Here is a 187835-nt window from a genome sequence, read left to right on the forward strand (position 1 = left end):
CTTAACTTGAGACGCTTGACTTTTTATAGCTGGTCTTTTATTGGATAGTATTCCCATTTACACAGTTAAATTTACAGTCTCTAAATATCCCAGTGGGTTTGTGGATGAGCAGGATTGGTTCTGATTTTTTAAGTATCCGCTACGAAATCTACATCTACTTTTGTGGGGCAAGAGGGAATTCCAGCTAACTTTTGAATTGGCCGGAATTCCCTCTTGCTTTGTATTAATGAATGAGTTTCAGAACAACATTTTTTATAAAACAACAGTAACCTGTTTAGCTGGCGCAGTCGACTGTGCGTCATAAGGACCTGAAGAAAGATCAACATTTGTGGCTAGGATGGTAATCATTCAGAAGGTATATTTTTTGAAGGCAAGTAGGATATTTTATTTTCATAAACGATACCATGAATGTGTTTTTATCTGTAATTTTTAACCATGGGCTATTGTTGAGCATATAATACGGTAGAGTCCCATTACTTTAAAATATCTATTTAGGAGGTTGAGATTATGGGCTGGGGTGGACATGGAAATGGATTTGCTGGAAGTTGGATTATAATCATTATAATCATTATATTGCTTTTCTTCTGCTTTAACGATAACGATTGTTCGCCGACTTGTTAAGAAGGCACCCAATTAATACACAGCAGTGACGTAGTAGCAAAATCCATAAAAAAACACCTTCTCTGCCGAAGGTGTTTTTTTATGCAGAGAACAGGAAAATATGGTATAATAATATAGTTAACATAACTTTATAAAGTTAGGCGGTGAACTGGAGAATATAGATATTAAGAGAAGAGGGAATGACAATGGATTATCCAGTGTTGGAAGACTTGTTAAAAAAGGTCGATAATAAGTATACGCTTGCTGTCTTGGCAGCTAAGCGGGCTCGAGAAATAGAGGAGGGGAGTACGATTTTGGTGGACTGTAAGTCTTCAAAAGCGGTTACAATCGCCTTGGAAGAGATTGTTCAGGGGAAAATATCGTATTATCGGCGAAATAAAGCAAGTATAAAATAAGTTTAAGTAGAGTTATCTAAAGCAAATCTGTTAATTCCAAAGTGGATGTTTATCGGATGAGATAAAATCTCTGATTGATTTTAATAAATTGATGTTTAGAAATATATCCCCGATCGGTTTTTGCCGGACGGGGATTTCAATTAATAGACTTGCCGGATTTTGGTTATTTTATATGAAAGAGCCGGTACAAATTTCTATGCAGTGTTTCATAGAAGAAAAGAGCCTTTTTTTTACAGGAAGGGAAAACAGAACAAAATATCCCTTGTACGGAGGACTATTTTTACTTCTGTAGAATATTGAAACATGACTTACCATTCTGCGAGAAATGCAATGTGAAGAACCGTACTCCCCTATAGACTTTTAATACGGTATCTGATACTGAAGGGAGATAGCAGAAGGACAATCATGAATTATAACCAGCGGGTATTACATATTGATAATGTCGAACAAGCTAAGCAGGAACTGAAAAAGATAAATTGCGATCCAACGGGTGTCGCCATTATGGCCCAAAAGGCTGTTTTTAAATTGGTAAAACTTGAGCACGTGCCTACAAAAGCAGCTAATCTTTTAAAGCAAACTTTTTTGGCGAAGGGTGGTGAGGTGGCATTAGCCAGGGAGTCAGCCGCTCTTAGCATAGAGTATACCGATGTATTGTTATGTGCTACATTAAAGCAATATCGGTTGGCGTTAGCACAGCTAAAGCTGCAGCCGTGGGGATTACCGGATATTGCCGCTGTAATCGAAGCCGTACTGATTCAGGATGAAACTTTCCCCCACCGGAAATATGTCTGGCCTCATCATAGCCTTAGCCTTAAACCGGGAAAAACCCTGGTTATGGGTATATTAAACCTTACACCGGATTCTTTTTCTGATGGGGGGCGGAATAACCATCTGGATGCTGCATTGCGTCAATTAGAGCAAATGCTACAGGGCGGAGCAGATATTATTGATGTTGGTGTTGAGTCGGCAAAACCGTATGGTGGTTCTAGAACCTTATCGGCGGAAGAGGAAATGCAACACTTGCTGCCAATATTGGGAAAAATCCTGGAGGTCAGTCCGGTTCCCGTTTCTATTGATACTTATAGGGCGGAAGTTGCTGATGCGGCGCTCAACCTTGGTGCGCATATGCTCAGTAATATCTGGGGATTGCAACATGACCGGGATATGGCTGTTGTAGCGGCAAAATATAAAGTCCCGGTAATTATCACGCATAATCGAACTATTGCTGATTATACCGGGGATATGATGGATGAAATTGTCGGTTTTCTTAAAGAGAGTATTGCCATTGCCCAGGGAGCTGGTGTTGGTAGAGACCAAATCATTGTTGATCCCGGAATCGGTTTTGCCAAAACGACCGAACATAACCTGTTGATTATGTCCAGATTGGAAGAATTAAAGTCACTTAATTGTCCGGTTTTGTTAGGCAGTTCACGTAAACGCTTTATCGCTGAGGTTTTGGATTTTCCGGTTGAACAGCGTGTGGAAGGAACGGGAGCGGCTGTGGTTGTAGGCATAACGAAGGGAGTTCATATTGTCAGAGTACATGATGTGAAGTCTATAAAGCGTATGACAGAGATGACCGATGCTATGCTGCTTAAACAGCGTTTTTTTCATCCGTTTCAATAAAATACGGCTTGCAGGTACATATTATATGAGTAGGGAGAGATCTAAGTTGAATAAGGTTTTATTAAGTAATATGATGTTTTATGGATTTCATGGTGTTCATGAATATGAACGGGAAGTTGGGCAGCGCTTTTACATCGATGTGGAGTATTGCGTAAATGCAGAACAAGCGGCTCTCTCCGATGATTTAACTCATGCCGTTGATTATACGGTAGTATACAGTCATGTAAAACAAGTCATAGAAAATCACCGGTTTCAACTGCTGGAGGCACTGGGAAGGCACATAGCCGATTCTTTATTGGAGCTGCCTTTAATCCGGGCAGTTACGGTAAGAATTCGTAAACCTTATGTTCCCATTCCGGGGCAGATTGATTATGTCCAGGTGGAAACCCAACGGACTAAGGCATGATTTTCCTAGGATTAGGAAGCAATCTTGGTGACCGGGAACAAAATATGATTACGGCGACTCGGCGACTGGACGATCATCCGCAGATTATTGTGCAGAAAGTATCTTCTTTATACGAAACCGAGCCGGTTGGTTTTACTGAGCAACCTGCGTTCCTTAATGCTGTGGTTAGCATTACAACCGGGCTTGACCCAATAGCTTTACTCGCGGTTTGTTTGAGCATAGAACAACAGCTTGGCCGTATTCGCGCCGAACGCTGGGGGCCGCGAACGATTGATATTGATATTTTACTGTATAATGAATTTACAGTGAAGGATTCGGTATTGGAATTACCTCATCCCCGGATGAAAGAGCGAAACTTTGTTCTTATACCGCTGGAAGAAATTGCTGGGACAGAACCCCTGTATCAGGGGAAAACAGTCCGGACTTTAATTGAAGAAAACACGGATGATAGTCCGGTACTATTCTATAAGAGAATGGTTTGGAAACAGGAGGGCTAATGTATTGAGTAAACATAAAATACTGTTTTTTAGCGCTCCGATTGGATCGGGTCATACACGGGCGGCTCAGGCCGTCCGTACTGCTATTCTTCGGCAGGAGCCGGAAGCCGATGTAAAGATTACCAATATATTTGATTTCTTTAGTCCATTGCTGGGGCGGTTCATATTAAAAGCTTATTTGGCTATTTTAGCGGTATATCCCCCGGCTTATGGACTCATGTATCGTTGGGGAAACAAAGATATGTCGGCTTCGGTAATCAATCATATTATTAATCAGTTTCTGGCAGTGAAAATGCAACATTATATTCTGGAGTATCGTCCCTCTGCCATAGTATGTACCCATGCTACCCCGGCCGGGCTGGCTGCTTACCTGACTCGTCATTGCGGTATGACCGTTCCGGTAATGGCAGTTATAACCGATTACGCAGTACACCGGTTGTGGGTTTACCCTGAGATTGACCGGTATTTTGTGGCTCATCATAGTCTAGAGAAGATGTTGGAAGGTTTTGGTGTGGCCAAATCTAGAATACAGAGTGTGGGAATTCCGGTGGATACGGCCTTTACAGCTACTTATGACCGAGAGGAAACGGTACGGAAATTGGGACTCCGTACCGGAGTTAAGACACTGCTTATTATGGGCGGTGGTGCCGGTGTGTTTCCTATGAATGAAATTCTCTCCTTATGTCAGGATATTCCTGAATTGTTGCAAATTATCGTAGTTACCGGTAATAATCATGTTGTCTATAACAAGCTGCGTAAGCGGAAATTGCCGGACAGCTGTAAGCTGTGTTTACTGCCATATGTGGATAATGTGCATGAATTAATGGCCATTGCCGATCTGCTGGTCTCTAAGCCCGGAGGGATGACTGTGTCGGAAGCATTGTGTACGGGGCTTCCCATGCTAGTCTATAAACCGATTCCCGGGCAGGAGGAAGCCAACACACAGTATTTGATACAACATGGTGTAGCAGTCCGGGCGGATTCTTTAGAGGATGTAAAAAATCATCTGACGGCATTGTTAAAAGATTCCCGGCAGCTTCAAATTATGCGACAAAATGCATTAGCCATGGGGCAGCCGCAAGCAGCCGAAAATATTGCTGCTACTATTTTTTCCCAACTTTTCTCTTGACGGTATCCGGCCTGACGGATATAATAGTTCCAAAATTAGTTCAGCATCTTGTAACTGATAGCGGAGGACAAATGAATAAACTATATCTAGCTGCGTTGCAAATGATACCAGGCATTGGCACGGTTAAACTGAAAAAACTTGTTTCCTTTTTTGGTAGCGCCCAACAGGCTTGGCAGGCTGGCAGGCGCGATTTGCTTTTGTGCAAATGCTTGGACGAACAAACGTGTAATATTTTTTTAGAACAGCGGGAAAAGATAAATATAGAAACATTAGCTACTCGGTGGGCGAAATTATCGATTAGACTCTGCGCAATAGGGGAAGCCGATTACCCTGAGCTGCTTACCCACATAGCCAATCCTCCCATGGTTTTATATTATCGCGGAGTGCTGCCGGATACCGATCAAATTATTGCTGTTGTGGGAGCGCGTCATGCCTCCGCTTATGGCAAAAATGCAGCGCAGCAATTATCAGCCGGTATTTCAGCAGAAGGCTTTTGGGTGGCTAGCGGTGCGGCCAGAGGTATTGATACGGCCGCCCACCGCGGTGCACTAGCAGTGGAAACTGGAAAAACGATTGCGGTTTTAGGTTGCGGCGTTGATGTGGTTTATCCGCCGGAGAATGCAAAGCTGCTTGCAGAGATTGCGGAGCACGGTTGTGTGCTTTCGGAATATCCGCCGGCGACAAAACCGATTGCCGGTTTTTTTCCGGCACGTAATCGAATTATCAGCGGTATTTCACGCGGGGTTATTGTCGTGGAGGCAGCAGAAAGAAGCGGTGCGTTGATTACTGCAGACTTTGCCCTGGAAGAGGGACGTGATGTTTTTTCCGTACCGGGAAGCATCTTTTCCGCTTCAAGCAAGGGCACTCACCGCTTGATCAAACAAGGGGCCAAGCTGGTGGAGTGTGCGGCAGATATCCTCGAAGAGTATGGGGGTACAATTAAGAAGAAAGAAACTGGCCTGACTTTGACAACCGATGAGCAGGCTGTTTATAATTGTATAGATTACGAAAATCCGTTCAGTGTGGAAGAAATAGTGATAAAATCAGGGCTTAGGCCATCAGTAGTAACGTATATATTATTACAATTAGAGTTGCGCGGTTTGGCAGCCGAACAAAAGGGACAGCGGTATGTTCGGGTTGCTAAGGAGGGAATTAGGTGACAAAATCACTGGTTGTAGTAGAATCACCAGCAAAGGCTAAAACAATTGAGAAGTTCTTGGGGAAAAATTTTACCGTCCGGGCGTCTATGGGGCATTTGCGTGATTTGCCTAAAAGTCAGTTCGGTATTGATATTGAAGATCATTTCAAACCTAAATATATAAATATCCGCGGCAAGGGAGATATTATAAAAAGTCTTAAAGACGCGGCGAAAAACTCAGATAAAGTTTATCTGGCATCTGACCCTGACCGTGAGGGTGAGGCGATTGCCTGGCATTTAGCACATATTTTGAATATTCCTGAAGATAAGGCTTGCCGTATCGAATTTAACGAAATTACCAAGTCTGCTATTCAGAATGCAGTGAAACGGCCACGTCCTATTGATGTTGCCAGAGTGGATGCCCAGCAAGCCAGACGCCTTTTAGACCGTTTGGTTGGTTATAAACTTAGTCCCCTTTTATGGCGGAAAGTACGCAAAGGCTTAAGTGCCGGACGAGTCCAGTCAGTGGCGGTACGTTTGATTTGCGACCGGGAAAACGAGATACAGGCTTTTGTACCGGTAGAATATTGGTCAATAACCGCTAAACTAAGAGAGTCTGCCAAAGCACCTTTATTTGAAGCACAATTAATTACGATAGATGATAAAAAGGTTGAGATCAGCAATGAGGAACAAGCAACGAAGATTACCGAAGAACTAAAGAGAACGCAATATATAGTGAAGGAAGTAAAGCGGCGTGAGCGTCGCCGCAATCCGGCACCTCCTTTTACAACCAGCAGTCTGCAGCAGGATGCCTCCCGTAAATTAGGGTTTACCTCCCGGAAAACCATGATGATAGCGCAGCAGCTTTATGAAGGCTTGGATGTAGGGAGCCGGGGACCGGTGGGGTTGATTACCTATATGCGTACCGATTCCACACGGATTGCCGAATCGGCACAACAGGATGCAAGAGCTTATATTGAGCAGAAGTATGGTAACGACTACTTACCGGGGAAAAGCCCTGTTTATACAAGTAAAAAAAGTGCCCAGGATGCGCATGAGGCCATACGTCCGACCGATTTATCATTAGCGCCGGATAGTATTGGTAAATATCTGTCCAAAGATCAATTGAAATTGTATACGTTAATATGGGGGCGGTTTATTGCCAGTCAGATGAATGCAGCCGTTTATGATACTTTGACCGTGGATATTTCGGCAGACCACTATGGATTGCGTGCTACGGGTTCCCGGCTAAAGTTTGCCGGCTTTATGGCAGTTTACACAGAAAGCCGGGATGATGAGGAAAAAGAGAAAGATACTAACTTGCCTGAACTTACTTCCGGGCAGTTGTTGAGATTATCAAAGCTTTTTCCTAAACAACATTTTACCGAACCTCCGCCAAGATATACGGAGGCTTCGCTGGTTAAAGTGCTGGAGGAAAAAGGGATCGGACGACCTAGTACATATGCCCCTATTATTGAAACGATTTTAGACCGGGGATATGTATTGCGTGTTGAAAAAAAGTTTCAGCCAACGGAACTAGGGTTTGTGGTGGTTGACCTGTTGAAACAGTATTTTACTAATATTGTTGACGTCGAATTTACGGCTCAAATGGAAGGCGAACTGGATGAAATTGCCGAGGGACATCGCTCCAGAATCGGTTTGCTAAACGAGTTCTATGAGCCTTTTGCCAAAACCCTGGCTCATGCCGAGGAAGAAATCGGGCATGTGGAATTGCCGGTAGAAGTATCGGACGTCCCTTGTGAAAATTGTGGAAAATTGATGGTTGTAAAACAGGGGCGTTATGGAATTTTTCTGGCTTGCCCGGGTTTTCCGGAATGCAGAAATACGAAGCCGATTCTTAAAGATACAGGAGCAAAATGTCCTAAATGTGGGGATAGTATTGTCGAGCGCCGTACCAAACGCGGCAGGATTTTCTATGGCTGTAAAGGATATCCTGCCTGTGATTTTGTAACCTGGGATATGCCGCTGCAGGAAACCTGTCCGGTATGTGGCACATTTATGACCAAGCACAGGTTTAAAAATGGCCGTGTCATCAGTCAATGCGGCAATGAAGCCTGTACGACACGTGAAGCGGAAACGGAGTCAGCACCTAAACCCAAAGTCGCCTCGGGTGGCAAAATAAAAAAACCGGCTAAGGCGAAAGCTGATTCTCAGGTGAAAAGAATGAAACAGTCTACAAAGCGGAGGAAGAGCAGTGTCTAAAGTCATCGTAATTGGTGCCGGTTTGGCCGGAAGCGAAGCTGCATGGCAGGCGGCCCGGGCCGGACTGGATGTCGAACTCTATGAAATGCGTCCGCAAACCATGACTCCGGCTCACCATACGGGGGGATTTGCGGAATTGGTATGCAGCAATTCTTTGCGGGCGGCAGCGAAAGAAAATGCCGTTGGTTTGCTTAAAGAAGAGATGCGCCAATTAGACTCTTTGATTATGCAAGCAGCGGATGCCTGCAAGGTACCGGCAGGGGGGGCTCTGGCCGTTGACCGTGGAGCCTTTAGCCAATATGTAACGGATACGCTCCGGCAGCATCCCAGGGTCACTGTGTTTCAATGCGAGATTACCACCATGCCTGATACCCGGGGAAAGGTAGCTATTATTGCCAGCGGACCGTTAACCTCAGAGCCTTTGGCAAAAGTTATAAAACAGCTTACAGGTACTGAATATCTGTATTTTTATGACGCCGCTGCACCAATTGTTACGCTGGAATCGCTGGATATGGGGAAAATTTATCGGGCTTCCCGTTATGGCAAGGGAGATGAAGATTATCTTAATTGTCCGATGTCTAAAGACGAATATGAACATTTTTGGCGAGAGTTAACCCAGGCGGATACGGCTCCTGTTAAAGAATTCGAAAAAACTATTTTTTTTGAAGGTTGTATGCCTGTGGAAGAGATGGCCAGAAGAGGAATCGACACCTTGCGGTTTGGCCCACTGAAACCGGTAGGACTGGAAAATCCGGTAAATGGCGAGCGCCCTTATGCGGTAGTGCAGCTTCGGCAAGATAACTTTGCGGCTACTTTATTTAATATTGTTGGATTTCAAACTCATCTGAAGTGGCCTGAACAACAGAGGGTATTCCGATTGATTCCAGGACTGGAACAAGCCGAATTTGCCAGATTTGGTGTTATGCACCGCAATACGTTTATCAATTCGCCTAAGGTTCTGCAGCCGACACTGCAACTTAGAGAAAAAGCGGAGATTTTATTTGCCGGTCAAATTACCGGCGTTGAGGGTTATGTTGAATCTGCCGCTTCCGGTCTTGTTGCTGGAATCAATGCTACCCGGCTGGCGGCTGGCCGGCAGGCCCTTGTGTTTCCCGCCGATACGGCTCATGGTGCTTTGTGCCGATATATTACGCATGACGGACTAAGCCGGTTTCAGCCAATGAATATCAATTTTGGTCTATTACCGCCACTGGAGCGTAAAATAAAAGATAAGAAACTAAAAAACACTTCCATAGCAGAACGGGCCTTGCAGAGTTTAAATGAATTTAAAGAAAACTTTGAAAATTAGCCTTGCATAAAATTGGGGAGTATGCTAGTATAAATCCATTAAAAGGATTTTGATGAATAATGACAAAAAAGCGTGATTGGGTATGAATGCTTTAACACAGCAAATTCAGCAATTTATCCGGTATTTGCAGATCGAAAAAAATGCCTCACAGCACACCGTAGACAGTTATCGTGCAGACATCGAGTTATTTGTTTCGTTTGCACGGTCACAGGGTGTTTGTGAGGCTATTTTTGAAAATATTACATCGGTCTTAATTAGGGCGTATCTGGCGGACTTAAAACAGAAAGAATACGCGCGGACCACTATAGCCCGCCGGATTGCTTCTTTGCGTTCTTTTTTTCGCTTTCTTTGCCGGGAAGAACTGATTGCAGGCAATCCTTTTACGGCTATTCACACACCTAAACTGGCCAAACGGCTCCCATCCTTTTTGGATCTCAGGGAAGTCACGGAACTGCTGGGTTTACCTGCGCCGAACCCTTTGGGATACCGGGATGCCGCTATTTTGGAATTGTTATATGCATCGGGGTTGCGTGTCGGCGAATTAGTCGGCTTGTCGCTATCTGATGTTGATAGGGAAAGTCAGTATTTGCTGGTTTATGGCAAAGGCGCAAAAGAACGTATTGTGCCGGTAGGACGTGTGGCGCTTAATGCACTTCAGCGCTATCTTACGCACTCTCGTTCCGTCTTATATGCCAAATGGAAAAATGAGCCACACCAGAAGCTGTTTGTTAATAGCAAGGGTGGACCGCTTACTGACCGCAGCGTCAGGCGGATTGTGGATAAATATGTTACCATGCTGTCTCTGCATAAAAAGGTCAGCCCCCATACACTGCGCCATACGTTTGCCACACACTTGCTAAATAACGGAGCTGATCTACGCTCGGTGCAGGAAATGTTGGGTCATGTGAATCTTTCCACGACTCAATTATATACACATATTACAAAAGATAAACTGAAAACAGTATATAGTAATGCACATCCGCGTGCATAGGAGGTACGTTTATGTTCCATGCTACGACAATTATAGCTGTTCGTCATCAAGGGAAAATAGCGATTGCCGGCGACGGGCAAGTCACTTTTGGTGGAAACACAGTGATGAAACACAATGCTAAAAAGGTTAGGCGTCTCTATCATGGAAAAGTCCTGGCAGGATTTGCCGGATCAGTAGCCGATGCTTTTACTTTATTTGCTAAATTTGAAACTAAACTGGAAGAATTTAATGGAAATCTAATGCGGGCAGCCGTAGAGTTAGCCAAAGAATGGCGGATGGACCGGGTTTTGCGGCGGCTGGAGGCACTGCTTATTGTTGCCGATACGGAGCGTATGCTGATTATTTCCGGAAACGGTGAAGTCATTGAACCCGATGACGGCGTTACCGCTATTGGCTCCGGCGGTTCTTACGCTCTGGCTGCTGCGAGAGCCTTAGTGAAATTTTCTGCTCTTTCAGCAGCAGATATTGTCCGTGAATCTTTGCAGATTGCTTCCGATATTTGTGTGTATACTAATAATCATATTACGGTTGAAGAGCTTTAGAGGAGGGAGTTACATTTGACAGAACTGACACCTAGAGAGATTGTTAGTGAACTTGATAAATATATAATCGGACAACAACAGGCGAAAAAATCTGTTGCCATAGCGCTGAGAAACCGCTGGCGCAGCAAGCGTCTGCCACCGGAACTGAAGGATGAAGTCATACCCAAAAATATCCTGATGATCGGCCCGACAGGTGTGGGAAAGACTGAAATAGCCCGTAGACTGGCAAAATTAGTTAATGCTCCATTTATAAAGGTAGAAGCAACGAAATTTACCGAAGTTGGTTATGTGGGGCGTGATGTGGAATCAATGATTCGCGACCTGGTGGAAACGGCCATTCGTATGGTCAAACAGGTCAAGATGCTGGAAGTCAATGATCAGGCCCGTAAACTGGCAGACGAACGTATTCTGGACTATTTCAGTCCTAATTCTAAAAAAGATACCGTACGCAACCCTTTTGAAATGTTATTTTCGGGGAATATCCATCCCAGCACTGAGAATAAAACGGCGGCGGAAAGTGCTGAAAGTGGTCAGGATGAAAGAAAGAACTGGTCTTCCCGTTTGGAACGTGGCGAACTGGAAAATGAAGTCATCGAAATTATGGTTGAGGACAATACAAACCCGGTTATGGGGATGTTTGCCGGTTCAGGTGTAGAAGAAATGGGACTGGGAATACAAGATATGCTAGGAAATTTTTTACCCAAAAAACAAAAAAAACGCAAAGTAACTGTTGCCAATGCCCGTAAGATATTTCTTCAGGAAGAAGCTCAAAAACTCATTGATATGGATGAGGTGACGACGGCAGCTATTCGTTTAGCCGAAAATTATGGTATAATCTTTTTGGATGAAATTGATAAAATTGCCGGGCGAGGACATTCCGGAGGGCCGGATGTGTCGCGTGAGGGTGTCCAGAGAGACATTCTGCCGATTGTAGAAGGGTCAACAGTAGTAACGAAACATGGTTCGGTAAAAACCGATCATATTCTTTTTATTGCTGCAGGCGCATTTCATATCTCGAAACCTTCTGATTTAATTCCGGAATTGCAGGGCCGCTTTCCCATCAGGGTTGAGTTGAAAAATTTGTCAAAAGAAGATTTTCGTCAAATATTAACCGAGCCGGAAAATGCATTGATTAAGCAATACATATCTTTGCTAGAGACGGAAGGCTTGCGTATTGAGTTTACTGCCGATGCTATTGATGAGCTGGCGGAAATTGCATGCAATGTCAATGCACAGACCGAAAATATCGGAGCGAGACGATTGCATACCATTATGGAAAAGTTATTGGAGGATTTGGCTTTTGATGCTCCAGATTTAACCGACCGTGAGGTTTGTATAAATCGGGATTATGTGAGTGAAAAACTCAAGCATATTGTGGTTAATCAGGATCTAAGTCATTTCATTCTATAATATAAAGTCTAGGAAAGGTAGGAGAAAAATTATGATGGCATCGTTATTAGAACGTACTCGCAAGATCAATAAACTGCTGCAAAAGTCGGAAAATGTTCAGTATGATGAAATATCACGCGTGCTCAGCAGTGTTATGGGCGCTAATGTTTATATTGTGGCAAGGGAGGGCGCCATTTTAGGCTACGCATTGCTGGATAATTTCGAATGTGATGTAATGCGGGACCGCGTACTTTCCCAGGAACAATTTCCTGAACGTTATGTCGACTGGCTATTGCGAATTAATGAGACATCGCCTAATTTGAGTTTGGAGGCAGGGACTTGCACCTTTAACAATGATATCGGCTGTTTGTTCCGGGACAAATATACGACAATTGTACCGATCCATGGTGTGGGAGAGCGAATTGGCACACTAATTGTGGCCAAATTCCATTCGGAATTTACTGATGACGATCTCATTTTAGCCGAGTACGGCGCTACTGTTGTCGGTATGGAAATTTTACGTGACCGCAGTGAAAAGATTGAAGAGGAAGCCCGCAAAAAGGCTACTGTTCAGGTGGCGCTGGGGACATTGTCGTATTCGGAGTTAGAAGCCGTGATGCATATTTTAAGCGAGCTCGAAGGTAGTGAAGGACTGCTGGTAGCCAGTAAGATAGCCGACCGGGTGGGTATAACACGCTCCGTTATTGTAAATGCATTACGTAAGTTTGAAAGTGCCGGTGTTATTGAATCCAAATCACTTGGCATGAAGGGAACCTATATCAAAGTATTAAATGAACGGTTATTGGAAGAACTTAAAAAATTAAAGAAGTAAGATACGAAATTTTCAACTGCCTTGCATTATGCAAGGCAGTTTTGTTTTTTTTATTCCATATCTATTTGTCGAAGCAGGATAGCGGAAAAGAGGGAATAAAGTTTTGCGTTGTTAAAATTTGACGTATTATTGTAAATTTATAGGTTGAATAATGGATTATCAAGGAAATAACTAGAGGATTTTTATGGATTATGTAGAATTATGCTTAAGATATTTTAAATGCGTTTTATATCTAAGGAAGGGAGATTTCTAGTGCTTAATTCTATTGTTTCTCCATTGTATGCCGCGACGTTGGAGCAGGCACTGTCCGCTTCTTCACTTCGCCATAAAGTGATAAGCAATAATATTGCCAATGTAAATACGCCGGGTTTTAAAAAGAGTGAAGTTGTTTTTGAAAGTTTGCTGCAACGGGCTCTGGATGGTGGTGATGGCGATACATTGCCATTGGTGAAAACTCATGAGAAACATTTACCGCTTGCTTCGCCCGGTGAAATGGTTACTCCGGTTGTCAATACGATTGGTACTACGTCCATGCGAACAGATGAAAATAATGTGGATGTGGATATCGAAATGGCTGAAATGGCTAAAAACAACATTTATTATAATGCGGTCGCCCAACAAATTGGTAAGTATTATACGGGAATAAAATCTGTTATTAATGGAGGAAAATAATTGATATGGGAATGTTTGGTGCTATTGATGCAGCTGCATCCGGCTTAACGGCCGAACGTCTCCGGATGGATGTTATTTCGAATAATATCGCAAATGCCAATACTACCCGCACTGCGGAAGGTGGTCCTTATCGCCGGCAGCTCGTGGTATTTGAACCGCGTTCAGGACAAACTTCCTTTCGAAAGTTGCTTTCGAATGAGATGGGGGAAACCACGCCAGAAGTGGGCAATGGTGTTAAGGTGGTAGGTATTATAAAAGATGCCTCTCCGACCCGTATGGTTTATAATCCTCAACATCCTGATGCTAATCCGGACGGATATGTGGAAATGCCTAATCTTAATATTGTATCGGAAATGGTGGATATGATTACGGCGACGCGTGCTTATGAAGCCAATGCTACGGCTGTTAATTCGGCAAAGAGCATGGCGATGAAAGCGCTTGCGATCGGCGAATGACGGGAGGATAGCTAATGCGCATAGAACCAATAAAACTAATGCCTGTAGGTTCAAGGATAAGTATGGATGAAGTGGCAAAGGTGGCCGATACGGAGAAGACGTTTGGTCAGTTTTTGGCTGACGCGCTGAATGATGTCAACGAACTTCAAAAGAACTCCAATAAAGCTTCTATTGATTTGGCGGCGGGCAGGGTCGAAGATGTGTCGCAGGTAATGATTGCGGCGGAAAAAGCGAACGTTGCCTTGCAGTTAACCATGCAGGTACGCAATAAAATCGTAGATGCCTATCAGGAAGTTATGCGGATGCAGGTATAACGTGATGCTGCAATAGTAATGGTTTGCCTTTTGCGTATGTAAGCGTGAAGTGGTATTTTGATCTAGTTAATGTTCAGTGTTGTTTGAAAGGGTGGAGACGATGGCCGACTGGAAAGAACAGTCTCTGCGCCTATGGCAGAATATGGGGAAGAAACAGAGGTATGCCGTTATAGGGTCAGCTGTGCTGATATTTGTTTTGATCTTGTCTTGGAGTTACTGGTGGGGGTCAAAACCTGATTTGGTACCTTTGTTCACCAATATGGAAGCCAAAGATGCAGGTGAAGTTGCTGCTAAATTAAAGGAAATGAAAGTTTCTTTTGAACCACAGGAGAATGCTAACGGTACGGCTATTTTAGTTTCTGCTAAAGATGTGCATCGTGTTCGTCTGGAGTTAGCCAGTCTGGGGTTGCCACGCGGCAATAAAGGGTTTGAAATATTTGATCAAAACAAATTCGGAGTAACCGAGTTTCAAAACAAGGTATATTTATTGCAAGCATTACAAGGTGAACTGACGCGTACGATAGAGCAAATGGATGAAGTGGAAAAGGCGAGAGTTCATATTGTTTTGCCGGAAGACAGCTTATATAAGAAAAATGAAAAACCGGCTACTGCGTCAATTATGGTCAAATTACATCCGCAAGCGGAACTGACCAAGGAGCAGGTTAAGGGGATTGTGAATTTAGCGGCCCACAGTATTCAAGGATTAAAACCGGAAAATATTACGGTAGTCGATAATTATGCCCGCGTACTGAATGAAGAGGAAGATGAATCGACGGCGAAAGGGTCTGCTTCCATCACGCAGATTGAAATGACTAAAAAAATTCAGGATGACCTGCAGAGAAATCTTGATTCTTTGCTGGATCGGGTGCTGGGGCCGGGAAGAGCGGCTGCCAGGGTAAACGTTGAATTGACGTTTGATCAGCATACGGTGGATAAACAAACTTTTGAGCCGGTTGTTGATGATAAAGGGATTATCCGAAGTTCTCAGGACAGCAATGAGCGCTATCAGGGTACCTCGGCTACGCCGGGAGGGGTACCGGGGACTACTTCCAACATTCCCGGATATGTTACCGGCAATAATACACAGTCAAATTATGAGAAGAAAGAAGCTATTCGGAATTACGAAATTAACGAAACCAAGGAAAAAGTGGTTGCTGCACCGGGAGCGATTAAGCGTTTGACGGTAGCGGTTTTGGTTGACGATAGTTTGGATCAGGCGCAACAAGACAGTCTGACCCGGGCGGTTGCATCGGCGGTAGGGATAAACCCGGCGCGCGGTGATGTCGTTTCGGTGGAACGAATTGCATTTAACGGTGATGCGATGGACCGGGAACGTATGGAGGAGGAACTGGCTCAACAAAGAAATTTCTGGATTATGGTTGGCTTAGCTGTTTTGGTGCTGTTGCTTGGATTATTCTTTGCACGCCGGTATTATTTGCGTCGGCGTCAGAAACGTGAAGAAGAAATGTTAAGGGCTATGGCCGAAAATGAACAGGCGGCGGCTTTGACCTTGGATGAAGAAACGCAGGAACCGGAAATGAGCCCGCAGGAAAAAGAGCGGATAGCACAACAGGAAATCATTGAAAAAATGGCTAAGACAAATCCAGAAGATGTGGCTCAATTGATAAAAGCATGGCTGGCAGAAGAATAGCCGGACATGGGAGGTAAGCAATAATGTATCAGTCCAGTGAGTTAACCAATAAACAAAAAGCAGCTGTATTGTTGATTACGCTTGGCCCGGATTTATCTGCGCAGATATTTAAGCATTTGCGTGAGGATGAAATTGAAAAACTTACTTTGGAAATTGCCAGTCAGCGAAAGATATCGCAGGAGCAGAAGGAAAAGGTTCTTGCAGAGTTTCATCAGATGGCAATTGCTAAAGAATATCTTTCTGCCGGTGGTTTGGATTACGCCCGGGAGGTACTGGAAAAGGCACTGGGGGCGGAAAAGGCCGTATCCATTATTAATCGCCTGACTTCAAGTTTGCAAATACGGCCGTTTGATTTTGCGCGAAAGACGGACCCGGCACAATTGCTGAATTTCATCCAGAACGAGCATCCGCAAACCATTGCCTTGATTATGGCTTATCTGCTTCCTGATCAGTCGGCGGCTATCATTTCGGCTCTGCCGCCGGAACGACAGGTGGATGTGGCAAAAAGGATAGCTACCATGGACCGGACCTCGCCGGATATATTAAAAGACGTAGAACGTATTCTGGAAAGAAAACTTTCTTCTCTGGTAACACAGGACTTTACTGCTGCCGGCGGGGTTGATTCGATTGTTGAAGTCTTGAATCGGGTTGACCGTACGACAGAAAGGACTATTATTGAAAATTTGGAAGTCCAAAACCCCGAGCTGGCCGAGGAAATCAAAAGGCGCATGTTTGTATTCGAAGATATTGTCTTGCTGGATGACCGTTCCCTGCAGCTGGTGCTGCGTGAGATTGACTCCAAGGATTTGGCGCTGGCTCTGAAGGCTTCTTCCGCAGAAGTGTCGGGTAAGGTATATAAAAATATGTCGAAACGGGCTTCGGAAATGCTGAAGGAAGAAATTGAATATATGGGACCGGTACGAATTCGGGATGTCGAGGAAGCGCAGCAAAAGGTAGTCAATGTCATCCGTCGTTTGGAAGAATCTGGTGAAATTATTGTTTCACGCGGCAAAGGGGACGAGATCATTGCTTAGGATCATTAAAAGAGTTTCCGTTGTTCATCAATTGCCGGTCGTCATTGGAAATAGTCAATATGCTTTCCAGGAAGAGGCGTGTGAACAGGAAGAAAGCATTCCGGATCCTTTTGATGAGCAGGAGCAGGAAATAAAAAAACGGCAAGAATTAGCCGAGCAGCAAATTCAGGAGAAGCTTCTTGAAGCTGAAAAGCAAGCAGAAATAGTTATCAGTGAAGCCAAGAAAAAGGCTGAGCAATTATGCGAACAGGCACAGCAAGAAGGATTAGAGCAGGGAAAGCAGCAGGGCTATCAGGAAGGTTTGGAACAAGGCAGGCAGGCAGGTTTGGCTGAGATGCAGGAGCAAATTAATACTGCCGCTGAGAAAGCAGGGCGAATGCTTGAGATAGCCGAAACGGAAACAAAAATGATGGTCTTGGATGCAGAACGGCAAATTGTAGATATTATCGTAGCGGCCATGAGTAAAATACTGGCGCGTGAAATAGAAGAAAACCCGATGCTTGTTTTACCTGTGGTCAGGGAAGCACTCGACAGGGTGCGTGATCAGGAACGGGTGACCATCCGGGTCAACCCGGATGACTATGATTTGGTTATGCAGGCCCGGCGTGATCTGCAGAGCATTCTCGGTCGTGAAGAGGCGCTCAGTGTATTGGCTGATCAGACAATTTCGGTTGGCGGATGTGTAATTGATACGCCTTACGGTACTGTCGATTCAAGGCTGGATGTCCGCTTAGAGATGGTTACAAAAGCGTTACAGGATGTGCGGCCATGACTATATTTTGTGCCGATAAATATTTACAGGCTGTCGAAGCTGCTGATCCGATTAGAATGAATGGTAGAATCGTTCAAATTATCGGTTTGGTTATAGAGTCCCAGGGACCTAATGCTAACTTGGGTGATTTATGTTATGTTTTTCCCCGTGGTGAGGAAGTTCCTATTCCGGCGGAAGTAGTGGGATTTCGTCAAAACAGAGTATTGCTGATGCCGATAGGAGAGATGCAGGGACTAGGACCAGGATGTGAAGTGGTTTCTGCCAATCGTCCCTTGAAGGTTAAGGTTGGCGACCAGCTTTTAGGAAGAATCCTTGATGGGTTGGGTAATCCGATTGACGGTAAGGGGCCCATTGGCGGAATACAAGAATATCCATTGCAGGCTACGCCGCCGCCACCGTTGTCGCGGTGCCGCATAACGGAAAAATTGGCGGTAGGGGTCAGGACGATTGACGGCCTGTTGACAATGGGCAGTGGACAAAGAGTCGGTATTATGGCAGGTAGCGGTGTTGGCAAGAGTACGCTATTGGGAATGATTGCCCGCAATACGGAAGCAGACATTAGCGTGATCGCCTTAGTTGGTGAACGCGGCAGGGAAGTGCGCGAGTTTATTGAACGGGATCTGGGCGAAGAAGGGTTAAAACGTTCGGTGGTAGTGGTTGCTACTTCCGATCAGCCGGCGTTGGTACGAATAAAAGGGGCGCTGACGGCTACAGCGATTGCAGAATATTTTCGTGATCAGGGGAAAAGTGTGATGCTGATGATGGATTCGGTTACCCGCTTTGCCATGGCCCAGCGTGAAGTCGGACTGACAATTGGCGAACCGCCTGCGACGCGAGGGTATACTCCTTCTGTATTTGCTATGCTGCCTAAGCTCTTGGAACGGTCAGGGCCGGGCGAACAAGGTTCAATCACTGGGATTTATACGGTTCTGGTGGATGGAGACGATATGAATGAACCTATTGCCGATGCAGTGCGCAGTATTTTGGACGGTCATATCGTCTTGTCGAGAAACATAGCGGCACAAAATCATTATCCGGCCATTGATGTGTTGGCCAGTGTCAGTCGGGTTATGATGGAAATTGTAACACAGGAGCATTATCAAGCAGCTCAAAAAATGAGATCTACCTTGGCTACCTATCGGGAAGCCGAGGACTTAATAAATATTGGTGCCTATGCCCGTGGCAGTAATGCCGATATTGATCGGGCCATCCAGATGATTGGTGCCATTAATGAATTCCTGCAACAGGGAGTTCATGAACAGGTTGTTATAGAGCAAACGATAGATTGCTTGATGAAGTTGTCTCAATAGAAATGCCGGGAGTAAGTAGCGATGAAGCGATTCCATTTTCGTTTGGAAACACTTTTGAAATACCGTCAGATGCAAAAAGAAGAAGCCCAGGTCCGATTTTCTCAGGCACTGGATGAGGTTCGCAGGGCTCGTGAAGCACTGGCAAAACTGGAAGCGGAGGTTGCTTTTCAGTTAGATGAATTCCGGGGTTATCAAATGCGTAAAAAGCTTACAGTGGATATTTTGATGATGTTTAATAGCTATTTTTCCCGGATGAAAGAAGAAACATCCGCTGCTGAGCAGCAAGTGGAAACAGCGGAAAAAAAACGCCAGGAATTAATGAAGGCATTGGAAGAAGCAGTAAAAAATCATAAGGTTGTTAAAAATCTGCGAAATAAAAGAGTTCAGGAATACCGGGCGGAAGTATTGCGGGAAGAGCAGAAACAGCTTGACGAAATAGGTACTCAGATATTTGTGCACGGAAGCAGGTGAGAAGCATGGTTGTTGGAATAACCGGGGTGTTAGAACGCATTCATTCTATCGAACGGCGGTTTGGTATTCAGCAAAATCTGCCTACTGCCGATTTTTCATCCGTATTAAAGGATGCGCAAAATAGTGTTGCTGCCGTTCGATCTGCAAAGTCTGTTGGAACTACTGATTTTCATAGTTTGGGTTCTGCGCCGGAGATTGAAAAAATGCTTTATCTGGCAGCGGGCAAGTATGGGGTGGACCCTAAACTGGCGCTTGCAGTAGCAAAAACCGAATCGGGATTGTCGCCGGAGGCGGTATCTCCGGCGGGAGCAGTCGGCGTGATGCAGTTGATGCCTGATACGGCCAAAACGCTAGGCGTGCGTGATATCCAGGACCCGCGGGAGAATATTGATGGCGGGGTGCGTTATCTGAAGGATTTGTTAAACATGTTCCATGGTGATACAAATAAGGCTTTGGCTGCTTACAATGCCGGTCCGCAGGCAGTTCAGGCTTATGGCGGTGTTCCACCTTATCGGGAAACTCAAAATTATGTGTCAAAGGTTTTGTCACTTTATCATGGCTAGTGGCATCCCTCCCATTTTGGAAGGCAGGTAATGATCATGGCTGAAGAGAAGATGACAGGTTCATCGGAGCCTCAACCCAAGAAAAGAAGAATTGTCAGTATTTTTAAGTGGACTGCCTTTACTTTGGTGATTATTATGTTGGCAGGTACAGCATTTGCAGCAGGTGTATATTTTAAAATTTTTGATTTACAGCACATCGGAAAACAGTGGGGACTTGACAAGTATCCATTGATTGGCCAATATTTTGAACAACCTAGAACCAATTTTGAAACGGTAGAGGGCAATACAACTGAAGAGGAGCCTGCAGCAATGCAAACATCTTCTGAACAGTCGATGCCACAACAACCGGTACAATCCCAGACTCCCGTACAAACGCCTTCCGGCAGTGCACCAAACCTTCAGCAAAATGGGATGAATCAGCAGACGGTATTGGACAAGGAAAAGCTGGAAAAAGCCAGGCTGCAGGAAGAGACAAAACGGGCCGGAAAATTGGCGGGTTATTATAGTAATATGAAGCCGGAAGAGGCTGCAGCTATCATGAATGAACTGGATGATCATACGGTACTGGCAATTCTAAATAAAATGGAGCCAGATCAGGCTGCTCAGATTTTGGCGAAATTCAGCGCACAACGTGCTGCAACACTAACCGATCAGATGTTTAAAGGCAGGCCTAATACTGTCCTTTAATCATAAATGATAACTAATAGAAAGGGGGTGAATGGTAAATGGATAATTTGGTTAATCTGCTTCCGGCAACACCTGCTGCGGTACAACCGGGAAGTCAGTCGGGCCTGTCGGCGGGAAAGGGAATAGGGCAAGCCTTTGCCGGATTTTTAACCAGTGCGGCAGGTGAAAATGATGGACAAATTCTTTCCGGCAATACGGCAGGACTTGGATTAACACAGTTGGCACTGTTAAATCAACTTCCGCTGCAGGATGCTTCAGCGAAAAAGCTGCCGGAGGAAACTGCGGCAACCAGTGATGAAGGAATTGATAACGGGGGGGCTTTAATGGAGCAGGATGGGTCCAGCCATGAAGAAATCACTGCTTTGTTGAGTCAGTTTTTCCCGGTAGTAGGTACCGCATTACCGCCTACTGTAAATCAATCTCAAAATACCGGGGGGGCAGAAGTGGTTAGTGATCGGCAGCCCAATTTACAACAGAATCAGGATCTTGTAAAACTGCTGCAAATGCTTAACTCTGTTCCAGCGGATCAGACATCGAATCAGGATTTAAGCCAATCGCTTTCTCTATCGCAAAAGGGAATGGAGAATTTGTCACTGGATATGGCGTCTAATCGACAGTTTTCCGATTTTTCCCGACAGATCCAGGAACTTTTGCGGTCTACAGTACAGCAGCAAACGATCGCACTTAGTCAGCAGTCTGTTTCCAGTACTGCGACTACCGATACTAAAAAGATTCCTGTCAGTCAGATGAATGTACAGATGTCACAAATGCTTCAAAACGCTATGCCTGTGCAACGGGAATTACTGCCGGAAGCAGATCAGAGTCTCAATGCGTCTGAACCGGGAGTGGAGACGGTTTCCGTGATTAATGTAGTATCCAATACAGCTGCCGATGGCCAAAACGACACCAAAGGGTTTGCTATGTTGAACCAGAAGACTAACCTGTCTGAAGAGGTTGTTGTAGCTAATCAGGACAATCAAACTGCAACGAACTTTGCCGGAATATTGGATTTGCGGAATTCGGCTAAACAGTCGGTTAACCACGGTGCAGTTCATTCTGCAACCCGTCAAACCGTTAGTGATCCATACGATGTTGCCGGTCAAATTGTAGAACGGGCCATCCTTATTAAACAGCCGTTCCAAGCTGACAGTTCAGAAATGGTTATCAAACTAAAACCGGAGCATTTAGGCGAATTGACACTGCGGGTTGCGGTGGACAATGGTCAGGTAAGCGCTTCCTTCCACTCCAATAATGCAGAAGTACGCAGCATTATTGAAAACTCTCTGGCACAGCTTAAGCAGGACATGTCCAATCAAGGTTTAAAAGTGGACAACGTTGGCGTATATGCCGGGTTAAGTCAGTTTCATTCCGGTGAACATCAGCAAACCAGCCAGCAGCAGCCTGTTATGAAATTTAAGAACAAAAAGGTTGAAGAAGAAATGGTAGCCACGATAGAAGAAGCACAAGTCAATCAATTGGAAAGTGATTCCGGTGTCAATTACTTAATTTAGAGAGGGGGAACAAATATGTCGACGGTTTCCGGAGTTAATGGTGCTACGGCGACGACTCAAACCCAAAGTACTTCTTCCGATAACGGTGTTTTGGGAAAAGATGATTTTTTGAAGCTTTTGATTACGCAATTGCGGTATCAGGATCCGTTGAATCCCACTGATAATCAGGAATTTGCCGCACAGATGGCGCAGTTTTCCACCTTGGAGCAGATGCAAAACATGAATACATCTTTGTTGACGGCTCAGGCCAACGGCATGATCGGGCGAACTGTTATGTGGACTGGTGACGATGCTGAGCTTCACGGCGGTGTAGTACAAAGAGTGTCCATAGTAAATGGACAGCCGCAACTGGTGGTTAATGAACCATTCTTGGATAAAGATAGTAACGGCAAGTATGTATTCTATTCGGATCCTACCGGAAGAAACATTCAGTGGACTGATAATGACGGCAATGTATACCATGGATATGTTGCAAAAGCCGGTATGGTGGATGGTCAGCCGCAAATTGTTGTGGATACCACGACTATTGACGCCAATGGCAATGAGCAGACTGTTGAAGGTGTCCTGGATCTGAGTAAGGTAAAAACCGTTGCCGTACAAACCAATGTTCCTATGTCCAAGGTAAGCGATATTGCATAGTTTGCCCAGATATTTCAGGAGGTGAGCTGTTTATGACAGATACCCGCATCTATTATCCACAGCAGCCAATCCTTCCTGTTTCTTATTCAACTCCAGAATCCAAGCAGGCACGTACTAATCAGGGAAACAAAACAACATTCGATCAAATGCTGGCACAGCAGTTGAACGGTGTGAAGTTTTCGCAGCATGCCCTGCAGCGAATGCAGAGCCGGAACATTGAGTTAGATCAAGAAGGGTTAGCAAAACTGAATCAAGCGGTAGATAAAGCCGCCCAAAAAGGAGCCAGGGAATCACTGGTGTTGATGAATGATTTGGCGTTGGTGGTCAGCGTAGCCAATAAGACGGTCATCACAGCGATGGATGGAGCCAGTATGAAGGAAAATGTTTTTACCAATATAGACAGTGCCGTGATTGTTTAGGGGCCGGACCTCTACAGGAAGCCCCGGAGCTGCCGAATGATGGAGGCAGCACTGGTTAAAACATGTAAGCAAAAAATTGGGGGTTAAGAATTATGATGCGTTCACTTTTTTCCGGTGTGTCTGGTTTGCAGAATCACCAGACACGTATGGATGTTATCGGCAATAATATTGCCAATGTAAACACCATAGGTTTTAAGGCTGGCCGGGCCAACTTTCAGGATATGCTGAGCCAGACACTGCAGGGGGCTTCCGGTGCCAATGACAATACCGGCGGAACCAATGCCAAGCAAATTGGCCTTGGTTCATCAATTGGCAGCATTGATACCATCTTTACCGATGGCAGTACGCAAACAACAGGAAAGCAGACCGATTTGGCGATCACCGGCAACGGATTTTTTATTGTACGTAATGGTGCCAACCAGTTCTATACCCGGGCCGGAAACTTTGATTTTGATGAGATCGGTAATCTGGGATCCACAAGCACCGGTTATCATGTTATGGGCTGGAATGCCGATGCATCTGGTAAAATTAATACAGGCGGTGACTTGGAAGCTATTGTAATATCACCGAATCTTACAATGCCACCGAAGGCATCTACCAGTATAACTTATGGTGGCAACCTAAATGCAAAAGCAAATATTGGAACTCAGGCACAGACTTCGATTAGTGTTTATGATTCTTTGGGGAATGCACATAAAGTGACGCAGAGTTATATTAAGACAGCTGACAATACCTGGATTTACTCTACCTCTGTTGCTGATGGAACTATTACTGCGGGACAATACGGGATCATTACCTATAAGACTGATGGAACTGTTGACTCAATTAGAGACATTACACCAAGTGCTGTGCCTACGGCTTCGGTTTCCTTTGATCTGCAACTTGATAATACAGCAAGTTCTGTTGGAACCACCTACTTTTCTGCTTTTGACTCCAATGGAGTTTTGCATCAGTATAAAATGACGCTGACTAATACGACGCCCTATGTTGCCGGTACGACAGACGGTGTATGGTCATATTCGATTATTGATGCTTCCGACACTACAGGCACGTCTTTGGGATCAGGTACGGTGACCTGCGATAACGCTACAGGAGTATACAGTTTCTCCCCGGCATCTTTTACAGCTGAAGGGAATGCCATTGCACTGGCTGTTGGCACATCCAATGCCCCGCTGGCTGGCAGTACTACAGCAACGGCTAGTTTACCTTATACCGTCGGGACAAGTCAGTCCGACTTGGCAATTACTCCAACACCGGCGGGCACAGCAGAGAATATGGTAATTAGTAGAAGCAGCATGGCTGAGATTACCCAATATGGGGGCACTACCTCTACCATTGCGGCAGCGGATCAGGATGGGTATACTGCCGGATCGCTGCAAAAGAAAAGCATTGACGGTACGGGGACCATTATTGGGACGTTCAGCAATAACGAAACAATGGTCTTGGCGCAAATTGCCATGGCAAATTTCAGCAACCCGGGCGGGTTGACTAAAGCCGGTGACAACATGTACGTCCAATCCAATAATTCAGGTGAGCCGTTAATCGGCACTGCCGACAGCGGCGGTCTCGGAAAAATTACGGCCAGTGCGCTGGAAATGTCCAATGTTGATTTGTCTCAGGAATTTAGTAATATGATTATTACGCAACGCGGCTTCCAAGCCAATTCCAAAATTATTACTACATCGGATGAAATGCTTGAAATTCTGGCCAACCTCAAACGTTAAATTAAGACAGGGGGGACATAAGATCCCCCCTGTAATTTAATCCAATCAAAATCAAGGAGGAAGCGATATGATAAAGGTAACGCGTTTAAAGTCACAGGACAGGGATTTTATCTTAAATGCTGAGCTGATTGAAACGATTGAAGCCACACCGGATACGGTGATCACGTTAACTAACGGAAAAAAACTAATTGTGGAAGAATCTCCGGAGGAAATTGTCCGGCATGTAATGGAGTATCGGCGCGCGATTTTCCGGAATATGCGCTAACGGTTGATTGTCAATGTTGTAAACAGAAGATGTAGATTTATTAATGGGAATTTCTGAAGGAAAAGGACAGAAACAAAGAAGGTAATTATAAGAAAGTGTAGAATTTTGTAGTAGCACATTGTGACAAGTATGCAAATTCATTTAAGTACGGAAAACTGGGTCCGTTCTTAAGTCGAGATATTAAAAAAGTTTTGGTTATTATTCATGGGGGTGTGGTTGTTGGCTGAAGAAAAAAAGAAGACTCCAATAGCGTTGATTATAGGTATCCTGGTTTTTGGGGTATTGCTGGCCGGTGGTATTTCTTATTTTATTGCTACGAAGATAGTGACAGACAGTGGCAGCAGAGATGCCGGCACAAGAAGTGCCCATCGTGAGCCGGGTACTTTTATCAAACTTGGTGATGCGAAAGACGGTTTGATTCTTAACATCGGCGGAGTCAATAGTGGACGTTTTTTAAAGATTGGTCTGATTTTAGAAGTGAAACCTGAAAAGAGTGAAGCACCAACAGAAGGAAAGAGCCTTTCGCCCAGTGAAGTAAAAATTTTGGATGCCGCAGTACAAGTTTTGCGGTCACAGAAAATTGAGGATTTTGAACCTCAAAAACAGGAACAGTTGAAGGAAGTAATCAAAAACGAAGTCAATAAGACGTTAGGTGAAGACCGTGTGTATGATGTGTATATAACGAATTTTGTTTTGCAGTAACGGCGGCATAGTTTATTGAAAAATTGTTAGCGGCAGAAGGAGGGGGAAACTTGGCAGGAGATGTGTTAAGCCAGTCGGAAATAGACGATCTGTTATCTGCTTTGTCCACAGGCGTTGTATCGGCTGAAGATATTCAAACAGAGCAAAAACAGAAAAAAATAAAAGTGTATGATTTTAGGCGCCCGGATAAGTTTTCCAAAGATCAGATTCGTACGCTGAATATGTTGCATGAAAATTTCGCCCGTCTTCTCAATACCTATCTTTCTACACATTTGCGAACACTGGTTCATATTGACGTAGCTTCGGTAGATCAGCTGACTTATGAAGAATTTATTCGTTCCCTTCCTAATCCTAGTGTTATCAGTGTTTTTCAAATGCGTCCGCTCAAAGGGAATGTTATACTGGAGATTAATCCCAATATTATTTTTTCCATTATTGACCGGCTTTTTGGCGGGACAGGGCAACCATCCGGTAAGCCACGGGCATTGACCGACATTGAAGAAGCAATTACCAAACGGGTGATAAACAAAGCGCTGGAGAATTTCCAGGAAGCATGGAAACAAGTGATTGCTATTGAGCCCCGTTTGGAAGTTATTGAGACAAACCCGCAATTTACTCAAATTGTTCCACCTAATGATATGGTAGTTATTATTACCTTCCAGACTAAAATTGGTCAATCAGAAGGCCTGATCAATATCTGCATCCCATATCTGGTACTGGAACCGATTATGTCGAAACTTACAACAACCTTTTGGGTGTCCTCATCGTCCAGCCGGCAGTCGTTGCCCGAACACATTAATTCTTTGCAGCGCAAACTGGAAAGGACATATATCCCGCTCATTGTTGAACTTGGCAGTACGGTCATTACCGTTCAAGAACTTCTGGGATTGAGTGTGGGGGATGTGGTCCAGCTAGATGCTAAAGCTAATGCGGATCTATTGCTGCATATTGGGCAAAGGAGAAAATTCAGATGTAAGCCTGGTGTTTCCGGGAGCAAGCTTGCCATACAAATAACTCAAAAATTGTTAGAGGGAGATGATGAAAATGAATGATAGTTTTCTTTCGCAAGAAGAAATTGACGCCTTGCTAAAGGGCGGCGATACGGCTTCATCTCCTGCGCCGCAACAAACTAGGGATTTGACGGATATAGAAAGGGACGCTCTGGGCGAGATTGGCAATATTTCTATGGGGAGTGCTGCCACTTCTTTGTCGATTTTATTGGGAAGGCGTGTTTCTATCACGACTCCTAGAGTATCTATTTCTTCGCTGGGAGAAATACAAAACCAGTATCCCTTGCCGTATTTAGTCGTCGAAGTCGGCTACACTCAGGGAATTGCCGGTACAAATCTGTTAGCAGTCAGGGAAAACGATTCGCTGATTATTGCGGACTTGATGATGGGCAACGATGGGACTAATCCTCCGTCCGAACTGAGTGAACTTTACATGAGTGCGGTCGGCGAGGCTATGAATCAAATGATGGGTTCGGTTGCCACCTCCATGTCTACCATATTTAAGAAAAAAATTGATATTTCGCCTCCGGTAGTGAATTTAGTGGATTTTGCAACCAGTAAAAATATAAGCGATATTGCTTCGAATGATGATCATATTGTACGGGTTGCCTTTCGTATGGAAGTGGAGAATTTAATTGACAGTGAAATTATGCAGATTCTGCCGTTAGATGTTGCAAGGGAGATGGTGGATAATCTTATGAATGCGGTGCATCCTCCGGCAGCAACAGCTGCTTCGAATGAAACCAAACAGACAGCACAGGCAGCTCCCACAGCTGCTGCGCCGGTACAAAGCCAGCCGGCAGTGGCTTATGCGCAACAAGCGGCAGGTGCTGCCCCTAAACAAGTTATTGCTTCCAATGTGCCTGTTCAGCCGGTGCAGTTTGCTCCTTTGCAGCCACAGGGTATCACAGCGGGTGACACGAATATCGGGTTGCTTCTGGATGTGCCTTTACAAGTCACTGTGGAGTTGGGGCGGACACGTAAATTGATCCGGGATATTTTAGACCTGGCACCGGGGGCTGTTGTGGAATTGGATAAACTGGCAGGAGAGCCAGTAGATATTTTGGCCAATGGCAAATTGATTGCCAAGGGTGAAGTAGTGGTAATTGACGAAAATTTTGGTGTGCGCATTACGGATATCATCAGTCCTTTAGAACGTGCAACGAGTCTTCAATAGGATAATCGATAATATGATGTACTTATCATGGTTATTATTTAATTTTAAGTTAGGAGAGATTTACACATGGCAACAAAGGTATTGGTTGTAGATGACGCGGCGTTTATGAGAATGATGATTAAAGATATTTTATCGAAAAACGGTTATGAAATTGTCGGCGAAGCAGAAAATGGATTGAAAGCTGTGGAAAAGTGGCAGGAACTACATCCTGATCTTACAACTATGGATATTACCATGCCCGAAATGGATGGTATCACAGCCGTAAAAGAAATTAAAAAGCTGGATCCCAATGCAAAAGTGATTATGTGCAGCGCTATGGGACAACAAGCGATGGTTATAGAAGCAATTCAGTCCGGTGCACGGGATTTCATTGTAAAACCGTTTCAGCCTGATCGTGTATTGGAAGCGGTCCGTAAAGCTATTGGTTAATGATGTTTAGAAGAACATTGTTTTTATTGCTGCTTGTCTGTTTTGTCGCTGCGATATTGCCGGAAACTGTTTTGGCTGAGGATTCAAGCAGAGCTTACTTACAATATCAGGATCCTAAGCCGCCGGAGGTGTCATGGGTCTCTTCCGTAGCCTATGTTTTTTCTTTATTGATCACTTTTGCGGTTGTTTTGCTGCTGGCATATTTTGCTTCGCGCTTTGTGGGACAAAAGATGGGAAAAGTATCCGCAGCTTCTGGCGGACAGGTTTTACGGACAATACCTCTTGGGGGCAACCGGGGAATTTATGTTGTCGAGATTGCGGGTAAAGTTCTTGTACTCGGCGTCACAGATCATGCGATTGCGTTATTGCAGGAAATTACAGCTGAAGAGGAAATTGCAAAGCTTAAAAATATGTCTGACGCCATGCCCGCAAGTCAGTTTGAGACCTTATTGCAAAAACAGCTTACCTCTTTGCAGCAGATGACACACAAGTTTCCTGGAGTTTTTGGCTCTCGTCAGGATAATGACCGTGGGAAGAGGTAGGGAAAGTGTCAAAATATGCAAAAAAGATAATAATCATCGTATTGGCGGGACTAACCGTAACGGCTGTTTCTTTCTCAGTAGGCTCGGCAGCTCCCCTGGTACCTTTTCCTAGTGTAAATATTGGTGTGAATTCAGCTGATAATCCGCAGGATGTGGCACTTAGCCTGCAACTGTTGTTTATGCTGACGATTTTATCCATAGCACCTTCGATATTAATTATGATGACTTCGTTTACTCGTATCATCGTAGTATTATCTTTCTTGAGGAGTGCCCTGGCCACGCAACAGATGCCGCCCAACCAGGTTCTGGTTGGCTTGGCTTTGTTTTTAACCTTTTTTACCATGTCGCCTTATATTGATCAAATGAACAGGAACTCTCTGCAGCCCTATTTAGCAGGACAGATTACTCAGACTGTTGCTATGGAAGAGGCCGCTAAACCAATGCGGGAGTTTATGTTTAAGCAGACTCGCGAAAATGATCTGGCATTGTTTGTAAATTTATCGGAAGGTGAACGTCCAAGTTCGCCGGAGGATGTACCGACCACTACACTGATACCGGCTTTTATTATCAGCGAGTTGAAAACAGCTTTTCAAATTGGATTTTTATTGTATATACCGTTTATTGTTATTGATATGGTAGTTGCCAGTACGCTGATGGCCATGGGGATGATGATGGTGCCTCCGGCCATGATTTCGCTTCCTTTTAAGATCATGTTGTTTATATTGGTGGACGGCTGGCATCTAGTAGTTCGATCTTTAATTGCTAGTTTTAAATAAATGGGCTGGGAGTGGCGATGTATATGTCTAGTGACCTGACAATACAGATTGGACGGGATGCGTTATATATGGTGTTGATGATTTCTGCTCCTATGCTGGGACTTGGACTTTTGGTAGGAGTTCTTGTCAGTATTTTTCAGGCTACGACACAGATTCAGGAACAAACCCTTGCTTTTATTCCCAAAATTGTTGCTATTTTTGTTGCTATTTTGGTTTTTGGCCCCTGGATGCTTAGTTTGATGATTGATTATACACGTGAAATTATTGTCAGTATGCCGAACATTATTCGGTGACGGCATTCCCCTGTCAGGAATTTGTGCTTGACAGGGTTTCATGATTCTTCGCCGGGGTGGTAATAACAGTTGGACATTTTTTCAATGATGGAAGGTCAGTTAGGTGTGTTTTTACTGATTTTCACGCGCGTTAGCGGAATGTTTGTCACGGCGCCGGTATTTGGCAGCCGGAATCTCCCGGTTTATGCTAAAGCAGGATTGGCGCTGGCTTTGACCTATATTTTATTTCCTCTTTTTTTTAACACTGATATTCAGATTCCGGATGCAATTTTACCCTATTCACTGCTGGTACTAAAGGAATTTGTCGTAGGCTTGCTTTTAGGCTTTGTTAGTTCTATGGTTTTTTATACGGTACAGATGTCCGGACATTTACTTGATATGCAAATTGGTTTTGGAATTGTCAATACAATCGATCCAACGAATGGGCAACAAATCCCTCTTGTCGGTAATTTTAAGTATATTTTGGCTTTATTGATCTTTTTGGCAATTAACGGACATCATGTATTATTGGCGGCACTTTTTTCCAGTTTTAAAATGATACCGTTAACACAGGTTATTTTACACAATACCCTGGCCGATATTTTTGTTGATATCATCAGCCAGAGTTTTGTCATAGCGTTTAAAATCTGTATACCCGTTATTGTGGCCTTACTGCTTATGGATATAGCGCTAGGGATCTTAGCAAGAACCATGCCGCAGATGAATATTTTTGTTGTGGGTATTCCAGGTAAAATCATTATTGGTGTTTTTGTGTTATCGTTGGCTTTGCCGTTTTATATTTTATTTCTGGAAGTGGCGTTTAATGGAATGTACAGCGATATCTACCGTATCTTGTCCAATTTGTCCTAAAGGCGGGCAGGACAGTTATAGACTTAGTGAGCTAGACCTGCAGTTTTTTAATGAAGAAAAAACAGAGGACCCTACAGCCAAACGTCAGCAAGAAGCCCGGGATAAAGGGCAGATTGCCAAAAGCATGGAGATTAATTCTGTTTTTATTATCATGGTGGCGTTCTTGGCTCTTAAAGCTTTTGGGACTCATATATATTCTGAACTTACGGGGTTTATGATTTTACTTTTTTCATATTCTACGGCGGATTTTACAGTTAATTCACTTCAGCATCTTTTTATGGAAGCTAGTATGGTGTTTGTAAGAACCTGTTTTCCTATTATGCTGATTATTATGATTACGGCGCTGGCCGTTAATTATGTGCAGGTTGGTTTTTTGTTTTCTCTGCAGCCGTTGATGCCCTCGCTGGATAAAATTAACTTTAATCCGGCTAAAGCTTTGCAAAAGATTTTTTCCAAACGGTCACTGGCCGAATTGTTTAAATCATGCTGTAAGGTTGCGATTATCGGCTATTTTATTTATCGCTTTGCTGCCAGGGAAACCTTGCAGGTGCCTCAGCTTGTGAGTGCCGATCTTCTTGATTCGCTGCAGGTTGTTGCCAGTCTGGTGCTGAATCTGGTTTATCAAATTTCTGCGGTTATGCTGATTCTGGCTGCTCTGGACTATTTCTATCAAGGCTGGGAATATAAAAATAATCTTAAAATGACCAAACATGAGGTAAAGGAGGAGTTTAAACAGTCGGAAGGCAATCCGCAGATTAAAGGTAAAATCAGGGAACGTCAGCGTGCTATGGCCATGCGGCGTATGATGCAGGAGATTCCCCATGCCGATGTGGTGGTCACTAATCCTACTCACTATGCGGTTGCATTGAAATATGATAAAGAAATGCCGGCACCCATGGTTATTGCCAAAGGGCAGGATTTGCTGGCGCAGCGTATTAAAGAGATAGCAAAGGAGCACCATGTTGCTATTGTTGAAAATAAGCCTTTGGCACGAACTCTTTTTAGTGCTACCGAGATCGGTGAAATCATTCCGCAAGATTTATATCAGGCGGTTGCTGAAGTTCTTGCCTATGTGTATAAATTGAAAAAACGTCTTTCGTGAGCACAATGTAATTGTGCCTGAAGTTGTAAAAGGAGCGGAAGGATTTGGCTATTCAAACATCGCCGTTTGCTAGAATCTTAAAATATAGTGATATCTTAATTGCACTTGCCATCATCACTATTGTTGTGATGATGATTATTCCATTGCCGCCGCTGCTTTTAGACCTGTTTTTATCACTTAATATTACCTTGGGATTGGTTATTGTCATGGTGGCCGTATATACGGTTAATCCGCTGGATTTTTCTGTTTTTCCCTCGTTGCTTCTTATCACCACTTTATTTCGTCTGGCGCTGAATGTTTCTTCCACACGGTTAATCCTGCTGGACGGGTACGCCGGTGATGTGATCCTGGCGTTTGGTAATTTTGTGGTTGGCGGTAATGCGGTAATTGGCTTTATTATTTTCGTTGTATTGATCATTATCCAATTTATTGTTATTACTAAAGGGGCGGAACGGGTTGCTGAAGTTGCCGCACGCTTTACGCTGGACGCTATGCCTGGCAAGCAGATGAGTATTGATGCCGATTTGAACGCCGGCCTGATTACGGATGCCGAGGCGCGTCAGCGAAGAAAAAACATACAACAGGAAGCTGATTTTTATGGAGCCATGGATGGTGCCAGTAAGTTCGTAAAGGGAGATGCCATTGCCGCCATCATCATTATTATAATTAACATTGTCGGCGGTTTTGTTATTGGTATGTGGCAGCGGAATATGGATGTTTTGCAAGCTTTGCAGAACTATACCTTGCTGACAGTTGGTGAAGGTCTGGTTAATCAGATACCGGCTCTTTTGATTTCCACCGCTACCGGTATTGTGGTAACTCGGGCGGCATCCGAATCCAACCTGGGGCATGATCTCTCCAGCCAAATATTTGCAAATTCAAGGGTATTCTTTATTGTTGCCGGAGTATTGGCTCTATTGGGGGTGGTTCCGGGATTGCCGGGTATTCCGTTTTTGGTGCTTGCAGCGATTCTTTTTTCCATTGGCTATGTCTTGCACCGTAATGTGAAAACAAAAGCGGCAGCGGAAGTTAATAATCAGGAGGAAAAGGAAAAAGAGGAAGTTCGCAAACCCGAAAATATTGTTTCGTTGTTGCAGGTGGATCCCATGGAACTGGAGATTGGCTACAGCCTGATTCCAATGGTTGACGTCGGACAGGGCGGTGATTTACTGGATCGTGTTGTAATGATTCGCCGGCAGTGTGCATTGGAACTGGGGCTGGTAGTTCCGACCATCCGGATTCGCGATAATATTCAGTTAAAGCCCAACGTGTATATTATAAAATTAAGAGGGATTGAGATAGCCAAGGGAGAATTACTGCTTGATCACTATTTGGCAATGAATCCAGGGACTGTGTTTGAAGAGATGTCTGGAGTCCAGACGGTTGAGCCGGCTTTTGGCCTTCCGGCATTATGGATTCAGGAAACTGAACGTGAAAAAGCGGAGTTGGCTGGGTATACAGTTGTTGATCCGGTCTCGGTTTTGGCTACACACTTGACGGAAGTTATTAAAAACTTCTCCTTTGAAATTTTGGGCAGACAAGAAGTTCAGACTTTAATTGACGGTGTTAAACAAAATAATGCTGCTTTAGTCGAAGAACTGGTTCCGAATCTTTTATCGATTGGGGAAATACAGAAGGTTTTAGCAAATCTTTTGCGAGAACGTATTTCTATCCGTGATATGGTAACGATTCTGTCAACACTCTGCGACTATGCCGGTTTAAGCAAAGACACGGAAGTGTTGTCGGAGTATGTGCGCCATTCCCTGGCTCGTCAGATTTCCCGCCAGCATGCGCCTAGTAATACATTAGCTTGTCTGACAATTGACCCGCAACTGGAAAATAAAATTTCATCTTCGGTACAACGCACGGAACGGGGATCTTTTGTGGCACTAGACCCCAAGGAAATGCAGTCTTTGGTGAAGAATTTGAATACTGAGCTGATGAAATTGACTAATATGGGATATCCGCCTTTGGTTTTGGTCAGTCCCGCCGTCCGTTTATATTTTCGTAAATTGACGGAACGGGTTGCACCTACGCTTACAGTTCTTTCTTATGCCGAATTGGAACCCAAAGTAGAGATTCAGGCGTTAGGGATGGTGAAGTTATAATTGAAAGTGAAAATTTTTACCGCTGCGTCAATGCAGGAAGGTATGGCTCAGATAAAGAATGAATTGGGCCGGGACGCTGTAATTTTGCATACCCGGCCTTTGCGTAAAGGCGGAGTTTTTGGTTTTTTTAGCAAGAAGATTATTGAGATTACTGCTGCCGTGGAATCGGCACCTGAACCAAAACCGGTGATTAAAAAACAGCCAATTATAGAATCGCGCAATCCCAGTGAGACACAAATTACGGCCGTACAGCTTGAACTTGGCAACATGCGCAAAATGTTGGAACAGGTTCTGCATAAAATACCGGCGGCAGCAGAACCGCGTTCGCCTTTGTGCGGTTTGCTGGAGAAAAATGACATAGATCATCACGTTGCTGAAAAACTCCTTAATGATTTGATAAGCGAAGGTCATAGTTACAGTCCGGACTCGATTAAAGCAGAGCAGGTTTTGCTTGATCGTTTAGGTGCTTGCCTGCAGCGGGTGGAAGAAATCAAGGTGACGCCTGGCACTACGAAGACAGTTGCCTTTATCGGCCCTACCGGTGTGGGGAAAACCACAACGATAGCTAAGTTAGCGGCGAATTTCGTGATCAAAGAGGGGCGTAAAGTAGCGTTAATTACAGCTGATACCTATCGTATTTCGGCTGTCGAGCAGCTAAAAACCTATGCGGATATTATTGGTGTTCCATTGGATATCGTTTACACCCCGGACGAATTGAAGGGTGCTATGTACCGTCATCAAGACAAAGATCTGCTCTTTGTGGATACAGCCGGGCGAAGCCCTAAAAATCAGTATCAGTTGGCAGAACTTCAGGCATTGCTTGAGACGGATCCATATATTGAAACCCATCTGGTATTAAGCATGACAACGAAGTATAAGGATGCGCTGGATATTGTACGTAAATTTTCCTGTTGCTCACCACAGAAATTTCTTTTTACCAAGGTAGACGAAACCAGCAACATCGGAACAATGCTTAATCTGCTATATCAGTTTCCGGTTGCTCTTTCTTATGTAACTACCGGGCAGAATGTACCCGATGATATTGAGTTGGCGGATCCTGGAAAGTTGGTCAGTATGATCTTAAAGGAGTAACTATGCGGGATCAAGCAGAAAGGTTAAGACAAATTGTACAACAAAACCGTTATGCCGCTGGTACGTTAAAATATTCGGGAATGAAGTCCAGTACCCGTGTGATTGCGATTACCAGTGGTAAGGGCGGAGTGGGTAAAACTAATTTTTCTGTAAATCTGGCTTTAGCGCTATCTAATTTAGGACAGAAGATACTTGTTCTGGATGCAGATTTGGGAATGGCTAATGTAGATGTACTTTTCGGTTGCCCAGCGACCTATAATCTTTTCAATTTAGTAGAAGATCAGATTGGCATTGAAGATATTACCGTAGACGGACCACGGGGCATAAAGTTTTTGTCCGGCGGTTCAGGAATTTATGATTTGGCCAATTTGAGCCAGACACAGTTGCAGCATATTATCAGCCAGCTCAGCTTGCTGGATCACTGGGCAGATATCATTTTAGTGGATACAGGAGCGGGAATTAACCGTAATGTAGTGGAATTTGTCCTGGCTGCCGATGAGGTTATTATCATTACTACGCCCGAACCTACGGCCATTACAGATGCTTATGCCATGATGAAGGTAGCCGGACAACAGGGTTGTTCGGCGCTTAAACTGATAATCAATCGTGTTGTTGACAGGCAAGAAGGAATGGATGCTGTCGATAATCTTATTCACGCTGCCCGGCGTTTTTTGCAATTGCAGGTTGAGCATTTAGGATTTATTTATGAAGATATCAATATGCGTAAAGCTGTTAGGCAGCAAACACCATTGCTGTTGGCTTATCCGGAGAGTGTTTCTTCGTGTTGCATTGAGGGAATTGCACGAAAGTTATTGTATCATGGCGAAATTTCTCATACGAAAGGATTAAGAGGCTTCTTAAGTCGCTTTTTTCATATTATTTGATATTGGCAAGGAGGAATAGTTATTTTTGAAAAAGAAGTATTTAAAATAAATCAGAGATTAACGTTGATCCTGCCAGAAAACTTAAACGTGGATGAATGTCATAGCCGGATTGAGGATATCACAGAGGAATATATGGTTATTGCCATGCCAATGACTAAGGGGTATCCGGTAATTATCCCCAATGGCAGTGTCGTGTTAGGCAGGGTTGTGAGTAAAGGACAGGTTTATCAATTTGAAAGCCGTGTGCTTGGCAAAAGAATTTCCCCGTTGCCGGTATGGTTGTTAACCCTGCCGACCAATATTGTTAAGGTTCAGCAACGTTCCTTTGTCCGTTTAGATATCGTTTTGCCGGCTAAGATGCAGGTTTTAACACCTGATAATGAAACTGACGAGGCAAGTCTTTCGGACAATAGGGTTTTTACAAAAAATATTAGCGGTGGCGGACTTTGTCTGATTACTGGAGAACCTGTTGATATAGGGACACAACTACAAATGGAAGTTGAAATTCCGGAACAGGAGGTTCTGCGTGTTATCGGCCGGGTAGCCAGAGTGGAAAAACCACAGAATGACCGGCAGCTGTTTTGGATTGGTGTAGAATTTTTAGATGTCTCAGAAAGTATCAGAAGCAGAATTATCCGGTTTGTATTTAAGAAACAACTGGAGCAGCGCCAAAAACAGATATAGTTTGATGAGGATGGGGGGATGATGCATGATAAAAATATTAATTGTCGAAGACTCTGCATTTATGCGCAAATTGCTGACCGATGTATTCTCCGCTGAATCTGACTTTTCTGTACTGGATACAGCACGTAATGGCAAAGATGCTGTAGAAAAAGTAAAAAGACTTAAGCCTGATTTAGTTACTATGGATGTTGAAATGCCGGTAATGGATGGATTGACGGCATTAGAGATGATTATGAGAGAAGTACCCACGCCGGTGGTAATGATCAGCAGTTTAACTAAATCCGGAGCAGAAGCGACGCTAAGGGCTTTGGAGCTGGGAGCCGTTGATTTTGTTGCTAAAACTTCGGGACCAATTTCCAGCGTTACGGGTATTCGTGCGGAAATTGTTAAGAAGTGTCGTGCAGCTGTAAAGGCTAATGTAGCTCAATTAACGAAATCCCACATGATAACTGCTCCGCTGCAACTCATTGCAGCTAATAATAACCTGGCCGCAGCAAAACCAACGGTGTATCCGGCAGGGCAGCCGGAATGTGTTGTGGCCATTGGGACTTCAACCGGCGGACCCAGGGCTCTTCAGGAAATTATTACTAAACTTCCAGGCAATCTTCCATGCGGTGTAGTCGTTGTACAGCATATGCCACCAGGTTTTACTAAATCGCTTGCGGAACGTTTAAATTCCCTGTCTTCGCTTACCGTGAAAGAGGCGGAGCAAAATGATCCGATACGGCCAGGCGTGGCTCTAGTGGCACCTGGTGATTATCATATGACGGTGGAAAGTGAAGGCAATAGGAAGATCGTTAAGTTATCCCAGAAGCCTCCTATAGGAGGACATCGTCCGGCAGTCGATCCGATGATGGAATCGGTAGCGAAAGTATATGGCGGCAGGGCGGTTGGCGTTATTCTTACAGGGATGGGGCATGATGGTGCACAGGGGATGAAAGCCATCAAAAAACAAGGGGGATATACCGTTGCTGAAGATCAGTCCACGTCTGTAGTATTTGGGATGCCCAAAGCGGCAATTGAACTGGGAATAATCGATAAAGTGCTGCCACTTCCGGCTATTGCGCCGGAAATTGTTAAGTCACTTTCAAAATAGTAGCTACTTCAATGGAGGTGTAGACGATGGATCTCAATCAATATATGGGAATGTTTTTAGAAGAATCACGTGAACATTTGCAAACCCTGAACCGTTGTTTGTTAGATTTAGAGCAGGATCCCAACGACTTATCGGTTCTCGACGAAATTTTCCGGAGTGCGCATACCATAAAGGGTATGTCGGCAACCATGGGCTTTACTACTGTGGCGGAGCTTACACATGAAATGGAAAATGTATTGGATTTGCTGCGTAAGGGTCAGCTTAAAGCCAATGATGAAATTATTGACACCGTTTTTAAGTGTGTGGATACCCTGGAGCAATTGGTAGAGAGCATTGCGAATAACGATGAGCACGGGCTTGATATTCAACCTCTTATCGGACGGCTAAGGGCATTGGCGAGTGGTGAAACAAAAACTGCAGATCCGGTCGCAGCATCGGGAATTGCCTCTGCTGGTCAAGCTTCCGGTTTTATTTTAAATGATAGTGAACAAGAGGTTGCCAGGCAGGCGTTGTCCACAGGGTTACAAACCTATGGAGTAACTATTTCTCTGCGGGAAGGTTGTCTGTTGAAATCAGCCAGAGCTTATATGGCTATGAGTGCTTTAGAGGAATTGGGGGATGTAATACGCAGCATTCCGCCGGTTGATGATTTAGAAAAAGAAAATTTTGGTCTTAGTTTTCAGGTTATTTTAGTGACTGGTGCGGAAGCGGACAGGGTTCAGCAATTGTTATTAGGTATTTCCGAAATTGAGGCGGTTGAAGTTACTCCTTGCAGTGTTTCTGATGCAGCTCCAGCTGTGTCGTCAGCGCAACCGGTTTCTGAACAGGCGGTAAAACAAATATTGCCGGTTAACCCGGACCCTGCGGCGGAAACGAAAAAAGATAGAGTAGCATCGGTTCATAATAGCGCCGATAAAAAACTGAAAAGTGGTCAGTCCGTCAGGGTAGATATAGACAAGCTGGATAATTTGCTCAATCTGGTAGGAGAATTGGTTATTAATAAGACTCGATTGGAGCAGATCGGGTTAACGCATAGACTGACCGATCTTGTTGAAACAATTGAACAGATGGACCGGGTTACCACAGATCTTCAGGCTGTAGTCATGAAGGTACGTATGGTGCCGGTTGGTCAGGTATTCAACCGCTTTCCCCGTATGATTCGTGATTTGTCACGTGAACTTAACAAAGAAGTCAACCTGATTATTCAAGGGGAAGAAACAGAACTCGACCGTACAGTAATTGACGAAATTGGTGATCCGCTGGTTCATTTGCTGCGTAACGCCATTGATCATGGGATTGAACATCCGGCCGAACGGCAGGCACAAGGCAAGGAACCTGTTGGGGAGGTCCGCCTGATTGCCCGTCATGAAGGAAATAATGTCATCATTATGGTCGAAGATGATGGTAAAGGAATTAATCCTGAAATTCTCAAGCAAAAGTGTGTGTCCAAAGGCTTATTAAGCCAGGCAGAAGTTGATAAAATGGACAGCAATGAAGCAGTGCGTCTGGTATTCCTTCCCGGCTTTTCTACGGCTGAAGTGGTTACCGATGTATCAGGCCGCGGTGTTGGTATGGATGCCGTAAAAAATAAGATAGAGTCTCTCGGCGGTATGGTAGATGTTGAAACAAAAATCAATGAGGGTAGTCGCTTTAAAATCCGTCTACCACTCACTTTGGCCATCATTCAGGCCTTATTGGTGAAAGTAAGCGAGGAAATTTACGCCATTCCTTTAGGCTCTATTGATAGTACGATTAATATAACGCCAAATGAGATAAAAACCATCCAGAATCAGGAAGTTATTCTGTTGCGGGGGCAAATTATTCCCATTATACGCCTTGATAATAGACTTAATATTCCGGCGACTGCTGAACAGCCTCAGGAAGAATTGTTTGTGGTTATCGTGCATATGGGGGAACAACGTGCTGGTATCATTGTCGATAATTTAATTGGCCAACAGGAAATCGTCATTAAATCTTTAGGAAAATTATTAGCTGGTATTAAAGTGATTGCCGGTGCAACCATTTTAGGAAATGGCCAGGTAGCATTGATTTTAGATGTGGGATCATTGATGCAATAAAAGGAGGGATGATGTGCATGACTGCCGAGAATGTTGAACCAAATACAGCTTATTTAAGCAATGAAGTGCAAATGGTAGCTTTTAAACTGGGACGTGAAGAATATGGCATTGATATTCTTCAGGTGCAGGAAATAAAAAAAATGACAGATATCACACGAGTACCACATACACCTGATTATATTAAGGGTGTAATGAATTTGCGCGGGAGCGTATTGCCTGTAATTGACCTGAAAACACGCTTAGGTCTAATGGACCAAGAATATACTGATGATACGCGGATCATTATCGTCAAAGTTGATGAAATTGCCGTTGGAATGATTGTTGATGCGGTATCTGAGGTTTTAGCAATTTCTCAAGAGCAGATTGAAGCTCCACAGGAATCTGTAGGCGGAGTATCCACCGATTATCTTAGCGGCGTTGGTAAAATGGAAAATAGGTTATTAATATTGCTGAACCTGGAAGCAATCATCGGTATGAGCCAGGAGATTAAAGCTGGTTAAATAAAGGAAGAAAACTTGTCAATTTATAAGTGGGGTGGAGGTTTTGTCGGAGAACATTTTGAATTTGTCCGCGCTGCAGTTGGATGCTTTACGGGAAGTAGGAAATGTAGGAGCAGGCAATTCAGCAACAGCTTTGTCGCAGATTATCAATCGAAAGATTGACATGACAGTTCCACAAGTCGCAATTATGCCTCTGGGGGATGTTCCTGATGTGGTAGGAGGGCCTGATGCCATGGTAGCCGGTGTATATCTCAGAGTATTTGGACCGGCTCCCAGCAGCATTTTGTTTTTACTGCCGCGTGAAAGTGCTTTTTATCTTGTAGATATGCTAATGGGACGTGAGCAGGGATATACCACTTCACTTAGTACTATGGACGAATCGGCACTTATGGAGATTGGCAATATTCTAGCCGGTGCTTATCTCAATTCGCTTTCCTATTTTACAAAACTTACTTTGCTGCCGTCCATACCTGCTTTGGCCATGGATATGGCGGGAGCTATCTTAAGTATTATTTTGGCACAGCTAGGGCAAATGGGTGACCATGCTTTGGTTATTGAGACAGAATTTACTACGGAAACAGACGGTGTAAAAGGTCATTTCTTCCTTATTCCCGACCCCGGATCACTTAATACCATTATGGCAGCAATAGGGGTGAAGGGATAATGTCAGAGCTAATAAAAGTCGGTATGGCTGACTATAAGGTAGGACGGAATCCCAATAGCCTAATTAGTTATGGGTTAGGGTCTTGTGTGGGCATTGCCATGTATGATCCAGTGACAAAAATCGGTGGACTGGCTCATATTATGCTACCAGATAGTACCCAGGCACGTTCGAATGAAAATCCCGCCAAGTTTGCTGATACCGCTCTGCCGCTCATGTTAGATGAGATGATCAAACTAGGAGCAGCAAAGTCTCGGATTACCGCCAAAATTGCCGGTGGGGCGCAAATGTTTACTTTTGCCAATGCCACAGATATCATGAAGGTCGGTGAACGCAATACCGGCGCTGTTAAATCGGCATTGAAAAAACTTGATGTTCGAATTACAGCCGAGGATACCGGTGGTAATTACGGTCGGACAGTGGAGTTAAAACTGGATACGGGTATCTATCGTATCAAAACAATTGATAAGGGCGAAAAGGAATTATAAATCAGGGGGGTGGGTATTGTGTACAAGCTGCGTTTTGCCGGTTGCTTGGCGTTGGTTGTGGCGGTCTTAACTTTAACGATAAGCGTCGTTCATGGTGCCAGACCTATGACAATACTCTATCGTACATTTATTTCAATCGGTATATTCGGTATATCCGGATTTATTTTCGGAAGCATTGTAGAGAGATTTTTCGGCCATATATTATCCAGTCTCAGGCCCCAAGAAGATCAGGATGACCTGGTTGAGGGGGTTAAAAAGGTGGAAAGTAAGAATGCCACAAAATCTGTAGACTTTACTCCTTTTACTCCTGAAAATTTGGCGCGCATCGTTAAAGATCAGATAGACTGAAGGAGTTGGGGGATACAGTCGTCATGAAGGAAAGACACCAGAATGATACTGCTGAAATAAATAGGTTGTGGGTAGAATTTCAACAAACTAAACAAATAGATAGTAGAGATAAAATTATTGAATACTATTTACCTCTGGTAAAGTTGGTTGCCGGGCGTATTGCGATTGGGCTTCCGTCCCATGTGGATAGGGAAGATCTTGTAAGCAACGGTTTTTTCGGCTTGCTTGATGCGATTGAACGTTATGATCCGATGCGGGGAATTAAATTTGAAACCTATGCGGTAACCCGCATTAGGGGGGCCATTTTAGATGCGATTCGGGCGCAGGACTGGGTTCCGGCAACTATTCGACAAAAGGCACGTCAATATGAACAAACGGTAGCAAAACTGGAAACCGATCTGGGCCGTTCGGCTTCTGATGCTGAGATTTCTGAAGCTTTGGGGATTACCCTTGCAGACATGTATAACTTGCTTACTCAGTTAAATGCGACCACGCTGATTCCTTTGGAAGAGTTTACGCGGACAGAGACAGTTATTGGTCAGCCAGTTAATCCGTCACAGTATATCGAAGAGGAAGAGGTTAAGGCAATATTAGCTAAAAATATAGCGAAGCTACCGGAAAAAGAAAAGTTGGTAGTTAGCCTTTATTATCATGAAGAGTTAACGCTAAAAGAGATCAGCCGTATTATGAATTTGACCGAGGCGCGGATTTCTCAGCTTCATACGAAAGCAATTTTTCGGTTGCGGGGTGCATTAGCACGCATTAAAGCCGCTTTGCTCTAAGACATAAAAAATTGGGGGATTACATATGTCTGATAATGAACATGCTGTAAATAATTCCACTGATAGCTTTTTCCAAATATCTTCCCGGGAAGACGGTATTTATTTGACGGTATTACCGCTACCGGAAGATGGGGTGCCACCAAATGAAACGATGATAAATGTGGAACTGACAAATCAGGGTATTACAGAGTGGGATGAAGTAGCGGTAAAGGTTGCGCTGCATGAAGCGTCCGGTAAGGCTGTCAAAATTGCTCAGTTGCCTGAACCGGAAACTGAGCCGGAGATTCGGGTTTTTGTTTCCAAGGATAAAATGGAAGCCTCACTTCAGATCGAAATGAAAAAAACGAAACAATCCATCTCGCAAGATTTGGTGATGGAAGAAATTGAGAAAAAAGGTATTGCCTTTGGGATCGATGTTGACATGGTTAAAAAAGCTATAGAGCAGCCAGGTTTTGATATTGTTTTTGCCCGGGGGAGGCAGCCTGTTCACGGGAGCAATGCCGAGATAAAGTATTTTGTCAGAACGGAAAACCAGGGCAGGCCCTTGGAAATGGAAAATGGGCGAGTGGATTTTAAAAACTTAAATCTCTTTACCGTAGTACAAAAAGGCGATCTGTTGGCAGAAAAAATTGCAGCAACGCCTGGCGAACCTGGTTCCAATGTGCTGGGACAACCTATACCGGCCAAACCGGGAAAGGACATGCCGTTGCCCCAGGGGAAAAACACTGAATTTTTAGAGCCTAATCAGATCATGGCCGCTATCGCAGGGCAGGTGGTCGTAGAAAATAAAAGAATTAGTGTAATTCCGGTAATTGAGATTAAAGGTGATGTGGATTTGTCTACCGGTAATATTGAGTTTCTGGGAAATGTTACGGTCAAAGGATCCGTGCAACAGGGGTTTTCAGTTAAGGCAGAAGGTAATGTTGAGATTGCCGGAACAGTCAGTGGAGGTATTGTCGAGGGGAAGAATGTGGTTATAAAAACGGGCATCCAGGGTATGCATCGCGGCTATATCAAGGCTAAGGAAAATGTTGTTGCCCAGTTTATTGAAAATGCGACCGTACATGCCGGTAATGAGGTCCTGGTGAGTGAAGTTATTCTTCACTCCAGGGTCAGTGCTGGTAAAAGAATTATAGTAGAAGGGCGGAGAGGCATGATTACCGGAGGATTTATCACTGCCGGGGAAGAAATCAGGGCACAAACTATCGGTAATCAAATGGCTGTTCCTACAGAACTTGAGGTTGGTGTTAATCCTGCTTTACGCGAAGAACATCAGCAGCTAAAACAAGAGCTAAAGAAAGTGGAAGATAACCTGGATCAAACCCAAAAGGCACTGACGATACTAAAAGCTATGGATCAGAGTCGCATGACTAATGATAAACGGGAAATGATGCTTAAACTGACCAAGGCACAATTTCATCTTGTTGGACAGTTGGGAACTATGCGTAAACGTATGGAACAAATTCAAAATGATTTTGAAGAAATGCGTTTTGGACGTGTCAAGGTAGCCAATATATTGCATCCTGGCGTTAAAGTTATGGTGGGCACTTTGGTAAAACCCATTCGGGAGCCGTTATCGTTTACTACTCTTTATGCCGAAGACGGAGAAATAAAAGTCGGAACCTTTAAATAAACCGTTGTGAGGTGTTAACTGTGAATATTCGGTCGATTGACCTGCAGGTACTAATACCACGGGCAACAGAGGTTGCCAAAACTCAGAATACTTTTGACCAGCAAAATACGGTTAACCAGCAGCAAAGTGCGGAGCAATGGCAAAAAATATCTGCCGATAGGCAGCATCAAGTTCAGAATACCCCTAAAAATGAAGGGGGAAAAATCAAAGAGCGAGGAGAATCACCGTCTCAACACCAGCAACAGCATGCTCAATCCCATTCAGCACATGCCGAGCAGGAAGAGGACGAGGGCATTAAAAGTGAAGATCCTGTGCGTGGACATACCATTGACATTAGGACCTGACGGTGTGAGAGACTACATTCATGGCTATTTTACGGTAAGAGGTGAAAGTATGACAGGCAGCACGGTGGTTACTATAGCGGCGCTTCTTTTTTTTGTTTTTTTTGTATTTTATAAGAGAGAGTTATTGTTGCGGCTTTTTTCAATAAATGCTCAAAAACCGGCAAATGAGTTTCAAGAGCGCTTGGAACAAACAGCGGATGATGTTATACAGCGATTAGAAGAAAAAATCATTTATCTGCATTCCCTGCTTCAGGAAGCGGATCGGAAAATCGCTTTGCTGGAAATGAAATTACGGGAAGAAGAGCCTGCAGAAGATACAGTCTTATCGGAACAGAAACTTTCTGTTATGCCTATAAAAAAAGTGGCGGCGCTATATCAACAACAAAGTAAGACAGCTGAGCCTCAGAAAGCAGTTGATGAATTAGAAAAAGAGGATTCTCCATTGACCGGGGAGACGGACGGTTTCGGTAAAGAGCATATCTTTCATCAGGATAAGCATCGTGTAGTTGTGGCTATGGCTGAACAGGGTTATGATGTCACGGAAATTGCCAAAGCAGTAGGAATGGGTAAAGGTGAAATTATGTTGGTTTTACAGTTGAATAAAAAATAGTTCTTTTTGATAATATATTACAGATAATTTCCATTTAAGAACTTGTTATATTGTGCAAGTTGTGATATACTACTTTTCGGTGTAAATTACACACGCATTTCAATTTTGTACTGTGCCTTGTGGGTGAAAACAAAATATGCGAAGTGCGGCGGAAAATTAACAGGAGGTGACATTTTATGTCAGTAATTTCAATGAAACAGCTTTTAGAAGCAGGTGTACACTTTGGACACCAAACAAGAAGATGGAATCCTAAAATGGCTCCTTATATTTTTACGGAGCGTAACGGCATCTACATTATTGACTTACAGAAAACGGTAAAGAAGGTAGAGGACGCATATCATTTTGTGCGTGAACTCGCTGCCGATGGGCAGAGCATTTTAATGGTAGGGACTAAAAAACAGGCACAAGAGGCAGTCAAAGAAGAAGCCACCAGATGCAACATGTATTATGTTAATGAAAGATGGTTAGGCGGAATGTTGACTAACTTCCAGACAATTCAGAAACGTATTAACCGCTTGAAAGAATTGGAAGATATGGAAGCGAACAATACTTTTGATGTATTGCCTAAAAAAGAAGTTATCATGCTGCGGCATGAAATGGAAAGATTACAAAAATTTCTTGGCGGTATCAAAAATATGAAAAAATTGCCGGGAGCATTGTTTATTATTGATCCGCGCAAGGAACGAATTGCAGTTGCTGAGGCTAAGAAACTGGGGATTCCTATCGTAGCCATTGTCGATACCAACTGCGATCCGGATGAAGTAGACTATGTAATTCCCGGAAATGATGATGCGATCCGGGCTGTTAAATTATTGACCGGTAAAGTTGCTGACGCTGTGCTTGAGGGACGTCAAGGCGAACAGACAGCAGAGCCGGAAGAAGCATTCGCAGCAGCAGAGTAGTTGTATAATATACAATAAAGGTAAGGGGCAGTACAGTTATGTCTCCTTACCTTTACTAGTAGACAGGAGGATTTATCATGGTAACAGCCGAAATGGTTAAAGAATTACGCGAACGGACCGGAGCGGGGATGATGGATTGTAAGAAAGCGCTGAATGAAACCCAGGGAGATATGGATAAGGCCATAGACTTCTTGCGAGAAAAAGGATTGGCAGCTGCGGCAAAGAAGGCAGGGCGTGTTGCTGCTGAAGGGCTTATTGAGTCTTATTTACACGGTGGCGGACGCATTGGCGTTTTAGTGGAAGTAAACTGTGAAACAGATTTTGTAGCCAAGACCGAAGGCTTCCGGACTTTGGTTAAAGATATTGCCATGCAAATTGCGGCGGCAAATCCTACATATGTAAGGCGCGAAGAGGTGCCTGCCGACGTGATTGAGCATGAAAAAGAAGTGCTGAAAGCTCAGGCATTGAACGAGGGTAAACCAGCGAATATTGTGGAAAAAATGATTGCTGGCCGTGTTGAAAAATATTATAAAGAAGTATGTTTGATGGAACAGCATTTTATTAAAGATCCAGATAAGACCATCACACAATTGGTAAACGAAAGTATTGCTAAGATTGGTGAAAATATTTCAATCAGACGGTTTACCAGATACCAATTAGGTGAAGGTATTGAGAAAAAATCTAATGATTTTGCCAACGAAGTTATGGCTGCTGTAAAAAAATAAGAGAACACGGTCTGTGTTCTCTTTTTTTAAAAATGCTTTGTTAATAAAGGAATTATGGGTAGTTTGTAGAATTTATTTACTTCGATGAGGTGACTATATTTTGAATGGCGCAAAATATAAGCGGATAGTTTTAAAGTTGAGCGGGGAAGCGCTGGCCGGAACACAAGGTTACGGTATAGATCCGGTTATTGTAGATTCCATTGCCCGTGAGATTAAAAAAATTAAGGCAGTGAATATTGAAGTGGCCATTGTGGTTGGCGGCGGCAATATCTGGCGGGGGTTGGCAGGGAGCGCTAAAGGGATGGATCGTGCCACAGCCGATTATATGGGGATGCTGGCAACTGTTATGAATTCACTGGCGTTACAGGATTCTTTAGAAAATCATAACGTGGATACCCGGGTGCAGAGTGCTATTGAAATGCGGCAGGTTGCCGAGCCATATATTCGCAGGCGGGCGATACGACACTTGGAAAAAGGGCGTGTCATCATTTTTGCTGCCGGAACTGGTAATCCTTATTTTTCAACAGACACAACAGCAGCGCTTCGTGCTGCGGAAATTGAGGCCGATGTGATTTTAATGGCCAAAAAGAATACCGACGGGGTATATGATTCGGACCCGCGCCATAACCCGGATGCGAAAAAATTCAAAGAGTTGGAATATATTGAGGTTTTGCAAAGAGGGTTGGGGGTTATGGATTCTACGGCTACCAGCTTGTGTATGGATAATAAGATTCCCATTGTTGTTTTTAGTATTGATGAACCCGGTAATATTTTAAAGGTTGCGTTGGGTCAAGATATTGGCACTATTGTGGGGGGAAAGAAATGACTTTGAAAGATAGCTATATTGCTCATGAGGAAAGAATGAAAAGGGCTTTGGACGCGCTGCGCAAGGAATTGGCATCATTGAGAGCTGGAAGGGCTACTCCGGCTTTGCTGGATAAAATTATGGTGGACTATTACGGGACTCCAACGCCGGTTAATCAGGTTGCCAATGTTGCTGTGCCGGAACCGCGGATGATAACTATTCAGCCATGGGAAAAATCATTGCTTGCTCCTCTGGAGAAAGCTATTTTAAAATCGGATTTAGGCCTTACGCCTAATAGCGATGGTACTATTATTCGTTTGAGTATTCCGCAGTTGACTCAGGAACGCCGTACGGAATTAGTAAAAGTAATACATAAAAAAGCGGAAGATGCCCGGGTGGCGATACGAAATATCAGACGGGATGCCAATGACGCCATCAAGAAAATAGAAAAAGAAAAAGCAGCTTCAGAAGATGAAACCAAAAAAGCACAAGAGGATATGCAAAAACTTACTGATAAATATATAAAAGAAGTTGATCAAATTATGGCGGTAAAAGAAAAAGAGATAATGGAAGTGTAATGAATTGGATATGGTGGCATGGTCACTGGAACAAGCTGTTCAGGCACTTGAAAGCGCCCGGATAGAATATGAAGTCATCCTGACAAAGCCTGTAAAAAATGCGGTATTACAAAATAAGTTATATGTAATCCGACAGCAGAACCGGGCAGGTAAATCTGTATTGACCGTTGCTGCAAAAATGGGGAGGGAGGTGTTGTAATGGCTTATACAATAAATGAAGAATGCATTTCCTGCGGTTCTTGTGCAGGTACTTGTCCGGTAGGGGCTATAGCAGAGGGAGAAACGAAGTATGCCATTTCTGAAGAATGTGTTGAGTGCGGTGCCTGTGCGGCGGTTTGCCCGGTTGGTGCTATCATAGCCCCATAAATGGAACCCCCTCGCGAGAGGGGGTTTATGTTTCTTAAGTGTGTATTTGGAGGTTTCTTTGTGTGGAAAAAGTGGTTTGGAAAAAGCAGTATACGTTCAAATGAAAAGATTCTAAATTCGCAAATAGACCGCGCTCGCATACCTGAGCACATTGCTATCATTATGGACGGCAATGGACGCTGGGCACAAAAAAAAGGAATGCCCCGTACCTATGGACATAGTGCTGGAGTGGAAGCCTTGCGGCAAATTGTTAGAACTGCCTCTGACATACAGGTAAAAATACTTACAGTTTATGCCTTTTCCACGGAAAATTGGAAAAGGCCGAAGGAAGAAGTAAATTTTTTAATGAAGTTATTTTCAGATTTTCTTGACAGTGAAATTGATGAGTTAGATAAAAATTGCGTGCAAATCAGGTTTATTGGCAAAATAGAGGAATTATCTTCCCGTTTGCAGTCTAAAATAGAAAAGGCTCGGACACGTACTATGAAAAATCAAGGTCTTGTTCTTAACTTGGCAGTCAATTACGGCGGCCGGGCAGAACTGAAGCGTGCCGTTCAAATAATTGCCCAGGAAGTTCAAAGTGGTAAGCTATATCCCGAAGAGATTGATGAAAAAACGATACAAAACTGTTTGTATACGGCTGATTTACCGGATCCCGACTTATTAATCAGGCCCGGAGGAGATTTTCGGATTAGTAATTTTCTATTATGGCAGTTGGCTTATACGGAGTTCTGGTCGACCAGTGTCCATTGGCCTGATTTCACTCCCGGCCATTTCATTCAGGCTATTGTAGAATTTCAGCAGCGTGAACGCCGATTTGGTGGATTGAAACGAAGGAAAGATACAGATAATATAAAGTAGGTGCACGCATGTTTAATAAAAGGGTATTAACAGCAATCATCGGTATTCCAACTGCCATATATATCATTCAATACGGTCAGTGGCTGTTCGCAGCAACGGTAGCCTTTCTTGCATTAGTATGTTGGCATGAATTGTACCATATGCTGCGTCAGCAAAAAATTGAGCTTGCTTATTATATAGGTTCTGTTGCCATTCTGCTGCTACTGGGGTGTGCCTGGATCGGCAATACGGAAGAAACGATCGGGGTTCTGTTTCTTACCATTTTGGTCGTATTGAGCAAAATGATTATTGGCAGCAGAACCTTTACGGTCAGGCAAGCAGCATTTACACTGTTTGGATTTTTTTATATCGGTATGACTTTTTCCTACTTATTATGGTTACGGTTTATCGATGAGGGAAGGTATTTTCATACCCTGTGGGGGAATGTTTCCGCAGGTACCGTTTATATATGGCTTCCTTTTATCGGTACTTGGGCCAATGATACGTTTGCCTTTTTTGTTGGTTCAGTGCTGGGAAAACATAAGTTATGTCCGGCGATTAGCCCAGGAAAAACAGTAGAAGGGGCTGTAGGCGGAGTTGTGGGCAGTCTTCTTGCTCTGACTATCAGCGGGAGGGTGTTTGCTTTACCTTTAGAGCATAGCATTGTTATAGGTTTATTGGTGGGAATTTTTGCTCCGCTAGGCGATTTGACAGAATCGGCTATAAAACGATTTTGTGATGTTAAGGATTCTGGAAAAGCGCTTCCCGGACATGGTGGAATTTTAGACCGTTTCGATAGTATCATGTTTGCTGCTCCGGTCGTATATTACTATGTGCGTATACTGTTGTTATCCTAAGCATGATTATCCGGTAACAGGCATACATGTCATATTGGCTTTTATATTATTTTCAATGATGTTTCCTCAATAGAAATCAAAAATTAGGAGGAGTTTTATTGTCTATAACCATTATTGCGAGTATTTTTGTTTTTGGCATATTGATCTTTGTTCACGAACTGGGTCATTTTTTAACTGCCAAACTGGTTGGTATGCGGGTTGATGAATTTGCAATAGGTTTTGGCAAAAAGATCTTTAGTTTTCAACGTGGTGAAACTTTATATTCATTGCGCTTGATTCCTTTAGGCGGCTTTAACAAAATTGCCGGTATGGATCCTGATGAAGAACAGGATGAACATTCTTTCTCGGCCAAACCGGTTTGGGCCAGAATGCTGGTTATTGTTGCCGGATCGGTTATGAATTTTGTGCTTCCGGTAGTGCTGTTTGTGATCGTTTTCTTGAGTGCAGGAGTTGATACTGTTTCGGACCAGCCGGTAATTGGCAATATTTTTGCCGATAAGCCCGCGGCTCGGGCCGGTTTGCTGACTGGCGATCGCATAACCATTGTTAATGATACGCAAATTACATCCTGGCGTCAGTTTGTTTCCTTTGTACAAGCTAATAGTAACAAGCCGCTGACCATAGAATATGAGCGAGCGGGAACCGTAGGTAAGGTGCAGGTCATTCCGGAGTATGACAGTAAAGCCAACCGTGGCATCATCGGCGTTATGCCGGTAGTGGAAAATTATCGTCCGGGTGTTTTAGAGTCGGGATACATGGCGGTTTCTCAAACTTACAAAATTGCTGGCAGCATGTTGGTTGGTATTGCCCAGATGATTACCGGACAAGTTGAGGCAGATGTGGCCGGACCAATTGGCGTGGCACAAATGGCTGGTGAAGTGGCGGGAATGGGGTTTATTCCGCTTTTGCAGTTTGCCGCTTTTTTGAGTATTAATTTAGGTTTGTTGAATTTATTGCCTGTTCCGGTACTGGATGGCGGGCATGTGGTGGCATTGGCTGTGGAAGGCGTACGGGGCAAAGCCCTCAACAAGGATAAGATGCAGTTTTTGCAAATGATTGGCTTTGCATTGTTGATGTTGTTAACTCTTGTGGCAACATTTAAGGATATAGCGAGATTAAAATTATTTTAACCCCTTGGGGTTGGCAGTATTGATTGAAAAGGTTAAGAAAAGAGTGGAAACATGCAAAGAAAAGAGACCAGACAAATCCGGATAGGCGCAGTACCGGTAGGTGGTACTGCGCCTATTTCCGTACAATCCATGACGAATACCAAAACTCAGGATATTCCCGCAACGGTTGCCCAAATAGAGCGTCTTGTTGCGGCAGGCTGTGATATTGTACGCTTGGCGGTGCCAGATATGGAAGCAGCAACAGCATTGGAGAGTATTAAAAAAGCAGTTCCTAAAGTACCACTTGTTGCAGATATTCATTTTGACTACCGTTTAGCGCTTGCTGCGGTAGAGCGCGGTATTGATGCCTTGCGGATTAATCCAGGGAATATTGGTGGCGACAGCAAGGTAAAATTAGTTGTCCAAGCGGCGCAAAAAAGCCAAATTCCAATACGGATCGGTGTAAATGCCGGTTCGTTGCCGCTGGACATAGTTGAAAAGTATGGCGGGCATCCCACGCCGGAAGGCATGGTGGAAAGTGCTCTACGGCATATTCGTATATTGGAGCAGCATGATTTTCATAATATAAAAATATCGCTGAAAGCGCATGACGTTGTTATGACCATCAAGGCCTATCAATTGATGTCCGAAGCGGTTAATTATCCGTTGCATTTGGGGATAACCGAAGCAGGCACGGTAACAAGTGGCGTAATTAAATCGGCAGTAGGAATCGGGGCGTTATTGGCTGCAGGTATTGGAGATACCATCCGGGTTTCTTTAACTGGTGATCCGGTTGAAGAGGTTCGCGTTGGCAATGAAATTTTAAAATCCCTGGGGTTAAGAGAATATGGACCGATATTAATATCCTGTCCTACCTGTGGTCGTTGCAATATTGATTTGTCACGGATAGCCGGTGAAGTAGAGCAAAAAATTGCCGGAATAAAAAAGCCGGTCAAAATTGCTGTTATGGGATGTGTTGTTAACGGACCGGGTGAGGCAAAAGAGGCTGATATTGGAATTGCCGGTGGAATGGGTCAGGGAATCATTTTCCGTAAGGGGAAAATCGTAAAAAAAGTAGCTGAAAGTGAACTTGTATCCGAATTATGTAAAGAAATTGATCGGCTTATTGATGAGGAGGAGAAATAACATGCGTATGTCACAACTGTATGCGCCTACTTTGCGGGAAACTCCGGCTGAAGCCGAAGTGGTCAGCCATCAGATGATGTTGCGGGCAGGCATGCTGCGCAAGGCGGCTGGGGGGGTGTACACCTACCTGCCGTTAGCCTGGCGTGTATTAAAAAAGATAGAAAATATTGTACGGGAAGAAATGGATGCCAAAAGCGGACAGGAATTGCTCATGCCAATTATTCAGCCTGCGGAAATGTGGATGGAAACTGGACGATGGAGTGTGTATGGCGAAGAAATGTTTCGTGTTAAAGACCGGCACGACCGCAACTTCTGCTTAGGCCCAACTCATGAAGAAATGATTACTACCTTAGTGAGGGCGGATGTCCGCTCCTACCGGCAGTTGCCTTTGCGACTTTATCAGATTCAGAATAAATACCGGGATGAAATCCGTCCACGTTTTGGCCTCATGCGCGGCCGGGAATTTATCATGAAAGATTTGTATTCATTTGACCGGGATGAGGCAGGACTTGATGAAAGTTATAAGATGATGTATGAAGCATATACCAATGTGTTTTCCCGCTGTGGCTTAAAATTCCGGGCCGTTGAAGCCGATGCCGGAGCGATTGGCGGCAGTGGAACGCACGAATTTATGGTTATCGCCGATTCAGGAGAGGCTGCGATTGTTTACTGCGACTCCTGCGACTATGCGGCAAATGTGGAGAAAGCCGAACTAAACCCTATAGAAACACCTCCTGACGTACCTGAGACATTAACACTTATTGATACGCCGGCGATGAAATCTATCGAAGAAATTACAACTTTTCTGGGAATATCGCCTGCCAACACCATTAAGACAATTGCTTACCATACCGATAAAGGATTAGTGCTGGCCCTCGTACGAGGAGACCATGAAGTTAATGAGATCAAGCTGAAAAATGTCTTGAATTGTATCGATGTCGCGTTAGCCGGTGAAGAGAAGATTACCGGAATCGGAAGTTTTCCCGGATTTATCGGACCGGTAGGAATAACTGGAGTGACTATTGTTGCCGACGCGACTGTAATGCATATGTATAACGCTGTCTGCGGGGCAAACCAGCAAGACAAGCATTACGTAAATGTAAACCCCAGCCGGGATTTTTCTCCTCATTTTGTTGCCGATTTACGTCTTATTAAAGAAAGTGATCCTTGTCCGCATTGCGGCGCTCCAGTTAAAACTGCCCGTGGTATTGAGGCGGGGCAGGTTTTTAAGCTGCATACAAAATATAGTTCGGCTTTGAAGGCAACTTTTTTAGATGAGAATGGTAAAGAGCAACCCCTGGTTATGGGATGCTACGGTATTGGAATAAGCCGGACAATGGCTGCTGCCATAGAACAAAACCATGACGAACACGGCATTATCTGGCCGGCTGCCATTGCGCCTTACCATGCTGTCGTTGTGCCGGTCAGTTTTAAAGATCAAGCACAGGCAGAATTAGCACAAAGAGTTTATGAAGCCTTGCAGGCAGAACAAGTGGAAACGGTGCTTGACGATCGTAATGAGCGTCCGGGAGTAAAATTTAAAGATGCTGATTTGATCGGTTATCCACTAAAAATTACAGTCGGCCCCAAAGCTGTTCAGGAAAATACAATTGAAGTTAAGGTCAGACGCAGCGGGGAAACATTTTATTATCCTGTTGCAAAATGCGTGGAAGGTGTTAAAGAGCTGCTGAAGACGTTATGAACGACAGCGAGTAAGTGTAAAAAAGCGTGATATATTTATATCACGCTCAAATTTTGCTTTTCTTGACTTTCCGCTTCTGGACGGATTTGTGGTAAAATTAATAGTATTGGTGGAATGGAGAGATGGCAATGCATACCTATTGTGTAATACCTGATCGTTGTCGCAATCTGTATGAGTTTATGACCGATATTTCTTTAAGTGAAGAGGAACAGGAAACATTACAAAACGCCCGGGTAGCCAGCGTAGAGGTAAATACGCAAACCAATGCCTGGAATATCATTCTTAACGTTTCAAAACATTTGTCTGAGAAATTATTATATACAGTAGCCCAAAATTTGTGTAGCAATTGCGGATTAAGTTCGGTACGCTTTACTCAAAAATCGATGAATTTACATAAGTATTTGGAGCAAGAATGGCCGTCCTTTGTGGCTAATATTGCCAAAGATACACCAGCTGTAAAACATATGTTGATGCATGCAAGATGGTTTCTGGAAGAAGAGAAACTAACGATTGAAACTTTGGGCGATCTTTCTGGAGAGTTGATGGCCGACTATGGCATTGTCGACGCCATACAAGCCTTTTTGCTGCACAAATTTGGAGGCTCTTACAAAGTGGTGGTCGCGACTGCCGGTATCCAGGAAGATGTGGCCGCTGAAGAAGATTTTCTTACTCCCGAATACCTAGAGGCTTTAACGGAAAGCCAAAACAATGTGGAAAAAACTCAAAAAGAGAGCAGGGTCATTTTTGGCCGCAATATTAAAGGTGAGCCGGAGCCTATCCATCAGATTCAGGATGAGGCGCGCAATGTTGTGCTGGAAGGAGAAATTGTCGCCTGTGAGACGAGGGAGCTTCGTTCCGGGCGTTTTTTACTCACTTTTGATTTGAGTGATCCGACCGATGGAATTAGCGGCAAAGTTTTTGTTGATGATCAAGATCAATTTAACAAACTGGCCGGTTCTTTACAGCAGGGGATGAAAGTCCGGGTTAAGGGTACTGTTCAATACGATAAATTTTCTAAGGACTTAGTGTTATTTGCTGACAGTATATGCCGCACGGATAAAGAAGAACGGCTGGATATGGCAGAGGTCACCCGGGTTGAACTGCATGCCCACACCCAGATGAGCAATATGGATGCCGTTGTATCGGTTAAAAAATTGATTCAAACAGCGGCAAAGTGGAAACACCCGGCCATAGCTATTACCGATCATGGGGTTGTACAAGCTTTTCCGGAGGCACATGAGGTAGCGCAAAAAAATGGGATAAAAGTAATTTATGGTATGGAAGGGTATCTTGTTGATCAGGATATTAACCGGGCTTATCATATTATTATTTTGGCAAAAAACACGATCGGTTTAAAAAATCTCTATCGTCTGGTTTCGCTTTCGCATTTGAAATATCTGCATCGTACACCGAGAATTCCTCGTGCAGCCTTGATCGAGCATCGGGAAGGTCTGATATTGGGTTCGGCTTGTGAAGCCGGCGAACTGATCCGTGCTATTGTTAACCAGGCGCCAGAAGAAGAATTGTTGGAACTTGCTGCTTTTTATGATTATCTGGAAGTACAACCTATTGGTAACAATGCTTTCCTGGTTCGGGAAGGGAAGGTTCCTGACGACGAGGGGTTACGTCAGATCAACCGGAAAGTATGCGAACTGGGGGATAAGCTCAATAAATTGGTTGTTGCTACCGGTGACGTCCATTTCTTAAATCCGGAGGATGAAGTATACCGGCGGATCTTAATGGCTGGTAAAGGTTTTGCTGATGCCGATCACCAGCCTCCGCTGTATTTTCGAACAACAGAGGAAATGTTGGAGGAATTTTCTTATTTGGGCAGGGAAAAGGCCCGTGAACTGGTTATTGATAATCCCCGGCGCATCAGTGAGTGGTTTGAGGAATTTAAGCCTATTCCTGACGAACTGTATTCGCCGCAAATTCCGGGGGCTGAAGAGCAGATACGCTCCATGGCCTATCAACGGGCGTATGAATTATACGGTGATCCTTTGCCGGAAATTGTATCTGCACGCTTGAAAAATGAATTGGATTCAATCATTAATCATGGGTTCGCCGTATTGTATCTGATCGCTCATAAACTGGTGAAAAAATCACTTGATGACGGCTATCTCGTTGGTTCGAGGGGGTCGGTCGGGTCTTCCTTTGTTGCGACAATGACCCATATTACCGAAGTCAATCCGCTGCCGCCACATTGGCGTTGTACAGCGTGTAAACACAGTGAATTTGTTACGGATGGCAGTTATGGCGGCGGCTTTGATTTACCGGACCGGGAATGCCCTCATTGTCATATTCTGATGGAGAAAAATGGACATGATATTCCATTTGCCGTGTTTATGGGATTTCACGGTGATAAAGTACCTGATATCGATTTGAATTTTTCCGGCGATTATCAGCCAGTCGCCCATAAGTACACGGAAGAACTATTTGGCCGGGATAATGTGTTTCGTGCCGGGACTATAGCCACTATTGCCGATAAAACGGCCTACGGTTTTGTTAAAAAGTATTTTACCGAGAAGAATGTTTCGGTCCGGGATGCCTATATCAACAATTTGGTTAACGGCTGCACCGGTGTCAAGCGCACCACTGGCCAGCATCCGGGCGGTATTATGGTTGTACCGCGTGATATGGACGTACACCACTTTACCCCGATACAACATCCTGCAGATGATAATAAATCGGGTACCATTACCACCCATTTTGATTACCACTCAATCAGCAGCCGTTTGGTTAAGCTGGACATTCTGGGGCATGACGATCCGACGGTAATCCGTATGCTGGAGGATTTAACGGGAATTGATGCCAAAACCATCCCGTTTGACGATCAGGCAACTATGAGCCTGTTTTCTTCCACAACTGCCTTACAGCTCACACCGGAAGAGCTTGGCAGTACGGTAGGAACTTTTGGTATTCCGGAGTTTGGCACAAAGTTTGTACGGCAAATGCTGGAAGATACAATGCCCAAGACATTTAGTGAATTGGTGAGAATCAGCGGATTTTCTCACGGCACCGACGTATGGCTCAATAACGCGCAGGATTTAATCAAAGAAGGAACCGCCAAGTTATCAGAAGCAATTTCCGCCAGGGATGATATTATGGTGTATTTAATCCATAAAGGATTGGAACCACAACTGGCTTTTAAAATTATGGAAGGAGTGCGTAAGGGAAAAGGGGTAAAAACGGAAGACGTTGAAAAGATGCGGGCTAAAGAAGTCCCGGAGTGGTACATTGATTCCTGTCAAAAGATTAAATATATGTTCCCTAAAGCGCATGCTGTTGCCTATGTTATGATGGCATTTCGGATTGCTTACTGTAAAATTCACTATCCGTTGGCCTTTTATGCCTCTTACTTTTCCGTGCGAGCAACAGAATTTGATGCTAATCTGATTGTTCAGGGCGAACAAGTGTTAAGAAAACATTTGGCAGACTTTGAAGAAAAAGGCAATATGATGACAACGAAGGAAAAGGGAATGCAGACTATTTTTGAAATGGCGCTGGAAATGTATCTTAGAGGGTTCACTTTTGAAAGAGTTAACCTATACACTTCTGATGCAACTAAATTTCTTATCGTGGGTGATGCCCTACTGCCGCCATTGGCCTCTTTACAGGGGCTGGGGGAAACGGCAGCACAAAATATAGTGCAGGCGCGGCAGGGGCGTGCATTTTCCTCCTTAGAGGATTTACGGGTCCGGGCGCGAATTTCCAAAACGGTTATTGATATATTAACAGAGCACGGATGTGTCCAGGGATTGCCAGAGACCGATCAAATCATGTTGTTTGCATGAAATTTGATCACCACAATGACTTTATGTTTGTTAAGAAAAAGTCAGTTAACCGTAAGAGGTGTTGTAAAAACTATCCTATAGTGGTATAATTAACGGGTATAAATTTGTTTTTACAGCTAAGAGTGGGATGTTAACCCACTCTTTACTCTTAATTACTTGCTTTTGGCCTGCCAATAATAGGGTATAACTGTGTGGGTTATTAGGCAAAACTAGATAAGGAATTGCTTCTTAATATTCCTGCATATGGTATTTTCTGAGGTAGGGGGTTTATATATGTCCAAAGAACAAATTGAAATACTGGTGGAAAAACTGGTCACCGATATTTTAGAAGCAACAGAACTGGAACTGGTGGATGTAGAATATGTAAAAGAACGTGATTGGTATTTGAGGGTTTTTCTTGATAAAGAGGGAGGCTTGGAAGTAGAAGATTGCCAATGGGTAAGTGAACAACTGGAAAATAAGCTGGATGAGCTTGACCCGATAAAGGACAGCTATTATTTGGAGGTTTCGTCACCCGGTCTTGATCGTGCGCTCCGAAAGGAACGTGATTTTACACGCCATATAGGCGATAAAATAGAAGTCAGCACGTTTGCACCCATCAACGGACAGAAGAAAATTGTCGGTACTCTGAAAGGACTAATCGATGGGGAAATTCATTTGGATGTTGATGGCACAGAATTTAATGTGGCCCGTGATAAAACGGCCCAGGTTCGTTTGCACATTGATTTTTGATATTAGCTAAAATTGAATATTGAATAGGGGGAATTTTAGTGAACGCTGAATTTATGCAAGCCTTTGAGCAGTTAGGCAAGGAGAAGGGAATTGCGCCGGAGATTTTATTTGATGCCATAGAAGCAGCACTCATATCGGCATATAAACGTAATTTTGGTTCAGCCCAGAATGTGATGGTCTCTCTTGACCGAATTACCGGCGAAATACATGTTTACGCCCGGAAAACAATAGTGGAAGAAGTTAGTGACAGCCGTTTGGAAATGTCTTTAGCAGATGCGAAGGCAATGGATCCGCGATACGGCTTGGAGGATGTTGTAGAAGTCGAGGTAACACCCAAAGATTTCGGCAGAATTGCAGCACAAACGGCAAAACAGGTAGTAGTTCAACGGATTCGTGAAGCAGAACGCGGTATCATATATGAAGAGTTTTCCAATCGGGAAAGTGATATATTAACCGGTATTGTGCAACGGATTGAGCAAAAAAATGTGTTTATTGATTTAGGCAAGGCAGAAGCCATTTTGGCACCTTCCGAACAAATTGCAGGTGAGGCGTATCATCATGGCGACCGGCTCAAGACATACATTATCGAAGTCAAAAAAACAACCAAGGGTCCGCAGATATTGGTCTCACGAACTCATCCCGGACTTTTAAAACGGTTATTTGAATTGGAAGTTCCGGAAATTCATGATGGTATTGTAGAGATTAAATCTGTGGCGCGGGAACCCGGTCTACGTTCGAAAATTGCTGTACACTCACGTGATGAAGATGTTGATCCCGTGGGATCTTGTGTTGGGCATAAAGGCATGCGGGTTCAAACCATTGTGAATGAATTAAAAGGTGAAAAGATTGATATCGTTAAATGGAGTGTTGATCCGGGGAAATATATATCCAATGCTTTAAGTCCGGCAAAAGTCGTATCGGTTGAAGTCAATGAAGCGGAAAAGGTATCGAGGGTCATTGTTCCCGATTATCAGCTATCTTTAGCTATCGGCAAGGAGGGGCAAAATGCCCGTTTAGCGGCTAAATTAACAGGCTGGAAAATTGACATCAAAAGTGAATCACAGGCGCAGGCGGCCACCTAGAAGGAGGGGAAACCATGCAAAAGAAAAAAATTCCCCAGCGTATGTGTGTTGGTTGTCAAGAAATGAAAAGTAAACGGGAATTGCTGCGGATTGTGCGTACTCCCGCGGGAAGCGTTGAGTGGGATCCCAGCGGAAAAAAGTCCGGACGTGGTGCCTATATCTGTCCTTCTGAGGAGTGCCTGGGCAAAGCCGTCAAACAAAAACGACTGGAGAAGGCTTTAAGTCAGTCCATCGAGGACGAGGTATATGAAATTCTCCGGTCGGGAATTAAAAATTCATGAAACAGCAAAAAGTAGTCTCCGCCTTAGGATTGGCGCAAAAAGCGGGGAAAATAATTTCGGGAGAATTTGCCGTAGAGAAGGCTATTCGCTCCAGAAGGGTAAAGCTGTTACTTGTGGCTAAAGATAGCTCGGAAAATACGAAGAAGGCGTACCGCAACATGGCAGAATTTTATAAAATACCCTTATATGAGATTTTATCCAGAGAGGTTCTGGGCTCGTGTATCGGCAAACATAACCGTGCAGCGTTGGCAATAGTTGATGAAGGATTTAAACAGGTGATTGATTCGGCATTATCTGATTGTTGATATGCTGTATTCCTACGGTTACGGGAGAAAGAAAATTGGGGGTGGATCGATGTCCAAATATAGAATATATGAGTTAGCCAAAGAGTTTGACACGACCAGTAAAGTGATTATAGATATTTTGGCCCGTAATAACATAACGGCCAAAAACCATATGAGTAGCGTGGATCATGATGCTAAACAAATAATTGACCGGACCTTTGCCCGTAAAAATGATTCGCCGCCGACAGTTCCCAGAGGAACTTCCGCTTCGGTGCAGCAAAGTAAAATGACAATCCAGCCAGCCGGTGCCAGGAGAGAGCAGCAAGCACAGCCGGCAGCTTCAGCCGTGGCAGAGGGAAAAAGGACAGGGCAGCATCACTCCTCGGAATATAGACAGCAAAGTGGTGCCAATCAGCGGTATTTTGAGCATAACCGGAGAAGTCAGCCGGATAACAGGCAACAAAGAACGCACGGTAATTATCCATCAAGAACACAGCAGGTTTCAGGACAATCCGGCCTTAACAGAGTGCCACGGCAGCAAACGGACGGACAACAACGTGTGCCTAGACAGCAGCAGCAGCAACAAGCCGCCAATCAGCATAATCAAACCGAACAGAATCGTCAACGTACGAAACGGGATTCAGCAGCTGAACAGCGGACGCCGAATTATTCCAACCGTTTTCAGTCGCAACCATCACAAAGAAATCAGGGGCCCCATGGTAATTTTAACAGCAATAAAAACCGGCAGCACGGGTCAAACCGCCCGCAGCAAAACCGTCAGCATGCTGGTAAAAATCATGCGCAACGGCACCAACAACCCTCGGTGCAGAAAGTTGAATCGCCAAAGCCGAAACTTATTAAAATTGGTGAATCAATCATAGTTAAAGAACTGGCCAGCAAACTTGGACGAGAAGCCGGTGAAGTGATTAAGAAATTAATGATGCTGGGGGTTATGGTTAATATCAATCAAGAAGTTGATTTTGATACGGCATCGATTATTGCAACTGATTTTGGCGTAGCGGTAGAAGCTTTGCCGCCGGAAGAGGATCCAACTGAAATTCCGGAAATTGAGGATGATGAAAAAAGTCTGGTTTTACGTCCTCCGGTTGTAACGGTTATGGGGCATGTCGACCATGGGAAAACTTCTTTGCTCGATGCTATCAGAAAAACCCGTGTCACGCAGCAGGAAGCAGGCGGTATTACCCAGCATATTGGTGCTTATCAGGTAAATTGCCAGGGTAAGAAAATTGTATTTTTGGATACTCCGGGGCATGAAGCTTTTACAGCTATGCGTGCCCGCGGCGCACAAGTTACGGATATTGCTATTTTGGTCGTAGCTGCCGATGACGGGGTCATGCCGCAAACGATTGAAGCCATTAATCATGCTAAATCGGCAAAAGTACCTATTATTGTTGCCATCAATAAAATGGACCGTCCGGGGGCCAATCCCGACCGGGTTAAACAACAGCTTGCTGATCACGGGCTGATTCCGGAAGATTGGGGCGGCGATACAATTATGGTGCCTGTTTCAGCACACCAACGAACAGGTATTGAAGAACTTTTGGAAATGATTCTGTTGGTAGCGGAGATGCAGGAAATTAAGGCCAATCCCAACCGTGCTGCCTATGGTATCATTATTGAAGCTGAATTGGATAAAGGCCGTGGCCCGGTAGCGACCGTTCTGGTGCAAAAAGGAACCTTGCGTATTGGCGATTCCATTATAGCAGGTACGGCTTATGGCAAGGTTCGTGCTATGGTAAATGACCGGGGTGAAAAGGTTAAAAAAGCCGAGCCATCTACACCGGTTGAAGTTTTGGGACTGGCCGATGTACCGCAGGCGGGGGATATTTTAGCTGCTGTCGATGAAAAAGTGGCCCGGGCGGTTGCGGAAAAACGCGTTGCTAAACGGCGTACAGAAGAAATGCAGCAGGCACAAAAAGTTTCCTTGGATGATTTGTTTAAACAAATCCAGGAAGGCAATATAAAAGATCTGAATATTGTTATTAAAGCAGATGTGCAGGGATCTATTGAAGCCTTGCGCCAATCACTGCTTGGCCTGAACACTAATGAAGAGGTAAGGGTCAGTATCGTCCATGCCGGAGTCGGAGCGATCAATGAATCAGACGTTATGCTGGCTTCAGCTTCCAATGCACTGATTCTTGGTTTTAATGTACGGCCTGACGGCAATGCACGCAAAGCGGCCGAAAACGAGAAGGTGGATATCCGCACCTATCGCGTCATTTATGAGGCGATCAATGATGTGGAAGCGGCAATGACAGGTATGTTGGCACCGGAATATAAGGAAGTTGTCCAGGGACGCTTGGAAGTCAGAAAAGTAATTTCCGTACCTAAAACGGTGGTGGCCGGTTCTTATGTACTGGAGGGAAAAGTAACCAATTCATCGCAAGTGCGTATTGTTCGTAATGGTGTTGTTATTCACGAGGGAGAAATAGAAGCTTTGCGACGGTTCAAAGATGATGTTAAAGAAGTGGCAGCCGGTTATGAGTGCGGTATTTCCGTGGAAAAATTCCGGGATATTAAAGAAGGCGACATCATTGAAGCCTTTATTATGGAAGAAACAAAAAAAAGCTAGTTTAAGAACGGAGGGTGGGTATGGGACAACTCCGGGTTGAGAAGGTTCAGGCGTTTATCAAACAGGAAGCTAGTAAAATGATTCTGAATGAACTGAAAGATCCGCGCATCGGGTTTGTTACGGTAACCCAGGTTGAGGTGAGTGGTGATTTAAGGCATGCTAAGATTTATTTAAGTTTAATGGGCAGTGACGAGGAGAAAGCCAAATCTTGGCAAGGGCTTAGCAAGGCAGTGGGATTTTTGCGGACTGAAATCGGTAAACGGCTCAAGATGCGTTTTTCGCCGGAACTGACTTTGCATTTAGATGAATCGCTAGATTATAGTGAAAAAATTCAAAAATTGTTATTAAAAATAAAACAAGACGAGGATACGAAATGATATGGAAATATCGTTTTCCCGGATAGCAGAATTACTAAAAACAGCCCGTAAAATCATTTTGACCGGTCATATACATCCGGATGGTGATTGCCTGGGTTCCCTGTTAGCTCTTTATCACGCCCTTGTAGCCAGGGGTAAGGAAGTACAGATGCTTATTGATGACAATATTCCGGTAACGTATCATTTCCTGCCGGGTATTGAGCAGATTGCCAGGCCGGTAGTTGAAACAACATGTGATGTGCTGGTGGTCCTTGATGCTAGTGATGCGGAGAGAATAGGCAGGGTTGCCGGTATGGTGAAGGCACCTGTAATCAATATTGACCATCATGCTTCCAATCTCAAATTTGCCGATTATTGGCTTCTTGACAACCAGGCTGCAGCAACCGGTGAATTGATTTTTGAATTGTTAGAGGAACTTAAATGTGAGATTACCTGCGATATAGCTGTATGTTTATATACAGCCATCGCTACTGACTGCGGATTTTTTCGTTATGCCAATACAACTGCCAGAACTTTGCGTTATGCGGCTTTTTTAATTGAATGCGGTGCACAGCCGCATGTCATATCAGAATATATTGAAACAAAACCTTTGACAAGTATTATTGCGTTAGGTCAGGTACTGCAAACATTGGAATTTTATCTGGATGGTAAAATTGCTTCCATATCCATTGACAGGGAATTGGGAGATTCTGTACAAAGTACCGAAGGGTTTATCAATTATCCGCGGACTATTGAAGGCGTGGAAGTTGCCATTATGTTTAAAGCGGACGAGGAGAATCTGATACGAATCAGCTTTCGCTCCAAACAAGTCGATGTGAGTAAGATTGCCTTGTCGTTCGGCGGTGGGGGACATGTTCGGGCGGCCGGATGCACTTTGGCAGGAACCTTAGCAGAAGTGAAAGCTAGTATTGTGGCTGCAGTTAGCAAAGAAATTCTGGAGAGCGACGTATGACGGCAGGAGTTATTAATGTATTAAAACCGCCGGGAATGACCTCACACGACGTAGTCTCCTTCATCCGTAGGACCTATGGTATAAAACGTGTGGGGCATGCAGGTACGCTGGACCCGGCTGCTACCGGTGTTTTACCGGTTTTTTTCGGCCAGGCTACGCGCATGATCGAATATGTAAGTGACTGTGATAAAAGTTACCGGGTGGAGTTGACTTTTGGATATGCTACCGATACTGGTGACGATACAGGGCGGATTATGGAAAGTGCCAAACCTCCTGCTATTGATGTTACTTTAGTACAGTCGGTTTTACAATCTTTTACTGGAGAGATTGAACAAGTTCCTCCCATGTATTCTGCAATAAAGATTGGCGGGAAAAAACTCTATGAACTGGCACGGTCGGGTGCTACTGTAGAACGGAAACCACGTAAGGTAACAATTTCGGCGATCAACCTGTTAAAAACCAATACCAATTCCATTCTTTTTGATGTAAATTGTTCCAAAGGCACTTATATACGTTCTTTATGCATTGATATTGGACAAAAGATAGGATGCCCGGCGGTTATGTCATTTTTAGTCCGGACCAGGGTTGGACAGTTTTTGTTGCAAGATGCACGGACTTTGGAAGAAATCGGATTACAAGCAGAGACGGCCTGTCAGCCGGTGGACAGCGCGCTTCAGCATCTGCCTGCTATCGAACTTACTGTAGAGCAGGTCCAGGCTTTTCGGCATGGGCAAAAGATCATTTGCCAGAAAAACGCGGCAGGACCGATTCGAATTTATGATCAGAATCATTGTCTTATCGGTATAGGAAAACAATCCGAAACGGCAATGCTGATTCCGTTAAAGGTTTTTCCGGCAGGAAATTAGTCTGAAAGCCGGATGCGGTGACGAGGGGAGTAGAATGGAGAGATTCAATGAGATTGTAACGCTTAAAGACCGGTATAAAAATGTGGTTATCGCATTAGGTACTTTCGATGGTTTGCATATCGGACATCAAAGCGTGATTAATAAAGCCGTTGCACGCGCCCGAGCTTGTGACGGCACCAGCGTAGTATTTACTTTCAGCAATCATCCGCTTTCCATGCTGGATCCGGAACGTTGCCCGCCGCAACTTGTAACGTTGCAGGAGAAAATCAAACTGCTGGCCGGTATGGGAGTCGATGTTTTATTTACCGTTCCGTTTACACCGTCTTTTCTAACGCTAAAAGCAGAACAGTTTATTCAGTTGTTGGCAGATCACTTTCAGCCAAGACATATTGTAGTAGGACCTAATTATTCTTTTGGCAGCAAAAGTGCCGGCACACCGGAGTTGTTGCGGGCCGCAGGCTGTAACTATCATTTTTTTGTTGATGTGGAACCGGCGGTTAAAATTGATGATCAGGTAGTAAGCAGTACATTGATTAGACAGTTGATTAGTGAGGGCAGGGTTAGTCAGGCAGAACGGTTTTTAGGACGGCCTTTTGCACTGGCCGGACAAGTGGTTGGTGGCGAAAAAAGGGGACGAACCATAGGTTTTCCCACTGCTAATATCAAAATTGATATAAGTCTGGCTATACCGGCTAATGGTGTGTATGCTGTCAGGGTTTTTGCTAGGGGACAAATTTATAATGGTGTGGCCAATATTGGAACCAATCCGACTTTCCAGGGCGTACAAAAACGTCTGGAAGTGCATCTGCTTGACTTTGCCGGTAATTTATACGATTCTACGATTGAAGTCCATTTTTTGGCCTGGCTGCGCGGAGAAACTGTTTTTAAAGACATTGAGGAATTGAAATTGCAGATTATCCGGGATATTGAAACTGCACAGCGCTATTTTCCTTCTACAACATAAATTTTTATATTATTATTTGCATTACCTGATTGATTATGGTAAAATCAGACTTGTGCTACCAGTTGATTTCTAGCAGTTAGGTAGCTGGCGAACCGTAGCGAGGATGATCGAACCTCCAACGATGATCTTGGCTAGCGGGGATAGAAAGTAAAAAAGGAGGTGTTTTGTGATGTTAACACCGGAATTAAAGCAACAGTTGATTGAGAAATATCGAGTACATGAAGCCGATACCGGATCACCGGAAGTACAGATTGCCATTTTGACGGAACGGATTAATTATCTGACTGAACATTTAAAGGAACATAAAAAGGATCATCATTCCCGTCGCGGCCTTTTAAAGATGGTTGGTCAACGCCGAGGTCTGCTGAACTACTTGCGTGATAATGATATTGCGCGGTATCGTTCTATTCTTGAAAAACTGAATTTGCGGAAATAGTTAAAAGCGGGCTAATCCCGCTTTTAATTTATTTGACAGGTTAAATAATGATAAAAGAGGGAATAATAAAAAAAATGTCGAAGCACTATCTTTGGGATATTAAGGGGATATAGAGGAGGAAAAGCACAGATGCATAGTTTTGAAACAATAGTAGGAGGCAGAAAACTGATTATTGAATCAGGAAAAATGGCTAAACAGGCCAGCGGTGCGGTACTGGTGCGCTACGGTGACACGGCAGTACTGGTAACCGCCACGGCGTCTGCTGAACCCCGGGAAGGAATTGATTTCTTTCCGTTAACTGTAGATTATGAAGAACGTCTATATTCAGTTGGCAAGATTCCCGGAGGTTTTATTAAAAGAGAAGGGCGCCCCACTGAATCCGCTATTTTATCTGGACGTTTAATTGACAGGCCTATTCGTCCACTATTTGCGGAAGGATTTCGTAATGACGTGCAAGTAGTAGCAACTGTCATGTCGGTAGACCAAAATAATCCACCGGAAATACCGGCCATGATTGGAGCATCGTGTGCTTTATGCATATCTGATATTCCTTTCAACGGGCCGATTGCCGGTGTACGGATCGGATTAATCAATAATGAGTTTATTGTCAATCCTACTGTGGAGCAACAGGAGAGCAGCGATTTAAATCTTGTTGTTGCCGGTACCAAGGATGCAGTACTTATGGTAGAGGCCGGTGCGAATCAGTTATCGGAAGAAACCATGCTAGATGCGATTTCTTTTGGTCATGAAATTATTAAGGAAATTGTAGAGTTCCAGGACAAAATAGTAGCTCAAATAGGGAAAAGCAAACGCGAAATTAAATTATATGAGGTAGACGCAGATATTAACGCCAAAGTGCGCGAATTTGCCGGTGATATTCTGGCAACTGCAGTACGGCATCCCGACAAATTAACACGCGAAGAGGAAATAAAGAAAGTTAAGACAATGACTCTTGAACATTTCGCTACAGAATACCCGGAAAACCAAAAAGAAATTTCGTATGTATTACAAAAAATGTTGAAAGAAATTGTACGTAAAATGATTACCATAGATAAGATCCGTCCGGACGGCAGAAAAGTGGATGAGGTCCGGCCTATTACCTGTGAGGTCGGTTTACTCGCCCGTACACATGGATCCGGTTTGTTTACCCGGGGGCAGACCCAAGTATTATCCATAACGACCCTAGGCGCTATCGGTGATGAGCAAATTCTTGATGGTCTGGGTGTTGAAGAGTCGAAACGTTACATGCATCATTATAATTTCCCGGCTTTTAGTGTTGGCGAGACAAAACCGTCCCGTGGACCGGGGCGACGTGAAATTGGGCATGGAGCACTGGCTGAACGAGCTTTGCTGCCTGTTATCCCTTCTGAAGCGGAATTCCCCTATACTATCCGGGTGGTATCCGAAGTATTGGAATCGAACGGTTCTACTTCCATGGGAAGTGTGTGCGGCAGCACAATGTCGCTGATGGATGCCGGTGTACCGGTTAAGGCACCTGTATCCGGGGTGGCCATGGGATTGGTTAAAGACGGTGATCACTTTACTATTCTAACCGACATTCAGGGAATGGAAGATGCTCTGGGCGATATGGACTTTAAAGTAGCCGGTACGGCAGAAGGTATCACTGCTATGCAAATGGACATGAAAATTGCGGGCATAACCAGGGAAATTTTCATAGAAGCTTTGGAACAAGCAAAGCGGGGCCGCATGCACATACGCCAGAAAATGTTGGAAGCCATTCAGGAACCGCGTAAAGAATTGTCGCCGTTTGCACCGCGGATTATTACCATGGAAATTGATCCTGATAAAATTCGCGATGTGATTGGACCAGGCGGCAAAATCATTAAAAAGATTATCGAAGAAACAGGTGTCAGCATTGATATTGAAGATGACGGTAAAGTCTTTATTGCCGCTGTCGATGTAGAAGCCGGGCAGAAGGCTGTCAGAATTATTGAGAATTTAATCCGTGAAGTTGAAGTTGGCGGAATATATAATGGTAAAGTAACGCGTCTGATGAATTTCGGTGCATTTGTAGAAATTCTGCCTGGTAAAGAAGGTTTGGTACATATCTCTCAACTGGCTCGTGAACGAGTTGCCAAAGTAGAGGATGTAGTCAAAGTAGGAGATGAAGTTTTGGTGAAAGTTACCGAAATTGATCGTCAGGGACGCATCAATCTTTCCCGTAAAGAACTGTTAAAAGCCGAACCGGACAATAAAGACCACGCATAATTGGTAAAACATAAACCATTTGGTTTATGTTTTTTACTTTTCATGAAAAAGCCACTACATTAATACATTTACCATAGGATAAATAATTCACTGCCTAAAGGCAGTGTTCAACAGGAGTGATTATGGTGAAATGGATGATCGTGGCACGTATACAAAGCTGGTATATTTTTTTTGCGGCCGGGATTTTCCTGGTAATGGCTGCTTTATCCGGATTTATACAACCCCTTGTTTCGGTAGTAGAGCAACAGGGAAAGCCGCAGGCAATTTTTCATGGAAACTTAGCCAATCCTAAAGTGGCATTTGCCTGTAATGTATTCTGGGGTGAAGAATTTTTGCCGGAAATGTTAGCCACGTTAGATCAAAATCAGGTCAAAATTACCTTTTTTATCGGGGGAAGCTGGGCCAAAAGGTATCCAGATGTTTTAACCGACATAGCCCGGCGTGGACATGAATTAGGCAATCACACTTATAGCCATCCCCACCCGAACAGTATAAGCGCAGAGAAAAATCAGGAAGAGATTATTCGTACGGAAGAGCTAATAAAGGAACTTACCGGAATAAAAACGACACTGTATGCGCCGCCTTATGGTGAATATAATGATATGGTGTTGCAGGCTGCCGCTGGGTTAGGCTATAAAAATATCATGTGGAGCATTGATACAATTGACTGGAAGCGTCCGGCACCGCAGGTCATTACAGACAGGGTGCTTAAGAAAATACACAATGGTGCCATTATTTTAATGCATCCTACCCAGCCGACCATGACCGCTCTTCCTGTTTTGATTCAAGAATTGCAAAAACGAGGATATACAGTATCCACGGTATCTGATATACTTCAATAGTAAAAATAGGCATATAATTGCCTGTTTTTTTTATTGATATAATCTGTTAAGTATGATATTATGTTTACATAAAAACTATGAAATAACATGGTTTTTTTTTGTTGGGATCAAATTTTGAAGGGAAAGACCAATTTGGCGGAATGGAGGTTGATATATGAAACACTATGCTAAGCATGTGACCTGGATAGTAGTTTTTATGATGATGATGACTATGTTTGCAGCGTCAACTCCCGCCTATGCTTTTTCAGTCAATGATTTGCTAGGCTCTTCATCGGGCATGTCAGGCGGTGGAGGATTGCTGGACATCATCATTGGATTACTATTAGGAAACATTCTGGGAAAATCAGCAGACATTCCTGAGGGAACAAATAATACAACAACATTTCCTACGGGGACCACAACCAAAAATAATAAAGAACTAGTAGGCTTTTATGCCGAATGGTGGGGTTCGGATACTTCTTCCTTTACATCGATGTCTAAACACACTGATATCATCAAAACTATTGCTCCTTTTTGGGCAACACTGCAGGAAAATGGCACAGTTTCTGACCGGGGAGGGGATAATCATGCCGGTGTGGTGGAATTTGCCCATGAAAATGATATCTCAGTATTATTATTGGTGAATAATGAGAAACAAAAGAATGGTAATATCCCCATTCATACGATATTGAATAATCCTGCATTGCGAACAAAAGCGATTACCAGCATGGAGGCATATATAAAAAAATACAATCTTGATGGCATCAATATTGACTTTGAAATGGTGCCGCCTGAAGACCGTGATAACTTATCAGCCTTTATGAAAGAACTGTACGGTCGCTTAAAACCACAGGGATATACAGTATCGATAGATGTTTTCCCGAAACAGGATGAGTCCAATGATGTCGCTGCTGCTTATGATTATGCCGCGTTGGCAAAGTATGCCGATAAGATTATGGTCATGACTTATGATAACCACGGCATGTGGAGCGGTGCCGGGCCTATCGCTGATATTAATTGGGTAGAGAATAATTTAAAATACGCTTTAAAATATATCCCTAAAAACAAACTGTATCTTGGTATTGCCGGATATGGATACGACTGGTCGGCCAGGGGAGTGGAAAGTCTGGAATATGCTCCGCTTACAGCGTTGGCCGAAAAACACAATGCGACCATTAAGTGGGATGATACTGCGAAGTCTCCTTATTTTTACTATACCGACGAAGCCGGTGTGGCACACGAGGTCTGGTTTGAAAATAGTGAGAGTCTAAAGCATAAACTTGATTTGGTGAACCAATATGATATTGCCGGTGCCGCCTTGTGGAAGCTTGGTGAGGAGGACCCAGGTTATTGGCGGGTGTTTAAGGACAAGCAGTTTAAAAAATAGGAGCAGCTAACAAGGAGGTTACGGTGTATAACTATAAAACATGGGTGTACTGTGTACTTTTTTTGATGATGGTTACCGTTATCGTGCCGATGCCAGCCGCTCAGGCCGCTAATGCCGATAGTATACTTGGAGCCTTGGCTTCATCTACACTTTCCGATGAGAGTACGGACAGCGGAGGATCAGGCCTGATCGGTCAGATACTTGATTTTCTGTTTAACAAAATGTTAGGACCAATCGTTAATATTTTTGGTGGTGGCGGTAGCGCCAATTCTTCGGGCAGTTCTCCGGTTAAGGTTATTCCCTTGCCAGATTCGCAGCCGAACTCCGGCAGCGGACAAGATAGTGGCTTATTGCAGGGAAAGGTGATTGTTATAGATCCCGGTCATGGTGGCAGTAATCCGGGAGCTGTAGCAAATAATATCCGTGAAACGGATAATAACCTGGCTGTTGGTTTAAAACTGCGCGATCGGTTGAAACGAGCCGGTGCGAAAGTAATTATGACTCGTGATACGGACCGGAATGTCGCGGCAGAGGGAAGTTCATTGGGAAGCGAGTTACAGGCTAGAGTGGATATAGCGGAAGAGAATCAGGCTGATATTTTTGTCAGTATCCATTCCAACTCCAATCCTAATACCAATATTGCCGGAGCAATGACTTTCTATCATAGTGCCAAAACTCCGGCTTTGGCGAAGGCCGTGCAAAGAGAATTGATCAAAAAGACGGGAGCAGTTGACAAAGGAGTTGCTCCGGAAACTTTCTATGTATTGCGCAATACCTCCATGCCGGGTATATTAGTGGAGATGGGCTTTGTTACCAACAAGCAGGAAGCCGCACAATTGAAAAGCAATGCTTACCGGGAACGTGTAGCAGAAGGCATATACAATGGGGTTGTTAATTATTTTAACAGCCGCTAACTAAGGGATTTCTTGTTAGAAAACAGAGGCAAAAAACCGTCTCTGTTTTCTAACATATAGCCTGGAAGGAAATAATATAATACCTTATGCAGGGATTTAACAGGTGCGCACGAATTATAAAGAAATATCTCTAGATTACGACAAAGGAGTTTTTTATGTATTCTAAATCTATTTTGCCGAATGGAATTCGTGTTGTTTCGGAATTCATTCCTTATGTTAAATCCGTAACGTTAGGGGTATGGGTAGGTACCGGGGCGCGGTCGGAGCAGGATTATAACCATGGAATCTCTCATTTTATCGAGCATCTTATGTTTAAAGGCACAGCTACACGCACAGCCCGGGAAATTGCTGAAGAAATAGATGCCGTAGGTGGACAGTTAAATGCTTTTACTGCCAAAGAACATACCTGTTATTATATAAAAGTACTGGATTCTCATATCGATCTGGCGATTGATATGCTTAGCGATATGTTATTACGATCTAAATTTGATCAGGAAGATATAAACCGTGAGAAGGAAGTCGTGCTGGAAGAGGTGCATATGTATGAGGATACCCCGGATGAATTAATACATGATATTCATTTAGGAAAAATCTGGCCCAGTCACCGTTTAGGCAGCAATATTCTCGGTACGAAAGAATCTATTGAAAAGTTTGACCATACTTTAGTGCAAGAATATTATACAAAATATTATACTCCCGATAATTTGGTTATAGCTGCTGCCGGTAATTTTTTGCATGAGGACTTGCTGAAGCTGGTAGAAAAATATTTTGGTGAGCTGACGGGCTGTAAGGCTAGACTGCAGACGGTACCACCTGTGCTGCAGCCGGTTCGTACTGTTTATAACAAAGATACCGAGCAGGTACATTTATGCTTGGGCATGCCGGGGGTGCCGCAAAGGCATCCGGACATATACGGAATTCATCTCCTGAATAACATGCTGGGGGGAGGAATTAGCTCCCGGCTGTTTCAGTCTATCCGAGAGGAAAGAGGGCTGGCTTATTCGGTATATTCTTATCAAACCAATTATAGCGATGCCGGCTTGTTAACCATTTATGCCGGAACGCGTCCGGCCAATGTCAAACAGGTTATGGAACTCATTCTGGAAAATGTTTCTGATTTGCGTAAGTGCGGAATTACGGAACAAGAGTTAATTAAGAATAAGGAGCAGCTTAAGGGAAGTCTCATGCTGGGCATGGAAAGCTCCAGTAGCCGTATGTCCAGGATAGGAAAAATGGAAATTAGTTTGGGACGATATGTCAGCCTTGATGAAGTCATCGAGAAAATTGAACGTGTTACTTTGGCTGATTTGCAGCAAATCGCAGGCAGAATATTTGATCCGCTGCAAATGGCATTTACGGCTCTGGGGCCGGTTGATGAGACTATTTGGACTTAAAGAATTAGGAGAGAGCGATGAAAATAAGAGGGTTTGAAATAGTCAGCCAGTATAGGCATACGCAGATAAAACTGCCGGAACGGAAAACGTCCTTAAGTGCCGGTTATGATTTAGCTGCGGCAGAGGCTATGACGATACATCCGCAGACTATTACGGTAATACCAACCGGACTAAAAGTATATATGCAACCTGACGAATATCTTGGTATTCATATCCGTTCCAGTTTAGCGATTAAGAAGGGGCTTGTTCTTATCAATGGGCAGGGCATTATTGACGCAGATTATTATAATAATCCGGATAATGAAGGGCATATCCTGATTGCCGTTTTCAGTCATAATGAAAGACCGGTAGAGGTTGCCGCCGGTGATCGTATTGCGCAGGGAATTTTCTACAAGTATTTACTAGCCGACACTGACCATCCCGGGCAGGGATTACGGGCCGGAGGGATTGGCAGTACCGGAAAATAGTGTCCGTCACTTGAAGCCTCCGAAATGTTTCGGAGGTTTTCCATTTTATGATACATATTTCTTTTTCGTGGCTAATATCTATAAACAAAAAGTATCGTGGAGGGCGGATCATGTTCACGGTATTGGCCGTTATCATACTGTCACTGGTTTTGCCGGTTTCACTTTGGCTGCGTGTGTGCTGGTTCCGTCAGCAATCGGAAAAGATGGAGGTACGGGCATCACCTTTGTCATTAGCGGTGCAGGAACTGCTCGCCAATGCCGGGGGAATCTATTTATCATTGGTGATGCTGATTTCTTTTCTTAAAATAGATATTCCGGAAAAAACCGTTATTTTCGGTGTTGGGATTGATCCCTTGCCCTGTACCGCCATTATATTGGCCATAATTCAGCCTTTGTTTTTGCGGTTGTTTTACAAAAAGTGAGATGGGGGATGCTGCATGCGTTTGAGTGAATTATCCGGGAAGGAAGTCATTAATCTGGGGGATGGAGCACGAATGGGGATAATTAGTGAATGTGAACTGACATTTAATGAAGCAACAGGTGAAGTTGATGCTATTTTATTGCCTACACGCCAGGGATTGATGAGCTTTTTAGGTGAAAGTAAAGTAGCGGCTATTCCCTGGAAAAGTATAAAAAAAATTGGTGATGATGTCATTATTATTGATTTGAATTATCTTAATCAACAGACGAATAAAAGGTTGTTACACCGTTTTAACGATACATATTAACAGGGACTATGGACAAACTAATTGTAGTGAAATTGGTTATAACCAATTTACATTTCATGTTAGGAGGTTTGTCCATATGGCAGGTTCCAATAAGAACCAATCTTTTCAACAGCAGTCTAATAGCGCAATTGCAAGCAGCTATACGAATGCACAGGCAAGTGGTATGCAGGGGCAGCAGAATCAAAATGCAGCCGGTAGTCAGAATACCCAGGGAAATAATGCGGCAATGGCACAAGGCGCAAACAACACTATGACTTCTGCAACACAGTCCGGGCAAGCGGCTTCCGGCACGGCACAAAGTGTTGTCGGAGTGTTTAAATCGCGCGATAGTGCGGAAAAAGCGGTTCAACAACTGCGGCAGCAGGGCTTTACTACAGAAGAAATTAATCTGGTCACGAAAAAACAACAAGGACGAGATTCAGAACGTGGATTTTATGACGATGATGTTACCGATGGGGCTTTAACCGGTGGAACATTAGGCGGAATTGGCGGATTGCTGCTGGGAGCCGGTGCGATGGCAATTCCCGGTATTGGTCCGGTGATTGCGGCAGGTCCGATTGCAGCGGCGATTAGCGGAGTTGTAGCCGGTGGCATAGCCGGAGGCTTAATTGACTGGGGAATCCCTTCGGAAGCCAGCCATCGTTATGAGGAAAGTGTGGCACAGGGGAATACCCTGGCAGTCATACGTGCCAGTGCCGGGAAAGTAAATATGGCGGCTCAGATTCTCAGACAAAACGGTGCCAGCCAAGTCGAAAGCCACGTTGCCAAATAGGCTGATTGGCTTCAATTTGAATTTTTTCCATCAAAAAGATTGACACTGGAGGAACCATTAGTATACAATGTACGTAAAATAAATAGACCTCATCCTGCGCGGGGTGGAGTAGAGGTGCGAACAAAAAGAGTACTTTCAGTAAGAGTGGTATCAATGATCTGAAAGGAAAGGGTTGTTTGCCGAAGTGTGATAGGTTACCGAGCCTTTTACACTGGTCTTACATCGAACAGGTCTAAGACTGTCATCAAATTATTTTGGTGGAGCGCTATCTCAAATCGACGGCAGGAATACTATATTGTTGTATTTCCTGATGTCATGTTTAGGCTGTTTTTATGATAGTTAAGAAGACAGCCGGTGAGATAAGCTTCACCGGTTGTCTTTTTATTATTTAGGAGGCGAACGCTGTGATTCGAGTTATGGTGTGCGGCGCTTACGGGAAAATGGGCCGTGAAGTGTTAAAAGCTGTGTATAATGATGGAGATTTGGATTTGGTGGGGGCTATGGACGTTAATTCCGGCTTTGCCGATATTGGTGAATTGATTGGCAAAGGAAAAACAGGAGTTATTGTCGGTAATGATTTGGAAACAGTAATTCACTCGACAAAACCGCAGGTTATGGTTGATTTCACCAATCCGGATGCAGTAATGCCCAATATTCGCTGCGCTATCGCCAATGGCGTCTGCCCGGTGGTAGGTACAACCGGTTTGTCGGTGTCCAATATTGAAGAGGTCAAACAGTTGTGTAAGGAAAAACAGGTGAGTGCACTGATTGCTCCTAATTTTGCGATTGGAGCGGTGTTGATGATGAAAATGGCACAGGATGCTGCAAAATATCTTCCTCATGTGGAAATTATAGAGTTACATCATGATCAAAAATTAGATGCCCCCTCAGGTACTGCATTACGGACTGCTGAATTAATAACCAAAACTCGTGGCAGTTTCCGACAAGGGCATCCGGAGGAAGTTGAAAAATTAGCAGGAGCAAGAGGCAGTGATTATGAAGGCATCCGCATTCATAGTGTGCGACTACCAGGTTATGTGGCTCACCAGGAAGTTATTTTTGGTGGCTTAGGGCAGACATTAACTATTCGTCATGATTCTATCTCCCGTGAATCGTTTATGCCGGGTGTGGTGTTCGCTTGCAAAAAGGTTATAAATCTAGATGGATTAATCTGCGGACTGGAACATATTTTAAATTAGACAGATTACATGTAAAATAGAAGTTGTTACGGACAAGGGAAAGGGAGTGCGAATAGAATGAAAAAATATAATGTGGCAATATTGGGAGCTACTGGAGCCGTTGGTAAAGAGTTTTTGAATTTGATAGAAGAACGCAATTTTCCATTTAATGAACTGAAATTATTAGCCTCTTCGCGGTCTGCAGGTAAAAAGATCGATTTTATGGGGAAAACCTATATTGTTGAAGAGGCAAAACCGGAATCTTTTGAAAATGTTCAAATTGCTCTTTTTGCCGGAGGAGCAGCCAGTAAGACTTTGGCTCCCGGGGCAGTTAGACATGGTGCCGTAGTAATTGATAATTCCAGCGCTTTTCGGATGGAGCCGGAGGTGCCGCTGGTTATTCCCGAGGTCAATCCGGAAGCAATAAAGCAGCATAAAGGTATTATTGCCAATCCTAATTGTTCTACCATTATCATGTTAATGGCATTAAAACCCATCTATGATAAAGTCAAAATAAAAAGAGTGGTTGTATCTACGTATCAGGCAGTATCCGGTGCCGGCAAAGAGGCTATTGATGAACTGAATGAACAGGTGATTGACTATCTTCATGACCGCCCGATTAAAGCCAATGTTTTGCCTGGAGCCAGCCTATCCAAACATTATCAGATTGCATTTAATCTTTTGCCGCAGATTGACGTGTTTGTTGATGGTGGCTATACCAAAGAAGAAATGAAAATGGTGCACGAAACACATAAGATTTTACAGGATGATACGATCGGTATTTCGCCGACTACGGTAAGAGTACCTGTGTACCGCAGCCATTCGGAAGCCATCAATATTGAGTTGGAGGGACCTTTGTCTGTGCAGGAGGCACGAGAGTTGATAGCAGCTTTCCCTGGCGTAATTGTTGAGGACAATCCAGCGGAAATGATTTATCCAATGCCGTTGTTTACCTCTGGAAAAAATGATGTAGCGGTCGGAAGGATTCGGGAGGATAAATCGGTGCCATATGGCTTGAACATCTGGGTTGTTGGCGACCAAATCCGTAAGGGGGCCGCGTTAAATGCGTTGCAAATTGCGGAGTACATGGTTGGACATAATTTAGTTTGAGGTGTGATGAATGCGAATAATTGTCCAAAAATTTGGCGGGACATCGGTTGCAAATGAAGAAGTCCGGAAATTGGTCGTACGAAAAGTTGAGAAGGTGAGAGAACAGGGGTATAGTCCTGTTGTTGTCGTTTCAGCCATGGGACGTAAGGGGGAAAACTATGCAACCGATACTCTGATTGGTTTGGCACGTTCAGCCAATAAGAATATTGCCGCCCGTGAACTTGATCATATTATGTATTGCGGGGAAATGATTTCGGCTGTTATCATGGCCAGTACCCTGCAAGCTTCCGGTATGGACGCAGTTATGCTCACCGGCGGCCAGGCGGGAATCATTACCGATGATCAGTTTAACCGGGCCCGTATTTTGAAAATTGATCCTAAAAGAATCAGCAGCCTGGTTAAAGCCGGGAAGATTCCTGTAGTTTGTGGTTTTCAGGGGGTTACTGCTGATGGGGAATTTACCACCCTCGGTCGAGGTGGCAGCGATACTACGGCGGCGGCACTGGGAGCAGCCCTTATGGCAGAAATGATTGAGATTTATACCGATGTGGACGGGATTATGACCGCTGATCCGCGTATGGTCACTAATGCGCAAATTCTTGACTGTATAAGTTATGGCGAGGTATGTCAGTTAGCACATCAGGGGGCGAAAGTCATTCACCCCCGGGCAGTGGAGATTGCCATGCAAAAAAATATTCCGCTGATGGTAAAATCTACATTTTCAGATGAACCGGGTACACTTATCACCAATATATCAGAGGGTGACCATGGTGGTACTATTGTTACTGACCGGATTGCTACCGGTGTTACTTGTTTAAATAATATTGCCCAGCTTCGAATAGATGTATATCCGGAAGAATCTTGTACGGCAAGCTTCGAAGTATTTAAATTGATGGCCGATAATCATATTAGTGTTGATTTAATCAATGTACATCCCGGCCAGATTATGTTTACCGTATCTGGAGAGGTGGTGGAAAGAGCAGCTGCTGAATTACAAAGGCATGGCTATCAAGCAGCTGTAACTTACGACTGTGCCAAGGTATCCGTTGTGGGCGGAGGTATGAGAGAAGTGCCAGGCGTTATGGCAAATTTTGTTGAGGCTTTGGCGGTAAAACATATTCCTATATTGCAGACGGTGGATTCGCATACTTCAATATCGGCGTTGGTAAAAAAAGAAGACGTACAGGCTGCCGTGACAGCCCTGCATGAAAAGTTCGGTTTAGCTGGTTAAACTGTAACAAGATTTTTATGGGAATCGAAAAACAGGAGGGGAATTTGTGAAAAACTTTGGCCGGGTCCTTACCGCGATGATTACGCCTATGTATGATGATTGTAGTGTCAATTATGCTGCCGCTGCCAATTTGGCTCGGTATTTGGTTGCTAATGGTTCGGATGGTTTGGTCGTGGCAGGAACGACAGGTGAATCGCCAACGTTGACGAAAGAGGAAAAGCTAAAACTATACAGTACTGTTTTGGAAGCTGTAGGAAATGACGCCGTGGTTATTGCAGGAACGGGTTCGAATGATACCCAGTCTTCCATAACATTGACGCAAGCGGCTCAAAAACTGGGTGTACATGGCGCCATGCTGGTAGGCCCGTATTATAATAAACCTTCTCAGGAGGGCTATTACCAGCATTTTAAAGCAATTGCCGAAAGCACAGATCTTCCTTTGATTATATATAATGTACCCGGACGAACGGGATCTAACATTCAACCAGCGACAATCGCCAGACTTGCTGAATTGGAAAATATCGTGGCAGTTAAGGAGGCCAGTGGCTCTCTTGATCAAGCTTCTGATATCCTGCGCAGTACCGAGGAACATTTTATGGTTTACAGCGGCGATGACAGTCTGACATTACCTATTTTGTCGGTTGGCGGAACAGGAGTTATCAGCGTCGCTAGTCATATTGTCGGCAAGCGTATGAAAGAGATGATTACCGCCTTTTTAACGGGTGACATCCGTCAGGCGCAAAGCATTCATCAAGGTCTTTATCCATTTTTTAAGATGATGTTTATCACTAGCAACCCTACACCGGTTAAAACCGCTGTAAACTTATTAGGATATGCTGCAGGACCGCTGCGTTTGCCGCTGATAGCGCCGACGGCAGCTGAGGCGGAACAGATTAAGGCTGCTATGCAACAGTTGCAGGTAATATAAAAAAGGAGCAATATAAATACAACCCCATTCCGATTGAATGGGGTTGTATTTATATTGTTAAAATGCATATAATAAGGCAAATCGCTTCAGGATGAGTAAAAATGGGAAATGGCAGACAGCGTTACCTGGTTGCGAAAATTAAGAATGCGGCTAATTTATATATACGGAGGTGTGCTTGTTTTTGACGAAGATACCACCAAAATTGCAAATTATTCCTTTAGGTGGCTTGGGAGAAAGCGGGAAAAATATGATGGTTATCCGTTATGGTGATGATATCATTGTGATTGATTCCGGCCTGATGTTTCCCGGAGAGGATATGCCGGGCATCGACTCGGTTATCCCGGATATTTCTTATTTAATTGATAATCAGGATTTAGTGCGCGCCATCATCTTGACCCACGGGCATGAAGCTCATATTGGTGCATTGCCATATGTTTTACGGAAATTAGATGTTCCCGTCTATGGCACAAGAATGACACTTGGAATTCTGGCCGGCAGGCTAAAGAAGAATAAACTTATACATTCTACGCTCGTTCCCGTAGAGCCCGGTGATCAACGACAAATTGGATTGTTCCAGGTTGGTTTCATCCGAGTCAGCCATAGCATTGCCGACAATGTGGCGGTTTCTGTCGGGACTCCCGCGGGAACCATTGTATATACCGGAGATTTTAAACTGGACCAGACTCCGGTGGATGGAAAGGTTACCGATTTTTACAGGTTTGCCGATCTTGGGGATCAGGGTGTGCTTGTCCTTTTATCTGACAGCACTAATGCTGAGAAGCCGGGGTATACCAGGAGTGAAAAAACGGTAGGGAGGACCTTTGATGAAATTTTTCGCATGGCCCGTGCCCGCATTATTATCGCAACTTTTGCTTCTCATATTCACCGCATACAGCAAGTCTTTGATGTTGCCTGTAAATATCAAAGAAAAGTTGCCCTCTTAGGATACAACATGGTTGAAGTGGTCAAAGTTGCGCTGGAACTGGGATATCTTAATGTACCGGACGGTGTACTAATTGAAATGGATGAGATTGGTGATTATCCGGTTTCCGGCATTGTGATCCTTACTGTCGGCAGCCAGGCTGACCCCTTGGCTGCATTAAGCCAAAGAATGATGCCGGATCACCGTAAAATGGACGTTATTCCCGGTGATACTATTGTTATTTCAACTGCCCCTATTCCCGGCAATGAAAAACTGCTGGCACGTACCATTGACTCCTTACTGCGCCAGGGAGCCGATGTTGTATATGGAACCATTTCAAAAGTTGATGTTTCCGGCCATGCAAGCCAGGAAGAATTAAAACTGATGCATAATCTGATTCGACCTAAATTTTTTGTTCCTGTTCATGGGGAATACCGTCATTTAAAAAGGCATGCGCAACTGGCGGAGGAAGTTGGAATGCCTAAGCAAAATATTTTTATTGTTGAGAACGGGCAGGTATTGGAATTCTCGCAAGATTCGGCCGCAATTGCTGGAAAGATAACGTCCGGTGATATTTTAATAGATGGTTTTGGTATCGGTGACGTGGGCAATATTGTGCTTAGGGATAGAAAACAGCTATCTCAGGACGGGATATTGATTGTGGTGATTACTATGGATAAGCAAAGTGAAACGGTAGTTTCAGGACCGGACATTGTTTCGCGGGGATTTGTCTATGTGCGTGAATCGGAACAGCTTATGGAAGAAGCTAAAGGAAAAGTAAAGCAGGCGTTGGAAATCTTCGAAAAAAGCCACATTACGGAATGGGCGTCAATAAAAAATACAGTTCGCGACATATTAGGTAAATATCTGTATGAACGGACTCGCCGCCGCCCGGTGATCTTGCCGATCATCATGGAGGTGTAGGAAGCAACCTTGTGTTAAGGTTGTTTTTTATGTGTCGTTATTGCAGGGTATGAAAGTCTATTCAACGTCAATACTATAAGTGATCAATCATATGGGAGGTAATGTGATGCTAGAAAATGACAATCCGGTAGTTCCTATGCCAGAGACTCCGGAGACACCGGATCATCCGGCAACACCTGAGCCACAAAAGAAAACAAAACGGGCAAGAAAAGCGGCGGAAACGGCCGGAAATATTCAGGAACTGGGATCGACCGAAGTTCCGACGGCGAAAAGCAATATTCATGTCATGACGATAATTGGGCAAATTGAGGGGCATATGGTACTGCCGCCACAAAATAAAACAACAAAATATGAACATATTATGCCTCAATTAGTGGCTATAGAACAGAACCCGGAGATTGAAGGCTTACTGTTATTACTAAATACAGTTGGGGGCGATGTGGAGGCGGGACTTGCTATTGCAGAATTAATTGCCAGTATGTCGAAACCGTCGGTTTCTATCGTTTTAGGCGGTGGACACAGTATTGGCGCACCTATTGCAGTTTCGGCAACCTATTCTTTTATTGTGGAAAGCGCCAGCATGACAATACATCCCATTAGACTGACAGGGCTGGTTATCGGAGCGCCAAGCTCCTTTGATTATTTGGAAAAAATGCAGGAACGGGTTAATAAATTTGTTGTTTCTCACTCAGAGATTACAGAGAAAAAATGGAAGGAGTTATTATACAAAACAGGAGAATTGTCCAGAGATATAGGGACATCGGTTATTGGCAAAGATGCCGTTCATTATGGGTTAATTAATGAAGTGGGGGGAGTGGCCCAGGCGCAACAAAAGCTACAGCAGCTCATTAGTGTACAAAAAGACAGTAAGGGGATGAAACAGTAATGATTTTATGGACAGTCATGCCGACAGAACTAATCTTTGACACGGCAGGATATCAGCCTTGTTACGAGGAAGTAAAAATGGATGGTACAAGTTTGCTGGTTGAGAGAATAAATGCTACACAATGCAAGATTGTCCGTTTGTTGGCGACCGATCCCATGCAGTTTTTGCGACCGGAGTTACAACCGGGAAGTATAGTGGAGTATTACCCGTTCATTGAGGCGCTCAGATAATAGAGCGCTTTTTTTACAAAAAATAAAGGATTTTATAGTAGGACGTAGAAAAAAATAGTTCAGGGGTGATGTAATTGCCTAAAGTTTTTTCGGAACTGACGCCGGAAACAAAGTATGAGTTGTTAGGCATTATTTTATTTACTGCAGGCGTTTTGGCATTTCTCAGTCTCCTTGGTTTGCATACCGGCCCTATTGGACTGTTTACAGCCAAATTACAGCGGTATGTATGTGGAATTGGTGCGCCTTTAGTTCCCGTAGTCGTAATGGCCATTGGTTTGCGTTATATTTGGACACGGCTTCCTATTGTCTATTCCTTGAAGTTTTGGGGCTTGTTCTTATTATACATACTTCTGTTAGCTATCTTCCATCATTTCAAGATTCCAGCCGGTGAAGAAATTTTGCCCGGAAGTTTAATACCTGGCGGTGGTATTATCGGTGGAATGCTTTTATTTTTTTTGCGTAAACTCTTCGGAGTTGACGGTTCCTTGGTAGTGCTGATTTCTTTGACTGTTTGTGCTGTTATTGGAACAACTACTTGGTCGATTCACCGCACTCTTTTTCTGGCCAGACAAAAGGCCTCAGAAGGCTTGGAGAGCGCGAGGGAGGCAATTGCCTCTGCTCGTGATACTTTAGTGGAAAAAACACTCTGGGAAGAGCCGGAGGATAGTGGCCCTATGTTTCGGCCACGGTCCTTTTACAATCAGGAAAAAGACAAACGGTATGTTGCCGATAAAACCCCGGATGAATTGCCGGAGCGTAAACCACAGTCTGCTGAATTGAATGAAACTCCGGCGGAAGTAGATTTGAACGGGAATGCAAAGGAGGACGCTTCTTATGTTTTGCCCCCCTTGTCTATCTTAAAGAAAATAGCAAAAAACAAGCAGCCAAGAGCCTCCAGAGAAATAGAAGAAAATGCCCAAATTCTTATAGGAACATTGGCAAGTTTCGGGGTAAACGCAAAAATTATCAATACCTGTCAGGGACCGGCAGTAACGCGCTATGAGCTTGAACCGGCTCCAGGCGTCAAGGTAAGTAAAATTGTTGGTCTGGCGGATGATATTGCTTTAAAATTAGCGGCAACGGGAGTTCGGATTGAGGCTCCCATACCGGGAAAAGCCGCTATTGGCATTGAAGTACCTAACAAAGATATTGCAGGAGTGCATTTGCGTGAGGTATTAGAAAGTGAAGTCATTAAAAAGACGGTTTCCAAACTTACAGTTGCTTTGGGAAAGGATATTGCCGGACAACCGATTTGGGCTGATTTAGCTAAAATGCCGCATTTATTAGTGGCAGGGGCCACCGGGTCAGGCAAAAGTGTCTGCATCAATACATTGATTACCAGTATTCTGTTTCGGGCAAAGCCAACAGAGGCGAAGTTTATTCTTATTGATCCCAAAGTGGTTGAGCTATCAAATTACAACGGAATACCCCATTTAATGACCCCGGTGGTTACCAATGCGAAAAAAGCGGCGTCATCGTTGAACTGGGCTGTCCAGGAAATGGAACGGCGTTATGCGGTTTTTGCCACTGCCGGTGTACGTGATATCAGTCGCTATAATGAAACGATAGAAGGGGAAGGTTTGCCGCTGATTGTGATCATTATCGATGAATTAGCTGATTTGATGATGGCGGCACCGGTTGATGTTGAGGACGCTATTTGCCGGCTGGCACAAAAGGCCCGGGCAGCCGGTATACACCTGGTTTTGGCCACTCAACGGCCTTCTGTTGACGTTATTACCGGTACTATTAAAGCAAATGTTCCTTCCCGTATCTCTTTTGCGGTTTCTTCACAGATTGATTCCCGAACAATTTTAGATATGGCCGGGGCGGAAAAACTTTTGGGAAAAGGGGATATGCTTTTTTATCCTGTTGGAGCGCCTAAACCGTTGCGTGTTCAAGGAGCTTTTATTTCCGATGATGAAGTAGAAAATTTGGTGAATTATATAAAACATCAGGCGGAGCCGGAGTACACAGAAGGCATTACGACCTGTGAAAGTCAAAATCAACCGCAGGAGAACAAAGAAACGGAAAGTTATGAAGATGAACTTCTGCAAGAAGCTGTGCGAATGGTGCTGGAAACGGGACAGGCATCCGTATCCATGCTGCAGCGCAAATTCCGTATTGGTTACACCCGGGCTGCCAGACTCATTGATACTATGGAAGAAATGCATATTGTCGGACCCAATATGGGCAGTAAAGCACGTGAAATATTGATGACTTCGGATCAGATTTTTGCGCGTTACTTTAAAGATGAGTAGTAAATAATGACTATTAGCATGAGTAAGGAGGATGTTTCATGAACAGCGTTGGTGAAATATTACGCTCTGAACGGGAAAAAAAAGGTTTATCAATTAAAGATGTGGAGTCGGCAACAAGTATCAGAGCCCTATACATACAGTCCATTGAACAAGGTGAATTTCAGGTGATTCCGGGGGAAGTATATCTTAAAGGATTCATTCGAAATTATGCCAACTATTTGGGGCTTAACGGTCAGGAAATGGTAAATTTATATCGTCAAGAGCAAAATCCCGCTGTTTCTCAAGAGGCTTCTGCAGAGACTAAAGGTGTTTCAGCGGAACCGTCGGACACTTCTGGCGAAAAAACAGAATCTACGGGAATACTAAAGTGGGTAATTATTCTGTTTTTAGCGATAGGGGCCAGTGGAGCGGCATGGTGGTTTATTGGTGGAACTCAGGAGCCGGAGGCAACACCTCCGCCGGTTAATAAACAACAGCAAGCCGCTCCGGCTCCTGCACCGGTTCCCGTTACACCTCCGACTCAGCAAGCTCCACCTGCTCCTGCGGTCCAGGCTAAACCTGTTAGTGTAACGGCAAAATTTACCGAGGCAAGCTGGATATCTGTAACTATTGACGGGAAAAATAGTTTTGAGGGTATTCCTCAGGCAGGCGAATCCATGACTTGGGATGCGCAGAAGAGCATTGCAGTAAAACTGGGAAATGCCGGTGGCGTAGACTGGGTATATAACGGTCAAGCGGTGGGAAAACTCGGAAATAAAGGTGAAGTCGTAACAAAGATCTTTAATGCAAAACAATAAAAGCCTATTCAGGCTTTTTTATTTTGGGAGTTAAATATAATGAATAGATTTTTACCAATATCGATGGATGATGTAAAAAAACGGGGCTGGTCACAGTTGGATTTTATCCTGGTAAGCGGAGATGCTTATGTTGATCATCCCAGTTTTGGTCCGGCCATCATCGGCCGGCTGTTAGAGAAATATGGCTATAAGGTGGGAATCATTGCTCAGCCGGATTGGCGTTCGGTAACTGACTTTAAAAAGCTGGGTAAACCGCGCCTGGGGTTTTTGGTCACTGCCGGCAATTTGGATTCTATGCTGAATAAATTTACGGCAGCAAAAAAATACCGCAGCACGGACAGTTATTCTCCCGGAGGAGTAGCGGGGCAACGGCCTGATCGTGCCGCAATTGTTTATTCCAACCGGATACGGGAAGCATATAAACATGTCCCGGTTATCGTAGGGGGAATTGAAGCCAGCCTTAGGCGCTTTGCCCATTATGATTATTGGTCGGACAGCGTACGCCGTTCCTTATTGATTGATAGTAAAGCTGATCTGTTGATTTATGGCATGGGGGAAAAACAAAGTCTTGAAATTGCCAGGCAGTTAGCAGAAGGTATTAATGTGGCAAATATCCGCGATGTCCGCGGAACCTGCTACCGCACACCTGATCTGGAACATTTATGGGATTTTATTGAGGTCCCGGACTATAGCGCTGTTAGTACGAATAAACGAAGTTTTGCAGAGGCTTTTAAAGTGCAATATCTGGAACAGGATCCGATTCGGGGGAAAATTATTGTTCAACAGTTCGATAATCAGTATGTGGTACAGAACCCCCCTGCACTCCCGTTATCTACGGTAGAAATGGATGAAATCTACGGCCTGCCGTATCAACGGACCTATCATCCGGTGTATGAAGCAGTCGGTGGAGTGCCTGCCATTCAGGAGGTGAAGTTCAGTATTGTAAGCCACCGTGGCTGTTTTGGCGGGTGTTCTTTTTGTGCCATTGTTTCCCATCAAGGAAGAATCATACAGAACCGCAGTAAGGAATCCATTGTGACAGAAGCCAGACTGATTACGGCGCTGCCTGACTTCAAAGGCTATATCCATGATGTGGGAGGACCAACGGCAAATTTCAGGCAGCCCTCCTGCCAGACGCAATTGGAGCGGGGCTCCTGCCGGGGACGGCAATGCCTTCACCCGGAGCCATGCAGCAGACTGAATGCTGATCATTCGGAATATTTGGATATGTTAAGAACAATACGGTCTCTGCCAAAGGTGAAAAAGGTCTTTATCCGTTCCGGATTGCGGTACGATTATCTGCTGGCTGGAAATAATAAAGAGTTTTTACGGGAACTTTGTAAGTATCATGTAAGCGGGCAGCTAAAAATTGCTCCTGAGCATATTGCGCCGCAAGTAACTCGGCTTATGGGCAAAGCAGGAAAAAGTATTTACCTTAAATTTATGAAAGACTATCAACGCATCAACCAAGAAATTGGCAAAGAGCAGTATTTGGTACCTTATTTCATGTCCAGTCATCCAGGGGCCGGACTAAAAGAAGCGGTCGAACTGGCGGAGTTTATTCGTGATTTAGGGTATCGTCCCGAGCAAGTGCAGGATTTCATTCCCACACCGGGAAGTCTGTCAACATGTATGTACTATACCGGCATCCATCCATTAACCGGTGAAAAAGTATATGTGGCTAAAGATCGTCATGAAAAAAAATTGCAGCGAGCTTTACTGCAATACCGTGATCCTAAATATTATCAACTGGTGTACGAAGCACTTACTAAAGCCAAACGGCAGGATCTGATCGGTTTCGGACCAAAATGTCTTATTCGTCCGCAACAGCATAGTCAGCCTAGGCAGAAGGGAATAAGTACAGACTTATCTTTTTCAAACAAACGGCTTGACCGGTTTTCTGTGGGGGATGCAAGGATGAAAAAGGCTGTACGAAAGAAGCGACGCTGATAACATTACGGATCTAGGCTATACTAACAATAGAACAATGATTGTAGCGAAGCATAAATGGATCCTGCCAGTAGTACGGTTGTTCCAAAGGTTCATTATAGTCATCTGTGGATGGTTCCTATTTTCTTTATGGTTATGAAAATTAGTAGAATCAAAGCAGTAGCGTCATTTCTTAGTAGGAAATTTTTCTTGCATGACGAAAGAATAAAAGGTATAGTATTATTGTTTTGTATTTACGTTTAGTTGGAGGGAATATATGCGACGTTATTTATGGGTCTTATTTGTTTCCTATTTATTGATCATCGCAGTCGTCTCGGGTAGCACCTACCTGTCTGGACAAGCAGGGAAACAACAAGAAAAAGATGCCAAAAGTATTACCGTATATACAGCATTGCCTCTGGAGCAAATAGAGCCTTTGGCTCAGGATTTCGAAAGCAGTCAGGGTATTCGGGTCAATATTGTACCTTTGTCTGAGAATGATCTGATTACAAGGGTAAATAGTGAAAAAAGTACACCGCAGGCGGATTTAGTTTTAGCGAATCAGTCGGTGCTGGAACAGTTAAAGACTGCTAAAGCACTGCTGCCTTACACCTCTGAACAGACAGACATTATTCCTCACCGCTTTGTTGATAAGGATAATTATTGGACAGGCATTTGGTATGATCCGATCGTATTTGCCGTTAACCGGGATTTCCTGAAAAAAATGCCGCAACCGCTTACGAAATGGACAAATTTAGTACAGGCATCCGATTCAGCGAATGTCAATACGGCCAGCCATGAAAATGAAGCGAATCCCGCCAGTCAACCTGACAATAACAAGGATGTTCATGTTTCTGATAGAACAACAACGGATGCTAAATTAGCAACGAAACCAGCAGCCGCAGTTAATAATCTAAGGGTTGGAATTACTGATTTTCTGGCTTCGGAGGCTTCGGCGAATTTGTTATATACATTAGTATCGGTTAACGGAGAAAATCAGACACTGGCCTTTTTTAAGCAGCTTCATCCGCACATTGTACAATATGCCAAGTTTTTGGCTACTCCTGTTCGAATGGCTGCTTTGAGTGAGGTGGATATCGCCATTGCTGTTCAAAGTGAAGCCATGCGTTATGTACGGGACAATTTTCCGCTGACCATTCTTTATCCTGAAGAAGGGACCGCTTATCTGTTGACAGGAGCGGCTCTGGTAAAGGATTCTTCCCATAGTGCGGAAGCCAAACAGTTTCTTGAATGGCTGATACAAGATCATGCGCAGGCAGTCTTACAGAAAAATAAGTTGTATTTTATCCCGGCTAATCCGGCAAATCAGGCTTATAAGGAATATGAAGCCCAGAATATTAAATTGTTAGAGAATCGCGTGAATGACCGGGAGCAGCAACGCCAACTGCTTGACCGGTGGGTAGCGACAGTGCGTTTAAATACAAAACAGTAGTGGTTAACCCTGTAGAAGTTTAGGAGGAGAATTCATGTTAAAAGCCGGGTTTGTCAGCCTAGGCTGTGCTAAAAATCTTGTTGATACGGAAGTGATGCTGGGGATGCTGTCGGCCAATCAAGTGGAGATTGTCGATGATCCCCAGGCAGCAGATATTCTAATTGTTAATACTTGCAGTTTTATTGATTCGGCTAAGGAAGAATCTATTTCAACCGTATTGCAGATGGCTGAATATAAAAAAAACGGAAGATGCCGTGGGTTAATTGTTGCCGGATGCCTAGGGCAACGATACCGGCAGGATCTTTTAGCGGAACTGCCGGAAATCGATGCCATTATAGGGACCGGGGCATGGCACCGCATAAATGAAGCCGTTGCGGCCGTACTGGCGGGTAAAAGGGTGGTTCTTGCTGATAAAATTAATACTATTTATGATGAAACTATGCCACGGATTAATGCCACTCCTTTTTATAGTGCCTATATTAAAGTCGCGGAGGGCTGCAGTAATTGCTGTTCTTACTGTGTGATTCCTCAGGTACGGGGGAACTTTCGCAGCCGTTCGGTTGAATCTATTATTACGGAAGCTAAGAACTTGGCTGCGCGCGGCATTAAAGAAATTAATCTTATTGCTCAGGATACGACCAGTTATGGCCGGGATTTATATAATAAACCTTATTTAAGCTATTTACTGAAAGAACTTGTTCAAGTAGAAGATATTGCCTGGATTCGTTTATTATATTGTTATCCCAAATATTTTACTGATGAATTGATTGATATGATTGCTGCTAATGCTAAGATCTGCAAATATATTGATTTACCGCTGCAGCATGTGCATGACGATATATTGCAGGCTATGTACCGGAAGGATAATCGCAGTGAGTTGGAGAATTTACTGAAAAAGTTACGTGAGCGAATTCCGGGAGTTGCCATCCGTACTTCCTTTATTGTCGGTTTTCCCGGCGAGACGGATGCACAGTTTCAAGATTTGAAACGGTTTATCCAGGAGCAGAAATTTGAACGGGTAGGTGTTTTTACCTATTCCCGTGAAGAGGGAACCCCGGCTGCTACATTGCCTGAGCAAGTGCCTGATGAGGTAAAACAGGAGCGTTATCATGAACTAATGGCGCTTCAGTGCCAGATATCCGAAGAGTTGAATCATGGCATGGAAGGCACTACTCTTGACGTTTTGGTAGAGAGCATTGATTCACAGCAGCCGGCTACAGTAGCGGGACGTTCGTACCGTGAGGCACCGGATATCGACGGGCAGATTTTTGTTGAGAATGCAGCAGGTGTCCGGATTGGTCAATTGATTAAAGCCAAAGTTGTACAGGGTTTTACGTATGATCTGGTAGCAGAAAAGCTTCCTGAGAAGGTATAGCGAACAACGGAGAATTGGCATAATAGTAGTGGCATTGTCCTACTATTTTCTTTTTCTTGCTTATCAGGGAGTTTTTCCAAAAGGTTGGTTGCGGTGTTAGACAGCCTATTTTGATAGATACTGTGAGGGCTTGTTATGATTGTTGAAATAGTAACTACGGGTACGGAGTTATTACTCGGACAAATTGTTAATAGTAATGCGGCCTATTTGGCGGCAAAACTTAATGAATTTGGCTTTGATGTATTGTATCAGACAACAGTTGGAGATAATAGGGAAAGAATGCAGGAAGTCCTGCTTCATGCATTACGGCGGGCGGATATCGTGATTACTTCCGGTGGCTTAGGACCTACCCAGGGGGATATAACCAGAGAAGTGACAGCCAAGATATGTAACCGAGAGCTGCAATTGCACCAACCCAGCCTGGAACGCATCAAAGAGATTTTTGCCCGTCGGATGGTTGCTATGCCTGAAAGTAATGTTCGGCAGGCGATGATTCCGGAAGGCGCAGTTGTTGTCAATAATGACAAGGGAACTGCGCCAGGGGTTATTTTAGAGATTGACGGCAAAATGATCGTTAATCTCCCGGGGCCGCCGAGTGAGCTGAAATCTATGTTTCAGCATTCGGTGCTTCCTTACTTGCAAAAGCATTTCGGCCTGCAAGGAACTATCATCTCCAGGGTGTTGCATACTTACGGGATCAGTGAATCCGTGTTAGAAGAGCAAATTAAGGATTTTATACTGTCGCAGAGCAATCCTACCCTGGCCTTATTGGTGCGCCAGGGCGGTGAAATTATCATACGTCTTACGGCCAAAGGAGAAAGCGCGGAAGCTGCAAAGCTTCTTATTGCCGGTTTAGAAGAAAAACTTCGTCAACGCATTGGTGAATTTATTTTCGGAGTGGATGGACAAAGTATGGAATTGGTTGTGGGTCAGAGTTTATCAGCGAAACGGTTGAAAATTTCGTTTGCGGAATCCTGTACCGGTGGACTGGTTTCAAGCCGGATGACCGATGTGGCTGGCAGCTCAGACTATCTCTTAGGGTCAATTGTATGTTATGATAATAGCATAAAAATTTCCCAGGTAGGTGTGCCGGCGGAGATACTTGCTGCGCATGGAGCTGTCAGTTATCAGACGGCCGAAGCGATGGCTTCGGGAATTCGTAATACTTTTAAGTCGGATATTGGTGTTGGTATTACCGGGATCGCCGGTCCGGGCGGCGGCAGTGCGGATAAACCTGTCGGACTGGTATTTGTTGCGATTGACGGCCCTTTGGGACTAAAGCATTATCAATTAAATTTTAGCGGTCAACGTACTTATATTAAAGATCGTACCGCAAAAACTACTCTTAATCTAGTGCGACAGTATGTTGGAGAGTTATCATAGGGAGGATATAATCATTGAAAGACAATAATACTTTATTTGGCGATATTCCATTGAGTAAAAAGCTGTGTTCGGCTATCACGGCTATGGGGTTCGAAGAGCCTTCGCCGATTCAGTCGAAAACTATTCCGCTGGTTTTGGAAGGACACGATGTTATTGGGCAGGCTCAAACAGGAACCGGTAAAACGGCTGCTTTTGGCATCCCGGTTATTGAGCGCCTTACGGAGCAGCGGCAAATACAGGCACTGGTGCTTACACCGACACGGGAGTTAGCTATTCAGGTTTCGGAAGAATTAGCTAAAATCGGTAAGTTTCGTCGCATTAAAACCTTACCAATCTATGGAGGCCAGTCTATTGACCGGCAAATACGGGCATTGCAATTCGGTGTTCAGGTGGTGATCGGGACCCCGGGACGGCTGCTGGATCATATTCGGCGCAATACAATTAAATTAAATGCTGTCAATATGCTGGTGCTGGATGAAGCCGATGAAATGCTGGATATGGGTTTTGTGGATGACATTGAAACTATTTTGCAAAATATTCCGGCTGAGGGACGGCAAACCCTGCTATTTTCGGCGACCATGCCTAAACCCATTGCGGCTTTGGCAGCAAAATATATGAAAAATCCTAAGACCGTTACGGTTAGCAAAGAGCAACTGACGGTACCGCTGATTGACCAGATTTATTACGAAACGAGGGATAAACTGGATGGCTTATGCCGTGTACTAGACTTGGAAACAGCGGATAAACTGATTATTTTTTGCCGCACCAAGCGGGGTGTGGACGATCTAGTTGTATCGCTGCAGGCCAGAGGCTTTATGGCCGATGGGTTGCACGGCGATTTAAGTCAGTCGCAGCGGGACAAAGTTATGAAAAAATTCCGGGATGGCAAGCTGGAAATTTTAATCGCTACCGATGTGGCTGCACGGGGACTTGATATTGATCATGTGAGTCATGTTATAAATTACGATATACCACAGGATCATGAATCCTATGTCCACCGGATCGGCAGAACGGGCCGTGCCGGGAAAAAAGGCATTGCCATTACTTTTATCGGCCCGCGTGAATATCGGCAGTTGAAGCTCATCGAAACTTTGGCCAAAACACGGATTATCCGCAAGCAATTGCCGTCACCGGCAGATGTGCTGGAACGGCAGCGGGATTTACTGAAGAGCCGCTTAAGCCATACCGTTGAACAGGGCGGTTTCAGTGATTATCATACGATAGTATCCGAGCTGGCAGCTGATTACGATCCACTGGATATTGCTGCAGCAGCTCTAAAGCTTTTCCAGGAAGGTTTTAAGGAAAAACCGGATAGTGGAGAGGGAAATAATTTTGCTAATACAGGCGGTCAGCCAGGGATGGTGCGGTTATTTATGAATGCTGGTAAAGCCCAGAAAATACGGGCTGAAGATGTGGTACGCACGATTGCCAGTGAAGCGGATATCCCGGGTAGCCGGATCGGTTTAATTAATATCTATGAAAAGTTCAGTTTTGTGGAAGTGCCGGAGGATGTGGCGGAACGGGTCATTTCCGTTATGCACAGAAACACGATTAAGGGTTATAAAATTAATGTAGAACCAGCAAAAGGACGTTAAAATGGGGGGCTGATCACCCTCCTTTTTAATACTTGACAAATCGAACAAGTGTTTGTAAAATAAAAATGTAAGCAAGGGAGAGGATGTGCGGAATGGATAAGCTGAAAGTAATAGAAAGCGTCGTCAAACAGGTGGAGAAGGATTTTGGTAAGGGAGCCATCATGAAGCTGGGGGAAGCGGTGGCTAAGATGAATGTAGAAGTCATTCCCACCGGTTCACTGTCTCTCGACGCAGCTCTGGGGGTAGGCGGAGTACCGCGTGGCCGGGTTGTGGAAATATATGGACAGGAATCTTCCGGGAAAACTACAGTGGCGTTACATATTATCGCTCAGGCACAAAAGACGGGTGGCTTCGCCGCTTTTATTGACGCGGAGCATGCTCTCGATCCTGTTTATGCACGTAAACTGGGAGTTGACATTGACAATCTGTTGATATCCCAGCCGGATAATGGTGAGCAGGCATTGGAAATTGCCGAAGCACTGGTACGCAGTAATGCTATTGACGTGATTGTCGTGGATTCGGTGGCGGCATTAGTACCTAAAGCGGAAATTGACGGTGACATGGGAGACTCCCATGTTGGTTTACAGGCACGTCTCATGTCACAGGCATTGCGCAAACTTACCGGTATTCTCAGTAAATCCCGTACTACGGCTGTGTTTATCAATCAAATCAGGGAAAAGGTCGGAGTCATGTTTGGTAACCCGGAAACCACAACAGGTGGACGGGCGCTAAAATTTTACTCTTCCGTGCGCCTGGAAGTAAGAAAGGGAGAACCGCTCAAACAAGGGAATGATGTCGTCGGCAGCCGGACCAAGGTAAAAGTGGTTAAAAACAAAATAGCTCCTCCCTTTAAACAAGCTGAATTCGACATTATGTACGGTGAAGGCATTTCCCGCGAAGGCAGTATCGTAGATATGGCTGCTGACCTGGAAATTATCAATAAGAGCGGCGCGTGGTATTCTTATGGTGATAATCGCCTCGGACAAGGACGCGAGAATGTAAAGGAATTTTTGAAAGAAAACGCCGATATAGCTAATGAATTAGAAGCTAAAATCCGTGAGGCATTGGCAATTGCGCCAGTTAAATCAGCGGCTTATAGTGAAGCGGGGGAGAGTTTGAGTGAGGAATAAACGGGAAGCGTTACCCGCAGCGGTGAGTTTGCTGGCACGCCGGGATTATAGTGAGTACGAATTGCGTTGTCGTCTGCAGGCCAAAGGCTATGATGAACTGGCAGTTGGCGAAGCTGTTCGTAGATTAAAAGAGCGCGGTTATCTAAATGAGGCCGCGCTTTGCCATGCACTGTACAGCAAATGGATAAACAGCGGCAAATTCGGATTAAAATCTATCGTATATAAATTAAAACAACGGGGATTTTCCGAAGATATGATACAAGAAATGATGGCTGGATATGATTTGGATGCAGAGCAGGAAAGAGCATATATTTTAATAAAAAAGAGGTTTGGTGAATTGAATTGGGATGGACAAAAACAAAAAATTGTCCGTTATTTAAACGGAAAAGGATTTACTGATTCGATTATTGCCAGAATTTTTGATCAAATTCAGTAAGTTTATACTCAATGCGCGTTATTTAAGGGCTGGCTGGCTTGACACTAATTTCAAAAAGCTTTACAATAAAAGTGCTTAATCTTGCGGCATTATGGATTAGCCAAACTTTTAAGAGTCCTTTTGCTAAGGGGGAGCAAAAAGGTGAAGAAACTTTTAAAAGCCGAGTAAATATTGCTCGGCTTTGCCCTTACTATAGTTTAAAGAAGGAGGTGTAATACCATCAATATTTTCGAAATACTATTTATAGCAGTTGTTGCAGCAGTTTTAGGATCTGGCGTGGGATATGTAATACGAAAAAGAATTGCGGAAGCTAAAATTGCTTCAGCAGAGGAAGCTGCGAAGAAGATTGTGGTAGAAGCAGAACGGGCTGGCGAAGCAAAAAAGAAAGAGGCACTGGTCGAAGCAAAAGAAGAAATTCACCGGCATCGCAGTGAATTGGAGCGTGAAACCAGGGAGCGCCGCGCAGAACTTCAGCGTTTGGAAAGACGGTTATTGCAAAAAGAAGAGAATCTTGACAGGAAGATCGACTCGCTTGAAAAAAAAGAAGAGGTTCTTAGCCGCAAAGAGGCTGAGTTGGATAAAAGTCAAGAAACTATTAATGAACTGTATGCTAAGCAATTAACTGAACTGGAACGTTTATCGGGCTTAACATCAGAGGAGGCACGCAGCCTTTTACTGGCTAATGCGCAAGAGGAAATAAAACATGAGACAGCTATGATGATCAAAGAGCTGGAACAACAGGCCAAAGAGGAAGCGGATAAACGAGCACGGGAAATTATTTCATTGGCTATTCAACGTTGTGCTGCAGACCATGTGGCCGAAACCACCGTATCGGTGGTGGCTTTGCCAAATGATGAAATGAAAGGACGCATTATCGGTCGTGAGGGTCGTAATATTCGGACTTTAGAAACCCTGACAGGGATAGATCTCATTATCGATGACACGCCAGAAGCTGTTATTTTATCAGGCTTTGATCCTGTACGCAGGGAAGTAGCTCGCATTGCTCTGGAAAAACTGATTACTGACGGAAGGATTCACCCGGCACGCATTGAAGAAATGGTTGAAAAGGCGCAAAAAGAAGTGGAACAGAAAATAAAAGAAGCTGGCGAGCAGGCTACTTTTGAAACCGGTGTGCATGGTTTGCATCCAGAGATTATCCGTTTATTAGGACGCCTAAAGTACCGTACCAGTTATGGGCAAAATGTGCTTAAGCATTCAGTTGAAGTAGCGCATTTAGCTGGAGTTATGGCTGCCGAACTTGGTGTAGATGTGATGCTGGCCAAACGGGCCGGATTACTGCATGATCTTGGGAAAGCTGTCGATCATGAAGTGGAAGGGCCACATGTAACCATTGGGGCGGATTTAGCCAAGAAGTACCGCGAGTCTGCTGAAGTGGTGAATGCGATCGGTGCTCACCATGGGGATGAAGAACCTAAGACCGTTCAGGCGGTGTTGGTAGCTGCTGCGGATGCTGTGTCTGCTGCCCGCCCGGGAGCACGTCGGGAAAGTCTGGAAAGTTATTTGAAACGCTTAACGCGCTTGGAAGAAATTGCTGATGCTTTTGAAGGTGTTGAAAAATCATTTGCAATTCAAGCAGGGCGGGAAATCCGCATTATGGTTAAACCAGATAAAATTGATGACTTGACTTCCGTACGCATGGCACGGGATATTGTGAAAAAGATCGAAAATGAACTGGAATACCCTGGACAGATCAAAGTTACCGTTATACGTGAGACACGCGCAGTTGATTATGCTAAATAAGTAAACTCAAACGACCTTTAACCGGGTCGTTTTTAATTTAATAGCTCTATTTGTTGTTCATAGTTGTGGATTTCCAGTAATTGAGATAGTGAAAAAGAAGGATTTAGTTTGCTCTTAGAGAATATTATTTAAGTATATTTTCTCTAAGACATAAAATAGTTCCTTTGCAGGGGAGGATATGCGAATTGGATTGTTACACTATGATAGATAATTTACAGTAGAGTGGATGGTGACCTGGATTATGCCTAAATATCAGCAGAATGATGAGCAACTTTCCGATGGCGTCAATTTACTTATTTCCATTTTGGTGCGTTATCCAGAAATCGGCACAATTAGTTTTGATCCGCAAAATGATAATTTAAAAATGACATTTTTGCTCTCTGGGATACCTTCGCCCCAAGAGTTTGAAGCGATTCGGCAACTGTTATCCAATAGTGTTTATGCTTATCAGATGCTGGAAGGCGTAACCGGGACTATAATAGATATCCAGTTAAGCAGTTATGATAAGGTGGCTATGTTAACTATAGTACGTGATGTTAATACATTATCTAAGGGAGAAATTGCTTTAGTCATCACTTTGCTGAGGGAAAAATTGCGGGAGCGTTTAATTACCGATCATAATGAGTCGATGCAGGAAGAAGACTTGCTCCTTCAGGAAGAATTGATCGATAATATGTTGGAAAGCATGAAGCAGCGGCAGACAGTCCAAAGCCTTATTGCCATACGGGAAGATGGCCGGGTTTTAGTTTTTAATAAATAAAAAGAAAGATAGAGGAAGGGCTATGCTATTATCCGGCATATGTGCCCTTTTCTATTATGATGAATTTACTAAATTATAAAAAATTTTCCAATTGAAAAAAAGGAATTATTTGGCCGGATAACGAATACCCAATTAAGACAGATATATTTCATTGCTTTTATTAAAGGAGGGTACTTAAAACATGGAAGTCTTGAAAGTATCAGCAAAGTCTAATCCCAATTCTGTAGCAGGAGCTTTGGCTGGAGTGCTGAGAGAACGTGGTGGCGCGGAGATCCAAGCCATTGGCGCCGGGGCACTCAACCAGGCGGTGAAAGCAGTAGCAATTGCAAGAGGTTTTGTAGCTCCGCATGGTGTCGATTTAATTTGCATCCCTGCCTTTACTGACATTCTTATTGATGGTGAAGAACGTACCGCTATGAAATTAATCGTAGAACCGCGTTAATATTTTTAGTAGAACCTGTTCAACAGAGCAGGTTCTACTGTTTTATCTTTGTAAGATATGGCATACTAATTTATATGGAGCTAAGAAATTGGCCCTCGCCTATTATAGAGTATACTCAAGGAGTGAAGATATGCAAGTCCAGATAAAAGCAAGTTCGGAGCTTAATACAATTTGTGACGGTTTAATTGTTGGAGTGTTTGAAAAAACTGTAGTATTGCCGGATACCTTGCAAGTGATTGACCAGGCTCTGTCAGGCTATATTGGGAAGTTAATAGAACAACAACCGGAGTGTACGAAGTTCGGTGAAATTAATTTTATCCATACCTGGGGGAAAATTGCTGCACGGGAAGTGATTTTGCTTGGGTTGGGTAAACGGGAAGAATTGTCGTCGGATAAAGTGCGTATAGCTTCAGGTATAGCAGTACGGGCAGCGAAAAAAGCCAATTGCCGTTCCCTGGTATCGGTATTGCATACAGCGCAAGAGGCTGTGATCTTACGGTCTGTTATTGAAGGAAGCATATTAGGAACTTACTCATTTGATTATTATAAAAGTGATAAAAAGAAAACAAAAAGCATCGAAACTCTTGCTTTTCTTCATCACCAAATTGACAAAATAGCAGACTATGAAGAACTGGTAGCCGAGATACAAGTAGTTGCCGACAGTGTAAATCTGGCCAGGGATTTGGTTAATCACCCGGCGTGTTATATGACGCCTGCTCAGATGGCTGCTGAAGCCGAAGAAATAGCACGGCAGGGGGATATAGAAGTAAAAGTTCTGGATAGAAAAGCAATGGAAAAAGAAGGCATGCATGCTTTGTTGGCTGTGGCTCAGGGAAGCAGTGAGCCACCCAAATGTATCATTTTAAAATATACAGGTGCCGGCCGCAACAGGCCATACGTTGCTTTTGTCGGTAAGGGAGTTACCTTTGATAGTGGGGGAATTTCCCTTAAACCCAGTGCCAATATGGAGGAAATGAAGGGGGATATGGCGGGAGGAGCTACTGTACTGGCGGCTATGGCAGCTATAAACCGTCTGAAATTGCCGGTAAATATTATCGGGGTTATTCCTTGTACGGAGAATATGCCTTCCGGCTCGGCACTGAAACCGGGAGATATCATTACTTCCATGAGTGGAAAAACTATTGAAATTGTAAATACCGATGCAGAAGGACGGCTAATTTTGGCTGATGCCATTACTTACGCGTGTAGGCAGGGCGCTAGCAAAATTGTGGATTTGGCGACGTTGACCGGAGCCTGTGTCGTTGCGCTGGGGGATGTTGCATCGGGGGTGATTACTAATGATCAAACATGGTGTGACGAAGTGCTCAATGCGGCTGCTGAAGCCGGTGAAGTGATGTGGCAAATGCCCAACCTGGAAGAATACAAAGAGCAAATTAAAAGTGAGATTGCCGATCTCAAGAATTCGGGCGGCAGAATGGCCGGAATGATTACAGCGGGACTGTTTATCGGTTGTTTTGTCGACAAGGTGCCTTGGGTTCATATTGATATTGCCGGAACCTCGGATACTAGTAAAACCAAAGGTTATAATATAAAAGGCGGTACTGGCGTGGGAGTACGTACACTGGTAAATTTGGCGAAGGCTATGGGTGGCAATGGATGAGCATTGATCTGCATATACATACCACTGCTTCTGACGGGCGCTACTCTCCTGAAGAAATCATAGTCCAGGCGCAAAAGGCAGGACTTACGCATATTGCCATTACCGATCATGATACAGTGGATGGACTGCTTGCTTTAGCTAGGCAGGGAAGGCTGCAGAGATCACCTTGCTTGACAGTAATTCCGGGTATAGAATTTAGTACCGATTTGCCGCAGCACGAAGTCCATATTCTTGGCTACCATATTGATATACATCAGCGTGCATTTCAGGAGCAACTAGCCATTCTTAAAAAAGACCGCCAGTTGCGCACCCGGCGTATTATCGAAAAGCTGAATCAACTGGGCTATGATATTGATTACGAGCAAGTTGTAAAAATTGCCGGTCAGAACGCGGCGCTTGGCCGAGCCCAAATTTCGAAAGCTTTGGTAGAGAAGGGGTATTTTAACACAGTTGGCGAGGTTTTTGAACGACTATTACAAAAAAACGGACCTGCTTATGTACCCCATTATAAATTGTCACCTGACAACGTTATACAATTGATTCGCCAGGTTGGTGGAAAGGCAGTGCTCGCACATCCGGGCCTGGTGGGTGATGATGGTGTGGTTTTAGCTATGATTCATGCCGGGATTGATGGGTTGGAAGTATATCATCCCAGGCATGATGCCAGAGATACCCAGAAATATTTAGAAATGGCACAACAGCATGGGCTGTTGATAACTGGTGGATCGGATTTTCACGGTATTGCTGGTCGTTTTCCTGAAAGACTGGGTATGATGAGTATCCCCCGTTCGCTGCTACAAGGCCTTTGCCAAAAGCAAATATAGGAGTTTCAAAGTGCTGTTAAATATAGTATACTAATAAGTGTCAGATTCGGGTCTACGCCTACTTGACAACACCTATCCGGGTGTTTATTTTTTATGTATAAGAAATGCAATTATGTGGAGGTCAATGCAATGGATGTGATCGCGCTAGTAGGACCAAGTGGAACCGGAAAAAGTCACCGCGCTTTGATTGTTGCTCATGAGTATGCTGCAGATGCAATTATCGATGATGGTATTTTTATCAAAGACAGCAAAATAATTGCTGGTTACTCTGCCAAAAAGGAACCTAGTAAAATAAAGGCAGTACGACGGGCTATTTTTATGGAACCCGACCACGCCAGTGAGGTTAGGGAAGCCATTGCTAAAGTCATGCCGGTACGGGTATTGGTACTAGGCACTTCGGAAAACATGGTGCAAAAAATCGTAGAGGCCCTGCAACTCCCCGGAATTAGCAAAGTGATTCATATTGAAGATATAGCGACGAGAGCAGAAATAGCAAAAGCGCGTGAGAGCAGGTTGAAGGAAGGCAAGCATATTATCCCTGTGCCTACAATTGAATTGAAACCACATTTCTCCGGCTACATGATTGATCCATTGGAAATCTTTTTTAAAAAACCGCAGGCCAAACGGAGAAATAAACTAGGAGAAAAATCAATTGTCCGACCTACTTTCAGCTATTACGGAAAATTGCTAATCTCTGATGCAGCCATTGCTTCCATTGTCGACTTTGTTGCCGTCCATGAAACGGATATTACTAGGACCGGGCAAATCAATATAAAAAATTCACATGATAAAGAAAAAGGAATTTCAATATCATTAGATGTTACCGTAATCTATGGCAGCGTTCTTCGGGAAGTTGTGTATAATGCTCAGTGCCGTATTAAAAATATGGTGGAATTCATGACTGGGTTACTGGTAAAGGAAGTAAATATAGCTGTAAAACGTTTGAGCTTAGAGTGAAACTAGGTGGTGTTTTTAAATGGATAGGACATTTCAGGAGCATATGGTTTTGTTCTCTGGATATGCTAAACTGCCAATTGGGATTACCGCGAATGAAATATATAAAGTTGTAGGCATCGTTGTACTTGTCAACGTTAATACAGGCGAGATTGTTGAAGCGGATTGCACTTTGGCTACCAAGCTGGCCCGCAGGCATATTGCGGATGCCTTGACCGGTTATAATTTGAATCAAGGTATGGAAGATCTGGTGCATTTGATTGACCGGATTTATCAGGGGGGAGCTAAAAAATCACTCATCACAACGATCCGAATTATCTATGATAAATATCGTAATTATAGAGAAGAAAATCATATGCATTCTTCCGGATAAATGAAAAAAGAATAATAACAGCAGGTATATTGACATAATTGAAAAATTGTCTTATTATATCTATAATGCCGAATCCTTGTAGGTACGGGGGAACCGATAGAAATATAGGGGTGAATCCAGATTTTTTTGGAGGGGTTATTCTCTAATCTTCTCTTTTACCCTAACCCGACAGCTAACCTCGGAGGCTGAGATGCCACAATCCTGCCTTGTTGCTTGCTTGCATAAGAGTGCGGATGTGGTTGAGTAAAGAGAGGTGGTACAAAATGAAGAAATTTTTCCTCATGGCAGTGCTAACTTGTTTACTACTGCTGACAAGTACCGTCGTTTTTGCAGCTCCGGGTGACGTGTCACTTAAAGTTGGTGCACGTGGTGATGACGTGCAGGTATTGCAAAGACTATTGACTGAAGCTGGTTTTTATAATGGTGCAATTGATGGTATATTTGGTAATGGTACGTTCCGTGCAGTTATGGATTTTCAAATCAGTAATGGGCTAACTGTGGATGGTATTGCCGGCAGGGAGACGTTTGCTTATTTGAACCGTGGTGATTCCAATTCGAGTCGGTATAGCCGGTCTTTAGTAATGAAAGCATCGGCCTATAGCGCTTATGATCCTGGTAATTCCAGTTATACGGCTCGCGGGAATTTATTGCGCAGGGGCTTAGTTGCAGTTGATCCCAATGTTATTCCACTAGGAACTCGATTATACATACCCGGGTATGGTTATGCCATTGCCGATGATACCGGCGGTGCTATACGAGGCAATGTGATTGATCTTGCTTTTGATAGTCACGCTGAGGCTATCCAATTCGGAAGACAGCAAGTTACTGTTTATATTTTAGAATGACAGGCTTTTTGCCTGTCTTATTTTTTTGAGCACATTAGTAAGTTGCTAGGATGGTGAAAAATACTGTGAAAGAATTCTGGCTTAGAGAAAGCAATATTTTATTGGCTGCCGTTTTACATGAGGCTGTGTCAGACAAGGTTCTGATTATTTGCCATGGATTTCTTGGTTCGAAAGATGGGAGCGGACGAGCCGTTTTACTGCAAACGAAGTGACAAACCTGGGAATAGCAGTAGTACGGTTTGATTTTACTCCTTTGGGAAATATTACCAGACAGGTTGAGGAAGTTAGTGCCGTCGTAAATTACTGCCGGCAGGTACTTGAAAGGCGTAGAATCTATTTGCTGGGGCGTAGTATGGGAGGCAGTGCTGCATTGGTTTATGCTGCTCAATATGGCCACATTGCCGGTATTTGTTTGTGGGCTACGCCATGGGATTTAAGAGAAACTTTTCGGCTGGTTTTACATGAGGATTATGAGAAACTGGTGATGGGACAAACTATAGGTATAGACACCGGTAATAAAACAATTATCTTACAACCGGATTTTATCCAGGACTTTGCTAACTATCAGTTATTGTCATCCATAAAGCAGTTAAATGTCCCTGTATTCATACTCCATGGTGATCAGGATGAAATTGTTCCTGTACAGCAGGCTCAACTGCTGTATCAGAGTGCAAAGCAACCCAAAAAGATCCATGTCATTCATGGTGGTGATCACCAACTGCATAAATTTTATGCCGAGAGCACGAAAGTCATTTTGTCATGGCTTCATTCTGTTTGTTAAAGGTGGTATATGAACCCGAGACTAATGCCATAATAAATTTAACTAGAAGAATTGCCCTGTTAACTCCATTAGTTCAGGGCATGTTTGTTTTAAGGAGTGCATTATTTTTGGATATATCAAATCACATTATGGCATTAGGCTTGGCTTTGCTTTCCGGTATCTTAATGGCAGTACAGGGGTCGTTGAACGCAGCATTAAGCAAAGTAATTGGGCTGATGGAAACAACATTTATTGTTCATCTTATCGGAACAGTGCTGCTGATTGTTATCCTGTTTTTGCTAAAATTGGGTCGCGGGAATTTGTATGCTTTAACTGACGCTCCTTGGTATGCCTATTTAGGAGGAGTGATCAGTATCTTTATCATCTATCTGGTTGCCGCCAGCATTCCGCAGGCAGGCATGGCTAATGCCACTACGGCAATTATTGTCGGGCAAGTACTGACTGCGATTATCATTGATCATCTCGGTGCCTTTGGTATGGAGCAGGCATCCTGGGAATGGAATGATCTGGCGGGTTTAGCACTGCTGGCTATTGGTGCTTATTTGCTGTTGAAGTAAATATCTTCTGTAAATATACTTATTCAGTTCGCTTGACAGAGTTTACTTGATCATGATATAGTATATATTGTTTTGAGGGGTTATAGCTCAGTTGGTTAGAGCGCTTCGTTGACATCGAAGAGGTCAGGGATTCGAGTTCCTTTAACCCCACCAGTAAATACGCGGGTTTGCAGGTTGTCTGTGAACCCGCTTTTTTGCGTTTTCTAGTCTTGCTAATCAACTCAGCTATAGCCCCTCATTTTAATTTCTATAAAGGTTCCGCAAATTGTCGATTTGGCCGATGTTATTTTTTGAGTGGGATAAATTCCAGTAAATTGCCAATACCGCAATTCAACAACGTATAAATACGGGCCACACCAGTTTATTTAGAATTGATTTGCCAAGAAGAATATGTTATATTATATATTGTTCGTTATAGTGGAGGAGCAGTTATGGACAATTTGAAATCTATCATTGTAGAACGAATGAAAATGATCAGATACAACAAGCAATTGAGTCTGGATCAGGCGGCGGAAATCACAGGAACCAGCAAAGCTATGTTAAGTCAGATTGAACGTGGCCAGTCAATGCCTACTATTACAACATTATGGAAAATTGCCACGGGATATAAGGTCCCGCTTACGTATTTTTTGGAAGAGGAAAAAAGCAGTTATACTTTAGTTGATTATTCCCAATCGAAGCCGGTTTTTGAAGAAAACGGCAAGATGCGGACATATACGCTTTTCCCATATAATCCTGTCCAAAACTTTGAAATGCTGTATATTGAATTCGATCAAGGCTGTGTACATGAATCCTCAAAACACATGGATGGTGTAGAGGAATATATTTTTGTTCAGACAGGAAGTCTGGAACTGCGCCTGGGGCAGGAAAAGCTTAGGATTTTCGAAAAACAGTGCTTTCGATTTAAAGGAGATATCCCACACAGCTATGTGAATTTAACGCAAGATCCGTGTACCATTTTAAATATTATATTTTATCCGGGCGCCATGTCTATAAACATATAGGAGACTCCATATGAAAAAAGCATTTTTACTAGGTATAGCAGGCTCTTTCTTTTTTGCATTCACATTTGTCTTAAACAGAAGCATGAATTTGTCCGGGGGAAGCTGGATATGGAGTGCGAGCCTCCGTTTTTTGTTCGCCCTGCCGATTATGGCATTGATTGTCAAAAAGAGATATGGATTTCAAAATGTCCATAAGGCGATTAAAAAGCAGTATAAAGAGTGGCTAATATGGAGCACCATCGGCTTTGGACTTTTTTACGCGCCACTTTCCTATGCCGGAGACCATGGAGAGGCATGGCTGATTGCGGCATCATGGCAAATAACAATTGTCACGGGGATACTCATGACACCTTTATTCGGTAAAAGAATTCCCGTTAAAAATCTATGTGCATCCGGGATTATACTAATGGGCGTTTTTTTATTGCAACTCTGCAATTTAGAGGATTTGAAAATACATACAATCTTGTTAACGGTTCTACCAATACTTGTCGCGGCCATTTCCTATCCACTTGGAAACAGGAAGATGATGGAGGTTTGTGGCAATCAATTGTCCACGATAGAGCGTGTTTATGGAATGATATTATCCAGTATTCCTTTCTGGCTCATATTGTCCCTTTGGGGTGTGGTAAAAGTAGGATTACCTTCTTTGTCACAAACGCTACAATCGTTTTGTGTTGCTTTGTTTTCGGGGAGTATCGCCACCTTGCTGTTTTTCAAGGCCACCGATTATGTGAAATCAAATCAGAGATGGATTGCTGTCATTGAATCGACACAGTCAGGTGAAGTTGTTTTTTCTCTTTTAGGCGGTATTCTGTTACTAGGTGATGCATTCCCTGATTTTTGGGGGGTGGTTGGAATTTTGCTTATTATCTTTGGAATGATTTTGAATAGCCTTTTATCGTCTGTCAGTCGAAAGGGTGTAAGGGCATAAGTTTATTGGAAGGCGGTTTAGTATTGATTAAGATTATGAACTTGGTAATATTTACATTAGCTGATTGCAATAGAGACCAAAGAAAAACGAAGCAATATTATTTATGATATATATAAGGAACAGGATGTTTCTTCAAAGATGATAGCGCCTTAAGGAACGCCTGTAAGATTATTGCCCGGCGGCTTTTAGGGCCTGTTGACAAACTGCTTCTAAACCCTTAAATTCACAAAAAATGGCATTTAAAACCCTAGTAGTTTCACGGGTTCTCAAATGCCATTTTTTTACGAAAAAGTCTTTTGTCAACAAGCCCTTTTAGCTGCCGGGCTTATTTTTTGGGGGTACCAGAGTTGTGGGATAGTCGCGAACCGAGGCAACTTTCTCCGGCGACATACATTCCGCGATCGGTTTTCGCTGACATTCAGACACATGCCGCTATTACGGACAAGTTCGGTATTTCGGAACAGGTTGTGTCCGCTAGACCTGTGAGCCAAGTTGACATCGAAGAGGTCGGAGATTCGAGTTCCTTTAACCCCGCCGGTAATACGTGGCTTTGTAGGCTATCTGTGAAGCCGTTTTTCGTGTTTTCTATTTTCCCGAATTACCATAGTTAATTTGATTTTTGTTATTGTCATGGTGTAAATGTGTTGAAGATGGCAATAGTTTATGCTTTATTATTAGAAACTTGGTGTTGTGGAGTTCTAGAGTGGCGTGAGTGCCTCATATGACGTGTCTACGAATCGTGGGCTTTATTGCTTAAAGACATGTGTCTATAATTCTTTCAAAAAAACAAATCTGCTTAAATTTATAATCGATGCTTAGCGATTTCCCGACGCCATTGCTTCAGGTTTTCTATATAGCTGTCGGGATCTTTCATAATGATACAGGTATATAACACATCAGCAATAGCCAGGTGAACCAGTCTAGAAGCAGTTGATTCGGAACGATAGGTAACTTCGCAGCCCATACCGCTTAGAACAATATCAGCCAGTTTAGTTATTGGTGAATTGGGGTAACCGGTGATGACAATAATGGGAGCGCCGGAATTCTTGGCAACTTTTACGGAATTTAATAAGTCGATATTAGAACCGGTGTGCGAAATGGCAATCAAAACGTCTTCCGGCGTAAGCAAGGATGCTGAAATAGCTTGCATATGCGTATCGGAAAATGAATGTGCCGATTTGGTAAGGCGTATCAAATGATTTTCCATGTCGTGAGCTACAATGCTGGACATGCCCAGAGCGTAAATATCAATTTTGCGGGCGGAGTTGATTTTTTCGGCGGCAGCTTCCATGGCAGAAAAATCAAGAATCTTTAATGTATCCTGCAGGCCAGTGCAAATATTGCCGAATAATTTCTTTGCCATGTATTCAACAGAATCGTCGACTTTGATATCTTGGAACACCGATTCTAAAGGAGTAAATATTTCTCCGGACAACGATATCTTAAGATCCTGTAATCCACTAAAACCTGCTTTACGGCAAAAACGCGATACGGTGATTTCCGATGTATTCGTTTTTTCGGCTATTTCCGATATGGTCTGCTTCATAGCCTGTTGTGGATAGTTTGAAATATAAGCTGCCAATTTCTGCTCTGATTTGGTGAAGTTTTTATAATATGGAACTAAAAAAGACAGTAGATTGGGTGAGGAGTTTTCCATGTCACCAATCCTCCCTATGAATAATTGATTGGCTTGTAAAACTTATTGTTGATAGAAGTATATCATTTATTATAAAAAAAATGCAATAACTACATCAAAAAAGTGTTGTGATTTTTGCGAATTTAGGATACAATTAAAACAAATGAAAAGAAATTATCAAAAAATATTATTTTAAATGAAGTAGTACTATCTTTAGTCTGTATTTTTTTAATATTATTGATATTGAATACTTGACAGTTTCATAATATTGAAATTTCTAAATATACATTTTTTTAATGTTTATAAGTCAAATTAAAATATATCTAAATTTTCTGATATTCAATAGGCTGAATATCTGTCATTTACATCGTTTTAATTTGATTTATATATCTAAGTCTAGTATCCATAATGGAGGGAGTTACTTTGAACAAAGTACTAATTACCGCCCGCTCGGCTGCGCACTGTGGGGAATGCCTTGATTTATTAAAACAAAATGGCTGTGAGGTGATTGATGGTTCTGGTGATGCACCGCGGAGCGAAAATGAAATGACTGCACTCATAACCGGGGTAGACGCTGTAATCGCCGGCGTTGATGAGGTAAGTGCCAAGGTTATTGCAGCCGGTAAGCCTACCTTGAAAGTAATCAGCCGGAATGGAGTCGGCTATAACAAGGTAGATGTACAGGCTGCACGGGCTAATGGGGTAGTAGTAACCTTGAGTCTGGGAACCAATAATATTTCCGTATGCGAACTGGTTTTTGGGTTACTTTTGTCGGTAGGGAGAAATATTGTCCGGCAAAACGAAGTGGTCCGTGCCGGTGGATGGCAAAGAACTCAGGGCATAGAATTGTTTGGTAAGACACTGGGGGTCATTGGTACCGGCCATATTGGCACAGAGGTTATTAAACGGGCTAAGGCGTTTGGTATGAGAACGCTGGCATTTGATTTGTATCCTCTGGCAGAACTGTCGGAATTATACGGGACGAGGTATGTTAGCCTGGAGGAGCTTTATAAAGAAGCCGACATGATCACCTTACATGTTCCCGCAACGAAAGCGACAATGGGTATGATTAATGAAGAAGTTTTACAATCGATGAAAGACTCTGCAATCATAATTAATACGGCACGAGGGGATTTAGTTCATGAAGAGGCTTTAGCGGTTGCTTTGAAGACCGGAAAAATTGCAGGTTATGGTGCCGATACGACCGTTCAGGAGCCGCCGGAAAAGGGGCATCCCTTTTTAGATCTCCCCAATGTGGTAATTACTCCACATTGTGGAGGCTATACTCGGGAAGCTGTAGTGCGCTGCAGTGTGACAGCTGCCGAAGAGGTATTAAGGGTGTTGCGCGGGGAAAAACCGTTGTTTCCAGTGACTCATTAAGGATAGATTAAGCTAGGAGGTTGAAAAATGTCGAATTTATTAAGAAAATATCAGACCGTCCAAAGGATTATCGATGTCGGTGTGGTAGCGGTTGTTCGCGCTGAAACTGAAGAACAGGCCAAGAAAATTGCGGATGCCTGCATAGCGGGAGGTGTCACTGCCATTGAGATGACATTTACTGTGCCGGATGCACATAAAGTTATGGAAAGTTTAGCGCAGATGTATTCGCCGGAGCAGTTGATATTAGGTGCAGGTACTGTACTGGATCCTGAAACTGCCCGCATAGCTATTTTAAGCGGGGCCAGCTATGTAGTAACGCCCATGTTGTCGCTGCCGACGGTTACGTTGTGTAATCGTTACCATGTTCCGGTAATGCCCGGTGCAGCGACTGCCAAAGAGGCGGTGGAGGCTTTAGAAGCCGGTGCCGACGTGATCAAGGTATTTCCGGGGGAATTATACGGACCGAAAGTCATAAAGGCCTTGAAGGGACCGCTGCCACAGGCTAATTTCATGCCGACCGGTGGCGTGACCCCGGATAATGCCGCGGAATGGATCAAAGCCGGAGCAGTAGCAATCGGAGCCGGCGGGGCATTAAGCGGGCCTGCAGCTAAGGGTGATTATGCCGGTGTAACTGAAAATGCCAAAAAATTTATTGCCGCAGTAAAATCGGCCCGCAGTTAACGGTAGTAATGAATGATTTCGAATTTACCTTTTAGGAGAGGATGAATACGCACATGAGAACTAAAATTGCCATAGTCAATTCCAGCAGTTTTGGAGAAATTTTTCCGGAGCATATAGAAAGGCTGGAAGCTCTGGGCGAGATTAAAAAATTTACCTTGCCTAAAGACCTGGGAGGGAAAGAACTGGCGGAATGCCTGAAGGGTCATGAAGTTATTATAGCTAGTGTGACGGCACTATATAACAGAGAATTTTTTGAGCATAAAGATAGGACGCTGTTGATTTCCCGGCATGGTATTGGTTACAACAATATTGATGTTACAGCAGCTACTGAGAAAGGCACCCTGGTTACCAAGGTTTCCAGTCTGATTGAAAGGGAAGCCGTAGCCGAAAATGCGGTTGCATTACTGATGACCGTGATGCGCAAAGTGCGGGAAGCTTCATGGGAGGCTAAGGAGGGTAAGTGGGCAGAACGGGCAAGGTTCGTTGGCAATGAGATTAAAGATAAAACAGTGGGTGTTATCGGTTTTGGTAATATTGGCAGCAGAGTCGGCGAAATATTAAAATATGGTTTTAATGCAAAACTGGTTGCTTATGACCCCGAACTATCAGCAGAAAAGATACAACAAAGAGGCGCAATACCCGTTACGCTGGAAGAACTGCTTTCCACAGCAGATATTATTTCGCTGAATGCCTGTGTAACTCCCCTGAATTATCATTTGCTTTCTGCGCAACAATTTTCTCTTCTAAAAAAGAAGGTATTTCTCGTCAATACTGCCCGCGGGGAACTAATGGATGAGAATGCGCTGATTGATGCTTTAGATAATGGCACAATAGCAGGGGCTGGTCTTGATGTGATCGAAGGTGAGCCAATTACAGCAGAACATCCTTTACTCAAATATGAAAATGTAGTCATTACTCCTCATACTTCTGCCTATACCTATGAATGCTTATATGGTATGGGGAATAAGGTTGTTACTGATGTAGAAAGGGTACTTGCCGGTCAGATTCCGGAGAATGTTATTAATACAGAAGTTTTATCCTGCAGATAATGCCGGAGTTATGGTTAGAGGATGGACATACAGTAACGTTTTGTGTTTTTTTGTTTAATAATTTAAATTTATGAAAAAGAGGTGTGGGAAATGGGAGAAATAAGTGTAACCCAGGCGGCTCTTATTGCGCTGTGGGTAACGGTAGTTCAGGCTCGTGCTCTAGGTTATTCAACGTTAATGCTCAGGTTTAGCCCAATGATGACAGGTTTAGTTGTCGGTATCGTCTTAGGTAATGTACCGTTGGCTATGACAATTACGGCGGCTATTCAATTAATTTATATGGGCATGATAGCGCCCGGTGGTGCCATGCCAAGCGAACCGGCCGTCGCAACCGCGATAGCGGTACCGGTTGCCATGCTCGCCGGTTTGGCACCTACAGAAGCGATTGCGGTAGCTGTACCGGTTGGCCTTTTAGGCAGTTACATTTATTCTTTTCGATTTTTTATTAACTCATTTATTGTTCGATTGATGGATAAGTATGCTGCGGAAACGAATGACAAGGGATTGACTTTTGCTATTATCATTCTTCCGATAGCTGTTAGTATGGTTTTGTTCTTTCCATTACTGTTTGTGGGTCTCTATGCAGGGGCTCCTGTCATTGCGTCCTTCCTTTCTCAGCTTTCAGGAGGAACCGTATTCCATGTCTTAGGGGCTGTTGGCGGTGGACTTGCTGCATTAGGTATTGCTTTGATTATGAAGGTAATTGGAAAAACTCAGTTTATTGTGTTCTTTTTGCTGGCATATTTCATGGCGGTAAGTTTTAAAAGCCTAGGGATCAATACGGTAACTTACGCCATTTTTGGTGGTATTATTGCGTATCTGTATACAATTTTTGCCAATGAAAATGTTGAACGCTAAAAGGAGTGAATGACCATGAGTGAAGAATTTGTTGACAAACAGACAAACAATATTGCTCCTCCGGAGAAAATTACGACCAAAGACTTAGCCAAGAGTTGGTTTCGGTGGTGGTACGCCAATGAAATTCCGCATAGTTTTGACAGAATGATAGCTCCCTCATTGTTATGGGCATTAATGCCGATATTAAGAAAATTATATAAAGAGGAGCGGCATTTAAAAGAAGCCTACGAAAGGCATACGCAGTTTTATAATACGCAGGCGATCTGGGGTGGAGGAACGATACTGGGGATAACCATATCGCTGGAAGAGGCCAGAGCCAAAGGATTGGCTGATGGCAGTGTTGATCCGGACAGTGAAGAGAGCGGAATTATTAATGCTACAAAAGTTGGTTTGATGGGGCCGCTGGCTGGTATCGGGGATGCCATTGACTCTGGTACGGTTCAGTATATTTTACTGGCCATTTTCTTGCCGTGGGCACAGGCAGGGAGTGGCCTGGGAGCGTTGATACCCTGGCTTGCTTTTGTGGTTTTAACCTATCTATATGGCTTTTATTTTGTAAGATTAGGGCATGGATTAGGCCGGGCAGCAGTCAGTGAAATTGTTGGCGGTAAAAATATAAAGAGGATTATCAATGGGTTATCCGTGTTAGGGATATTTATGATGGGGATTTTGGCAGCCTCTTATGTAAAAGTGGGAAGCAGCCTGAAGTGGACTATATCCGGTAAAGAGTTTGCCCTTCAGCAGATATTCGACCAAATCCTGCCCGGGTTGCTGCCGTTGATTACTGTTATGGGAATATATTGGTATTTCACCAAAAAGGGATTAAAAATAACGCAGGCACTTGTAGGAACGTCCGTTATTTTAGGAGTTCTGGCAGCGGTTGGCATATTGTAGGATTGGATCACGCAGCGATAATAACAGGTTGTCCTGTTATATCGTTAACTAGGATGGATTGGTCATGTTAATTATGAGGTGAGTTTATGAAACAAACGGCTGTGTTAATTATTACACACGGAAAATTCGGCATAGAATTACTAAAAAGTGTTGAAATGATTATTGGTGAACAACAAGATGCCTTTGCATTGGGACTGTGCTTAGGTAACGATGTGGATGATTTGCGTAATGATGCCGAAAAAATTGTCAGAAAAGCAAAAGAATCAGGGAAAGATGTTATTATTCTTGTCGATCTATTGGGTGGCAGTCCGTCCAATGTTGCCCTGTATATGGCCAAGGCCCATGATGTCAAGGTAGTTACCGGTGTTAATATATTAATGCTCATAGAATTATTTTCTTCCCGGGAGTCCAAAGAGGTGGATGAGCTTCTTGCGGCCGTGGTTAGCACCGGAGTGGAAGGCATAAAACAATTTCCACAATAAAAAAGTAGAGAGGGATGATAAAATGGGTGCAATTTGTTTAACCAGAGTGGATGATCGGTTAATTCATGGTCAGGTTATGACAAAATGGTCAAAGGGTGGTTTTAACAGTAATGCAATTTTTGTTGTGGATGACGAAATAGCAAAAGATCCTTTTATGAAAGATATCTATGCCATGTCGACTGCCAACTCGGGAATGACGATTAAAGTATTTTCTATAGATGGCGCCGTAGAGTATTGGGAAAAAGCTAATTTTGAAAACGACAGAGCCATTTTACTGTTTAAAACCATTGCTGCCGTCAAACAAGCTATTGAAAAAGGATTGCCGATAGATAATTTAAATGTGGGCGGAATCAGCAAGAAAAAAGATGCAAAGTTTGTAATTGACAGCGTAGCATTGCTTTCAAGCGATGTTGAAATACTGAAGGAGTTAAATGGCAAGGGGGTAAAGATATTTTTCCAGACAGTTCCGGATACCAAATTGGTTAGTTTTGAAAGTGGATTAAAGTCAATATCTTAAAGTTACAACAGTTAATTTGGATTTTTGATAGATGATCCGGGGCAGGTAGGAATTTTGCTTTTTGAAACTTGCTGGCTCAAAAGTTATTTGTTACCGGTCCCGGATCATTTTATAATGCGCAAGTATATGGAACCTTATCCTATAAACGTAATGTTTTGGTTTGCTCTCATTGCGCCTAAGTCAAGAGGTTAAGATTTACTGGCATGTGAATTTGAGGGGGAATATATGCAACATAACGATATAAAATTGGTAGCCCTTGATCTTGATGGTACCTTGCTGGATAGCGCCAAAAGGCTCCCTGAGAGTACGGCAGAGTATATTAGCCACATAAGCGGACAAGGCATCAAGGTGGTGCTGGCATCGTCCAGAATGCCACCAGGTGCGTTGCCGGTTTACAGGCAATTGGGGCTTAGGACACCGATGATCGCTCTGGGGGGAAGTTATGTATTTATCCCATCCAGCGATGAAATCATTTATGATCAGCCGATGTCCTTAAACGATTATCATTATGCAGTACGATTGCTGGAACAGCATCAGACTTATTTTAAAGTTTACGGCAGGAATTTCTTCTATACTCGGGAAATGGATGAACGGACAAGAAATTTTTCGCAAACTCACCACTCACCCGGTCGGTCTATGGAAGGCAAAAGTCTGACGGCTATGCCGGAATCTGCCTATAATTTGTTTGCTTTGGAAATTACTGACGAATTATTGCAGCTTTATTTATCTGAATTTAAAAAAAATTGTCCGCAGCTTCAAGTATTTACGGAAGGAAAGAATGGACTGGGGCTGGTTGATAAGCGGGCTGGCAAGGAAAATGCTTTGATCGCAATTGGCGCATATTATGGTATTAAAATGACAAATATCCTGACTATTGGCAATGAAAGCAATGATGTAAAGATGATTCAATGCGCCGGTATCGGACTTGCTATGGCCAATGGCTGTAAAGAAATCAAAGAGGCCGCGGATGCAGTTATTGGAGATAATGATCATTTAGGTGTGGAAACAGCGTTAAAACAGTATCTGGGTTTGTAATATTATCGTAATTTGATAAAGTCAATGATGAAAATTACGGAGGACGGAGCTTAATGCTAAGCTAAAAAGACGTAGTCAAAGTGCGTCAACACAGTCTAGGAGGAAATATATGAAACTGGGGCTAATTGGTATCGGGAAGATGGGCTATAATCTGGCAGAAAATTTTTTGGATAAAGGGCATGAGCTTATTGTCTATGATATTAATCCTGACAATATGAAAGGACTGGATACAAAAGGTGCAAATATTGCCGGTTCGATAGAAGAACTCGTCAATGGTCTTCGTGCACCTAAAATTATTTATTTAATGCTTCCGGTTGGCGATCCGGTCGAACAGACGATTCAGGCAGTGGTGCCGTACCTAAGTATGGGGGATATCGTCATTGATGGTGGTAATTCACATTATAAAGATACCGTGCGTCGTTATGCAATGTTGAAAGAGCGTGGCATCTATTATCTTGACTGCGGCACCAGCGGCGGTATAAGTGGTGCTAAACAAGGGGTATGTTTGATGATTGGCGGCGATAGGGAAATATATGATTACTGTGCACCTTTGTTTCTCAGCATGTCGCTTGCTGATGGATGCATTTACACCGGCCCAAGCGGTAGCGGCCATTATTGCAAGATGATTCACAATGGTATTGAATATGGAATGATGCAAGCCATTGCTGAAGGATTTGAGTTACTGCAGAGAAGTGGCTTTGCCTACAATCTCAAGGAGGTTGCCAGTGTGTGGAATCATGGCTCGGTCATTCGCAGTTGGCTGATGGAGTTATTGGAAAATGCATTAAGTGCAGATAATACTTTAAGTAATATCAAGGGGGTCATGTATTCGACCGGTGAAGGTAAATGGTCGGTTGAAGAAGCACTTGATAATTCTGTTTGTACCCCGGTGATTGCATTGTCGCTCTTGATGCGATATCGTTCCCTGGAAACAGATACATTTTCCGGTAAAGTAGTAGCTGCATTACGCAATCAGTTTGGTGGACATGCGGTTGCGAAATGTATAGCGGAATGATTAGTCAGTATATAAAAGATTGGGTTTAGCAAATTTCATTTACTTCACTAAGTGCCCATTCTGCCTTTTAAGATGACTTAATAAAACTAACTTGTGAAGACTTATATTGAGGACGTGCGAAAAGTTATGGGAGAGATAGTTAAGCCTGGATCTGATATGTACAGATTTTACGCAGAAACAGAATGTAAGGATGAGTAAGAACAGGCATACATGGCTTATGTGTATTTATCCATATAGCTGGGGAAAGGGATTAAATACCAAATGAATAACTGACATTGTAATAATAGCGCCGCAGAGATCTGCGGCGCTATTATTGTTATTGTTTATTAATCTACAAATATTTTTTTACAAAACGGGCGATGCGTTCTAAGGCCAGTGTCAGATTTTCACTGGATGTGGCATAGGAACAGCGGACATAACCTTCACCGCAGGTGCCGAAAGCATCACCGGGCACCAGAGCTACCTTTTCTGCTTTCAAAAGCTCTTCCGCAAAAGCCAACGAAGACAGGCCGGTTTCTTTAATTGAAGGAAAAATGTAGAAAGCTCCCTTGGGCTCAAAACAGGATAGTCCAGCGCTACGAAATCCCTCTAGCATTAAACGGCGGCGGTGGTTATATTCCGAGACCATTTCCTGTACGGCCTTATCACCACGGCGCAGAGCTTCAAGTGCTGCAATTTGAGCGGTGATAGGAGCACAGAGCATAGTAAACTGGTGGATTTTAGTCATAGCCGCAATAAATTCTGGATTGGACATAGCATAGCCAATGCGCCACCCGGTCATGGCATAAGCTTTAGAAAAACCGTCTAGCAGTATGGTCCGGTCTTTCATATCCGGCAAGCTGGCAAAGCAGGTATGTTGCCCGTCATAGGTTAACTTTCCATAAATTTCGTCGGAAATGACGACTAAATCATATTTTTTTACGAATTTTGCTATTTTTTCCATCTCGCGATGCGGCATAACAGCACCGGTGGGATTGTTGGGATAGCCAATGATGAGCACTTTTGTACATGGCGTAACGTATTTTTCTAGCTGTTCGGCCGTGACGCAAAATTCCGTCGCAATACTGGTCGGTACAGTGACCGGAATACCGCCTGCTAGAGTGACACAGGCTTTATAGGAGACATAGCATGGCTCGGGAATCAATACCTCATCACCTGGGCAAAGCAGGGTCCTCATAGCCAAATCAAGTGCTTCGCTGACGCCGACAGTGACTAATATTTCATTACGGGGATCATATGAAATCCCAAAATCATTAGATTTTAACAGGGCAATTTCTTTTCTCAGTTCCAATAAGCCATAGTTGGAGGTATAGGAAGTATAGCCGCGGTGCAGACCGTCGACACAACTGTCGCGGATATGCCAGGGGGTTACAAAATCAGGTTCTCCCACTCCTAAGGAGATTACATCTTCCATTTCCGAGACTATGTCAAAAAAGCGGCGAATACCTGAGGGCGGGATGGATTGCACTCTGGGAGATATGCGTTCCGACCAGCTCATGGTGATATCACCAGCCGGTGATCTTCTTCACGATCTTCCATAATGACATGCGCTTCCTTGTATTTTTTTAACATAAAGTGTGTGGTGGTGCTTACAACACCTTCAATAGTTGAAAGTTTGGTTGAAACAAAAGTAGCTACTTCTTTTAACGAATTGCCCTCAATCATAACCTGCAAGTCATAAGCGCCGGACATGAGATATAAACTGCGCACTTCCGGAAAGCGATAGATCCGTTCCGCGATAGCATCAAACCCCACTTCGCGCTGTGGGGTTATTTTTACGGCGATGATGGCAGTAACGCTGTCAACGCCGGCTTTTTCCCAGTTGATGATGGTATGGTACTTAACAATAATTTTTTCCTTTTCCAATTGCTTAATAAGGCTGGCAACTTCTTCTTGCGGTTTGTTTAACATAATCGCCAGTTTTTCCAAGGGCAATGTGTGATTTTTTTCCAATAATTCCAGCAATTCTTTCATAAAAAAACCTCCTGATTAAAAATAAAAAATCCCGTCCCTGAAAGGACGAGATTAGATTCCCGTGGTACCACCTAAATTAGCCATACGGCTCACTTGATCCTGTTAACGCCAGGATACGGCAATGCTTACTCTTAATTCAGCACACGGCTCAAGGAGGGCATTCAGTAACAGATTCTCCGCCGGATTTCACCTCAGCCGGCTCTCTGCAGAAGAAGTACTGTACCTACTATTCCTATCATCGCTTTAACTTATTTTTCAATATAGTACCATAGTAATTTTATTATTGCAAGCAACTCTTGAAATCTTTTTTATAAGAGCCATAACTGTTAGCTGACTGTATGCAAATATTTTTTAATACATATAATACAGCAAGGAAGGGAGTGATATTATTGAAATTGCTTTCTGTCGGCTTGAGCGGAGAAACAGAAGAAATTCGGGAAAAGCTTCAGCAGAACTGCAGTACATTGGCACAGGAAGGATTTCGGATTGCAATAGATGAGATAACGAAGGGAAATTATACTTTTCTGTGGTGCAACGTGCTGGAAGGTGAATTGTCCTTTCGTAGTTATGAACATATTAAACAATTGTTAAAAATTTACGTAGCTAACATTCTTTCCGATGTGATTATCGTGAAGGAAGAGAAAGATATAATCCGCAAGATCATCCGGCAAAATTATTATTATTTTAGTGATGAGGAGCGTAAGGCAGTTTATGATAATACGCTGAAAGTGTTAAATGGCAATAGCGCGATTGTCAATGAGTTTAATATTACCGACCGGCGAAAGAAAATATTGACAAAATTAATTGATTACCTGGATAATCACCATGAATTGATCGTAGAAGGTTTTGTCAATTTTCGTCTGAAGGAGTACCGTAAAGAACTGGTGCAGGTGGTTGATAAAGTAGTTGATGACTTTATGATGGAACTGGAATATAAAGAATTTATCCGTGTATTGCGATACTTCGTGGATATTCAGGAATCACAGATAGAGGAAGTTCATATATTGATGAATCAAAAAGGTATCTTCAAAATTATTGACACCTCCGGAAAAGCTATACACAATCAGTATCTGGAGAATTATATAAGTCAAAGCGTAGAAGAAATCAACTATGGTGATTTGCTGGTTACCGCCTTGATTACCATGGCACCGGAACATATCATACTGCATGGCAGTGATCCGACAGATGGTCAGGAAACAGTCGAGATTATCAAAAATATTTTTGAAGGCAGGGTTATGACTTGTAAAGGCTGCGCCGTTTGCCGGGCAAATATTTTTGAGAACATAACTCCCGATTAATTGACAAAGACCGGAAAGCTATATTACAATACTTAAAAGTATACAGAAAAAAGTAATGCAGAGGACATGGCAGTATTGTCAGGCGTTGCAGAGAAAAGATGCCTAAGGCTGTGAGCATCTTTACGTAACTCTTTATTGTTACCACCTCTAAACTGTGCGGCTGAAGACTTAATTGGTAAGCCGTGCCGGGAGTTTGTTCCCGTTATCAAATAGTCAAGATGAGTTTTTTAACTAATCAGGGTGGAACCGCGGGTAAACTCTCGTCCCTATGGGATGGGAGTTTTATTTTTTTCTGAAGGAGGAAGCTGAAATGAAAAAGATAAAAATTAAATTGCCGGATGGTGCTGTTCGGGAAGTGGAATCCGGGACTACTTTAGCTGAGGTGGCACAAGCGATTAGCCGTAGCTTGGGTAAGGCGGCATTAGTCGCTAAAGTAGATGGGCAAGTATGTGATTTACAGCGCAAAGTGGAGAAAGATGCCAAAGTTAAATTTTTGACTTTTGCAGATGAGGAAGGAAAAGCTGCGTTGCGTCATAGTGCTGCGCATATTATGGCTCAGGCGGTTAAACATTTATATAAGAATGTCAAAATAGCAATCGGACCGGCTATCACCAATGGATTTTATTATGACTTTGATGCGGAAAACAATTTTACTCCTGAAGATCTGGCTAGTATCCAGGCGGAAATGGAGCGCATTATTAAGGAAGATATACCAATCGAACGAATGGAAATGAGCCGGGAGGAGGCAGTCCGTTTTTTTGACGGACAGGGAGAAACTTACAAAGTGGAACTGATTGAAGGATTGCCGGAAGACGCAGTAATTTCGCTCTATCGTCAGGGTGATTTTGTCGATTTATGCGCCGGTCCTCACGTACCGTCTACCGGTAGGGTAAAGGCTGTAAAACTACAGAGTCTGGCGGGAGCCTACTGGCGGGGCGATGAAAAACGGAAAATGCTGCAGCGCATTTATGGAACTGCTTTTGAAAAAAAAGTGGAATTAGACGCTTATTTATTGATGTTGGAAGAGGCGGCAAAACGTGATCACCGGAAGCTTGGCCGTGAGATGGATTTATTTAGCATTCAGGATGAAGGTCCGGGTTTTCCTTTTTTTCATCCCAAGGGAATGGTTATCCGCAATGAATTGGAGGCATTCTGGCGTAAGCTGCATATTAAGTTTGGCTACCAGGAGATTAAGACGCCGATTATTTTAAGTCAGACTTTGTGGCAACAATCCGGTCATTGGGATCACTATCGTGAAAATATGTATTTTACCCAAATTGACGGTGAAGGATATGCTATTAAGCCGATGAACTGTCCGGGCGGTATTTTAGTATATCGTACTCAGCATCATAGTTATCGTGACCTGCCGCTCAGAACGGCAGAACTGGGGTTGGTTCACCGGCATGAATTGTCAGGTGCGCTCCATGGTTTAATGCGGGTTCGCAGCTTTACACAGGATGATGCTCATATCTTTATGCTGCCATCGCAAATAAAAGAAGAAATCAAGGGTGTTATTGATCTTTTTAACACAGTCTACAGCACTTTCGGTTTGTCTTATCATGCGGAATTAAGTACGAAGCCGGAAAAAGCGATGGGCGATGATGCCGTCTGGGAATTGGCTACAACTGCTTTGAAAGAAGCACTCGAAGATTATGGTATGTCATATAAAGTGAATGAAGGCGACGGTGCATTTTACGGACCAAAGATCGATTTTCATTTACAAGATTCCATTGGCCGCACATGGCAATGCGGTACGATACAATTAGACATGCTGCTGCCGGAAAAATTTGACCTGACCTATATCGGAGAAGATGGACAAAAACATCGTCCGGTTATGATTCATCGTGTTGCCTATGGAAGTATGGAGCGGTTTATCGGCATACTGATTGAGCATTATGCCGGAGCTTTCCCGACCTGGCTGGCACCGGTACAGGTTAAAATTCTGCCGATTACCGACCGGCATGTTGCTTATGCACAAGAAGTGGCTAAGCTGATGCAGAATTCGGATATCCGGGTCGAAGTCGATGACCGTAATGAAAAGATTGGTTATAAAATTCGGGAAGCACAGGTTCAAAAAATTCCCTATACCCTGGTTATTGGCGATAAAGAGCAGGAAAGCCGGAGTGTTGCTGTTCGTAAGCGGGGGCAGGGAGATTTAGGAAGCCGGAAAGTGGAAATGTTTATAGAGGATATAGGAAAAGAAATTGATGAAAAGGTTAATTCCTAACTAAAAATACTTGACTTATGAATCATTAGATGATATTATTCATAAGTACGATTAATAGTTATTAAGTGGAAGCCATCCGCTTCTCACCTTGCGGCTTTAGCTAGTAAGGTTAATATGGGCATGGTTTGATTGTGCTTTTTAGCGGGTGGCATGTATGTGCCATCCGTTTTTATTTTAGTTCAAAAATAACAGGAGGTGAGCGGCAATTAGCAAAGAGACTTTAAGGATTAATGAGGAAATCCGTGCCAGAGAGGTTCGTGTCGTAAGTCATAACGGAGAGCAGTTGGGAATTCTTGCGACCAGAGAGGCTTTGCGTTTGGCTGCAGAGCAGCATCTTGATCTAGTGGAAGTGGCTCCGACGGCGAAACCGCCCGTATGTCGTATTATGGATTTTGGTAAGTTCAAATATGAACAGCAAAAACGGGAAAAAGAAGCCAAAAAGAAACAGAAAGTGGTTACAGTAAAAGAAGTAAAATTACGTCCTAATATTGAAGATCATGACTTTAATGTCAAATTAAAAAATGCGCAGCGTTTTTTACAGGATGGCGACAAAGTTAAGGTAACCATTATGTTCCGCGGCCGGGAACTTTCCCATCCGGAGCTTGGGAGACAGGTGCTTGTTAAAATGGCCAATGAACTGAAAGACATGGTCATTGTTGAGCGTGAGCCTAAACTCGAAGGTAAAAATATGATTATGATTTTGGCAGCTAAATCACATAGCTAAGCCTTACAATTAGAAGGAGGACCCACAAATGCCTAAAATAAAAACACGTAGAAGCGCCGCTAAGCGGTTTAAAGTTACAGGCTCAGGCGAATTTAAACGCGCCAAGGCTTTTAAGAGCCATATTCTTGAGAAAAAGTCTCCGTCACGCAAACGTAATTTGCGTAAAGCCGCTTTGGTAAGCAAGTCTGATCATGAGCGTGTAGCAAAAATGCTTCCTTACGCTTAAAAATTAATATTTAAACAGGGGGTAAATGACATGCCAAGAGTTAAAAAAGGCGTGACTGCACATAGACGTCATAAAAAGATCTTAAAATTGGCGAAGGGTTATAGAGGCGCTAAGAGCAAACAGTTTAAAAAAGCAAATGAAACGGTAATGAAAGCTCTGTATTATGCTCGCCGCGACCGTCGTGCCAAAAAAGGCGAGTTCCGTAAGCTGTGGATTGCTCGTATCAATGCAGCTGCCCGTATCAATGGTATTTCCTACAGTCAGTTGATGAATGGCCTGAAAAAGGCAGGAGTTGAGGTCAACCGTAAAATGCTGGCCGAGTTAGCCGTAAGCGATATGCCTGCCTTTGGCAAATTGGTCGCTGCTGCTAAAGAACAGTTGCGTTAAATCTGCGCAAAAAAGTCCGGAAAATTCCGGACTTTTTTTGTAATTTGTAATATGAGTAGTTTTCCTGTTTTTCTGTGAAAACTAAATGTAATTCAGTTAAAGAGCCTGCCTTGCCGAACGTACAGATCGGAAAAAGGAGGGAAGGGGTATGGCAGAATGTATAACCAGTCTGCAAAATAAATATATTAAACTGGCTGCAGCATTAAAACAAAAGAAATACCGTGAAGAAACCGGGTTGTTTGCAGTAGAAGGAGTACGGTTGGTTGAAGAAGCGGCCCGGTCTCATTATCGAGTGGATACGTGTCTGTATGTTCCCAAAGCCTTGGAGCAAAAGCGGGTACAAGATATTTTAAATAGGTTTAAAAATTCGGGAACCCGTGTATTGGCAGTTTCAAACGAAGCGTATCATAAGGTGACGGATACACAGGAACCACAAGGAATTATGGCTTTAGTGGAGAAGTTTCAGCCGGATATTTCCGATTTGCTTGCGTCCGAAAAGTTGCCCCTGCTACTTGTTTTGGATCATCTACAAGATCCGGGAAATGTGGGCAGCGCCATACGTTCGGCCGATGCGGCCGGTTGTACCGGAGTGATTTTATCCCGTGGATGTGCTGACTTGTACGCTGGCAAAACCGTGCGCTCCACCATGGGTTCTCTGTTCCATCTGCCGGTTTTGGAGAATGTTGATTTGCCTGCTTTTCTGGCAGTGTGTAAAAATAACAGGATTAATATTATGATAACAACTTTGTCTGACGCCCGTGTATATTTCCATGTGGATTTTACCCGTCCTGTTGCTATTGTTTTTGGCAACGAGGGAAATGGGGTTACTGCCAGCCTTTTGCCAGAGGCGGATGAACGATTATATATTCCTCTTAAGGGGAAAGCGGAATCTTTAAATGTAACTGCGGCAGCATCTGTTATTTTGTACGAAGCTGTCCGGCAGCGACAGTACATGGGCTGATGCTGCCGGAGGGGGGAAAAGACGTGAAGCAACTTGTAAATTACGGATTCTTATGCTACAATAAAAAAGCGTAAATATTCAAATTCCGATAACTAATTAGGGAGGGTGTGGTCTCTTGTGTTGACCGCCGAATTCTTTTGGAAACTGTTTAAAGCTACAGGTTCTGTTGCTGCGTATTTATCCTATCGACAATTAATGATACAATAAGCCAGTGTGGCATTGCGATGACGGAGAAAGTATGTTAGGGGTGTTTCCTACAGGGAGGGTGCTGCCATAGATTGAGAGCGGCCCGGAGACATATAGCAGAAGTTCGCTCCTGAGTATCTGGGCTGAAAATTCATGTAGGCCGGACGTTTTCCGCGTTAAGGAATCGGAGTAGATAAGTAGGGTGGTACCGCGGAAGTATGACTTCCGCCCCTTTAGGGGCGGAAGTTTTTATTTTTTAGGAGGTTGGGTTAGCTATGGAAGAACAATTAGAGTCCTTGAAAAAGGCAGCACTTCAGGAACTTAAAGAAGCCGATACTTTGGGTGTGTTGAATGAATTACGTGTTAAATATTTAGGGAAAAAGGGAAGTTTGACCGGGGTGTTAAAAGGACTTGGTAATTTACAGCCGGAGGAAAGACCGCGTATTGGGCAAATTGTAAATGCCATCCGGACACAGTTGGAAATGGAAATTGCCAATAAAAGCGATGAACTGAAGCAAGCGGAACTGGATAAACGCCTTGCTTCGGAGCGGATTGACGTCACCTTGCCGGGAAGAACCTCCAATATCGGCAGCAGGCACCCGCTGACTTTAACACTTGACCGTATTAAGGATACATTTATGAGAATGGGGTTTGATATAGCAGACGGACCGGAAGTGGAAACCGATTATTATAGTTTTGAGGCGCTGAATTTGCCGAAGGATCACCCGGCGCGCGATATGCAGGATTCTTTTTATATTACCAGTGATATTTTGCTCAGACCCCATACTTCACCGGTGCAGGTACGTACCATGCAGGCGGCCGATCCCGGACAGCCTATCCGCATTATTGCACCGGGAAAAGTATACCGCCGCGACTATGATGCAACTCATTCTCCGATGTTTCATCAGGTCGAGGGTTTGGTGGTTGACAGGGGCATTCGTTTTTCCGATTTAAAAGGAACGCTAGAGTTGTTTATTTATGAAATTTTTGGCAACGATGTTCGGGTAAGATTCCGTCCCAGTTTCTTTCCGTTTACCGAACCTAGTGCTGAAGTCGATGTATCCTGCGTAATGTGCGGCGGTAAAGGGTGCCGGGTATGTTCGGGAACAGGATGGCTGGAGATACTGGGATCAGGCATGGTGCATCCAAGGGTGCTGGAGATGAGCAGGTTTGATTCGGATAAAGTGAGTGGCTTTGCTTTTGGCATGGGTGTGGAGCGGATTGCCATGTTAGTTTACGGCATTGATGATTTGCGTCTCTTTTATGATAATGATTTGCGCTTTTTGCGGCAGTTTTAAGGAGGGTCTGATATATGCGCGCATCAATTAAATGGCTTAAAGATTATGTAGACTTTAGAGAAACACCGGAACAACTGGCTGATATGCTAACGATGGCCGGTGTTCCGGTTGCAACTGTGGAATATTTGGGAAAAGATATTGAAAATATCGTTACCGGGAAGATTCTTGCTATTGAGCATCATCCCAATGCGGATAAATTATCAATATGTAAAATTGATACCGGTTCAGAAGAGCCTCTTACCATCGTAACGGGTGCCAACAATATTAAAACCAATGATATGGTGCCGGTAGCGCTGGTAGGGGCTAAGCTGCCGAATGGAATGGTCATTAAACCCAGTAAGCTGAGAGGTATTCTGTCCAACGGTATGCTGTGTTCGGCAGAAGAACTAAAGCTTGACAGCAAGTTGCTGCCGCAGGAAGCCAAAGCGGGAATTTACATATTGCCGCCGGCGACGCCCGTTGGCATGGATATAAGACCTGTATTGGGATTGGATGACACAATATTAGAGTTTGAACTTACCGCCAACCGGGCAGATTGCTTTTCTATCTTAGGATTGGCCCGTGAAATTGCTGTATTGACAGGCGGCAGTGTCAAAAAGCCGATGTTAAATCTCAGGGAAACGGGAAAAGAAAAGGCGTCGGCTCTTGTTCAGGTTAGGATTGAGGATAGGTCATTATGCTCCCGCTTTGCTGTGCGGGTTCTGCAAAATGTAAAGGTTGGTCCGTCACCGGACTGGCTTAAACACCGTCTTCAAGCGGCCGGAATGCGTTCAATTAATAATGTAGTCGATGTTACCAATTTTGTTATGCTGGAACTGGGGCAACCGATGCATGCCTATGATTATAATTTACTGTCCCGGCATACCTTGGTTGTCCGGAAAGCTTACCACCAGGAACGGTTAACTACACTTGATGGTGTAAAACGTGAACTTACCGGCGATATGCTGGTAATTGCCGATGCAGTACAGGCTGTGGGGATAGCAGGGGTGATGGGGGGGTTGGCTACCGAAGTCACCAATAATACACAAAATATATTACTGGAAGCGGCTTGTTTTAACGGAGCCAGTATCCGGCGAACTTCCCGTGCATTAGGACTGCGTTCCGAGGCCTCCGGCCGTTTTGAACGGGGAGTAGATACAGCCAATATAATCCGGGCTTTGGACCGGGCCGCCAAATTGCTGGAAGATATGGGCGCTTGTGAGGTTTGTCCGGGCATTGTGGATAACTATCCCAATGTGGTACTTCCTAAGCAGGTTGTATTTACTGCTAAGCAAATTAATGACCACCTGGGAACCGATATCTCGCCCAAAATTATGATTGACATTTTAAAACGCCTGGAGTTTGAACTGGATTCTACTAGTGAGGGTCATACTATTACGGTAAATGTTCCCACCTGGCGTGGGGATGTCACCAGAGCGGCTGATATTTCGGAAGAAATAGCCCGGATATATGGCTATGATAATATACCGTCCACAACTCCCCAAGGTAATATGGTCCGTGGCGGACAAAGCGTTTTACAATCTATTGCGGAAAAAATTAAAAATAGTTTGTCCGGAATCGGCTTCTCCGAAGTCATTTCTTTCAGCTTCACTCATCCTTCCATTTTGGATAAGCTAAATATACCGCAAGATGATAATCGGCGTAGGGCAGTCACTATTCTCAATCCCATTACTGATGATTTTCCCCTGCTCCGGACGACTTTACTGGGCGGTATTCTGGAGACCATTGTGCGAAATTTATCACGTAAGAATGAAAATTTGCGTATTTATGAACTTGGCGCGGTCTATTTACCGGAAAAACTGCCGCTGGATGCTGATTCGCTGCCGCAGGAACCGTTGGTTTTATGTGGAGCCCTAGTGGGTAACCGCGAAGAGGCAGCATGGAATCACAGTAGAGAACCGGTAGATTTTTACGATGCTAAAGGTACGGTTGAGGCAATTTTGACTTCCTTGGGAATTGATGATTATCTGACTACACCAGCCGAGAACCCTTCTTTTCATCCGGGCAAAACCGCAATAGTCACTAAACAGGGTGATGCCTTAGCGATTATAGGGGAAATACATCCCGGAGTACTGGATGCGTTTGATATTACCCGTAAAGTCTATGTTTTTGAAATGAATGTAGAATTACTTGCCAAACATACGCGTCTGATCAGTACGTATCGTCCGTTGCCTAAATTTCCGGGGATTAATCGTGACATCGCCGTGATATTGCCGGTTGATATCCCTGCTGATAATGTATATCGGGCTATTCTCGGCAATGCAGGGCAATTGCTTAGTGATGTAAAACTGTTCGATGTATATACGGGTGAACAAGTTCCGCAGGGCATGCGCAGTCTGGCATTTTCTTTATATTTCCGTTCGGTGGAAAAAACTCTGACCGATGAAGAGGTCGAAATTCCTTATAAGAAAATTGTTGCAGCGCTGGAAACAACGTTTGGTGCCAAAATTCGCAACTAACCAATATTGTTATTTAAGATTTGGCGTTTAGGTCAAATCTTTTCTTCTTTTTTGGGGCAGGATTTAATTAAAAGAAGATAGAATGTAAAACAAGAGGAATTTGCAAAGAAAGTTAGACTGTTGCAATATTCAACAAATTAGGTTAGTTGGTGAAAAACGCGCAATGAATGAAAAAAAGAGCAAGGTTACGGTTGAGATTTTTGGTGAATCGTACGCGTTAAAAGGAGATGCTGAGGCGGAACGAATCGTCAAAGTAGCTGCTTTTGTTGATGAACGCATGCATAAAATTGCTCAGGCTAATGTTAGGCTCTCACCTGCTAAGATTGCCGTATTGGCTGCGTTAAATATTGCAGATGAGTATTTACAATTAGAAAAAGATTATCAAGAGTTGTTGGAATTATTAAAAGACGAGAAGTAGTCTTGGCCGGTTCCATACAGTATAACCCTACAGTCGTTTGTGAATAATACGACCAGGGGGTGGTTAAGTTGTTCGGTTTGGATACTATGATTGATAGCAGCGAAATCGGGCAGGTAATGTTTCATATCATTCTTCTTTTTACTGCGGCGCTTATTGTGGTTCGATTGATGGGAAACCGTACGGTAGGGCAACTTTCCCCATTCGATTTTGTTATTATGGTAGGTATTGGTGATATTATTGTCAGTGCAGCCATGGATAAATCCTTGACTTTGTTGTCCGGAGTAGAAGGTTTGCTAGCGCTGTTGTTTTTACAGCAATTACTATCTTATCTGTCTTTAAAAAGCACGACCCTGCGCAAATGGTTTGAAGGTACGCCGGTCTTATTGATTCAAGACGGGAAAGTTATTAAGGAAAATTTTTCTAGTACCTACTTTAATTATGATGATTTGCGACAGGAGTTGCATCGGCAGGGAATGGACATAACTGATTTAAAAGATATTAAAATTGGCCGTTTGGAAAGTTGCGGGGTTTTTACTATTATTAAAACACCGGAAGCTGAACCTGTTACTAAGAAAGATATGGATGATTATATCAAAAGCTTGTTTGACAATCCGTTAAGCCCTTTAGGGGCGCATATGGTAAAAATGGAGAAGGCAATGGAGAATTTACAGACTATTGCTGATGGCATCCGGCAATATACAGCCCAGAGCGAAACTTGCCCCAACAACGATAATGGCAGCAGGAACTAGAAAAAGAGTTGCGTTAAAGGGGAAGGGGGCGGCCCTTCTTTTTTCAGGCATAAATTTGTCATTCCGGCAAGCGTGGAGAAGGTTATGCATGTATTACTGATTTTTATTGATGGGGTGGGACTAGGAGAAAACAATTCCGCTGTAAATCCTTTTGCCCGTTATAGTATGCCTTTATTTCAGAAGATATTTGGTGGTTCTTTAACCCGCTCGCTGGGAAAAGTGATACAGTCCGGAGGTTGTTTAGTACCTACCGATGCGGGACTGGGTGTTACCGGACTACCGCAAAGTGCTTCAGGACAAACTACCTTGTTTACCGGAATTAATGCTGCACGGGTAATGGGAATGCATGTGCATGCTTTTCCCGGGCCACGACTGGCTGAGCTGATTGCAGAAGCGGGCATTATGAAACGTTTGCTTGCCCGGGGATTTCAGGTAACATCTGCCAATATGTATGCACCGGATTATATGAATTTGGTTGCCGCACGTAAAAGGCGGCATGCAGCGACTACTCTCGTGGTCCTGACAGCCGGACAGCCTCTGCGCTCATCAGGGATATGCTTGACGGAAAAGCGGTATATCAGGATATTACGAATGAAATGTTGCAATTATCCGGTTTTAAAGAAATACCGGTTGTTTCTCCGGAGTTGGCAGGGCAACGGTTGCTGGAGCTTGCCGGGGAGCATCATTTTACTTTATTTGAATATTTTCAAACGGACCGGTGCGGCCATAAACAGAATTGGAAGCAGGCTGAAGTGATTATTAGCATATTGGGTCGTTTTTTGCTGGAGATTTATTGCTCGTTACCGGAAAATATGCTGGTGTTGATAACCAGTGATCACGGAAACTTTGAAGATCTAAGTACTAAAAAACATACGTTGAATCAAGTTCCCACTATTTTGTTTGGCAAACATTGTACAGAAATCGCTAAAAAAATAAATTCTTTAGTCGATGTGACACCGGCTGTTCTGGCGGCTGTAGATAAGGTATAGAAGGAGATGGAAGGGTTGGAACTTTTGGCTCCGGTAGGCAGTCAAAAAGCTTTGGTCGCAGCTGTGGAAAGCGGTGCCAATGCCGTATATTTAGCCGGGAAGCTATTTGGCGCCCGGGCTTACGCTGATAATTTTAATGAGGAAGAACTGGCTGAGGCGGTAAAACTGGCTCATTTGCGTGGCGTATTGGTTTATGTTACCGTTAATACGCTGGTGGACAATCAGGAAATTCAGGATTTAATCTCCTATATGCAGTATTTGGACCGTATCCATGTCGATGCCATTATTGTTCAGGATATTGGCGTTGCTGACATCGCACGCCAGGTTATCCCTTCAATGCCGCTGCATGCCAGTACGCAAATGACTATTCACAATCTGGACGGCGTTCTGTTTCTGGCGAAAAACGGGTTTTCCCGGGCAGTTTTGGCCAGGGAATTGTCCTTGGAGGATATCCGCTACATTTGCCGTTATTCTCCTATTGAAATTGAAATTTTTATTCATGGTGCGTTATGTATTTCTTATTCGGGGCAATGTCTGATGAGCAGCATCATCGGTGGGCGTAGCGGCAATCGCGGGCGTTGTGCGCAGCCCTGCCGGTTGCCGTATACTCTGGTGGATAAACAAGGCTGCAATGCCCTTGACGACCAGGATGCCGGAGAATATCTGTTAAGTCCTAAAGATTTAAATACAATAGACAGCATTCCGGAATTGCTATCGGCCGGAGTAACTTCATTAAAAATAGAAGGCAGGATGAAACGTCCGGAATATGTAGCTGTTGTGGTGGATACTTATCGCCGCTCGCTAGATGCCTGTTTAGCCGGAAACGGTAAAAGAGCATCTAGTTTAGGTGATCATAAGAATTTGGCACAGGTATTCAACCGTGATTTTACCACTGCTTATTTATATAAACATAGCGGACGTGAAATGATCAGTCACCGGCGTCCCAATAATCGTGGCGTCCGCATCGGCCGGGTACTTGAATACCGGGCAAACAGTAAGACAGCGGTCATCCGTTTGGATGAACCGCTCTACAAGGGTGATATTATTGAGTTTTGGGTTAAAGTCGGCGGGCGGGTGAATATAACCGTCAATTCCATGTCTATAGATGGCGAGCCGGTATTAGAGGCTCCTGCCAATACAGCAGTTGCCGTTCCTGTACCTTCTCCGGTCAAATCCAATGACCGGGTTTTCAAGGTCTTTGATGCCCGTTTGATGGAATATGCCCGTAAATTTTTTGCCGGTGTAGCACCGGTCAGACGTATCCCCGTCAAAGTGTTGGTAGAGGTCGCTGTAGGAGAACCATTAAGAATCTGTATAGAGGATACCGATGGTTATACCGGCCAGGCTGCTACACATTTCATAGCGGAAAAAGCCCGTAACCGGCCGTTGACAGCGGAAACGATCAGCAGGCAAATCGAACGGATGGGTAATACGGTATTTGCCGTACAATCGTTGAATTGCCAGATACAAGGCGAGGTTATGGTACCGGTAAGTGAAATCAATGATGCCAGGCGCCGGGCAATCGACGGATTAGAACAGGCCCGTTTGGACCGGTTTATACGGTCCAGGGAAAAGTCTGTGGTTTTGCCGCGTATTGCCGGCCCCGTAATTCGAGAAAAAAAGCGGATGATGCCGCAGCTGACTGTTCATGTGGATAGTGTAGAGAAGGTAAAGCAGGCTCTTGATCATGGTGCCGATGTGATCTTGTTTGGCGGTGAAACCATGAATCATCGCATGATTCCGACTGATGAGTATCGTAAAGTGGTGGATATGGTACGGACCAAAGAGAAGAAGATCATCTTAAGTACTCCCCGTCTGGTAAAAGAATGGCAGGTGGACAAGATAAAGAAGGAACTGACGTTATTCGGACAATTGACTCCTGATGCTGTAGCGGTGAGTAATCTCGGCGTATTGCATATGGCCAGGGAATTGACTGATATACCGCTGCATGGCGACTATCCGCTGAATATTTATAACTGGGCTGCCATTAAATTTTTACAAGAACAGGGGTTGGACAGTATTACGCTGTCACCGGAACTTAATTTTTCACAAGTGGAGGAAATCGTCAGCCTGTCCACTTTACCGGTGGAATGTTTAGTTCACGGGTATTTGACACTGATGATATCGGAATATTGTATGCTGGGAAGTTTTCTGGGTAATTTACATGCCGGATCGTGTTCACAGGCTTGTTTGAAGGGGACATACTGGCTTAAAGACCGTAAAGAGGAAATTTTTCCGGTGGTTACCGATCAATTTTGCCGTATGCATATTTTAAATGCGAAAGAACTCAGCATGTTGCCGTATATCTACCGCTTTTACGAAATGGGTATTGACAGAATACGTATTGAAGGGAAAAATGATAGACCGGTGCAGTTGGGAAGGCTTGTCCGGCTGTACCGCGAGTGCCTTGAACAAGAGCGTGATTCATCTGACCGCCTGCAGGATAAAATTAATCAGCTTGAGCATGAGAACATCACCAGGGGGCATTACTTCCGCGGGGTTTTATAGCTTACGGCGGGCTATGAATGCGATATAAGCGTTGGAGGAGAAAGAATACTTAATGAATGATTTAGCTTTACATATATTGGAGTATCACAAAATCATTGAACAGCTGGCCTGTAACACCACTTCGACGATGGGGCGGGAACTGGCAGAAGCTTTACTACCGACGGGTGATATGGTACAGGTTGAAGCCCGGCTTGCTGAAACTTCGGAAGCGAGAGAAGTTATGTCCTTGGTTCCCAGCGTACCCTTAGGGGGAATACGTGATATCCGACACGTTATTAGACGTGCCGAACTGGGAGCGATACTCGAGCCTGCCGATTTGCTGGCTGTTGGCAGTGTTCTTTATGCATCCCGTAGAATAAAACATTTTTTTTATGAATTAACGAAGCCAGTACCTATTTTAGCCGGGCTAGTGGAGCAGATTGCGGTACAACGGCAACTTGAGAATACAATCGAAAATACTGTTACCGAACAGGGAAATATCAGGGATGATGCCAGTGTTGAACTTTTACGGCTGAGACGTGCCATTCGGAATACACAGGCAAGTATCAAGGATAAAATGGATCATATATTGCGGTCGGGGGAGTATCAAAAATTTGTTCAGGATTCTTTGATAACCATTCGGTCAGATCGTTATGTTATACCGATTAAGCAGGAGTACCGGCAACATTTCCCGGGAATTGTACATGATCAGTCGGCAAGCGGAGCAACCGTATTTATTGAGCCGATGGCGGTTGTGAATTTGAATAATGATATCAAACAGTTTACGGCAGCGGAAAAAAATGAGATAGAGCGGATTCTAGCTACGGTAAGTGCCCAGATAGGCAAAGAAAGTGAAGCCATCATTCATAATTGTCAAATGTTGTCACAAATCGATTTTGCTTTTGCTAAAGCCCGTTTGAGTTTTGCGATGGAGGCTCAAATGCCCCAAATCAATAAGCAAGGTTATGTTCATTTACAGCGTGCTCGGCATCCTCTGATTCCTTCCGATGTTGTGGTGCCGATTGACATTCGGCTTGGCAGGGATTTTAATACTTTGCTGATTACCGGACCTAATACCGGAGGCAAGACAGTAGCTCTAAAGACAATCGGACTTTTTGCTCTAATGGCGCAGGCCGGACTATTCATTCCGGCCGCCAGTGGATCTGCCATTTCCGTATTTTCCAATATTTTCGCTGACATTGGAGACGAACAAAGTATTGAACAAAGTCTAAGTACTTTTTCCTCGCATATGACTAATATAGTTAAGATTTTGCAACAAGCGTCCAGCCGTGATTTGGTATTGATTGATGAAATCGGGGCGGGAACTGATCCAGAAGAAGGTGCTGCGCTGGCTATGGCTATATTAGAGTACCTGCTGCAAACAGGAGTCAAAACGGTTGCAACAACACATTACAGCGAATTAAAAACGTTTGCGTATAGCCATAATGGGATTGAAAATGCCTCTGTGGAATTTGACGTGGAAACACTTAGACCAACGTATCGTTTGTTAATCGGTATCCCGGGCAGCAGCAATGCATTTGCCATTAGCCGGCGTTTAGGCCTGTCTGGCACTATTATCAGCCGTGCACAGGAGCTTATTGAAAGAGAACACGCTGAGCTTGAAAATGTACTTAATTCCCTGGAAGAACAAAAAGTAACATATAGCCGCCGTAATGAAGAAATTATAAAACTTGAACGGGAACTGAAGCTTAAACATGCCCAGGTGACGCAAGAGTATAGCGACCTTATGGAAAAGAAAAGCAAAATGTTGCGCAAAGCTCAGCAGGAAGCGGCTACGCTGTTGCGTCAGACGAAAAGAGAGGCTGAAGAGGTGATTGCAGAGCTTAAAGCACAATTTGCGGTTAAGGATGAGCGGGAGCGGCAGTTAGCTGTAACTAATGCGAGAAAACGCTTGCAGGAGTCTGGTGCAAACCTCCAGGATATTTCAGAAGAACCGGATCATTTGCCGCATCTTTCTCCGCAACAAATAAGACCAGGTCTTCGTGTTTTTGTTACAACTTTAAAGCAGACAGGCACGATTCTGTCGGCCGGTTCAGAGGAATTGACTGTACAATTGGGCATTATGAAAGTCAATGTACCTCTTGCGGTTTGCCGCCTTGCAGAGCAGAAGGGCGAAGGGGAGAGACAATGTAGAAAAAGTTCAGACGGTCGTAAGTTGGATGTAAGCCAGAGACGGGAAGTAGCGCGGCAAATTGATATCCGTGGAAATACCGTTGAAGAAGCGGAAATGATATTGGGGAAATATCTGGATGATGCAGTCGTTGCCGGTTTGACTCAAGTGCTTGTAATCCATGGTAAAGGGACGGGTGCCCTGCGTAAGGGGATAAGAGCATATCTGAAACAGCATTATCATGTTAAAGATATAAGTATTGGTGAAGTAACAGAAGGCGGTGACGGGGCAACTGTCGTCCGCTTGTCATGAATTAGAGGTGTGGAATCACACCTCTAATTCATTTATTATTTAAAAATTGCTTTTCCAATTTAATGACCGGCTGGAAATACGCCTTTCGCTTTCGTCCGGGTTAGTTACGGCTTTAGCTACTTCCGGTTGTGGCGGAGACGGGTCGGGAGAAGTGGTGGCTGCTGCCGATTCTTTTGATGAACTGTTTTTTATATCAGAAGTATCAGGCACAGCTTTTTCTTGTTTGGTGTGGTTGTCGTGTTGTTTGTCATTATGACTGCTGCCACCAAGATTATTTATAAGGCCAAGTACAGCCGACATATTAGCGGCATTTAGCTTGGATTTGAGTTGCGGGCTGTTTAGTAAAGGCAGGAGTGATATAAGTAAATCCGGAGAAGGACTGCCGCCGTCACTTTTTGCTATTTCACTGAGTATTTTTTGCAAGGGGTTTTCACTGCCGGAATTAGCGCTTTGCATAGGCGCACGGATATTTTGACTGCGATTGAGTATCGCAACCAGACAAAGAAGGGACAAAATATTGATTAAAGTATCGTAATTGTTGCTTTCCTGGGATAAGTTGTCTAAGAGTCGTGTGACAGACTGTAGAAGCGACTTATCCGTGATTTCATTAGCCATATAACCACCCCTTTAAAAAAGGCCGGGAATTTTGGGGAGATTTAAGTCACCGGCTAGTTTGGACATTGCCAGTTGATTCAGCTCACGTGATTTGTTTAACGCATTGTTTACGGTGGCCACTAGTAAATCCTGAAGCAGTGCAATATTTTCCGGCTTGAGATATTGCGTATTTAATTCTATGGTGACGATTTCCTGCTGGCCGTTAACAACGATTTTTATCACATCTCCACTGGTAACTTCAATTCGTTCTTGCTTTAATTGTTCCTGGATCATATCCACATTTTGTTGAATTTTTTTAACAACATCCATCATGTTCCCTAGGTTTTCCCACATACTCCCACCTCCGCTATATTTATATGCTACTTTATGCAGAAACAGTAAAAATGTGCGTCAATGTTAAAATAAAAAGGACCCGATAGGACTTAAATATCATATATTACACTAGCCAATTTAAAATCGTAGGGAGGCAGTGTTATGCGCTTACGGCGACACCATAAAACATTCCGTCATACTTATGATATTTCTACAAGTAAAGAAGAAAATATCGGGGAAGATCAGGAAGTTAAACCGGAAGAAATAGATCAGAAAGAAGCCAATCAGATAGAAACAACAATTAAGAAAAATTCACCGGCAGCACTGGTGAGAAAAATAGTCAATAATCCGAATTTTAGCTTTCAGATAGTTATTATTCTCTTAACTTTGCTTGGGGATAACGTGCCAATGGATCGTCATTTAAACGGAATCACTTCGACGATTGACAAAATTCGAAATGTCACCGAAGTCGTTAACCATTCTATGGAGTCCCTAAAGTCTGCAGCCGAGGCACCCAGACACATTCGTAAACTTTTAGAATAATGAAACCACTTAACTAAATACCACGAACTGTAACATCTTGTAACAATGCTCCATATTATGAAGTAAAGGGAAGAGCAACAGCAAGGATGTACAAATACATATTCGGCTGATTGTTCTCAAGTGACCAATAATAAGGAGGTAATTAAATGGCAAGAAATTGCGGCGGCTGGGGTGGTAATGGTTCTTGGTGGATTATCATTATTATTATTTTACTGCTTTTCTTTTTTGATGATGGACCATTTTTTTGTTAACCCGATTGCTTTATATTGAGGAGCATATCTCTGTATGTTCCTCAAATTTTATTGTATCTTAATGGAGAGCAAAGGATTTGATTAACAAACCCTTGTTTAATATATATATGCAGGAGTATAGAAAAACACGCGTTTTTACGCGTGTTTTTCTATGGAATATTTTTTTTGTCTCTTTCAGAGGAAGGCGATGGCGGAGGTGGCAGAGCAGTGTCCTCTTCTCTTTTCGGTAGCGGCGGTAAAGTGTTACTGTCGGCAGAGGGCTCTGTCGCGTTGTCCGATGGTACTTCGCCGGTTTTGTTTTTTGTTTTCTCTTTATCCTTTTCCTTGCCGGTATCGCTGCTAGAGGCAGATTGTTTGCTTGGTTGAGTTCCCTCAATAAAAATTTCGCTTTTGGCATCTTTATTGTTGGGATCGTTCACCAAAAGCCCGTCTTCAGTAGAAATTGTTGCCGATATGATGCCGCTGGGGCGAGGAAAATCGCGTGCTGGAACCGTGGTTAACGCTTTAGACATAAAGGTATGCCAAATCCTTGCCGGGATGGTACCACCGGTAATTCCATTAAGATACCCGTCATTGTCGTTACCCATCCAGACAGAGGCAACTAAGTCGGGAGTATAGCCCACGAACCAGGCATCCTTATAGTCATTGGTAGTACCGGTTTTACCGGCAGCAGGACGTCCGATGGCGGCTGCTGTGCCAGTGCCGCGCAAGATGACTCCTTTTAAAATATCGGTTAGAATATAGGCACTGCGTTCATTGATAACGGCCTTTTCATGAGGCGTATATTCTTCCAGTACCTTCCCGTTCCGGTCGACCACTTTTAAAATAGCAACCGGTTGAGCACGTACTCCCTGATTGGCAAGTACTCCATAGGCACTGGCCAATTCCAGAGGGGTGACGCCGCGCGTTAAGCCGCCCAGGGCCATGGCTAAATTGCGGTCATTGGTACCGCCGTCCAGGACTAATGTAGAAATTCCCATTTGTTGAGCATAATAAAGAGGTTTATCCGCTCCCAACTGCTTGGCAAGTTTTACGGTAGGGACATTTAAAGAATTTTCCAAAGCGGTGCGTAAAGTAACTTTTCCGTGGAACTTGTTGTCGTAGTTTACCGGAGACCAGTTATCAAAGCTGATCGGACTATCGTCCACAATGGTAGATGCGGTCATTCCGCTTTCAATAGCGGCTAAATAAACAAAGGGTTTAAACGCTGATCCCGGCTGCCTTTCAGCCATAACGGCACGGTTAAATTGATCAGTTCCCCGGCCACCTACCATGGCTTTAATATATCCGGTATGCGGATCAATTGCCACCAGAGCTCCCTGTGGCTGTTGAATTCCGCTGCTGTCAGTCTTTACGGTGGGCAATTGCTGCATGGCGGCTTCCGCTGCTTCCTGCATATGAGTATCCAGCGTGGTATAAATTTTGAGTCCTTCTTTATAAACGGCATCAGCACCGTATTTGTCAATTAGCTGCTGCAGTACGTAATCAACAAAATAGGGGGCGACATCGGAGACCGAATTTTGCCCGGATTTTGATGCTAAAACAAGTTTTTCTTTTTGTGTTTTGGCGGCTGTATTACCGTCAATATAGCCGTATTTTACCATTTGTTCTAAGACTGTGGCTTGGCGCTGTGTTGCCGCCTTTAGATTATTTAGAGGTGAATAATAATTCGGGCTTTTGGGGATACCGGCCAGCATGGCACATTCAGCCAGCGTCAAATCTTCAACATTTTTCCCAAAATATACCTGAGCTGCCGACTGGACGCCATAGGCACCCTGACCAAAGTAAATATGATTTAAATACATTTCGAGAATTTCAGTCTTGGTATATTGTTGTTCAATCTGTAACGCTAAAAAAGCTTCCTGGATTTTACGCTTTATGGTTTGATCTTGGGTTAAAAGCGCATTTTTGGCTAATTGCTGGGTGATAGTACTACCGCCTTCAGCAACGCCTCTGTTAGTAATGTTGGCCCACACAGCCCGTAAGATGCCTTTGGGATCGATACCGATATGTTGATAAAATCTGGAATCTTCGGTGGCGATAAAAGCATTCTGCAGATTTTTAGGAATTTTGTTAATGGATACAGGCAAACGGTTTTCGGTGGAATGAATGGTAGTAATGGGAGTGCCCTGACTATCAAAAATTTGCGAAGAGGCAGCAGGTCTAATGTCTCCTTTTAATCCCGGCATTGTTTGAATACTGGCAGTCAAAAAACCAATGCCGGCACCGGCAACCATAACAACAAATATAATTATTGCAATTACCGCTATTCTGGATAAAAATTTTTTTGAAGTGCGTCGGCTTTTGGACTGCTTGTCCTTTTGTTCATTATACATAGCGAGTATGGCAACCTCCTTCAAATACGATGACCCATCACAGGAATACCAAGTTATTATACCATAAAATATCAAGTAAACATATAATATTAGACAAGCAAAACGACTTCAAGCTGCTATATTATTGAAACCAGCGGGAAAAATAATACCAGAATTATTTTGCATTACAGAGGGAAAAGGATTTTTTTATTCCATGCCGAACTAAAAATGTCAATGCATAAGATATGTGTAAGAGGCAGTTGGAAGGGGATGTACTTATTTGTTACGCGGTGTCAGAGGAGCTACGACTGTAGAAGAAAATAAACGTGATGAGATTTTTACCAGTGTTGCTGAATTGTTAACTGGTCTTGTGGAGGAAAATAATATTTGTTTAGAAGATGTCGGAGCTGTCATATTTAGTTCCACGCCCGATATTAATGCTGCATTTCCTGCAGCTGGTGCCAGGGCATTAGGATGGTCGGATGTACCCTTGTTTGGCACGCTGGAAATTGATAATCCGGAGGGGGTACCACGCTGTATACGGGTGTTAATCTTATGGAATACACAGGTTCCACAGCATTTAGTTAAACATTTATACTTAAAAGGGGCGACGGTGTTAAGGCAGGATCTAACATCTTGATATAATTGAAGAGGCACAGCGTAATGAGACGGTGTGCCTTTTGTAACGCATCAATTTCTTATATGAATTAGGTGATGGTATGTCTTTGATTTCAATAGTAGTGCCGGTTTTTAATGAAGAAGATAACATTGAGAATTTCTACAGGGAGCTTTGTCATGTCTGGGTACCGTTAACGCATGAGTTTGAACTCATTTTTGTCGATGATGGCTCAAGTGATGCCACACCGATTCTATTAGAAAGATTGAGTCAGCAAGATTCACGGGTGAGTGCTTTAATTTTGGCCCGTAATTTCGGCCACCAAATTGCTTTAACCTGTGGACTGGATCATACATCAGGAGATGCAGTGATTACTATGGATGGAGATATGCAACATCCTCCTGAATTGTTACCTACCCTTATAAAACAATGGGAGAACGGCTTTGAAGTTGTTCAGACCATTCGTAAAAATACAGAAGGCGTATCCCGATTAAAAAAAATCACGTCCTTACTTTTTTATAAAATGATTAATGCAATGTCCAAGGTGCGTGTGCAGGAGGGTGGCTCTGATTTTCGTCTGATGGATAAACGAGTTGTCGAAAGTTTTCGCTGTTTTCGGGAAAGGGCAAGATTTATTCGTGGTATGATAGGGGCAATTGGCTACAGGCAGGTACAGATTGATTTTGTAGCTCCTAGACGTTTTGCCGGAAAATCAAAGTTTTCCTTAAAAAAAATGCTGCATTTTGCATTGGATGGTATTACGGCCTATTCCAAATTACCATTACGCGTTGCTTTCTATATAGGATTGCTTTTTTCTTTTCTCAGTTTTACCCTAACCATGCATCTTGTATATATTAAAATGTTTACCGAAGAAGCTGTGCCCGGTTGGACCACGGCTTCAGTCAGTATTTCGCTTTTGGGAGGGATACAGTTGCTGGGACTGGGGATTATCGGTGAATATGTAGGGCGAATTTTTGAGGAAGTTAAACAACGACCTTTGTATTGGATTCGTGATGAATATAAAAGTGGAAAAAAATAAAATAATATACAAAATATGCAGATTTCTGGCAGGATTTTTTGTAAAAATCTTGAATATTTACTGTGTTTGAGCAATTAAGCCGAATCCAGCTCAGGTACGGGGGAACCGTTTGTCAGGGGTGAAACTCATTATGAGTAGGGGGACCTCAACCCTAACCCGTCAGCTAACCTCGGAGGCTATGGGAGGAGCAGTCGAGTGGGTAAAGTTTTTCGTGTTTTTGTGTTGTTTTTGTTGGTGTTTTGTGTTTTTCCCATTACCTATGCTTTTGCGGCTTACCAGCAGGGCGATATGGGGCCGGAGGTGTCGGAGATTCAGTCTAAGCTGAATGAATTCGGCTATGATGCGGGAGCGGTTGACGGCAATTTTGGTTCAAAGACAACGGCTGCTGTCCGGTCTTTTCAGCGGGATCGGGGAATTGAAGATGACGGCATTGTCGGATCGCAAACATATCGTTTGTTAATGGGGCGTGACATCCCGGTAAGTCGTGACGGATCGACGGTTATGACGCGAAGGGTTATACAGACAGCTTTAGGTTATACCGGTGTCCCGTATCGATTCGGTGGTACATCTCCTAGCGGCTTTGATTGCTCGGGCTTTGTGCAGTTTGTTTTTGCACAGAGTGGCGTGTATCTTCCCAGAACAGCCGATGAGGATTTTTCCAGGGGACAGGCCGTTTCGTATAGCCGGCTCCAGCCGGGCGATCTGGTTTTCTTCAGTACATATGCACCTGGACCTTCTCATGTTGGGATTTATTTAGGAAACGGGTCCTTCATTAGTGCTACAACCAGTCGTGGTGTAGTTGTGGATCCATTGGGAAGCGGGTATTGGGGAGCCCGTTATATCGGAGCTCGTCGAGTGTTATAATTATTTTCTAGGGAGGCGCGGGCTTCCCTCTTTGTTTTTCACTGTACAGTATTAACCTTTTATCACATAATAATGAACAGAAAGATGATAAATACAGATGAACGAAATTATAGCAAGATTAAAAGAACAGGGGTATCGACTGACATCTCAACGCAAAGCTATTGTACTAAGGGTGACTGAGGCTGCGGAGCCCTTGACAGCCATCCTGATTTGGCAGAGTGTGCGTCAGGAATACCCTAATATTAGTTTGGATACCGTTTATCGCAATCTTAATGTACTGGCTGAGATGGGGATACTAATTCCCATTGGCAGTGCCGGAAAAGATGGAGTTCGCTATGAACTTGTCCATTCGGCACACCACCATCATATTGTTTGTGTAAAATGCGGACAAAGCAGGTGCATTGACTATTGTCCGGTTAATCAAGATTTGCTGGATATAGTGCATGCGTCCGGTTACGATCTTATCCGTCACACAGTTGAGTTTTTTGGTGTATGCGCTGTCTGTCAGAATACAAAAGGGGCATTAGAATGAACGGTGTGAAAGTAAATCATATTTCATTTTCCTATGGAAGTAATCCGGTACTTGAAGATATAACCATGACAGTAGAAGACGGCGAATTTTTAGCCGTTTTTGGGCCGAATGGTGCCGGTAAAAGTACTTTGCTTAAAATTATTGCCGGTGTTTTACTTCCAGATAAGGGGAAAATAGAGGTGTGCGAACGAGAACTCCTGAAGGCCAGGCGGAACGGAATGATTAGTTACGTGCCTCAAAATTATGGGAAAAATACGTCTGATTTTCCGATTACAGTTGCTGAAGTCGTTGCTTTAGGTTTGGTTTCGGGAAAATATTCATATGGATATAGAAAGAAAGTATCACAGCATATAATCGAACACATGTTAGAATTGGTGCAAGCCGCTGATTTACGGGATCGCCGAATAGGAGAACTGTCCGGCGGACAGCAGCAAAGAGTTATGGTTGCTATGGCATTGGCTAAAAATCCTAAATTATTGCTTTTGGACGAGCCCACAAGCGGTATTGATTACGCGGCAAGTCACAGAATTTATGAATTATTGGGTACGCTGAACAAGAATTTGGGAATTACTGTGATTATGATTTCTCATGATATAAAAAATGCAGCTGTTTGGGCCACCAGTGTGGCTTGTATAAATCGTGGTTTATGTTTCCGCGGAAATAGTGAAGAATTTCGTATAACTCATGAACAGGGCCGTCACTTATGGTATTAGTCTCAAAAAAGAAGGTGAGGTGATGGTATTGGAATTCTTGCAATATGATTTTATGCAACGGGCTTTCGCTGCTGGTTTAATTACCGCGGTTGTGTGTCCGCTGATCGGTATTTTTGTAGTTGTCCGTCGGCAATCGCTAATCGGTGATGGGTTAGGGCATATCGCTTTTGCCGGAGTTGCTGCCGGTCACATGGCTGGCATATATCCCATCGTAGGTGCATTGCTTTTGACTTTGGGCGGAGCAGTGGGCATTGAATTAATAAGGAGACGACACTCACAGTATTCCGATATGGGTCTGGCCATTATTTTTTATGCAGGTGTGGCAATGGCTATTATTTTGAGTACAATGACTAAAATTCCTAGTTCAGGATTGTTAAGTTTTCTTTTTGGCAGTATTGTTACCGTTACCGGTAATGATGTGCTTTTGATTGCGATTTCGGGTAGCGTTATTTGTATCATTTTATATTTTGGATACAATCAATTGCTGTTGGCGGCTTTTAATGAAGATATAGCGAAAGTGTCCGGAATCAACACTGGTATGGTTAGTATGGTGTTTAGTATATTAACGGCTTTAGTTGTAGTTGTTGGCATGACTATTGTAGGAATATTGCTTGTTAGTGCTTTGATGATCGTGCCTGTGGCAGCAGCACACCTGCTTCACAAGGGTTTTAAGACTACTGCGGTATGGGCGGTATGCTTTTCAGTGTTATCGGTAGTAACGGGGCTGACTTCTTCTTTTTATTTGGATGTTGCGCCGGGTGGCACTATTGTTATGACGGCAATTGCTTTATATATAGTCACCGGCATGATTCAGGCATGGCAGAGCCGGAGTGTCAGGCAATAATGCTATTTTCTATCGGGCAGCAAAAAGATAATCAATCGTGCATATTGGCGGGTAAACGGTAAAACGAATAAGGACGAAATTAGATTAAATAGAGTATGGATATAGGCAATTTGTACACTAAAATTGTCGGAAAACAACCGAGTTAGGAGAGTCAGTGTGCTGGTAAACGGCAAGGCAACAACTACGCCGAGAAGATTTAGGAGAAGATGTGCTGCAGCTACACGACGTCCCGCCAGCGGAGAAGCTGCTCCCAAGAGCAGAGAGGAAAAGCAGGAGCCGATATTGTTGCCGTAAATAATATAAGCAGCACTGTCCAAAGACAAGAAACCATCTGCAGCTAGGGCCATGACTATTCCTGTAGCTGCGCTGCTCGACTGAAACAAAATAGTAATGAGTATGCCTGCGAGAATACCGTATCCGGGATTCTGCTGTGTAATGGCGAGACATTGCATAAGGAGGGTGTGTTCAGTGAGGCGGTTCAGGGCATTGGATAAATGATTTAGTCCGATAAACAAGCTAAGCATTCCTATGGCAAACATGCATGGGTAGCGCAATTTTTTTACCAGGATCATGAGTAAGGCTGTTAGCACCAATGCCGGCAGGGTGTGGTTTTCCGGGAGGGTCAGCGTCATCAACTGTACAGTAGAACAAGTACCAATATTGGCACCGAGGATAATCCCCAGAGCTTGATAAAAAGATAAATAGTTTGCGCTTACCAGCCCGATCGTAATTAGTGTTAAAGCACTGCTGCTTTGCATCAAAGCGGAGGCAATTGTACCTAGTACCATCCCGCGCCATGGTGTTATTGTCATCTTATGCAGGATTTGTTGTACTCGATGCCAAAATAAATGCTGTAAACTAAAGCGCATTAGGAAAATCCCGCTGAGCAACAGGCTAATCCCTACTATCAAAGTAATTAGAATATGCAAAATATTATACCTCCGTTTTTTTCTTTTACACTGTATGAATTTGTTGTAGAGAATATAATAACGAGTAGATTTTTGTAAAAAACATATTGGCTGTTGACGAGCTTGCCGGTTTTATCACTGCTTGCGCTTTAGTCAGCCGGACAAGAGTTTGGACAATCTGGAAGTGATATCAGTTATAAAAAGATGAAAGACAGGGCGTTTGCCAAAGCGGTTAACCGGGGGACTATTCTGCTCAGTGCCAATGATATGCGGGTCGATATGAAGGAGCGATTGAATTTGTAAAAATAGCCTTGGCTAATGCTGTTAAACAGCTGCAATATCGATGTTGGCTATTGACGGTTAGGCAGAACAATCGAAAAACTATTAAGTATAAAAACAGCAAGCTTGCATCCAAAATTTGGTTCAAGCTTGCTGCTTTTATAGAAATATCATGTGGACGGGCGGCATATAAATTAGTATTTGCAGAGAAGGAGAGAGCATATGGACAGGAATCTCCTGAAAGTAAAGACTCATTTATATGAAGCTGACGCCTATGAAAAAGTATATCAACAAATAGTCTGGCTCTTAAAAAGGCAACTAGATAGTATGATTCGTCCGGTTGTTGTTTTATGTATTGGTTCAGACCGTTATACAGGCGATGCTTTAGGACCTTTAACTGGAAGTTATTTGGAAGAAAGAAATGCTTTTCGCGTTTTTGGTACCATGAATTATCCCGTACATGCCGGAAATCTGGTGGAAGTAATCAATAGAATCGAGAATGAATATGGGAATCCTGTCATTATTGCTGTAGACGCTTGTCTGGGGAAACAGGCGGAAGTAGGAAATATCGAAGTATGGGAAGGCAGTATACGGGCAGGCAGTGCGGTAGGAAATCAACTTCCGCCGGTTGGACATATTTCCGTTATTGGTGTGGTGAATTCAGGAAGTGCATCGGGATATATCAATTTGCAGACGACTCCACTTTCCATGGTAATAAACATCAGCAAGATCATCAGCCGTGCTTTACAAGCCGCACTACAACAATATCCTCAGGAAGCGATACAAGCCCATACCGCCAAGTCTTCTTAGTCTCGGAAAAGTTGATCCCAGGTCATATACATACTGATTAGGACAATAGCAAGAAGAATCCCCAAATCACCGATGTATTCATGCATACTATTCACCGCCTTTACATGATTGCGTATATTAGCCAGATGGTTAGTTTCTTTATGTAACATTGTTGGATAATTTTCTCAGCAAGAAATCACAGACTGACAAGCACAATCGTGCCTCTTTCTCCATAGAATGAACAGATAGATTGACGGGAGGGATCAGCTTGTTATCTGTTTTTGCTGTTTTGGCCACAGCCGTAGTGCAGGGAATTACATTATTAGTATCCTATATAACAAATAATACGTTTCCTTTGCCTTTGTCCGAAAAAGAAGAGCAGATTTATTTAGAAAAACTCAAAAATGGTGATGAAAAAGCAAAGAATGTGTTGATTGAACATAATTTACGATTGGTAGCGCATATTGTTAAGAAATTTGATAATACCGGTGAAGATGTTGATGACTTAATATCGATTGGAACCATTGGCCTGATTAAAGCTATCAATACCTTTGACACTGCAAAAAAAATTAGATTGGCTACTTATGCGGCCCGCTGTATTGAAAATGAGATACTAATGCACCTTCGAAGTACACGCCGGATGCGTTCGGAAGTGAGTCTATATGATCCTATTGGAGTAGATAAGGAGGGGAACGAGTTCCTTTCTACGGTTTAGACGTATCAATGTTTCCGCTACTTCGGGAGCCTTGGAAAGAGGTCCATAGTGAATTCTTTTCCATTTTGGCTCTTTTCTTTTGTGTAAGTGGCATATTCTAAGACAGCTTTTAACATTTTATTTTTGGTTTCAGCATTTTCAATTTCATAATAGCTGTCTAGTAGTTTCTCCACTTTTGGAATGATATCCTTTTGGGCTTTTTCTTTTTTTAGTTCAACTTCTAAAATTGTATTGGTTTCTTCGATGCTGTCCGTAATGCCTATGATCCGGTCAGTTAATTTTTTTGCCCGTTCAACGAATGTTTTTTTATCATAAATGCCCTTTTCCAGAAGGTCATGAAGCCTGTCTTTTTGCTGTTCAGCCTCACGTAGTTCTTTTTGCAGGTACTGCAGGGTATGTCTTTTCGCATCTAATAGGGCTGTTTCTTCCATAGGAAGCTCATTTTCCCATTGCAGGCGGTATTGGTCTAACCAATTTGACAAGCCCTCTAATAAGGCGTTTTCGACGTAATCAAAGCGGCTGCTTTTATTGGTGCATTTGCCATAACACATAATATGGGGAGCCCTGTTTCCGTATGACCTAAATACCATCGATCGACCGCATACGCCACATTTAATTAATCCAGCCAAGGGATTGGTAAGACCGTTAATGAGTTGATAGGGAGGATGATATTTGGTCTTGATGATATCCTGAACTTGGTAAAATTCTTCTAATGTGACGTATGGTTCATGAGCATTATGCACCCAGATTTGTTCGTTGCGGGGGCGGGATCGAGTAGCTTTTTTCTTTCCAGGCAGGGTGGACTTTTTAATCTCTTTCTTTTTCCAGGCAATGACGCCGGCATAAACGGGATTTTTGAGTATATTTAGCACGGCGGAAGCAGTCCAAGGTTTCTCAGGGAAGTAGGAGGGATAGCCCATGGTGTTCAACTGGATAGCTACTTTATTAGCACCCATCATTTCCGGATACAGTTTCCAAATGAGTTCAGCAGCGGCACTCTGATCCGGATTTTTAACCAGATAGCGGCGCCTGTCTTTTTTTTCAATAAGATAACCGAAGGGCGGGTATGTGCCGATATAATTACCCTCCTCGACAGAGCCTAGTCTGCCGCTTTGCAGACGCCTGGTGATCAGCTTCAACTCTTTACGGGCCATGAAGCCTTCAAACTCCATGTACTCTTCGTCAAATTCATCATTTAAGTCATAAAGTTTGCGTGGTGTAACGATTAGGGTGTTCGATTGTTTTAGCTTTTTTAGGATAATTCCTTGATCTTCCATGTCGCCGCGGCCAAGACGGTCAATGGCTACGCACCAGACTGAGTTCCATTTGCCGGCTTCAATTTCTTTCAAGAGTTCGATCATTTGGGGTCTATGGATAATGCTTTCGCCAGACTCGAGTTCTTCAAACTGTTTTGTAATTTTGACTCCATATTCCTTAGAAAGCTTTAAGAGGGCGGTTTTATGGCGTGCTAACGTTTCACCCTCACCACGGGCCTCAGCCTCGCGATCTTCACGCGATTTGCGGAGGTAAGCGCAGGCCGGCTCAAGGTTTTTATAGTTTACTTTATTTTTAGTATACATAGTTGTACACCTACTAATTTATTATTTGAAGGTATAGTTGATTAATTGTCAATGGGTTCATTTTATATTAATGTAACCTGGAAAATTGTTTCACGTGGAAAAAATTGGAATATATAATTCTCTGTTAAAATCTTTCTATGAGTTATATTCAACTAAGGAAACACCTGTTAAAACTTGTATGGATTTAGCAGGTGTTTTGTGGGTTTATCAGAATTTTAGAGGGAGAGGTTCAATTAGATTTTTATTATAAATTAGAAATTTTCATATCTTATGAGGAATAATAATGTTTAATCAAAAATGGACCGCGTATTATAGATCCTATGAAGAGCATAATGGTATCAAAATCCGACTGAAGTCGGAGCTGTCTGGCACTATGAAACTAAAAATTTCAATTATGCACGTTTTCGTATTATGGCTGTAGCTTGCAATAAAGAGTCGATGTGAAGACCAAATTTAAAATTGTTTCATTTTTACGGATGTAAATTTTGTAGTTTACCAAAAAGGTTAAAATGCTGCTGAGGAACAAAGACAATGCAGTTTAAACCATATTGGAGCTACGCGGCAATATATATAGGTCATTGAAAGTTGCTGATAGGGAGGCCGTTGATTTAGATATGGACAAAAAAGAAAAGGTAAAGTATTGGATCCTACCAAAACTAAACAATCTGGAATTATTGCATGCAACCTATATAAATCATTCTTTTACGAAACATATTCATGAAGGATTTGCTATAGGCGTCATTGAACAGGGAGCACTTAAGTTTTCCTATCGAGGCAAAAAACTTATTGCTGGCCCGGGCTGTATTAATTTGGTCATTCCGGGAGAGGCCCATGACGGTACAGCTATGTCTGATGAGGGATGGACCTATCGGATGTTTTATCTTGAATCGGAGATCCTAGAGCAAGCTGTTTATGAAATATCAGGTAAGGTGCGAAAACCTCCGTTTTTTGCCGAGGGGGTTATCAAAGATGATTATATGGCGCATTTCATTAGGAAATTTCACCTTTTACTAGAGAATTCAGCTACCCCGCTAATCGAACAAGAATCGATTCTATTAACCATGGTAACGGAATTTGTTTTACGTCACGCCGATGAATATTCAACTGTAAAAAGCGCAAAGCAGGACAACCAGGCGGTTAGCTTAGCACGTGAATATATAGAGGATACCTATACACAAAATTTATCTCTTAAAAAGTTATCCGTTATTTGTAATCTTAGTCCGTTTCACTTGATTCGTATATTCAAAGAAAGTGTTGGAATTCCTCCACATGTATATCTGAAACAAGTTAGGATAAAACGGGCTAAAGAGCTTCTTGCTAAAGGGCTCTCCATGTCATTTATTGCTCAAGAAACAGGTTTTGCGGACCAGAGCCACTTTGCCAAGCAATTTAAGCAAATTACCGGAATTACTCCTAAAAAATATAGCAATATCATACAATAATTTTCTCTGGCAGGGTTTTAAAATAAAGGCAACTATATTTAAAAACTTACTGATTATAGGAGATGTTTGAGATGTTATCTGTTACAGAGCGATGGAAGCAGATCCATCAAGGCGCTAGCTTAGGGCTTATGGTTGTTAAGAATGTATCTTCTTTAGAACAATATGAAGCACTACAGGATTGTAAAAGAGATCTAGAGGCAGTACTCCGAGCGACCTTTACCAGTAAAGAAGAATTGTCTAAGTCTTTTCCCATTTCGGTTTATAGCGAATATTATAAGAGATATAAGAAGACGTACCATGTTTTTCAACAATTGGAATCAATAATTTTTAAGGGGAAATCAATTCCTGATGTTTCGCCAGTTGTTGAATCTATGTTTATGGCGGAATTGAAAAATGGCCTGCTGACTGCTGGACATGAGTATGCTGCATTAAACCTTCCATTAACACTTGATGTAGCAACAGGAAATGAAACATATACTTTGATAAATGGGAAAAAACAGGCAGTAAAACCGCAAGATATGATACTTTCTGATGCTGCAGATATTATTTCAAGCATTATATACGGACCGGATTTACGTACCTGTATTTTACCGGATACCAAGGATGTTGTTTTTATCGTATATGCACCGGTAGGTATATCGAGGGACATGGTGATTAACCATTTCACGGATATATATGCCTACGTTAAACTAGCCTCGCCAGAGGCTAGAATAGACCAACAACACGTATATGCCTAAAAGTAGTTTATATCGGCATTTAAGAGCCTCCTGTCGTAATTTTCTACAGCAGGAGGCTCTTACGTTGATATCTATAGTTAGGTTTAAATTCTACGTCTGCCTTATTAAATGCATCAATCCATTGAAATAGTATTTCTTTGGGCTTCATAATGTTACCTCCAGTTTAGATACTACAGGCATATTCGCTTTATGTGCTAATTATAACAAACAATTTTCGAGCGACGAAACCCAGGCGCAATACGCCTGGGTGTTTTATTGCTTTAGCTGTAGTAGTAATCACCGGATCCACTGATGCCAAGGCCAAGAATCCGGGACAGAGCCATATGGTGTTCAAAAGGAGATGAGCCTGGAATATTTCCTGGAAATATATGGGTGTAAATACTTGCGGATTCGCGAAATCAGGGAGTTTCAGGAGAGTATTGTGTAGCTTAATTACGACAGTGTGTTTGCCAATCGCAAACCCGGTGAGATCTATCTGGAGGATACACTGTAAATTAACACTAGGTAAGGGGCTAGATAAGAAAGGGGTGAAAATATGCTTCCTGTAAGGGTCGTCCTTGAGGATCAATTTCATATGATTAACTGAGGTGATGACCTGATGAAGTATGCTGTTACATACCGGATGGGTAAAGTGGTTGTTAACATAGTAGCCCCACTGCCAATAACGGAAGCGGAAAAGGAACGGATACTAAAAGAATATCGGCGTCACTTTTTAAAAGGCTGGAATGCTCTGCCTGTTGAACGACGCTTGGCAATCAATGCTATGCACGAAGCTGCCAGACAGTCTGAATAAATATCGGCGGATGACTTTGGCTATACTTAATATCATTCCTTAAATATGAACAAGCTGGAAATCGAGTTACAAGGTCAGAGAACAAAGAACGTAAATACGGTAATGATTTTAGCAGACCAGGAGAAAAGCGGGGCTACTCCTTCACGTGGAAAGGAAATACAAGAAACAAGCGTACTGTCCGGACGGTAGTAACAAAACCTTTTGAGGAGGCGTATTTTGCAACATTTCCGCCAGATTTGATAAAGACTTGTATATTGGCCGGTTGTCCCAGAAATGGCGTGATATTAGACCCTTTATGGAGCAGGGGCAACGGTGGTAACGGCATTTGAATTAGGGGACGTAATATGTAGGATTTGAAACATCAGATTACTGCAAAAAATAGCAGAACAACGAATACCGTAAGCAAGGAGATATAAGGGAGTCGTTAGGAATATTGTTATTTTGATAGTATTGTGACATAAAAACAGACCAGCCTTATGGGGGTGACTGGCCTAAATGGGAGAGATACATGCTTATTGGAACTGAAAAAGACGTATGAGAGGAAGGTGGTTCTAGGCCAATAGCCCATTCAATGGCCTAGAACCAAGGAAGGAGAATGTTACATAATATCTTATTCCGAAACTTGACTAAACGTGATAGAGACATAAAAAAACAGGCCAACCTTAAGGGGTGGTTGGCCTAAGTGGGAGAGGAGAAATTACTTTCTCACATGGTTAGTGTTCCTAGTTTAAGAAAATTTTATACATGGAGAGGGAAAGGCGGTAAAGAGGAATAAAGAAAATGAAGGCAGTCCGTTTTGCCTGGATGTTTTACTGATTCTTTGCATTTTTTACTGACTTAGCACTACTTATGGCGTTTGCTTCGTTGATATCTGCGCTAAATTGATCTAATGCTTCCTCGGTATCAGGAAAAATTTTCTTTTTTATCTTGGTATTACCTTTATCGATCTTTTCCTCCATGATGTTTTCACTCTTCATTTTATACACCTCCCAATAAAGTGTGCGCAGTTTATTTTGATTTACTCACAATTAATAAAAGATGACTCAATAAAGGACTATACAACAAGGCCAGCCGCGGGTAACAGCTGACCTTGTAAAAAGGAGAGTAAGTAAACAATATAATTATTACCTATTCTTGATAATTTTATACAGGATAGTGCGCGAATAATGAAAAAGAATACGAATTAAAAAAAGCCAGCCGGCAGTGCTGACCTTTGGAGAAAGAAAATATTTCATCTGGCTGAATATTAATATAAAAAGGAAAGACCAGCTGAAGAGCTGACCTTTCCTGGAAAGGGGATATTATTATGATAATCCATATTATGGAAATTGTCAACAAATAAAGGTCACTATGATAACTAGCTAAAACCCGGGGTAAGTCTTACGTGCTGCACAAATAAAAAAACAAGCCAGTCTTAAAAGGACTGGCCTAGAGAGGAAAATAATGCACAGTTAGTATGTGCGAATAGGCAGAATTTATACAGAAAAAGAGAAACAGGCCAGTCGGATGGGACCGCTGGCTTAGAATAAAAAAGAAGGAAAGGAAGGTTACATAATATATTATGCAGGGGAGAGGTAATGTGTGTCTAAAAAATAACTACATGATTTGACGGGAAAGTAAGTATTAGCAGCTATAGGGGGAATGTTACAAAAAATACCATAAAAGAATATTCGAGGTGATCGGGTAGGCAGAGCCAATAGAGAAGCAGATTGGCAGATATACAGGACAAGCTTAATAGATGCAAATATGGCAGGATCGAGTTTATTATTATCAATGGTCAGATTGAATTTAGTTCTTTTTCTAGCTACTCAGTTCCTACGACTATTTATACAGAATATAGCAGGGATTTTAATACATTCTATAGAGTAACAGGCCTCCATATTTTGCGCTAGCATATATAATGAAAACTGCTTAATTAGGTTGATTTGCTCCCGGCCTTGGCTGGGATCTGCCGCCAGAATAAAAAATAACCTTGTATTAGGTTCGCCCTGTCGGCTGGTGCTGGCAGGGCTTTTTTGTAACTATAAATCTTCTTACTGCATAAACTAACCCATCATAGTATTTTATGGAGGCGGTGATAATTATATGCTTGCATTAACTTATTTTATGCTGTTTTGCGGTATTATTACGATGGGAACATTATCGTATAAATTTTTTAAGATGCCGTGATGCTGCCTCTAACGGTTAGAATTTTATTTTATACAAAAAGCCCGATAACTTCGGCGCTGTTTTTCCACCTAAAATATGAAGTTGTGAGATTCGGCTGTCGGGCTTTTATATAAAATAAAGTATCTCATGATATTTTACGATAGTTAGGGTTGGAATAAAAATTCCGGCGGTCTTGGCTATTGGGCATAAATAAGACAATTGTCCTAAGAAAATGGGTGAAAATACTCAAGGATTTTATAGGGATTTACAGAATTAATTTTAGTCATATGAATAATCTAAAGGTGATGTTATGTCTTGGATTAGTTTCGGTTTAGGAAAACAACAGGTAAAATACAGACGTAAGAAGAGTAACCTTTGGTGGATTGTTATTTTGACTGTAATCGTTAGTGTTTTGGCAATCAAATATTCGTTATAGAATATCCTTGCTTTAGGAGAAGTGAGATTTCGCCCGGTGACTTCAGGCCGGGATTTTTATTTTTATTACAAAATGTGACATGCTTGTAATTCTGTAAGAATTGCTATAATCAAAATAAACAATAATTTCCATGATTCTCCCCGGCTTCGGCTGGTTTTTTTGTTCTGAAAATAAAATAATTTTGCGATGTTTTAACGACAGTTAAAAGTTATATTTAAGAATATATCTATGTCTATTATCATCACTTACATATAATGATAAAAGGGAGATGGGTAGTTATTAAAATGAATATTAAGGTAGCATTTATTCTAATAATATCAATATTTATTTATTTTAATTGCTCCACAGCAACTGCAAGGGTTGTGATAAATAATAATCAAGGAATAGTCAGTAAAATTACTTATGTCGATCCTTTGTTAAGAGTGGTTTTTGCTGGTAATAAGAATGAAAGCGGTAGTTATACTTATTCACTTCAGTGTTTTGCTGTTATGCAACAACCAGGTATAAATTTTAAAGATCAAGCGGAGTTTATTATTGATGATAAAGCAGAGAATTTTTCCATAATGAAAAAAGAAGTTAAAGAAATACAAAATAATAAATTCCTTATTTCAGCAATCTTTGATGCCGGGGATACCTCACAACCGACAATAGACAGCATTCTGCATGCAGAAAATATAGAAATAAAATTTATTCTTGAAAATGATGAAGTGTTAGATTGGCATGTGCCGGCTTATGTCTTAGCTGAATGGAAACAAGTTATTCAGGAAACTCAAAGTCGGCAATCTTTTAATTCAAAATAAATTTTTATGTGTAATAACTGATGAATAATAATTATTCAAATCTCAAGGAATGAAAGTCTTAACCAAGCAGCTATTAACTCTGCTGAACTGTAGAGAGCAAGAGTATGGCCCTACTCAGCCTTTAGGGTGCGGTCTCTTTAATACTTCATAAGTACTATTCCCGAGATGATTAATAATCCAGCAGTGATTTTAGAAATCGTTACCTTTTCTCCCAGTAATATTATGCCTAGTAGCAGGGAGACAAGAGGAAAGGCCGAAACAATAGGGGATACGCGACTTACCTCGCCAAATTTAAGCGCATAATAATAAGCAAATTGGCCCAGCAGAGCGGCGCAAATTCCTTCCAAACCAATAAATGCAATATCTTTTGTAGTGACTCCGACGATAAATCCCCACTGCCCTCTAATAGTAACCACAATTATTAATAGTATACTCACAATCATACTGCGTATAGTCAATGCTACCAATGGTTGGAGATCGGTTAATCCTATTTTCCCTAAAACTGGGGCTATACCCCAAAACATCATAGCGATACCTGCAAATATGTAGTCGTTCATTTACATCATCCTCTCCTTTATAAGCATTGCATATAAGTTCTAGTTAGGGCTAAACAAAAATCTTATAATTTAACATTTTTTGATATTTTTACGACAATTAAGATTTATACTTAATAGCTAGCGATAACTTCAACTCTATATATTGCTACCCCAATGGCTCGGTGGCTTCGGCCGCCGGGCTTATTAATTGTGTATCCCATGATATAATGTTACTATATTGGTAGATCTCTTGATAGTAAAAATATGAGCTAATGTGTTAAAAATACAAAAGGGGTATATAAGAATTAGTATGATCAAGGAAATGGATAATTTTGAAATTAATGAAGTTATGGATATCTGGCTAGAGACTAATATTGTTGCCCATGGTTTTATGCCAAAACAGTATTGGCTTGATAATTATGATACAGTTAAAAAACATTACATGCCTATTGCGAAAACCTTTATTTACAAGGAGGATGCAGTTGTTAAAGCTTTTATCAGTATTATTGATAATGCATTTATCGGAGCATTATTTGTTGCAAAAGACTATCAAGGTCAAGGCATAGGCTTAAAGCTAATTGACTACTGTAAATCTTTATATTCCAGTTTAGAACTAGCAGTCTATACAGAAAACATAAACGCTGTTAATTTTTATAAATACTGTGGTTTTGTAATTACGTCAGAGCAGCTAAATGAAGATTCCGGATATAAAGAGTATCTCATGGCATGGTCTAAAAAGGAACCATAATGGAGGTAATCAACGTAACAAAAATTCCTAACTTTGTAGTCCGGATGGCGTTTATTCGCTGTCCGGACTTTTTTATTTTGTAAATAAAATATTCTCACGATATTTTTACGATAATTAAGGATTATAATAAAAATGACTCTTGAAGTTAGCCGCTTTAAGGGTATTCCACAGGAAAGGAATGTGGTTTTCAGCCATATGTCCTTCCACCCAGATCACCCCTATTCCGTTCGGAGTGGGGGTTTTTATTTTTATATTTGTAGGATAAAAAATAGCCTTAACAGGCAGATTTCCTCACTGTAGTAGAGGTTCGCGCATGCTTCGATAGGAGTTTATGTTATAAAAATTTAATATGATTGTCACAATTTTGTAACAAAAAAGCATTATAATAAAGATAACTTTTGAAAGTATATATACTTTCTAACAGCCCTCATTCTATTGCAAATAAGGCTGTTGTTTTTTCGGCGTCTTTGGCTGCCGGCTTTTATTTACATAAAATAAAATATTTTTTCGATATTTTTACGATAATTAGGGGTTATACTTATAGAGTAATTCCCCAGAATTATAAATTTTTTGTTCACCCGGTGATTTCGGTTGCCGGGCTTATTTTGTTGGTTATAAAGGAGTTGTAACTTTATGGGAGGGAGATATGGGTAGATAATAGACAGAGTGAAATAATAAATACTCGCACGTAGTAGTTCGAGTATTTATTGCTGCTATTCTTTAATTGTCTAGTCGATTTTCAGCAGTGGAGCTAATACGGCTATTTATATTGGCAATGTGACGCTCCATGTCCTGAGACATTTGTTGGAACATTTGCTGAGCATTCTGATCATCGGTAGCTGCAGCAAAGGTTGCATAAGTTCCTTTGGCTGATTCAGCAGCCGCTAAGGCCTTTTCTAAATCTTTTTTTACTGTCATATTAGGTCCTCCTTATAATATCTTGACTTACATCATTATACTTTACTGTTTTGACTAAATTATACATAGTAGAAAGTGCTATATCTACTATGTATGGTAGTCCACTTATTTATTATGTAGTTACCGTTATTACTGAAGATGGGAAGAGTAGAAATTCAACCCGAGCCTCTGTTATGCCGAAAGAAGAAACGATGGAAGCTGGACAAGGACTACTAAGGGTTACAATGGCTGATTCCAGTTTCGCAGAATAAAAATAATACTGTAGTGCAGGGAGCCATATCTTCTTAAGTTTGCCCTTATTCGGCTTATTGCCAGGTTAGGGGCTTTTTTTATTTTGTTGTGTTTTGCCTAGGAGTTTTTGATATTTAACTAACAGAGCATCTAGTTCTTGGCTGACTTTTAGAAGTTCAGGATCAGTAAGGTGATTGAGGGTACCTAAATCGTTTATTTTTTTACGAAGTTCTTCAATTTTTTCTAATATTTTATGTAAGTGTGGCATGTGAACTCCCTTTTAAGCAGTGGAAAACAGTTTGTTCATCGTTATTCAAAATATTAAATGCCAGATGCTTTCAGTTATATACTGATGCAACCTGGCAATCATAGATTAAATATCTTTAGACCCATAGCTTTGCGTCCCTTTTTTTCAAAAGGTTTGCCTAAATCCTTTATTTGTCTCTAATCATAGTACATGTTATGACAAAGCATGTCAATAGGATACAAAACTGCGATAACTCCAATCTTATAAGTGTAATATATAACCATGTATCGCTTAGGCGATACATGGTTATATGATAAGTATATTATATCTTTAAGTGGACTTATTCCATCGAAGAGACTACTCACTGTCCCTTGTTGGAACCTTCTCTTGCTAAAGAAAAAGAATCGCGGTTTGCATCAAATCCTAATTCTTTAGCGCGGGATTTAACCACCTGTACTGGAGCTTGCCTATTGTTATCATTTTTATGGCGATTGTAACATGCTTTTGCATGTTTAGACATATCTTCTTTGCTAATTTATTTTGCTTAGTATTCTGTTTTTTCTGGTCTTGTTTTTGAGCTTGTTTTTGCCGCTTTAAGAGTATTCCACAGGAAAGGAATGTGGTTTTCAGCCATAAAGTCCTTCAAACCAAATAACCCTCTATTCCTATGGAAGTAGGGAGCTTATTTTTATCTTATAAATAAAATATTCTCACGATGTTTTAACGATAATTAAGGTTTATACTTAAATAGTAGCGATAACTCCAATCCCTATAAAAGCATTACCTTCAGTGCTTGCCCGGCAGCTTTGCCGGGTTTCTTCTTTTATCCATGTGATAGATAGAGGAGACATTATAAAGAACATTTTTTTATTAAGTAACATAGTACGCAATGAATATAACAAAGGAGATTGATAAAAAAATGGATTTTGATTTAGAATTCTGTGAACCGTTTATATGGACTGTCCGAAGTGTGGTTTCGAATTTCCTCATAAGTGTCCTAAATGTCATTGGAAATACTGGACAAAAACTATCCCGCGAAAGAGGCTGGCATAAAAACTGGCGAAGCTATTTGGGAAGCAAGGCAGAAGTGTCCCGGTCTGGCATTGGTACTGCAGACTTTCGTAAATATCTACGGTTCTCAAGAATGGCCAGAGCAATTTATACGGAGTATACCGATCAGATAGAAAGTTTCAGCATTGATGAATCCTGGCTAGACGTTTCCGGCTCTACAAGTCTATTCGGAGATGGCAAAACCATTGCGGATATTATCCGGAAGCGGTTTCGCGAGGAACTGGGGTTGACAGCCTCTGTCGGTGTTTCCTGGAATAAAATATTTGCGAAACTCGGTAGCGATATGAAAAAGCCGGATATAACAACGGTTATCACGCTGGACAATTTTCGCGAAACGGTCTGGCCGTTACCTGTCAGTGAATTGCTGTATGTTGGCCGGTCTACCCGGAATAAACTTAACAATCGTGCGGTATTTACCATTGGCGATCTTGCCCTGCGTAATATTAATAAACTACGCTTATTGCTGGGGGTTTGGGGCGAAACTCTTTACACTTTTGCCAATGGACTTGATACATCCCCAGTCCGGCCAGCAGGAGAAGAAGGCATCGTCAAAAGTATTGGTAACAGCACTACAACCGTGCGGAATTTGCAAAATAACGAGGACGTAAAGTTAATCATTTTTGTGTTGGCTGAATCAGTGGCAGCTCGGTTAAGAAAGCATGGCCTAAAATGTACAACAGTATCTATTAGTGTTAGAAGCAATGAACTATTGTCCCTTGAGAGACAAAGCAAGTTACATGTTCCAACATTTTTATCTGACGATATCGCAGAAAGGGCAATGGAGTTATTTACTTCAAGTTATTGTTGGGATAAGCCAATCCGCAGCATTGGAGTGCGTGGAGCCGACCTAGTAACGGCAGACGGTCATGTCCAGATAGACTTGTTTGATGGTGGTAAAACGGAGGTTGAAGATTTAGAGAGAACGATTGACATCCTACGTAAGCGCTTTGGGCATTATAGTGTGCAGCGTTGTTCTATGCTATTGGATAGAAAGTTGACCGGATTTAATCCGAAAGAAGATCATGTTATCCATACAGTAAGTTTTTTCAAGTAGGTGGTTGTAAGTATGGAAAAAAATTTTATATGTGTTATGGCAGAACACAATCAAGATGGTCGCATAAACCGGTAGCGATAAAGTGGCTTGATGGCCGTGTTTTACCAGTTGACCGGATTCTGGATGTGCGACAGGCAGCGTCTTTAAAATGTGGTGGGCAAGGTCTTCGTTACACTTGCCGGATTGCCGGTAAGCAAGTATATTTGTTTTGTGATGAAGGAAGATGGTTTATAGAAAAATAAACTCTAAATAGCGTCAGATTTTTTATTTAGCAGTCATTTACGATAAAATGGGGAACAAACGTATTTTGAAGAAGGATTGCACCCGGGCTTATAGGAAAGATTACACGAAGGATAGCAAAATGGCGAACAGGTTGGAAAACAGGACGGCTGACATGATTGCCGATCATCTTCTGTTTTGCCCCAATCGATTATTTCTGGAGTTTCCTTAATTATTTCTTTCAAGGATACCATACTCCTTATTTATATACCTCATTACATAATATGTTTGTAATAGCGTATTGGTTATGGGTATTAAAAAGAAAGCCTTTCTTTGGAAATGTATGCAAATGGGTATTTTTATATATTTTATCAAATTTTTCCAAAAATCTATTTGTATATAGTATAATAAAGATATAAAAAGGAGGTGAAAACAATGTGATTGATTGGATAGAGGTAATAAAAAGCCTAATAATTTCTTTATACTACTTATAAGTGGTATTCAGGAAATTACTAGACAAAATAAAGAAGCTCCCCCCTGGCCTTGCGAGCGAAAGAAGCGTTAGTGGCGAAAGGATAGCACTTAAACCGTTCCCAACCTCTTAATCACATTATAACCAATATGAAAAACAAAGGTAAAATGATTGACAATAGTATGGCTTTTATATTTGTACTGTGGATAGTCTCTACGGATTTTGATGATGTGAATATATTATCGTGGTTTACAGGTGGTTTTATTCTCGCTTATTTGTTATTTTACACAGCTAGGAGAATGAGGAAAGAGTGAAATATATTAGACTACGGACAAAAGCAAGGTAAGATAAAGAAATATCCCCCGCTCGGTCAAAATCAGGCGGGGACTGCTCTTTTAAAATATGTCTAAATCGTAGAGGGGAACGAAATCACCCTGATTGATGTATTAGGGACAGCACCGGACGTTGTTGGCGAAGCCGTGGAAAGTCAGTGTGAACAAGAACGGCTCAGTAAACATATCAACCGCCTAAGTTACAGGGAAAAGTGGGTGTTGCAGATGCGGTTTGGTATGCCGGACGGCAGCAGAAAAACACAGCGCGATATTGCTAAATTATTAGGAATTTCACGTTCTTATGTTTCAAGGATTGAGAAAAGGGCAATACAAAAGACGAAAAATTATCTGGAGTCGGACTAAAGGACAATTATTTTATTCAAAATAGTTTTTTCCAAAAACGGTGGCTTTCGAGCGGCTGGTGATTTATCAGCAGTTGAGTCATTACCTGCCCTAGTAGACGGGTAAGTTCTATTTCAAAATCACGGGTGACATCAGGTGCACCGCTCTTAACATGCGATAATTCATGAAGGAGAGTGGCTGCATAGTCCTCCAGTTTATTAAGCTGGCTGCGTTTTATGATCATCGTACCGGTTGAGGCGTTCCACAGACTGGTTGTTTCTTGGTCGGAACCAGATTTTTTTTGCAAGGTTTCCGCTATCCTGATCTGTTGTACTTCAGCTGGTTTGCCACCGATTAAGGCCAATATTTTGTCCGTACTTTCGTAGATTGTTGTTTCCTGGGGGGATAACTGGCCCGGACTTATGAATTTGAATTCGTACTCTGTCGGGTACTCATTATAGATTTGTCGGATATCTCGTAGCGGTTTACCAGCCATATCGGTAGTATTTCGGATTCGATGCATTAAAGCAGGAGAAATTGTGATCAATTCATAACCATCTTTTTTTGCCTGATCAACTAAATCGGAAGATTTCAACAGATCTTCAGAAGTAAGAAAGATAACTTTAGCAAGGACATTTAGAAATTTGGCGGCATGTTCCTGAATGTCAAGCCATTTCAATTCGTCATGCTGTGTACCATGGGAATGATTTGACATATCTGCAATCAGTAATTGTCCAATTTTCTGGTCATGGCAAGATTTCAAAAGTAATTTTATTCTGTCGGAGTATGCGGCTCGGTTAATATTAATACGTTCACGGTTTAAGGCCCTGCGAATCTTACTATCCAGAGAAGTGATGTTATAACTAAATAAAAAATTTTCTTCTTCGGCAACTCTCAGACCATTAACATAGATGATGGCATTGCTTGCATTTTTCTCCAATACTTGTCCGGCACTATTGTTTTCTAACACCGTATTACCGGAAAATTTTAGAAAAAGATTCTTGGCCTGTTCTATGTCTGTTTTAGTAAGTCCGCTGAAAATAAACTCTGTTCCTGCAAACAAGGTATCTTTGGCAGGATATACATACATTTGTAGTGTAACTATATCGTCAAATTCATGTTGTGGTGATTGAGAAAATGTGAAAATTCCAAAGCGTGAACTAATAATTACTTTAATACCTTTATGACAGAAGGTTACTAGTGCATCTTTTAAACCAAGGCCGAATTTCCCTATTAGATTGGGGTTTACTAATTTTTCACCATTTTCACTTTGTGTAAAGTGCTCAGACCGTATACCGCGCCCATAGTCTCTGATGTGCCAGTTTCCGCCGGAGTCTTCAAACATGTCAATATCTTTCGTTTGAGTGAGGGCTTGTTCATCTAAAGCATTTGCTATAATCTCACGAAGGGCATGATAAGTTTCCCAGCTGGCTGCCAGTTTTTTTACGTTTATGTCAAATTTTCTCATTTTAGACTTTAATGACAAAATAATCACACCTCTATTATAAATTCAGACATCGCTATGCTATGTCTTTTTATTATGCAGTTGCCATATCTTGAATTATATATCAAACCGTACTTAGAGGACCATACTTAGAATCAAGTTATCTAAAATTCCTTTTTTTTTTTAACATTTCCTTGGGTTTTGTGCCTATTATAATTGAGAAAAACAATATATTTATAGTTGCTGGTATATTGTATGACAGCTAGATTATGATATTATAATAAAATATGTAAATAAAGTAGACAGCAGGAATTGGTAATAATAGAAAGGAAGTTATTTATGGCAGAACGTTTGCAAAAAGTGATTAGCAGAGCTGGTATTGCGTCAAGGCGTGAAGCGGAGAAACTGATTCTCAACGGGCGGGTTAAGGTAAATGGAATTATGGTCACGCAACTGGGAACGCAAGTTATTCCGGGAAAAGATAAAGTAGCAGTAGACGGAAAAGTTATATCGGGTGAAAAATATGTCTATATTTTGCTCAATAAACCTAAAGGGATTATAACCAGCCGGCATGATCCCAAGGGGCGCAAGACCGTTATTGATTTACTTGCCGCTGTTTCTGAGCGGATATATCCTGTCGGGAGGCTGGACTATAATACGGAAGGGCTACTCCTACTGACAAATGATGGGACACTTACGCATAGTTTGCTTCATCCCAGCCGCCATATTTATAAAACCTATATTGCTAAAGTAGCTTCTTTTCCGAAAGAAGATAAATTGGATAAATTACGGGCAGGTATTAACTTAAGCGACGGAAAGACGGCTCCGGCGAAAATTCAGGTTATCGATATTGACCGAGAGAAGCAAATAACTACATTGGAAGTGGTTATTCATGAGGGGAAAAACAGACAAATACGGCGTATGTTTGAAGCTATAGGCTTTCCTGTCAAGAATCTGAAACGGGTGCAGTTTGCTTCTTTGACCCTAGATGGATTACGACGTGGTCAATACCGGTTTTTAACGGAGGAGGAAGTAAAAGAACTTAAACAATATAGTAAAATGTAAAGGAGCTACTACCTTACTTGCTGATAGATTTTACATATGTTACAGAAGTTTAATTTCATTTGAAAGGATTTGTTACATGAAGCGCGTCGTTGTAATTGGTGGTGGTGCAGCAGGGCTTATGGCGGCAGTTAGTGCGGCGGAACATGGTGCTGCGGTTACTATTTTAGAAAAAATGGCTACAGTTGGCCGGAAACTGTTAATTACCGGTAAGGGAAGGTGCAATGTTACTAATATTGCGGATATACCGGCTTTGATAAAAAATATACCGGGTAATGGCAGTTTCCTCTACAGTTCCTTTCATTTATTTAATAATCGGGAAATGATCAGTTTTTTAGCTGAACAGGGAGTGGAGACTAAGGTAGAACGGGGCGGACGTGTATTTCCCGTCAGTGATAAAGCACGGGATGTTGTACAGGCCTTTTTACAGGCTTTGGCAAGAGCGGAAGTAGTAATAAAAACCTCTCAGACGGTAACAGAAATACTGGTTCAAGAGGGCCGGATTTATGGTGTGGTCACGGTGGATCAGCAAATTCATAAATGTGACGCGGCAATTTTGGCAACTGGCGGATCTTCCTATCCGGGAACAGGTTCTTCCGGTGATGGGTATGTCATGGCGAAGAAAGTTGGACATACGGTCGTACCTCTGAAACCATCTTTAGTTCCCCTAGAGGTAAGTGAAGAGTGGATACAAGAATTGCAGGGCTTATCACTTAAAAATGTTACTGCAACGTTGATGTTTAAGGGGAAGCGGCTGGAAGCGGAGTTTGGTGAAATGCTTTTTACGCATTATGGCTTGTCTGGTCCGATTATTTTGTCGCTTAGCAAAAAAGTATCGGAATTATTATTGAAAAACGAAGATAATGAGGTTTTACTGGAAATTGATTTAAAGCCGGCCTTATCGGAAGAAAAATTGGATAGCCGCATAATGCGGGATTTCGAAAAATTTTCCCGCAGACAGATTGGCAACTCGCTTCATGAACTTTTGCCGTCAAAATTGATTCCGGTCATTATTGATCTGGCCTTTCTTGATCCTGAGAAACCAGTTAATCAGATTAGCAAAGTGGAGAGGCAACGGCTGCTACAGCAATTGAAACACCTGACATTCACTATAACAGCCACTAGGCCGATCAGTGAAGCTATAGTAACAGCAGGAGGAATCAGTGTAAAAGAGATCAATCCCGGTACTATGGCTTCCAAGGTGGTGCAAGGGTTATATTTAGCCGGGGAAGTCATTGATATTGACGGCTATACCGGTGGATTTAACCTGCAGGCTGCATTTTCTACCGGATATGTAGCCGGGCGCAGTGCCGCTACTTGATAAACGCAGAACGCAGCGCTATATTGTAAGTAAAACGGACATAATATTAATATATAGAAACTAACGAAAAACGACATCTCGGAGGGTGGAAAATATTGAGAAGATCCGACCGGCGGCGTACGATTAGTGGAGATACGTTTTTGTTATTTGCTTCTATTGGATGTGTGGGCCTGCTTATCATAGTGCAGGGACTTTTGTTAGGAAATCAGACCCGTAGTTATCTATCATTAGTTGACCGACTTGAAGGCGAGCGGATTACTCATGTTTCGCCTACCGATTCGCAAAATAGATCTAGATCTTTATTTTCTGACAATCCGGTTTTTAGTCGTTGGACAATGCGGGACAGTGCCTTGTTAACTATCAGGTGGGTTAATCCTTTCGGTAAAGAAGCGGTTTTCGTTACGGTTAATGGACAGAATGCGGGAAATCTTAACCGCAAGGGACAACTGGAGTGCAAAGTATATGATGGTGACTATGTGGAGATTGATGCCAGTAATGTGAAACGCAATGCACAGTTTGTTATTCATATTACAGGAGCTCAGGTGTATTCTCCTGTTGATGGATTGATCCTTGAAGGGAAAAGTACTGTGCTAACCATTGGAAAAATTAAGTTTAAGTAGAAACGATTTAGAAAGTTATGATCACTGAAGGAGATTGTAGTTTTTGTGAAGAATATCAGTAACTGCTGTTTAATATTAATAAGTAGATAGGATGGATGCTATGCAACAAGTTAAAATTGAATCCTGTAAATGTCTACAAGGAAGTACGACGATTCCTGGTGATAAATCAGTGTCCCACCGCAGTGTTATGTTTGCCGGGCTAGCGGATACTCCAGTACTTATACGTAATTTTCTTTTTGCGGCAGATTGTTGTTCAACTATTAGCTGCATGCAGTCATTGGGGGTAAAAGTGGAAACGCTGTCTAATCAAGAATTATGTGTCCAAGGCAACGGGATGCACGGGCTTAAAGAGCCGGAAACAGTTTTAAATGCCGGTAATTCGGGAACCACCCTGCGCCTTTTGACGGGAATTCTGGCTTGCCAGCCTTTTTTTAGTGTGTTTGTCGGCGATGCCTCCCTAAGCAAACGTCCAATGGGTCGGGTGATCAGCCCGTTATCGCAGATGGGTTGCCGGATAGCTGGCCGTCAGCAGTCAAAGTTTATTCCCATGGCACTAATGCCGGGTAAGGAGATAACAGGGATTGATTATCGTATGCCGATGGCCAGCGCTCAGGTTAAATCGGCTGTTTTATTGGCAGGACTGTTTGCTCAAGGGACTACTTCAGTAACTGAGCCATTTTTGTCACGCGATCATACCGAACGCATGTTAGCGGCTTTTGGAGTGCAGGTAAGACGGGAAGGACTTACTGTTAGTGTACAGGCTGTTGATTCGTTAATCGCCCCGCAAGTGATAGATGTACCGGGAGATATTAGTTCAGCAGCGTTTTGGCTGGTTGCAGGCACAATTATTCCCAATAGCAAGCTGATTTTACGAAATGTGGGAATCAATCCTACCCGTACCGGAATTTTGGATGTACTTAAGCGCATGGGAGCGAATATTATTCTTGAAAATGAACATGTCAGCGGACAGGAGCCTGTTGCCGATATTACGGTGCAATCAGCTTCTCTAAAGGGAACGGAGATTAACGGGGAGATGATTCCTCGTCTGGTGGATGAAATACCGGCATTGGCAGTTGCAGCGCTATTTGCTGAAGGACGTACGGTGATCAGCGGAGCGGAAGAATTGAGGGTTAAAGAAACCGATCGGCTTAAGGCAATAGCTACCGAATTGGGGAAAATGGGGGCTGTTTTGCAAGAAAAAGAAGACGGACTGGTTATTGAAGGCCGTCAGCAATTGCAGTTTGCAGTATGCCGTTCTTATGACGATCACCGTATGGCGATGTCTCTGGCGATTGCCGGGCTGGCTGGAAGCGGTGTTGGAATCATGGAACCAGACTGTGTTAACATTTCATATCCCAATTTTTTTGAAACTTTGCGTAGTTTAAGTATATGGTAAAATACCAAAGTAGGATGGGCGGGAAATTAGCATGAAAAAAATTGTTATTGCGATAGACGGGCCGGCTGGAGCAGGGAAAAGTACGGTTGCTCAAATTGTGGCACAGCGTTTGGGATATATTTATATTGACACCGGGGCCATGTATCGGGCGATTACATGGCAGGTCATACAGGCTAATCTGAATACACAGGATATCGTGGCGATTGGAGGTTTAGCCGCCACTAGCCAGATTGATTTACAATACACTAAGCAAGGGCAGTTGATTGTTCTGGCCAATGGGCAGGATGTCACTGCTAAAATTAGAACACCGGAAGTTACTGCTATGGTAGCAGAGCTGTCCCAGATTGCGGCGGTGAGAGAAGCTTTACTTAAGTTGCAGCGTAATATGGCCGGTTCAGGTGGTGTGGTTATGGATGGTCGTGATATTGCCTCAAGGGTTTTGCCAAATGCTGACGTAAAGATATTTTTAACGGCTTCTATTGAAGAACGTGCCAGACGCCGTTGGGTTGAACTAAAGGCGAAGGGGTATGCCGTGGATTTGGAAGATCTCAGCAAGGAGATTGCTGAGCGGGATAAAAAGGACTATGAACGAGAAAATTCTCCTTTAGTTCAAACCAAGGACGCAATTTTAGTTGATACAACTGCGCTGACGATCGATGAGACGGTTAACGAAATCTTAAAGATTTGCGAGGGAAAAATGTGTCGTGTATAATTTGATTCGTTTTGTTTGCCGTTGTTTTTTTCTGCTTTTTTTTCGTTTAAAAGTTGAAGGGATTGAAAACATACCTAGGCAGGGTGGAGCTATTATTGCACCTAATCATGTGAGTCTATGGGATCCTCCGGTTATTGGCTGTGCCATGTCCAGGCATATTCACTTTATGGCAAAAGAAGAATTGTTTAATATCCCGTTATTTCGGCAGATTATTTTGGTACTAAAAGCTTTTCCGGTGAAAAGAGGAGCGGCCGACCGCAATGCTATTCGAACTGCAGTTACCCTGCTTGAGCAAGAAAAGGTATTGGGGCTTTTCCCGGAGGGAACGCGGAGTCGTTCCGGGATTCTGGGAACAGCGGAACCGGGGGTAGTTATGATTGCCGCCAAGGCGGGTGTGCCAATTATACCTGCTGCCATTGTGGGAACAAAGGATATAGGGAAATTTCCCCGAATATTTCCCCAACTAATAGTTAGATTCGGTAATCCCGTTGTTTTACCTCAAGGCAAAGTTAACCGGGAACAAATAGAAGCATACAGTCAGCAGATTATGCAAAGCATTGGCAGCCTATTGCAGCAGTATAGAGGAGTTACTTGAAGAAATATTCGATTACAGTCATGCGCAGGATGAATCGAGATGGTTTATCCTGTTTTTACTTGGTCATCTGGTAGTTTAGCAGAAGGAATTTTCTGCAGAGGGATAAATCAGGAGAACTGCGTATATTTAGCAGTATTGGAATAGATGGCAAATTTTCGATTTTGTATTCCTCCTTTGGATTGTTAGGATTAATTGAAAGCGGTATACTAAAATCTAGTGGAGGGGAAAGGAATTTTTGACATGTATAGGGAATAGGAACAAAGATATAGCGCATAATCGTAGCAGAGTATTAGGAGGATATAATGAAAGTTTTTTTAGCCGAACATTGTGGCTTTTGTTATGGGGTAAAACGTGCGGTAGATTTGGCTTGTAATTGTATGAAAGACAATCCAAATGACAGCGCCTACACTCTTGGACCGATCATTCATAATCCGCAGATGGTAGAGCGGCTGGAAAATCAAGGTATTAAAGTAGCCAATCACTTACAGGAGATTACTGACGGCACCGTTATTATCCGTTCGCATGGCGTAGGCCCTGAAGTATATAAAGAAGCCGAAAAAAGACACTTGCATCTTGTTGATGCTACTTGTCCGCATGTCCGTAAAGCACAACAGGCGGCATGGCAGTTAATAAAAGAAGGATATCAGGTGGTAGTTATCGGTGAGCAGCATCATCCCGAGGTAAAAAGTATAGTCGCCTGGTCAGGTGAAAATACAGTTGTAGTAGAATCCTTAGCCGAGGCACTACACATTGCTTTTATGCCTCGTATGGGAGTAGTTGCTCAAACCACTTTTGCCAGTGAATTGTTCCAGGATATTATCGAAGTTTTGAAGACAAAAACTAATGAGTTGAAAGTAAAGCGAACGATTTGCAACGCTACCGAACTAAGACAGAAAGCGGCTATAGAACTGGCGGCTATGGTTGAGGTTATGATTGTCGTGGGCGGAAGAAATAGCGCCAATACTACTCGTTTAGCTCAATTGTGTCAAGAAGCGGGTTGTAAGACCTATCATGTAGAAACAGCTCAGGAGCTTAGGCAGGAATGGTTTCAGGAGGTACAAAACGTTGGCATTACTGCCGGAGCATCAACCCCTGACTGGGTTATAGAGGAGGTAAAAAATATCATGGAAGATTTTAATGAAGCGATGAATCAGGAAGTAGCACGACTGGAAAAGGGAAGTATTATAACCGGAAAGGTAGTTAGTGTCCACAAAGATGAAGTGTTTGTGGATATTGGGTATAAAGCGGAGGGAATCATTCCATTAGCCGAATTAGCTTATCCGGTACCGGACAATGCTGCAGATATTGTTTCTGTTAATGATGTAATTGAGGTGCTGGTACTTGATGAGGAGACGGTTGATGGCGGTGTAAAACTATCAAAAATAAAAGCCGATAAAATGGTTGCTTGGGATAGATTACAACAGGCTTTAGACCACGATCAGCCGTTGGAAAGTAAGGTGGTTGAAGTGGTAAAAGGCGGTGTGGTTACTTCAGTGTCTGGGCTGCGCGGTTTTATACCCGCTTCCCAGTTAAGTTTAAAGTTTGTTGAGGATTTGTCTATATTCCTAGGGCAAACTGTTTCTGTGGTACCAATCGAATTAGATAAAGAGAAAAACCGTATTATACTTTCCCGCAGAGTATTGCTTGAAAGAGAGCAGGAACGGAAAGAACATGAGTTATACAACCAGTTGGAAGAAGGACAGGTATTAAAGGGCGTGGTCTCCCGGCTTGCTAAATTCGGTGCATTTGTGGATGTCGGCGGTGTGGATGGACTTGTTCATATTTCTGATTTATCCTGGCATCGCGTAGCATCACCAGAAGAGGTTGTTGGTGTCGGCGATGAGGTGGAAGTCATTGTTCTAAAAGTAGATTCAGCGGCAAAACGGCTTTCCCTGGGTCTGAAACAAGTTCAGCGTGATCCATGGGTGGATGCTGCTGCAACCTTGGCTGAAGGAAGTATTGTTAAAGGGAAAGTAAGCAGACTTGCCAAGTTTGGTGCTTTTGTGGAATTACAACCTGATGTGGAGGGCTTGGTTCATATTTCGGAACTTGCTGATCATCATATTGGAAAACCTGAAGAAGCAGTTACTGTTGGACAGGAGTTAAATGTTAAGATCCTGAGCATTGACCTCAAAAGTAAAAAAATTGCATTAAGTGCCAGTAAGGCGCGAGAGGAATCTGAAAGAGCGGAATATCAGGATTATCTAGGTAATCAGACTTCTTTTGGAGTTACTATTGGTGAAAAACTAGGCCATTTATTTAAGCGTGAGGATTAAGGAGAAGCATAGTGCGTCAGTCACGTAAGCTTGATCATATTAAGTATGCATTAACCTTGCCTGACGGACCGGTAGATAGTGGTTTTGATGATATTTCACTAATACATAACTGTTTACCGGAATTGTCCTGGCAAGATATAAGCCTTGCCACTGATGTCTGTGGTATAAAGCTTAGCCATCCTATTCTGATTAATGCTATCACCGGTGGAGCCAAGGATGTTGTTAACGTGAATGCCGGGCTAGCTGAAGTTGCAAAAAGAACGAATTCCGCGATGGCCGTAGGGTCACAGTTTGCAGCTTTAGAGGATGACAGTGTACGCGAGTCTTATCAAATCGTTCGCCAGATTAATCCCGATGGCATTGTTTTTGCCAATGTAGGTGCTTATGTTACTGCGGCACAAGCACGGCAGGCAGTGGACATGGTTGGAGCTGATGCGTTACAGATTCATCTTAATACGGCACAGGAATTGTTTATGGCTGAGGGCGACCGAGAGTTTAAGGGATATTTAGCAGCTATAGCCGAAGTAGTGAAACATGTTCAGGTTCCGGTGATTGTAAAAGAAGTTGGCTGTGGAATAGCCAGAGAACAGGCCGAACTTTTGCAAGAGGTTGGAGTACGGGCCATTGACGTTGGCGGGGCCGGTGGGACGAATTTTATCGCTATTGAGGCAGCCCGAAGCGGCAGTTCCGTTAAGGATGGTCTGCATTGGGGGATACCTACGGTTATCAGTGCCATTGAGGTTGCATCTGTTTTATCTGGTAAGGTTGATTTAATCGTATCCGGTGGTGTGCGGAGCGCGTTTGATGTGATCAAAGCCTTAGCTGTCGGAGCAGCCGCGGTTGGGATTGCATCTCCGTTAATGAGGCAGATGTTCACCGCAGGAACGGATGAAGCTGTTAGATGGTTGGAAAATGTATTATGTTTGGTTAAACAAGGAATGTTATTGAGCGGCGCCAAAGACCGAAACGGGTTAAAAGAAATACCTTTTGTTTTGAGCGGATTTAGCCGTGAGTGGTTGACAGTACGCAAGATAGATATAATTCAATATGCAAATAGAAAGAGGCGAGGATAAAAATCCTCGCCTCTTTCTATTTGTATAGCATGAGATTGTATTATTTTGTGTTAAAAAGGGCAAGATAAAACAACGGAAAATTTAATACATTTTGGCATGAGAGGGGATAAAAAGATGGGAATGCCTATAGGCATGATAACATTGATAGTAGTGGCTGTATTGGTTTATTTTGGCTTAGCGCAGCGAATTTTAGATAGAATGAAATTAACGGATAAACAGGCATTAGGGTTTATCGCAGCAGTCATTATCGGTAGCTTTATTGATATCCCGTTAATGTCTTCACCGGTCCAACTGAGCATAAATGTGGGAGGAGGCTTGCTGCCGTTATTGTTGTGTTTATGGCTTATTTTCAAAGCCGATGAGGCAGCAGAAAAAATCAGAGCGGTAATTGCCACTGTTTTAGTGGCAGGAGCTGTTTTTTTGGGATCGCGCTATTTACCTTATGAGCCAGAGAATATGTTTCTAGATCCGAAATTAATTTATGGTGTTACAGCGGGCTTAATTTCCTACCTGGCCGGACGATCCCGGAGGAATGCTTTTATAGGCGGGGTTTTGGGAATTATTTTGAGTGACATTATACATTTGTTTACCTTAATTGGTTCAGGAATTGCCGGTACCACCAATATAGGCGGGGCTGGTGCCTTTGATGTGATTATGATTGCCGGTTTTGTAGGAGTCATGGTAGCGGAATTGGTAGGCGAGACAAGAGAAAAATTACAGGGGGGACCGGTTTTAGGTCCAAACCGGCCGGAAGGTTTATATGAATTCAGTAAAGAACTATTTTATAATGCAAAAAAAAGTGCCCCTTATAAAAATGTAAAGAATGATGAAGCGGATAAAAAACCGGAACAAAGGGGTGAAGATGATGAATAGGCGATTGTTATTAATATTTGCACTCCTATGGCTTCTTTTATTGGGACAGCAACTACCAGCAACTGCGCAGGTAGTTGGTGATAACAGTGCTGTTTATTATAATATCGTTGATGAAAATGGCGATGTGGTTTATGTCACTGGCTGGGGCATTCAGGTTGGTGATCAATTTTTAACAGATCAAAATAAACGGTACGAGATTGAAAGCATCGCCGGGAACCAGGCTAAGGCTCGTTTTATTGGCAGTGTTAATATTACACAATATTTACCGGAAAAAGAGCAGCAGTCATGGCTGGCCCAAATATTGCAGTTTCGAAGGGTTCACGCAGAAAATCCAGGAAAAGTTGCAATTTATCATACTCATTCCGATGAATCTTATGTTCCGACTGATGGTACTGATAGTATTTATGGTAATGGAGGAATATACAAGGTTGGAGATGCTTTTGCTGGTGCTCTTAAAGCACAGGGAATGGAAGTTATTCATTCCGATGCCAAGCATGATCCTCATGATGATATGGCCTATGAACGTTCTCGTCGTACGGCCGCCAGTTTGATCAAACAGCAGCCGGATGCCATATTTGATGTGCATCGGGACTCTACTCCACCGGAAGTTTACAAGGGAACAATTGAGGGTAAAGATGTAACCAAGCTGCAATTAGTTGTGGGCAAATATGGTCCTACAGGAAAACAAATTGAAGATTATGCTTTACAAATTAAAGCTAATGCTGACCAAAAGCACCCAGGACTGATTAAAGGGATATTCTTTGCTAAAGGTGGTGACTATAACCAGGATTTGCATCCGCGTTCTATGTTAATTGAAGTTGGTGCTCATAGTAATGACCGGACTGCGGCAGAAAGAGGAGTAGCTTTATTTGCCGATATTGTTCCGGCTGTCCTGAATAAAACGGGAGCCAATCCGGCCAATCAGGCCGGGCAAGCGGGAGTAGGGACTGCTGCCGCGGGTCCATCGGGCGCGAGTAAATCGATCGGCTGGATTGTCGGATTATTAATTGTAGGTGCTGCTGCATTTCTTTTTCTCAGTACCGGCAGTATGAAAGAAGCTAAGGCCAAATTAAAACAGTTTACCGGTACGGAGTTTGCTAACTTTTTAGCTCCTTATCGTAAAAATAAACAGAAATATGACGATAAGGACAGAGAGAATAAGGAATAAAAAATTGAGGAAAAACGGAGAGTGATGTGATTTTATTCATCACTCTTTCTTTATTTTGCAGGAAAAGCAAGTACGATAACGGAATATGTAGTAATGAGGTGAAAGATGTGTCACATAAAGGTGTGATTGCACGTGTGATTCCATGTAGTATTGCGGCGGAGTTAGAATTGCAATCAGGAGATAAACTACTGAGTGTAAATGGACAGAAAATCAAAGATATTATAGAGTTAAGTTTTGCACTAGCTGATGAGAGTCTGGAATTGGTGATTGAAAAACAAGATGGGGAACAGGAAATTATCGAATTGGAGAAAGACTATGACGAAGAATTGGGGATCGAATTTGAAAGTGCGGTCTTTGATGGCGTAAGACGCTGTGCCAATCGTTGTATCTTTTGCTTTGTTGATCAGATGCCTCCGGGAATGCGAGAAAGTTTATATGTCAAGGACGACGATTATCGCCTGTCCTTTTTATATGGAAATTTTGTCACCTTAACCAATGTTGGAAGTAATGATATAAAGCGGATTCGTAATTTGCATTTATCGCCATTATATGTTTCTGTACATGCGACAAATGGAACCGTACGGCAAAGTATGTTGAATAACCGCCGTGCCGCGCAAATCATGGAACAAATTCATTCATTGACTGAAACAGGGATAGAACTGCATACTCAGGTCGTACTGTGCCCGGGAATCAATGATGGTCAGGTTCTGGAACAGACGATCAGGGAGTTATACGCATTGCATCCTAAGATACTTTCTTTGGCAATTGTTCCAGTTGGCCTTAGCCGGTACCGGGACAGATGCTATCCTTTGGGTAAATTTTCCCCAAAAGAGGCGCAATATATTATTGATAGCATCCATACGTGGCAAATTAAATGCAGGCGAGAATGCGGCAGTTCGTTCGTATATTTAGCGGACGAGTTTTATCTTTCGGGCGGTCGTGAGATACCCGAATACGATGTTTATGATGGATTTCCCCAGTTAGAAAATGGTATCGGATTGGTACGTAATTTTTTGCAGGAATGGCGGGAGGCGGTCCGGGAAGAAAAGAACGGTTACTTAGAACCTCATTGTATTGATGTAGTTTGCGGGGTTTCGGCGAAGCCTATTTTACAATCATTGTGTAACGAAATGAAAATTAAAAATTTAAATGTTCGTTTGGTAGCTGTAAATAATAATTTTTTTGGTCCGGATATTACAGTTACAGGCCTGCTTACGGGTAAAGATATTATTTCAGAACTTAAATCCTTGACGGGACCACGGACAGGTGTTATTATTCCAGGGATAGCTTTGCGAAAAGGTGAGAATATATTTCTAGATGACAGTACACCGGAAGATATTGTTGCTTCCTTAGGCGTGCCTGTGCGCATTGCTCATGGTGCAGGTGAGTTGTATAATTTATTGACTGCTTGGCGTTGAGCAAGGCTACGAATAGAATTTGATTAATATAGGTGATAAAATGAATAAACCAATTGTTGCGATTGTAGGCCGTCCGAATGTTGGGAAATCGACATTGTTTAATCGTATTGGGAAAAAACGAGTGTCCATTGTAGAAGATATGCCGGGAGTGACCCGTGACCGTATTTATTTGGATGCGGAATGGCTTGGGCACGAATTTACCATGATTGACACCGGAGGAATTGAACTGGAAACAGATGACAGAATATTGACGGCGATACGGCATCAGGCACAGTTAGCTATAGAAGAGGCCGATGTGATATTGTTTATTGTTGATGGTAAAACCGGCGTCACGACTTCGGATGAAGAGGTTAGTAATATATTACGCAATACACGTAAACCGGTATTGTTGGTTGTTAACAAAGTAGATACCATTAAGGATAATCACGAGATTTACGAGTTTTATAATCTGGGATTGGGCGATCCTATACCGGTTTCTGCAGCTAATATTTTAAACCTCGGCGATTTGTTGGATAAAGTCATTGAATCTTTACCGACGCAAGCAGAGACGGAAGAGGAAAGCGATGAAATTAAAGTAGCGGTAATCGGCCGTCCCAATGTGGGTAAATCTTCACTTGTCAACGCATTGATTGGAGAAGAGCGTGTTATTGTTAGTGACATTGCCGGTACTACCAGAGATGCGATTGATACTCATTTTGTCAAGGATGATACAAAATTTGTCTTGATTGATACGGCTGGTATGCGCCGCAAAGGGAAAATCGAACTTCCGGTGGAGCGATATAGTGTCATTCGTTCCTTGCGTGCAGTTGACAGAGCGGATGTCGTTCTGGTCGTTATTGACGCTGCAGAAGGGATTACTGAACAAGATAAAAAAATTGCAGGGTATGCCCATGAGGCTGGGAAGGCCAGTGTGATTGTTGTAAATAAATGGGATCTAGTGGAAAAAGACAGCAAGACTTCACTGCGTTATACAGAAAGTATTCGGAGTGAATTGGGGTTTATGCAGTATTCTCCGGTCGTATTTACTTCAGCATTAACCAGGCAGCGGGTAACCCGTCTTACAGAGTTAGCAAAGTTTGTTGCCGAGCAGCATAGTATGAGGGTAAGCACCAGTGTGTTAAATCAAGTGATTGAAGATGCTGTGGCAATCAACCCTCCCCCATCAGCCCATGGTAGAAGATTAAAAATCTATTTTGCTACACAGCCGGATGTTAGACCGCCAACCTTTATTTTTTTCGTCAATGATCCGGAAACCATGCATTTTTCTTATTTACGCTTTTTGGAGAATAAGTTACGGGAGAGTTTTGGCTTTGAGGGAACCCCACTTAAACTGGTGGTCCGTGGTAAAAAAGAAAAAGACGAATAATTTATTTACATAGGGTGAAGAGAATGGAATATATGATTGTTATCATGCTTGGTTACGTAGTTGGTTCTGTCCCCAGCGGATTGCTGATTGGTAGACTGCTAAAAGACGTTGATTTAAGGCAATATGGCAGTAAAAATATCGGCGCAACCAATGCTTTTCGTGTGTTAGGGCCTTGGCCGGCTTTGTGTGTTTTTTTGGCAGATGCGCTTAAAGGGGTTGCAGGGGTTATCCTGGGGAAAATCCTTCTAGCAACGCCGCTGGCCATGTTGGCCGGCGGGATTGCAACTATGGCCGGACATAACTGGTCGTTGTTTCTTCGGTTTACAGGTGGCCGAGGTGTTGCTACCGGATTGGGTGTGATTGCGGTATTAGTACCAAATGTTACTGTAATAGTATTTTTTTTGTGGGCAGTTATTGTTTTTGCTACACGTTATGTTTCACTGGCTTCGGTGGTAGCGGCCGTTATGGTACCGATTACTATGTGGGGATTAAAAGAAAGGACAGAGTTTTTTTTCTTTGGTATCATAGCGGCAGCCTTTGTGGTAATCCGCCATAAAGATAATATAAAACGGTTATTGCGGGGAGAAGAATTAAAAATTAAAGCTCATAGCCATATCGCGAGTACAAAAGAAAAAGTTAAGGATAAGTAGTGATAGAAAAAAGAGTGGGAAAACTTCCCACTCTTTTTTCTATACAGTAATATTCTAAGCGGCATGTCATATATTTATTAATGATTAATCAAGCTGTGTTCATTGTTTGACTATTAAACAGGCGTGGTATAAAAATAGTTTGTGCTGAAAGCCGTCGCAGTACGTTGTGGGAGAGGAGTTGGTTGCCGCCTAACGTGTTATTTTGCCAGGTAAAACAAGCAGCAATGGGGAGGGAGAAAAATGGAAAAATTCGATTTGTTCCGCGATATTGCCGAACGTACTGGCGGCGATATTTATATTGGTGTTGTAGGACCCGTGCGCACCGGTAAGTCGACGTTTATTAAGCGTTTTATGGAGAACATGGTGTTACCGAATATTACGGACCCTTATGAAAAAGAACGGGCAAAAGATGAATTGCCGCAAAGTGCCGGCGGCAAAACAATTATGACTACTGAACCCAAATTTATTCCGAATGAAGCAGTAAAGATCAGTGTGAATGATAATGTCAGTGTTCAGGTACGCCTGGTGGATTGTGTCGGCTACACGGTAGAAGGTGCTTTAGGTTATGAAGAAGAAACAGGACCGCGGATGGTTTTAACTCCGTGGTTTGATAATGAAATACCATTTCAGGAAGCTGCTGAATTGGGAACAAAGAAAGTCATTACCGAACATTCAACTATTGGTTTGGTCGTAACAACCGATGGCAGTGTTACCGACTTGGCCAGAGAGAAATATATCGAAGCGGAAGAAAGAGTTGTAAACGAACTGAAAGAATTGGAAAAACCTTTTCTGGTCATTCTCAATACGAACCGGCCAACTACCAAAGAAACCCGTGAACTAGTGGCTAAATTGGAGAATAACTATGATGTTCCGGTGATTCCCGTTGATTGTGCGCAGCTAAATCAAGATGATATTTATGCTGTTTTACAGGAAGTATTGTATGAATTTCCGGTAAAAGAGGTAAACATTTCTCTTCCGAAATGGATCGAGGAGTTGGATACGGAACATTGGTTGAAAGAGAAATTTACTGGTGCGGTGGAAGAAGTAATTCAGTATGTTAAGCGGCTACGGGATATTGATAGAGCAATTGATGATTTGTCCGGGTATGAATTTGTTGCTGATGTAATTCTGCATGATATGGATCTGGGCAATGGCATTGCCGTCATTGAGATTACGGCACGTGGTGATCTTTTTTATCAAGTGCTTGAAGAGCTTACCGGGTTTACCATTGCAGGGGAGCACCACTTACTACGCCTAATGCAGGATCTGGCGGTGGCAAAACGGGAATACGATAAAATGGCTGATGCTCTGGAGCAGGTACGGGATACGGGATATGGTATTGTACCGCCGCAGCTTGAAGAAATGGTTTTGGAGGAACCGGAAATCATCCGCACTGGCAATCGTTTTGGTGTTCGCTTAAAAGCATCTGCACCTTCCTTGCATATTATTAAGACCGATATTCAAACGGAAATTTCGCCGATAATCGGTACAGAAAAACAAAGTGAAGAACTTATTCAATATTTGATGCGCGAATTTGAGGGAGAACCGGAGAAAATTTGGCGGACCAATTTATTTGGTAAATCGCTTAATTCTTTGGTTCGTGAAAGTATTCAGAACAAACTTTCCGGTATGCCGGAGTCTGCTCAGGTTAAACTTCGGGATACATTACAACGGGTTGTAAATGAAGGTAGCGGTGGTTTAATCTGTATCATATTTTAATTTATCAAGTCAGTCTGTCAGGGCTGACTGATTTTTTTATTTTCTCTTGTAATTTGTGCTAAAAAGATGATATAATGTCTACCATAAAAAGATATTTATCCTTTGACGGGGTACTGGAGGGAAAACAGTGGCAGGACAGAAATCAGGCTTTTTTCTGGTACGGGAAGAAATTTTGCCAGAAGCGATAAAGAAAACCATCAAGGTAAAAGATTTGCTCAAACGTGGTGAAGCACGCACTATCAACGAGGCTGTTGAAAAGATGGAACTCAGCCGCAGTGCATATTATAAGTACAAAGATTATGTATTTCCTTTTTATGAAGCCAGCCGGGAAAAGATTGTCACGCTAGCGTTACTTTTAGAACATAAGCAGGGTGTTTTATCCAGAGTGTTAAATACCATTGCCGGAGAGCATGGCAGCATTTTGACCATTAACCAGGGAATTCCTTTACAAGGAGTGGCTAATGCCACCGTATCTTTAGAAACCGCTGATTTATCCATTGATTTGGAGGCTCTTTTAGATAAATTACGCATGGTTGAAGGGGTAAAACGCTTGGAAGTATTGGGCCAAGAATAGAGAGGGGACATAAGTGCATGAAAAATTCAATAAACATAGGCTTATTAGGCTTGGGAACTGTTGGTTCCGGTGTCGTAAAAGTTCTTGCTAATAATGCTCAGAATATTGCACAAAAAGTGGGAATACCAATTCATATAAAAAAAATTATGGTTCGCAATCCGAATAAACGCCGTAATGTTGCTGTTGATCAATTGCTCACGACAAAGGTTGATGATATTATCAATGATCCGGAAATTGACATTGTTGTGGAATTAATCGGTGGTGAAACCACAGCAAAAGAATATATGCTAAGGGCTTTACAGGCGGGAAAGCATGTCGTAACAGCCAATAAAGATGTCATGGCAAAGTATGGACGTGAGCTATTTGAGATCGCTGAAGTTAACAGACTGGATCTGATGTTTGAAGCCAGTGTTGGTGGTGGCATCCCCATTATCCGTCCATTAAAACAATGCTTGGCCGGGAATAAAATTAGTGAGGTAATGGGCATTGTTAATGGGACAACAAATTATATGCTTACCAAAATGACCAATGAACGGCTGGATTTTGATGAAGTATTGGCTGAAGCGCAGGAAAAAGGTTATGCAGAAGCTGATCCGACTGCTGATGTTGGTGGTTTGGATGCCGCTCGGAAGATTGCTATTTTGGCGTCTATTGCTTTTGGGGCACGAGTGAGTTTAAACGATGTATATGTGGAGGGAATTACGAATATTGCCAAGGAAGACATTGAATATGCCACGGAATTTGGTTATGTCATTAAGCTGTTAGGCATTGCCAGGGAAGATGGAAAAGGGATTGATGTGCGCGTCCATCCGGCCTTTATTCCGAAAACTCATCCGCTGGCTGCTGTACAGGATGTGTTCAATGCTATTTTTGTCAAAGGCGATGCGGTGGGAGAAGCTATGTTTTATGGCCGTGGTGCCGGCGAACTGCCGACAGCCAGTGCAGTCGTTGCCGACATTATTGATGTCGCTAGAGACATTCGGTATCACGTTACCAGTCGAATTCTTTGTACTTGTTTCGAGCAGAAGAGTATCTGTCCGGTAGAAAAAACGGAGGCACAGTATTACGTCCGGTTATTGGTAGACGACAAGCCAGGGGTTTTTGCGGCTATTGCCGGTTCGTTTGCGGCTGAACAGGTCAGCTTGAATTCAGTAATTCAAAAACGTAAGGTAAATCGTTGTGCAGAGGTTGTCTTGATCACTAACCGGGTTTCCGATGCCAATTTGCGGTCAGCAATCAGTATTTTAAAGGATATGTCGGTAGTAAATCAAATCCGCAGCGTAATTCGCGTGGAGGCAGGAACGATTGGATAATAAATAAAAAAGAAGCGCACCTAGATAGTCTGGAGGACTTATGTTAAATACTGTAAAAGTACGTGTTCCGGGTACAACGGCTAATTGTGGCCCGGGTTTTGATGCTATTGGTATTGCTTGTACGATTTATAATGAACTTGAACTTTATGCAAATTATAATAAAAAGTTAACGATAGAAATTCACGGTGAAGGGGCACAGGCTATTCCTACTACTGAAAGAAATATTGTCTGGCAGGCGGTAAAGACGGTTTTTCAAAAAGTAGGTTATCCTTGTCAGGGAATTAAAATTATAATGAATAACCGTATTCCTCTGGCGCGTGGGCTGGGTAGTAGTGCGGCAGCCATTGTCGGGGGGCTTGTAGCGGCCAATGCGATTTGTGGAAATCAGCTGTCGGATCAACAGCTTTTGGATTTAGCTACAGCGTTAGAGGGGCACCCGGATAATGTTGCCCCTGCTCTTTTTGGTGGTATAGCCTTAAGTGCGGTAGAAACCTCGGATAAAGGCATTCGCCGTGCACATTGTCTCCGTTTTATTCCGCCGTCGTTATTGAAAATGGTCGTGGCCATCCCAGATTTTACGTTGTCCACCAAGGCCTCGCGCCAGGTTTTACCCCAGGCGGTACCTTTGCAGGACGCTGTGTTTAATATCAGTCGGACTGCCATTTTGATTGGGGCTTTGTGTCAGGGGAAATTTGAATACTTGCGCTACGCGCTGGAAGACAGATTGCATCAGCCGTATCGCAAGAAATTGGTTCCGGGAATGGATGCGGTTTTTAATGCCGCTATGGACAATGGTGCTTTAGGTGTAGCTTTAAGTGGAGCCGGTCCATGCTTGATTGCATTTACTGAAACCAATATGAAGCGTATTGGTGAAGGCATGCTGAAAGCTTTTGCTGAACATCAGATTACAGCGTCATATCATGAATTGACGATAGATGCTGAGGGGGCTAAAATAATTTCTTAATTGCAAATTCTTATTTAGGATTTCTGTTGACATATCATCTGAAAAAAGGTACAATATTTTTTGTCAGTCGGGGCGTAGCTCAGTTTGGCTAGAGCGCTACCTTGGGGTGGTAGAGGCCGCTGGTTCAAGTCCAGTCGCTCCGACCAAGTAAAAACCTTATAAAACCCAAATAAATCAAGGGCCTGCAGAAATGCAGATCCTTTGTTTTTGTTCCTAAAAGGATTGTGTAGCGAATGTAGTAAAGACATTTTTTATTCTGGCTTTGAGAAAGTTTGACGAAGAGGTCTCTGGTTTTATCCTAACTAAATGTCTATCAGATTTTCACAATTTCTTCATAAAATCTTCATAATTGCTGTTTATAATGATATATACAAAACCTTAATGAGGAGGTAAGTATATATGGTTATGACACATTATATGGAGTTGCTGGCAGTCAATCAGCCATGGAATTTGATTATATACATGGTTATTCCGGTAGCTTTAGCAGAGGCTCTTGTCGCAACAGAATTTTTTACAGTATATCTACGCGGTTCCAATGCCGGAAACTGGAGAATATGGAATAAGTGGATAGGAATTATCCTCGGTTTTTATTTTCTAGGTATCTTTCTTAATTTAATGGCAACGGTTATTCCTAGTATTCAATGGCGCGGTATTGCTGATATTCTTGCCGTCGGAGCCTACCTTAGCGGTGTAATACCTCTGTTTAGTATTGCTTTATTAGAACTTGGTGCCATTGGCAAAGCGAAGTCCGAGGACGCGAAACTAAAACTCCATTTTATCTTGTTGACAGTATTTCTTGTTGTAGCTCATGTAGCCATGGTTTTTGGTATGGTTGATCCAACCATAATGGGATGGAATCCGGATATAACCGGAGGGCATATGCAGCATATAAAACATTAGGAAAACTTTGTCTTAGAAGAACCACTCATAGAGTGGTTCTTTCTATAATTAAAGAGGAGATATAAAAAGAGCTATTGAAATTTATGAGCCGCGGCTGTTGGGGCAGGATATAAAGGATAAAGCAGCGAAGCCAGATAAACGAATAATCTACGGTTATTATTAAATTTAAAAATCTTTTTCTTACGTTGGATACTATAAAATTGAAAAAGGCAGACTGAATAGGTAAACAACAGGAAAGGAAGCACCGTATGATCAAACATTCTGTACTCATTGTTGATGATGATGCAAAGCTAGTTCAGCTTTTGCAGCTTTATTTTAACAAGGAAGGATTTATCACGTATACGGCAGGTGATGGATTGACCGCAATCCAGCTTGTCTGGTCTCGCAAACCGGATATTATAATATTAGACTTAATGCTGCCGGTGATGGATGGCTGGGAAGTATGCCGGAGGCTGCGCCGGGATAGTGATGTGCCGATTATTATGCTTACTGCCCGGGACGAAGAAAGTGACAGGCTGATCGGGCTGGAAATCGGAGCAGATGATTATGTGGTAAAACCGTTTAGTCCTAAAGAAGTCGTTGCGCGAGCCAAGGTTATTTTGCGGCGAATTCATAGGGAAATAGTACAAAAAGAGCCAATTAAGGTAGGGGGTCTAACGATTGATCTGGAACGGCATCAGGTTATAAGGGATGGTAGTTTAGTCGAGTTAACGCCAACTGAGTTCAAAATATTGGAGACCTTGGCGGCCAATGCTGGGAAAGTATTTAGTCGTTTACAGCTTGTCGAGCAAACCCAAGGTTATACTTTTGAGGGATATGAACGGACGATGGATGCTCATATTAAAAATTTGCGGCGTAAACTAGAAATAAATCCTAAAAATCCCCGGTTTATACAAACTGTATACGGAATCGGCTATAAATTTAAGGGTGATAGACATGAAGAAATTCAATAGTATTACCATCCGAATTACCGGGCTGATGTTTCTTTCCATTGCCATAACGGTTTTTTTACTGATTTATTTGGCTGACGAACAGATGATTGAATTGTTTCGGGAGTATTTAGTTGTTCAGCGAATGGAAACTAGCCATGGGCTAATGGGACAGCAAAACGGAGGCGTAGCTGGTGTGACCCTTGTCATGGGACCATTGGAAGAGACATTTTTGGCTTCTGTTCATACATCGCTCATATGGGTCGGAATGGGTATTATGGTAGTGGGGCTGGCTGCCAGCTATACTTTAGCCCGCAGTATTACCGTTCCCTTGCGTAAATTAAGCCATGCAGCCGAACAAATGGAACAAGGAAATTTAGGACAGAACGTTCCTGTTGAAACCAGTGATGAAGTAGGTCACCTAGCTATGATTTTCAATCGAATGTCCCAGACGCTAGCAGCTAGTGAAAAACTTCGGCGGCAATTACTGGCAAATATCGCCCATGAACTGCGAACGCCGTTATCTGTTATCCAAGGGCATCTGGAAGGTATGATTGATGGTGTAATTGCGCCTGATAAAATGCAGCTTAGTTCACTGCATGAAGAGGCAGTTCGTTTAAATCGATTAATAAGAGATTTACGGGACTTATCACTAGCGGAAGTTCGACAGCTTGCACTGGAGAAAATGCCGGCAGATATCAACCAAATCATTAAGCGTACAGTGCTTATGTTAAAGCCCATAAGCGATGATAAACAAATAGAAATAATATGTTCTTTAACAGAAAGTTTACCTGAATTAACCGTTGATGCCGATCGGATAAGCCAGGTTTTCTACAACATATTAATCAATGGTATCCGTTATTCTCCACCACAGGGTCGAATTGAAATCCGCACATATATAGTAGAGTTTGAGGGGCGACAATGGCTAAAAGCATCGATAAAAGATGAAGGACCAGGTATTTCCCCAGAAGATTTACCCTATGTGTTTGATCATTTTTATCGAGGGGACAAGTCGAGGGATCGGAAAAGTGGTGGATCGGGTATAGGATTGGCTATTGTAAAACAATTGGTTGGAAATCATGGCGGGCAAGTATATGCCGAAAACAGTAAGGCCGGAGGGAGTATTTTTCATGTCTTATTGCCTGTAGCTATTGATTTCAGACCATAACTCAAACGGACAGTTACACTTTCTGACACTTTGTGCCTAAAATCTTTTTCAAGAGTTATATTGTAATTAGTAAAAAGAACCCGCTTTAAAACATGAATTACGTTTTAAAACAGGTTCTTCGAGATAGTCCAATTGATAATTATTTTATATGTTTAATGAGTTTGGGTGCTACACCGGTATAAGTTTGCGGTGATAGAGCCAAGAGGCGTTTTTTTGCCTCTTCAGGCAATGTAATACTGGCAATAAATGTCTTGATTTCTTTCTCGCCAATTGCTCTGCCGCGCGTAATTTCTTTAAGTTTATCGTACGGATTGGAATGACCGTGTTTGCGCATTACTGTTTGTACGGCCTCAGATAACACCTCCCAGGCCATGTTTAAGTGAGCGTCAATAGCCTGAGTATTGACGGAAGTTTTGGCGAATCCCTTTGTTGTATAAATAAGTGCCAGATGAGAGTAGCCTATGGCAGCGCCAATATTACGCTGAGCTGATGAGTCACTAAGATCTCTTTGAAGACGAGAGATTGGCAGTTTGTTGGCTAAATGATCCAATAATGCATTACTCAAGCCCAGATTCGCCTCGGAATTTTCAAAATCAATCGGGTTTACTTTATGTGGCATAGTGGAAGACCCAACTTCACCCTTAACGGTTTTTTGCTTAAAGTAGCCAAGAGAAATATACATCCACATGTCGCGGTCAAAATCAAGGACTATGTTATTAAAGCGGTTGATCACATGAAAACATTCTGCTACATAATCATGAGATTCAATTTGAGTGGTTAGAGGGTTATAGGTAAGCCCCAGGCTTTCTACAAAAACTCTTGCTATGTTTTCCCAGTCTGCTTCCGGATAAGCAACCTGATGGGCATTAAAATTTCCTACCGCACCATTGAACTTTCCAAGATATTCAAGATTCCTAACCTGTTTTAGCTGTCGATTCCAGCGATATACAAATACAGCAAGTTCTTTTCCTATTGTGGTAGGAGAAGCGGGCTGACCATGGGTGTGGGCCAGCATTGCTACTTCTTTTAATTCCTTGGCTTTAGCCGTTACTTCGGCGACCAGTTTTTCAGCTGCTGGTAGCCAGACTTTATGAATGCCATGTTTTAACATAAGTGCATAAGACAAATTATTAATATCCTCAGAAGTACAGGAAAAATGAATAAATTCAATAATGTCGGATAAAGAAGTGTTTTTCAGTGTTTCGCGTAGGAAATATTCAACGGCTTTTACGTCATGATTAGTGATACTTTCAATTTCTTTAATGCGGTTGGCTGTTTCTTCATTAAAACTATTTACAATGTTGCGGAGAATTTGAATTTCGTCAGTAGTTAAGGAGCGTACTTCCTTAAAAACAGGATTAGTCGCCATGGTGATCAACCATTCAATTTCGACGTGAGTCCGGTACTTCATTAAGGCCCATTCGGAGAAAAATTCGCTTAGAGGTTTTGAAATTGCCTCATAGCGTCCTTCAAGCGGAGTCAAAGCTTTAATACTCATCAATATCCCTCACTATTATGTAATATACTAACATAACAAATGACATAACCTACGATAAAATAGTATGATACATCATATTTTGCCAATACTATTTTAACATTATCGTCAAGTGGTGGCTATGGGGTAAAGCATACTTAAGGTAATAGTAGCATAAGCGCTTTTCTCAATAACATGCCTATTATTTACGAGTAGGGGTCTATATAAACAAATCTTGTTTGTCTTACCGTTTTCTTTTATACAATGCAGGAAATACTTAAGAGAGAAGAGAAAGGATATGCAAAGACTGGGGCAATAGGAGGAAATATGGAATTTTATAATATAGCTGTCAATATTTTTGTGTGTGCTTTACTTATCGGCGGCTTGGGGCTAAACATTCTGGCTTTACCGGGGAATACGTTTTTGTTTATCGTGGCCCTGGTTTATGGTTTTTATGAGGGATTTGTTCATATCAATACTACTATCCTTGCCGCTTTATTGGGAGCAGTCGTATTAGGGGAATTAATAGAACTTGTTGCAGGTGCACTAGGTGCAAAGAAAGAAAAGGCTTCTAAGCGGGCCATTGTCTCCGCTGTGGTAGGTGCTATTCTCGGGGGGATAGTCGGAACAACCGTATTGCCGGTACTGGGATCCATTTTTGGTGCTATAGGAGGATCTTTTATTGCAAGCTATCTAGCTGAATATAGCAAACAGGCTGACCTGGACAAAGCCCGGCGTGTAGCCAGGAGTGTTATGTCAGGTCAAATTTTAGGGATGATTATTAAGCTTATTGTAGGGATTGGAATGGTTATAACTATTTTTTTAAATTTATCATGGTCTTGATAACATAGGGCCTTGGTTTAAAGTGATAAAAATGAACTGGGGAGGATTTGAAATGAAATTTTCGTATTACATGCCAACGACAGTTATATTTGGCTGTGGTGAATTTGACAATGCTGCCGGCAGGATTAGCAAAATAGGACAACGTGCGTTAATCGTAACCGGAAAAAAAGCGATGCAGGCTTTAGGGTATACCGAAAAACTGCAGAAAGGACTTTGCTCGCAAGGTGTTCAAACAGCATTGTTTGCCAATGTCAGTGCTGAACCGCATACTTCCGAGGTAAACGACTGTGTCGATCAATTTAAAGATTGGAATCCGGATGTGATTGTTGCGTTAGGAGGAGGCAGTGCAATTGATGCTGCCAAGGGGATTGCTTTAGGATTTTCCACCAATGAATCCGTTGAAGATTATCTGGTGGGTAATAAAGCTGTTTCCGAAGTGGACGTTACGATTCCGCTTGTTGCTATATCAACTACAGCGGGTACCGGGGCGGAGTTAAATTGGGCAGCTATATTGACCGATAGTGCTGCCGGAATAAAAACCAGTTTTCGTCATAAAGGTTTCTTCCCCCAAATAGCGATTATTGATCCTATGCTAACTATATCTCTTTCAAATGCCGTTACTATGGAAACTGGTTTTGATGCTTTTGCACATGCTGTTGAAACAGCTGTATCAAAAGCTACTAATCCGATGGTAAAAATGCACTCGCTGGAAGCCATAGGCTTAATTAGGGACAATCTACCACAGGTTATACAGGATGGACATAATTTACCTGCCCGTACAGCGATGCATTATGCAAGTATGTTAATGGGGGCTAGTTTGGCTAATTCCTCGACTTGCTTGCCGCATCGTTTGCAATATCCAATTGGTATAAAAACGGGATCCAGCCATGGTGCAGGATTAATTTCTTTATTCAAACCTTGGCTTGAACATACATATGAATTTTCCAGTCAAACGTTTAATGAGTTATTTTCGGTTTTGGCCGGGCGTAATTGTCAAAGAAAAGCAGAGGTTTTGGCAGCTTTTGATCGTTTTACTGATCAAATTGGTGCTAATTATACATTGCGCACATTTGGTTTGTCAGAAAAAAATGTTCCTGAACTGGTATCAAAAGTATCCGGCAGTTTGGCCAATGATCCGGCCGGATTAGTTCCCGGGGTCGTTCAGGCTCTGTATAACGGGGCGATATACAGATAAAACGATCACATTGTTAATAGGAATTCGTCCTGCTTATAATAATGTGATTGTTTACAAATTATTTGGCAGTAGGTTTGATTATTTAAACTGAATATTTAGAGGAGGCTTTATGGTAAATACCAAGGAATTAGTGTGGGTTGTCAGTTTTGGGATTGATGAAGACGGCAGTTTTTCCGATTATTTGGTGGAACAGATTGATTTAGGTAATTACAGTCGGCAGGCAGCAGAGAATTTGCGGAATAAAATGGGAAAAGGTGTTTTCTATAATAGTAGAGAAGCAGAGGAATGGGCGCAAAAACAAATGGAAGAACCGGTTTGTAATTGTAGCTGTGCAAAAAGATGTTGTCAGAAAAATGAGTAGCAGTAGATTTGTGATTGACGTGGAATCAAAGCTATGATACCATGTAAAAGGTCGCGGCAATAAGCGACAAAAACTGCCAAAAGGACCAATAAAAAACAGGTTGACACGAAGTG

General features: G+C 42.9%; 185 protein-coding genes, 2 tRNA genes, 1 pseudogene, 4 riboswitches and 3 other annotated features. Of the genes and pseudogenes, 174 read left to right on the forward strand and 14 right to left on the reverse strand.

The genetic code is table 11. From position 1 onward, the window contains the following. Positions 1-806 precede the first annotated feature (806 nt). The 110 genes from rpoZ (at position 807) to P22_RS11220 (ending at position 106494) form a co-directional block, all read left to right on the forward strand. Positions 807-1016, forward strand: coding sequence for a DNA-directed RNA polymerase subunit omega (gene rpoZ / locus P22_RS10675; protein WP_054260229.1), 210 nt, complete (start codon positions 807-809; stop codon positions 1014-1016). Positions 1017-1421: 405 nt separating this feature from the next. After that, positions 1422-2642 carry a dihydropteroate synthase gene (folP, locus tag P22_RS10680; protein WP_054260230.1) on the forward strand — a complete coding sequence of 407 codons (1221 nt, stop codon included), beginning with the start codon at positions 1422-1424 and terminating at the stop codon, positions 2640-2642. A gap of 46 nt (positions 2643-2688) precedes the next feature. Beyond that, a complete protein-coding gene (folB, locus tag P22_RS10685; protein ID WP_235814623.1) occupies positions 2689-3048 on the forward strand; it encodes a dihydroneopterin aldolase in 360 nt (119 codons plus the stop codon). After that, positions 3045-3545, forward strand: coding sequence for a 2-amino-4-hydroxy-6-hydroxymethyldihydropteridine diphosphokinase (gene folK, locus P22_RS10690; protein ID WP_054260232.1), 501 nt, complete (start codon positions 3045-3047; stop codon positions 3543-3545). The genes folB and folK overlap by 4 nt, the downstream gene beginning before the upstream one ends. A gap of 4 nt (positions 3546-3549) precedes the next feature. Then, positions 3550-4674 carry an MGDG synthase family glycosyltransferase gene (locus P22_RS10695; RefSeq protein WP_054260233.1) on the forward strand — a complete coding sequence of 375 codons (1125 nt, stop codon included), beginning with the start codon at positions 3550-3552 and terminating at the stop codon, positions 4672-4674. Positions 4675-4745: 71 nt separating this feature from the next. After that, positions 4746-5834 (forward strand): DNA-processing protein DprA, encoded by a 1089-nt coding sequence (gene dprA, locus P22_RS10700; protein WP_054260234.1) that lies wholly within the window; start codon positions 4746-4748, stop codon positions 5832-5834. Beyond that, positions 5831-8035, forward strand: a complete 2205-nt coding sequence (gene topA, locus P22_RS10705; RefSeq protein ID WP_054260235.1) for a type I DNA topoisomerase — start codon at positions 5831-5833, stop codon at positions 8033-8035. Before dprA ends, topA begins: the two co-directional genes overlap by 4 nt. Further along, entirely contained in the window at positions 8028-9344 is a 1317-nt protein-coding gene (gene trmFO, locus P22_RS10710) for a methylenetetrahydrofolate--tRNA-(uracil(54)-C(5))-methyltransferase (FADH(2)-oxidizing) TrmFO (RefSeq protein ID WP_054260236.1), read from the forward strand. Before topA ends, trmFO begins: the two co-directional genes overlap by 8 nt. 82 nt (positions 9345-9426) lie before the next feature. Next, positions 9427-10335 carry a tyrosine recombinase XerC gene (xerC, locus tag P22_RS10715; protein ID WP_054260237.1) on the forward strand — a complete coding sequence of 303 codons (909 nt, stop codon included), beginning with the start codon at positions 9427-9429 and terminating at the stop codon, positions 10333-10335. Positions 10336-10346: 11 nt separating this feature from the next. Next, the gene (hslV, locus tag P22_RS10720; protein WP_054260238.1) at positions 10347-10877 is read left to right on the forward strand and encodes an ATP-dependent protease subunit HslV; all 531 of its coding nucleotides are present in this window, start codon (positions 10347-10349) and stop codon (positions 10875-10877) included. 15 nt (positions 10878-10892) lie between these two features. Further along, positions 10893-12287 carry an ATP-dependent protease ATPase subunit HslU gene (gene hslU, locus P22_RS10725; RefSeq protein WP_054260239.1) on the forward strand — a complete coding sequence of 465 codons (1395 nt, stop codon included), beginning with the start codon at positions 10893-10895 and terminating at the stop codon, positions 12285-12287. Between the two features lie 34 nt (positions 12288-12321). Further along, positions 12322-13098, forward strand: coding sequence for a GTP-sensing pleiotropic transcriptional regulator CodY (codY, locus tag P22_RS10730; protein ID WP_054260404.1), 777 nt, complete (start codon positions 12322-12324; stop codon positions 13096-13098). 252 nt (positions 13099-13350) lie between these two features. After that, positions 13351-13770 (forward strand): flagellar basal body rod protein FlgB, encoded by a 420-nt coding sequence (gene flgB, locus P22_RS10735; RefSeq protein ID WP_054260240.1) that lies wholly within the window; start codon positions 13351-13353, stop codon positions 13768-13770. Positions 13771-13775: 5 nt separating this feature from the next. Further along, positions 13776-14225 (forward strand): flagellar basal body rod protein FlgC, encoded by a 450-nt coding sequence (gene flgC / locus P22_RS10740; RefSeq protein ID WP_054260241.1) that lies wholly within the window; start codon positions 13776-13778, stop codon positions 14223-14225. A 14-nt stretch (positions 14226-14239) separates the two neighbouring features. Further along, on the forward strand, positions 14240-14539 hold the full coding sequence (fliE, locus tag P22_RS10745) for a flagellar hook-basal body complex protein FliE (protein ID WP_054260242.1): 300 nt from the start codon (positions 14240-14242) through the stop codon (positions 14537-14539). 100 nt (positions 14540-14639) lie between these two features. Continuing rightward, complete coding sequence (gene fliF, locus P22_RS10750; protein WP_054260243.1) at positions 14640-16190, forward strand: flagellar basal-body MS-ring/collar protein FliF; 1551 nt, start codon at positions 14640-14642, stop codon at positions 16188-16190. Between the two features lie 23 nt (positions 16191-16213). After that, positions 16214-17224: a flagellar motor switch protein FliG gene (fliG, locus tag P22_RS10755; RefSeq protein WP_054260244.1), complete on the forward strand. Its 1011-nt coding sequence runs from the start codon at positions 16214-16216 to the stop codon at positions 17222-17224. Then, positions 17217-17996, forward strand: a complete 780-nt coding sequence (locus tag P22_RS10760; RefSeq protein ID WP_054260245.1) for a FliH/SctL family protein — start codon at positions 17217-17219, stop codon at positions 17994-17996. Before fliG ends, P22_RS10760 begins: the two co-directional genes overlap by 8 nt. Further along, positions 17993-19306 (forward strand): flagellar protein export ATPase FliI, encoded by a 1314-nt coding sequence (gene fliI, locus P22_RS10765; protein ID WP_054260246.1) that lies wholly within the window; start codon positions 17993-17995, stop codon positions 19304-19306. Before P22_RS10760 ends, fliI begins: the two co-directional genes overlap by 4 nt. Positions 19307-19327: 21 nt before the next feature. Beyond that, entirely contained in the window at positions 19328-19777 is a 450-nt protein-coding gene (gene fliJ, locus P22_RS10770) for a flagellar export protein FliJ (RefSeq protein WP_054260247.1), read from the forward strand. A gap of 5 nt (positions 19778-19782) precedes the next feature. Beyond that, positions 19783-20340 (forward strand): lytic transglycosylase domain-containing protein, encoded by a 558-nt coding sequence (locus P22_RS10775; protein ID WP_054260248.1) that lies wholly within the window; start codon positions 19783-19785, stop codon positions 20338-20340. A 36-nt stretch (positions 20341-20376) separates the two neighbouring features. Continuing rightward, complete coding sequence (locus P22_RS10780) at positions 20377-21027, forward strand: MotE family protein (RefSeq protein ID WP_172675837.1); 651 nt, start codon at positions 20377-20379, stop codon at positions 21025-21027. A 38-nt stretch (positions 21028-21065) separates the two neighbouring features. After that, complete coding sequence (locus tag P22_RS10785; protein ID WP_054260250.1) at positions 21066-22538, forward strand: flagellar hook-length control protein FliK; 1473 nt, start codon at positions 21066-21068, stop codon at positions 22536-22538. 15 nt (positions 22539-22553) lie between these two features. Next, positions 22554-23177 (forward strand): flagellar hook capping FlgD N-terminal domain-containing protein, encoded by a 624-nt coding sequence (locus P22_RS10790; RefSeq protein ID WP_054260251.1) that lies wholly within the window; start codon positions 22554-22556, stop codon positions 23175-23177. 32 nt (positions 23178-23209) lie between these two features. Then, positions 23210-23596, forward strand: a complete 387-nt coding sequence (locus P22_RS10795) for a TIGR02530 family flagellar biosynthesis protein (protein ID WP_054260252.1) — start codon at positions 23210-23212, stop codon at positions 23594-23596. Positions 23597-23688: 92 nt separating this feature from the next. Beyond that, positions 23689-25320, forward strand: coding sequence for a flagellar hook protein FlgE (locus tag P22_RS10800; protein WP_054260253.1), 1632 nt, complete (start codon positions 23689-23691; stop codon positions 25318-25320). 67 nt (positions 25321-25387) lie between these two features. Continuing rightward, positions 25388-25585: a flagellar FlbD family protein gene (locus P22_RS10805; RefSeq protein WP_054260254.1), complete on the forward strand. Its 198-nt coding sequence runs from the start codon at positions 25388-25390 to the stop codon at positions 25583-25585. Positions 25586-25804: 219 nt separating this feature from the next. Further along, on the forward strand, positions 25805-26287 hold the full coding sequence (fliL, locus tag P22_RS10810) for a flagellar basal body-associated FliL family protein (protein WP_054260255.1): 483 nt from the start codon (positions 25805-25807) through the stop codon (positions 26285-26287). A gap of 50 nt (positions 26288-26337) precedes the next feature. Then, on the forward strand, positions 26338-27339 hold the full coding sequence (gene fliM / locus P22_RS10815; RefSeq protein ID WP_054260256.1) for a flagellar motor switch protein FliM: 1002 nt from the start codon (positions 26338-26340) through the stop codon (positions 27337-27339). Beyond that, positions 27332-28474 carry a flagellar motor switch phosphatase FliY gene (gene fliY, locus P22_RS10820; RefSeq protein ID WP_054260257.1) on the forward strand — a complete coding sequence of 381 codons (1143 nt, stop codon included), beginning with the start codon at positions 27332-27334 and terminating at the stop codon, positions 28472-28474. Before fliM ends, fliY begins: the two co-directional genes overlap by 8 nt. Before the next feature lie 66 nt (positions 28475-28540). Next, on the forward strand, positions 28541-28903 hold the full coding sequence (locus tag P22_RS10825) for a response regulator (protein ID WP_054260258.1): 363 nt from the start codon (positions 28541-28543) through the stop codon (positions 28901-28903). After that, positions 28903-29445, forward strand: coding sequence for a FliO/MopB family protein (locus P22_RS10830; protein ID WP_069972809.1), 543 nt, complete (start codon positions 28903-28905; stop codon positions 29443-29445). Before P22_RS10825 ends, P22_RS10830 begins: the two co-directional genes overlap by 1 nt. A gap of 26 nt (positions 29446-29471) precedes the next feature. Continuing rightward, positions 29472-30221, forward strand: coding sequence for a flagellar type III secretion system pore protein FliP (gene fliP / locus P22_RS10835; protein WP_156318940.1), 750 nt, complete (start codon positions 29472-29474; stop codon positions 30219-30221). Positions 30222-30244: 23 nt separating this feature from the next. Then, positions 30245-30514: a flagellar biosynthesis protein FliQ gene (fliQ, locus tag P22_RS10840; RefSeq protein ID WP_054260261.1), complete on the forward strand. Its 270-nt coding sequence runs from the start codon at positions 30245-30247 to the stop codon at positions 30512-30514. Positions 30515-30583: 69 nt separating this feature from the next. Continuing rightward, on the forward strand, positions 30584-31363 hold the full coding sequence (gene fliR / locus P22_RS10845; protein WP_054260262.1) for a flagellar biosynthetic protein FliR: 780 nt from the start codon (positions 30584-30586) through the stop codon (positions 31361-31363). Then, positions 31317-32465 carry a flagellar biosynthesis protein FlhB gene (gene flhB / locus P22_RS10850; RefSeq protein WP_082378469.1) on the forward strand — a complete coding sequence of 383 codons (1149 nt, stop codon included), beginning with the start codon at positions 31317-31319 and terminating at the stop codon, positions 32463-32465. Before fliR ends, flhB begins: the two co-directional genes overlap by 47 nt. Positions 32466-32509: 44 nt before the next feature. Beyond that, complete coding sequence (gene flhA / locus P22_RS10855) at positions 32510-34573, forward strand: flagellar biosynthesis protein FlhA (RefSeq protein ID WP_054260263.1); 2064 nt, start codon at positions 32510-32512, stop codon at positions 34571-34573. A gap of 6 nt (positions 34574-34579) precedes the next feature. Then, entirely contained in the window at positions 34580-35665 is a 1086-nt protein-coding gene (gene flhF / locus P22_RS10860) for a flagellar biosynthesis protein FlhF (RefSeq protein WP_235814629.1), read from the forward strand. A gap of 2 nt (positions 35666-35667) precedes the next feature. Then, the gene (locus P22_RS10865) at positions 35668-36549 is read left to right on the forward strand and encodes a MinD/ParA family protein (RefSeq protein ID WP_054260265.1); all 882 of its coding nucleotides are present in this window, start codon (positions 35668-35670) and stop codon (positions 36547-36549) included. Between the two features lie 45 nt (positions 36550-36594). Next, positions 36595-37233, forward strand: coding sequence for a flagellar brake protein (locus P22_RS10870; RefSeq protein WP_255351799.1), 639 nt, complete (start codon positions 36595-36597; stop codon positions 37231-37233). 25 nt (positions 37234-37258) lie between these two features. After that, positions 37259-38329: a protein-glutamate methylesterase/protein-glutamine glutaminase gene (locus P22_RS10875; protein WP_054260267.1), complete on the forward strand. Its 1071-nt coding sequence runs from the start codon at positions 37259-37261 to the stop codon at positions 38327-38329. A 26-nt stretch (positions 38330-38355) separates the two neighbouring features. After that, positions 38356-40407, forward strand: coding sequence for a chemotaxis protein CheA (locus tag P22_RS10880; protein ID WP_054260268.1), 2052 nt, complete (start codon positions 38356-38358; stop codon positions 40405-40407). Positions 40408-40424: 17 nt separating this feature from the next. Continuing rightward, positions 40425-40907: a chemotaxis protein CheW gene (locus tag P22_RS10885; RefSeq protein ID WP_054260269.1), complete on the forward strand. Its 483-nt coding sequence runs from the start codon at positions 40425-40427 to the stop codon at positions 40905-40907. Positions 40908-40950: 43 nt separating this feature from the next. Continuing rightward, a complete protein-coding gene (locus P22_RS10890; protein WP_054260270.1) occupies positions 40951-41571 on the forward strand; it encodes a chemotaxis protein CheC in 621 nt (206 codons plus the stop codon). Next, positions 41571-42056 (forward strand): chemotaxis protein CheD, encoded by a 486-nt coding sequence (locus P22_RS10895; protein ID WP_054260271.1) that lies wholly within the window; start codon positions 41571-41573, stop codon positions 42054-42056. Before P22_RS10890 ends, P22_RS10895 begins: the two co-directional genes overlap by 1 nt. 18 nt (positions 42057-42074) lie before the next feature. After that, a complete protein-coding gene (locus tag P22_RS10900) occupies positions 42075-42404 on the forward strand; it encodes a hypothetical protein (protein WP_054260272.1) in 330 nt (109 codons plus the stop codon). Positions 42405-42427: 23 nt separating this feature from the next. After that, positions 42428-43186, forward strand: a complete 759-nt coding sequence (locus P22_RS10905) for a FliA/WhiG family RNA polymerase sigma factor (protein WP_054260273.1) — start codon at positions 42428-42430, stop codon at positions 43184-43186. Between the two features lie 25 nt (positions 43187-43211). Then, the gene (locus P22_RS10910) at positions 43212-44819 is read left to right on the forward strand and encodes a DUF342 domain-containing protein (protein WP_072169796.1); all 1608 of its coding nucleotides are present in this window, start codon (positions 43212-43214) and stop codon (positions 44817-44819) included. A 20-nt stretch (positions 44820-44839) separates the two neighbouring features. Continuing rightward, positions 44840-45163 (forward strand): hypothetical protein, encoded by a 324-nt coding sequence (locus tag P22_RS10915; RefSeq protein WP_054260274.1) that lies wholly within the window; start codon positions 44840-44842, stop codon positions 45161-45163. Continuing rightward, entirely contained in the window at positions 45120-45773 is a 654-nt protein-coding gene (locus P22_RS10920; protein WP_156318933.1) for a DUF6115 domain-containing protein, read from the forward strand. The genes P22_RS10915 and P22_RS10920 overlap by 44 nt, the downstream gene beginning before the upstream one ends. Positions 45774-45949: 176 nt before the next feature. Beyond that, complete coding sequence (gene rpsB, locus P22_RS10925; protein WP_054260276.1) at positions 45950-46675, forward strand: 30S ribosomal protein S2; 726 nt, start codon at positions 45950-45952, stop codon at positions 46673-46675. Between the two features lie 77 nt (positions 46676-46752). Further along, positions 46753-47400 carry a translation elongation factor Ts gene (gene tsf, locus P22_RS10930; RefSeq protein ID WP_054260277.1) on the forward strand — a complete coding sequence of 216 codons (648 nt, stop codon included), beginning with the start codon at positions 46753-46755 and terminating at the stop codon, positions 47398-47400. A gap of 100 nt (positions 47401-47500) precedes the next feature. After that, positions 47501-48226, forward strand: coding sequence for a UMP kinase (pyrH, locus tag P22_RS10935; protein WP_054260278.1), 726 nt, complete (start codon positions 47501-47503; stop codon positions 48224-48226). Then, positions 48223-48783, forward strand: a complete 561-nt coding sequence (frr, locus tag P22_RS10940) for a ribosome recycling factor (RefSeq protein WP_054260279.1) — start codon at positions 48223-48225, stop codon at positions 48781-48783. Before pyrH ends, frr begins: the two co-directional genes overlap by 4 nt. A gap of 10 nt (positions 48784-48793) precedes the next feature. Continuing rightward, the gene (locus tag P22_RS10945; protein WP_156318934.1) at positions 48794-48982 is read left to right on the forward strand and encodes a hypothetical protein; all 189 of its coding nucleotides are present in this window, start codon (positions 48794-48796) and stop codon (positions 48980-48982) included. Further along, positions 48982-49149, forward strand: a complete 168-nt coding sequence (locus P22_RS10950) for a DUF362 domain-containing protein (protein ID WP_054260281.1) — start codon at positions 48982-48984, stop codon at positions 49147-49149. The genes P22_RS10945 and P22_RS10950 overlap by 1 nt, the downstream gene beginning before the upstream one ends. 60 nt (positions 49150-49209) lie before the next feature. After that, positions 49210-50010: an isoprenyl transferase gene (locus P22_RS10955; RefSeq protein WP_054260282.1), complete on the forward strand. Its 801-nt coding sequence runs from the start codon at positions 49210-49212 to the stop codon at positions 50008-50010. Positions 50011-50018: 8 nt separating this feature from the next. After that, entirely contained in the window at positions 50019-50846 is an 828-nt protein-coding gene (locus tag P22_RS10960) for a phosphatidate cytidylyltransferase (protein ID WP_054260283.1), read from the forward strand. A 98-nt stretch (positions 50847-50944) separates the two neighbouring features. After that, positions 50945-51976, forward strand: coding sequence for an RIP metalloprotease RseP (gene rseP, locus P22_RS10965; protein ID WP_054260284.1), 1032 nt, complete (start codon positions 50945-50947; stop codon positions 51974-51976). A gap of 51 nt (positions 51977-52027) precedes the next feature. Then, positions 52028-53101: a flavodoxin-dependent (E)-4-hydroxy-3-methylbut-2-enyl-diphosphate synthase gene (gene ispG, locus P22_RS10970; protein ID WP_054260285.1), complete on the forward strand. Its 1074-nt coding sequence runs from the start codon at positions 52028-52030 to the stop codon at positions 53099-53101. A 1-nt stretch (position 53102) separates the two neighbouring features. Further along, a complete protein-coding gene (locus P22_RS10975; RefSeq protein WP_054260286.1) occupies positions 53103-54803 on the forward strand; it encodes a proline--tRNA ligase in 1701 nt (566 codons plus the stop codon). 128 nt (positions 54804-54931) lie between these two features. Then, positions 54932-58597: a PolC-type DNA polymerase III gene (locus P22_RS10980; RefSeq protein ID WP_054260287.1), complete on the forward strand. Its 3666-nt coding sequence runs from the start codon at positions 54932-54934 to the stop codon at positions 58595-58597. Between the two features lie 273 nt (positions 58598-58870). Next, positions 58871-59329, forward strand: coding sequence for a ribosome maturation factor RimP (gene rimP / locus P22_RS10985; protein WP_054260288.1), 459 nt, complete (start codon positions 58871-58873; stop codon positions 59327-59329). Between the two features lie 38 nt (positions 59330-59367). Then, positions 59368-60411: a transcription termination factor NusA gene (nusA, locus tag P22_RS10990; protein ID WP_054260289.1), complete on the forward strand. Its 1044-nt coding sequence runs from the start codon at positions 59368-59370 to the stop codon at positions 60409-60411. A 14-nt stretch (positions 60412-60425) separates the two neighbouring features. After that, entirely contained in the window at positions 60426-60692 is a 267-nt protein-coding gene (rnpM, locus tag P22_RS10995) for an RNase P modulator RnpM (protein WP_054260290.1), read from the forward strand. After that, positions 60689-60997, forward strand: coding sequence for a L7Ae/L30e/S12e/Gadd45 family ribosomal protein (locus P22_RS11000; protein ID WP_054260291.1), 309 nt, complete (start codon positions 60689-60691; stop codon positions 60995-60997). Before rnpM ends, P22_RS11000 begins: the two co-directional genes overlap by 4 nt. Positions 60998-61046: 49 nt before the next feature. Then, a complete protein-coding gene (gene infB, locus P22_RS11005) occupies positions 61047-63569 on the forward strand; it encodes a translation initiation factor IF-2 (RefSeq protein ID WP_054260292.1) in 2523 nt (840 codons plus the stop codon). 20 nt (positions 63570-63589) lie between these two features. After that, positions 63590-63946: a 30S ribosome-binding factor RbfA gene (rbfA, locus tag P22_RS11010; protein ID WP_054260293.1), complete on the forward strand. Its 357-nt coding sequence runs from the start codon at positions 63590-63592 to the stop codon at positions 63944-63946. A 1-nt stretch (position 63947) separates the two neighbouring features. Next, on the forward strand, positions 63948-64898 hold the full coding sequence (locus P22_RS11015; protein WP_054260294.1) for a DHH family phosphoesterase: 951 nt from the start codon (positions 63948-63950) through the stop codon (positions 64896-64898). Beyond that, on the forward strand, positions 64895-65764 hold the full coding sequence (truB, locus tag P22_RS11020; protein ID WP_054260295.1) for a tRNA pseudouridine(55) synthase TruB: 870 nt from the start codon (positions 64895-64897) through the stop codon (positions 65762-65764). The genes P22_RS11015 and truB overlap by 4 nt, the downstream gene beginning before the upstream one ends. Before the next feature lie 34 nt (positions 65765-65798). Then, positions 65799-66728, forward strand: a complete 930-nt coding sequence (locus P22_RS11025) for a bifunctional riboflavin kinase/FAD synthetase (RefSeq protein ID WP_054260296.1) — start codon at positions 65799-65801, stop codon at positions 66726-66728. A 169-nt stretch (positions 66729-66897) separates the two neighbouring features. Beyond that, entirely contained in the window at positions 66898-67164 is a 267-nt protein-coding gene (rpsO, locus tag P22_RS11030; RefSeq protein ID WP_069972811.1) for a 30S ribosomal protein S15, read from the forward strand. 129 nt (positions 67165-67293) lie between these two features. Continuing rightward, complete coding sequence (pnp, locus tag P22_RS11035; protein WP_054260298.1) at positions 67294-69393, forward strand: polyribonucleotide nucleotidyltransferase; 2100 nt, start codon at positions 67294-67296, stop codon at positions 69391-69393. A 122-nt stretch (positions 69394-69515) separates the two neighbouring features. Further along, complete coding sequence (locus P22_RS11040) at positions 69516-70235, forward strand: polysaccharide deacetylase family protein (protein WP_235814624.1); 720 nt, start codon at positions 69516-69518, stop codon at positions 70233-70235. Positions 70236-70389: 154 nt separating this feature from the next. Then, the gene (locus tag P22_RS11045; protein WP_054260300.1) at positions 70390-71601 is read left to right on the forward strand and encodes a glycosyl hydrolase family 18 protein; all 1212 of its coding nucleotides are present in this window, start codon (positions 70390-70392) and stop codon (positions 71599-71601) included. 23 nt (positions 71602-71624) lie between these two features. Beyond that, positions 71625-72515 carry an N-acetylmuramoyl-L-alanine amidase family protein gene (locus P22_RS11050; RefSeq protein ID WP_235814625.1) on the forward strand — a complete coding sequence of 297 codons (891 nt, stop codon included), beginning with the start codon at positions 71625-71627 and terminating at the stop codon, positions 72513-72515. A gap of 155 nt (positions 72516-72670) precedes the next feature. Beyond that, the gene (locus P22_RS11055) at positions 72671-73909 is read left to right on the forward strand and encodes a M16 family metallopeptidase (protein ID WP_054260301.1); all 1239 of its coding nucleotides are present in this window, start codon (positions 72671-72673) and stop codon (positions 73907-73909) included. Positions 73910-73926: 17 nt separating this feature from the next. Further along, the gene (locus P22_RS11060; RefSeq protein WP_054260302.1) at positions 73927-74376 is read left to right on the forward strand and encodes a dCTP deaminase/dUTPase family protein; all 450 of its coding nucleotides are present in this window, start codon (positions 73927-73929) and stop codon (positions 74374-74376) included. A 110-nt stretch (positions 74377-74486) separates the two neighbouring features. Beyond that, positions 74487-74798 (forward strand): hypothetical protein, encoded by a 312-nt coding sequence (locus tag P22_RS11065; protein ID WP_054260303.1) that lies wholly within the window; start codon positions 74487-74489, stop codon positions 74796-74798. A 15-nt stretch (positions 74799-74813) separates the two neighbouring features. Next, on the forward strand, positions 74814-75104 hold the full coding sequence (locus P22_RS11070) for a YlmC/YmxH family sporulation protein (protein WP_054260304.1): 291 nt from the start codon (positions 74814-74816) through the stop codon (positions 75102-75104). Between the two features lie 76 nt (positions 75105-75180). Further along, entirely contained in the window at positions 75181-75876 is a 696-nt protein-coding gene (locus P22_RS11075; protein WP_054260305.1) for a hypothetical protein, read from the forward strand. Between the two features lie 101 nt (positions 75877-75977). After that, positions 75978-76152, forward strand: a riboswitch (Lysine riboswitch). Between the two features lie 128 nt (positions 76153-76280). Then, entirely contained in the window at positions 76281-77075 is a 795-nt protein-coding gene (gene dapB, locus P22_RS11080; RefSeq protein WP_054260306.1) for a 4-hydroxy-tetrahydrodipicolinate reductase, read from the forward strand. A gap of 57 nt (positions 77076-77132) precedes the next feature. After that, positions 77133-78164, forward strand: coding sequence for an aspartate-semialdehyde dehydrogenase (locus P22_RS11085; protein WP_054260307.1), 1032 nt, complete (start codon positions 77133-77135; stop codon positions 78162-78164). Between the two features lie 10 nt (positions 78165-78174). Next, positions 78175-79395, forward strand: a complete 1221-nt coding sequence (gene dapG / locus P22_RS11090; protein WP_054260308.1) for an aspartate kinase — start codon at positions 78175-78177, stop codon at positions 79393-79395. A 46-nt stretch (positions 79396-79441) separates the two neighbouring features. Beyond that, a complete protein-coding gene (gene dapA, locus P22_RS11095; protein ID WP_054260309.1) occupies positions 79442-80323 on the forward strand; it encodes a 4-hydroxy-tetrahydrodipicolinate synthase in 882 nt (293 codons plus the stop codon). Between the two features lie 181 nt (positions 80324-80504). Next, a complete protein-coding gene (locus P22_RS11100; RefSeq protein ID WP_054260408.1) occupies positions 80505-82169 on the forward strand; it encodes a ribonuclease J in 1665 nt (554 codons plus the stop codon). Positions 82170-82275: 106 nt separating this feature from the next. Next, positions 82276-83055 (forward strand): ClpP family protease, encoded by a 780-nt coding sequence (locus tag P22_RS11105; RefSeq protein ID WP_054260310.1) that lies wholly within the window; start codon positions 82276-82278, stop codon positions 83053-83055. Continuing rightward, a complete protein-coding gene (locus P22_RS11110) occupies positions 83055-83285 on the forward strand; it encodes a YlzJ-like family protein (protein ID WP_054260311.1) in 231 nt (76 codons plus the stop codon). Before P22_RS11105 ends, P22_RS11110 begins: the two co-directional genes overlap by 1 nt. 74 nt (positions 83286-83359) lie before the next feature. Beyond that, the gene (locus P22_RS11115) at positions 83360-85543 is read left to right on the forward strand and encodes an FtsK/SpoIIIE family DNA translocase (RefSeq protein ID WP_054260312.1); all 2184 of its coding nucleotides are present in this window, start codon (positions 83360-83362) and stop codon (positions 85541-85543) included. Positions 85544-85581: 38 nt separating this feature from the next. Further along, complete coding sequence (locus P22_RS11120) at positions 85582-86340, forward strand: helix-turn-helix domain-containing protein (protein ID WP_054260313.1); 759 nt, start codon at positions 85582-85584, stop codon at positions 86338-86340. 39 nt (positions 86341-86379) lie between these two features. Then, a complete protein-coding gene (locus tag P22_RS11125) occupies positions 86380-88290 on the forward strand; it encodes a YgiQ family radical SAM protein (protein WP_172675838.1) in 1911 nt (636 codons plus the stop codon). Positions 88291-88546: 256 nt separating this feature from the next. After that, entirely contained in the window at positions 88547-89722 is a 1176-nt protein-coding gene (locus tag P22_RS11130; protein WP_054260315.1) for an ABC transporter substrate-binding protein, read from the forward strand. Between the two features lie 34 nt (positions 89723-89756). Further along, the gene (gene rimO, locus P22_RS11135) at positions 89757-91097 is read left to right on the forward strand and encodes a 30S ribosomal protein S12 methylthiotransferase RimO (RefSeq protein WP_054260316.1); all 1341 of its coding nucleotides are present in this window, start codon (positions 89757-89759) and stop codon (positions 91095-91097) included. A 135-nt stretch (positions 91098-91232) separates the two neighbouring features. Further along, positions 91233-92480 carry a competence/damage-inducible protein A gene (locus P22_RS11140; RefSeq protein ID WP_054260317.1) on the forward strand — a complete coding sequence of 416 codons (1248 nt, stop codon included), beginning with the start codon at positions 91233-91235 and terminating at the stop codon, positions 92478-92480. Positions 92481-92494: 14 nt separating this feature from the next. Continuing rightward, on the forward strand, positions 92495-94075 hold the full coding sequence (locus P22_RS11145; RefSeq protein WP_054260318.1) for a DEAD/DEAH box helicase: 1581 nt from the start codon (positions 92495-92497) through the stop codon (positions 94073-94075). An 83-nt stretch (positions 94076-94158) separates the two neighbouring features. Continuing rightward, positions 94159-95205, forward strand: a complete 1047-nt coding sequence (gene recA / locus P22_RS11150; RefSeq protein ID WP_054260319.1) for a recombinase RecA — start codon at positions 94159-94161, stop codon at positions 95203-95205. Next, a complete protein-coding gene (locus P22_RS11155; protein WP_054260320.1) occupies positions 95195-95641 on the forward strand; it encodes a regulatory protein RecX in 447 nt (148 codons plus the stop codon). Before recA ends, P22_RS11155 begins: the two co-directional genes overlap by 11 nt. Positions 95642-95860: 219 nt before the next feature. Continuing rightward, positions 95861-97402 carry a ribonuclease Y gene (gene rny, locus P22_RS11160; RefSeq protein ID WP_054260321.1) on the forward strand — a complete coding sequence of 514 codons (1542 nt, stop codon included), beginning with the start codon at positions 95861-95863 and terminating at the stop codon, positions 97400-97402. Positions 97403-97643: 241 nt separating this feature from the next. Then, positions 97644-98162, forward strand: coding sequence for a hypothetical protein (locus P22_RS11165; protein WP_054260322.1), 519 nt, complete (start codon positions 97644-97646; stop codon positions 98160-98162). 181 nt (positions 98163-98343) lie between these two features. Then, positions 98344-98604, forward strand: coding sequence for a stage V sporulation protein S (locus tag P22_RS11170; RefSeq protein WP_054260323.1), 261 nt, complete (start codon positions 98344-98346; stop codon positions 98602-98604). A 130-nt stretch (positions 98605-98734) separates the two neighbouring features. Next, on the forward strand, positions 98735-100225 hold the full coding sequence (locus tag P22_RS11175) for a leucyl aminopeptidase (RefSeq protein ID WP_054260324.1): 1491 nt from the start codon (positions 98735-98737) through the stop codon (positions 100223-100225). Further along, entirely contained in the window at positions 100222-101049 is an 828-nt protein-coding gene (locus P22_RS11180; RefSeq protein WP_054260325.1) for a PHP domain-containing protein, read from the forward strand. Before P22_RS11175 ends, P22_RS11180 begins: the two co-directional genes overlap by 4 nt. Positions 101050-101178: 129 nt before the next feature. After that, on the forward strand, positions 101179-102006 hold the full coding sequence (locus P22_RS11185; protein ID WP_054260326.1) for an Asp23/Gls24 family envelope stress response protein: 828 nt from the start codon (positions 101179-101181) through the stop codon (positions 102004-102006). A gap of 19 nt (positions 102007-102025) precedes the next feature. After that, entirely contained in the window at positions 102026-102376 is a 351-nt protein-coding gene (locus P22_RS11190; RefSeq protein ID WP_054260327.1) for a DUF3870 domain-containing protein, read from the forward strand. Between the two features lie 56 nt (positions 102377-102432). Then, a riboswitch (cyclic di-AMP (ydaO/yuaA leader) is annotated at positions 102433-102578 on the forward strand. A gap of 61 nt (positions 102579-102639) precedes the next feature. Next, positions 102640-103221, forward strand: coding sequence for a 3D domain-containing protein (locus P22_RS11195; protein ID WP_054260328.1), 582 nt, complete (start codon positions 102640-102642; stop codon positions 103219-103221). 148 nt (positions 103222-103369) lie between these two features. Then, positions 103370-104002, forward strand: coding sequence for an alpha/beta hydrolase (locus tag P22_RS11200; protein WP_156318935.1), 633 nt, complete (start codon positions 103370-103372; stop codon positions 104000-104002). Between the two features lie 107 nt (positions 104003-104109). Next, a complete protein-coding gene (locus P22_RS11205; RefSeq protein ID WP_054260330.1) occupies positions 104110-104559 on the forward strand; it encodes a DMT family transporter in 450 nt (149 codons plus the stop codon). 76 nt (positions 104560-104635) lie between these two features. Beyond that, positions 104636-104712 (forward strand) — tRNA-Val (locus P22_RS11210). Positions 104713-104990: 278 nt separating this feature from the next. After that, complete coding sequence (locus P22_RS11215; RefSeq protein WP_054260331.1) at positions 104991-105563, forward strand: helix-turn-helix domain-containing protein; 573 nt, start codon at positions 104991-104993, stop codon at positions 105561-105563. 10 nt (positions 105564-105573) lie between these two features. After that, a complete protein-coding gene (locus P22_RS11220) occupies positions 105574-106494 on the forward strand; it encodes a DMT family transporter (RefSeq protein WP_054260332.1) in 921 nt (306 codons plus the stop codon). 802 nt (positions 106495-107296) lie between these two features. On the opposite strand, the gene P22_RS11230 is transcribed toward P22_RS11220, so the two are convergent. Continuing rightward, positions 107297-108151 carry a MurR/RpiR family transcriptional regulator gene (locus P22_RS11230; RefSeq protein WP_054260334.1) on the reverse strand — a complete coding sequence of 285 codons (855 nt, stop codon included), beginning with the start codon at positions 108149-108151 and terminating at the stop codon, positions 107297-107299. A 402-nt stretch (positions 108152-108553) separates the two neighbouring features. On the opposite strand from P22_RS11230, the gene P22_RS11235 reads away from it, so the two are divergent. The 9 genes from P22_RS11235 to gnd all read left to right on the forward strand — a co-directional run bounded on the left by P22_RS11235 (position 108554) and on the right by gnd (position 116041). Next, on the forward strand, positions 108554-109510 hold the full coding sequence (locus P22_RS11235; RefSeq protein ID WP_054260335.1) for a phosphoglycerate dehydrogenase: 957 nt from the start codon (positions 108554-108556) through the stop codon (positions 109508-109510). A 27-nt stretch (positions 109511-109537) separates the two neighbouring features. Continuing rightward, positions 109538-110191 (forward strand): bifunctional 2-keto-4-hydroxyglutarate aldolase/2-keto-3-deoxy-6-phosphogluconate aldolase, encoded by a 654-nt coding sequence (locus P22_RS11240; RefSeq protein ID WP_054260336.1) that lies wholly within the window; start codon positions 109538-109540, stop codon positions 110189-110191. A gap of 53 nt (positions 110192-110244) precedes the next feature. Then, the gene (locus P22_RS11245) at positions 110245-111240 is read left to right on the forward strand and encodes a D-isomer specific 2-hydroxyacid dehydrogenase family protein (RefSeq protein ID WP_054260337.1); all 996 of its coding nucleotides are present in this window, start codon (positions 110245-110247) and stop codon (positions 111238-111240) included. A gap of 90 nt (positions 111241-111330) precedes the next feature. Further along, positions 111331-112098, forward strand: coding sequence for a PTS mannose/fructose/sorbose/N-acetylgalactosamine transporter subunit IIC (locus tag P22_RS11250; RefSeq protein WP_054260338.1), 768 nt, complete (start codon positions 111331-111333; stop codon positions 112096-112098). Between the two features lie 15 nt (positions 112099-112113). Then, positions 112114-112992, forward strand: a complete 879-nt coding sequence (locus tag P22_RS11255) for a PTS system mannose/fructose/sorbose family transporter subunit IID (RefSeq protein WP_216598068.1) — start codon at positions 112114-112116, stop codon at positions 112990-112992. Positions 112993-113078: 86 nt separating this feature from the next. Beyond that, on the forward strand, positions 113079-113474 hold the full coding sequence (locus P22_RS11260; protein ID WP_054260340.1) for a PTS sugar transporter subunit IIA: 396 nt from the start codon (positions 113079-113081) through the stop codon (positions 113472-113474). 22 nt (positions 113475-113496) lie between these two features. Further along, positions 113497-113991, forward strand: a complete 495-nt coding sequence (locus P22_RS11265; protein ID WP_054260341.1) for a PTS sugar transporter subunit IIB — start codon at positions 113497-113499, stop codon at positions 113989-113991. A gap of 225 nt (positions 113992-114216) precedes the next feature. Beyond that, positions 114217-115026 carry a Cof-type HAD-IIB family hydrolase gene (locus P22_RS11270; protein ID WP_054260342.1) on the forward strand — a complete coding sequence of 270 codons (810 nt, stop codon included), beginning with the start codon at positions 114217-114219 and terminating at the stop codon, positions 115024-115026. A gap of 109 nt (positions 115027-115135) precedes the next feature. After that, complete coding sequence (gene gnd / locus P22_RS11275; protein ID WP_054260343.1) at positions 115136-116041, forward strand: phosphogluconate dehydrogenase (NAD(+)-dependent, decarboxylating); 906 nt, start codon at positions 115136-115138, stop codon at positions 116039-116041. 331 nt (positions 116042-116372) lie between these two features. Here the strand turns inward: gnd and P22_RS11280 are convergent, their stop codons facing one another. Both P22_RS11280 and P22_RS11285 read right to left on the reverse strand, forming a co-directional pair. After that, positions 116373-117539 (reverse strand): aminotransferase class I/II-fold pyridoxal phosphate-dependent enzyme, encoded by a 1167-nt coding sequence (locus P22_RS11280; RefSeq protein WP_054260344.1) that lies wholly within the window; start codon positions 117537-117539, stop codon positions 116373-116375. Then, positions 117536-118015, reverse strand: coding sequence for an Lrp/AsnC family transcriptional regulator (locus P22_RS11285; RefSeq protein ID WP_054260345.1), 480 nt, complete (start codon positions 118013-118015; stop codon positions 117536-117538). Before P22_RS11285 ends, P22_RS11280 begins: the two co-directional genes overlap by 4 nt. Before the next feature lie 38 nt (positions 118016-118053). Next, positions 118054-118263 (reverse strand) — a binding site (T-box leader). 141 nt (positions 118264-118404) lie between these two features. On the opposite strand from P22_RS11285, the gene ytxC reads away from it, so the two are divergent. From ytxC to P22_RS11350, 14 genes are all read left to right on the forward strand, one after another. After that, entirely contained in the window at positions 118405-119313 is a 909-nt protein-coding gene (gene ytxC, locus P22_RS11290) for a putative sporulation protein YtxC (RefSeq protein ID WP_054260346.1), read from the forward strand. Between the two features lie 310 nt (positions 119314-119623). Further along, positions 119624-121540, forward strand: a complete 1917-nt coding sequence (gene thrS / locus P22_RS11295) for a threonine--tRNA ligase (RefSeq protein ID WP_054260347.1) — start codon at positions 119624-119626, stop codon at positions 121538-121540. Between the two features lie 57 nt (positions 121541-121597). Further along, positions 121598-121721, forward strand: a sequence feature (ribosomal protein L20 leader region). Between the two features lie 24 nt (positions 121722-121745). After that, positions 121746-122264, forward strand: coding sequence for a translation initiation factor IF-3 (gene infC, locus P22_RS11300; RefSeq protein ID WP_072169797.1), 519 nt, complete (start codon positions 121746-121748; stop codon positions 122262-122264). Between the two features lie 28 nt (positions 122265-122292). Continuing rightward, positions 122293-122490 (forward strand): 50S ribosomal protein L35, encoded by a 198-nt coding sequence (rpmI, locus tag P22_RS11305; protein ID WP_054260349.1) that lies wholly within the window; start codon positions 122293-122295, stop codon positions 122488-122490. 30 nt (positions 122491-122520) lie between these two features. Next, positions 122521-122877, forward strand: a complete 357-nt coding sequence (gene rplT, locus P22_RS11310) for a 50S ribosomal protein L20 (RefSeq protein ID WP_054260350.1) — start codon at positions 122521-122523, stop codon at positions 122875-122877. Positions 122878-123025: 148 nt separating this feature from the next. Next, a complete protein-coding gene (locus P22_RS11315) occupies positions 123026-123838 on the forward strand; it encodes a TrmH family RNA methyltransferase (RefSeq protein WP_054260351.1) in 813 nt (270 codons plus the stop codon). A 215-nt stretch (positions 123839-124053) separates the two neighbouring features. Beyond that, positions 124054-124260: a binding site (T-box leader), on the forward strand. A 39-nt stretch (positions 124261-124299) separates the two neighbouring features. Further along, positions 124300-125322, forward strand: a complete 1023-nt coding sequence (gene pheS / locus P22_RS11320) for a phenylalanine--tRNA ligase subunit alpha (protein ID WP_054260352.1) — start codon at positions 124300-124302, stop codon at positions 125320-125322. Positions 125323-125336: 14 nt separating this feature from the next. Next, on the forward strand, positions 125337-127781 hold the full coding sequence (gene pheT / locus P22_RS11325; RefSeq protein ID WP_054260353.1) for a phenylalanine--tRNA ligase subunit beta: 2445 nt from the start codon (positions 125337-125339) through the stop codon (positions 127779-127781). A gap of 163 nt (positions 127782-127944) precedes the next feature. Next, positions 127945-128199 carry a cell division protein ZapA gene (locus P22_RS11330; RefSeq protein WP_054260354.1) on the forward strand — a complete coding sequence of 85 codons (255 nt, stop codon included), beginning with the start codon at positions 127945-127947 and terminating at the stop codon, positions 128197-128199. Positions 128200-128267: 68 nt separating this feature from the next. Continuing rightward, positions 128268-128948 carry a DUF421 domain-containing protein gene (locus tag P22_RS11335; protein WP_235814626.1) on the forward strand — a complete coding sequence of 227 codons (681 nt, stop codon included), beginning with the start codon at positions 128268-128270 and terminating at the stop codon, positions 128946-128948. Between the two features lie 84 nt (positions 128949-129032). Further along, positions 129033-129704 (forward strand): hypothetical protein, encoded by a 672-nt coding sequence (locus P22_RS11340; protein ID WP_235814633.1) that lies wholly within the window; start codon positions 129033-129035, stop codon positions 129702-129704. Continuing rightward, a complete protein-coding gene (locus tag P22_RS21175) occupies positions 129608-129937 on the forward strand; it encodes a hypothetical protein (protein WP_235814631.1) in 330 nt (109 codons plus the stop codon). Before P22_RS11340 ends, P22_RS21175 begins: the two co-directional genes overlap by 97 nt. A gap of 6 nt (positions 129938-129943) precedes the next feature. Continuing rightward, a complete protein-coding gene (locus tag P22_RS11345; protein WP_054260355.1) occupies positions 129944-132445 on the forward strand; it encodes a U32 family peptidase in 2502 nt (833 codons plus the stop codon). A 52-nt stretch (positions 132446-132497) separates the two neighbouring features. Beyond that, positions 132498-134867 (forward strand): endonuclease MutS2, encoded by a 2370-nt coding sequence (locus tag P22_RS11350; RefSeq protein WP_054260356.1) that lies wholly within the window; start codon positions 132498-132500, stop codon positions 134865-134867. Positions 134868-134906: 39 nt separating this feature from the next. On the opposite strand, the gene P22_RS11355 is transcribed toward P22_RS11350, so the two are convergent. Continuing rightward, positions 134907-135482, reverse strand: coding sequence for a hypothetical protein (locus P22_RS11355; RefSeq protein WP_054260357.1), 576 nt, complete (start codon positions 135480-135482; stop codon positions 134907-134909). Between the two features lie 12 nt (positions 135483-135494). Beyond that, positions 135495-135815, reverse strand: a complete 321-nt coding sequence (locus P22_RS11360) for a YbaB/EbfC family nucleoid-associated protein (protein ID WP_054260358.1) — start codon at positions 135813-135815, stop codon at positions 135495-135497. A gap of 141 nt (positions 135816-135956) precedes the next feature. Here P22_RS11360 and P22_RS11365 point away from each other — a divergent pair, with 141 nt between their 5' ends. Further along, positions 135957-136337: a hypothetical protein gene (locus tag P22_RS11365; protein ID WP_054260359.1), complete on the forward strand. Its 381-nt coding sequence runs from the start codon at positions 135957-135959 to the stop codon at positions 136335-136337. Positions 136338-136737: 400 nt separating this feature from the next. On the opposite strand, the gene P22_RS11370 is transcribed toward P22_RS11365, so the two are convergent. Next, positions 136738-138924 carry a transglycosylase domain-containing protein gene (locus P22_RS11370; RefSeq protein ID WP_054260360.1) on the reverse strand — a complete coding sequence of 729 codons (2187 nt, stop codon included), beginning with the start codon at positions 138922-138924 and terminating at the stop codon, positions 136738-136740. 259 nt (positions 138925-139183) lie between these two features. On the opposite strand from P22_RS11370, the gene aroH reads away from it, so the two are divergent. From aroH to P22_RS11400, 6 genes are all read left to right on the forward strand, one after another. Beyond that, complete coding sequence (aroH, locus tag P22_RS11375; protein WP_054260361.1) at positions 139184-139543, forward strand: chorismate mutase; 360 nt, start codon at positions 139184-139186, stop codon at positions 139541-139543. A gap of 79 nt (positions 139544-139622) precedes the next feature. After that, positions 139623-140558, forward strand: coding sequence for a glycosyltransferase family 2 protein (locus tag P22_RS11380; protein WP_054260362.1), 936 nt, complete (start codon positions 139623-139625; stop codon positions 140556-140558). 67 nt (positions 140559-140625) lie between these two features. After that, positions 140626-140751, forward strand: a riboswitch (cyclic di-AMP (ydaO/yuaA leader). 2 nt (positions 140752-140753) lie between these two features. Continuing rightward, positions 140754-141422, forward strand: a complete 669-nt coding sequence (locus P22_RS11385; protein ID WP_054260363.1) for a C40 family peptidase — start codon at positions 140754-140756, stop codon at positions 141420-141422. Positions 141423-141519: 97 nt separating this feature from the next. After that, positions 141520-141954, forward strand: a complete 435-nt coding sequence (locus P22_RS11390) for a Fur family transcriptional regulator (protein WP_054260364.1) — start codon at positions 141520-141522, stop codon at positions 141952-141954. Continuing rightward, entirely contained in the window at positions 141951-142667 is a 717-nt protein-coding gene (locus P22_RS11395; RefSeq protein ID WP_054260365.1) for a metal ABC transporter ATP-binding protein, read from the forward strand. Before P22_RS11390 ends, P22_RS11395 begins: the two co-directional genes overlap by 4 nt. A gap of 22 nt (positions 142668-142689) precedes the next feature. Continuing rightward, entirely contained in the window at positions 142690-143511 is an 822-nt protein-coding gene (locus P22_RS11400; RefSeq protein WP_235814627.1) for a metal ABC transporter permease, read from the forward strand. Positions 143512-143513: 2 nt separating this feature from the next. Here the strand turns inward: P22_RS11400 and P22_RS11405 are convergent, their stop codons facing one another. After that, on the reverse strand, positions 143514-144440 hold the full coding sequence (locus P22_RS11405; RefSeq protein ID WP_054260366.1) for a Na/Pi cotransporter family protein: 927 nt from the start codon (positions 144438-144440) through the stop codon (positions 143514-143516). A gap of 480 nt (positions 144441-144920) precedes the next feature. Between P22_RS11405 and yyaC the strand changes: the two genes are divergently transcribed. Together yyaC and P22_RS11415 are read left to right on the forward strand one after the other, a co-directional pair. After that, complete coding sequence (gene yyaC / locus P22_RS11410) at positions 144921-145508, forward strand: spore protease YyaC (protein ID WP_054260367.1); 588 nt, start codon at positions 144921-144923, stop codon at positions 145506-145508. A gap of 292 nt (positions 145509-145800) precedes the next feature. After that, a pseudogene (locus P22_RS11415) lies at positions 145801-146178 on the forward strand (sigma-70 family RNA polymerase sigma factor); the annotation flags it as partial. Positions 146179-146219: 41 nt separating this feature from the next. Here P22_RS11415 and P22_RS11420 read toward each other — a convergent pair. Further along, positions 146220-147782: a recombinase family protein gene (locus tag P22_RS11420; RefSeq protein ID WP_054260368.1), complete on the reverse strand. Its 1563-nt coding sequence runs from the start codon at positions 147780-147782 to the stop codon at positions 146220-146222. A gap of 614 nt (positions 147783-148396) precedes the next feature. Between P22_RS11420 and P22_RS11425 the strand changes: the two genes are divergently transcribed. The 3 genes from P22_RS11425 to P22_RS11440 all read left to right on the forward strand — a co-directional run bounded on the left by P22_RS11425 (position 148397) and on the right by P22_RS11440 (position 150754). Then, the gene (locus tag P22_RS11425; protein WP_054260369.1) at positions 148397-149224 is read left to right on the forward strand and encodes an AraC family transcriptional regulator; all 828 of its coding nucleotides are present in this window, start codon (positions 148397-148399) and stop codon (positions 149222-149224) included. A 71-nt stretch (positions 149225-149295) separates the two neighbouring features. Further along, on the forward strand, positions 149296-149961 hold the full coding sequence (locus P22_RS11430) for a tRNA synthetase subunit beta (RefSeq protein ID WP_054260370.1): 666 nt from the start codon (positions 149296-149298) through the stop codon (positions 149959-149961). A gap of 598 nt (positions 149962-150559) precedes the next feature. Continuing rightward, positions 150560-150754: a hypothetical protein gene (locus tag P22_RS11440; RefSeq protein ID WP_054260372.1), complete on the forward strand. Its 195-nt coding sequence runs from the start codon at positions 150560-150562 to the stop codon at positions 150752-150754. A gap of 809 nt (positions 150755-151563) precedes the next feature. Here the strand turns inward: P22_RS11440 and P22_RS20540 are convergent. Continuing rightward, entirely contained in the window at positions 151564-151731 is a 168-nt protein-coding gene (locus P22_RS20540; RefSeq protein ID WP_156318936.1) for a hypothetical protein, read from the reverse strand. 1891 nt (positions 151732-153622) lie between these two features. Between P22_RS20540 and P22_RS11445 the strand changes: the two genes are divergently transcribed. Next, entirely contained in the window at positions 153623-154138 is a 516-nt protein-coding gene (locus P22_RS11445; RefSeq protein ID WP_054260373.1) for a hypothetical protein, read from the forward strand. 137 nt (positions 154139-154275) lie between these two features. Here the strand turns inward: P22_RS11445 and P22_RS11450 are convergent, their stop codons facing one another. Beyond that, entirely contained in the window at positions 154276-154695 is a 420-nt protein-coding gene (locus tag P22_RS11450) for an EamA family transporter (RefSeq protein ID WP_054260374.1), read from the reverse strand. A 289-nt stretch (positions 154696-154984) separates the two neighbouring features. Here P22_RS11450 and P22_RS11455 point away from each other — a divergent pair, with 289 nt between their 5' ends. Continuing rightward, the gene (locus P22_RS11455) at positions 154985-155422 is read left to right on the forward strand and encodes an N-acetyltransferase (RefSeq protein ID WP_054260375.1); all 438 of its coding nucleotides are present in this window, start codon (positions 154985-154987) and stop codon (positions 155420-155422) included. Positions 155423-156142: 720 nt separating this feature from the next. Here P22_RS11455 and P22_RS11465 read toward each other — a convergent pair. Together P22_RS11465 and P22_RS11470 are read right to left on the reverse strand one after the other, a co-directional pair. Then, positions 156143-156340: a DUF1657 domain-containing protein gene (locus P22_RS11465; protein ID WP_054260377.1), complete on the reverse strand. Its 198-nt coding sequence runs from the start codon at positions 156338-156340 to the stop codon at positions 156143-156145. A 316-nt stretch (positions 156341-156656) separates the two neighbouring features. Further along, the gene (locus tag P22_RS11470; RefSeq protein ID WP_054260378.1) at positions 156657-156839 is read right to left on the reverse strand and encodes an aspartyl-phosphate phosphatase Spo0E family protein; all 183 of its coding nucleotides are present in this window, start codon (positions 156837-156839) and stop codon (positions 156657-156659) included. Positions 156840-156921: 82 nt separating this feature from the next. Further along, positions 156922-157007, reverse strand: a riboswitch (cyclic di-GMP riboswitch). 812 nt (positions 157008-157819) lie between these two features. Here P22_RS11470 and P22_RS21565 point away from each other — a divergent pair. The 3 genes from P22_RS21565 (at position 157820) to P22_RS19945 (ending at position 160329) form a co-directional block, all read left to right on the forward strand. Continuing rightward, positions 157820-158002 carry a Y-family DNA polymerase gene (locus P22_RS21565; protein ID WP_373432672.1) on the forward strand — a complete coding sequence of 61 codons (183 nt, stop codon included), beginning with the start codon at positions 157820-157822 and terminating at the stop codon, positions 158000-158002. Next, positions 157963-158943 (forward strand): DNA polymerase Y family protein, encoded by a 981-nt coding sequence (locus P22_RS11475; protein ID WP_373432673.1) that lies wholly within the window; start codon positions 157963-157965, stop codon positions 158941-158943. The genes P22_RS21565 and P22_RS11475 overlap by 40 nt, the downstream gene beginning before the upstream one ends. Positions 158944-160071: 1128 nt before the next feature. Further along, a complete protein-coding gene (locus P22_RS19945; protein WP_255351800.1) occupies positions 160072-160329 on the forward strand; it encodes a sigma-70 family RNA polymerase sigma factor in 258 nt (85 codons plus the stop codon). A gap of 16 nt (positions 160330-160345) precedes the next feature. On the opposite strand, the gene P22_RS11480 is transcribed toward P22_RS19945, so the two are convergent. Continuing rightward, complete coding sequence (locus P22_RS11480) at positions 160346-161794, reverse strand: ATP-binding protein (protein WP_216598070.1); 1449 nt, start codon at positions 161792-161794, stop codon at positions 160346-160348. Positions 161795-162091: 297 nt separating this feature from the next. Between P22_RS11480 and P22_RS11485 the strand changes: the two genes are divergently transcribed. From P22_RS11485 to P22_RS11585, 21 genes are all read left to right on the forward strand, one after another. After that, positions 162092-162817 (forward strand): pseudouridine synthase, encoded by a 726-nt coding sequence (locus P22_RS11485; RefSeq protein ID WP_054260380.1) that lies wholly within the window; start codon positions 162092-162094, stop codon positions 162815-162817. Between the two features lie 76 nt (positions 162818-162893). Further along, entirely contained in the window at positions 162894-164135 is a 1242-nt protein-coding gene (locus tag P22_RS11490) for a BaiN/RdsA family NAD(P)/FAD-dependent oxidoreductase (RefSeq protein ID WP_054260381.1), read from the forward strand. A 95-nt stretch (positions 164136-164230) separates the two neighbouring features. After that, complete coding sequence (locus P22_RS11495) at positions 164231-164755, forward strand: hypothetical protein (RefSeq protein WP_156318938.1); 525 nt, start codon at positions 164231-164233, stop codon at positions 164753-164755. A gap of 100 nt (positions 164756-164855) precedes the next feature. Then, positions 164856-166151, forward strand: coding sequence for a 3-phosphoshikimate 1-carboxyvinyltransferase (aroA, locus tag P22_RS11500; RefSeq protein ID WP_156318939.1), 1296 nt, complete (start codon positions 164856-164858; stop codon positions 166149-166151). A gap of 31 nt (positions 166152-166182) precedes the next feature. Further along, complete coding sequence (gene cmk / locus P22_RS11505; protein WP_054260384.1) at positions 166183-166863, forward strand: (d)CMP kinase; 681 nt, start codon at positions 166183-166185, stop codon at positions 166861-166863. Next, complete coding sequence (locus P22_RS11510; RefSeq protein WP_054260385.1) at positions 166856-167458, forward strand: lysophospholipid acyltransferase family protein; 603 nt, start codon at positions 166856-166858, stop codon at positions 167456-167458. Before cmk ends, P22_RS11510 begins: the two co-directional genes overlap by 8 nt. Positions 167459-167760: 302 nt before the next feature. Continuing rightward, entirely contained in the window at positions 167761-169734 is a 1974-nt protein-coding gene (locus P22_RS11515; RefSeq protein WP_054260386.1) for a bifunctional 4-hydroxy-3-methylbut-2-enyl diphosphate reductase/30S ribosomal protein S1, read from the forward strand. An 11-nt stretch (positions 169735-169745) separates the two neighbouring features. After that, positions 169746-170807, forward strand: a complete 1062-nt coding sequence (gene fni, locus P22_RS11520) for a type 2 isopentenyl-diphosphate Delta-isomerase (protein ID WP_054260387.1) — start codon at positions 169746-169748, stop codon at positions 170805-170807. A gap of 114 nt (positions 170808-170921) precedes the next feature. Then, on the forward strand, positions 170922-171680 hold the full coding sequence (locus P22_RS11525; protein WP_054260388.1) for a DUF1614 domain-containing protein: 759 nt from the start codon (positions 170922-170924) through the stop codon (positions 171678-171680). After that, a complete protein-coding gene (gene spoIIP / locus P22_RS11530; RefSeq protein WP_235814628.1) occupies positions 171670-172848 on the forward strand; it encodes a stage II sporulation protein P in 1179 nt (392 codons plus the stop codon). Before P22_RS11525 ends, spoIIP begins: the two co-directional genes overlap by 11 nt. Positions 172849-172946: 98 nt before the next feature. Next, positions 172947-174266, forward strand: a complete 1320-nt coding sequence (locus tag P22_RS11535; protein WP_255351801.1) for a DUF512 domain-containing protein — start codon at positions 172947-172949, stop codon at positions 174264-174266. A gap of 40 nt (positions 174267-174306) precedes the next feature. Then, a complete protein-coding gene (gene der, locus P22_RS11540; RefSeq protein WP_054260391.1) occupies positions 174307-175632 on the forward strand; it encodes a ribosome biogenesis GTPase Der in 1326 nt (441 codons plus the stop codon). Between the two features lie 23 nt (positions 175633-175655). Continuing rightward, a complete protein-coding gene (gene plsY / locus P22_RS11545; protein WP_054260392.1) occupies positions 175656-176282 on the forward strand; it encodes a glycerol-3-phosphate 1-O-acyltransferase PlsY in 627 nt (208 codons plus the stop codon). 240 nt (positions 176283-176522) lie between these two features. Further along, positions 176523-178001, forward strand: a complete 1479-nt coding sequence (gene spoIVA / locus P22_RS11550; RefSeq protein WP_054260393.1) for a stage IV sporulation protein A — start codon at positions 176523-176525, stop codon at positions 177999-178001. Positions 178002-178128: 127 nt separating this feature from the next. After that, complete coding sequence (locus P22_RS11555; protein ID WP_054260394.1) at positions 178129-178575, forward strand: ACT domain-containing protein; 447 nt, start codon at positions 178129-178131, stop codon at positions 178573-178575. A gap of 17 nt (positions 178576-178592) precedes the next feature. Continuing rightward, complete coding sequence (locus P22_RS11560) at positions 178593-179888, forward strand: homoserine dehydrogenase (RefSeq protein WP_054260395.1); 1296 nt, start codon at positions 178593-178595, stop codon at positions 179886-179888. Between the two features lie 40 nt (positions 179889-179928). After that, positions 179929-180852, forward strand: coding sequence for a homoserine kinase (gene thrB, locus P22_RS11565; RefSeq protein ID WP_054260396.1), 924 nt, complete (start codon positions 179929-179931; stop codon positions 180850-180852). 68 nt (positions 180853-180920) lie between these two features. Continuing rightward, positions 180921-180998 (forward strand) — tRNA-Pro (locus P22_RS11570). Positions 180999-181251: 253 nt separating this feature from the next. After that, complete coding sequence (locus P22_RS11575; RefSeq protein WP_054260397.1) at positions 181252-181752, forward strand: DUF6803 family protein; 501 nt, start codon at positions 181252-181254, stop codon at positions 181750-181752. A gap of 248 nt (positions 181753-182000) precedes the next feature. Then, entirely contained in the window at positions 182001-182705 is a 705-nt protein-coding gene (locus tag P22_RS11580; protein ID WP_054260398.1) for a response regulator transcription factor, read from the forward strand. After that, positions 182689-183849, forward strand: coding sequence for a sensor histidine kinase (locus tag P22_RS11585; RefSeq protein ID WP_054260399.1), 1161 nt, complete (start codon positions 182689-182691; stop codon positions 183847-183849). The genes P22_RS11580 and P22_RS11585 overlap by 17 nt, the downstream gene beginning before the upstream one ends. Positions 183850-183988: 139 nt before the next feature. Here the strand turns inward: P22_RS11585 and purB are convergent, their stop codons facing one another. Then, complete coding sequence (purB, locus tag P22_RS11590; protein ID WP_054260400.1) at positions 183989-185347, reverse strand: adenylosuccinate lyase; 1359 nt, start codon at positions 185345-185347, stop codon at positions 183989-183991. Positions 185348-185650: 303 nt separating this feature from the next. Here purB and P22_RS11595 point away from each other — a divergent pair, with 303 nt between their 5' ends. The 3 genes from P22_RS11595 to P22_RS11605 all read left to right on the forward strand — a co-directional run bounded on the left by P22_RS11595 (position 185651) and on the right by P22_RS11605 (position 187722). Further along, on the forward strand, positions 185651-186166 hold the full coding sequence (locus P22_RS11595; protein ID WP_054260401.1) for a DUF456 domain-containing protein: 516 nt from the start codon (positions 185651-185653) through the stop codon (positions 186164-186166). A 52-nt stretch (positions 186167-186218) separates the two neighbouring features. Further along, the gene (locus P22_RS11600) at positions 186219-187361 is read left to right on the forward strand and encodes an iron-containing alcohol dehydrogenase (RefSeq protein WP_054260402.1); all 1143 of its coding nucleotides are present in this window, start codon (positions 186219-186221) and stop codon (positions 187359-187361) included. 109 nt (positions 187362-187470) lie between these two features. Beyond that, on the forward strand, positions 187471-187722 hold the full coding sequence (locus P22_RS11605) for a hypothetical protein (RefSeq protein ID WP_054260403.1): 252 nt from the start codon (positions 187471-187473) through the stop codon (positions 187720-187722). The last annotated feature ends 113 nt before the right edge of the window (positions 187723-187835 follow it).

The organism is Propionispora sp. 2/2-37 (assembly GCF_001298735.1).
GTDB lineage: Bacteria > Bacillota > Negativicutes > Propionisporales > Propionisporaceae > Propionispora.

Coding starts and splice junctions, on each gene's coding strand:
- fliI (WP_054260246.1), top strand. CDS start 17,993: ATGACTATATTTTGTGCCGATAAATATTTACAGGCTGTCGAAGCTGCT.
- P22_RS11025 (WP_054260296.1), top strand. CDS start 65,799: ATGGAGAGATTCAATGAGATTGTAACGCTTAAAGACCGGTATAAAAAT.
- folK (WP_054260232.1), top strand. CDS start 3,045: ATGATTTTCCTAGGATTAGGAAGCAATCTTGGTGACCGGGAACAAAAT.
- P22_RS11190 (WP_054260327.1), top strand. CDS start 102,026: ATGGATAGGACATTTCAGGAGCATATGGTTTTGTTCTCTGGATATGCT.
- P22_RS11465 (WP_054260377.1), bottom strand. CDS start 156,340: ATGACAGTAAAAAAAGATTTAGAAAAGGCCTTAGCGGCTGCTGAATCA.
- fliG (WP_054260244.1), top strand. CDS start 16,214: ATGTATCAGTCCAGTGAGTTAACCAATAAACAAAAAGCAGCTGTATTG.
- hslV (WP_054260238.1), top strand. CDS start 10,347: ATGTTCCATGCTACGACAATTATAGCTGTTCGTCATCAAGGGAAAATA.
- truB (WP_054260295.1), top strand. CDS start 64,895: ATGACGGCAGGAGTTATTAATGTATTAAAACCGCCGGGAATGACCTCA.
- P22_RS10885 (WP_054260269.1), top strand. CDS start 40,425: ATGACTGCCGAGAATGTTGAACCAAATACAGCTTATTTAAGCAATGAA.
- thrS (WP_054260347.1), top strand. CDS start 119,624: ATGAAAAAGATAAAAATTAAATTGCCGGATGGTGCTGTTCGGGAAGTG.
- P22_RS10825 (WP_054260258.1), top strand. CDS start 28,541: ATGGCAACAAAGGTATTGGTTGTAGATGACGCGGCGTTTATGAGAATG.
- P22_RS11515 (WP_054260386.1), top strand. CDS start 167,761: ATGAAAGTTTTTTTAGCCGAACATTGTGGCTTTTGTTATGGGGTAAAA.
- P22_RS10905 (WP_054260273.1), top strand. CDS start 42,428: ATGAAGGAAAGACACCAGAATGATACTGCTGAAATAAATAGGTTGTGG.
- recA (WP_054260319.1), top strand. CDS start 94,159: ATGTGCGGAATGGATAAGCTGAAAGTAATAGAAAGCGTCGTCAAACAG.
- pheT (WP_054260353.1), top strand. CDS start 125,337: ATGCGCGCATCAATTAAATGGCTTAAAGATTATGTAGACTTTAGAGAA.
- spoIIP (WP_235814628.1), top strand. CDS start 171,670: ATGATGAATAGGCGATTGTTATTAATATTTGCACTCCTATGGCTTCTT.
- P22_RS11440 (WP_054260372.1), top strand. CDS start 150,560: ATGAAGTATGCTGTTACATACCGGATGGGTAAAGTGGTTGTTAACATA.
- P22_RS11055 (WP_054260301.1), top strand. CDS start 72,671: ATGTATTCTAAATCTATTTTGCCGAATGGAATTCGTGTTGTTTCGGAA.
- P22_RS11120 (WP_054260313.1), top strand. CDS start 85,582: ATGAACAGCGTTGGTGAAATATTACGCTCTGAACGGGAAAAAAAAGGT.
- P22_RS10880 (WP_054260268.1), top strand. CDS start 38,356: ATGGATCTCAATCAATATATGGGAATGTTTTTAGAAGAATCACGTGAA.
- thrB (WP_054260396.1), top strand. CDS start 179,929: ATGTTAAATACTGTAAAAGTACGTGTTCCGGGTACAACGGCTAATTGT.
- P22_RS11455 (WP_054260375.1), top strand. CDS start 154,985: ATGATCAAGGAAATGGATAATTTTGAAATTAATGAAGTTATGGATATC.
- P22_RS11265 (WP_054260341.1), top strand. CDS start 113,497: ATGGGTGCAATTTGTTTAACCAGAGTGGATGATCGGTTAATTCATGGT.
- frr (WP_054260279.1), top strand. CDS start 48,223: ATGACTTTGAAAGATAGCTATATTGCTCATGAGGAAAGAATGAAAAGG.
- P22_RS20540 (WP_156318936.1), bottom strand. CDS start 151,731: ATGAAGAGTGAAAACATCATGGAGGAAAAGATCGATAAAGGTAATACC.
- pheS (WP_054260352.1), top strand. CDS start 124,300: ATGGAAGAACAATTAGAGTCCTTGAAAAAGGCAGCACTTCAGGAACTT.
- P22_RS11060 (WP_054260302.1), top strand. CDS start 73,927: ATGAAAATAAGAGGGTTTGAAATAGTCAGCCAGTATAGGCATACGCAG.
- P22_RS11380 (WP_054260362.1), top strand. CDS start 139,623: ATGTCTTTGATTTCAATAGTAGTGCCGGTTTTTAATGAAGAAGATAAC.
- tsf (WP_054260277.1), top strand. CDS start 46,753: ATGGTAACAGCCGAAATGGTTAAAGAATTACGCGAACGGACCGGAGCG.
- P22_RS11470 (WP_054260378.1), bottom strand. CDS start 156,839: ATGCCACACTTACATAAAATATTAGAAAAAATTGAAGAACTTCGTAAA.
- P22_RS11170 (WP_054260323.1), top strand. CDS start 98,344: ATGGAAGTCTTGAAAGTATCAGCAAAGTCTAATCCCAATTCTGTAGCA.
- P22_RS11180 (WP_054260325.1), top strand. CDS start 100,222: ATGAGCATTGATCTGCATATACATACCACTGCTTCTGACGGGCGCTAC.
- P22_RS11125 (WP_172675838.1), top strand. CDS start 86,380: ATGAATAGATTTTTACCAATATCGATGGATGATGTAAAAAAACGGGGC.
- P22_RS11230 (WP_054260334.1), bottom strand. CDS start 108,151: ATGGAAAACTCCTCACCCAATCTACTGTCTTTTTTAGTTCCATATTAT.
- P22_RS11580 (WP_054260398.1), top strand. CDS start 182,001: ATGATCAAACATTCTGTACTCATTGTTGATGATGATGCAAAGCTAGTT.
- rpsO (WP_069972811.1), top strand. CDS start 66,898: ATGTTAACACCGGAATTAAAGCAACAGTTGATTGAGAAATATCGAGTA.
- P22_RS11085 (WP_054260307.1), top strand. CDS start 77,133: ATGAAAAAATATAATGTGGCAATATTGGGAGCTACTGGAGCCGTTGGT.
- P22_RS11485 (WP_054260380.1), top strand. CDS start 162,092: ATGGCAGAACGTTTGCAAAAAGTGATTAGCAGAGCTGGTATTGCGTCA.
- P22_RS11270 (WP_054260342.1), top strand. CDS start 114,217: ATGCAACATAACGATATAAAATTGGTAGCCCTTGATCTTGATGGTACC.
- codY (WP_054260404.1), top strand. CDS start 12,322: ATGGCATCGTTATTAGAACGTACTCGCAAGATCAATAAACTGCTGCAA.
- P22_RS11525 (WP_054260388.1), top strand. CDS start 170,922: ATGGGAATGCCTATAGGCATGATAACATTGATAGTAGTGGCTGTATTG.
- P22_RS11195 (WP_054260328.1), top strand. CDS start 102,640: ATGAAGAAATTTTTCCTCATGGCAGTGCTAACTTGTTTACTACTGCTG.
- P22_RS11585 (WP_054260399.1), top strand. CDS start 182,689: ATGAAGAAATTCAATAGTATTACCATCCGAATTACCGGGCTGATGTTT.
- P22_RS11595 (WP_054260401.1), top strand. CDS start 185,651: ATGGAATTTTATAATATAGCTGTCAATATTTTTGTGTGTGCTTTACTT.
- P22_RS21565 (WP_373432672.1), top strand. CDS start 157,820: ATGTCATTGGAAATACTGGACAAAAACTATCCCGCGAAAGAGGCTGGC.
- P22_RS11370 (WP_054260360.1), bottom strand. CDS start 138,924: ATGTATAATGAACAAAAGGACAAGCAGTCCAAAAGCCGACGCACTTCA.
- rpsB (WP_054260276.1), top strand. CDS start 45,950: ATGTCAGTAATTTCAATGAAACAGCTTTTAGAAGCAGGTGTACACTTT.
- P22_RS11165 (WP_054260322.1), top strand. CDS start 97,644: ATGCCTAAATATCAGCAGAATGATGAGCAACTTTCCGATGGCGTCAAT.
- P22_RS10895 (WP_054260271.1), top strand. CDS start 41,571: ATGTCAGAGCTAATAAAAGTCGGTATGGCTGACTATAAGGTAGGACGG.
- fliE (WP_054260242.1), top strand. CDS start 14,240: ATGCGCATAGAACCAATAAAACTAATGCCTGTAGGTTCAAGGATAAGT.
- flhB (WP_082378469.1), top strand. CDS start 31,317: ATGGAATGTACAGCGATATCTACCGTATCTTGTCCAATTTGTCCTAAA.
- P22_RS11245 (WP_054260337.1), top strand. CDS start 110,245: ATGAGAACTAAAATTGCCATAGTCAATTCCAGCAGTTTTGGAGAAATT.
- P22_RS10950 (WP_054260281.1), top strand. CDS start 48,982: ATGGCTTATACAATAAATGAAGAATGCATTTCCTGCGGTTCTTGTGCA.
- P22_RS11315 (WP_054260351.1), top strand. CDS start 123,026: ATGGCAGAATGTATAACCAGTCTGCAAAATAAATATATTAAACTGGCT.
- P22_RS11255 (WP_216598068.1), top strand. CDS start 112,114: ATGAGTGAAGAATTTGTTGACAAACAGACAAACAATATTGCTCCTCCG.
- P22_RS11065 (WP_054260303.1), top strand. CDS start 74,487: ATGTTCACGGTATTGGCCGTTATCATACTGTCACTGGTTTTGCCGGTT.
- rimP (WP_054260288.1), top strand. CDS start 58,871: ATGTCCAAAGAACAAATTGAAATACTGGTGGAAAAACTGGTCACCGAT.
- fliJ (WP_054260247.1), top strand. CDS start 19,328: ATGAAGCGATTCCATTTTCGTTTGGAAACACTTTTGAAATACCGTCAG.
- P22_RS10785 (WP_054260250.1), top strand. CDS start 21,066: ATGGATAATTTGGTTAATCTGCTTCCGGCAACACCTGCTGCGGTACAA.
- rbfA (WP_054260293.1), top strand. CDS start 63,590: ATGGGACAACTCCGGGTTGAGAAGGTTCAGGCGTTTATCAAACAGGAA.
- P22_RS11250 (WP_054260338.1), top strand. CDS start 111,331: ATGGGAGAAATAAGTGTAACCCAGGCGGCTCTTATTGCGCTGTGGGTA.
- P22_RS11240 (WP_054260336.1), top strand. CDS start 109,538: ATGTCGAATTTATTAAGAAAATATCAGACCGTCCAAAGGATTATCGAT.
- pnp (WP_054260298.1), top strand. CDS start 67,294: ATGCATAGTTTTGAAACAATAGTAGGAGGCAGAAAACTGATTATTGAA.
- P22_RS10960 (WP_054260283.1), top strand. CDS start 50,019: ATGTTTAATAAAAGGGTATTAACAGCAATCATCGGTATTCCAACTGCC.
- rimO (WP_054260316.1), top strand. CDS start 89,757: ATGTTAAAAGCCGGGTTTGTCAGCCTAGGCTGTGCTAAAAATCTTGTT.
- P22_RS10805 (WP_054260254.1), top strand. CDS start 25,388: ATGATAAAGGTAACGCGTTTAAAGTCACAGGACAGGGATTTTATCTTA.
- P22_RS10800 (WP_054260253.1), top strand. CDS start 23,689: ATGATGCGTTCACTTTTTTCCGGTGTGTCTGGTTTGCAGAATCACCAG.
- fliQ (WP_054260261.1), top strand. CDS start 30,245: ATGTCTAGTGACCTGACAATACAGATTGGACGGGATGCGTTATATATG.
- P22_RS11450 (WP_054260374.1), bottom strand. CDS start 154,695: ATGAACGACTACATATTTGCAGGTATCGCTATGATGTTTTGGGGTATA.
- flgC (WP_054260241.1), top strand. CDS start 13,776: ATGGGAATGTTTGGTGCTATTGATGCAGCTGCATCCGGCTTAACGGCC.
- xerC (WP_054260237.1), top strand. CDS start 9,427: ATGAATGCTTTAACACAGCAAATTCAGCAATTTATCCGGTATTTGCAG.
- P22_RS11420 (WP_054260368.1), bottom strand. CDS start 147,782: ATGTATACTAAAAATAAAGTAAACTATAAAAACCTTGAGCCGGCCTGC.
- folP (WP_054260230.1), top strand. CDS start 1,422: ATGAATTATAACCAGCGGGTATTACATATTGATAATGTCGAACAAGCT.
- P22_RS11355 (WP_054260357.1), bottom strand. CDS start 135,482: ATGGCTAATGAAATCACGGATAAGTCGCTTCTACAGTCTGTCACACGA.
- gnd (WP_054260343.1), top strand. CDS start 115,136: ATGAAACTGGGGCTAATTGGTATCGGGAAGATGGGCTATAATCTGGCA.
- aroA (WP_156318939.1), top strand. CDS start 164,856: ATGCAACAAGTTAAAATTGAATCCTGTAAATGTCTACAAGGAAGTACG.
- P22_RS11560 (WP_054260395.1), top strand. CDS start 178,593: ATGAAAAATTCAATAAACATAGGCTTATTAGGCTTGGGAACTGTTGGT.
- P22_RS10775 (WP_054260248.1), top strand. CDS start 19,783: ATGGTTGTTGGAATAACCGGGGTGTTAGAACGCATTCATTCTATCGAA.
- P22_RS11340 (WP_235814633.1), top strand. CDS start 129,033: ATGCATGTATTACTGATTTTTATTGATGGGGTGGGACTAGGAGAAAAC.
- P22_RS11345 (WP_054260355.1), top strand. CDS start 129,944: ATGGAAGGGTTGGAACTTTTGGCTCCGGTAGGCAGTCAAAAAGCTTTG.
- cmk (WP_054260384.1), top strand. CDS start 166,183: ATGAAAAAAATTGTTATTGCGATAGACGGGCCGGCTGGAGCAGGGAAA.
- P22_RS11220 (WP_054260332.1), top strand. CDS start 105,574: ATGAAAAAAGCATTTTTACTAGGTATAGCAGGCTCTTTCTTTTTTGCA.
- P22_RS10790 (WP_054260251.1), top strand. CDS start 22,554: ATGTCGACGGTTTCCGGAGTTAATGGTGCTACGGCGACGACTCAAACC.
- P22_RS10780 (WP_172675837.1), top strand. CDS start 20,377: ATGGCTGAAGAGAAGATGACAGGTTCATCGGAGCCTCAACCCAAGAAA.
- P22_RS11070 (WP_054260304.1), top strand. CDS start 74,814: ATGCGTTTGAGTGAATTATCCGGGAAGGAAGTCATTAATCTGGGGGAT.
- P22_RS11215 (WP_054260331.1), top strand. CDS start 104,991: ATGGACAATTTGAAATCTATCATTGTAGAACGAATGAAAATGATCAGA.
- P22_RS11175 (WP_054260324.1), top strand. CDS start 98,735: ATGCAAGTCCAGATAAAAGCAAGTTCGGAGCTTAATACAATTTGTGAC.
- P22_RS11425 (WP_054260369.1), top strand. CDS start 148,397: ATGGACAAAAAAGAAAAGGTAAAGTATTGGATCCTACCAAAACTAAAC.
- P22_RS11445 (WP_054260373.1), top strand. CDS start 153,623: ATGAATATTAAGGTAGCATTTATTCTAATAATATCAATATTTATTTAT.
- P22_RS11075 (WP_054260305.1), top strand. CDS start 75,181: ATGGCAGGTTCCAATAAGAACCAATCTTTTCAACAGCAGTCTAATAGC.
- yyaC (WP_054260367.1), top strand. CDS start 144,921: ATGGACAGGAATCTCCTGAAAGTAAAGACTCATTTATATGAAGCTGAC.
- P22_RS10830 (WP_069972809.1), top strand. CDS start 28,903: ATGATGTTTAGAAGAACATTGTTTTTATTGCTGCTTGTCTGTTTTGTC.
- P22_RS11110 (WP_054260311.1), top strand. CDS start 83,055: ATGATTTTATGGACAGTCATGCCGACAGAACTAATCTTTGACACGGCA.
- P22_RS10795 (WP_054260252.1), top strand. CDS start 23,210: ATGACAGATACCCGCATCTATTATCCACAGCAGCCAATCCTTCCTGTT.
- P22_RS11600 (WP_054260402.1), top strand. CDS start 186,219: ATGAAATTTTCGTATTACATGCCAACGACAGTTATATTTGGCTGTGGT.
- P22_RS10975 (WP_054260286.1), top strand. CDS start 53,103: ATGCGTATGTCACAACTGTATGCGCCTACTTTGCGGGAAACTCCGGCT.
- P22_RS11330 (WP_054260354.1), top strand. CDS start 127,945: ATGAATGAAAAAAAGAGCAAGGTTACGGTTGAGATTTTTGGTGAATCG.
- infB (WP_054260292.1), top strand. CDS start 61,047: ATGTCCAAATATAGAATATATGAGTTAGCCAAAGAGTTTGACACGACC.
- P22_RS11045 (WP_054260300.1), top strand. CDS start 70,390: ATGAAACACTATGCTAAGCATGTGACCTGGATAGTAGTTTTTATGATG.
- fliY (WP_054260257.1), top strand. CDS start 27,332: ATGAATGATAGTTTTCTTTCGCAAGAAGAAATTGACGCCTTGCTAAAG.
- P22_RS11260 (WP_054260340.1), top strand. CDS start 113,079: ATGAAACAAACGGCTGTGTTAATTATTACACACGGAAAATTCGGCATA.
- der (WP_054260391.1), top strand. CDS start 174,307: ATGAATAAACCAATTGTTGCGATTGTAGGCCGTCCGAATGTTGGGAAA.
- dapG (WP_054260308.1), top strand. CDS start 78,175: ATGCGAATAATTGTCCAAAAATTTGGCGGGACATCGGTTGCAAATGAA.
- purB (WP_054260400.1), bottom strand. CDS start 185,347: ATGAGTATTAAAGCTTTGACTCCGCTTGAAGGACGCTATGAGGCAATT.
- P22_RS11365 (WP_054260359.1), top strand. CDS start 135,957: ATGCGCTTACGGCGACACCATAAAACATTCCGTCATACTTATGATATT.
- P22_RS10980 (WP_054260287.1), top strand. CDS start 54,932: ATGCATACCTATTGTGTAATACCTGATCGTTGTCGCAATCTGTATGAG.
- P22_RS11015 (WP_054260294.1), top strand. CDS start 63,948: ATGGAAATATCGTTTTCCCGGATAGCAGAATTACTAAAAACAGCCCGT.
- fliF (WP_054260243.1), top strand. CDS start 14,640: ATGGCCGACTGGAAAGAACAGTCTCTGCGCCTATGGCAGAATATGGGG.
- plsY (WP_054260392.1), top strand. CDS start 175,656: ATGGAATATATGATTGTTATCATGCTTGGTTACGTAGTTGGTTCTGTC.
- P22_RS11390 (WP_054260364.1), top strand. CDS start 141,520: ATGAACGAAATTATAGCAAGATTAAAAGAACAGGGGTATCGACTGACA.
- P22_RS11185 (WP_054260326.1), top strand. CDS start 101,179: ATGGATGTGATCGCGCTAGTAGGACCAAGTGGAACCGGAAAAAGTCAC.
- P22_RS11475 (WP_373432673.1), top strand. CDS start 157,963: ATGGCCAGAGCAATTTATACGGAGTATACCGATCAGATAGAAAGTTTC.
- P22_RS11490 (WP_054260381.1), top strand. CDS start 162,894: ATGAAGCGCGTCGTTGTAATTGGTGGTGGTGCAGCAGGGCTTATGGCG.
- P22_RS11105 (WP_054260310.1), top strand. CDS start 82,276: ATGCTAGAAAATGACAATCCGGTAGTTCCTATGCCAGAGACTCCGGAG.
- rpoZ (WP_054260229.1), top strand. CDS start 807: ATGGATTATCCAGTGTTGGAAGACTTGTTAAAAAAGGTCGATAATAAG.
- P22_RS10910 (WP_072169796.1), top strand. CDS start 43,212: ATGTCTGATAATGAACATGCTGTAAATAATTCCACTGATAGCTTTTTC.
- P22_RS11360 (WP_054260358.1), bottom strand. CDS start 135,815: ATGTGGGAAAACCTAGGGAACATGATGGATGTTGTTAAAAAAATTCAA.
- P22_RS11285 (WP_054260345.1), bottom strand. CDS start 118,015: ATGAAAGAATTGCTGGAATTATTGGAAAAAAATCACACATTGCCCTTG.
- rpmI (WP_054260349.1), top strand. CDS start 122,293: ATGCCTAAAATAAAAACACGTAGAAGCGCCGCTAAGCGGTTTAAAGTT.
- dprA (WP_054260234.1), top strand. CDS start 4,746: ATGAATAAACTATATCTAGCTGCGTTGCAAATGATACCAGGCATTGGC.
- P22_RS10865 (WP_054260265.1), top strand. CDS start 35,668: ATGCGGGATCAAGCAGAAAGGTTAAGACAAATTGTACAACAAAACCGT.
- ispG (WP_054260285.1), top strand. CDS start 52,028: ATGCAAAGAAAAGAGACCAGACAAATCCGGATAGGCGCAGTACCGGTA.
- rplT (WP_054260350.1), top strand. CDS start 122,521: ATGCCAAGAGTTAAAAAAGGCGTGACTGCACATAGACGTCATAAAAAG.
- rnpM (WP_054260290.1), top strand. CDS start 60,426: ATGCAAAAGAAAAAAATTCCCCAGCGTATGTGTGTTGGTTGTCAAGAA.
- P22_RS11605 (WP_054260403.1), top strand. CDS start 187,471: ATGGTAAATACCAAGGAATTAGTGTGGGTTGTCAGTTTTGGGATTGAT.
- P22_RS11000 (WP_054260291.1), top strand. CDS start 60,689: ATGAAACAGCAAAAAGTAGTCTCCGCCTTAGGATTGGCGCAAAAAGCG.
- P22_RS11575 (WP_054260397.1), top strand. CDS start 181,252: ATGGTTATGACACATTATATGGAGTTGCTGGCAGTCAATCAGCCATGG.
- P22_RS11430 (WP_054260370.1), top strand. CDS start 149,296: ATGTTATCTGTTACAGAGCGATGGAAGCAGATCCATCAAGGCGCTAGC.
- P22_RS10875 (WP_054260267.1), top strand. CDS start 37,259: ATGATAAAAATATTAATTGTCGAAGACTCTGCATTTATGCGCAAATTG.
- P22_RS11130 (WP_054260315.1), top strand. CDS start 88,547: ATGCGACGTTATTTATGGGTCTTATTTGTTTCCTATTTATTGATCATC.
- P22_RS10945 (WP_156318934.1), top strand. CDS start 48,794: ATGGTGGCATGGTCACTGGAACAAGCTGTTCAGGCACTTGAAAGCGCC.
- P22_RS11280 (WP_054260344.1), bottom strand. CDS start 117,539: ATGAGCTGGTCGGAACGCATATCTCCCAGAGTGCAATCCATCCCGCCC.
- P22_RS11400 (WP_235814627.1), top strand. CDS start 142,690: ATGGTATTGGAATTCTTGCAATATGATTTTATGCAACGGGCTTTCGCT.
- P22_RS11040 (WP_235814624.1), top strand. CDS start 69,516: ATGGTGAAATGGATGATCGTGGCACGTATACAAAGCTGGTATATTTTT.
- P22_RS11350 (WP_054260356.1), top strand. CDS start 132,498: ATGAATGATTTAGCTTTACATATATTGGAGTATCACAAAATCATTGAA.
- spoIVA (WP_054260393.1), top strand. CDS start 176,523: ATGGAAAAATTCGATTTGTTCCGCGATATTGCCGAACGTACTGGCGGC.
- P22_RS11395 (WP_054260365.1), top strand. CDS start 141,951: ATGAACGGTGTGAAAGTAAATCATATTTCATTTTCCTATGGAAGTAAT.
- P22_RS11140 (WP_054260317.1), top strand. CDS start 91,233: ATGATTGTTGAAATAGTAACTACGGGTACGGAGTTATTACTCGGACAA.